The organism is Pseudomonas sp. JAI120, from assembly GCF_014207255.1.
Lineage (GTDB): Bacteria > Pseudomonadota > Gammaproteobacteria > Pseudomonadales > Pseudomonadaceae > Aquipseudomonas.
In genome coordinates this window covers 1-229,943 of the sequence record NZ_JACHCZ010000006.1, presented here as the reverse complement: position 1 = coordinate 229,943, position 229,943 = coordinate 1, and the positions used below count along the sequence as shown (strand labels likewise).

Annotated in this window: 214 protein-coding genes and 15 pseudogenes (1 of these 229 running past the window's edge); 108 read left to right on the top strand and 121 right to left on the bottom strand. The window is 57.6% G+C overall.

Annotated elements, in window-relative coordinates; all coding sequences use genetic code 11:
* Together HDC32_RS26860 and HDC32_RS26855 are read left to right on the top strand one after the other, a co-directional pair.
* Nucleotides 1-27 carry the end of a type II toxin-antitoxin system ParD family antitoxin gene (locus HDC32_RS26860; protein ID WP_145338191.1) on the top strand. Its footprint begins 264 nt before the window's first position, so only the last 27 of its 291 coding nucleotides appear in the window; its start codon lies off the left edge, out of view; the stop codon is at nt 25-27.
* Nucleotides 28-29: 2 nt separating this feature from the next.
* Nucleotides 30-386, top strand: a complete 357-nt coding sequence (locus HDC32_RS26855; RefSeq protein WP_184746132.1) for a type II toxin-antitoxin system RelE/ParE family toxin — start codon at nt 30-32, stop codon at nt 384-386.
* A 703-nt stretch (nt 387-1,089) separates the two neighbouring features.
* Here the strand turns inward: HDC32_RS26855 and HDC32_RS26850 are convergent.
* Both HDC32_RS26850 and nhaA read right to left on the bottom strand, forming a co-directional pair.
* Nucleotides 1,090-2,933 (bottom strand): annotated as a pseudogene (locus HDC32_RS26850) (tyrosine-type recombinase/integrase).
* Between the two features lie 454 nt (nt 2,934-3,387).
* Nucleotides 3,388-4,581: a Na+/H+ antiporter NhaA gene (gene nhaA / locus HDC32_RS26845; RefSeq protein ID WP_184746129.1), complete on the bottom strand. Its 1,194-nt coding sequence runs from the start codon at nt 4,579-4,581 to the stop codon at nt 3,388-3,390.
* Between the two features lie 384 nt (nt 4,582-4,965).
* Here nhaA and HDC32_RS26840 point away from each other — a divergent pair, with 384 nt between their 5' ends.
* The 3 genes from HDC32_RS26840 (at nt 4,966) to HDC32_RS26830 (ending at nt 10,232) form a co-directional block, all read left to right on the top strand.
* Nucleotides 4,966-6,453 carry a SulP family inorganic anion transporter gene (locus HDC32_RS26840; protein WP_184746127.1) on the top strand — a complete coding sequence of 496 codons (1,488 nt, stop codon included), beginning with the start codon at nt 4,966-4,968 and terminating at the stop codon, nt 6,451-6,453.
* 228 nt (nt 6,454-6,681) lie between these two features.
* A complete protein-coding gene (locus HDC32_RS26835; RefSeq protein ID WP_088423780.1) occupies nt 6,682-8,349 on the top strand; it encodes a BCCT family transporter in 1,668 nt (555 codons plus the stop codon).
* Between the two features lie 263 nt (nt 8,350-8,612).
* A complete protein-coding gene (locus HDC32_RS26830) occupies nt 8,613-10,232 on the top strand; it encodes a methyl-accepting chemotaxis protein (protein WP_184746126.1) in 1,620 nt (539 codons plus the stop codon).
* A 56-nt stretch (nt 10,233-10,288) separates the two neighbouring features.
* On the opposite strand, the pseudogene HDC32_RS32145 reads toward HDC32_RS26830, so the two are convergent.
* From HDC32_RS32145 to HDC32_RS26815, 4 genes and pseudogenes are all read right to left on the bottom strand, one after another.
* Nucleotides 10,289-10,423, bottom strand: a pseudogene (locus HDC32_RS32145) (helix-hairpin-helix domain-containing protein); the annotation flags it as partial.
* A gap of 69 nt (nt 10,424-10,492) precedes the next feature.
* Nucleotides 10,493-11,743, bottom strand: coding sequence for a GAF domain-containing sensor histidine kinase (locus tag HDC32_RS26825; protein WP_256663622.1), 1,251 nt, complete (start codon nt 11,741-11,743; stop codon nt 10,493-10,495).
* 372 nt (nt 11,744-12,115) lie between these two features.
* On the bottom strand, nt 12,116-12,838 hold the full coding sequence (locus HDC32_RS26820) for a 3'-5' exonuclease (protein WP_184746124.1): 723 nt from the start codon (nt 12,836-12,838) through the stop codon (nt 12,116-12,118).
* Nucleotides 12,835-14,715, bottom strand: a complete 1,881-nt coding sequence (locus HDC32_RS26815; protein WP_184746122.1) for a DUF294 nucleotidyltransferase-like domain-containing protein — start codon at nt 14,713-14,715, stop codon at nt 12,835-12,837. The genes HDC32_RS26820 and HDC32_RS26815 overlap by 4 nt, the downstream gene beginning before the upstream one ends.
* A gap of 300 nt (nt 14,716-15,015) precedes the next feature.
* On the opposite strand from HDC32_RS26815, the gene HDC32_RS26810 reads away from it, so the two are divergent.
* Entirely contained in the window at nt 15,016-16,269 is a 1,254-nt protein-coding gene (locus HDC32_RS26810) for a sodium:proton antiporter (RefSeq protein ID WP_184746120.1), read from the top strand.
* Nucleotides 16,270-16,376: 107 nt separating this feature from the next.
* Complete coding sequence (locus tag HDC32_RS26805) at nt 16,377-17,654, top strand: DUF2254 domain-containing protein (protein WP_184746117.1); 1,278 nt, start codon at nt 16,377-16,379, stop codon at nt 17,652-17,654.
* Between the two features lie 6 nt (nt 17,655-17,660).
* Here HDC32_RS26805 and HDC32_RS26800 read toward each other — a convergent pair whose 3' ends face one another.
* Entirely contained in the window at nt 17,661-18,983 is a 1,323-nt protein-coding gene (locus HDC32_RS26800; protein WP_184746116.1) for a chloride channel protein, read from the bottom strand.
* A 404-nt stretch (nt 18,984-19,387) separates the two neighbouring features.
* Between HDC32_RS26800 and HDC32_RS26795 the strand changes: the two genes are divergently transcribed.
* The 3 genes from HDC32_RS26795 to HDC32_RS26785 all read left to right on the top strand — a co-directional run bounded on the left by HDC32_RS26795 (nt 19,388) and on the right by HDC32_RS26785 (nt 22,756).
* Nucleotides 19,388-20,068, top strand: a complete 681-nt coding sequence (locus HDC32_RS26795) for a response regulator transcription factor (protein ID WP_184746114.1) — start codon at nt 19,388-19,390, stop codon at nt 20,066-20,068.
* Nucleotides 20,046-21,461 carry a HAMP domain-containing sensor histidine kinase gene (locus tag HDC32_RS26790; protein WP_184746112.1) on the top strand — a complete coding sequence of 472 codons (1,416 nt, stop codon included), beginning with the start codon at nt 20,046-20,048 and terminating at the stop codon, nt 21,459-21,461. Before HDC32_RS26795 ends, HDC32_RS26790 begins: the two co-directional genes overlap by 23 nt.
* 179 nt (nt 21,462-21,640) lie before the next feature.
* Entirely contained in the window at nt 21,641-22,756 is a 1,116-nt protein-coding gene (locus tag HDC32_RS26785) for a D-alanyl-D-alanine carboxypeptidase family protein (RefSeq protein WP_260403767.1), read from the top strand.
* Between the two features lie 170 nt (nt 22,757-22,926).
* Here HDC32_RS26785 and HDC32_RS26780 read toward each other — a convergent pair whose 3' ends face one another.
* Nucleotides 22,927-23,856 (bottom strand): LysR substrate-binding domain-containing protein, encoded by a 930-nt coding sequence (locus HDC32_RS26780; protein WP_145338860.1) that lies wholly within the window; start codon nt 23,854-23,856, stop codon nt 22,927-22,929.
* Between the two features lie 120 nt (nt 23,857-23,976).
* Between HDC32_RS26780 and HDC32_RS26775 the strand changes: the two genes are divergently transcribed.
* From HDC32_RS26775 to HDC32_RS26685, 20 genes are all read left to right on the top strand, one after another.
* Nucleotides 23,977-24,858 (top strand): fumarylacetoacetate hydrolase family protein, encoded by an 882-nt coding sequence (locus HDC32_RS26775; protein WP_184746110.1) that lies wholly within the window; start codon nt 23,977-23,979, stop codon nt 24,856-24,858.
* A 36-nt stretch (nt 24,859-24,894) separates the two neighbouring features.
* Nucleotides 24,895-25,464, top strand: a complete 570-nt coding sequence (locus HDC32_RS26770) for a VOC family protein (RefSeq protein WP_145338858.1) — start codon at nt 24,895-24,897, stop codon at nt 25,462-25,464.
* The gene (locus tag HDC32_RS26765; protein WP_221462036.1) at nt 25,457-27,064 is read left to right on the top strand and encodes a bifunctional 3-(3-hydroxy-phenyl)propionate/3-hydroxycinnamic acid hydroxylase; all 1,608 of its coding nucleotides are present in this window, start codon (nt 25,457-25,459) and stop codon (nt 27,062-27,064) included. Before HDC32_RS26770 ends, HDC32_RS26765 begins: the two co-directional genes overlap by 8 nt.
* 10 nt (nt 27,065-27,074) lie before the next feature.
* Entirely contained in the window at nt 27,075-28,007 is a 933-nt protein-coding gene (locus HDC32_RS26760; protein ID WP_184746106.1) for a 3-keto-5-aminohexanoate cleavage protein, read from the top strand.
* A gap of 145 nt (nt 28,008-28,152) precedes the next feature.
* Nucleotides 28,153-29,214 (top strand): aromatic ring-hydroxylating dioxygenase subunit alpha, encoded by a 1,062-nt coding sequence (locus HDC32_RS26755; RefSeq protein WP_184746104.1) that lies wholly within the window; start codon nt 28,153-28,155, stop codon nt 29,212-29,214.
* A 55-nt stretch (nt 29,215-29,269) separates the two neighbouring features.
* Entirely contained in the window at nt 29,270-29,833 is a 564-nt protein-coding gene (locus HDC32_RS26750; RefSeq protein ID WP_184746102.1) for a cupin domain-containing protein, read from the top strand.
* A 42-nt stretch (nt 29,834-29,875) separates the two neighbouring features.
* On the top strand, nt 29,876-31,306 hold the full coding sequence (locus tag HDC32_RS26745) for an amidohydrolase family protein (RefSeq protein ID WP_184746100.1): 1,431 nt from the start codon (nt 29,876-29,878) through the stop codon (nt 31,304-31,306).
* Between the two features lie 98 nt (nt 31,307-31,404).
* The gene (locus HDC32_RS26740; protein ID WP_184746098.1) at nt 31,405-32,361 is read left to right on the top strand and encodes a PDR/VanB family oxidoreductase; all 957 of its coding nucleotides are present in this window, start codon (nt 31,405-31,407) and stop codon (nt 32,359-32,361) included.
* 381 nt (nt 32,362-32,742) lie between these two features.
* A complete protein-coding gene (locus HDC32_RS26735; RefSeq protein WP_184746095.1) occupies nt 32,743-33,642 on the top strand; it encodes a transporter in 900 nt (299 codons plus the stop codon).
* A 573-nt stretch (nt 33,643-34,215) separates the two neighbouring features.
* Nucleotides 34,216-34,965, top strand: coding sequence for a hypothetical protein (locus tag HDC32_RS26730; protein ID WP_184746093.1), 750 nt, complete (start codon nt 34,216-34,218; stop codon nt 34,963-34,965).
* Between the two features lie 115 nt (nt 34,966-35,080).
* Nucleotides 35,081-35,305 (top strand): AlpA family phage regulatory protein, encoded by a 225-nt coding sequence (locus tag HDC32_RS26725; RefSeq protein ID WP_184746091.1) that lies wholly within the window; start codon nt 35,081-35,083, stop codon nt 35,303-35,305.
* A gap of 4 nt (nt 35,306-35,309) precedes the next feature.
* A complete protein-coding gene (locus HDC32_RS26720; protein ID WP_145338324.1) occupies nt 35,310-36,155 on the top strand; it encodes a ParA family protein in 846 nt (281 codons plus the stop codon).
* Nucleotides 36,156-36,235: 80 nt separating this feature from the next.
* Nucleotides 36,236-36,445: a hypothetical protein gene (locus HDC32_RS32265; RefSeq protein WP_311771985.1), complete on the top strand. Its 210-nt coding sequence runs from the start codon at nt 36,236-36,238 to the stop codon at nt 36,443-36,445.
* A 14-nt stretch (nt 36,446-36,459) separates the two neighbouring features.
* Entirely contained in the window at nt 36,460-38,049 is a 1,590-nt protein-coding gene (locus tag HDC32_RS26715) for a ParB family protein (protein ID WP_184746089.1), read from the top strand.
* Nucleotides 38,046-38,594: a DUF2857 domain-containing protein gene (locus HDC32_RS26710; protein WP_145338322.1), complete on the top strand. Its 549-nt coding sequence runs from the start codon at nt 38,046-38,048 to the stop codon at nt 38,592-38,594. Before HDC32_RS26715 ends, HDC32_RS26710 begins: the two co-directional genes overlap by 4 nt.
* The gene (locus HDC32_RS26705; protein ID WP_145338321.1) at nt 38,591-39,778 is read left to right on the top strand and encodes an STY4528 family pathogenicity island replication protein; all 1,188 of its coding nucleotides are present in this window, start codon (nt 38,591-38,593) and stop codon (nt 39,776-39,778) included. The genes HDC32_RS26710 and HDC32_RS26705 overlap by 4 nt, the downstream gene beginning before the upstream one ends.
* 220 nt (nt 39,779-39,998) lie before the next feature.
* The gene (locus tag HDC32_RS26700; RefSeq protein ID WP_145338320.1) at nt 39,999-40,754 is read left to right on the top strand and encodes a PFL_4669 family integrating conjugative element protein; all 756 of its coding nucleotides are present in this window, start codon (nt 39,999-40,001) and stop codon (nt 40,752-40,754) included.
* Nucleotides 40,751-41,269 (top strand): DUF3158 family protein, encoded by a 519-nt coding sequence (locus HDC32_RS26695; RefSeq protein WP_145338319.1) that lies wholly within the window; start codon nt 40,751-40,753, stop codon nt 41,267-41,269. The genes HDC32_RS26700 and HDC32_RS26695 overlap by 4 nt, the downstream gene beginning before the upstream one ends.
* Nucleotides 41,266-41,721, top strand: a complete 456-nt coding sequence (locus HDC32_RS26690; RefSeq protein WP_145338318.1) for a single-stranded DNA-binding protein — start codon at nt 41,266-41,268, stop codon at nt 41,719-41,721. The genes HDC32_RS26695 and HDC32_RS26690 overlap by 4 nt, the downstream gene beginning before the upstream one ends.
* A gap of 228 nt (nt 41,722-41,949) precedes the next feature.
* Complete coding sequence (locus tag HDC32_RS26685; protein ID WP_145338317.1) at nt 41,950-43,917, top strand: DNA topoisomerase III; 1,968 nt, start codon at nt 41,950-41,952, stop codon at nt 43,915-43,917.
* A 44-nt stretch (nt 43,918-43,961) separates the two neighbouring features.
* On the opposite strand, the gene HDC32_RS26680 is transcribed toward HDC32_RS26685, so the two are convergent.
* Nucleotides 43,962-44,219 (bottom strand): hypothetical protein, encoded by a 258-nt coding sequence (locus tag HDC32_RS26680; protein ID WP_145338316.1) that lies wholly within the window; start codon nt 44,217-44,219, stop codon nt 43,962-43,964.
* A gap of 210 nt (nt 44,220-44,429) precedes the next feature.
* Between HDC32_RS26680 and HDC32_RS26675 the strand changes: the two genes are divergently transcribed.
* From HDC32_RS26675 to HDC32_RS26570, 22 genes are all read left to right on the top strand, one after another.
* A complete protein-coding gene (locus HDC32_RS26675; protein ID WP_145338315.1) occupies nt 44,430-44,771 on the top strand; it encodes a helix-turn-helix domain-containing protein in 342 nt (113 codons plus the stop codon).
* An 880-nt stretch (nt 44,772-45,651) separates the two neighbouring features.
* Complete coding sequence (locus HDC32_RS26670; protein ID WP_145338281.1) at nt 45,652-46,233, top strand: STY4534 family ICE replication protein; 582 nt, start codon at nt 45,652-45,654, stop codon at nt 46,231-46,233.
* A gap of 71 nt (nt 46,234-46,304) precedes the next feature.
* Nucleotides 46,305-46,562 carry a hypothetical protein gene (locus tag HDC32_RS26665; protein ID WP_145338280.1) on the top strand — a complete coding sequence of 86 codons (258 nt, stop codon included), beginning with the start codon at nt 46,305-46,307 and terminating at the stop codon, nt 46,560-46,562.
* Between the two features lie 101 nt (nt 46,563-46,663).
* A complete protein-coding gene (locus tag HDC32_RS26660; RefSeq protein ID WP_145338279.1) occupies nt 46,664-47,158 on the top strand; it encodes a JAB domain-containing protein in 495 nt (164 codons plus the stop codon).
* 52 nt (nt 47,159-47,210) lie between these two features.
* A complete protein-coding gene (locus HDC32_RS26655; protein WP_145338278.1) occupies nt 47,211-47,948 on the top strand; it encodes an ABC transporter substrate-binding protein in 738 nt (245 codons plus the stop codon).
* A gap of 106 nt (nt 47,949-48,054) precedes the next feature.
* Nucleotides 48,055-48,597: a PilL N-terminal domain-containing protein gene (locus tag HDC32_RS26650; protein ID WP_145338277.1), complete on the top strand. Its 543-nt coding sequence runs from the start codon at nt 48,055-48,057 to the stop codon at nt 48,595-48,597.
* Complete coding sequence (locus HDC32_RS26645; RefSeq protein WP_145338276.1) at nt 48,594-49,265, top strand: chemotaxis protein; 672 nt, start codon at nt 48,594-48,596, stop codon at nt 49,263-49,265. Before HDC32_RS26650 ends, HDC32_RS26645 begins: the two co-directional genes overlap by 4 nt.
* Before the next feature lie 9 nt (nt 49,266-49,274).
* Nucleotides 49,275-49,994, top strand: coding sequence for a TIGR03759 family integrating conjugative element protein (locus HDC32_RS26640; RefSeq protein WP_145338275.1), 720 nt, complete (start codon nt 49,275-49,277; stop codon nt 49,992-49,994).
* The gene (locus HDC32_RS26635; RefSeq protein WP_145338274.1) at nt 49,976-50,524 is read left to right on the top strand and encodes a lytic transglycosylase domain-containing protein; all 549 of its coding nucleotides are present in this window, start codon (nt 49,976-49,978) and stop codon (nt 50,522-50,524) included. Before HDC32_RS26640 ends, HDC32_RS26635 begins: the two co-directional genes overlap by 19 nt.
* The gene (locus tag HDC32_RS26630) at nt 50,521-51,036 is read left to right on the top strand and encodes an integrating conjugative element protein (protein WP_145338273.1); all 516 of its coding nucleotides are present in this window, start codon (nt 50,521-50,523) and stop codon (nt 51,034-51,036) included. The genes HDC32_RS26635 and HDC32_RS26630 overlap by 4 nt, the downstream gene beginning before the upstream one ends.
* 9 nt (nt 51,037-51,045) lie before the next feature.
* The gene (traD, locus tag HDC32_RS26625; RefSeq protein ID WP_145338272.1) at nt 51,046-53,151 is read left to right on the top strand and encodes a type IV conjugative transfer system coupling protein TraD; all 2,106 of its coding nucleotides are present in this window, start codon (nt 51,046-51,048) and stop codon (nt 53,149-53,151) included.
* Between the two features lie 85 nt (nt 53,152-53,236).
* Entirely contained in the window at nt 53,237-53,968 is a 732-nt protein-coding gene (locus HDC32_RS26620) for a TIGR03747 family integrating conjugative element membrane protein (RefSeq protein WP_145338271.1), read from the top strand.
* A 387-nt stretch (nt 53,969-54,355) separates the two neighbouring features.
* Complete coding sequence (locus tag HDC32_RS26615) at nt 54,356-55,978, top strand: methyl-accepting chemotaxis protein (protein WP_145338270.1); 1,623 nt, start codon at nt 54,356-54,358, stop codon at nt 55,976-55,978.
* Nucleotides 55,979-56,316: 338 nt separating this feature from the next.
* Nucleotides 56,317-56,652, top strand: coding sequence for an RAQPRD family integrative conjugative element protein (locus tag HDC32_RS26610; protein ID WP_145338269.1), 336 nt, complete (start codon nt 56,317-56,319; stop codon nt 56,650-56,652).
* On the top strand, nt 56,649-56,888 hold the full coding sequence (locus HDC32_RS26605) for a TIGR03758 family integrating conjugative element protein (RefSeq protein WP_145338268.1): 240 nt from the start codon (nt 56,649-56,651) through the stop codon (nt 56,886-56,888). Before HDC32_RS26610 ends, HDC32_RS26605 begins: the two co-directional genes overlap by 4 nt.
* Before the next feature lie 17 nt (nt 56,889-56,905).
* On the top strand, nt 56,906-57,277 hold the full coding sequence (locus tag HDC32_RS26600; RefSeq protein ID WP_115488893.1) for a TIGR03745 family integrating conjugative element membrane protein: 372 nt from the start codon (nt 56,906-56,908) through the stop codon (nt 57,275-57,277).
* 7 nt (nt 57,278-57,284) lie between these two features.
* Nucleotides 57,285-57,698 (top strand): TIGR03750 family conjugal transfer protein, encoded by a 414-nt coding sequence (locus HDC32_RS26595; protein WP_060766747.1) that lies wholly within the window; start codon nt 57,285-57,287, stop codon nt 57,696-57,698.
* Nucleotides 57,695-58,336 (top strand): PFL_4703 family integrating conjugative element protein, encoded by a 642-nt coding sequence (locus HDC32_RS26590; RefSeq protein ID WP_145338267.1) that lies wholly within the window; start codon nt 57,695-57,697, stop codon nt 58,334-58,336. Before HDC32_RS26595 ends, HDC32_RS26590 begins: the two co-directional genes overlap by 4 nt.
* Entirely contained in the window at nt 58,333-59,145 is an 813-nt protein-coding gene (locus tag HDC32_RS26585; RefSeq protein WP_145338266.1) for a TIGR03749 family integrating conjugative element protein, read from the top strand. The genes HDC32_RS26590 and HDC32_RS26585 overlap by 4 nt, the downstream gene beginning before the upstream one ends.
* Nucleotides 59,135-60,652: a TIGR03752 family integrating conjugative element protein gene (locus HDC32_RS26580; protein ID WP_145338265.1), complete on the top strand. Its 1,518-nt coding sequence runs from the start codon at nt 59,135-59,137 to the stop codon at nt 60,650-60,652. Before HDC32_RS26585 ends, HDC32_RS26580 begins: the two co-directional genes overlap by 11 nt.
* Entirely contained in the window at nt 60,615-61,031 is a 417-nt protein-coding gene (locus HDC32_RS26575; RefSeq protein ID WP_032871020.1) for a TIGR03751 family conjugal transfer lipoprotein, read from the top strand. Before HDC32_RS26580 ends, HDC32_RS26575 begins: the two co-directional genes overlap by 38 nt.
* Nucleotides 61,031-63,781 (top strand): conjugative transfer ATPase, encoded by a 2,751-nt coding sequence (locus HDC32_RS26570; protein ID WP_145338264.1) that lies wholly within the window; start codon nt 61,031-61,033, stop codon nt 63,779-63,781. Before HDC32_RS26575 ends, HDC32_RS26570 begins: the two co-directional genes overlap by 1 nt.
* Nucleotides 63,782-64,333: 552 nt before the next feature.
* On the opposite strand, the gene HDC32_RS26565 is transcribed toward HDC32_RS26570, so the two are convergent.
* Genes HDC32_RS26565 through HDC32_RS26555 form a run of 3 tightly spaced genes read right to left on the bottom strand, consistent with a single transcriptional unit; the run spans nt 64,334 to nt 66,837 of the window.
* Nucleotides 64,334-64,993: a class I SAM-dependent methyltransferase gene (locus HDC32_RS26565; protein WP_145338263.1), complete on the bottom strand. Its 660-nt coding sequence runs from the start codon at nt 64,991-64,993 to the stop codon at nt 64,334-64,336.
* 39 nt (nt 64,994-65,032) lie between these two features.
* Complete coding sequence (locus HDC32_RS26560; protein WP_178116797.1) at nt 65,033-65,899, bottom strand: pyrroline-5-carboxylate reductase; 867 nt, start codon at nt 65,897-65,899, stop codon at nt 65,033-65,035.
* Nucleotides 65,899-66,837, bottom strand: coding sequence for a DMT family transporter (locus HDC32_RS26555; protein WP_145338261.1), 939 nt, complete (start codon nt 66,835-66,837; stop codon nt 65,899-65,901). Before HDC32_RS26555 ends, HDC32_RS26560 begins: the two co-directional genes overlap by 1 nt.
* Before the next feature lie 95 nt (nt 66,838-66,932).
* Between HDC32_RS26555 and HDC32_RS26550 the strand changes: the two genes are divergently transcribed.
* Complete coding sequence (locus HDC32_RS26550; protein ID WP_145338260.1) at nt 66,933-67,889, top strand: LysR substrate-binding domain-containing protein; 957 nt, start codon at nt 66,933-66,935, stop codon at nt 67,887-67,889.
* On the opposite strand, the gene HDC32_RS26545 is transcribed toward HDC32_RS26550, so the two are convergent.
* Both HDC32_RS26545 and HDC32_RS26540 read right to left on the bottom strand, forming a co-directional pair.
* On the bottom strand, nt 67,886-68,680 hold the full coding sequence (locus HDC32_RS26545; RefSeq protein ID WP_145338259.1) for an SDR family NAD(P)-dependent oxidoreductase: 795 nt from the start codon (nt 68,678-68,680) through the stop codon (nt 67,886-67,888). The two genes, HDC32_RS26550 and HDC32_RS26545, sit on opposite strands and share 4 nt — an antisense overlap.
* Nucleotides 68,681-68,695: 15 nt before the next feature.
* The gene (locus tag HDC32_RS26540; RefSeq protein ID WP_145338258.1) at nt 68,696-69,595 is read right to left on the bottom strand and encodes a LysR substrate-binding domain-containing protein; all 900 of its coding nucleotides are present in this window, start codon (nt 69,593-69,595) and stop codon (nt 68,696-68,698) included.
* Between the two features lie 144 nt (nt 69,596-69,739).
* On the opposite strand from HDC32_RS26540, the gene HDC32_RS26535 reads away from it, so the two are divergent.
* From HDC32_RS26535 to HDC32_RS26525, 3 genes are all read left to right on the top strand, one after another.
* Nucleotides 69,740-70,126, top strand: coding sequence for a hypothetical protein (locus HDC32_RS26535; RefSeq protein WP_145338257.1), 387 nt, complete (start codon nt 69,740-69,742; stop codon nt 70,124-70,126).
* Between the two features lie 11 nt (nt 70,127-70,137).
* Nucleotides 70,138-70,740: a glutathione S-transferase gene (locus HDC32_RS26530; RefSeq protein WP_145338256.1), complete on the top strand. Its 603-nt coding sequence runs from the start codon at nt 70,138-70,140 to the stop codon at nt 70,738-70,740.
* Between the two features lie 68 nt (nt 70,741-70,808).
* A complete protein-coding gene (locus tag HDC32_RS26525; RefSeq protein WP_145338255.1) occupies nt 70,809-71,492 on the top strand; it encodes a glutathione S-transferase family protein in 684 nt (227 codons plus the stop codon).
* Here the strand turns inward: HDC32_RS26525 and HDC32_RS26520 are convergent.
* The 12 genes from HDC32_RS26520 to HDC32_RS26465 form a co-directional block, all read right to left on the bottom strand.
* Nucleotides 71,489-71,977 (bottom strand): flavin reductase family protein, encoded by a 489-nt coding sequence (locus tag HDC32_RS26520; protein ID WP_122764121.1) that lies wholly within the window; start codon nt 71,975-71,977, stop codon nt 71,489-71,491. The genes HDC32_RS26525 and HDC32_RS26520 overlap by 4 nt on opposite strands.
* A 17-nt stretch (nt 71,978-71,994) precedes the next feature.
* Nucleotides 71,995-73,299: a 4-aminobutyrate--2-oxoglutarate transaminase gene (gene gabT, locus HDC32_RS26515; protein ID WP_145338254.1), complete on the bottom strand. Its 1,305-nt coding sequence runs from the start codon at nt 73,297-73,299 to the stop codon at nt 71,995-71,997.
* Nucleotides 73,300-73,370: 71 nt separating this feature from the next.
* Nucleotides 73,371-75,059 carry an NAD(P)/FAD-dependent oxidoreductase gene (locus HDC32_RS26510; RefSeq protein ID WP_184746086.1) on the bottom strand — a complete coding sequence of 563 codons (1,689 nt, stop codon included), beginning with the start codon at nt 75,057-75,059 and terminating at the stop codon, nt 73,371-73,373.
* A 26-nt stretch (nt 75,060-75,085) separates the two neighbouring features.
* Entirely contained in the window at nt 75,086-75,595 is a 510-nt protein-coding gene (locus tag HDC32_RS26505) for a hypothetical protein (RefSeq protein ID WP_145338252.1), read from the bottom strand.
* Nucleotides 75,596-75,616: 21 nt separating this feature from the next.
* Nucleotides 75,617-76,726 carry a beta-ketoacyl-[acyl-carrier-protein] synthase family protein gene (locus HDC32_RS26500; protein WP_145338251.1) on the bottom strand — a complete coding sequence of 370 codons (1,110 nt, stop codon included), beginning with the start codon at nt 76,724-76,726 and terminating at the stop codon, nt 75,617-75,619.
* A gap of 33 nt (nt 76,727-76,759) precedes the next feature.
* Nucleotides 76,760-77,443: a hypothetical protein gene (locus tag HDC32_RS26495; RefSeq protein WP_145338250.1), complete on the bottom strand. Its 684-nt coding sequence runs from the start codon at nt 77,441-77,443 to the stop codon at nt 76,760-76,762.
* Nucleotides 77,444-77,452: 9 nt separating this feature from the next.
* Nucleotides 77,453-78,895, bottom strand: coding sequence for a class I adenylate-forming enzyme family protein (locus HDC32_RS26490; RefSeq protein ID WP_145338249.1), 1,443 nt, complete (start codon nt 78,893-78,895; stop codon nt 77,453-77,455).
* Nucleotide 78,896: 1 nt separating this feature from the next.
* The gene (locus HDC32_RS26485) at nt 78,897-79,166 is read right to left on the bottom strand and encodes an acyl carrier protein (protein ID WP_145338248.1); all 270 of its coding nucleotides are present in this window, start codon (nt 79,164-79,166) and stop codon (nt 78,897-78,899) included.
* Nucleotides 79,167-79,210: 44 nt separating this feature from the next.
* Nucleotides 79,211-80,473 carry a cation:proton antiporter gene (locus HDC32_RS26480; protein WP_145338247.1) on the bottom strand — a complete coding sequence of 421 codons (1,263 nt, stop codon included), beginning with the start codon at nt 80,471-80,473 and terminating at the stop codon, nt 79,211-79,213.
* A 155-nt stretch (nt 80,474-80,628) separates the two neighbouring features.
* Nucleotides 80,629-81,828 carry an MFS transporter gene (locus HDC32_RS26475; RefSeq protein ID WP_145338246.1) on the bottom strand — a complete coding sequence of 400 codons (1,200 nt, stop codon included), beginning with the start codon at nt 81,826-81,828 and terminating at the stop codon, nt 80,629-80,631.
* A gap of 14 nt (nt 81,829-81,842) precedes the next feature.
* Entirely contained in the window at nt 81,843-82,226 is a 384-nt protein-coding gene (locus HDC32_RS26470) for a RidA family protein (protein WP_122764111.1), read from the bottom strand.
* 588 nt (nt 82,227-82,814) lie between these two features.
* On the bottom strand, nt 82,815-83,102 hold the full coding sequence (locus tag HDC32_RS26465; RefSeq protein WP_145338245.1) for a LasR-specific antiactivator QslA: 288 nt from the start codon (nt 83,100-83,102) through the stop codon (nt 82,815-82,817).
* Between the two features lie 156 nt (nt 83,103-83,258).
* On the opposite strand from HDC32_RS26465, the gene HDC32_RS26460 reads away from it, so the two are divergent.
* The 5 genes from HDC32_RS26460 (at nt 83,259) to HDC32_RS26440 (ending at nt 87,818) form a co-directional block, all read left to right on the top strand.
* On the top strand, nt 83,259-83,513 hold the full coding sequence (locus HDC32_RS26460; RefSeq protein ID WP_145338244.1) for a helix-turn-helix domain-containing protein: 255 nt from the start codon (nt 83,259-83,261) through the stop codon (nt 83,511-83,513).
* A gap of 105 nt (nt 83,514-83,618) precedes the next feature.
* Complete coding sequence (locus HDC32_RS26455; protein WP_145338243.1) at nt 83,619-84,575, top strand: TIGR03756 family integrating conjugative element protein; 957 nt, start codon at nt 83,619-83,621, stop codon at nt 84,573-84,575.
* Nucleotides 84,572-85,954: an integrating conjugative element protein gene (locus HDC32_RS26450; RefSeq protein WP_145338242.1), complete on the top strand. Its 1,383-nt coding sequence runs from the start codon at nt 84,572-84,574 to the stop codon at nt 85,952-85,954. Before HDC32_RS26455 ends, HDC32_RS26450 begins: the two co-directional genes overlap by 4 nt.
* A gap of 3 nt (nt 85,955-85,957) precedes the next feature.
* Nucleotides 85,958-86,266, top strand: coding sequence for a hypothetical protein (locus tag HDC32_RS26445; RefSeq protein ID WP_145338241.1), 309 nt, complete (start codon nt 85,958-85,960; stop codon nt 86,264-86,266).
* 10 nt (nt 86,267-86,276) lie between these two features.
* Complete coding sequence (locus HDC32_RS26440) at nt 86,277-87,818, top strand: conjugal transfer protein TraG N-terminal domain-containing protein (protein ID WP_145338240.1); 1,542 nt, start codon at nt 86,277-86,279, stop codon at nt 87,816-87,818.
* On the opposite strand, the gene HDC32_RS26435 is transcribed toward HDC32_RS26440, so the two are convergent.
* Nucleotides 87,807-88,205: a DUF3742 family protein gene (locus HDC32_RS26435; RefSeq protein ID WP_145338239.1), complete on the bottom strand. Its 399-nt coding sequence runs from the start codon at nt 88,203-88,205 to the stop codon at nt 87,807-87,809. The genes HDC32_RS26440 and HDC32_RS26435 overlap by 12 nt on opposite strands.
* A gap of 456 nt (nt 88,206-88,661) precedes the next feature.
* On the opposite strand from HDC32_RS26435, the gene HDC32_RS26430 reads away from it, so the two are divergent.
* Both HDC32_RS26430 and HDC32_RS26425 read left to right on the top strand, forming a co-directional pair.
* Nucleotides 88,662-88,991, top strand: coding sequence for a hypothetical protein (locus HDC32_RS26430; RefSeq protein WP_145338238.1), 330 nt, complete (start codon nt 88,662-88,664; stop codon nt 88,989-88,991).
* A 132-nt stretch (nt 88,992-89,123) separates the two neighbouring features.
* Nucleotides 89,124-90,083 (top strand): ArdC family protein, encoded by a 960-nt coding sequence (locus HDC32_RS26425; RefSeq protein ID WP_145338237.1) that lies wholly within the window; start codon nt 89,124-89,126, stop codon nt 90,081-90,083.
* 131 nt (nt 90,084-90,214) lie between these two features.
* On the opposite strand, the gene HDC32_RS26420 is transcribed toward HDC32_RS26425, so the two are convergent.
* Entirely contained in the window at nt 90,215-90,412 is a 198-nt protein-coding gene (locus tag HDC32_RS26420) for a hypothetical protein (RefSeq protein ID WP_096143053.1), read from the bottom strand.
* Nucleotides 90,413-90,634: 222 nt separating this feature from the next.
* Between HDC32_RS26420 and mobH the strand changes: the two genes are divergently transcribed.
* Complete coding sequence (mobH, locus tag HDC32_RS26415) at nt 90,635-92,368, top strand: MobH family relaxase (RefSeq protein WP_145338236.1); 1,734 nt, start codon at nt 90,635-90,637, stop codon at nt 92,366-92,368.
* Nucleotides 92,369-92,490: 122 nt separating this feature from the next.
* Here mobH and HDC32_RS31890 read toward each other — a convergent pair.
* From HDC32_RS31890 to HDC32_RS26390, 6 genes and pseudogenes are all read right to left on the bottom strand, one after another.
* Nucleotides 92,491-92,797 (bottom strand): annotated as a pseudogene (locus HDC32_RS31890) (TrbG/VirB9 family P-type conjugative transfer protein); the annotation flags it as partial.
* Nucleotides 92,798-92,893: 96 nt separating this feature from the next.
* Nucleotides 92,894-93,523: pseudogene (locus HDC32_RS31885) on the bottom strand (alcohol dehydrogenase catalytic domain-containing protein); the annotation flags it as partial.
* A 251-nt stretch (nt 93,524-93,774) separates the two neighbouring features.
* Nucleotides 93,775-94,005 (bottom strand): hypothetical protein, encoded by a 231-nt coding sequence (locus tag HDC32_RS26405; RefSeq protein WP_145338234.1) that lies wholly within the window; start codon nt 94,003-94,005, stop codon nt 93,775-93,777.
* Nucleotides 94,006-94,377: 372 nt separating this feature from the next.
* A complete protein-coding gene (locus HDC32_RS26400; RefSeq protein ID WP_145338233.1) occupies nt 94,378-94,839 on the bottom strand; it encodes an SDR family NAD(P)-dependent oxidoreductase in 462 nt (153 codons plus the stop codon).
* Nucleotides 94,840-95,138: 299 nt separating this feature from the next.
* Nucleotides 95,139-95,648, bottom strand: a complete 510-nt coding sequence (locus tag HDC32_RS26395) for an SDR family NAD(P)-dependent oxidoreductase (RefSeq protein WP_218571046.1) — start codon at nt 95,646-95,648, stop codon at nt 95,139-95,141.
* A gap of 13 nt (nt 95,649-95,661) precedes the next feature.
* Nucleotides 95,662-96,690 carry an aldehyde reductase gene (locus HDC32_RS26390; protein WP_145338232.1) on the bottom strand — a complete coding sequence of 343 codons (1,029 nt, stop codon included), beginning with the start codon at nt 96,688-96,690 and terminating at the stop codon, nt 95,662-95,664.
* Between the two features lie 100 nt (nt 96,691-96,790).
* Here HDC32_RS26390 and HDC32_RS26385 point away from each other — a divergent pair, with 100 nt between their 5' ends.
* Nucleotides 96,791-97,210 (top strand): helix-turn-helix domain-containing protein, encoded by a 420-nt coding sequence (locus tag HDC32_RS26385; protein WP_145338231.1) that lies wholly within the window; start codon nt 96,791-96,793, stop codon nt 97,208-97,210.
* A 76-nt stretch (nt 97,211-97,286) separates the two neighbouring features.
* Here the strand turns inward: HDC32_RS26385 and HDC32_RS26380 are convergent.
* The 10 genes and pseudogenes from HDC32_RS26380 to HDC32_RS26335 form a co-directional block, all read right to left on the bottom strand.
* A pseudogene (locus HDC32_RS26380) lies at nt 97,287-99,181 on the bottom strand (relaxase/mobilization nuclease domain-containing protein); the annotation flags it as partial.
* Between the two features lie 140 nt (nt 99,182-99,321).
* Entirely contained in the window at nt 99,322-99,627 is a 306-nt protein-coding gene (locus HDC32_RS26375; RefSeq protein WP_256663589.1) for a hypothetical protein, read from the bottom strand.
* 14 nt (nt 99,628-99,641) lie between these two features.
* Nucleotides 99,642-100,208: pseudogene (locus HDC32_RS26370) on the bottom strand (S26 family signal peptidase).
* Nucleotides 100,205-100,733: pseudogene (locus tag HDC32_RS26365) on the bottom strand (DUF2840 domain-containing protein). Before HDC32_RS26365 ends, HDC32_RS26370 begins: the two co-directional pseudogenes overlap by 4 nt.
* Nucleotides 100,730-100,993 (bottom strand): chromosome partitioning protein ParB, encoded by a 264-nt coding sequence (locus HDC32_RS26360; RefSeq protein WP_145338329.1) that lies wholly within the window; start codon nt 100,991-100,993, stop codon nt 100,730-100,732. The pseudogene HDC32_RS26365 and the gene HDC32_RS26360 overlap by 4 nt, the downstream one beginning before the upstream one ends.
* Nucleotides 100,990-101,519 (bottom strand): annotated as a pseudogene (locus HDC32_RS26355) (ATPase). The gene HDC32_RS26360 and the pseudogene HDC32_RS26355 overlap by 4 nt, the downstream one beginning before the upstream one ends.
* A 283-nt stretch (nt 101,520-101,802) precedes the next feature.
* Nucleotides 101,803-102,627: pseudogene (locus tag HDC32_RS26350) on the bottom strand (replication initiator protein A).
* Between the two features lie 26 nt (nt 102,628-102,653).
* Nucleotides 102,654-102,937: pseudogene (locus HDC32_RS26345) on the bottom strand (helix-turn-helix domain-containing protein).
* A gap of 162 nt (nt 102,938-103,099) precedes the next feature.
* Complete coding sequence (locus HDC32_RS26340) at nt 103,100-103,882, bottom strand: SDR family oxidoreductase (RefSeq protein WP_145338230.1); 783 nt, start codon at nt 103,880-103,882, stop codon at nt 103,100-103,102.
* Nucleotides 103,879-104,205: a nuclear transport factor 2 family protein gene (locus HDC32_RS26335; protein ID WP_145338229.1), complete on the bottom strand. Its 327-nt coding sequence runs from the start codon at nt 104,203-104,205 to the stop codon at nt 103,879-103,881. Before HDC32_RS26335 ends, HDC32_RS26340 begins: the two co-directional genes overlap by 4 nt.
* Nucleotides 104,206-104,307: 102 nt before the next feature.
* On the opposite strand from HDC32_RS26335, the gene HDC32_RS26330 reads away from it, so the two are divergent.
* Complete coding sequence (locus tag HDC32_RS26330) at nt 104,308-105,219, top strand: LysR family transcriptional regulator (RefSeq protein ID WP_145338228.1); 912 nt, start codon at nt 104,308-104,310, stop codon at nt 105,217-105,219.
* On the opposite strand, the pseudogene HDC32_RS26325 reads toward HDC32_RS26330, so the two are convergent.
* Nucleotides 105,216-105,939: pseudogene (locus HDC32_RS26325) on the bottom strand (DUF7011 domain-containing protein). The gene HDC32_RS26330 and the pseudogene HDC32_RS26325 sit on opposite strands and share 4 nt — an antisense overlap.
* A 377-nt stretch (nt 105,940-106,316) precedes the next feature.
* Nucleotides 106,317-106,575 (bottom strand): annotated as a pseudogene (locus HDC32_RS26320) (DUF2958 domain-containing protein); the annotation flags it as partial.
* A gap of 282 nt (nt 106,576-106,857) precedes the next feature.
* On the opposite strand from HDC32_RS26320, the gene HDC32_RS26315 reads away from it, so the two are divergent.
* The gene (locus HDC32_RS26315; RefSeq protein WP_145338227.1) at nt 106,858-107,148 is read left to right on the top strand and encodes a helix-turn-helix domain-containing protein; all 291 of its coding nucleotides are present in this window, start codon (nt 106,858-106,860) and stop codon (nt 107,146-107,148) included.
* Nucleotides 107,149-107,191: 43 nt separating this feature from the next.
* Here the strand turns inward: HDC32_RS26315 and HDC32_RS26310 are convergent, their stop codons facing one another.
* From HDC32_RS26310 to HDC32_RS26300, 4 genes are all read right to left on the bottom strand, one after another.
* Nucleotides 107,192-107,509, bottom strand: a complete 318-nt coding sequence (locus tag HDC32_RS26310; protein ID WP_145338328.1) for a DUF736 family protein — start codon at nt 107,507-107,509, stop codon at nt 107,192-107,194.
* 932 nt (nt 107,510-108,441) lie between these two features.
* A complete protein-coding gene (locus tag HDC32_RS32575; protein ID WP_371921004.1) occupies nt 108,442-108,828 on the bottom strand; it encodes a reverse transcriptase domain-containing protein in 387 nt (128 codons plus the stop codon).
* A 44-nt stretch (nt 108,829-108,872) separates the two neighbouring features.
* Nucleotides 108,873-109,667, bottom strand: a complete 795-nt coding sequence (locus HDC32_RS32570; RefSeq protein WP_371921001.1) for a hypothetical protein — start codon at nt 109,665-109,667, stop codon at nt 108,873-108,875.
* Between the two features lie 156 nt (nt 109,668-109,823).
* On the bottom strand, nt 109,824-110,519 hold the full coding sequence (locus HDC32_RS26300) for a helix-turn-helix transcriptional regulator (protein WP_145338226.1): 696 nt from the start codon (nt 110,517-110,519) through the stop codon (nt 109,824-109,826).
* 70 nt (nt 110,520-110,589) lie between these two features.
* On the opposite strand from HDC32_RS26300, the gene HDC32_RS26295 reads away from it, so the two are divergent.
* Together HDC32_RS26295 and HDC32_RS26290 are read left to right on the top strand one after the other, a co-directional pair.
* Nucleotides 110,590-111,840, top strand: a complete 1,251-nt coding sequence (locus HDC32_RS26295) for an MFS transporter (RefSeq protein WP_145338225.1) — start codon at nt 110,590-110,592, stop codon at nt 111,838-111,840.
* Between the two features lie 129 nt (nt 111,841-111,969).
* A pseudogene (locus HDC32_RS26290) lies at nt 111,970-112,131 on the top strand (transposase); the annotation flags it as partial.
* A gap of 286 nt (nt 112,132-112,417) precedes the next feature.
* Here HDC32_RS26290 and HDC32_RS26285 read toward each other — a convergent pair.
* From HDC32_RS26285 to HDC32_RS26265, 5 genes and pseudogenes are all read right to left on the bottom strand, one after another.
* Complete coding sequence (locus HDC32_RS26285; protein ID WP_371921002.1) at nt 112,418-113,260, bottom strand: oxidoreductase; 843 nt, start codon at nt 113,258-113,260, stop codon at nt 112,418-112,420.
* Nucleotides 113,261-113,649: 389 nt separating this feature from the next.
* The gene (gene istB, locus HDC32_RS26280; RefSeq protein ID WP_145338224.1) at nt 113,650-114,453 is read right to left on the bottom strand and encodes an IS21-like element ISPsy20 family helper ATPase IstB; all 804 of its coding nucleotides are present in this window, start codon (nt 114,451-114,453) and stop codon (nt 113,650-113,652) included.
* Nucleotides 114,446-115,944: pseudogene (gene istA, locus HDC32_RS26275) on the bottom strand (IS21 family transposase). The gene istB and the pseudogene istA overlap by 8 nt, the downstream one beginning before the upstream one ends.
* A 1,440-nt stretch (nt 115,945-117,384) precedes the next feature.
* Nucleotides 117,385-118,125: an SDR family NAD(P)-dependent oxidoreductase gene (locus HDC32_RS26270; protein WP_145338223.1), complete on the bottom strand. Its 741-nt coding sequence runs from the start codon at nt 118,123-118,125 to the stop codon at nt 117,385-117,387.
* A gap of 23 nt (nt 118,126-118,148) precedes the next feature.
* The gene (locus HDC32_RS26265; protein WP_184746085.1) at nt 118,149-119,114 is read right to left on the bottom strand and encodes a phytanoyl-CoA dioxygenase family protein; all 966 of its coding nucleotides are present in this window, start codon (nt 119,112-119,114) and stop codon (nt 118,149-118,151) included.
* A gap of 179 nt (nt 119,115-119,293) precedes the next feature.
* Between HDC32_RS26265 and HDC32_RS26260 the strand changes: the two genes are divergently transcribed.
* The 5 genes from HDC32_RS26260 (at nt 119,294) to HDC32_RS26240 (ending at nt 125,673) form a co-directional block, all read left to right on the top strand.
* Nucleotides 119,294-120,886, top strand: coding sequence for a bifunctional 3-(3-hydroxy-phenyl)propionate/3-hydroxycinnamic acid hydroxylase (locus HDC32_RS26260; protein ID WP_184746083.1), 1,593 nt, complete (start codon nt 119,294-119,296; stop codon nt 120,884-120,886).
* 70 nt (nt 120,887-120,956) lie between these two features.
* The gene (locus tag HDC32_RS26255; RefSeq protein WP_184746081.1) at nt 120,957-121,616 is read left to right on the top strand and encodes a TetR/AcrR family transcriptional regulator; all 660 of its coding nucleotides are present in this window, start codon (nt 120,957-120,959) and stop codon (nt 121,614-121,616) included.
* A gap of 61 nt (nt 121,617-121,677) precedes the next feature.
* Nucleotides 121,678-122,772 carry a VOC family protein gene (locus tag HDC32_RS26250; protein WP_184746079.1) on the top strand — a complete coding sequence of 365 codons (1,095 nt, stop codon included), beginning with the start codon at nt 121,678-121,680 and terminating at the stop codon, nt 122,770-122,772.
* A 46-nt stretch (nt 122,773-122,818) separates the two neighbouring features.
* Nucleotides 122,819-123,772 carry a fumarylacetoacetate hydrolase family protein gene (locus tag HDC32_RS26245; protein WP_145338218.1) on the top strand — a complete coding sequence of 318 codons (954 nt, stop codon included), beginning with the start codon at nt 122,819-122,821 and terminating at the stop codon, nt 123,770-123,772.
* On the top strand, nt 123,772-125,673 hold the full coding sequence (locus tag HDC32_RS26240) for an acyl-CoA synthetase (protein ID WP_145338217.1): 1,902 nt from the start codon (nt 123,772-123,774) through the stop codon (nt 125,671-125,673). Before HDC32_RS26245 ends, HDC32_RS26240 begins: the two co-directional genes overlap by 1 nt.
* Before the next feature lie 825 nt (nt 125,674-126,498).
* Here HDC32_RS26240 and HDC32_RS26235 read toward each other — a convergent pair.
* Nucleotides 126,499-127,272: an SDR family NAD(P)-dependent oxidoreductase gene (locus HDC32_RS26235; protein ID WP_145338621.1), complete on the bottom strand. Its 774-nt coding sequence runs from the start codon at nt 127,270-127,272 to the stop codon at nt 126,499-126,501.
* An 86-nt stretch (nt 127,273-127,358) separates the two neighbouring features.
* Here HDC32_RS26235 and HDC32_RS26230 point away from each other — a divergent pair, with 86 nt between their 5' ends.
* The 3 genes from HDC32_RS26230 to HDC32_RS26220 all read left to right on the top strand — a co-directional run bounded on the left by HDC32_RS26230 (nt 127,359) and on the right by HDC32_RS26220 (nt 129,947).
* Nucleotides 127,359-128,153: an IclR family transcriptional regulator gene (locus HDC32_RS26230; protein ID WP_145338620.1), complete on the top strand. Its 795-nt coding sequence runs from the start codon at nt 127,359-127,361 to the stop codon at nt 128,151-128,153.
* A gap of 30 nt (nt 128,154-128,183) precedes the next feature.
* On the top strand, nt 128,184-129,098 hold the full coding sequence (locus HDC32_RS26225) for an NmrA/HSCARG family protein (RefSeq protein ID WP_145338619.1): 915 nt from the start codon (nt 128,184-128,186) through the stop codon (nt 129,096-129,098).
* A 102-nt stretch (nt 129,099-129,200) separates the two neighbouring features.
* Entirely contained in the window at nt 129,201-129,947 is a 747-nt protein-coding gene (locus HDC32_RS26220; protein WP_221462034.1) for an enoyl-CoA hydratase/isomerase family protein, read from the top strand.
* A 327-nt stretch (nt 129,948-130,274) separates the two neighbouring features.
* Here HDC32_RS26220 and HDC32_RS26215 read toward each other — a convergent pair whose 3' ends face one another.
* The 5 genes from HDC32_RS26215 to HDC32_RS26195 all read right to left on the bottom strand — a co-directional run bounded on the left by HDC32_RS26215 (nt 130,275) and on the right by HDC32_RS26195 (nt 134,253).
* Nucleotides 130,275-130,967, bottom strand: a complete 693-nt coding sequence (locus HDC32_RS26215) for an SDR family NAD(P)-dependent oxidoreductase (protein ID WP_145338617.1) — start codon at nt 130,965-130,967, stop codon at nt 130,275-130,277.
* Between the two features lie 30 nt (nt 130,968-130,997).
* A complete protein-coding gene (locus HDC32_RS26210) occupies nt 130,998-131,795 on the bottom strand; it encodes an enoyl-CoA hydratase/isomerase family protein (RefSeq protein ID WP_145338616.1) in 798 nt (265 codons plus the stop codon).
* Nucleotides 131,796-131,858: 63 nt separating this feature from the next.
* Complete coding sequence (locus HDC32_RS26205; protein WP_053136117.1) at nt 131,859-132,023, bottom strand: rubredoxin; 165 nt, start codon at nt 132,021-132,023, stop codon at nt 131,859-131,861.
* A gap of 9 nt (nt 132,024-132,032) precedes the next feature.
* On the bottom strand, nt 132,033-133,232 hold the full coding sequence (locus HDC32_RS32260) for a cytochrome P450 (RefSeq protein WP_145338615.1): 1,200 nt from the start codon (nt 133,230-133,232) through the stop codon (nt 132,033-132,035).
* 106 nt (nt 133,233-133,338) lie between these two features.
* Nucleotides 133,339-134,253, bottom strand: a complete 915-nt coding sequence (locus HDC32_RS26195; RefSeq protein ID WP_218571057.1) for an SDR family NAD(P)-dependent oxidoreductase — start codon at nt 134,251-134,253, stop codon at nt 133,339-133,341.
* A gap of 273 nt (nt 134,254-134,526) precedes the next feature.
* On the opposite strand from HDC32_RS26195, the gene HDC32_RS26190 reads away from it, so the two are divergent.
* Nucleotides 134,527-135,393, top strand: a complete 867-nt coding sequence (locus HDC32_RS26190) for an IclR family transcriptional regulator (protein WP_218571056.1) — start codon at nt 134,527-134,529, stop codon at nt 135,391-135,393.
* A 57-nt stretch (nt 135,394-135,450) separates the two neighbouring features.
* Here the strand turns inward: HDC32_RS26190 and HDC32_RS26185 are convergent, their stop codons facing one another.
* From HDC32_RS26185 to HDC32_RS26155, 7 genes are all read right to left on the bottom strand, one after another.
* Nucleotides 135,451-136,242 (bottom strand): CoA ester lyase, encoded by a 792-nt coding sequence (locus tag HDC32_RS26185; protein WP_145338614.1) that lies wholly within the window; start codon nt 136,240-136,242, stop codon nt 135,451-135,453.
* Between the two features lie 41 nt (nt 136,243-136,283).
* Complete coding sequence (locus HDC32_RS26180; protein WP_145338613.1) at nt 136,284-137,138, bottom strand: MaoC family dehydratase N-terminal domain-containing protein; 855 nt, start codon at nt 137,136-137,138, stop codon at nt 136,284-136,286.
* On the bottom strand, nt 137,139-138,296 hold the full coding sequence (locus HDC32_RS26175; RefSeq protein WP_145338612.1) for a serine hydrolase: 1,158 nt from the start codon (nt 138,294-138,296) through the stop codon (nt 137,139-137,141).
* Between the two features lie 21 nt (nt 138,297-138,317).
* The gene (locus HDC32_RS26170) at nt 138,318-139,079 is read right to left on the bottom strand and encodes an enoyl-CoA hydratase/isomerase family protein (protein WP_145338611.1); all 762 of its coding nucleotides are present in this window, start codon (nt 139,077-139,079) and stop codon (nt 138,318-138,320) included.
* Nucleotides 139,076-140,677, bottom strand: a complete 1,602-nt coding sequence (locus tag HDC32_RS26165; RefSeq protein ID WP_145338610.1) for a GMC family oxidoreductase — start codon at nt 140,675-140,677, stop codon at nt 139,076-139,078. Before HDC32_RS26165 ends, HDC32_RS26170 begins: the two co-directional genes overlap by 4 nt.
* A 73-nt stretch (nt 140,678-140,750) precedes the next feature.
* Entirely contained in the window at nt 140,751-141,998 is a 1,248-nt protein-coding gene (locus HDC32_RS26160; RefSeq protein WP_145338609.1) for a cytochrome P450, read from the bottom strand.
* A 224-nt stretch (nt 141,999-142,222) separates the two neighbouring features.
* On the bottom strand, nt 142,223-142,402 hold the full coding sequence (locus tag HDC32_RS26155) for an SDR family NAD(P)-dependent oxidoreductase (protein ID WP_145338608.1): 180 nt from the start codon (nt 142,400-142,402) through the stop codon (nt 142,223-142,225).
* A gap of 257 nt (nt 142,403-142,659) precedes the next feature.
* Here HDC32_RS26155 and HDC32_RS26150 point away from each other — a divergent pair, with 257 nt between their 5' ends.
* The 3 genes from HDC32_RS26150 to HDC32_RS26140 all read left to right on the top strand — a co-directional run bounded on the left by HDC32_RS26150 (nt 142,660) and on the right by HDC32_RS26140 (nt 145,326).
* On the top strand, nt 142,660-143,565 hold the full coding sequence (locus HDC32_RS26150) for a LysR family transcriptional regulator (protein WP_178116810.1): 906 nt from the start codon (nt 142,660-142,662) through the stop codon (nt 143,563-143,565).
* A 158-nt stretch (nt 143,566-143,723) separates the two neighbouring features.
* On the top strand, nt 143,724-144,980 hold the full coding sequence (locus tag HDC32_RS26145; protein ID WP_145338606.1) for an NAD(P)/FAD-dependent oxidoreductase: 1,257 nt from the start codon (nt 143,724-143,726) through the stop codon (nt 144,978-144,980).
* A 25-nt stretch (nt 144,981-145,005) separates the two neighbouring features.
* Complete coding sequence (locus HDC32_RS26140) at nt 145,006-145,326, top strand: 2Fe-2S iron-sulfur cluster-binding protein (protein ID WP_145338605.1); 321 nt, start codon at nt 145,006-145,008, stop codon at nt 145,324-145,326.
* 49 nt (nt 145,327-145,375) lie between these two features.
* Here HDC32_RS26140 and HDC32_RS26135 read toward each other — a convergent pair whose 3' ends face one another.
* From HDC32_RS26135 to HDC32_RS26090, 10 genes are all read right to left on the bottom strand, one after another.
* Nucleotides 145,376-145,795, bottom strand: a complete 420-nt coding sequence (locus HDC32_RS26135) for a carboxymuconolactone decarboxylase family protein (RefSeq protein WP_053136158.1) — start codon at nt 145,793-145,795, stop codon at nt 145,376-145,378.
* 28 nt (nt 145,796-145,823) lie between these two features.
* On the bottom strand, nt 145,824-146,648 hold the full coding sequence (locus tag HDC32_RS26130; RefSeq protein ID WP_145338604.1) for an SDR family NAD(P)-dependent oxidoreductase: 825 nt from the start codon (nt 146,646-146,648) through the stop codon (nt 145,824-145,826).
* 10 nt (nt 146,649-146,658) lie between these two features.
* On the bottom strand, nt 146,659-147,627 hold the full coding sequence (locus HDC32_RS26125; protein WP_145338603.1) for a phytanoyl-CoA dioxygenase family protein: 969 nt from the start codon (nt 147,625-147,627) through the stop codon (nt 146,659-146,661).
* A gap of 175 nt (nt 147,628-147,802) precedes the next feature.
* Nucleotides 147,803-148,555: a pteridine reductase gene (locus HDC32_RS26120; RefSeq protein ID WP_145338602.1), complete on the bottom strand. Its 753-nt coding sequence runs from the start codon at nt 148,553-148,555 to the stop codon at nt 147,803-147,805.
* A gap of 15 nt (nt 148,556-148,570) precedes the next feature.
* Nucleotides 148,571-149,194: a GTP cyclohydrolase I FolE gene (gene folE / locus HDC32_RS26115; RefSeq protein ID WP_145338601.1), complete on the bottom strand. Its 624-nt coding sequence runs from the start codon at nt 149,192-149,194 to the stop codon at nt 148,571-148,573.
* A 58-nt stretch (nt 149,195-149,252) separates the two neighbouring features.
* Nucleotides 149,253-150,425, bottom strand: a complete 1,173-nt coding sequence (locus tag HDC32_RS26110) for an NADH:flavin oxidoreductase (RefSeq protein ID WP_145338600.1) — start codon at nt 150,423-150,425, stop codon at nt 149,253-149,255.
* 20 nt (nt 150,426-150,445) lie between these two features.
* The gene (locus HDC32_RS26105) at nt 150,446-151,024 is read right to left on the bottom strand and encodes a nuclear transport factor 2 family protein (RefSeq protein WP_145338599.1); all 579 of its coding nucleotides are present in this window, start codon (nt 151,022-151,024) and stop codon (nt 150,446-150,448) included.
* A 7-nt stretch (nt 151,025-151,031) separates the two neighbouring features.
* Entirely contained in the window at nt 151,032-151,844 is an 813-nt protein-coding gene (locus HDC32_RS26100; RefSeq protein WP_145338598.1) for an SDR family NAD(P)-dependent oxidoreductase, read from the bottom strand.
* A gap of 18 nt (nt 151,845-151,862) precedes the next feature.
* The gene (locus tag HDC32_RS26095; protein ID WP_145338597.1) at nt 151,863-152,645 is read right to left on the bottom strand and encodes an SDR family NAD(P)-dependent oxidoreductase; all 783 of its coding nucleotides are present in this window, start codon (nt 152,643-152,645) and stop codon (nt 151,863-151,865) included.
* A complete protein-coding gene (locus HDC32_RS26090) occupies nt 152,642-153,493 on the bottom strand; it encodes an SDR family oxidoreductase (RefSeq protein WP_178116809.1) in 852 nt (283 codons plus the stop codon). Before HDC32_RS26090 ends, HDC32_RS26095 begins: the two co-directional genes overlap by 4 nt.
* Before the next feature lie 73 nt (nt 153,494-153,566).
* On the opposite strand from HDC32_RS26090, the gene HDC32_RS26085 reads away from it, so the two are divergent.
* Complete coding sequence (locus tag HDC32_RS26085) at nt 153,567-154,985, top strand: MFS transporter (RefSeq protein WP_145338595.1); 1,419 nt, start codon at nt 153,567-153,569, stop codon at nt 154,983-154,985.
* Nucleotides 154,986-155,067: 82 nt separating this feature from the next.
* Here the strand turns inward: HDC32_RS26085 and HDC32_RS26080 are convergent, their stop codons facing one another.
* The 33 genes from HDC32_RS26080 to HDC32_RS25920 all read right to left on the bottom strand — a co-directional run bounded on the left by HDC32_RS26080 (nt 155,068) and on the right by HDC32_RS25920 (nt 189,377).
* Nucleotides 155,068-156,078 (bottom strand): NAD(P)-dependent alcohol dehydrogenase, encoded by a 1,011-nt coding sequence (locus tag HDC32_RS26080; RefSeq protein WP_145338594.1) that lies wholly within the window; start codon nt 156,076-156,078, stop codon nt 155,068-155,070.
* Between the two features lie 33 nt (nt 156,079-156,111).
* Nucleotides 156,112-156,654, bottom strand: a complete 543-nt coding sequence (locus HDC32_RS26075) for a nuclear transport factor 2 family protein (protein ID WP_145338593.1) — start codon at nt 156,652-156,654, stop codon at nt 156,112-156,114.
* Nucleotides 156,655-156,721: 67 nt separating this feature from the next.
* A complete protein-coding gene (locus HDC32_RS26070; protein ID WP_145338592.1) occupies nt 156,722-157,843 on the bottom strand; it encodes an acyl-CoA dehydrogenase family protein in 1,122 nt (373 codons plus the stop codon).
* A gap of 9 nt (nt 157,844-157,852) precedes the next feature.
* Nucleotides 157,853-159,070 carry an acyl-CoA dehydrogenase family protein gene (locus HDC32_RS26065; RefSeq protein WP_145338591.1) on the bottom strand — a complete coding sequence of 406 codons (1,218 nt, stop codon included), beginning with the start codon at nt 159,068-159,070 and terminating at the stop codon, nt 157,853-157,855.
* 40 nt (nt 159,071-159,110) lie between these two features.
* Complete coding sequence (locus HDC32_RS26060; RefSeq protein ID WP_145338590.1) at nt 159,111-159,890, bottom strand: enoyl-CoA hydratase/isomerase family protein; 780 nt, start codon at nt 159,888-159,890, stop codon at nt 159,111-159,113.
* 16 nt (nt 159,891-159,906) lie between these two features.
* Nucleotides 159,907-160,797, bottom strand: a complete 891-nt coding sequence (locus HDC32_RS26055; protein WP_145338589.1) for a crotonase/enoyl-CoA hydratase family protein — start codon at nt 160,795-160,797, stop codon at nt 159,907-159,909.
* 23 nt (nt 160,798-160,820) lie between these two features.
* On the bottom strand, nt 160,821-162,356 hold the full coding sequence (locus HDC32_RS26050; protein ID WP_145338588.1) for a class I adenylate-forming enzyme family protein: 1,536 nt from the start codon (nt 162,354-162,356) through the stop codon (nt 160,821-160,823).
* 110 nt (nt 162,357-162,466) lie between these two features.
* The gene (locus HDC32_RS26045) at nt 162,467-163,249 is read right to left on the bottom strand and encodes a 2-oxo acid dehydrogenase subunit E2 (RefSeq protein ID WP_145338587.1); all 783 of its coding nucleotides are present in this window, start codon (nt 163,247-163,249) and stop codon (nt 162,467-162,469) included.
* 29 nt (nt 163,250-163,278) lie between these two features.
* Nucleotides 163,279-163,509 (bottom strand): biotin/lipoyl-containing protein, encoded by a 231-nt coding sequence (locus HDC32_RS26040; RefSeq protein ID WP_053136215.1) that lies wholly within the window; start codon nt 163,507-163,509, stop codon nt 163,279-163,281.
* A gap of 22 nt (nt 163,510-163,531) precedes the next feature.
* Nucleotides 163,532-164,527, bottom strand: a complete 996-nt coding sequence (locus tag HDC32_RS26035) for an alpha-ketoacid dehydrogenase subunit beta (protein ID WP_145338586.1) — start codon at nt 164,525-164,527, stop codon at nt 163,532-163,534.
* Nucleotides 164,524-165,507: a thiamine pyrophosphate-dependent dehydrogenase E1 component subunit alpha gene (locus HDC32_RS26030; protein ID WP_184746077.1), complete on the bottom strand. Its 984-nt coding sequence runs from the start codon at nt 165,505-165,507 to the stop codon at nt 164,524-164,526. The genes HDC32_RS26035 and HDC32_RS26030 overlap by 4 nt, the downstream gene beginning before the upstream one ends.
* 43 nt (nt 165,508-165,550) lie before the next feature.
* Nucleotides 165,551-167,257: an FAD-binding protein gene (locus tag HDC32_RS26025; protein WP_145338584.1), complete on the bottom strand. Its 1,707-nt coding sequence runs from the start codon at nt 167,255-167,257 to the stop codon at nt 165,551-165,553.
* Nucleotides 167,254-168,615, bottom strand: a complete 1,362-nt coding sequence (locus tag HDC32_RS26020; RefSeq protein ID WP_145338583.1) for an SRPBCC family protein — start codon at nt 168,613-168,615, stop codon at nt 167,254-167,256. Before HDC32_RS26020 ends, HDC32_RS26025 begins: the two co-directional genes overlap by 4 nt.
* A 187-nt stretch (nt 168,616-168,802) precedes the next feature.
* Nucleotides 168,803-170,344 carry a class I adenylate-forming enzyme family protein gene (locus HDC32_RS26015; protein WP_145338582.1) on the bottom strand — a complete coding sequence of 514 codons (1,542 nt, stop codon included), beginning with the start codon at nt 170,342-170,344 and terminating at the stop codon, nt 168,803-168,805.
* 156 nt (nt 170,345-170,500) lie between these two features.
* A complete protein-coding gene (locus HDC32_RS26010; RefSeq protein WP_145338581.1) occupies nt 170,501-171,430 on the bottom strand; it encodes an electron transfer flavoprotein subunit alpha/FixB family protein in 930 nt (309 codons plus the stop codon).
* Between the two features lies 1 nt (nt 171,431).
* A complete protein-coding gene (locus tag HDC32_RS26005; RefSeq protein ID WP_145338580.1) occupies nt 171,432-172,181 on the bottom strand; it encodes an electron transfer flavoprotein subunit beta/FixA family protein in 750 nt (249 codons plus the stop codon).
* Nucleotides 172,182-172,263: 82 nt separating this feature from the next.
* Complete coding sequence (locus tag HDC32_RS26000) at nt 172,264-173,274, bottom strand: alpha/beta hydrolase (RefSeq protein ID WP_184746075.1); 1,011 nt, start codon at nt 173,272-173,274, stop codon at nt 172,264-172,266.
* Nucleotides 173,275-173,775: 501 nt separating this feature from the next.
* Nucleotides 173,776-174,642, bottom strand: a complete 867-nt coding sequence (locus HDC32_RS25995) for an alpha/beta fold hydrolase (RefSeq protein ID WP_145338578.1) — start codon at nt 174,640-174,642, stop codon at nt 173,776-173,778.
* Nucleotide 174,643: 1 nt separating this feature from the next.
* Entirely contained in the window at nt 174,644-175,774 is a 1,131-nt protein-coding gene (locus tag HDC32_RS25990; protein ID WP_145338577.1) for an acyl-CoA dehydrogenase family protein, read from the bottom strand.
* 79 nt (nt 175,775-175,853) lie between these two features.
* Nucleotides 175,854-177,050, bottom strand: coding sequence for an acyl-CoA dehydrogenase family protein (locus HDC32_RS25985; protein WP_145338576.1), 1,197 nt, complete (start codon nt 177,048-177,050; stop codon nt 175,854-175,856).
* A gap of 9 nt (nt 177,051-177,059) precedes the next feature.
* Nucleotides 177,060-177,929 carry a MaoC/PaaZ C-terminal domain-containing protein gene (locus HDC32_RS25980; protein WP_145338575.1) on the bottom strand — a complete coding sequence of 290 codons (870 nt, stop codon included), beginning with the start codon at nt 177,927-177,929 and terminating at the stop codon, nt 177,060-177,062.
* Nucleotides 177,930-177,977: 48 nt separating this feature from the next.
* The gene (locus HDC32_RS25975; RefSeq protein ID WP_218571054.1) at nt 177,978-178,895 is read right to left on the bottom strand and encodes an SDR family NAD(P)-dependent oxidoreductase; all 918 of its coding nucleotides are present in this window, start codon (nt 178,893-178,895) and stop codon (nt 177,978-177,980) included.
* A gap of 92 nt (nt 178,896-178,987) precedes the next feature.
* Nucleotides 178,988-179,812 (bottom strand): enoyl-CoA hydratase, encoded by an 825-nt coding sequence (locus HDC32_RS25970; protein WP_145338574.1) that lies wholly within the window; start codon nt 179,810-179,812, stop codon nt 178,988-178,990.
* A 12-nt stretch (nt 179,813-179,824) separates the two neighbouring features.
* A complete protein-coding gene (locus tag HDC32_RS25965) occupies nt 179,825-180,988 on the bottom strand; it encodes an acyl-CoA dehydrogenase family protein (RefSeq protein WP_145338573.1) in 1,164 nt (387 codons plus the stop codon).
* A 20-nt stretch (nt 180,989-181,008) separates the two neighbouring features.
* Nucleotides 181,009-182,163 carry an acyl-CoA dehydrogenase family protein gene (locus HDC32_RS25960; RefSeq protein ID WP_145338572.1) on the bottom strand — a complete coding sequence of 385 codons (1,155 nt, stop codon included), beginning with the start codon at nt 182,161-182,163 and terminating at the stop codon, nt 181,009-181,011.
* 2 nt (nt 182,164-182,165) lie between these two features.
* Complete coding sequence (locus HDC32_RS25955) at nt 182,166-183,362, bottom strand: acyl-CoA dehydrogenase family protein (protein ID WP_145338571.1); 1,197 nt, start codon at nt 183,360-183,362, stop codon at nt 182,166-182,168.
* 14 nt (nt 183,363-183,376) lie between these two features.
* Entirely contained in the window at nt 183,377-184,522 is a 1,146-nt protein-coding gene (locus HDC32_RS25950) for a CaiB/BaiF CoA-transferase family protein (RefSeq protein ID WP_145338570.1), read from the bottom strand.
* Between the two features lie 2 nt (nt 184,523-184,524).
* Nucleotides 184,525-185,376 (bottom strand): SDR family oxidoreductase, encoded by an 852-nt coding sequence (locus HDC32_RS25945; RefSeq protein ID WP_145338569.1) that lies wholly within the window; start codon nt 185,374-185,376, stop codon nt 184,525-184,527.
* 4 nt (nt 185,377-185,380) lie between these two features.
* Entirely contained in the window at nt 185,381-186,172 is a 792-nt protein-coding gene (locus HDC32_RS25940) for an enoyl-CoA hydratase/isomerase family protein (RefSeq protein ID WP_145338568.1), read from the bottom strand.
* A 10-nt stretch (nt 186,173-186,182) separates the two neighbouring features.
* The gene (locus tag HDC32_RS25935) at nt 186,183-186,983 is read right to left on the bottom strand and encodes an enoyl-CoA hydratase/isomerase family protein (RefSeq protein ID WP_145338567.1); all 801 of its coding nucleotides are present in this window, start codon (nt 186,981-186,983) and stop codon (nt 186,183-186,185) included.
* Between the two features lie 12 nt (nt 186,984-186,995).
* Nucleotides 186,996-187,775, bottom strand: a complete 780-nt coding sequence (locus tag HDC32_RS25930) for an enoyl-CoA hydratase/isomerase family protein (RefSeq protein ID WP_221462033.1) — start codon at nt 187,773-187,775, stop codon at nt 186,996-186,998.
* A 14-nt stretch (nt 187,776-187,789) separates the two neighbouring features.
* Nucleotides 187,790-188,941, bottom strand: coding sequence for a thiolase (locus HDC32_RS25925; RefSeq protein ID WP_145338565.1), 1,152 nt, complete (start codon nt 188,939-188,941; stop codon nt 187,790-187,792).
* Nucleotides 188,942-189,008: 67 nt separating this feature from the next.
* Nucleotides 189,009-189,377 carry a Zn-ribbon domain-containing OB-fold protein gene (locus HDC32_RS25920; protein WP_145338564.1) on the bottom strand — a complete coding sequence of 123 codons (369 nt, stop codon included), beginning with the start codon at nt 189,375-189,377 and terminating at the stop codon, nt 189,009-189,011.
* Between the two features lie 435 nt (nt 189,378-189,812).
* On the opposite strand from HDC32_RS25920, the gene HDC32_RS25915 reads away from it, so the two are divergent.
* From HDC32_RS25915 to HDC32_RS25880, 8 genes are all read left to right on the top strand, one after another.
* A complete protein-coding gene (locus HDC32_RS25915; RefSeq protein WP_145338563.1) occupies nt 189,813-190,985 on the top strand; it encodes an acyl-CoA dehydrogenase family protein in 1,173 nt (390 codons plus the stop codon).
* A gap of 60 nt (nt 190,986-191,045) precedes the next feature.
* Nucleotides 191,046-191,525 carry a MaoC/PaaZ C-terminal domain-containing protein gene (locus HDC32_RS25910; protein WP_145338562.1) on the top strand — a complete coding sequence of 160 codons (480 nt, stop codon included), beginning with the start codon at nt 191,046-191,048 and terminating at the stop codon, nt 191,523-191,525.
* A gap of 2 nt (nt 191,526-191,527) precedes the next feature.
* Nucleotides 191,528-192,811, top strand: a complete 1,284-nt coding sequence (locus HDC32_RS25905) for a CaiB/BaiF CoA transferase family protein (protein ID WP_218571053.1) — start codon at nt 191,528-191,530, stop codon at nt 192,809-192,811.
* Nucleotides 192,812-192,861: 50 nt separating this feature from the next.
* A complete protein-coding gene (locus HDC32_RS25900; protein WP_145338560.1) occupies nt 192,862-193,626 on the top strand; it encodes a glucose 1-dehydrogenase in 765 nt (254 codons plus the stop codon).
* Between the two features lie 28 nt (nt 193,627-193,654).
* The gene (locus HDC32_RS25895; RefSeq protein WP_145338559.1) at nt 193,655-194,431 is read left to right on the top strand and encodes an enoyl-CoA hydratase-related protein; all 777 of its coding nucleotides are present in this window, start codon (nt 193,655-193,657) and stop codon (nt 194,429-194,431) included.
* Between the two features lie 247 nt (nt 194,432-194,678).
* A complete protein-coding gene (locus tag HDC32_RS25890) occupies nt 194,679-195,650 on the top strand; it encodes a quinone oxidoreductase (RefSeq protein ID WP_145338558.1) in 972 nt (323 codons plus the stop codon).
* Nucleotides 195,651-195,714: 64 nt separating this feature from the next.
* Nucleotides 195,715-196,683 (top strand): nitronate monooxygenase family protein, encoded by a 969-nt coding sequence (locus HDC32_RS25885; RefSeq protein ID WP_145338557.1) that lies wholly within the window; start codon nt 195,715-195,717, stop codon nt 196,681-196,683.
* Nucleotides 196,684-196,892: 209 nt separating this feature from the next.
* Nucleotides 196,893-197,738: an oxidoreductase gene (locus tag HDC32_RS25880; RefSeq protein WP_145338556.1), complete on the top strand. Its 846-nt coding sequence runs from the start codon at nt 196,893-196,895 to the stop codon at nt 197,736-197,738.
* A 44-nt stretch (nt 197,739-197,782) separates the two neighbouring features.
* Here the strand turns inward: HDC32_RS25880 and HDC32_RS25875 are convergent, their stop codons facing one another.
* The 5 genes from HDC32_RS25875 to HDC32_RS25855 all read right to left on the bottom strand — a co-directional run bounded on the left by HDC32_RS25875 (nt 197,783) and on the right by HDC32_RS25855 (nt 205,849).
* Nucleotides 197,783-198,850, bottom strand: coding sequence for a hypothetical protein (locus HDC32_RS25875; protein WP_145338555.1), 1,068 nt, complete (start codon nt 198,848-198,850; stop codon nt 197,783-197,785).
* A 69-nt stretch (nt 198,851-198,919) separates the two neighbouring features.
* On the bottom strand, nt 198,920-201,403 hold the full coding sequence (locus tag HDC32_RS25870; protein WP_178116808.1) for an RND family transporter: 2,484 nt from the start codon (nt 201,401-201,403) through the stop codon (nt 198,920-198,922).
* 74 nt (nt 201,404-201,477) lie between these two features.
* Nucleotides 201,478-202,539 carry a YCF48-related protein gene (locus HDC32_RS25865; protein WP_184746073.1) on the bottom strand — a complete coding sequence of 354 codons (1,062 nt, stop codon included), beginning with the start codon at nt 202,537-202,539 and terminating at the stop codon, nt 201,478-201,480.
* Nucleotides 202,540-202,645: 106 nt separating this feature from the next.
* On the bottom strand, nt 202,646-204,019 hold the full coding sequence (locus HDC32_RS25860; protein ID WP_145338553.1) for a DUF1329 domain-containing protein: 1,374 nt from the start codon (nt 204,017-204,019) through the stop codon (nt 202,646-202,648).
* 36 nt (nt 204,020-204,055) lie between these two features.
* Nucleotides 204,056-205,849 carry a DUF1302 domain-containing protein gene (locus HDC32_RS25855; RefSeq protein WP_145338552.1) on the bottom strand — a complete coding sequence of 598 codons (1,794 nt, stop codon included), beginning with the start codon at nt 205,847-205,849 and terminating at the stop codon, nt 204,056-204,058.
* A gap of 376 nt (nt 205,850-206,225) precedes the next feature.
* On the opposite strand from HDC32_RS25855, the gene HDC32_RS25850 reads away from it, so the two are divergent.
* The 3 genes from HDC32_RS25850 (at nt 206,226) to HDC32_RS25840 (ending at nt 209,746) form a co-directional block, all read left to right on the top strand.
* On the top strand, nt 206,226-207,176 hold the full coding sequence (locus HDC32_RS25850; RefSeq protein ID WP_184746071.1) for an SDR family NAD(P)-dependent oxidoreductase: 951 nt from the start codon (nt 206,226-206,228) through the stop codon (nt 207,174-207,176).
* Between the two features lie 83 nt (nt 207,177-207,259).
* Nucleotides 207,260-208,960, top strand: coding sequence for a methyl-accepting chemotaxis protein (locus tag HDC32_RS25845; protein WP_145338550.1), 1,701 nt, complete (start codon nt 207,260-207,262; stop codon nt 208,958-208,960).
* Nucleotides 208,961-208,984: 24 nt separating this feature from the next.
* Entirely contained in the window at nt 208,985-209,746 is a 762-nt protein-coding gene (locus HDC32_RS25840; RefSeq protein WP_145338549.1) for a DUF2889 domain-containing protein, read from the top strand.
* A gap of 36 nt (nt 209,747-209,782) precedes the next feature.
* Here the strand turns inward: HDC32_RS25840 and HDC32_RS25835 are convergent, their stop codons facing one another.
* Together HDC32_RS25835 and HDC32_RS25830 are read right to left on the bottom strand one after the other, a co-directional pair.
* On the bottom strand, nt 209,783-211,018 hold the full coding sequence (locus tag HDC32_RS25835) for a CaiB/BaiF CoA-transferase family protein (protein WP_145338548.1): 1,236 nt from the start codon (nt 211,016-211,018) through the stop codon (nt 209,783-209,785).
* A 15-nt stretch (nt 211,019-211,033) separates the two neighbouring features.
* A complete protein-coding gene (locus tag HDC32_RS25830; RefSeq protein ID WP_145338547.1) occupies nt 211,034-211,831 on the bottom strand; it encodes a crotonase/enoyl-CoA hydratase family protein in 798 nt (265 codons plus the stop codon).
* A gap of 179 nt (nt 211,832-212,010) precedes the next feature.
* On the opposite strand from HDC32_RS25830, the gene HDC32_RS25825 reads away from it, so the two are divergent.
* From HDC32_RS25825 to HDC32_RS25790, 8 genes are all read left to right on the top strand, one after another.
* The gene (locus HDC32_RS25825; protein ID WP_184746069.1) at nt 212,011-213,699 is read left to right on the top strand and encodes an MFS transporter; all 1,689 of its coding nucleotides are present in this window, start codon (nt 212,011-212,013) and stop codon (nt 213,697-213,699) included.
* Nucleotides 213,700-213,709: 10 nt separating this feature from the next.
* Nucleotides 213,710-215,359, top strand: coding sequence for an electron transfer flavoprotein-ubiquinone oxidoreductase (locus tag HDC32_RS25820; RefSeq protein WP_145338624.1), 1,650 nt, complete (start codon nt 213,710-213,712; stop codon nt 215,357-215,359).
* A gap of 61 nt (nt 215,360-215,420) precedes the next feature.
* Nucleotides 215,421-216,197, top strand: a complete 777-nt coding sequence (locus tag HDC32_RS25815; protein ID WP_371921006.1) for an enoyl-CoA hydratase — start codon at nt 215,421-215,423, stop codon at nt 216,195-216,197.
* A 10-nt stretch (nt 216,198-216,207) separates the two neighbouring features.
* The gene (locus HDC32_RS25810; protein ID WP_256663604.1) at nt 216,208-216,651 is read left to right on the top strand and encodes a PaaI family thioesterase; all 444 of its coding nucleotides are present in this window, start codon (nt 216,208-216,210) and stop codon (nt 216,649-216,651) included.
* A gap of 23 nt (nt 216,652-216,674) precedes the next feature.
* Nucleotides 216,675-217,157 carry a PaaI family thioesterase gene (locus HDC32_RS25805; protein WP_145338544.1) on the top strand — a complete coding sequence of 161 codons (483 nt, stop codon included), beginning with the start codon at nt 216,675-216,677 and terminating at the stop codon, nt 217,155-217,157.
* 14 nt (nt 217,158-217,171) lie between these two features.
* Nucleotides 217,172-218,182, top strand: a complete 1,011-nt coding sequence (locus HDC32_RS25800) for a nitronate monooxygenase family protein (RefSeq protein WP_145338543.1) — start codon at nt 217,172-217,174, stop codon at nt 218,180-218,182.
* A gap of 35 nt (nt 218,183-218,217) precedes the next feature.
* On the top strand, nt 218,218-218,904 hold the full coding sequence (locus HDC32_RS25795) for an enoyl-CoA hydratase-related protein (RefSeq protein ID WP_218571052.1): 687 nt from the start codon (nt 218,218-218,220) through the stop codon (nt 218,902-218,904).
* A complete protein-coding gene (locus HDC32_RS25790) occupies nt 218,889-220,076 on the top strand; it encodes a CaiB/BaiF CoA-transferase family protein (protein ID WP_218571051.1) in 1,188 nt (395 codons plus the stop codon). Before HDC32_RS25795 ends, HDC32_RS25790 begins: the two co-directional genes overlap by 16 nt.
* On the opposite strand, the gene HDC32_RS25785 is transcribed toward HDC32_RS25790, so the two are convergent.
* On the bottom strand, nt 220,068-221,006 hold the full coding sequence (locus tag HDC32_RS25785) for a LysR substrate-binding domain-containing protein (protein WP_145338541.1): 939 nt from the start codon (nt 221,004-221,006) through the stop codon (nt 220,068-220,070). The two genes, HDC32_RS25790 and HDC32_RS25785, sit on opposite strands and share 9 nt — an antisense overlap.
* 33 nt (nt 221,007-221,039) lie before the next feature.
* Nucleotides 221,040-221,753 (bottom strand): hypothetical protein, encoded by a 714-nt coding sequence (locus tag HDC32_RS25780; protein ID WP_145338540.1) that lies wholly within the window; start codon nt 221,751-221,753, stop codon nt 221,040-221,042.
* A gap of 206 nt (nt 221,754-221,959) precedes the next feature.
* Here HDC32_RS25780 and HDC32_RS25775 point away from each other — a divergent pair, with 206 nt between their 5' ends.
* From HDC32_RS25775 to HDC32_RS25745, 7 genes and pseudogenes are all read left to right on the top strand, one after another.
* Nucleotides 221,960-223,156: an amidohydrolase family protein gene (locus HDC32_RS25775; RefSeq protein ID WP_145338539.1), complete on the top strand. Its 1,197-nt coding sequence runs from the start codon at nt 221,960-221,962 to the stop codon at nt 223,154-223,156.
* Between the two features lie 122 nt (nt 223,157-223,278).
* Nucleotides 223,279-224,529, top strand: coding sequence for an acetyl-CoA hydrolase/transferase family protein (locus HDC32_RS25770; protein ID WP_184746067.1), 1,251 nt, complete (start codon nt 223,279-223,281; stop codon nt 224,527-224,529).
* 28 nt (nt 224,530-224,557) lie between these two features.
* Entirely contained in the window at nt 224,558-225,754 is a 1,197-nt protein-coding gene (locus tag HDC32_RS25765; protein ID WP_145338537.1) for an acetyl-CoA C-acetyltransferase, read from the top strand.
* 73 nt (nt 225,755-225,827) lie between these two features.
* Complete coding sequence (locus tag HDC32_RS25760) at nt 225,828-227,009, top strand: acetyl-CoA C-acyltransferase family protein (RefSeq protein ID WP_145338536.1); 1,182 nt, start codon at nt 225,828-225,830, stop codon at nt 227,007-227,009.
* Between the two features lie 10 nt (nt 227,010-227,019).
* Nucleotides 227,020-227,871 carry a 3-hydroxybutyryl-CoA dehydrogenase gene (locus HDC32_RS25755; protein WP_145338535.1) on the top strand — a complete coding sequence of 284 codons (852 nt, stop codon included), beginning with the start codon at nt 227,020-227,022 and terminating at the stop codon, nt 227,869-227,871.
* 197 nt (nt 227,872-228,068) lie between these two features.
* Nucleotides 228,069-228,821 carry a hypothetical protein gene (locus HDC32_RS25750; protein ID WP_145338534.1) on the top strand — a complete coding sequence of 251 codons (753 nt, stop codon included), beginning with the start codon at nt 228,069-228,071 and terminating at the stop codon, nt 228,819-228,821.
* A 61-nt stretch (nt 228,822-228,882) separates the two neighbouring features.
* Nucleotides 228,883-229,220: pseudogene (locus tag HDC32_RS25745) on the top strand (SDR family NAD(P)-dependent oxidoreductase); the annotation flags it as partial.
* 192 nt (nt 229,221-229,412) lie between these two features.
* On the opposite strand, the gene HDC32_RS25740 reads toward HDC32_RS25745, so the two are convergent.
* Nucleotides 229,413-229,733, bottom strand: coding sequence for a 2Fe-2S iron-sulfur cluster-binding protein (locus HDC32_RS25740; protein WP_145338533.1), 321 nt, complete (start codon nt 229,731-229,733; stop codon nt 229,413-229,415).
* Nucleotides 229,734-229,943: the final 210 nt, after the last annotated feature.

Here is a 229,943-nt window from a genome sequence, read left to right as displayed (position 1 = left end):
ACCGCTCTCGCGAGCGAGAAACACTGAGCATGCCGCAGTATCGGATTTCAAACGTGGCGCGCGCCGACATTGTCGACATCCTCATGCTCTCCCAAACGCAGTTCGGCGATCAAGCACGCCAGCGCTACCAGACGCTGATACTCACGGCGCTGCAAGCTCTTGCCAGCACGCCTTATTGCATTGGCAGCCACGACCGCGATGAGCTCGCACCGGGCCTTCGAAGCTATCACTTCACCTATTCACGCCAGCAGGCCAAACATCTCCATGGAGCGGTCAAAAGCCCACGCCATATCGTCTTCTATCGTATGGTAAACGACGACCTGATCGAGGTTGTCCGACTTCTTCATGACGCCATGGAGGTGCAGTTGCACTTGCCTAATGACTAATCAGCGATCCAAGAAACAGACATGACTGGCCACGAACAACGAAGGTGATACGCTCCCTTTAGATCTCAACCTCCCCCCACGCTTCCCGCCGACTCGACGGCTAATTGAAGCACGAGACTCTAGGCCCGATTGGACTATCGAGATCTACGACCACAAACACGATGCTCAACTCTGCCCGTCACTTTCAACACCGATTGTGTGTCTAGGCACCTGGTATTACGCTCCTACTGCGGATGGATACAAACCTGAATCTGGCAAATTGGTCGTTCGATGAGTCGATATCCTTAACCGGAGTTGTCCGGGATGTCTTTCAGGACATGTATTGTAATTGGCATCACGAGATGCTCATGCTCTTCGCGATGTTGCAATGGTGCTGGCCGCCCGAGGGATCGATCCTTGCCATTCAGGTATACGGGTCACATTGAATACCAGCCACGACCACCCAGATCGGCGTCAGAAATCGCCGTTCGCGATCGCCTGTACACCCGGTGTGAATGGGGGCATAACTGGGGGCATAATTCGTTTTTTTTCAGTCTGTAACTACCGCCCTAGAGCCCAGTCAAAATGTTTTTTGGACACTTTAACCTTCAGGGGACCATCGACCTTCGCGCGCGCCTCCAACGAACACCCGAGTGATGAAGGGAGTTCACCGGCAGCAGTAAATTCAGTGGCAAGCCCCGCCACTTCCTCCGAAGATGGTACGTTATCTCGGACTCAGGGCCTCGCAGACAATCCGCTCGGTAAACTCGAAATTATCCGTAGTGAGCCCATCGATTGGCGAACGACCCTTCAGTCGCTTATGGGGCTCACAGACCGTCCGATAGAGCCTCCACGCATCGACATCCGGAAACCGCGCCAATGCAGCAAGTACCAACTTGTGCCGCAGTGGATCAAGCTGCCAATCAGGAATGCGCTGACCGCGATTCCCAAGGCTCAGGGACAACAGGCGCCGAGCTTTGATATCGCGGTTGATCTGATCTCGGGATTTGCCTGCCAGTTTGGCGAAGACAAGCAGCGGCAAATTATTCGAAGCTTCATAGGCGGCTAGCATCTCGGCGCGCTGACGTTGTATCTCAGATACTTGGGGTTCGCGCAGCTGTTCAGTCTGCGTTGAAGCAGATAGGACAGGTGAATACTGATCCGCGTTAAGGAGCGGTTCGTTGCTGATGGACTTTTTTTTAGATGCTGAGACCGTCGTCGCTGGGAAGCCACTGCTGTACAGAATGGCGTTTGTGTTCGCGCTTTCCAACGAAGGTAACGAAGCTGCGCCCTCTAAACGAATAGTAAGCGGAGAGCTTGCCGCTTTCAGCTGGCCCTGCCCCCACAGATCCAGGCGGTTCGCCCAATCCTGCATCATCGTCCGACGCTGCTCCACGTAGTCCGCGTGATTGTAGGCCGCACTCACCTTGTCCGGATCGGCATGAGAAAGCTGAGCATCCACCCACACCTTCGGGTATCCGATCTCGTTCAGCGCCGTCGAGATCGTTGCCCTCATGCCGTGACCGGTGAGTTGATCGGCGTATCCCATCCGACGTAACGCGCCATTCAGCGTGTTCTCGCTGATGCGTTTGCTCAGGTCGCTTCGATGCGCAAACAAGTAGCGCTGCGCGGGAACAACCTGGTCCAACAAATGACGCACGATCTCCAGCGACTGAACCGACAGCGGCACGATATAAGGCGGTACATTTTGGGTCTGCTTACCTGGCTTTCGCATCGCTAACTGGAGCTGCTTCACCACCTCCGCCGGTATGACCCACAAACGCTTCTCCAGATCGAACTGGTCGGGCGTCGCCAACCGCAGCTCGCCCGTGCGGACACCGGTCAGCAGCAACAACCGAAGGCCAAGCCGAGTTTGATTGGCGCCACCGTAGTTTCGAAGAGCAGCCATCAATGCCGGGAGCTCGTCCATACGAAGAAATGGATTATGCGTAACCGGAGGTTTGGGGAGTGCAACTACATCAAGGTCTGAAGCTGGGTTGTGTTCCAGCCCTCAATCTTCACCAGCGCATAGCGGAACAATTGGTTGAACCAGGTCCGGCATTTTTCGGCAGTCGTTAAGGCCTTGCGCTGTTCGATCCTGCTCAGTAAATCCAATAGATCGTGACGATTGACATCGTAGATAGAACGCCCACCCAGCAGGGGCAGGACGTCTTTACTGAAGATTCTCAAGATCTGCGAGAGCGTGCTCTGGCGCCCTTCCTTCAGACTTAGCCTGCGGAACTCTACCCACTGATTGAACACGGCCTCGAAGGTATGCTCCGCCGCAAAACGAACAGCACGACGCTGTTGCTTACGGTGCTCATAGGGATTGATGCCTTGGGCGACCAAGGCGCGCGCCTCGTCACGCCGGGCACGGGCTTCCTTAAGGCTGATTTGCGGATAACTACCAAGAGACATGCGTTTCTGCACGCCCGCCCAGTAATATCTGAAACGCCAGATTTTCCCGCCGCGTGCGGTCACGTTGAGCGCAAGCCCATCCGTGTCGCCTATCGTATAGTCATTGCCGGTGATTCGGGCTTGCCGAACGGTCGTACCCGAGAGTGCCATAGCGAGCTCCTGAACAGAGTCAGGGCCAGATGCTCGTCTCGCTATCCAAGCTGCTCCAGCAAAAAACCGATTCAGTGCACATCCAAATTCAAGATTCTCATTCGGGACTTAAATCGGGACTTAAAAGCACTGGATGGAGCTGGATTTCAGTGGTTCCCGCTGGAACGAAAAAAGGGCCTAAAGGCCCTGATTTCAATCACTTACAGAATTCAGTGGAACTCTGTAGCGCAATATTTGGAGCGGGAAACGAGACTCGCATCTGGCGTCCGCCCCATTGAAATATAAGGGGTTTCTTTTCTTGCCGAAGCAGGAAAGTACTCAATTCTGGACTTATTTTAGGAGCATCTCAAGACCAAAAAATTGATCGAACAGCAGCATTCATTATGCTTGAGCCCGTCGGCGCGACTGGATGCTCATCCCCCATGCAGCTATCAACGGACAGATATGCTCAGGATTAACCTTTAACCTTCAAAAGAACAGCAACACCGAGGACAACGGAAAGAATAGAGCCCATAAGCACTCCAACCTTCACCTCATCGACCAAATGGGGGTTAACCGGGAAGGCCAGCGCCCCGATGAAGAGGCTCATTGTGAAACCAATGCCGCACAGCAGCGCTACACCGTACAGCTGAGACCAATTACATTGCTCAGGCAGCTTGGCCAGCCCTGCGCGAATCGCTAGCGCAGCCAAACCAAACACACCAATTTGCTTGCCTAGCAATAGCCCAAGCGTTACCCCCAGAGGTACCTGGTCGATCAGGTTATTGGGAGATATACCGGCAAGAGACACTCCAGCATTGGCAAAACCGAAAATGGGCACAACAGCGAAAGCGACCCACGGATGCAGCTTTCCTTCCAGGTGGATGAGCGGTGATTTGCGCTCGCTGCTCGCCGCCCGCATCGGAATGCACAGTGCGAGAATGACACCGGCCAAGGTCGCGTGGATACCCGACTGAAGCATAAAGAACCACAGCAGACCGCCCGCTATCAGGTAAGGCCAGAGCCTGGTCACACCGAATCGGTTGAGCATCACCAGGAACACAATAACGCCCAGTGAGGCCAGCAACATACTGATCGACAAGCCGCTGGTGTAAAACAGAGCGATGATGAGCACAGCACCTAGGTCATCAAGAATCGCAAGCGCAGACAGAAAGATTTTCAACGAGATGGGCACACGTTTACATAGCAGCGACAGTACGCCCAAGGCAAACGCAATATCGGTCGCAGCCGGAATAGCCCACCCTCCCAAGGTTTCGGCGTTACCCCAGTTGACCGCAATATATATCAAAGCAGGTACAAGCATGCCGCCTAACGCGGCGAATCCTGGAAGAGCGCGCTGGCTCCAGCTCGATAACTGGCCGACCAACATTTCGCGCTTGATCTCCAACCCCACCAGCATGAAAAAGACCGCCATCAGTCCATCATTGATCCAGTGCTCAATCGAGAGGCCAACGACTTTTACATGCAGTGACGAGAAGTAAATGTCTGCCAACGGAGAGTTAGCAACGAAGAGTGCTATCAAAGCAGCGGCCATGAGTATCAGGCCACCCGCTGATTCCGCGGCCAAGAAACGGGAGAAAAAAGCACGCGTGGCGGGAGATTCACGATGGCCGTGGGTTTTATCCGGACGTGAGGATTTCAAGCTCATAGGCACAGTCACTCCGCGCGGCGGCCCGACCTGCGCTGAATTAAACCTGCCCTCCCGCGTTTTGCGGTGACACCCGCGGGATATTCTACATGATAGGTTCCTGCAAGACCGCCTATCGGTTGTACGAGTGCGCTACGGCGGGTTAATATCCCGTGGTCTGTCTACGTACGCCGAAGGACTTACCTTGCCACGCTCGAACTGGCTGCCTACGCCGCCATAGCGCTCCGCCCCCTCGCACGCCCCTGACCGCCTCCTAGCTGCGGTCGTATTTTGCTGCGCCTGCTTTTTTGGCCGCGGCCATTCCACAACTCAATTGAAGACACAAGCACACACAGCTCAGTGCTAACAGCTGCGCGGGATGTGGTGCCTGCCATGGGTGAATAAATGTTTGAAAAGATCAAACTTGCTTGGCTGTCAAATATCCGAGCCGATGTCCTTGCGGGCCTCGTTGTTGCACTGGCGCTTATTCCAGAGGCTATTGCCTTTTCTATTATTGCCGGCGTCGACCCCAAGGTTGGCCTTTATGCCTCTTTCTGTATCTGCACTGTGATCTCGTTTGTTGGAGGGCGTGCGGCGATGATCTCGGCGGCCACCGGCGCCATGGCATTGCTCATGGTCAACCTGGTCAAGGATCATGGCCTCCAGTACCTCCTCGCCGCCTCGCTGACGTGCGGCGTACTTCAAATAATCGCGGGCTATCTGCGGCTGGGCGAGCTGATGCGCTTCGTATCGCGATCAGTCGTCACAGGATTCGTTAACGCCTTGGCGATCCTGATTTTCATGGCGCAGCTGCCAGAACTCACCGGGGTAACCTGGCCCGTTTACGCCATGACTGCTGGCGGACTGGCGATTATTTACCTGTTCCCAAGGCTGCCGGGCGTAGGAAAACTGCTCCCCTCGCCGCTCGTATGCATCATCGTGCTGACTGCGATTTCGATCTACATGGGCCTGAATATACATACGGTGGGCGACATGGGCTCGCTGCCTGATAGTCTGCCGATATTCTTGTGGCCAAGCGTGCCACTAAACCTTGAAACACTGATGATCGTACTGCCGTACTCTGCCGCGCTGGCAGTGGTCGGTTTGCTGGAGTCGATGATGACGGCAACCATCGTCGACGACCTGACAGACACGAGCAGCGACAAGAATCGTGAATGCAAAGGCCAGGGCATCGCCAACATCACCAGCAGCCTCATTGGCGGCATGGCAGGCTGCGCGATGATCGGACAGTCGATGATCAACGTTAAATCTGGCGGACGAACCCGCTTGTCTACGCTGAGTGCAGGCTTTTCACTGCTGATCATGATGATCTTCATGGGCGACTGGCTCGCCCGCATACCGATGGCCGCGTTGGTCGCCGTGATGATCATGGTCTCCATCAGCACCTTCAGTTGGGACTCCATCCGCAATCTCAAAGACTATCCGCTCTCAACGAACATCGTGATGTTGGTCACGGTGGTCGTGGTCGTCGCGACCCATAACCTGGCCTACGGCGTTGTCGCAGGCACCTTGCTGGCCGCCATGTTCTTCGCCAACAAGATCGGACATTACCTGGAGGTCACTTCTCAGCATGACCCCGCACATGCCCATCGCACTTACTACGTCACAGGCCAGGTGTTTTTTGGCTCAGCCGACAGGTTCACTGATTCGTTCGATCTTAAGGAACGACTGGAGACCCTGACCATCGATCTTCGAGAGGCCCACTTTTGGGATATAACTTCAGTCGCTGCGCTCGACAAGGTAGTACTAAAGCTGCGCCGAGAAGGGGTTCACGTAGATGTGATCGGGATGAACCAAGCTACGTCCACGATCGTGGATCGCTTTGGCGTTCACGACAAACCCGATGGCATAAGTAAGTTGATGGGGCATTAATCTGGCCCGCGCAAACCTGTTCATTGCACTCAATCGAATAGATTGCAGCCCAAAAAGACGTCATGTGACGGTGACATATTCGATCGAAGGGCTATGCAACCGGCAGGTTTTGCCGGGTTTGTTCTCAAAGCTTGTTAGGATAAAGGCGCTTACATCTCGTTTTACCATAGGAACAGCGGGGATAATGACAACTGCGCGTTAAAACGCGCCAACAACAAGGAGATTCTCATGGTTGAAAAGCCTACGGATGATCGGCCTAACACCCCTCACGTCCCTAGTGAGGACGGTATTCCTGCTCCTAGTGGAGCTGCCAACCTGATCGACACTGACTACGTCATCGGTCAAGACAATATCAAAGGAGAGTTTTCGTTCTCGCTCGATATCCACGGCAAAGTATTTATCATTTCAGCCGCCACAATTTTACTGTTCGTGATTTTGACATTGGCACTGCAGAATGAAGTAGAACCCCTCTTCAGCGCCATCCGGAACTGGTTGACTAGTCACCTCGCCTGGCTCTTCATGAGCATTGCGAACGTCTTTGTGGTGCTGTGCATTGCGCTGATTTTCTCCCCGTTGGGAAAGGTGCGTTTGGGCGGCAGAGATGCCAAACCAGACCACTCCTACGTCGGATGGTTTTCAATGCTGTTTGCCGCGGGCATGGGCATTGGCTTGATGTTTTATGGCGTCGCCGAACCCATGTCGCATTACGCGGCGTCCATGGGAGGCGTGACAGTCGATGCGAGCGGCGTGCGTACGGACTGGGCGCCGTTGGGTGGTGCAGCAGGCGATATGAAAGCATCCGCCGACTTGGCAATGGCCGCTACGATCTTTCACTGGGGACTTCATCCCTGGGCGATCTATGCGATTGTGGCGTTGTCCCTGGCGTTGTTTTCTTACAACAAGGGCTTACCGCTTTCGATACGCTCGATTTTCTATCCACTGTTGGGTGAGCGCGTTTGGGGCTGGCCGGGGCATATCATCGATATCCTGGCGGTATTCGCCACGCTATTCGGGTTGGCAACCTCTCTGGGCATTGGTGCAGAACAGGCTGCCGCGGGGATTGAATATCTCTTCGGGATACAATCGACGAATCTCAGTAAAGTCGTGCTGATCGTTGGCATTACCTTGATCGCGCTGTGGTCAGTCCTTTCCGGTTTGGACAAGGGCGTCAAAATGCTTTCCCAGATCAATATGGGACTCGCATTGCTCTTACTGGTGTTTATCATCGTAGTGGGACCGACCTTGGCCATCTTCACAGGGTTCTTCAAGAACCTGGTGACGTATGTTGAATACCTGCCAGCACTGTCAAATCCATTCGGCCGCACTGACACCCAATTCACCCAAGGCTGGACGGCCTTCTACTGGGCGTGGTGGATCAGTTGGTCGCCATTTGTAGGCATGTTTATCGCGCGCGTCAGTCGTGGTCGAACGGTCAGAGAGTTTCTGATCTCGGTCTTGCTCGTTCCCTCAGTGGTGTCTGTGCTATGGATGACAACGTTCGGCGGAACGGCCATTGACCAAACGACCTTACAGGGCCTAGTGGGCGTCAAGGACGCTGTGCTGGAGCTGAAGTTGTTCGCCATGCTGGGAGAGTTGCCTCTTAAAGAGATCACCTCCTTCCTGGGCATCGTTCTGGTCATTGTATTTTTTATTACCTCCTCGGACTCAGGCTCCTTGGTAATCGACACGATCACCGCCGGCGGCAAGGTGGATGCGCCTGTGCCTCAACGAGTGTTCTGGGCTGTCATCGAGGGCGTAATTGCGATTGCCCTTCTGTTGGGTGGGGGGCTGGTTGCACTGCAGGCAATGGCAGTATCCACAGGTTTACCTTTCGCAATCGTTTTAATGCTGGGATGCATATCCCTAGTGAAAGGACTGATGTCTGAGCCTCGTTAGCAAATAGGGCTTTAGCTGTCAGCGCGCAGCAAACATACCCGTTACGCCATCGCCTGGGGCGATGGCGTAACGTTGGCAGCAGAACTCCCTACTAAAAACTCCAACGTAGAGCAGCACTGTCGCACTGATATCAGCGAGTGCATCGCCGGGTGCGCGCAAGCGACTTAGGTGAGCACTTAAAAGCGAGAGGCCTGATTAAGTTTATTAACGTCAGGTCGATAGTCTAGATACCTAGATCACACCCTCGCAGTCAGGAAGCTTGCATGCACTTTAGAAACCTCAACGTAGCTCCACGAGCGTCCTTGTTTTTCGCGTCAATCATTTTGTTGGTCTTTGTGCTCGGCGCAGTTGCCGCTCTGCAGATGGGCAAGCTGCGTGACGCCGAAAAAGACGTCGAAACCAATTGGCTTCCAAGCATCCGACAAACGGCGTTGATGAATGTTGGAGTAATGCGACTCAGGCTTGAAACTCAGCGTGCGCTTGCTGACCCTAAAGCACTTCAATCGACGGTTGCGTCTTTCGCAGGCTACCGTAAAGCTTTCGCGGATGCGGTGCTGAATTATGAACCGCTGATCGCTAGCAACGACGAGCGCACACGTTATCTAGTGGTGAAAGCGTCCGCTGATGCATACGCCAAACAGTTGGATATGCTTGAACCATTAATGGCGAGCGGTGACATACCTGCCGCTGTCAACCTGGTGAGTACAGGTATCAGGCCGTTGACGAATAGGATGGAGGGTGAGATCAAAGCCCTGACTGACTTCAACAACGATGGCGCAACAGCGGCTGGGCAATACGCAACCAATACTTACTCCGACGGTATCTGGGTAATCATTGGCCTTATTTCAGTTGTCGTAGTCCTAACTGTGGCGTTGGCAACACTTCTGACCAAGAGCATTACGGCCCCAATCGGTGCAGCGTTGTCTGTGGCAGAACGCATCGCCGGCAGTGATCTCTCCAAAGAAGTGCACGTCAGCGGGAAGGATGAAGCCGGACGCCTGTTAAAAGCGCTGGCCCAAATGCAAGAGAACCTTCGCAGAACCATCATGCAAATCGGAGACTCATCTACACAGCTGACCTCAGCTGCGGAAGAAATGACAGCGGTCACTGAGGAATCCAGTCGAGGCCTCATCTCTCAAAATGATGAGGTCAACCAAGCTGCCACTGCGGTAACTGAGATGAGTGCGGCGGTTGATGAAGTGGCCCGTAATGCGGAGTCGGCCTCGGAAGAGTCGCGTCGCACCCAGGACTTTACTGAGACCGGTTTAGAGCGGGTCTCTCAAACGTTGAAGTCGATTCAAAAACTCAGCGGCAATGTTGAAGCCACGAGTGACAAGATTCAGGTTTTGTCACAGCGGGCTCAAAGCATCAACAAAGTCGTCGAAGTGATTCGTGCAATCGCAGAGCAAACTAACCTTCTGGCGTTGAACGCAGCGATTGAAGCTGCCAGGGCTGGTGAGCAAGGCCGCGGCTTTGCAGTCGTTGCTGACGAAGTAAGGGCGTTGGCGCACAGAACGCAGTCTTCCACTCAAGAGATCGAACAGATGATCTCCGCAATGCAGAGCGATTCAGCTGAAGCAGTGGAAGCCATGAGTAAAAGCAAGGAGCTAGCAACCCAATCCCTCGATGTGGCACAGGAGGCCAGCAGTTCACTGGATCAGATCGCCAAGGCCATTACCCAGATTAATGAGCGAAATATGTTGATCGCAACTGCGTCTGAAGAACAGGCTCATGTTGCCCGAGAAGTTGATCGTAATCTCGTCAGCATTCGAGAGCTTGCCGTGCAAAGTTCTGCAGGCGCCAGTCAAACAGCCAGCGCATGCGGGGAAATGTCTAAGCTGGCGGTTGATCTTAATAAGATGGTGAATCGCTTCGTTGTTTGAAAAAATGAAGCAGGATACTCGATGTGTGCCTGACGCGATGAGGGCTCTCAAACGGATCATGAGACACGCTGAGTGCTTGACTGGAAGTCTTTTGCAAGCTTAATGGCCGAGGTAATGGCAGCCCGCGCTTGCGGGCTATTCCTCCCGCACATCGATCCGGTTACGGCCGATGCCTGAGCCAGGGTGTCACAAGCATTCACCATACTGACCGCTAGTGAGTAAGCGTCCGGCGAAGTCACCTATCGCCGTGACATAAAATGCTAGTTTCCTTGCGTCCACTCTAGGGTGCCTGGGAAGCGCGCGACAAACCGTGTGCCAGCCCCTGGTGTAGAGGTTACGGATAGCGTCCCGTTATGACCCGTTACGATCTGAGAGGCGATATACAAACCCAGGCCTAATCCTTCTCCCCGACCACCGCCCGCCGACCTCGTAAACGGCTGGAACAGTAGTGGCAATAGCGTATCTGGTATTTCTGGGCCTTGGTTCAGCACTGACAGAACGATGTGATTTTCTTGCATGCTTGCGAGCACCTCTATCGGGTGATCACGCGACCCGTGAGTTACCGCATTGCCCAAAAGGTTCGACAACAACTGTCCCATCCTCCCAGCATCACAAAAGATCCCTGGTGAGATGACTACTTCTCGAGTGATTTTGACGTGGGGATGGCTCGCAATGATTTCGTTTATGACGGCTATAAAAATGTCGCCAAGGCTGTCTACCAAGATGCGTTTGACCGGAATGCCTCCCCCCAGCTTTCCACGAGAAAAATCCAGGACATCTTCAATCAGGTTACTCATCCGCTGCGAGCTTTGTCGGATGGCAGTCGCAAGTTTTTGCTCTCGGCCAATAGGAAGCTTAGCTTCAAGCATGTCGGCGCTCATGCGGATAGCGCTCAGCGGTGAGCGGAGGTCGTGACCGAGGACGGCAATGAACTGATCCCGAATGATGCCTGCCTCGGTGGCATTGGCCAACTCAATTGTCTTGGCCTCAAGATCCGCCTGAACGTCCAGTTGAACGGCGATTAACTGGGCGAACAGCGTCAGCGTGTTACAAACCGCTTCCTCATCAAACTGAGCCGGCACTTGATCTATAGCGCAGAGCGTTCCGAAAAAATCCCCGTTTGACCTGATGATTGGAATGGAGACATAGCTTTCCAGACAGTATTTCTCGGGGGTGTGGTGATTCGAATAAACCGGGTGCTCACTGGCATGCTTGAATATGACTGGCTTTCGATGCTGACGGATTTCGTGACAGATTGTCGTTTCCAGTATCAACTCGCCGCCTGGCACGAGCCCAAAATTTATGGAGTCGTCTACGGCGCAAGCCACCCATTTGGTCTCGGTAACCCGAGCAATTGCGGCAAAGCGCATGCCGGTTGTGTGCTTGACCATGTTGAGAATAAGTGGCACGGCATCAATCTTGGCAACCGTGCTGATATCGTTTGAAAAGTCAGACGGATGAGGCATTAAGATCGCCGATTGGGAGGGTGGAAAATTGGAATTAAAGCGCAAGTCCCTGCCTTTGACAATGAGCGCCCGCAGGTAAGCGGTAAGCGCCCGGCCAACACACCCTCCTGAATCCAAACCTCAATGAAGCACACACCAACGCCCCCAGCGTTGGGATCAGAACGAGATATTGGCTGAATGGTTAGGTCAATGCATCACCAGTTCATAATCGGCAACCCTGGACGGAAATCGTGTTTCTGGCCGCTGCGCCCCCAATGTTGATGTCCAACATTTCGGGGTCAGATCAGAATACGCGGACACCATCGCCCTTAAAGCTGGAGTTCGGTAGGTGACTTGGCCGGACGGTTACGCTAGTGAGTCAATGCCCACAGGAATATCGGTCGGACAGGCGCTAACGTTTCACTATCAAGCGGTGACTCAGTTCCATAACTCGCCAACAGGCTTTGACGCTGAGTAATAAGTCGCTACCTGCGCCTGCAACAGTTCTGCGGTTGCCAGGGCATCGGTTAATGCATGGTGAGCGTGATAAGCCGGAAGAGCGAGGCGCGCCCGGCTATCCGCCAGCCTTATGGACGGTTGTGAGCGCCCCATAAATCGGGCGAACCATCCACGTTTTTGCCGATGTAGTCGGGCTTCCAGTTGCATCGTATCAATGACCGGGAACTCAAGCCCCTCCCCTAAATGCCTACGCACTGCCTGATCCAAAAAGGCTCGCTCAATATTCCGATAATGGACGACCATCACCTTGCCTGCCATGGCCTCCAGCAATGGGGCCAGCACCTGCTCAAAGGTGGGAGCATCTGAAATTTCAGCATGGGTTATGTGATGAAACGTCACCGACTTTTCATTCAGCTCGGACGCAGGTTTTATCACCCAGTAAAGCGAACTCCCACAGTAAATGCGCTGCAGCGTGAACGGCATTACCCCGATGCTCACAATACTGTCAGCCTGTGCATCAAGGCCGGTGGTTTCCACGTCCATGGCCAGCAGTTGCAAGCTATCAATGGAGGTCTGTGCCGAGACCGCGCCGGCTTGATAGAACTGTCGCAAGCGGCTGTTAACGGCATTGTCTGCCAGGGTCTCGAACCTGGAAGACCACTCCAGCACTTTGTGATTGGGCTGCGCTTTCACGTGTTTCATGACGACAGGCGACCCTTTGACGGATAACGGAAGCGCAAGAAATTCTGGCCATTACTCAAGACCTGAAACGCCTCTTTGAGATTATGTCGTTCACTGTTGGAAAAGCGTTCCGGTTCAACATAATTATTGAGCGCCGCTCCCTGCTCCAGTGCGTCAACCTGATGTCGAATTCGCACCATTGACAGAAACTCCAGCGCGTATCGGAGTCGCTTTAATGCTTCAGGCGGAATGATGTTGCTGTTCGCGATGGCGCCCATACGATCAAATGAATTCTGCGCGGTACTGCCACACGCGAGCGCGTGGATGCGGATCAGGTCTGTCAGCGGTGCGGTACCTCGCCCCTTCAGGTTGATGATCCGTTTGTGCTGTCCGTCTGTCTCAACCACAAAGGTCCGGAAAAAGCCTAATGGCGGCGTCCGGTTAAGGGCAATTCGAGCCATGGCACTTAGAAAAACAGGATGTGCGCTGGATTTTCGAGCACACAGAACTTTCAGTTCCTGCACAAGCTCGAGCTCGCCAAACACACCATCCAGATCGAAAAAAATACAACTATTGAGCAACGTCTTGGGATTTGGCTTTTCGATCCACTGATCAAAATAACTTCGCCATACCTTCAACGGCTGACGCCACTGATCGTTTGTCGCCATGATTCCGCCTTTGCAATAGCTGTAGCCGCATGCGGCCAGGCCATCACTCACAAACGTCGCCAACGCTCGGAAGTAAACATCGTGCTGGATTGGATCGAAGCGGTCGTCGAGCACCAGGGCATTGTCCTGGTCCGTCACCAACAACTGCTCATCACGCGCCATGGAACCCAACACCATAAAGCAGTAAGGCACCGGAGGCGGCCCCAGTTTTTTCTCTGCGAGCTCCAGCAAACGCTGGGTAAAGGCCCGGCCAATACCGGAAATCGCGCTACCAATCATGTGCGCCGTCGCGCCGTCACGCACCATGCGGATGTAGGTTCCGCGCAGGTCACGCAAAAGCGATTTAAGGCCGTCGACCGAAGTCTGGTTAGAAATTCTGTTTACCAGATACAAACTGCTGTGTGACTCGTAGCGGATGATATCCGACAGGTTGATCAGCCCAATCGGATGGCCATGATGGACCACCGGCAGATGGTGAATATTACGGCGCAACATCACCAGCATCGCTTCAAACACTGAGTCGTCTGCGCCTATCGTTACCGGCTCGGCCGTCATGATGTCTCGGGCAGCCGTTTCGTCAGCGTTTCGGCCGGCCGCGACAACACGTGTGCGAAGGTCCCGATCCGTCACGATCCCTTGGATTTCAGCCGCCTGCAAGCCCGCTGATGACATCACTAGAACGCAAGAAACGCTTTGTTCTGTCATGATTTTTGCCGCGTCGCCGACGCAGGTATCCGACGTGACCCACACCAAGGGCCGAGAGATAAGACCTCGGCATTTGAGCTGAATAAGCTCACTGGCACGCCCCTGCGCCTCAACGGCAGTCTTGAGCCTGGAGTGCCCCTCAGCTTCAACGAAGTCGGCGAAAGCATCATGCTGCGCGCAAAGGTCAGCGAACACGTCGGCGGGTATGTAATAGATCAGGCTATCTTCCAAGGCCCGGGCGGGAAAACGCACCTTGTTACTGCGCAACAAACCGGCCTGACCGAAGAGGTCACCTTCGACAAGTCGGTTGTAGAGCTCGCCATTGCGCCGGTAAATCTCCACCGCACCGCTACGCACATAGTGCAAGTCATGAATGATCGCGCCCGCTTCAAGGATGTCGCTGCCGGCCTTGAAATAACTCACTTCTACCCGCCGAGCGATGGCGTCTACCGATTCTTTTGGCAGCGTATCAAATGGAGCAAAACGATAGAGGTGGTCGCTGATCTCCTGTAACTCGATTTGCATGAAACCTCGAAATGCTGAAAAGAATTAAAGTTACGAGCGCCCTACATCGCAAAGGGCAGTGGCCTTTCTGTGTCGCCCACCACATCACATCCCGATACGAGGATCAAGCGCCACGTCTGATCTACGCTGTGAGTGGCAACAACTGCTGCGTAACGGCGGGCCGTCATATTTATAATCCCGGCAGGCGCGGCATTCACTGGATGCACAGCGCTGACGGCGGTTATTTCTGAACGGTCAGAAGCATTTGCGATCTGCATTGCCGAGGGTGCTTTCCTCATCCTGTTTTATTGGAGCGGGTCAATGCTGGACATTATTGCGATCTTCCTTTGCATCACGGCAGTACTTGCCTATCTCAATCGGCGCTACGTCGGCCTGCCATCCGCCATCGGTGTGATGGGCATTGCCTTGGGCCTGTCACTATTGAATATGGCATTCGATGCGCTGGGCTTTCATGCCTTGCATACCCTTGAGCAGTCGCTGGTGGAGTCCATCGACTTTTCCGAACTGCTGATGCAAGGCATGTTGTCACTGCTGCTCTTTGCTGGGGCGTTGCATGTGGACCTATCGGAGCTGCGGGCCTACAAATGGCAGGTTGCATCCTTGGCGGTAGTAGGGACAACGCTCTCAACATTGTTCATCGGCTTCGGGCTCTGGGCGTTGTTGTCCCTCACAGAACTGCAGCTACCGTTGTCTTATTGCCTGGTGTTTGGCGCGCTGATCTCCCCCACCGACCCCATCGCCGTGATGGGTATTCTGAAATCTGCCGGCGCGCCCCATAGCGTGGAACTGGTCATTTCCGGTGAGTCACTGTTCAACGACGGCGTGAGTGTCGTGCTGTTTTCGCTGATCGTCGCAATGATCGCCAGCGGAGAGACACCGTCGGTTATCGGTGCATCGCATCTGTTACTCAAGGAAGCCGGAGGCGGTGCTCTGTTAGGCGCCTGCGTGGGCTATATCACTTACAGAATGCTCAAGAGTATCGATAGCTATCAGGAGGAAGTGCTCATCACCCTGGCCGCGGTTCTCGGCGCCTATGCAATCGCCACTCAGTTCCATGTTTCCGGCCCATTGGCGATGGTGGTGATGGGACTGATTGTCGGTAACCAAGGGCGTTCCCATGCGATGTCCGAGCAGACTGAAAAAAACCTGGACATGTTCTGGGAACTGATCGATGAAATACTCAATGCGGTGCTGTTTGTATTGATCGGCTTGGAAGTCGTTCTGATCCAGTTCTCCAACCCATTGCTCACCACGGGCCTGCTGGTCATATTGCTGACCTTGTTATCACGATTGTTGACTGTAGGGGTTCCCATCGCGGTATTGGGTAAACGCTTCCGCCTACCGGAAGGTGCCTGGAGTGTGATGACCTGGGGCGGCCTGCGTGGCGGGATATCGGTAGCATTGGCGTTGTCGCTGCCCTCAGGGGCGGCTCGCGATATCGTGGTTTCCCTGACGTACCTGGTGGTCGTTTTTTCTATCCTGATCCAAGGCATGTCGATCGGTAAATTGGTCAAGCGAGTCATTCCGTGTGCAGCAGCCAAAGACGAGGGATGAACCCTCGGCTCGACAAAACACTCCATTAAGGATAATCAACTCACCGCCTTCGTTTCCCTGAATCCTTGCGGTGGGTCCCATCGTGTTATTTGCAGAAGGTATAAAAAATGCTCGCACGCTGGCGCTGGGTGCTACACCAAATGACCAAACGGCTGTGGTTCAGGGCGAGCCTGTTTTCCTTGCTGGGTATTGCGACCGCGTTACTCGCCGTTTTCTTCAAGGACTACATTCCCGAGTCGTTGCCCGCCCGCATTGGTGCCGACGCCGTCGATAAGATATTAGGCATCATTGCCTCAAGCATGCTCGCGGTGACGACCTTTTCGTTAAGCACCATGGTCAGCGCCTACGGTGCGGCGAGCAGCGGTGTGACGCCCCGTGCCACCACCCTGGTGATGGAAGACACCACGACACAAAATGCCCTGGCCACCTTTATCGGCTCCTTCCTGTTCAGCCTAGTTGGGATCATTGCGCTGAGTACCGGCGCCTACGGTAAACAAGGGAGAGTTTTGCTATTCGCGGTAACCATTGTCGTGGTCATTCTGATTGTCTACACGCTGCTGCGCTGGATCGATCATTTGTCCAAGCTTGGGCGGGTGGGAGAAACGATTGACCGTGTCGAGCAGGCAGCCATTGATGCCATTAACAATCGAGTCCAATGGCCGCATTTGGGAGCGGCCGCCTACCCTTGCGAGTCAGTGATCCCCAGTTCTGCGCTGATCATCACAAGCCTCCACACGGGGTACGTCCAGCACATTGACGTTCAGGCGTTAGGCGCGATAGGCAAAGCAGACGAGATACAGATATTTATGGACGTCCTGCCGGGAAGCTTTGTGCATGTCGGCATGCCGCTCGCACGAACCGTTAGCTTGAGCAAGGTACGCGGGGAGGAACTGGCGTCGAGCAACGAAAAAATCATCGCTACCCTGGCTATCGGCGTGCGTCGAACGTTCGAACACGACCCCCGGTTCGGCTTGTCAGTGTTGTCGGAGATCGCCTCCCGCGCCTTGTCGCCGGCCGTCAATGACCCCGGCACCGCCATTGACGTCATTGGGCGTGGCGTCAGAAGCCTGACATGTTGGGGTACACCTAAAGAACCCGCCGCGAAAATCGACGCTGACTGCCAGCACGTTTACCTGCGCGGTTTGACCGTGGATGACATGTTCGATGACTTCTTCGCACCGATTGCCAGAGATGGCGCGGGTTTAGTGGAAGTCGACCTGCGCATGATGAAGGCCCTTGTAAGCCTGGCACAGATAAACCCGGCGATGTTCAGGGGGGCATGTACCCGGCACGCAGAACTGCTGCTCAAGCACGCGAATATTGCGCTTGTACTCGAAGAGGACCGGCACAAGCTCAGAGCAGCGGCGCGACCGGTGCTGCACTGACCCAATCTACGTGTTGGCTTTTTGCGCGGCGGCGCCACTGCCGTCCGGTTGCAGAAAGCCACGCGCCAACTGCTGATAGAGCTCGGGGCCCATCCTGGCACTGACTGCTTTGGCAATCAGTGCAACAGCCATCAGACTAATGACCATGCCATGGCTGTCGATCATCTCCATAACGATGATTGCAGAGGTGATCGGCGATTGCGTGACTGCTGCCAGAAACCCCACCATGCACAGTGCAATGATGGGCTGTGCCGCCAAGGCGAAGTATTCAGCGACATTGGCACCGACAGCGGCGCCTACCGCCAAAGAGGGGGCAAAAATACCGCCCGGTATGCCGGAAAAATAAGTCACAACGGTCGCAAGAAAACGCGTAATCGGCGCGTGCCACGGCAAACCAACATCTGACACGATGATCTGGGAGGTGATCCCGTAACCGCTGCCAAAGGACATCCCACCGCTGAGCCAACCGAGAATCGCCACGATCATGCCGCAGCCACCTGCGAACCAGACTGGATGCAGGCGGCGCCACTCCCAGACGACAAAACTGCGATACCGCTGTGGCCATAGGAGCATCCGACTGAACAATCCCCCCATAACACCACAGCCAATACCAATCGCCAGTATCGGAAGAACGATATCGAGATTGGCCTCTTGTACGTCGAAGTGTCCGAAATAGTTGTAGTTGCCCTGCAAGGCTATCGCGACCATACCCGACAAAATGATCGTGCTGAGCAACACCCCGCTGGTGCGGGTTTCCAACTTGCGCCCAAGCTCCTCCACTGCAAAGGCCACACCGGCCAAGGGCGTGTTGAAGGCAGCAGCAATACCCGCCGCGCCACCGGCCAGGATGAGGTCTTCAGGGCGAATGATGCGTGCGTTGGGCAGGTAACGGTGAAAGAAATGCATGATCGAGGCGGCGACTTGCACCGAAGGGCCTTCACGCCCCGCTGAAAAACCACCGGTCAGGGCCAGGGTACCGAGCCCTATCTTGGCGAAGGCCAGACGCAACGATACCAACTTATTCACGGGCTTGCCCTGGTGGGCCAACCGCGTAGCCGCGATCACCTGGGGAATACCGCTACCTTGAGCCCCTGTAAAAAAACGCGAGGTCATCCACACCACAAACATGCCGATCAGCGGCGTGTAGATAAACGGCAGCCACGGCCGGGCGACGGCCTGTTGGGCGAACTGCATCAGCGCCAGGTCAGCCAACCGGGCGAACATCACTACCAGCAACCCTGCGAGGGTAGCAGCGACCCAGAGTGTCACCCGAGTACGCCATCGGATCGAGGCAAAGCGACGACGTATCAGCAATATCGGTTTGATCACCCGAGCGGATTCCCGTTGTTGAGGTTCAATAACATGCAAAAACAAGATTAACGGGTTAAACGGTCACGTCCAACCGGCAGTGACCAGATAACTATAGCTATTCACTCCCGGCTCAGGAGCCCCACCACGTCGATTTTGTTTTGTGAGTAAGCCAATTTGCGTGGGCGCATACCAAGGCGAATGTCAGCAAGAGGAAAGCCAGATAGGTTGTCATTATTTGCCCTCATGTCCGTGAGCGCGTTCGGCTGTTATTACGAATATATCCGTGCAGGCGAGATGGCCGGGTTAAGGTGGGTTAAGAAATAGTTAGTATTCGCGCGCAACTTGGAGCAATAAGGTTCGCTTGCACTGGATGTCGGCATTGAGTCGGGAGCACTGAAAAACACGCACGAATGGAGGAAATTATGAGTAATGCGTTGGTCATTGAAGATGATCAGGTGACGGCCGAAATCATTGTCGCTGAACTCCAACGCCACGGTTTCAGCTCAAAGTGGGCTGCCACTGGACGCGACGGACTGGCCTTGGCGATTGCAGGCGGTTACGACGCGATTACGCTGGATCGCATGTTGCCGGACTTTGACGGGCTGACGATTGTCAGCACCTTGCGCAGTCTCGGGATTCAGACGCCGGTCCTGATGATCAGTGCTCTGTCAGATGTGGATGAGCGCGTCCTGGGACTTCGTGCGGGCGGCGATGACTACCTGACCAAGCCATTTTCGGCCGTCGAGATGGTCGCGCGCCTTGACGCATTGCTCAGACGCACCGCCGCAGACCCCAGTAACCCACACCTCAGGTGCGGCAACCTGCGACTGGACTTGGTGGAGCACAAGCTGACGCGCAATGACGAAGACATCCAGTTGCTGCCCACCGAGTTCAAACTGCTCAACTGCCTGATGCGCAGCGCCGGCCAACTGGTCACTCGTACCATGCTGTTTGAAGGCGTCTGGGGCTATCACTTCGATCCCGGGACAAACATCATTGATGTGCACATCGGACGACTGCGTAAAAAGCTGGAAAGCGACAAAGATTCACCTGTGATCCATACAATACGCGGTGCCGGCTATGTCCTCGCTACCAAAAAATGAGGAATGGCGCTCGTCCGGCAGTCGATTGATCGGGTTTTACGCGGTGTTCTTCGTGGCGTGGGGAGCACTCTTTACCGGTGTACTGTACTGGGAAATCTCCCACTATCTGGGCACGGTTGCCGAGCGTACGTTGTTGCAACGCGCCCACTATTATCAAAAGGTCGACGACTCGAACCTGCTTGCTGAGTTGGCGGCGAGTGAGGCTTACTCGACCCCCGGGATCGACGCCTACGGTTTATTTGCACCCGATGGCACCCATGTCGCCGGCGACCTGCTGAAACTGCGCTCCAATCTACCCGACGACGGCCAGGTTCACTACCTTGAGCGCGGCCTGAGCATTGCGTTACCCAGCACCGAAACCCGAAGCAGCTATGCCTTGCTGGCACGGCGCCCTGACGGACACACCCTGATTTTGGCACGTGACGGCGGGTCGATTTCCGCCGTGGGTGGCATTATTGAGCAGGCCCTGATGTGGGGGTTGTCATTAACACTTATCCCCGGTTTGATTGGCTGGCGCTTACTGCGACGTCGCCCATTGCGTCGTGTCAAACGCCTGCAGCTGTGTACCAAAAGTATCGTTTCGGGCAACTTGGCTGAGCGTTTGCCGTTGTCAGCACGCCGCGATGAACTGGATATGCTGGCCAACGCCGTCAATACGATGCTTGATCACATAGAGCAGTTGATGCATGAGGTGAAAAGCGTCTGCGACGGTATTGCCCATGATTTGCGCACACCCTTGACACGCTTACGCGCACGGCTCTATCAGCTCCAGAAGTTGCCGCTGGCCATAGAACATAAGCAGACCTTGAATCAGGCGTTTGAGGAGAGCGAGTCGATCATGGTTCGCTTTCAAGGACTGCTGCGGGTCGCTGAGCTTGAGGATATTCGTCGCCGCTCTGCCTTTGCGCCCTTCCCGATCATGACGTTGTTGAAACAGGCGCATGAGTTTTACGAGCCGATGGCACTGGACCGCGCCCAAACGCTTTCGCTGGACATTCCCAGCGGTTGTCCCCAGGTGTATGGCGACTCATCGTTACTGTTCGAAGCGCTGGTCAATCTGCTCGATAACGCCATTAAATTTACCCCGGAGGGCGGCCATATCGAATTACGGGCGAGCATCAAGGACTTAGCTGTCATTATTGAAGTAATGGACGATGGTACCGGCATCCCTGAAGCGGACCGTACGCATGTCATTCGCCGTCTCTATCGCGGCGAGGGAAGCCAGATAAACCCAGGCCACGGCCTAGGCCTGTCGTTAGTCGCCGCCATAGTGAAATTGCACGGATACACACTGGATATCCACCCCGGTGCCTCGGGCAGGGGAACACGCGTATTGATTCACTGCCCGATGTTCAGCGGTCAAGCCACGGATCGATCTGTACCTGAACATTAAATTTTACTTAATACTGGTTAATTTGAGCGCCTCGGCGCCCAGGCCTAGTTTGGTAGCACATATTGCTGACCCAAGGCCTTTTGCTTGTGAGATATCTGTTGTGCCTGCGTGTCTTAACCGTGCTCTGTGTAACACCACCGCTTCTTTGGGCGAATGCCGCTCTGGCTGCCAACGCGACCATGGGGACAATGATCCCCGCTGCGCCGAAGCTGGGAGCCGAAGCCTGGATACTCATAGACGCGAAAACGAACAGGGTCATTACCAGCCACAACAGTGATGCACGCCTACCACCGGCCAGCCTGACCAAGTTAATGACTGCGTATATCACGACGCATGAGCTTAAGTCTGGCCTGATAAGCGCAAATGATGAGGTCGTCGTGAGCGAAAATGCCTGGCGTACAGGTGGCTCACGGATGTTTCTCAAGCCCGGCAGCTCTGCTTCGGTTCACGATTTGCTAAGCGGCGTGATCATCGACTCAGGCAATGACGCGAGCGTTGCGCTGGCCGAACATATCGCTGGAAGCGAAGCCGGGTTTGTCGGGATGATGAACTCAACCGCTTCAACACTGGGAATGCTCAACACCCACTTTATGAACTCCACCGGCCTACCGGACCCGGAGCACTATTCTTCCGCACGTGACATGGCGACCCTGGCTCGAAAAGTCATCAACGAAGGGACCACCTACTACCCTCTTTACGCCAAGAAAACCTTCATCTGGAACGGCATTCAGCAATCCAACCGCAACGCGCTTTTATGGCGTAACTCCACCTATGACGGCTTGAAGACCGGGCACACAGAGGCGGCGGGCTACTGCTTGGTCGCCTCCTCACAGCGGGATGGGCAACGTTTGATCAGCGCAGTTCTGGGCGCCAGTAGCGCCCATAAGCGTACGGCAGAAACAGAGAAACTGATGGGTTACGGCTTCCGCTTCTACGCCACCCAAACCTATAAGAAAGGTGGCGAAGTACTCTCGCAGGTGGCGCTCTGGAAAGGCATACAACCCTACGTGAATGTGGGCTTGCTTGAAGACATGACCCTCACGCTGCCCAAGAATAAAAATCGTGACGTCGAGATGCGCCTGGCGTTTGATGGCCCCATCGAAGCCCCTATCACGGTAGGCACGGTCGTCGGAAGACTCGACCTGTTCGACGCCGAGCATAAGCTGGGGAGTCGCCCATTGGTGGTCCTAGTGGACGCAGAGCAAGGTCATTGGTGGCGACGTTGGTGGGATACCGTGCATTTATTTTTTACCCAGACGGTTCGCAGCTGGTTCGATGAAGCCCAGGTAACGTGAATAGTGAGGAGAAGGTCATGAACTCCGATGATCTACGCAAAGAGCTCGCGCTATCAAAATTCTTCGAAGGGGACTCATCCCTCAATAATGCTGTTCAGGGGCTCAGTCAGGCACGCTCGAATACCAGACTTGGCTGTCGTGCCAGCTTCAATTGAAGCACGACCAGAAAGTCAGCGTAATGGCGCGCCCTGCCAAACTCTTTCCCTTGAATAAAATTCGGCTTCTCGCCGAAACGCCATCGCGAGCGCCTCTGCAGCCGGGGTGAGAGGCATGCCTGGACGCCGAATAATGCACGTCGGTGGCCCCTCTACAGGCTCATTTATTTGCAACCGCATTAAGATCTGCTGCGTCAGAGGCGATTCCACCCACTGTGTTGGCAGGAAGGCAATCGCATCGCTGCTGGCCAACAGGCAGAGCAGTGCAATCAGCGATTCACAGCGCACTGAAATTGCGGGAACACGTAGACCGTATTGCGCGAAGATTTCACTGAATTCTGCGTCGCGTGGACCTACCGCGCCCGTCACGATCCATTTTGCATCGAGCAGTTCGCGCAGTGACTGCGAGCTTCTAAGTGGATGATTGCGCCGCGCGACGACACAACGCGTATTCGCGAATAACTGTTCCACGGCAAACTCGTCAGGCGCAAATGATGCGGGCATCGGCCCCACGGCGAAGTCGAGCGTGCCATCACGAATACCGCGTTGGATGATGGGAAAGGTACCTTCCATCACTTTTACAACTGCATCTGGAAATTGCTTGCGGAAGTGGTCCAGCGCCGCACTTAAAAACATTAGTGACGCAACACTGGACGCGGCCATGGTCACGCTGCCTCCCGTAGCGCCGCGCAATTGATCCAGTTCTTCTCGGCCGCGTTCCAACTCCCTCATTGCCGCCTCCGCCCGAGCAAGAAATGCGACCCCGTAAGCATTCAGCGTCGAGCCGCGGGCCGTGCGTTCAAAGAGCGGTGTGCCTAACTCCTCCTCAAGACCCTGGATGCTCTTGGATAGCGCGGGTTGGGTTAGCTGCAATTCACGCGAAGCCGCGCGAATACCACCTGAATGCGCTACGGAAACGAAATCGCGAAGCTGATGCAGTTTCATAGGAGTTCCCAACCCGAGAATTAGTCGACGTGATAACCATTGGTAATCAGGACGGCGATTTTACTATCTTTGTGTCATTCCCCGAAACACATACGTTTGGACCACGTCAGAGGGGATTACATGAAACTCATCAGTTTTGAGCACAACGGCAGGACAGGATTTGGCGCTGTCGTCGGCGAACGGGTCTACGACCTGACCGGCAAGGTAGGCAGTGCCCTTACTCTGCGCGAGTTGTTGGCAGTCGATGGCTTGGCTGAGGCTTCCCGCCTCGTACAAGCGGGGAAGGCGGATTTTGCTATTGCCGAATGCACACTGCTGCCGGTCATACCCGACGCCGGCAAAATTATTTGCCTTGGCTTGAATTTTAAAGCCCATGCGGAAGAAGTGGGCAAGCCGATGCCAGCGCAGCCGGTGATCTTCCACCGTCACGCGCAAACGCTAAATGCCCATGGTCGTCCCTTGTTGCGCCCCCTGGTCTCCGAGCAATTCGATTACGAAGGTGAACTGGCCGTCGTTATTGGCAAGGGCGGGGGGCACATTGCGGAAGATCAGGCGATGGACCACGTAGCGGGCTATGCGTGTTTCAACGAGGCTAGTGTGAGGGATTGGCAGAAGCATTCGCACCTTTATGGCATGGGCAAGAATTTTCGGTCCAGCGGCGCATTTGGCCCGTGGCTTGTGACCCGAGACGAGATCGCCGACCCGTCTGCGCTGCATGTCCACACCCGGGTCAATGGCGAGCAAGTTCAATCTTTTTCACTCAGCGACATGATCTTCACCATCCCGCAACTGATCGCGTATGTCTCTCGTGCTATCGACTGGATGCCCGGTGACGTGCTCGTGACCGGCACGGCCTCGGGTGTCGGATTGTTCCGCAATCCACCGTATTTTCTACGCGACGGAGATTTAGTGGAAATCGACATTCCGGGGATCGGCACGCTGATCAATCCGGTGATAGATGAAACCGCGTCGAGTGACACCAAGCCCCTCGAACACATATGAGCGTTGCTCCCTAAACCCTGCATAAGAGGCACTACTATGCCCATTCTCCCCCCAACCAGATTTGAACACTTTGGCGTCAATGCGATTGACATCGAGAAACTGGAGGCCTTCTACGTCAGCTTTTTCGGGTTCCTGCCCAGTGATCGCGGTGTTCGATTCAACGGTCAAAAAATCGTATTCCTGACTAAAAGTGGCGAAGATCATCACCAGTTTGTCCTCATTGAAGGACGGCCCGCTGATGCCATCTACAACCCGATCAACCAGATTTCCTTCGGTGTTCAAAGCCTGGATGACTTGCGCCTGTGTTTTCGTCGGCTTAGCGAATCCGGCATAGAGGACATGCTGCAGATTGACCACGGCAATGCTTGGTCTCTCTACCTCAAGGACCCCGAGGGAAATCCGTTGGAATTGTTCGTCGATAGCCCTTGGTACACCCCGCAGCCTTGCCGCGGTGAGCTCGACTTGATGCAGACCAATGAGGAGATTCTGGCGAAAACTGAAGCACTGTGCCGCTCACTCCCAGGCTTTGCCACTCAGGAACAGTGGCGTGAAGGCATGCGCAGTCGGTTAGCGAGTGCCGCGCAGGCGGATGCACATCATGTATGACGTCGCTATTGTGGGTTTCGGACCATCGGGCGCAGTGGCGGCCAATTTGCTTGGCCGTGCCGGACTGAAGACACTGGTTCTGGATCGGCTCGATACGGTTTACGACAAGCCGCGAGCTATCGCCCTTGACCACGAGATCATGCGCGTATTCCAGGAAATTGGTGTGGTGGAAGCGGTCCTGCCGCACGTGGCTCCCTATCCGGCGTCTGAATATCGAGGCGTGCGCGGGCCTATCATCAAGAGGCTCGACGCAGCACCGCCGCCGTTCGTGATGGGTTGGCCACCCAACCTATCGTTCACCCAGCCCCCCGTGGAAGAAGCGCTGCGAGCTAAGGCCTTTCGGCATGACAGTGTGACCGTTCGGCTGGGGTGTGAGGTCACTGCAATCTCGCAACACGCGCAGCATGTATCGCTCGACGTCCGCAGCAAGGACGGTAGCGGTATAGAACAAGCTCGCTTTGTACTGGGTTGTGATGGCGCTAACAGCACCGTGCGGCGGCTCTGCGGAATGCTGTTGGACGACCTCGACTTTGACGAGCCCTGGCTGGTTGTCGATTTCAAGGTGGAGCCGGCAGCACTGGCCGAGCTCCCCGACGTAAACGTGCAATATTGCGAACCAAATCGCCCAGCCACGTACGTCGTCGGACCCGGTAACCACCGACGCTGGGAGATCATGCTGCATGAGGACGAGGACCCGGCATTGATGGTTCAGGATGCTAATGTGTGGAAACTCCTCGAACGCTGGATTAAGCCAGGACAGGCGACGTTGTGGCGTAGTTCTGCATACCGTTTCCATGCCTTGGTGGCACAGACCTGGCGCCAGGATCGAGTGTTCCTGGCGGGTGACGCAGCTCATCAGCAACCCCCGTTCTTGGGTCAAGGTATGTGCCAAGGTGTTCGTGACGTCGTGAATGTGGTGTGGAAGCTGGTCCAGGTACTGCAAGGTGGCGCCGCGTCTGATTTGCTCGACACTTATCAGCTCGAGCGCAGTGCTCATGTGCAACGTCTGACCCAAATCATCAAATCACTGGGCCGCTTTATCTGCGAACGCGACGAGCAGAAGGCTTTGGACCGAGACGAAAAACTCATCAGCGAGATGGGCGGCACGTTACGTACGACGTTACGCCAGGATCTGATGCCGCCACTGGAGCAAGGTTTTTTGTCTGTGTCGCCTCATTCGGCGCGCGGCACGCTATTTCCACAGCCGCGCCAAACCGGTGATGGCGCTTTACTCGATGATGTCGCTGGCACGGGCTTTCGCCTATTTGTCTCGCAATCAGTATCGGCCGCGCAATTGATAGCCGTTCGGGCGTCGGCTGCGCACATCAATCTACGTATCGTGCGCGTGGCAAATCGTGTCGGTAATGCTGTGCCGTCAGATGTGCCGTCAGATGTGCCGTCAGTGGAACAAGAGTGCTGTTTCATCGAACGCGATGGCGTGGTAGGCGCGTGGTTCGCCCGACACCAATGCGTTGCTGCCTTGGTACGGCCGGACCACTACGTCTTCGGTGTTGTTCAGGACGGCGAACGTCTGCCGGCACTCTTTGATGAAATCGTTAGCCGGTTGCGTGCCGATGAGTCGCATCGGGCCATCGCTTAGAGGAATCCTCATGTCGAACAAAGTCATTATCAGCTGCGCGGTTACTGGCGCGATCCATACGCCAACGATGTCCGAATACCTGCCGATCACGCCCGAACAGATCATCGCCCAATCGGTGGCGGCGGCAGAAGCCGGGGCGGCTATCTTGCATCTGCATGCGCGGGATCCTCGTGATGGACGCCCCTCGGCGGCCCCGGCGATTTTCCGGCAATTCGTGCCGGAGATCATGGCCCGGACGAACGCAGTGGTGAACATTACGACCGGCGGCAGTACCAACATGACGCTGGAAGAACGACTTGCCTTCCCGCTGCTGGTCAAGCCCGAAATGGTGTCGCTCAATATGGGGTCGATGAACTTCTCTATTCATCCGGCCGCCACGAAAATCAAACACTGGCGCTACGAATGGGAGCGGCCCTATGTCGAGGGCACTGAAGACATCATCTTCCGCAACACCTTTCGCGACATCAAACGCATTTTGCTGGAGCTGGGCGAGGGATGCGGCACTCGTTTCGAATTCGAGTGCTATGACATCGGCCATCTCTACAACTTGGCGCATTTTGTTGAGCAAGGGTTGGTAAAGCCGCCGCTGTTCATCCAGTCGATCTTTGGAATTCTGGGCGGCATGGGCCCGCACCCGGAGAATCTGGCAATGGTGCGCAACACTGCCGACCGTCTGTTCGGACGCGAAAACTACCACTGGTCCATTTTGGGTGCCGGACGTCATCAGATGCCGCTGCTGACAGTCGGCGCCATCATGGGCGCGAATGTCCGGGTTGGATTGGAGGACAGTCTATTCCTTGGCAAAGGCCAACTGGCGACCTCCAACGCCGAGCAAGTGCACAAGATCAAACGCATCCTTGCCGAATTGTCGCTGGAAGTGGCTACGCCTGACGAGGCGCGTGCGATGCTCGGTTTGAAGGGGCCAGAGCAGGTCATGTTATAGCTGCAAGTACAGCGTGCGTGAGCGGCTGAAGCAGATGCAGTCGCGTTGATCGAAGCCTTCAGCTCGGCGGTGTCGATCGTTCACTGGGCAATAGCACGACGTTCACGGCAGCGCGACGCAGCTTCATTAATGTTGGAGAAATAACATGGCATTTCTACAGAATCGTTGGTACATGGCAGGATGGAGCGACGAGTTCAGCTCCAAGACGTTGATAGCGCGCACTTTAGTTGGCTGGCCTCTGGTTCTGTTCCGAAACGAGGAGGGCGAAGTGTGTGCACTGCATGACCGTTGCCCGCATCGCTTCGCACCCTTGCACCTCGGTACCCTTGCTGGGGCCGGCCGTGTGCAGTGCGCCTACCATGGCCTGGAATTCGACGGCACCGGTCGCTGCGTCCATAACCCGCATGGCGATGGGCGTATTCCAGCGGCGGCGGTAGTGCGTTCGTTCCCTGTTCAAGAACGCCACGGCATGGTCTGGTTCTGGCCGGGGAGCCCGGAACTGGCCGATTTGCAGGCACTACCCGACTACAGCTGTATTGATGAAGAGCTCTGTCATGTAAGCCGTGGCCACCAGCATGTGAAGGCCAACTATGTGCTGGAATCGGACAACATCCTCGATCTGAGTCATGTGCAGTTTCTGCATCCAGGCACGCTGGGCAGCGGCGCAGTTAGTGCTGCGAAAGCTGAGGTCAGTCAGGAGGGCGAAACGGTGCATTGCGTCCGTAGGGTCCAGTCTGAAGATCCAATGCCCTTCGTGCGTATGCATTTCCAATTGGCGCAAGGTCAACTCGCTGACCGCTGGATGGATGTTCGCTGGGATCCGCCTGCATCAATGCTGCTGACGGTCACTGTCGCCCAGGCCGGACATCCGCGTGATACAGGACGCACCATACGGATTCCGCACGTGTTCACCCCGGAAAGCGAGAGCACCACGCATTACTTTTTTGCCTCGTGCTTTGAGAAACGCACCTACCCAGATGGCGCCGATCGTGCGCAACGCCACCTGGAAGGGCTGCTGACCCCGTTCCTCACTGAAGATGCGCCAATGCTCGAAGCGCAGCAGCAAGTCATCGGAGATGCTGACTTCTGGTCACTCAAACCAGTGCTGTTAGTTGGCGATGCGGCAGCTGTGCGTGCCCGGCGGGTGCTCGACGGTTTGTTGCTGAAGGAAAGGGAAGCACACCCCATACCGGTTACTTCCATTTAACCCACGGACGCATCTGCTCATCAGGTTCGAGCCATCCACCTTAGGAAAGATCAACATGAACCACACTGAAACATCTTCTATCGTTCCGCGGGTTGCCGCCGTGCGACGCATCATTACCGGACATAACGCTCAAGGTCGCGCCGTCGTCGTCAGCGATGAGGCGTCGCCCCATGTTGACGTTCTCTTGGGTATCGCTACGTTGGCTACCACAGAGCTGTGGACGACCCAGGTTCCCGCAGACAACGTAGCGCTTGGCGATCCGGTAAGACTGCCCCACCGTATCGCGCCTCCGGCAGGCGGCTCGGTATTTCGTGTTGTCGAATTCCCGCCTGATCGGGACTGGAAGGGAGCGCTGCGTGCCGGCCAGAAACTGATCGACACCGGTGACAGCAATCAGTCGAGCAACCCGATGTTGCATCGGACCAAATCGGTCGACTTCGTGGTGGTTATCGCGGGCGAGATTCACTGTGTTCTTGACGAAGGCGAGGTCGTGATGCGGGCTGGCGACGTGATGGTACAGCGTGGGACCAACCATGCTTGGGAAAACCGCTCAGAGCAACCTTGCCGGGTCGCGTTTGTACTGATCGATGCGGCACCGATACCGGGTTTGGACGCTTAATCACCAACAGCCTGTAAAAAAATAACAATGTGAGAATAACTCATGGCTACTAGCACACTGATCAAAAACGCCTGGATAGTGACTAACGATGCTCACCTGGGCGATATCAAAGACGGATCCTTGCTGATCGAAGGTACTTTGATCACCGCGGTCGGCGGCGACATCGTTGCACCTCCCGATTGCGAGGTCATCGACGGCACCGGGATGATTGTCATCCCCGGCCTGATCGATATGCACAAGCACCTGTGGCAAGGGGCGCTGCGCGGCATCTGCGGTGACATGACCCTGCTCGGTTATTTGCACATGGTCAGGCAGAAGTTCCTGGCCGTCTACCAACCGGAAGACACACGTCTGGGCTCCTACGCCTCGGCCGTGGAAATGATCAGCGGTGGCGTGACTTCGGTGTTCGATCACTCCCATTGCATCATTACTCCCGAGCATGCGGATGCCACGGTGGAAGGCGTCAAGGCAGCAGGTATTCGCGGGATATGGGGTTATGGCTATTGCCCTGTCTATGAAAGCGACGGCTTCGCGACGCACTCCAGTCGATTGAGCGATGCACGGCGCGTTCTCGATCAGCATTTCGGCGCCAACGACGGCCTGCTGCGCATGGGCATCGCCATTACTGAACAGGGCATGCTGCCGTTTGAGCAAACCGAGGCTGAGATCCGATCGGCACTGGACATGAACCTCAAGTGGACCGGCCACACCGCCTGCGGCATCGGTACGGCGCCGATCAGCCGCGGCGCGCAGAAGCTGTTTGGGAAAGGGTTGATTGATTCACGCGCGATCCTCTCGCATTGCAATGAGTTCGGTTACAGCGACTTCATGATGATGCAGGAGGCTGGTGCGCATTTCGCGAGTTCGCCCGATACCGAGCTCTATATGGGGATCAACAAACCTGTCAACTACCTCGATGCTGTTACCTCTGGCGTCAACATCTCCCTGGGCACCGATACGGTGTCATGCATGACGGGTGACATGTTCGCGATCATGCGAATGGCCTTGGTTTTTGCTCGGCATCAAGTCAATGGAGCCACTGCTGGAGCGATGACCGCGATTACCGAACAGCAAGTCAGCTCCCGCGACATTTTTCGCTGGGCCACAATCAACGGTGCGAAAGCCATGGGCATCGACCACCTTGTCGGCAGTCTAGTGCCAGGTAAGCGGGCTGACGTGGTCTTGGTCAATGCCACGCACTTGAACTTGATGCCGGTGACTGATCCGGTCACTTCGTTGGTCCTTGCGGGACATGCCGCTAACGTAGACACGGTGTTTATCGACGGCAAAATCCGCAAGCGTGGCGGGGTGCTGGTTGACGTGGACATGAACAAGTTGGTCAAAGACGTAGCCCATTCACAACAGGCATTGTCTGGTCGTGTTCCCGACACGCGCGAAGAAACACGGCCAGAGATACTGGACCAGGACGTGGAGCGCTGGGCGGACCGTCTGACCGAGGTCTCGGCGAAGTAATCCTGCGCCTTTCGGTGAAGCGCGCCACGAGTTCGCTGGCGCAAGCGGCTATTGCCGAACGTGCCCACAGGTATCGTCCGTGAATTATGAGGTTTGCCATGAGCTTGATAACAACAAGAGTAACCGCGATCAGGGACGAAGCGATCGATGTACGTTCGTTCGAACTGAGAAGCGCAGGACCGGAGGCTTTGCCGCCGTTCACTGCCGGTGCCCACATTGACGTGCATCTTGCGTCGGGCCTTATCCGTCAATATTCGCTGTGGAATTCCCCTACGGAACGTGATGTGTACCGCATTGCAGTGAAGCGGGAACTGCAATCTCGCGGTGGCTCGTCAGCCATGCACGACAATGTCCGGGCCGGCGACACGCTTCAGATTGGTGCTCCACGCAACAACTTTGAAATCGTCCGTGGGGACGGCCCCGTGTTGCTTCTCGCCGGCGGCATTGGAATCACACCATTGCTGTCGATGGCGCATGCCCTGCGCGATGCGGGGCGGCCATGTGTGCTGCACTACTTCACCCGTTCACCGGCCCATGCCGCGTTTTATGATCGACTGTCCGGGCCGGACTTTAATGATATTTGCCACCTCCATCATGAAAATGATCCTGAGCGGCTGCGACAGCTTCTGAGCACTCTACTTGGAGCGCGCGCCCAAGACGCAGATCTGTATATTTGCGGTCCGCGTCCGTTCATGGACCTGGTGCAATCCGTGGCCGCCGCGAATTGGCCAGCCGACGCAGTGCACCGCGAATATTTTGGGGCCGACCCAACTCAGCTTGCCGGCGGCCGAGAATTTCGCCTGCGTCTCGCGCGCAGCGGCCGCAGCACCGTTGTCGGCCCCGGCGAAAGCATTATCACCAGCCTCGCCGCACTCGGTGTCGAGGTACCCACCAGTTGCGAACAAGGTGTCTGCGGCACCTGCTTGACTGCCGTGCTGGAAGGTGTTCCTGATCACCGCGACGACTATCTGACAGACGATGAAAAAAAGCTCAGCAATGTGATGTGTGTATGCGTGTCACGCGCACTCAGCGACGAGTTGGTGCTGGACATCTAGTTCTGAGTTTTTCGAAGATATCAATCAACAGTGGTGCTCTCGCAGGGATTGGTTCTCGCTGGAGTAAGTTTACTCAAGCAAGTTAGACTTTTGCGTTAAATTGGCACATGTGATTAGTTATTGATTTGAAGGGCTAGTTGGGTGGTTTTTAAGGTGGGCTTATTTATCGCATTATTTTTTCTGGAAAACTGATCTATGGAGAAGCACTTGCGCTCAATGATTTTGAGCGTCAATTTGCTTGCCAAAATTTCAATTTTACAACTGTATATTAAGAGGCGCGGGCCGGCATAAAGAACTCAATGTATCCGTTGCGGTTGATGCAGGTGTTTGGGCAAAAGTGGTAGAGCACTCAATATTAATAATAATAAATGGAGAATACCGATGAAACTAATTAGCCTTTATGTAAAATCGCTGGTGATGGGCTGTGTCGTTTGCTTGCCGAGTCTTGATGTTAATGCGACAGAGCAAGGTAATCTCTCCTACCCACTAGGGGTGAGTACGGTATTGGGTGGACTGTATCCAAAGCCTGGCGAAACCTGGCTCATGAATTATACCCAGGTTTATAGATCCAACACTTTCGCTGATGGTAACGGGCGTAATTCTGTACCAGGTTTTAAGGCTGATATCGTTGCGGATGCGATGCGATTCAACCATAGCTGGAACATTGATATAGGAATGTTTGGTGTTTCTAGCGTGGTGACCATTCCGATCGTTCACACCAGTATCGGTACCGATTTCGGGAGTGCAAGGAATACGGGAGTTGCGAACGTAGATATTGAACCTATTAACCTGACATGGGGGTCGGCGGACCATAGTATTTCTGGATATACCGGCGTTGCAGTATATGTTCCTACGGGTAGTGATGTTTCAAATAACTACTATAGTTTTGTTCCTCTCTCAATGGTGACTTGGTTCCCTACACCGAAAGTCGAGATCTCGGGCGGCTTAGGAGTCGAATTTCACACAAAAAATAGAGATACAAACTACGATTCTGGAACAGTCGGATTCATCGAGTATGGAGTGAGTTATTATGCTTTTGACTCAATGCCAAAGTTATCTATCGGCCTTGGTGGTTATGCGACCAAACAAATTTCTGACGACAAACTTGAGGGCGAGACGGTCGGCGATGGATTTCGCCAGCAGATTATGGCGGCAGGGCCTCATATCACTTATGGGGATTCCAAAGGTGGCGTTACTGCAAAGTGGCTGCATGAGTTTGCGGGGGAAAATCGACCTGTAGGCGATCGTTTTTATGTTCAGTTTGTCCTGCCGTTTGATTAATTTAAATTAGTATTGACGATATTTGCGGGCGTGCCGCAGTAGGTTCTGGGTTCTAGGGGACGAAGTTCGACGCCGGGCTTCTGGCTGCACTACTAGCAAACTGTACGGCGTCGTGAAGTAAGCCAGAGTAGCCCTTTACGAGAATACCGAGCTTTACACTCTTTGTTGGCGCCAATGCCGAGTTGCCGAGATTTCACTGACCCAGCCTGAATCGTTGTAACTCATTGTCTGTGCTGGATTTTTTCAGGCTTGGACATCGGGCAGTCTTGCGTCGGCAACTGGGTCAATCCAGGCACAGCGCAAACATTACAGCTGAGCACTCAGGAGCACTGGGCACTAGACGAACAATTGTCTATTGACCGAATTGAATTCGGCATTGACTCTTCCTTATTCTCCTGAGTATTAAAGACTGCGTAAATCGATCATTACTCTCAGATCGACTTCGACCAGTCCACAAAATGGAATGACCTCTCCGATTTGTTCAACCGAGGAAAGAGCTAGCGTCAATAGCTATTCTTGATTTATAGATAGTCGGTGAGAGACCTACCTTTAAGGAATGGAGGTCCACCGTAGATGAGCGGTTATATTTTCAACCAGAATACGAAAACCTTCTATCGCCCTATAGATGCGGCATTGCGTTGGTGCAATCTTACTCGCCACGAAGCCCAAATTATCCAGGCGGATTGGTCTCGTCCTGAAAACCTTGCAACCCTCTTTCCCCAATGGCCCAATCTTCACATCGCTGTCGAAAGGATTTTAGACGCCATACGCAATGGTGAGCTGCCGTATGGCTGCCTCGGCATTTCTGTTCCTTTGGGAAGCTATGTAGAGCCCTATCAGCTGACCATCCGCCATTCGGACTTGCGCCGTTGGATGGAGATTCACTACCCCGACCACAAGCCCAGTTTCTTATTCGAGTCTGGTGAAGATGCGCCTGCAAAGGTCAGTCTAGGAACTTTTCTCTCCTTGAAAGCAGATCGAGATGAGTTATCGAGAGCGTTCAAAGCGCAACAGCATCGCATTCAAGAAATCTTGGGAGAGCTCCAGTCGATTGGACTTGAAAGAGATGATCTCAAAGCCTTGGCCAAAACGAATGGTCAAATCAGCGAACGTAGCGAACTGACCTATCACAACATCATTGGTGCATTGGTGAGCCTTCTCTTGGGCCATTCGCCCGCCGGAAAACCTCTTTCGGTATTCACGAATCAAGCAGCCATCGTTGATGCCATTGTCGCCCGTCACACAAATGTGCCTGGCCTCAGTAAGCGCACGCTGGATGAAAAGTTTGCCGTGGCCAATCGTAGCCTCAAAAAAAATAACTGATCGAGTCAATTGCGTTGCAATAGGCCTGATTGCAACGCAATGACTCGTCCGCCCTGATGCGATTCAATCCATGTCACTTCCCACCACGCGCCAATCGGCGCCAGGAGTGACTAGCATGTCCAGCCAATCTGAACCCGCCGTTGAAACATCTCAACTAGCGCGCTACATCATGCGACGTGAGGAGGTCGAGCAAAAAACCGGCTTCAAACGTGCGCACATTTACAACCTGATGAAGCAAGGCACGTTTCCGCGAGCAAAGCGCATCGGACTGCGCGCAGTGGGCTGGGACTCACTGGAAATCGAGCACTGGATTGCAGAACGCCTTTCGCGACAGGAGTGAGGCGATGCACGTGGTCTCGGTGGTGTCCACCAAGGGTGGCGTAGGCAAAACTACAGTAGCGGCGAACCTCGGTGGCCTATTGGCCGATGCTGGTCTGCGTGTTCTGCTCTTGGATCTAGATAGCCAACCCACCCTCTCCAGTTATTATTCACTGAGCCGGAAAGCTCATGCAGGTGCGTACGAGCTCATTGCACTCAATCTAACAATACCTGAACGAATAATTTCTAGGACTGCAGTCGTCGGTCTCGACCTGATTTTCTCCAACGACGATCAAGGTCGACTGAGCACATTGTTGCTGCATGCCCCTGACGGACGACTACGCCTGCACAATTTGCTCAACGAGTTGTGTCTCAATTATGACCTGCTTTTGATCGATACTCAGGGAGCACGCAGTGTACTGCTGGAAATGGCCATCCTGGCCTCCGATCTCGCCCTCTCTCCCATCACGCCAGAAATGCTCGCTGCCCGCGAAATGCGCCGTGGCACCTTGAAGCTACTGAGTGAGCTCGAACCGTTTCGCCACCTAGGCATCGACCCGCCGCCCTTACGGCTCTTACTGAACCAGGTGAACGTCAATCGACTGGACACCCAGATGATCATCCGGAGCCTGCGCGCGACTTTCGCAGAGGCTACCAATATCTCGGTTCTAGACACTGTAATCCCGGATAGGGTGGCGTATCTCAATGCCGCCTCCCTCGGCTTACCGGTCCACCGAATAGACGCTCGCCCGTCGAGTAAACGCCGACGCTCGCAGTCTGCGCTAGAAGTCATGCAGGCGCTGGCCATCGAATTATTCCCTGAATGGCGTGAAGCGATCTCTTCGGTAATGAGGTGTGCGGAGCCTCGATAAAAAATCACCCAATCAGCATTTCACCGATTTTTTTGTTTGATCGACCTTGAAGCAAATAGAGCTTGGTAAGGAGTTTTCTAATGTTGGATCAGTTTCCTATCGTTGTTCAGCCTTCCATTCGACCACGCGACGCGGCTTGCGAGGAGTACTGCACCGTGGTTTTTCGTTTGCAAGGGGGGCGCTCGGCCATGGTGTGGTTCCTCGCAGAACTCTCCGAACATTTCGAAGGCTCAGGGACTGCCGAAATCGTGAAATTCGAGGTCGGTGACCATTTGCGTAGCCGGCGTTAGCCGAGGCGGTTCAGATGAAGAAGCTCAGTCAGGAGGAAATCACCGACAAGCTGCACCAGGACCACTTCACTCAAGGTCCTGGACTGGAGCGACTGTCCGATCCAGTCATCGACACTCCCATGCTGGTCACCCTGGAACAGTTACGCCCCTACGAGCACAACCCACGCTTCATCCGTAATCCGCTTTATGACGATATCAAGGCGTCGATCCGTGAACGCGGGCTGGATCAACCGCCACCGATTACCCGCCGCCCGGGTGAAACCTCTTTCATCATCCGCAACGGCGGTAATACTCGCTTAGCAATTCTCGGCGAGCTGTGGCAGGAAACTCGCGACGAGCGTTTCTTTCGGATTCACTGCCTGTTCCGACCTTGGAGCAATGAAACCAACACCCTACTCGGCCATCTGGCGGAAAGCGACCTGCACGGCCAACTCACGTTCATCGAAAGGGCCCTAGCAGTAGCCAAACTCAAAACCATGCTTGAGTCGGATGGCCCAGAGCTCTCACAACGGGAGCTGGCTCGACGTCTTGCCGCTGGAGGCTATCCGGTTTCGCAGTCGCATATCAGCCGGATGCTGGACACCCTCGAACACTTATTACCCGCCATTCCACAAACTCTGTATGCCGGCTTGGGTAAGCCTCAGATAGAACGTCTGATCGGTCTACGTAGTCAGGCTGAGCGAACCTGGAACCGCTATCCAACCGCCACAGTCGCGTTTGCAGAGTTCTGGCTGGAGACCATGGGCTACTTCGATAGCGATCCTGAATCCTTTGATCTTGAGCAGATCCAGGACGAATTGCTCGAACGCATGAGCCACTTGCTGGGACAGTCCTACCGTATGCTGGCCCTGGAGCTGAGCGATACCCAACGGGTCGCCTCCACGCCTGGGGCTGTCCCCACCACGCCCTCAGAAAGCAGCCATCGGCCAAGCGTGCATGAAACTGCGGCAGAGTTGCCCTCCTCCGATACTAAACCCGAATCAACTGATGCCAAGAGCAAGATAGAGGCAATTTCAGAGGAACGGCTCAACGAACCCGAAACAAATACTTTACCTGCGGTCAGCCACGTATCACGCGTTCAACAGATTCGTGAGCAAATCGATCGCGAGATCATTGCCGAAGCGGAGTCTTCATTCGAAACCTGCACAATCGACGACCTCTGGACCATCGCACCAACGCTGGATACGCCCGAACAACTGCGTTTAAGCATTGCAGGACTGGCTCGGGATATGGCGGCCTATGCCGGAGATGCCAAGTGCATCATTGATCAAAAGCTTGGCTTGGGCTTCGCGTTGGACATTAAGCGACTCGATCTTTCAGCGCCTCGCTCGACCGGCGTTCACCTAATGCTCCTGGCCCTGCTACGTGCTCAAGACGAGGTGAACTGGGAAGATCGCAAGCAAATACCTTCCGCATTGTTCGGGCAGCTGTTGTTAGGGGTCTATCAACTCTATCTGCCAGATCGACCAGTCACGGACGTGGGGCTGGAGCGACTGCCTGACAGTCTGTTAATCAAGCTGTTTCGCCTGATCCGCCTGGCCCGGCGTCTAATCGACTTAACGCTCACCGCTGAAGACAAAAACTCACCGAAGGAGCTGAGATGAACCTGTCCTTCAATATGCTCAATCAAGCCATGCTAACCCAGGTACTGCACGAACTGCGCCTGGGTAATCTGCAACGCTGCAAGGCACTTGGACTGAGTGAGGATGACATCTTAGTGCTGCAATCCTTACCACCAACCACGCTATCGCGCCTGGCTCATGCCACTGTCCCTTGGCTTGAGGTCAAGATTGACTCGCCGGTGCTGCATCGGTTGATCGAGCAAGCCGAACGGGACGAACAGAACGAACGCTTGATCAACCGAGCGCTCAAGCTCGGCGCCAGCAGCACCATCATGTACCAGTGCTTTGGCTTGGCGCATTCGGAAACAGCCATGCGCCGGCGTCTACTCAAAATAGAAACACGTAAAGGCCGCCCCCAACATTTAAGCGAAGCGCAGGAGCATGCGTTGTGGCAACGTTGGTGCCAAATACGAACAGAGGACGGCACCGAGGATAAACTCGACGCCATGATGATGCTTGCCGAAGAACAACAGATCAGCTTGACCATCGTTTGGCAGCAAATCGACCAGTACAGCAACAAAACATGAATGCTGTTCTTGCCAGTCGCTGGCAACGTGTCCTGCAGCAATGCACACAGCAGCTGCATGAGCGCTGGCCAGCACGCCCTACCACTGAACAGCCCTCCAACCAGGCTCTACAGGCTGGTTTTCTGTTTAGTGGCCAATCACACGAAGTCGTGCCACGTCGGTTGCTGTTGGATAATCGGCTGACGCCATTGGAGCGAAATGCATGGCAGGTATTTCGGCTCATGCTGCAAGGCCAGGGCGTGGTCACGCCGCGCTATGAGGATTTGCAACCTTACCTCTCGAGCGTGCCTTACGGTGCGTCAGCCTCGCGTGAAACCATTGCACGCGTGTTGACGATGCTTAGGCTCACTCGCTGGCTCAGTTTGGTGAGCCGCGGTCGCGATCAAATCAGCGGGCGGCTACAAGGTTCTTTGTACGTTCTGCACGATGAGCCGTTAACCCCCGCCGAAGCCATGGAGCTGGATCAAGATTATCTAGAACTGGTCGGACATGCCCTCGGTCATGCGACGAAGGCCGTGCGGATTGTCGCTCAACACATTGTGGAAGAGGTCCGACAGGACACGAATATCGATCAGGGTCGGTTACCGACGCGGCTCGACAGCTGGGGCGAACAGTGGACGCAGCAAGGCTTGGATCAGCCGTCCGATGATGCATTCCACAATTCCGAACGTGGGGAAGATCACCACGTTCGGAATCGTGCAGGCCCTCGTTCGGATTCCGAATCAGGCTCGAACCCTAACGTTTCCAGCACCGTTCGGAATCTGGACGCTGCCTGTACTGTGTTAAAAGAAAGTAAATGTACAGTACCGCGCGCGACCACTACTGTGGATAACCTGCGCTGGCCCACTGCGCTACACCTGAGTCCCAGCGAACGTCAGGCCGTCGCGGTGGCGCTGATCAAGCTTAACCCAGCGGATCAGCAGGCTGTGCTCAACGAGGCGGGGGCACGCTGTAAGGCCGGCGGTATCCGCAAGCCAGCGGCCTATCTGATGGGCCTGATCCAGCGTGCGCTGAAAGGCGACTTTCGTCCTTGGGCAAGTCAGGTCGAACCGTCACCCGTCGCAGAGCCGCCCCCACCCGCTCCCTCGCGGCCGACTCGGAAAAAGGGCGAACCCGCATCAGCCCTCGCCCAAGCGTGTCTGAATGAGCTGCGCCAACTGCGTGGACGCGGTGGAACTCAATAGATTTGATGCCAGTGGCATCAAATCCATAGAGCTCCAGTCTACGAAAATGTCGGACCGAGCCATGGAGCTTTTAGAGGAACACAGGGACGTCCTCAACTAAACGTAGACGTTATGTATTTTCTCTTTCTCACCAAACCGAACAAACCGCGTTCAGCTTTTTGGCTGCCCTTGCCCCTCATCTGTCGCAACGTCCCGTCCAACCCTATGCGAGGACAACACCATGGCCGATCACTATCAACTCAATCTGGGTTCATTGCGCAGCAGCATCACCTTAACCCTGCATACCCACCATGCAGCCCGCATATGGCAGGGTCGGGCCGCACGTGAAGGCGTCCACTCGATCATGGGCATGGCCGGCTACATCAGTGTCACCAACCTGATCAAACAAGCCGCGGCCCAGGACGATCCCTATGCCGATTGGGCCATCGTGCAGCTCGAAGAAAAACTGATGCAGGCAAAGGCTGGGATGGGAGAACTGACCCAACAGCTGGACCGGATCAGACAGGACTTGCCGACTCAGATCGACATGGGGGACAACCTCAACATCCACCCCGTCACTTTGCCATTGTACATTGGCAGTCAGCTGGGTTTTCTGGCGGTTTACCTGCTAACCGACTACGACACGCTGGTCCGCCATACCCTCTTGGCCCATCACACGGCTTTGATCGGCCGAAGAGACATGGAAGCCTGGATCGACGACGGTGCCCACCTGTTACGCAGCCTGTTCGGTCAGGCGCAACGTTATCGACATGCCGGCGTTACACGCGATGATATGGCCGCAAATAATGCCCGCGCACTGGCGGCCGTGGAGAAGTATGGATTGCCCCCGATGGACATCCTTGAGGGTCATCGCCGTTCTCAGTTTGCGCCGCCGATCATTCGCCGTGGTGCTGTAGCAGTGGATGACGCTGATGCGTTGGCAGAGGACGTGGACGGTCCGTCTGTAACCGTTAATGAGCCGGAGGCTGACGCATGAATCCCATGACCCCGATTCAACCAATGCCCTTCAAAGCGTTGACACCGGATGCCTATCGGCAGCTCGAACACGCTGCCTCCCTAAAAGGCCTTTTAAAACCTTTTAAGGGTAAGGGGGAGTTGGAGCACCTGGCGCAGGTGGCGAGGGAAATCGAGGCGCAGTTATGTCGCCTGATGGAGGCTGTCGTGCAGCAATCCGGGGAGCCGCCGTACTCGCTATTGAAGATACGATTGGTGCTGCAGAAGACCAGTGCGGGCAGCACCTTTTTGCGTTGGCGCACCCGTGATTTTTCTCGCATGGGTGTGGCGGTTTGGGAGCGTCAGATCTCCAACAAAGCATTGCCGCAGATCGTACGAGAGGAATTGCACCGTTTCGAATGCGCGCGTATCGCACTAAACCTTCAGATGAGTGTGGTGCATTCGCTCTACCGCCAGGCTACGACCTGCGCGATCAAAATGGCCAGTGCCGAACAGTTGCTGCGCCAGTTCACACCCGCAGTGGAGAAAACACGATGAGTACTTTTTTCGTCGGCGAAGGCAATATCGGCAGTGCGCCAGAGTTCCAGGAGTTCGCCTCAGGCAATGACGAGCCACGGCGTTTGCTACGGCTGAATGTATACTTCGACAACCCCATCCCACGTGAGGGCAGCTATGAAGATCGGGGCGGCTATTGGGCGCCGGTTGAGCTCTGGCACCGTGAGGCTGAACACTGGAGCACGCTGTACCAGAAAGGCATGCGCGTGCTGGTCGAAGGTCGTACGGTGCGCGATGAGTGGGAGGACAGCGAAGACAATGCACGGGTGACCTTCAAGATCGAGGCCCGTCGAGTCGGCATCCTGCCTCACCGGGTACACAGTGTGGTCATGCGGGAACGCTCCAGTGAAACGGCGGCCTCTCAAAATACAGAACAGGCCAGTTCACCGACGTCGAAATCCAAGAAACACAAAGGACAATCACCTAAGGCCTGAACGACTTCAGGCATAAAAATTGCGCCTTTGCGCGAAGTTCTTGGCCTGTCATTGCTCGCTGCTCGTGAAGCCCCCCACCCAGTTACGAACGCTCCAATAAAGTAGCAGCTTCAGCCCATTCAAGGCCGCCCTCACCGACTAATATGAGGAACCTGCCATTCAGGTTTCTCATATCTCGCCCCTGCTACTTCGAACAACGCTGCTCCGAACTCAATCCGGAGTAGTGATATGCGCCTCTTCCTCTGCGAAAAACCTTCCCAGGGTCGTGACATCGCCAAGGTTCTCGGAGCCACTCGGCGTGGCGATGGTTGCCTGATCGGCCCCGAGACAACTGTCACATGGTGTATAGGCCACCTACTGGAGACGGCCCCGCCTGAAGCCTACGGCACTCAGTACAAGAACTGGTCGTTGGATCATCTACCGATCATTCCGGCGCAGTGGCAAGTGGAGGTCAAACCCACGACTGCCGCGCAGTTCGAAGTCATCAAACGCCTGCTCAGCGAAGCCACCACCGTTGTCATCGCAACCGACGCCGACCGCGAAGGTGAGATGATTGCCCGCGAATTATTGGAGCTCTGCCAGTACCAAGGCTCTGTTCAGCGCCTCTGGCTGTCCGCACTCAACGAAGCATCGATTCGCAGGGCACTGACCTCGCTGAAGTCTGGTCAGGAGACCTTCCCGCTCTATCACTCGGCCCTCGCCCGCAGCCGTGCCGACTGGCTGATCGGCATGAACCTCAGTCGTTTGTTTACCCTTCTTGGTCGGCGGGCAGGCTACGACGGCGTTTTGTCAGTGGGGCGCGTCCAGACACCCACCTTACGTCTGGTGGTCGATCGGGATCGTGCGATTGCCGGCTTTGTCCCGGTGCCTTACTGGAACGTTGAGGTACACCTATCGTCGATGGGCCAGCGACTCATCGCGTCGTGGTTACCGCCAGGCTCAGGACGGGACGAGTCGGGGCGTTGCCTACAACAAGTGCTTGCCCATCACGCGGTCCAAACAATCACCGACGAGAAGTCTGCCACGGTAATCTCGTTACATACTGAGCATTTCCGAGAACCGCCGCCCCTGCCCTTCGACCTGAGCACATTGCAGGAAGTCTGCTCGCGTAAGCTGGGGCTCGGCGTCCAGGAAACCCTGAACATCGCCCAAGCCCTGTATGAAACCCACAAAGCCACCACCTACCCGCGCAGCGATTGCCGCTATCTACCAGAGAATATGTTCAACGAGGCTCCCGCGGTACTCGACGCTCTGCTCAAAACGGATCCTGCACTCAGACCTGCATTCGAGGACCTCGATCAATCATTGCGCTCTCGCGCATGGAACAATGCCAAGATCACTGCGCACCACGGCATCATCCCCACCACCGAACCGGCAAACCTGGTGCGGATGTCCGAACAAGAACGCCATGTCTACGAACTGATCCGTAGCCACTACCTAGCGCAGTTTCTTCCGCATCATGAGTTTGATCGGACCCAGGTCGAACTGGCGTGTGGCGAAGAACGATTGACCGCTGTGGGCAAACTGATCTTGGTCCAGGGCTGGAAAAGCTCGCTCTCCGAAAACACCGAGGAGGATGAGCCCATTCAAAAATCCCAAGTCTTACCCATCTTGCAACAGGGCACGCAGTGCGCCGTGGACAATGTTGAACTCAAATCCATGCGAACTGCCGCTCCTAAACCTCTCACCGAGGGTGATCTGATCAAGGCGATGAAAAACGTCGCCAAGCTTGTCAACGACCCACGCCTGAAACAGAAACTTCGGGACACCACCGGTATCGGAACCGAAGCCACACGAGCCGGCATTATCAAAGGGTTAATTGATCGCGGTTATTTGCTGAAGAAAAAACGCGCCTTAATGGCCTCGGCGGCGGCCCATACCCTGATCGAAGCGGTACCAACAGCGGTTGCAGATCCGGGTATGACCGCAGTCTGGGAACAGGCTCTGGACGAAATCGAAGCGGGACGTCTGACCCTGGATGCATTCGTCGCCAAACAGGCAAACTGGATAGCGCAACTGGTCGCACACTGCGGTTCACTGACTTTAGCCATGCCTGTCGAAGCCAGCCCGGCCTGCCCCATTTGCAACGCCTCAATGCTCAAGCGAAAGGGGAAATCAGGGCCGTTCTGGTCATGCTCCCACTACCCAGACTGCAAGGGCACTGCCCCGTTCAAAAAAGATACGCCTCGCCCATAACGCGCCATTGGAGATCAACATAAGCATTGGGGTCAATGTAATGGTCAGTGCATCATCAACGGTGACTGATCCCTCTCTAAGTCGATTAAGGGTTGTCCGATTTCACGGGCCAGGGCGATGCCTGTCGAAATCCATATCTGCCCCAGTTCGTTGAACGCTTTCAGGTGATCAGGATTTTCGTTGAGCCAATGAACAAGGCTGTCGAAGTGTTCGGGGTTATCCGGGCAATCATGGATCTTGATGAACAGCTCCAGTGTTCGATCCCAGATCTGATCCATGACGTTCTCGCTCTTCTCTTCCATGCTCAACCGTTCCTCAGCTTGGCCCTTTCAGACCGCTCATTTCTCACTGACCACCTCGGACTCTGATTCCTGGAGGAATAGAAGCCACGTCGCGACAAACAGCTATTTAAGTCAATATAACAACCCTTTAAGACGACACTCAACCGTTAAGGATGTTAATGTCAATGGGTCTTTGCTCAACCATCCGGGTTGAATTGGAGAGCTCATCACTTGGCACATAAACATCCAACCCAAGCCCAAATTGGACGCATGATCGCGAAACACCGCACTCAGCGTAATCTGACCCAGGAAGAGGTGGCTGAACGCCTGGGGATCGGCAGCGAAGCCATTTCGCGCCCTGAGCGGGGGGTGGTGGAGCTTTCCGTGGTCAAGCTGATGCAACTGGCGGACATCTTCGGCTGCCGGATGGATGAACTGCTGACGGCGTCGAGCAATCGCCCCAACGACCAGGGCCAGATGATCGCGGGCCTGCTGAGCGGCCTTCAAGAAAGCGACCGGGCCTTTATCCTGACGACCGTCGAACAGCTGGCCGCTCATCTCAGTAGCAAATAATCTCTTCGCCCATTGGCTTGACGTCGTCACACCCGCTCTGCTGTAGTGCCTCAGGATCATCGCTTACGGCGACCCAAGACCGATTCGCTCCGGGTAGTTCGGTCGGACTCCCTGAGTTCGGAGCCTTCTCTTCTGCGGAATTTCATTCCCGCTTTGTGCTCGACCTGATCGTGGTGGCGGATGACCACTGTTGCCTCTGCCAGACAACAGCGGTCATCCGCTTCGGCGATCGTATTCAGCCCCGGAGCCCGCCGGGGAAACACTGGGCACCCTTTGTGCGCGGATGCGTGCCAGTAGCTTCCGACCCAGGCCACGACAAGGGTCGGTTGGCGAATCATTGCGCAGTTCAACCAAGTTTTGCGAGGAGCTTGTCGACTGCGTAAGACCGTCAAAGGTGGTTTTTTCTATTCCTCGCCTGGCACACCACCAGGCCCACTCTTCTTTTTTTCATTTTCTTAATTCCAGTGACTACCACCGTATTCCGGCCTTAAAAAATCGGGTTGTAGCGTCTTGACGCTCCCCGGTGACAGGCTTATACAAAGGGCGTGGTTCGCTGTCGTTGACAGCCCAGCCCAGGTAGCCAAAACCTTCAAGGCTACGCCACGTTCGTGGTGGTTTACCCAAGTGCGATCAGCGTTCGGAAGCTCGCGCGGTTGCCGCTTAAGCGGTGATGAATGCCGACTACTCCATGCCTGCGGGTTACCACTGCAGACTCTCCTCTGCTGCACAGCTACTCACCCAGAAGCTTCATTCTGATGGTCATCGGCTTGCCGGTGGCGAGTCGTTCATCGCTCGACTTCATCTTACCCACCCTGACGGGGGCTCACTTTCCCGTCAGGGGCTGTGCGTCGCCGTTTTCCCTTGAAACAGGAGAACCACCATGGCCTACGCCAACCAATCCCAAGAAGCGACCTCTTACTTCAACCTGCACACCGCCGGTATCGGCTACCTCAACCGTGTTCGTGAAGTACAGGTCCGCCGCGGTCAGCCATTCATGGCCTGCGATATCGCAGCCTTGCATGGTGCCTCCGATGCAGTGGAGTACACCCGCTTTGATTGCAAAGTCGCTGGTGGCGAAGCTGACCGCTTGATTCGCCTCTATATGGACGCCGTCAAAGCCGAGAAAAAGGTCTTGCTGTCGTTCCGTATTGGTGACCTGTGGATCGACCCATTTCTCTATGAGAAAGGCGATAAACAAGGCCAACCTGGCGCCAGCCTGAAAGGTCGTTTGCTGTTCATCGACTGGATCAAGGTCAATGGCAAGTTCGAATACAAAGCGCCCGCCAGGCAGGAAGGAACAGCATCTGCTGAGCAAGCGCCAAACAGTGAGTCATCCCCAGCGTCGGCTGATGTCGAAGCTGAGAATATCGGTAAATCAACAGAGCTCAGGACTAAACCTGTATCTGCCACCACTCCCCGCACGGCCCGCCGTGTCGCCACACGTGCTGTTCAGTCCGCCTGAACAATCCATGATGTTTTACATCAAGGCGCTCCCTCGAGCGCCTTTTCTTCAATCAGCACAGGAGAACCAACATGGAATCCTTCTGGCTTTGCGACGACTGCCTGTTCGGTGCGGCTTACGAGGACTACAGCACGTTATCGCTGTATCACTCGCCGAATGAGATCGCACAACGCATCGCCGCGATACATCGTGGGCTGGTTCGCTTAATGCCCATCAGTGCCGACTTCGACCCCGAAACCGGCTGGGGAATAAGAGCCTTTTCTACGTTGCCTTGCGACAGTTGTGGTTCACCTCTACACGGTCAACGTCACCGATACACTCGGCTGTAAACCCTACATCACCTGCAAACGCCTGCAACTCCACACCCACCCTGGGGATACCACTCCCCATGGGCGTGTACCCCCTGATTATTCCCTTCGGAGGTAGCGCCATGAGCCCCCAACTCACACTGATTGAGACCTCGGATTTCGAGGCTGATCGCATTGTCCAAGAAAACCTGCTGATCGACGAAGCGCTGCATATTCTAGACCGTCGGTTGTTCAACCGTGGTCCTAAACTGACGTCACCTGACGCCGTGACCTCATACCTAAAACTGCAGCTTACACAACAAGAACATGAAGTCTTTGGTGTGGTTTTTTTTGACGCCCAGCACCGGGTGCTGGCGTTCGAAATCCTCTTTCACGGCAGCATTGATGGCGCCAGCGTTTACCCCCGCCAAGTCGTTAAGCGCTCCCTCGCGCATAACGCTGCAGCCGTCATTTTTGTTCACAACCATCCCTCAAGGTGCACGGAGCCCAGCCAGGCGGACCGTGTTTTGACCGCACGGTTGAAAGAGGCCTTGGCCTTGATCGACGTGTGCGTACTGGATCACTTCATAGTGGGTGAAGGTCGCCCGCTCTCCCTTGCCGAATACGGCTGGCTTTAACCCTCACAGGCGCCTACGGGCGCCTTGTTCATTTCAATTCTGGAGACCCCTCATGAACCAAACCCTAGCCCTGCTCCCAGCTTCAAACCCGTTTGCTCGCGGTTACGACAACTTGCATATCGAACGGCTGCTACTGATCACCTACGAAAACAACTACCCTCCCTGCTTTCGCCCCCTGCACTACTCACAGGTCCATTTGCCCGACGATGAACTGCAGCTGTTCCCCTGCATCTTCAATGAAGATTTCGCCTTGATCAGCGAAGGTCAATCCATTCCGGATGAGTTGGATGAACGCTGTCAGTCCACTGGGCTGGTGCGCCAAGTGATCTATGCCGTGATGGGCGAAATGCTCAACGAGCGGCATCATGTCGGCGATCTGTACTCCTTGGAAGATGCCGAAGCCGTGATCCGTCGCTTGAGCTTCGAGACAGGACACTACAGTCGAATCTGGGAGATCAGTACCACACACCTCACTGAAGAAGCATTGCGTTACTTGGAGCGCCGGGCTGGCAATTTCGACTACAGACCATCCGGTCTGCTGTTCGAACCCTTTGCCCTGAAGGACTGCAATGGCGTCGGGTGTAAGCTGATCGGCACGCCCTGGACCGACAATAACCTGATCAAAATCGAGGGCTGTTCTTACTCATCGCTGAGGCAAGAGCAACTCGATGCCGGTACGCCGGCAGCCTTGGTCAACGTGCTGTATCTGGCGGCATTGGCGGATGTGTGCTTGTTGATTTTCGACCCCGACGCTGCCGTCTTGGACACGCTCGCCATTTTTGATGAATAGCAACGCGTTCAGCGTTAAGACGACCCGCCTTGAATCGACTTTCTCACTGAATCGCTCCTTCACCTCATGTCAGGTTCTGCACTGAATCTGACATGAGGTTTTTTTCATGGAGCGTTTTTTTACGCCTGTCTGCCTGCTGGTTTTTTTGAGTGCCTGCAGCGCGCAAATCCCCACCCCATTGCCGACTGATCCAAAGATCGACAGTGGTTCCAATCGGACCCAGTTATCAAGGAGCCCAGCCGAAGCAAGCCATCCGGCGGAAATCCGTTATGGTCGCTATACGCTGGTGAGCACCGAGCCCACCACGGAGCAACGTGATCTTCTCGCTCAAATCATTGATGTGAACATACCGTCCAACTTTAATCCCTCGGTACAGGAGGCGATGCACTACGTGCTGCAGCGCTCGGGTTATTCGCTCTGCCCTGCCACCGAACCAGTAAAGACACTTTTCACTCAACCTCTGCCTGCAGCCCATTACCGGCTCGGCCCGGTCCCGTTACGCAGCGCACTACAGGTATTGGCTGGCTCCGCCTGGCAACTCACGACCGATGAGGTCAGCCGTTCGGTCTGCTTCGAACAGCAGAAAGCTGATGTCGGCATCGTGCCGGCTAAACCAGACTCGTCCCATCAGACGGAGGCACGGCCATGAAAGCCTCGACGTTTCAAACCATCATTGTTGGCTTACTTTGCCTGGCGGTTTCCGGACTGAGTGGTGGTTTGTATAACCAGTATCAACGCGTGACCGAGCTGGGAAATGCGAACGCCCAACACCTACAGATCCTGCAAACCTTGCAACGTGATTCGAGCGATCTCAAAGACGCGCAGGAGAAGCTGCAGCATGCACTGAAGGACCTGAAGCAGATGGTGGATTCCGGTGAACAACAGGCCAACACACTCGACCCGATGTTGGATCAATGGGCACAAGAGATACAGGAGCTACGCGACGGTCTGGCAGACCGAGCCACCACAGCCGACATGAACGCGCTACGCGCACGACTTGAGCACGTCGAGCAGCAACTCCTGGACCTCAAGCCACAGCCAACACTTCCTCCACCGACATCTTCCCCGGCCAAACCGACGAAAACCTCTCGCCCCAAGTCTGCCCTGCTCCCGCCGCCATTCTCAGTGTTGAGTGTCGAGTCCCGTGGTGGCGAGCGCTTTCTGGCGGTCGCGCCTCCTGATAGTCGCTCGCTCAACGATATCCGGTTGCTGCACAACGGCGAGCAGCTTGGCACATGGCGACTGAAAGTGCTGGAGCCGAAGGCGGCCATCTTCGCAGTGGCTGCTCAGCCAGACCAGACAGTGCAACTCCCTTGAGAAGCGATCATGAACAGAGCCCCACTACTCCCCATCGTCTGTCTCGCTTCGCTACTGGCCATAGGCGCTGCGATGGGCAACCCCGTCACGACACCGTCAAGGAACCAGGACACGCAGGTCGCGCCCTTGGGGCGCTCTGACTCTGAACAGGCGGCGAGTTGGGGCGTGACCGAGCAGGAATGGACACGTTTCGAACAGATCCAAGCCGGCCCACGCGGTTTCTGGAGCCCGAACCTCGACCCCTTGACCGCCCTAGGGGTTGAGGCCCAGACCGACCAAGAGCGCCAGCGATATGCCGAATTACAGGTAGCACTGGAAGCCAAGCGCGCCGAGCGTGAATTGGCCTACCAAAACGCTTACACAGCGGCCTGGGCCAAGCTGTTTCCGGGGCGGTTGCCGGTTCAGGGTATGGCATCCCCGCCCTCTGCTAGCTCACCGGTAGAGCCGCGCCGAGCTCTGTTTGTCGAAGACCACTGCTCTGCGTGCACCGCCGAAGCACAGCGTCTGCAAAGCAGTGATACGGCGTTCGATATCTACCTGGTGGGCAGCCAAGGCGAGGATGAACGCGTCCGCAGCTGGGCTCGGCAAGCGGACATCGATCCAGTCAAGGTTCAACGCCGACAGATCACCCTGAACCATGACCGTGGTCGCTGGTTCAGCCTGGGCGCCCCAAGACCATTACCCGTCACATTTCAACAGGTGAATGGACAATGGCAACGTCTCGATTGATTGCTATTGCCCTCCTGCTGACGGTGCACGCGGTTCGGGCTAACGAACTTCCCCCTCCGGCTTATCAACTGGCGGCGCATGACGCCAACATTCCTTCTACGGTGTTGTTCGCGATTGCCTTACAGGAGAGCGGTATTCGCGTCCGTGATCGACTGCTGCCGTGGCCTTGGACCCTGAATATCGCCGGAACACCCTACCGTTTCGCCACTCGCCAGGCCGCATGTCACGCCTTGCTCCAGGCGCTCACACAATATGACGCTAAACGGGTCGACGCCGGACTTGGGCAAACCAACCTGGGTTATCACGGACAACGTTTTTCCGGTCCCTGCGAAACTCTCGAACCCTACCGCAATCTGGCTGTGACTGCCGCCCTGCTGCAAGAGCATCACGCCGTCACCGGCGATTGGGTTTCAGCCGCAGGGCGTTATCACCGCCCTGCGGGAGGTTTACCCGCCGCGCGTTACCGCGATGGATTCTCCCGGCAACTCGCACGACTACAGGCGTCCGCTGAACAAGGCACACCACCATGAAACGAATTCCTACTGCCTATTACTTCTCCCTTCTCTTGGCTGCTTTCGCCCAGTCGAAAGAATCCGTTGCAGAGGACCAGTTTGGCGGCTTCACCCGTCCCCATCTTCAAGTTGCCATGGCGCCCATAAACAACAATCTCCAGCCTGGTCGCGCCATGCATGCGGACTTGTCCAGGTTTGCCGATGAAACCTGGATATTACCCGTTCGCAGCTCTCACTTGAGTCCCGGCCAAATCAAGTCTCGCGCCCTAAACATGCCGGGCTTACGGCCATTTTTCCTGGTGGGTGAGGATACCCACTCACTGGCTTGGTTGCGTCAACGCGCGCCTGAACTGCAGGAAATGGGCGCAGCCGGTCTAGCGGTTGAAGTAACCGATACCGAAGCTTTGGCCCGGATTCGAGCCGCCGCCCCGGGCATCAGCATCCTGCCGGTCAACGGTAACGACATCGCCACCCGCTTGCAGATCGAGCACTACCCCGTCTTGATCACCGACACCTCACTGGAACAGTGAGTCCAGGTCATGGCAGAGCATGCGATGGAGTCAAAGCTCCGGCCGGCGGTGGAGTTGTACAACGTAGCGATCTGCATCGCCGCCGCGGTGTTGTGCGTGTACTCGCCCTGGGCTGTGGCCCTGTCACCCGAGATCGGGCTGGTTGCAGCGCTGGCCTATACCCTATTCGGCCTGATCCGCCTGCGACAAGCCTGGGAGGTGTTGCGCTATCGGAGTAATATCCGTCGGCTATCCCGCTACGAGCTGACCAGTCGGCAGATTCCGGTCAGTTGTAAGCGTCTGTTCATGGGGCGAGGGTTTCGCTGGAGCCGCCTGCATACCCAGCGCTTGGTCGAGGCTCAGGATCCAGCGGTCGCCCATTATGTCGACCAACCGGCCCGTTATCGCCTAGCCCGTGGTCTCGAACGGTCCCTTGAGCATGCACCGTTTCCGCTCTCGATATTGTCCCGTGTCACCGCCTGGGACAGCGCCTTCAATCCGTTGCGCCCTTTAGCACCGGTAGGAGGCTCGCCCTTGCTGCATGGGGTCGAGCCCGATGAAACGGAAGTCAGTCTGCCACTGGGCGAACGGGTCGGTCACACGCTGGTGCTGGGCACGACCCGCGTCGGTAAGACGCGACTCGCCGAGGTGTACATCACCCAGGACATTCACCGCATTGAACATGAGGTAGTAATTGTCTTCGACCCGAAGGGCGACGCCGACTTGCTCAAGCGAATGTACGTCGAAGCCAAACGCGCCGGTCGGGAGAAAGAGTTTTATGTCTTCCATCTGGGCTGGCCAGAAATCTCCGCCCGCTACAACGCGGTGGGACGTTTCGGACGTATTTCTGAGGTGGCATCTCGCATTGCTGGGCAGCTCAGTGGTGAAGGTAACTCCGCAGCCTTCCGTGAGTTCGCATGGCGTTTCGTCAACATTATTGCCCGGGCTTTGATCGAACTGGGCCGGCGTCCGGACTACCTGCAGATCCAACGGCATGTGGTCAACATCGATGCGCTGTTCATCGAATACGCCCAGCAGTTTTTCGCCAAGACCGACCCGAAGGCGTGGGAAGTGATCGTCCAGCTCGAAGGCAAGCTCACCGAGAAGAACATTCCGCGGCATATGATAGGACGCGAAAAGCGGGTTGTGGCCATCGAGCAATACCTGGCGGTGAAGCGTGTATTTGATCCGGTAATGGACGGACTGCGTTCAGCGGTGCGCTACGACCGCACTTACTTCGACAAAATCGTGGCCTCGCTACTGCCGCTGCTGGAGAAACTCACCACCGGCAAGACCGCTCAGTTACTGGCTCCCAACTACACCGACCTGGATGACCCGCGGCCGATCTTCGACTGGATGCAGATCATCCGAAAACGCGGCATCGTCTACGTTGGCCTGGATGCGCTGACTGATGCCGAAGTGGCCGCCGCCGTGGGCAATTCAATGTTCGCCGACTTGGTCTCGGTCGCGGGACATATCTACAAACATGGCATTGACCATGGGCTGCCTAGATCTGGCAACGCTGGTGGAAAACTGCCAATCAACCTGCATGCTGATGAGTTTAACGAGTTGATGGGCGATGAGTTTATCCCACTGATAAACAAGGGCGGCGGTGCAGGTATCCAGGTGACGGCCTACACCCAAACCCTCAGCGATATCGAAGCACGTATCGGCAACCGCGCCAAGGCGGGCCAGGTGATTGGTAACTTCAACACCCTGCAGATGCTGCGGGTACGCGAAACAGCAACCGCTGAACTACTCACCCAACAGTTGCCCAAGGTAAACGTGCTGACCAGGACGCTGGTGTCGGGTGCCACCGACACCTCCGATCCCGAGGCCAACACGGATTTCACCTCATCCTCACAGGACCGTGTTAGCAGCACCAGTGTGCCGCTGATCGAGCCGGCTCACATCGTCAGTTTGCCCAAGGGGCAAATGTTCTCCTTCCAGGCTGGTGGTCAGCTTTGGAAAGTCCGCATGCCGTTGCCAAAACACTCTAACGACGATGCCATGCCCAAGGACTTGCAGGAGCTCACCCAGATGATGCGAGCGGCTTACAACGAGCAGGCGGGTCAATGGTGGAGTGCGGGTGGCGGTGGACCAACTACAAACTTCAATCTGGATCAGGTCGGATAGCCCAACCTAGTTGTTCGATTTAACAGCAGATGGTTCAGATAGAGTCGTGCCCACATCAACGCGGCAACACGCAATGGAGTTATCAATGGCGACTTCCGTCCAGAACACGCCGCCACAATCGAGCCAGCGTCCTGGGTTGATTATTTCGGCGATCGGCTTGGTCCTGCGCATCATCGGTTTGTTGATTGCCTCATTACTGTTCTCGATCTTGATCGAGTGGGCAGGTCTGCTCTTATTTTGGGGGGAACAAGGCTGGAGACATAGCCAAGTCATGCTGGTCAATGAACTGGGCTGGCTTAGCGACCATTTCAAATCGTCACTCATTCTCAAACAACCTGGGCAGATGATCCTTCAGGTACTGGACTTCCTCAATCAGTGGCTGTTGGTCAAGACTGGATTTGCGGACTTTGCCCGGCAAGCCAGGGTATCGAGCCAGGGCAACGGGTTCTGGGGATGGACCAATAAGCTCTACGTGACTATTGAGGATTTCGTGCTGGCTTCGGTCTACATCACCTTCACTTTTGTGGTGCGCCTGACCATTCTGGTCTTAGCCATGCCACTGTTCTTGCTAGGCATGATCACTGGCCTTGTTGATGGGTTAATGCGTCGTGACCTGCGCAAATTTGGCTCGGGACTAGAAAGCAGCTTTGTCTACCACCGCGCTAAGCGAGCAGTGTTACCAATGCTGATCGTGCCCTGGGTTATTTACCTATCCCTACCGTTTTCGCTCAACCCCATGGTGATTTTTTTGCCTTGCGTGGTGATGCTCGGAATAGCAACTGCTATCACCGCGGCAACGTTCAAAAAATATCTTTGATAGAGCTCACTGTTGGAGTGTTAAACCATTCCGGTCAATCTAGGCAATACGGCGACAATACTCATGGCTGCTGCAACCAATCACTGGAAGGAAATGGCGGCATTCATTGTTGATAACAATTGATTAGGCCGACCTGGTTTACGTTAACGCCGGTCAAAGCCCATTCTGCGTCGAGCTACACCACTGGTGTCTCCTAAAGACGTTGATCTGGATCTGAACGAACGTCTGCCTGTCCAAAAAGCTTGAGGCGATTCATCGAGATATTTCCAGGTCATGTCTAAAGTTAAAACTATGATGGTCGATATCTAATGTTCGCACACCCTTTTCTCACGTCCAGAACAAAATCCCTCATACGAGCCACGGATAGGCGTTTCAGGAAAGAACAAAATGTTCGAAAAACTGAGCATCTCGCAAAAACTTTATTTAAGCTTCACAACAGTAGTTATACTGATCGGTATGCTGGTGGCGAGTGCTTATAAAGGCTTCGAAGCAGTGGAGGATGCTACAAATAGTAACCTTCATACCTATCAAGTCATCAGCGCTGCCCAATCGGCGCTCGAACAATTGATCAATATCGAAACCGGTATGCGGGGTTTCGTCATAACTTCAAAAGATACCTTTTTAGAGCCGTTAGTGGAGGGCGGAAAGCGCTTTTCAGAGCAATTGGACCTGCTCAAACGTTTGACGGCGGATAATCCGGCACAGCAGCAGCGGTTGGCTTCTTTGGGCGACACACAAAAGCGTTGGCTCGCTGAAAACATCGATCCAATTATAGCTCTGCGCAGAAGCCTGACGGCGCGCAATATGCCTGACGACGAGCTAGACACTCGCATCACCTCCGGTGCAGATAAAGCCAAGATGGACGGCATGCGCGAGACGCTGGCCGAAATCACCGCCGCCGAGAACACATTGCTGGCGACGAGAAGCCAGGAAATGCTCGATGCCAAACGTCTCGCCCTCACGATTCTGATACTGGGCGGGGCTTCGACGGCAATCCTATCGTTGATTCTAGCGGCTACGCTGGGGCGCAGTACCACCCGGCGGTTGCAATTGGCGATTGATGCTGCTACCGCGATTGCCAACGGAAAACTGGATACAGTGATCGACACCAGCAGCCATGACGAGCTGCCCAAAGCCTTCGACCGCATGCAGAAACGCCTACGGGAAATGATTCAACAGATCAGCCAGGCCGCGAATGAACTGATGGTTTCCGTGCAACAAATTTCAGGAGCGTCAGAGCAACTCTCTAGCGCGATTCAGGAACAGTCGACGTCGGCGTCGATGATGGCTGCCACCATTGAAGAATTGACCGTCAGCATCCATCACGTGTCCGAAAACGCCGATGAGGCCCACCAACTTGCTAGCCGTTCGGGCCAGCAATCCCAAAACGGTGCGCGAGTCATCGAGAATACACTGTCCAGCATGAACGGCATTGCCAGGACCGTGCAGCACTCCTCCACCCAGGTGGCGGGGTTGGGCCAGCATTCCGAGCAGATTTCCTCAATCATCAGCGTGATTCAAGGCATTGCCGACCAAACCAACCTGCTGGCGCTTAACGCCGCCATCGAGGCGGCTAGGGCGGGCGAGCAAGGTCGCGGATTTGCCGTGGTGGCCGATGAGGTGCGCCTGCTTGCACAGAATACGGGTAAGTCGACGCAAGAGATCGCGGTCATGATCGAGAAAATCCAGGCTGGCGTGCGCGATACCGTCGAAAGCATGCGCGGTGGTGTACTGGAAGTGAATCAGGGCGTGGAAACGGCAAGTACCGCCGGCGCCGCTATCGTCGAGATCCGTGACAGCTCGGGAAAAGTGCTGCAGGTCGTCGATCAGATTTCCTTCGCGCTGCGTGAGCAAACTGCGGCCAGCCAGGACGTTGCCCGCAATGTTGAGCGCACCGCGCAAATGGCGGAAATGAACAACGTATCAGTGCAAGAACTGCTCAAGACCAGCGGTGGCTTGAAGAAGCTCGCTACCAGCCTTCAGCAGGAAGTGAGCAAGTTTCAGCTGTAGTGGTGAGAGGGCCGATCATGCACCGTGATCTGGCCCGACTATGGCCTGTCCTCCTCCTTTACAACCATGCATTGCCGTGACCAGAACCCATCTGCGGCCGCCCACACGGATGTTGAAACGTACTACGCGCAGTCTTACTTTCGCGGACTGCGCGTAGCGCCACCGCCAAGTAGCTGGAAGCACTTAAGCATGGAGACGAGCTTAAACGCTATGACCAAGCTCGCTACATGATCGGCGCCTGTAACGAAATAAAATGACGCAGCGTGTTTCGTGTTTTTTACTGCTGAGCCCTAGCCGTCAGTTGGATGCTAGCCCCAATTACCAAATGGGCTACCCACATGCCAACTGTATTTTGCCGAATCTGCTGTCTGCTCCTACTGACCACGTTCAATAGTGGCAGCTATGCCGCATCTGCTCATGAACAGGATCAGTTGAGTCTGATTTTGCAGCAATTTGATGCGATCGAACATCTTGCAATACGAGCCCAGATAGCTAGTTCGACTGGATCAGTGGAGCGTTACCGCTTTGACTATCCCCGCCTAACAGAAGACATCCAGCGCATCCGCCAGGGTGTGCAGGACTATCTCTCCCCCTCCCGCGCTCAACCCCGCGACGCCACTGAGCTGGTCGGAGAATACCGTCTCGACACACCATACGCAGAGTCCTCGCCATGAGCATGACTGACGCCCAGACCGCCGCCTTTCAAAACGCTTCCGGCTTCTCGGCACAGAGCAGCTTGACACTGTGGCTGTCCTTGGTTCTCGTCCTGGCTTTGCTGTGGTGTGCCTGGGTGATGTGGACCGCTTACCGAGGTTGGGCCACCGGCAATGTGCGTTTTGGAGCCTTCGGCGGAAGCGCTGCGCGCGTACTGCTTACCTTGCTGATTTTGATGTTCTTCACCCTGTCCTAACATCGGAGATCGCCATCATGCTCAAGTGCCTTGTCCCCCTTAAAAACAACCTGCGTGATCGTGCAAGCCAACGCTTAATAGGTCTGCTGCTAGTCCTTGGTCCAGGCCTAGCTTTTGCCGAGCTACCGACCATGGAGGCGCCTTCCCGAGGCGAAGGTTCCGGATTGATCGAGACGATCAAAAACTACGCCTACGACGCCGGCATTCTACTAGGCCTGCTGATTGCCCTGCTCGCGTTTCTCGGCGTGGCTTGGCATTCCCTGACTGTATTCGCCGATGTCCAAAACCAGCGCAAGACCTGGAAAGACCTCGGCGCGGTAGTCGGTATCGGCGCCCTGTTGGTGGTGATCATCATCTGGTTTCTCACCAAGGCTGCCGCGATTCTGTGAGGTTGGCATGAACGACACTATCGAACGTCTTGCCGACGGCACTTTGGTCTTTCTGCCAGAGCGACTCAATCGTGATCCAGCTGTATTGCGCGGTTTAACCAATGATGAAATGTGGGTAGCCCTAGGCACCGGCGCCGTCATTGGCTTACTGGTGGGCATTCCTCTGGCGATCGTCACCGCCTCGATTGCCGTGGCACCGACCAGCATGATCGCAGGCATGACAGTGGTTTTATTGATCGGGGGCACACTACTGCGTCGGGCCAAACGGGCTCGTCCGGAGACCTGGTTGTACCGCAAGCTCGAATGGATACTCGCCAGCCGTTGGCGCCTGGGGCGTGGAAGTTTGATTCTCCACTCCGGTGCCTGGACAGTTCGCCGTTCGCGTCGACTGCGCCCTGCCCTGTCCCGGTGGCAGCCATGAGTCGATTTCGAAACAAGGTCGATGCCCAACAGGCTCATATCTGCAGCCTGCGTCTGGCGATAGTGATGCTCGCCCTGCTCAGCGCCGGACTATGGTATGGCTGGCGCTCAGCACCGACCGATCTGACCGTGCATGTACCCCCTGATCTGCGCTCGGGCAGCACGCGCAAGTGGTGGGATGTTCCCCCAGAGAATGTGTATGCCTTTGCCCTGTACATCTTTGGCCAACTCAACCGCTGGCCCTCGGATGGCGAGCAGGATTATCGCCGCGCCATCTATGGCTTGCAGTCCTACCTGACACCTGCCTGCAAGGCCTTCCTCGACGGCGACTACGAGTATCGCAAGGCCGCCGGCGAACTGCGTCAACGGGTGCGTGGCGTCTACGAAATTCTAGGCCGAGGCTACAGTGAAGATCCGGAACTGCGGGTCAAGCAACTCGATCGCGACAGTTGGTTGGTCACACTCGACCTCAACGCTGATGAGTATTACGCCGCCGAACCGGTGAAACGGGTGGTCGTGCGCTATCCGTTACGGGTGGTGCGTTTCGATCTGGACCCCGAACGCAATAAGTGGGGCCTTGCACTGGATTGCTATCAGGGTACGCCGCAAAAAATCTTCCTGCCTGGAGGTGAGCCATGAAGCAGATTTCTACCCTGGGACTCACCCTCACACTAATGCTATCGGGCGCTGCAGCGCAGGCCGTCGAACTGATGCACTGGGAGCGCCTACCGCTCGCGGTCCCACTGGTGATCAATCAGGAACGAGTGGTCTTTGTCGACGAAGCTGTTCGTGTCGGCGTGCCTTCCACCCTGAAGGATAAACTGCGTGTGCAATCAACCGGAGGCACACTGTACCTGCGCGCGTCGGAAGCCATTGCACCGACACGACTGCAACTGCAATCGGTCAAGACGGGCGAGATCATCCTCTTGGATATCGCGGCCACGCCTGGCGATCAACCCCTGGAGCCCGTGCGTATTCTCAAGAATGCTCCGATGCAAGCTATCGAGTCTGAATCGAGCACCGTCCCTGTTCCAGAACGTACGCCGATCCCGGCCGCTTTGACGCGCTACGCCGCGCAAAGCCTGTACGGCCCGCTGCGCACCGTCGAATCCCTGCCCGGCGTACGGCGCGTGCCGCTCAAGCTGCGCACCGAACTGCCGACCCTGCTACCGAGCGAAAACATTTCCAGCACACCCATCGCCGCCTGGCGGCTCGGTGACTATTGGGTGACGGCCGTGAAGTTGCGCAATCGAGGTACAGCGACGGTGCAACTAGATCCGCGTCAGCTTCAGGCAAAACTGTTCTCCGGGACCTTCCAGCATGCTTTCCTCGGGCCGGTCGGCAGTGCGGAAGACACCACGATTGCCTACCTCATCACTCGCGGTGCCGGCCTCGAACACGCCCTGATGCTTCCGCCCGTTGCGCGAGGTGCTGACGATGAAGGCTAACGCCTTGCTCAAATGGCTGGTACCGGCTGCGCTGCTGGGCGTGGTACTGATCATCATGAAAAGCTGGGTCGCGGGAGGCAGCACGCCTTCTCCAGAGCACCCAGTTGATCAGGGCGATATTCAATTATCTGCCGAGCAAGCCAAGTCGCTCGGTATTGCGGGCGATACCCCACGCGACACGGTCGCCACCTTGGTAGGCCAAGTGAAGGCCATGCGCAGCGACATGCTCGGTTTGAAGAAACACAATGATTCACTGCAAACGGAAAACAACCGTCTACGTGAGCGGGAAAACAGCGTCGACTCGCGTATTCAGACGGCACTTGGCAGTGTGACCCAGCAGGTAGACGAAGGCCGCCGACAAGCCAATGAAGCACGCCTCAAAGCGGAACAAGACAGTCGTCAGGCTCGCGGTCTGCTGACGCAATTACAAGAGCAGTTGTCGGGGCTGGCCGGCAAAGGCAAGGACATGCCGGTCGGATTGGGGCTTGAGCCGGGCGACAGCGCTCAGTTCGAAGGACAGCATTCTGCCAATGATGCGCTGCAGTGGATTGAGCCCTCGGATGCTCCCCCCACCGAAGCCCGAGGCGAAACCAAGACCTCCTCCACATCGAGCCTGCCTACTGCCTTCAACTCGCTGGAGGGTTTGAAGGACAATGCCATCGACCGCAGCCAGAAGCAGTTACGCGAGGTCACCAAGGGTGAGCGTGACCTGACGCGATCCGGTGATCGTACCGAAGGTGCGAAGCCCGTCTATACCATTCCCGAAAATGCGACATTGATGGGCTCGGTCGCCATGACCGCGCTGATTGGCCGACTCCCGGTGGATGGCACCGTGAACGATCCCTATCCATTCAAGGTGCTGGTCGGTCCGGAGAACCTGACGGCCAACGGCATCGACCTGCCAGAGATCGCAGGTGCCGTAATGAGCGGCACGGCATCCGGTGATTGGACGCTGTCCTGCGTACGCGGACAGGTCGAGTCGATCACTTTTGTGTTTACCGATGGCACCATCCGCACGGTGCCTCAGCCGAAAGCGGTATCCAGCCGCAATGCCTCCACCACCCAGAGCTCAAACACCGACAAGATCCGCGGTGGACTTGGTTACCTGTCCGATCCGTATGGTATTCCCTGCATCGCCGGCGACCGCCGCTCGAACGCCCAACAGTACCTCGGTAGTCAGAGCCTGATCACTGCTGCCGGCGCTGGCGTCGCCGCCCTGCTCGGGAATGAGCAAAACAACAGCAGCGTGATCAGCTCGGGCGGCAGTGCCTTCGGGGTCACTAACAACAGTGGTAATAGCGCACTGACCTCAATTCTCAGTGGTGGGGCCAGCGACATTCGAGAGTGGGTCAACAGACTGTATGGCGAAGCCTTTGCTGCCGTGTACGTACCACCGGCAGCAGAAGTCGCCCTTCACCTCGACCATGAGATCACCATCGACTACGAGCCTAAGGGCCGGAGCGTTCGCCATGAAAAAGATCCTACGTCTCTATCTGATCTGGATTAGCTTGCTCTGCTGGGTCCTGACGGGGTGTTCCACCGACAAGGACACACTTTTGCCGCATGGCGAGCAAACCATGCTGGACATCTGGAACGGCGCCGGCTCACAGGGTACTCAGCAGCAACTGTTGGATGCTCGGCAACAGTTGCGTCGCCCGTTGGCTCAAACAGATCTCTCCGCTGCGCTCCAGGAACCGTATACGCGTACAGCAGCGAATGAAATTCGCAACCTGTTCCCTCGCCTGCCCAATCCTGATTTGGTGATGTACGTGTATCCGCATCTGAGTGGTACCGAGCAGGCACCAGTACCGGGGTACTCCACCGTCTTTCCATTCTACCAACGGGTGCAGTACGCACTGCCGGGTGAACGTCAGGAAGATCTGTAATGTGTAGCAACGATGCGGGGAACCGCACTTATGCCTGGAAAGCCTGGCGCACCCCATTGCGCCCCCGCGCCACACTGGCCGATGAAGCTGCGCTCTATGCGCACAATCCCAGCTTCACCGACCACCTACCGTGGGTCGAATACCTCGACACCGAGCAGTGTTTTCTACTAGATGACAATCGCTCTGTGGGTGCGGTTTTCGAGCTACTGCCCATAGGCACCGAAGGGCGCGAACCCGATTGGCTAATGGCAGCCCGCGATGCCCTCGAAGATGCCCTGCAGGATAGCTTTGATGAGCTGGATCAAGCGCCTTGGGTGGCGCAGTTTTTCTGCCAGGACGACAACGACTTCACCCCCTACCTGACCCGGCTCACCGACTATATTCATGACAGCGCCCGAGGCACGGTTTTCACCGAAGCGTACCTGGAACTTATTCGCCGACATCTGAAAGCCATCTCCAAGCCCGGCGGCCTGTTCGAGGATAAGGCAGTCACGCGCCTGCCCTGGCGAGGAAATAACCGTCGGGTGCGATTGGTGATCTATCGCTGGCTTGAGTCTGACGGTGAGGAGGCGGGACTCAACCCAGTGCAATCGCTGCAACAAACTTGCGAACGTATCGCTGTTTCGTTGCAGGCGTGCGGGGTGCAATCGACGCGAGTCGATGGCCGAGGTTTGTATGCTTGGTTATTGCCCTGGTTCAATCCAGCCCCCAAGCTCACAGATGAATCGCCCGAAGATTTCTACAGCCGCGTGGCCTATCCAGAGTCCGGCGAAGGCGAGTCGCTGGAACTGCCCTTCGATCACGACTTTGCCGAACGGTTGTTCTTCAACGAACCGCGTTCGGACGTGCAGCATGGACTCTGGCTTTTTGATGATCAGCCCCACCGGGTCATGGTGGTAGATAAACTGCGCCGGGCGCCATTGATTGGTCAACTCACTGGCGAAATCCGCAAGGGAGACGCGGTGAATGCGCTGTTCGATCAATTACCCGAAGGCACAGTGATGAGCCTGACCCTGGTGGTCAAACCACAGGATGTACTCGAGGATCAGTTAAACCGCTTGGCACGCAAAGCCATTGGTGAAAACTTGGCTTCGACTCAGGCCCGTCAGGATGTTGAAGAGGCTCGTGCGATCATTGGCCGACAGCACAAGCTGTACCGCGGCACCCTGGCATTTTATGTGCGCGGTCACGATGAACAGCAGTTGCACCAACGCTCAGTCGGCCTGACGAACGCGCTGCTGGGTGCAGGGCTACAACCGGTGCGTGAGGGCGATGAAGTCGCCGCCTGCAACAGCTACCTGCGTTGGTTACCGATGGCTTACAACCCAGCCTGCGACACACGTAACTGGTACACACGCCTGATGTTCGCCCAACACCTGGCAAACCTCGTTCCAGTCTGGGGCCGCAGCACTGGCACCGGCCACCCGGGTATCACGCTGTTTAATCGTGGTGGTTCGCCTTTGAGCTTTGATCCGTTGTCACGTTTAGACCGGGCTATGAACGGCCATCTGCTGTTATTCGGCCCCACCGGCGCCGGCAAGTCAGCGACCCTAGTCACCTTGTTGATGCAGATCATGGCTATATACCGCCCTCGCCTATTTATCGTAGAGGCTGGCAACTCGTTCGGCCTGCAGGGCGACTACTTCGCCACACAGGGCTTGTCGATCAACAAGGTCCAATTGAAACCTGGCGCCCCGGTCAGTCTCGCCCCATTCGGCGATGCCTGGCGCTTGGTCGAACAACCAGATCAGGTGGCGAGTCTTTCCATTGATAAGTGGGATGATGAAGCAGTAGCCAGTCGCGAAGACCAGCGCGATGTTCTCGGCGAGTTGGAAATCACCGCTCGCCTGATGATCACCGGCGGCGAGGCCAAGGAAGAGGCGCGACTGAGTCGAGCTGATCGTAGCTTGATTCGCGAGTGTATTCTCGATGCGGCGCAAACCTGCGTCACCGCGGGCCGTCAAGTGCTGACCCGCGACGTGCGCCACGCCTTGCTGCGCGTCGCCTCCGACCCGCACTTGCCGGAGAAGCGTCGCGAGCGTGCACAGGAAATGGGCGAGTCCATCGACCTGTTTTGCCAGGGTTTCGAGGGTGAACTGTTCGATCGCGAGGGCACGCCTTGGCCCGAGAGCGATGTGACCATTGTCGATCTCGCCACTTACGCTCGCGAAGGCTACGAGGCACAGATGTCCATCAGCTACATCAGCCTGATGAACACCGTGAACAACCTTGCCGAGCGCGACCAGTACCTAGGCCGACCGATCATCATGGTCACCGACGAGGGCCATATCATCACCAAGAACCCGCTGCTGGCGCCATTCGTGGTCAAGGGGACCAAGATGTGGCGCAAGCTCGGCGCTTGGTTCTGGCTCGCCACGCAAAACCTTGCCGATTTTCCCACGGCTGCGCAGACCATGCTCAACATGATCGAATGGTGGATTTGTTTGAATATGCCACCCGCGGAGATTGAGGAAATCGCACGATTTAAAAAGCTAACGCCCGCGCAGAAAGCCTTGCTGCTCTCTGCCAGTAAGGAGCCGGGGAAGTACACTGAGGGAGTCGTGCTGTCGAAAAAACTTGAAACACTGTTTCGGGCCGTACCGCCCAGCCTCTATCTCGCCCTGGCCATGACGGAGCCCGAGGAAAAAGCCGAGCGCTGGACGCTGATGCAGGAAAACGGCTTCTCGGAGTTGGAAGCGGCTTACCAGGTAGCAGAGCGCATTGACAAGGCCCGTGGAATCGCTACTTAAGATCAAATAGCGTTACATCTGCATAGAGTTGGAAAGCGGTATATGGAGCCCCCAAAACCAGCGTCAAAACATCTTTGCAATCATCAATAGATGATTGACACTGGCAGCACGCGCACCCAAGGCAAAAAACGCTCCTGGCATTTCTCGCAGGCGTACTCAAGCACCCCACCGGTATAGCGGCAGCGATGATCTTGCTGCTGTGCATTGGCCTGTTAGCTGGATTACACCAAACCAATCCGCGCCCTCTTCAGTACCATGAACAAAAGTTATCCGACTAGAGCGCAGCCAACCTGACGACGCAGTGCCATGCATCAAGCGCGGGTCTGCCAATACGTTCCTGCCCGCCCTTGGCATATCGCCGCGATGTCACGTGGCCGAACTGTAAATTCGGTTCGCCAGCTAATACCAGATCCTAGAAAACCTGCCCATCAAAAAAGCTGCACCGCGTCTGTGCTATATCTCCCCAAGGCAACATTCAAGAGCAGGTTAAATTGTATTACCAAGCCGCCGTCGAGGAAGCCGCCCGTTGAGCTCATAGAAGCATGTCATCGATCAGCGTGTTTTTTCAATCACCCAATAGTCGGCGGTGTCGACGTTGATGTAGTTGCCCCGCTCAATACGCATGACCACGCGCACCTTGCCGTCTGCTAACAGGCGCTCGACATGCGCGACAAAAGGTTCATGGTCCAGGTAGCTCTGGCGCGTACTGACGATCAAGTAGCCTGGGCTGCGCGTAACACGCAGCAATTCATCGAGTGCGGTGACGGCCACATGCCCGTCGATGAACACCCCGCAGCAGACCACCAAGTCATAGTCGGCGTCGGCAATGGCGTGATTGCTCACGTTCAAGTCGACATCGGCGATGAGCCGTCCGTACGCGTTAGTCTTGCGTGCCTGTTCTATCATGCCGGCAGACAGGTCGACCCCATCGATATCGCCGTATCCGATCCCGGCCAACTGCTCCCCCACCAATCCAGTACCACACCCGGCATCCAGAATGCGCGCACTGTGCGGTCTGCCCGACTTGACCAACGCATGGGCAACCCCATCCACTAGCTTTGCGCAAACCCAATGGCCGACATAGTCCTCACCAAAGGCGGTCTCCACGTAGCCTTGCGCCCACTCATCGTAGAAGCTGCGCAGTACTTCCTTGTCACCATTGAGCTGGTGAGAAGCGGTCACCAATGCACTTTCCGTTGCCGTATGTTTCATTGTCGTTCCTCGATAGATGTCGCCTGGGTAGTTGTCGTTTCAGCTCGCCAGCCGTTGGCTGCGCGCAATGCCGGCCCGGAAGCAGTCTGATAGCGCCAAGCCTTCTCCTACGGCCTCCAGCAATGCTTCCGTGACGCCTCCTGGCGTCGTGGCGCTGAGCAGATAATCGCGCCGGGCGCGGTCGTCCAACCCCCGTGGCCTGACGGCATTGGCCCAGGCAATCACTTTGCCCCATGCCGGCAGGTTGCAGGCGGTGGCGCCGCTGGCGATGGCCTCCTGAGACACGCTCACGGCCAGGCTTTCGCAGTAGGTCAATACGATGGGCAAGCAGGGTCCATAGACGGTAAAAGCGTCGAATTCGGCCTCGGACGGCAGCTTGATCAGCTCAATCCCCAGTTGACGCAGCAGCGCATCAACCAAGCCTGAATCTGCGCCGTAACGCGCGCCGATGGCGCAGGCGTCGGCGATCGTGTCCGGGGCACTGACCATTACGCGGATGACCTGGGGTGGCGGTTGGAACAGCGACTTGATGCGCTCAACCGGCAAACCGGCAATAAACGAAACCAGCACCGTGCCAGGTTTCAGAGCCAGCCCGCTCAACGCCCGGTAGTCCTGGGGCCGTACCGTCAGCAGGATCAACTGCGACTCATCGGCGATTCGCTGGTTGGCGGCATATCGGTCTCCAAGCCCGGCCTTTTCGAGCCTGGCCTGGGCCGCGCTCGAATGCCGATTGCCGAGCAACAGGTTGGTCCTGGGCAAGCCCGCGGCAATCAGGCCTTGGGCCAGGGCGATCCCCAGGTGACCGGAGCCGACGATGCCGATGCGGGTGGACTGCACCTGGGCGCGCGTATTGCTGTCATTCATATCCATGGCGGCTTGCCCCTTGGCGGTAAGAGAAAACGGCATCACGCCTCGGACGCCAGGTGCGAGGTCACGCCTGCGCGGCGCAAGGTCAGGACCTCCAGCACGCTGACGCCGAGAATGCCGATCAGTACCAGCAAGGCCCCGCAAACAAACCATAGGTCCAGCGCGTCATTGAGCACCACCACTCCCAGGGCTACACCCGCCACCGGCGTCAACAGCTGCAGCACGGACAGGCGCGACGCCAGGTATTTGGTCAACAACCAGTACCAGCCCAGGAACGTCCCCAGCACCAGGACCAGGGTCTGGAATGTCAGGTTTGCGACCACTGCGCCGTCGATTTCAAAGGTGGAGTGCCCCATGAAAAAGGTCAACGGGAATATCAGCAGCGTTGCGATACTCACCTGGTAGAACAAAGTTTTCTCCGGCCGCGCGCTGGCCAGCGCCGACGTACGTACCGCGATGGTGGTGGCGCCCCATGCGGCGCCCGACAGCAGCCCGAGCCCGTCCCCGAGCAACGTGTTGCCCTGAGCCGCGTCACCTCGGCCCATGAAGGTAATGACGATGCCCAGGAACGCCAGCACCACGAAACACCATTGGCTGCCACTGAGTCGCTCTTCGTCGCGCAGGAAATGCAGGCCGAAACTCGCAAACAATGGGCCGGTATACAAAAACACGGTGATATGGCTGGCGCTGCTGTATCGCAGGCCTTCAGCAATGAAGATCGATTCCAGGGCCACCAGGACTCCAACCACAATGCCCGCACTAACGGTATTGTCGCCGAACAGCCCCGCGCCCTGGCGATACCACAGGTAACCGCCCAGGATCAGCGCAGAAATGGCGTATCGAATGGTCAGTTGCATCAGTGGGTCGAGCTGCGGCGCGGCAAGCTTGATCAACACCTGCTGCCCGCCCCATAACAGGCACAGGACCATCATCGTGGACACGGAAAAGACGTCGAGGGATTTGCGTGTATCGAGCATAATCATTGACCTTGAGCCACGGCAGTGAAAAACATGGGTTCAAGGCTATGCGCATCACCTCTGGCAAGTAATCGATTTTTTGCTAAGGTGCTTGCATGAAACTTAACCTGGAAAAACCTCGCCGCCTTCCCTCTCTCAGCGCGTTGCGTGCTTTTGAAGCCGCGTCTCGCTGCCGCACGCTCACTGAAGCCGCGCAGGAGTTATGCGTGACCGTGGGCGCGGTAAGCCGGCAGATCCGTCAATTGGAAGACGACCTGGGGCTCAGCCTGTTTCATCGCACCGCCAACGGCGTGAGCCTCAATGAGCCCGGCCAGCGCCTGGCCCGTGATGTGTCCAAGGCCTTTTCGCTGCTGCTCAAGGCTACCCAGGACGTGCGTCCGCAAGCCGGCACCAACATCGTGTTGACCTGTACGGTTTCCATCACCAGCCATTGGCTGAGCAAACGCCTGCCGGATATCACTGCCTGTGTCGGCGGCGCCGTTGCGTTGGCGATCGACCCGAGTTCAGAAGTGCGCAACCTCGATAATGGCGATGCCGACCTGGCGATTCGCTACAGCCCTCGCCAGCTTGCACTGAGCCATTCGGCGCTGTTGCTGCAGGACCGCTATTTTCCAGTCTGCAGCCCTGCCTACCTGAGCAGCCTTGGGCCTGTCGACGAACCGATGGACCTGGTGGGCGCGCGGTTGGTCCAGTCGCCCTGGTACCACCAGGATCGTTTGGGCAACGCGACCTGGGACGACTGGTTCACGGCCATTGCCAAGCACCCTACGCAGACGACCGCCGCGTTATCGTTCAGCGGCGTGGGCTATGCCATGCATGAAGTGGCGCAGAATGGCGGAGTGATGATCGGCAGCTCTGCGCTGCTGCAGGACGAACTGGCCGACGGACGCCTGGTCGCCGTGTTCGGCGAGCGCCATCAACTCACCTCGCCTTACGAATACCGGCTGGTCTGGACGCAATCGGCGCACCAGTCGCGCGACCAGCAGCACCTCATCAACGGTTTGCTGCGCGCCGCAGGGCAGCCGCCGGCATTCCCGGGCGCCGCAGCTTAAGCACCGGGGTAGGCTCCGCCGTCCATGTTGATGACCGCCCCCGACAAATAGGACGCCCTGGGGCTGGCCAGGAACAGCGCCAGGTCGGCCACTTCCTGAGCACGAGCAAACCGGCCCATCGGAATCAGTGCCTGTTGTTGCGCCAGGACTTGCTCAAGGCTCTCGCCACTGCGCTGAGCCATACGTTCAAGGGTCGCCTGGGTGCGCGGGGTCAGCGTGAAGCCGGGGTTGATCACATTGATACGGATGCCTTCGCGGCCATAAGCCTGCGCCAGCCCCTGTGACGTCAGGATCAGCGCCGCATTGGCCGCGCCGCCGGCGATGTGCTCAGGCATTGCCACTCTGCCGCCGATGCCGACGATATTGACCACCGCTCGCAGCGATGGCTGCGGCTGCCCCAGGAAGTGGGCGAGCACCGCATGCTGGGCGTTGATGCATGGGCAGAACTTGGCATTGATTGCGTCCAGGTAATGCGTCGGGGTGAGTTGGCCGACCGGATGCCTGGTGGCGGCACCTGCGCTGTTGACCAAGACGTTGATAGCGCCATGCCGCGCGATGATGGCGTCAATGACCGCCTGTGCCTGGTCGGCGTCTGTCAGGTCGGAGGCAAAGGCATGCACCTGCAGACCCGCTTGCTCACACTCGCGTTGCGCCTGTTCCAGCCGCGCGTGCGACCTCGATACAATCGCCACTCGGGCGCCTTCACAGGCGAATGCCTGGGCGCACGCCAGGCCAATTCCCGAGCTGCCGCCCGCGACCACTACCAAGCGTTCTTGCAGAGACAGCTCCATTCGGGCAGTACCTCGTCAGGCGTTTTTTTTCAGTTGCGCGAGGTAACGCTCCACTTCCCCGGACAACCAATGGGAGAACTCGCGCTGTTTGTCTTCCGAACTTTCCCGGGGTGGCCACACCAGCCAATAGGGGTAGGCATACGGCGCACTGACCTCACACAGCTGGACCAGCTCGCCCCGCTCGATAGCATCATGCACCAGGCTGCGCCGCTCCAGCGTGATGCCTTGCCCCAGGCGAACGGCTTCCAACACCAGGTTGGAGTCATTGCTGCACAACCCCTTGCGCTCGTTTCCCAACTCGACACCGGCTGCCTCGCACCAGGGCAACCAGGATTCAGTGTTGTAGATGATCGTGCTGTCGATGACCTCTTGCGGCGTCTGCGGCAGGCGCCCGCCATTGAAATGAGGAGCGGCAACCACCACGACTTCATCATGAAACAACAGCTTTTGTTCGACGCCCTCCCAGTCCCCCTTGCCCATGCGGATGCCGATATCCACCGACTCCTGATGCAGGTTGGAAATTGTCAGGCTGGCTTGCAGGCGAATGCTGATATGCGGGTAAAGCTGCTGGAAACCCGGTAGGCGCGGTAACAGCCAGGACCGGCCGAACGAGGGCAGAACCGCCACCACCAACTCCCCCATCTTGGGCTGTGCCTGGATCAATCGTGTGGCCTCGGCGATGTCGCCCAGGGCTTTGCGAATCTGCAGCGCATACAGGCGCCCATCCTCGCTGACACGCAAGCCCCGCCCTTCGCGCACGAATAGCGTCAACCCCACAATCTCCTCCAGTACCTTGATCTGCTGGCTGATAGCTGAATGCGTGACGTGCAATTCCTTGGCGGCAAGGGTGACGCTTCCCAACCTGGAAGTGGCTTCGAAACTGCGCAGGCAGGTCAACGGAGGAAATGCACTCATGTAAGCTCAACTAACCTGTCGTGGTAAAATTTATCGATATTTTGAGGACGGCACTCACGTTAAAGTAACCTCAAATTAACAATCCTGCCAGCCACAGGCGTCTTCCCGTTGCACCGTCACCTCGCGAACTGCGGAGCGTCTTCGATGAAAACCACGATCTTGGAACAGAGCCTCTCGACAGCCCGCCTCAACCAGGCCCCGCAGGTATTGCTGACGAAAATGGGCCTGGGTCGCCATACCCTGAAATGGCTGGTGACCAAGGATCAACTACTCTCTTTCTGGCTGGAGCAGCAGGCCTATGTGATCGCGCTGAAGGGGCGCCATTGGATGACGTCCCAAGGCACTGATGTCTGCCTGGAACAAGGGTATTTTACCTGCCTTGCGCCGGGCCTGATCCTGCTGGAGGGCGAAGGGGAAATTGCGCTGTACCTGGCCGGCAATGAGGCCAGCCCACGCGCCTGCGGGCTGCTGCTTAACCTGTACAAGTACCTCAAGCATCCCAACTGCACTTTGAAAATTACCCTGACGTAAATGGAGGCTTCATGAAACTGGTCGGCATGCTGGACTCGCCCTATGTGCGCCGCGTAGCAATTTCCCTGAATCTTTACGGCGTCGACTTTGAGCATCAGCCACTTTCGGTATTCAGCACCTACGAACAATTTGCCAAGATCAACCCGGTGGTAAAGGCGCCCAGCCTGGTGCTGGATGATTCAACTGTGTTGATGGACTCAAGCCTGATTCTCGATTACTTCGAAGCGTTGGCCCCGGCTGATAGAAAGCTGTTGCCACAGCAAGCCGGCGCGCGCGCCCAGGACCTGCAGTTGATTGGCCTCGCCCTGGCCGCCTGTGAAAAAACCGTGCAGATCGTGTACGAACATAACCTGCGCCCCGCCGAAAAACTCCACGAGCCCTGGCTCGACCGCGTAACCGGCCAGTTGCTGGCAGCCTACTCGGCCCTGGAAAAACGCCTGGCCCATGAGCCGGATGGCGCCCTGACCCAAGGTGCCATCAGCGCTGCAGTGGCCTGGTCTTTCAGCCAGTTCACAGTCGCCTCAGTGGTTAACGCCAAGGCCTTCCCGCACCTGCAGCGCCACGCCAGGCGACTCGAGGAACACCCGGCCTTCAAGCGATACTCCATCGAATAAGTCACCTGCAACGTACCGAGAGCCGGCACCCGCCGGCTCTTCGCTCTGCGCTCACATGAACGGCCTCTATGTACACCGTCTTTTTCTCGCCCACCGCCAATGGCTATAAAATCCTGCTGATGCTGGAGGCCCTCGCGGTCAGTTATGACATCTGCCATATTCACCTCGCCAGCGATGAGCAACACCTTCCCGCGTACCTGCAGGTTAACCCGCACGCCAAAATTCCGGTGCTGCTGGACAATCACAACCAGCAAGTGGTGGTGGAGTCTGCGGCGGTGCTGCTGTACCTGGGGGAAAAACACGCACGTTTTCGCGGCACATCGCCCGAGCAACGCTGGCAGGTGGTGCAATGGTTGATCTGGCAAGTCAGCAGCCTGGGACCGATGGCCGGGCAGAATTACCACTTCCATCATCAGGCGCCCCAAGCCGACACGTACTCGGCTGCGCGCTACCTGAACCAGACTCAAACGTTGTTTGAGGTGTTCGAGCAGGCAATCGCCGGGCAACCGTTCATTTGCGGCGACTTTTCCATTGCCGACATGGCGATTTATCCCTGGCTGCGGCTGCACAAACTGCTGCACGTCAGCCTTGAGGCGTTGCCGAACGTTGCGCAGTACCTGCAACGCATGGCCCAACGGGACGACGTTCGGCGCGCCTATGCCGCAGGCGCGCCGTATCACGAGCGTGCGCACGGCGACGTCGACAAGCTACAGGCGATTGCCGGCAGCCTCGAGCGCCGCGCTGTCGGCTAGACCGCCGTCGCGTATTTGCCCCCGTGGAAGATCAACGGGCTGCCTTCATTCAGGGTGAAATTGATGACCTCACCGATGAAAATCCAATGGTCGCCGCCATCGAATTCATTGCGTTTGATGCATTCGAACTGTGCAATCGCGCCGTCGATCAATGGCAGTTGGTTTTGGCTGATTGCATAAGGCACCTGGCTGAACTTATCCGCGGTCGGCGTTGCAAAACGGTCGCTCAGCAGTTGTTGCTCATGCGCCAATACATTGATCGCAAAGCCCCGCGCCGCCTGGAACGCGGGGGCGGTATAGGACTCCTTGCGCAGGCTCCACAGCACCAGCGCCGGCTCCAGTGAAACCGAATTGAAACTACTGACCGTCAGCCCGGCGGGCGCGCCGTTGTCATCCAGGGTCGTGACGACGGTGACACCCGTGGCGTACTTGCCGTAGGCATTGCGCAATGCGCGTTTATCCAACTGTTTTTCAAGCGTCTGCATTTGCCTGTCCACCTTTTTCAGAGTTGGCCAACCACGGTATGGTTGTCGATTGCTGTCAAGCACGCCGCCAGTATTTCCAGGCCTTCAAGCAATACCGGCCGGGGAATGGTCAGGGGCATGAGAAAACGGATGATATTGCCGTACTGCCCGCACGCCAGCAGCAGCAAGCCTCGCGCGCGCGCGTCTTGGATCAACTGCCGGGTCAGGCGCGCGGAAGGGATGCGACGTGCAGCATCGTCGAACAGCTCCAGGGCAACCATTGCCCCCAACCCGCGGATGCGGCAGTGAATGCCAAGGGCGCCGGTGATTTCCTTGAGGTTGTCGCGCAACTCCTCGCCCAGTTCCCGGGCGATATCGAGCAAGCCTTGCTCATCAAACACCCGCAGGACTGCCAAGGCAGCCGCACAGGCCAGCGGGTTGCCGGCATAGGTCCCGCCGAGGCCGCCGGGCACGGGCGCATCCATGATTGCAGCCTTGCCGGTCACGCCGGCTAACGGCAAACCGCCGGCAATCGACTTGCCGAACACGATCAAATCGGCGTGCACACCCATCTGTTCCATGGCAAAAAAACTGCCGGTACGCCCGGCGCCACACTGTATTTCGTCCGCGATCAGCACAATGCCGTGCTGGTCGCACAAGGCGCGCAGCGCAACCATGAATGCCACAGGGGCAACGACAAAGCCCCCTTCCCCCTGGACGGGCTCGATCACGATGGCGGCGATATCTTCCGGTGCGGCGTCGCTGCTGAAGATCCGGTGAATGCTGTTCATCGCCTCGACCACCGAGACCCCGGCGTCTGCATCCGGGAACAGTGCCCGGTAGACACCACCGGGCATCAACCCCATACCTTGGGCGTAGGGGTTGACCTTGGCGGTCATCGCCAGGGTCATCAGAGTTCGGCCGTGATAGGCACCGGTGAACACGATGACGCCGGTGCGACGCGTGTGTACCCGCGCGATCTTCAACGCGCTTTCCACGGCCTCGGAGCCCGTGGTCAACAGCAGCGCCTTTTTGGCAAAATCCCCCGGCACCCTGGCGTTGATCGCTTCACACACGGCGATGTAGCCCTCATAGGGCAACGCGGCAAAACAGGTATGGGTAAACCGCTGCAATTGCGCCTGCACCGCGTCGACCACCCGCGGGTGCAGGTGGCCCGTGTTGAGCGCTGCAATCCCGCCGCAGAAATCCACGTAGCGCCGTCCTTCGACATCCCACAGCAAGGCATTTTCGGCACGCTGCACGTACACGGCATGGGCCTGGTTGACGCCCCGGGCGACTGCCTGAGTACGTCGCTGCGCCAATGCCTGGGTTTTATCTTGCATACCATTGCCCTCTCGTAGCCAACCGTCGAAACGGCTCCAGCCTTCACCGGAGCCGCATGCAATGGGAAAACTCAGCGCGCCCGATAGGCGTGCAACGCAGCGTCCGCCTCGGCCGCCAATTGCAAGCGGTCGCCATAACGGTAGCTGTCGAGGAAGTCAAACTTGACCGGCGCATCCCCGCGATCAAACCGTGCCTTGAGCCCGCCCGGCGCATCATTGGCCCACTTGAGCAGTGAGTCGGCAAACTCCTGGCTGGCCCGGGAAATGAAGCGGTTGGAGAAATCGGCAAAATCGATCGGCAAATGCTCGCGCTGCTCTTCGAACAGGCGTTGCAGCACCTCGATGGTCTGCGCTTCGCTTTGCTGGCCGGCAGCGTAGGCTTCCATAGCGGTGCAGGCGGCTTCGAACAGCACTTCGTAATACGGACTCTCGATCGACAAGTGCCCGGCATACGTTGCGGTCTCGAACGCCTGTTCAAGGGCCTCGTTATCGCCGGTCTTGAGGTAGTCCGAGAGGATCTTGCGAAACCGCAGCACGCCGATGTAGCTGCCACTGATCCACACCCTGAACCACGCGTTCCAGAGGGGGAAGCTGTCGAAGGCCGTGAAGGAATTGGCCACCAGGCGGTCGTTCACCTTCACCACTTCCAGGCTGTAGTCCTGATAGGAGTAGAAGTCCTCCTTGCGCCAGACATCCGTCTTGACCGCCTTGAGAATCTTCGGCGCCACCCGCGCAATCGACTCAAAGGTGTTGACCAAGCCACGAGAAAACAAGGGGTCGACAAACCCCACCGCATGGCCGAGCAAACAGTAACGGTCACCCACGCTTTCGCGGCTGGTGTAGTTGAGCCGAGGGGCTACCGTCCACTCTCGCACCCTGGCCGCGCCCTCGAAATGCCGGGCAACGGACGGGTGATCGTCGAGAAACTGCTTGAACTCCACCTCCGGATCGCCGGCGGGACCATGCTCGTCGATATCCAGTTGCAACCCGATGCTGCACAAGGGGTTGGTAGAGTGAGGATGATTGTTGAACGGGATGATCCACAACCACCCGCCCTTGAACATATGGTGCAAGGTGCTTTGCGCCAGCGGCGTGGGCGAGCCGGAGGCCTGGGTCGACGCGATGACATCTTCGTAGAGCTTGACCCCGGTCATGTGCGTGAAGATCGAACGGGTACGCGCCTGCATTTCCCGCGCGCCCTGGCGCAGTTGGTACTTGTCGGCGATGGGTGAACGGTAGCCCGCCGCGTCCACCACGTAGCGTGCGCTGAGCTGTTCGCGGCCCAGGTTCAGGATCAGGCCATCGGCGGTCTCTTCAATGTCCTGAATACGTGCTTGCTGCTTGATGGTCGCGCCGAGCCTGGCGGCCAAGGCCAAGTAATAGGCGTCCACATCCTGGCGGAACAGATGGGCCTCGGGGGCGATGACCGGAGTGGACACCACGTCCAGCGGGTTGTGTTCCTGATGCTTGCCGTTCCAGGCGAAACTGAACGCCAACTTGATGCCTGCCGACGAAGAGCCCACATGCTTGATCAGCGAGTTGAGTTCGCCAGGGTAAGCCAGCTCGGGAATGGCATAGCGGTTGGCCAGGATTTTGAGCAGCACGGCACTCTCGGGCACCATCGACTCGCCCACCGCAAAACGCGGATGGGTCCCGGCGTCGATGATGGCAACTTTCACGCCCTCCTTGGCCAGGATAGCGCCCAACATGGTTCCAGCAATGCCACTGCCAATGATGGCTACGTCGTAAGTGTTTTCCATGACAACCTCGATCGGTGGGTATTGATTCAGTGAAATTGCGCGCTTGCACGCTGTAGCAGTTCGGTACTGACGTGCAGCACTTCAGCGCTGTCGGTCTGGGCCTCGACCAGAAACAGATAGTCGGCCTGGCCCGTTGTCAGCCAGTAGTCGGCCAAGCCCCGGGCAATGGCTTGAACGTTGTGCCCTGGCATGGTTAGGACCAGCGTCGGCCCCTGAAAGCCATAGCGTGTGCAGCAGATGGATGTCGCCGCCCCGGCATTGGCGTTGATAAAGTCCGAGGGCGAAACACGGTCCTTGCTGGCCAGGCCTTCGACGATCCTGCCGGTGATGGTCTTGGGGTAAGCGTTGCCGTAGTAGATCAAGCCGACCTGGCCACGCACCGGGTCGAGGCGCTGGTGATACTTGAGGTACAACTTGCTGACGCTGGACAGCACGCTGTAGACCGAGGGGTCAGCGCTTTTGAGGCCCTTGCGCAAGCCCTCATCAAGGTCGTTGTAGGTAAAGTTGCTGGCGTGAGCGCGATCCAGGATTTTCATAAGGCCCTCCTTGAAAGTGACTTAGCTGTAGCGCTGGAACACAAGGCTGGTGTTGAACCCGCCAAAGCCGATGGTGAGGCTCAGGCCGATCTCTGCCTGGGCATGCAAGGCCGTGCCGACGGGCAAGCGCAAATCAAGGTCTGCCATTGGCGTCCCGAGCCCATGAATGGGTGGCACGACGCCGGTCTGCAGGCTCTTGACCAAGGCAATCGCTTCCAGCGCCCCCGTGGCGCCCAACGTGTGGCCAAACGCGCCTTTGGTGGCAAAGACGATGGGCTGGTAACCGCTGAAATAATCGGCATAGGTCGCGCTTTCCACGCGGTCATTGGTCAGGGTTCCGGAGCCATGGGCATTGACCAGGCCGATCTGGTTGCGGTGGATACCCGCCTCTTCCAGCGATCGGTCCAATGCCAGACGGATGCCGGTGCCTTGCTCATCTGGCGCGGTGAGGCCGGCAGCATCGTTGGCCGAGCCACAACCCAGCAGGTAGGCATAGGGTTTGCGCGCCTCTTGCCCTTGACGCTCAAGCACCAAGAAGCCTGCGCCCTCCCCCAGCAAGGTGCCGTCGTGGCGCTGGTCGAACGCACGTAGTCGCGTCGCCGACATCGTGCCCAACGCGGTATGGGCCAGGCGTTTTGAACGTCCGAGGATATCGGCGCCACCGCAGACGCAGGTGTCGGCCAACCCGGCACGAATCAGGTAGGCGCCCAACATCAGTGCATCCGAGCCCGATGAGCACGCGGTGGACAGCGCCAACGGCTGCAAACCGAGTTGCTGCGCCGTGCTCACCACCCATTCGTCCAGCGGGTCTTCATGAAACGCCAAGCTGTCCAGGCGATACCCAAGGCTGGTGCCGGCGATCAAAAACTGCCGCGGGTTTTGCCCTCTGACGGCCACGTGCGCGTCCTCCAGTGCCGCCTTGACCGTGCGTTGCGTCATCCCCAGCAAGCGCGCCTTGGGCTCGGTCGTGTCGCTGTCCGGCAGGCTTCCTGCCAGGGTGTTCTTGAGCGGATACTCGGCGGGCAGATCACGTATACCGGTGTCGCCCAGTAAAAGTCGGTCCCATACGTCCTGCAATTGATGCCCCAATGCAGTGGTCCATCCAAGACCTGTCACCACAACCTTGTTCATAGTGCCTCCAGTAGAAAAGTCGGGGGGAGCGCCTCAGCCGAATACCCGTTGAAATTCGTCAACCGGCTTGTCGCGCACTGGCGAGGGGTAGTAGTTGTCGAGCAACTGGCCCGAGACCAGCTCGATGCGCCGGGCAAACGGTTCGTTTTGCAGCCAGCGGTCGCTGTGGATGAAGACCTCGTCAATATCGGCCGCATTGAAGCCAGGCAACTGCGAGGGCTCGACGATCTTGCGACGCTTCTTGTCCAGTACCTGGGCGTAGGCCGAGGCATCGAAGTAGCGGATGCGGTTGTCCTGTATCAACGCGTTGATGCAGTGCCAGCGTTGCGGCAGGTACAAATAGTTGACGAAGATATTCCTCACCGCGTAGACCTTCTGGCCGAGCAACTGGCTGACGAGCACGCCAGCGACGTTGGCCATTTCCGAGCAGAAACACGGCAACCGCGGGCCTTCATCCAGCATGGCGTTGAGGTAGTCCAACGGGCTGATCCCGGGAATCACCTCATCCCGGTAGTGCTCGTAGCGCTGGATGTAGACGTCCCATTGTTCAGCGTCGAACTTCAACTTGACGACATTGGGCGGGTAGGTCTCGAACTGTTCGGACTCTTGCAGCACATGGCACATGTAGCGAGGAATCAAGGCCATGACATCCTCCAGCGAGGACAGCGCGTAGCGGGCGATCACGTGGCGGACCGCAGCCGTAATCTGTTCATTCATAGCAGTCACCTATTTGTAATTGACGATGGAGCCGGCGTCCTGAAAGACCAGGTCAATGTGGCCGGGGCGCTCGTAGCGCTTGAGCAGTTTCAGGATGCGTTGCTTGAACGAAGGGCCGTCGCAGGACGGCACGATGGACCGGTCGAGGGTCACTTCCAGCTCGAACCCCGCCAGCGCCTGCTGCGTTGGCTTGACCAGCGTGCGACAACTGATGACCCCGGGCAGCGTGCGGCAGATATGCTTGATCGCACCGAGGTTGACCTTCTCATCGTTGATCACCAGGAAGTCCGATTTGCGCCCCTTGAAGAACAGATACCCCTGGGCATCGAGGGTAAAAATGTCGCCGGTGCGCAGCCACGTCTTACCGTTGATGTCAACCAAGGGTGATTTCGCGCTGCGCCCGATCTTGTTGAGCATCAACGTGCTGGACGCCACCAGCAACTCCCCCTGCCAAGGGCTCTCGGGTAAGGCGTCGAGCATCACCTCGGTGCCCTCCAACGGCAGCCCCACCGAGTCATGCCGGGCCGGTTCGACGCGGTGGGCAGCCAATGTCGATACACGAGGCCCGGCCTCGGTGATGCCGTACGTCAGGTACAACTCCAATTGCGGGTTGGCGTGCAGGCAACGTTGCACCTGCTCCGGCGGGACATGGTCGCCGCCCACACTCAGCACCCGCAAACCTGGAGGCAAGCCTGACGGTTCGCAGGCATTGATCTGCCGCAACAGCACCGGGGTCAATGAACTGACCGTGATGCCATGCGCCGCAATATCGCGGGTGTATTGCGTTAGCAAAAAGGGTGGGCCGCTGATGACCAATTGGGCGTCCAGCGCCAGGGTCGCGATGGCTTGTGCCACCAACGCCGTCGAGTAATACAACGGCAGGTTCACCAGCACACGATCCTCCTTGCGCAGCCCGATGCTATGGGCATGCCGCAAGGCGTTGGTGTGCAACGATTCGAACCGGTGTACGCAGCCACTGCTGAACGACGCCGACGTGCCTGACGTGGTGATGATCACCTCACCCGGCCGGGTTGACGGCAGCCGAGGCGCATCGAAAATCAGCGCACTCCAACGACCGATCAGCTGCGTACGTGCGCCGGGCCCACGGGCAATAGCGTCATAGCCCAGCGCCGACTTCACCAACGCCGCCGCCTGGAAATCCTCGATGATCTGCCCAAGCCGCTCAGCCGGTGTAGTCGGCGCGATCAGCGCCGGTACCAGGCCACTGTTAAGCACGGCAAAGAACATATGCAGTACATCGATCGTATTCGGCAAGGCGATGACCACGACATGTCCGGGTTGCAGCGAACTGCTTTGCCAGAACCGCAGGTACTCAGTGTAAGTGTCAGTCGCTGTGCAATGATCGCCTACGGATGAGGTGGCAGAAATATTCAACAGTTTATCGGCAGGAAAAAATACCCTGCTTCGTTCGATTGACACGACGTTATTCATTTCAACGGGCCTCAAGCTTATTAACAATAAATTCGGACAGCGTCTTGCAACTAAAGAAGTTGTCAGGACCAAACTCCTCCTCGCTCACTTGTATTTTGAATTCCTCTTCACACTGATACCGCAGTTCAATAAATCCAATTGAATCCACCCCCACTTGCGAAGAGAACCCGGCGTCCTCTTTTATTTGCGCTTGCGGTATATCCAGGTCCAATCGATTTGCAACAATATCCTTGAGAATCGCGATCACTTCCTGCTGGGTATGTACGCTCATGGAAACCTCACTTTTGAATGAAAGGAAACAACGGGTGTTACAGATCAATGAGAACTTCTGGTTTGCAGCATTTCCTTTGAGAGAAAAACATGTGGGTCCGGGCGTAACAGGCGCCGGACTAAAGGCGTGGTAGTGACGGTAATGATCAATGCCATGAACACGAGGACGGTGTAGGCATCAATCGAGATCAGTTTGAGTTCCAGGCCAATGGCCAAAATGATCAGCTCCATCAGACCTCGGGTATTCATCAAGGCACCGACGATAGCCGAATCGGTCCGTTGTAGACCGCTGACCCGTGCGCCCAGGTAGGCACCGCCGAACTTGCCCGCGAACGCACACACCAGGAACACAGCCAGCCAGAACAGGTTTTCGTTGCTGCCAAGGCTGTCGAACGAGGTTTTGATTCCGGCACAGGCGAAAAATACCGGCAACAGGACGAAGTTCAGAAACCCCTCCACCTGGCTGCGCCAATAATCCGTGAACTCGGGCACCTGTTTCATCATCAACCCGGCGAGCAACGCCCCGATCGCACAGTGCAGCCCCAGCCAGTCGGTGACCCAGGCACACAGCAATACGTAGCTGATCACCACGGGCATGATCGCCGCAGGCTCACCTCGAGCCTGGCAGCGCCGGATCCAGGGGATGACTAGGCAGCGTGTCACGCCGTAGAAACCAGCGAAGGCCACCAGCAGTTGCGCAGCGAAATAGCGGGCGTCGAGGGGGTCGCCATCGACTCGGGAACAAAACACTATCGCGCCCAATATCACCCAGCCCACCACATCCGTGATCACCGCCGCGCGCAGAGTGACGTGTGCCACCAGCGTGTCCTGCAAGGCGAGGCTCTGGACGATCCGGGTCATCACGGGCACCGCCGATACCGCCAGCGCGACACCGCAAAACCACGCAAACCCCCACTTCGAATAGGTCGGCGCCAGGTGCTCATGGGCAACCAGTGCTACGCCGACGCCCAGGGCAAAGGGGACGACTAGCCCAAGCAGTGCGATCGACAGCGCGGCGAACCGCCCCTGTGGCGATGCCTCGGGGTGGCGTTGATTGATGTGTACGCCCACCTGAAACATCAGAAAGATCAGGCCCAGATCGGCAACATGCGCCAGCCAGCCGATGTGCTGGGTTTCAAACAGGCCCGCGGATTGGCCAAGGAATGATTCCAGGCGCCCGAACACTGTCGGCCCAAGCACGATGCCCGCCGTGATCTCGCCCACTACGCGACATTGCCCGAGGCGTTCGGCCAGCCAGCCAAACAGGTGACACGCAAGTAATATAACGGCCAATTGTATGAAAAACATAATCAAGTATCCCTGCAGTACAAACAATTGAAAGAGACACTAAGAAGCCGAAAAACAGGCATACCTTCGGCCTCCAGGCACGATTTAAACCCGACTGGCAGTCAGTGGCAGGACAACAACACGTTTATCAAAAAACTGAGTGAGTTACCCGTGAACTACTTGTCAATGATATCGGCGACCGACAGTTCAACTCCTACGCACAGCGCACGCGAACTCATTAAGTAGTTGGCCGCCCCACCCGTCACGGCCAGTAGAAGACTCGTCCAGCAAATACCAGCCCAACCGAAATAGGCATGAATGACCGGCGCAACTATTGAACCCACTGCGCCGCAGCCATAATAAAAAAACATATAGAGGGCAAACACGCTGTTGCGCTGTAGCGGATCAATCTTCAACACCGTCGTCTGGTTGGCGACTTGGGCACTGAAACAACCGAGGTCAAACAGCACCACGCCCGCGACAATCGCAACCAGGGAATAAGGAAACACCAACAATATGAGCACGCCCAGCCCGGTCATACCAAAACCGGCGCCAATCACTTGCCGACTTCCCCACTTGTCGGCCCATTTCCCGGCCGGCCGTGCCATCAATAACCCCGCCAGCCCTGCAAGGCCCAGCATGCCTGCCTGCGAAGGGCTCAACTGCAAGGGCGCGCTACTGACGTGCAACATCAATGCAACCCACAACAGGCTGAAGATGAAAAACCAGCAGCCTCCCAGCAACGTCGCCCTGCGTAACGCCGCGTGCCGCATGAATAGAGGCGCCAGGCCTCGCAGCAGTTGCCGGTAACTGGCACTGCGCCGGGTTTCGATAAAGGGCAACACGGCTCGGCTGGCCAATGCCAGCAGCAGCATCAATAGCCCCACTGCCACCAGCATCCCGCGCCAGCCAAATTGATCAGCCAGCACTCCCCCCATGAACCGCGCCAGCAGAATACCGGCCGCGATACCGGCCCCCACCAGGCCGACCGTACTGCCCTTCGGGTCAATCTGAAAGCCCAAGGCATTGAGCTGGACAGCATTGGTGGCCATGGCGCCGATTACAGCGCCGAGGCTGATCATGTACAGCAGGTGCGTGCCGCACGCCGCCAGCAGTAGTGCCAGGCCCAGTATCAGGAACTGAATGCTGACCACGCTGCGCTTGTTACGCGAATCCCCCAAAGGCACCAGCAGCATTATCCCGAGCATGTAACCGACCTGGGTACTGCCGGCAATCAGCCCGGTAGCGGACAGCGGGATGTTCAAGGACGTCGCGATGGCCGGCAGCACGGGCTGCAGCAAGTAGTTGTTAGCGATGGATAGCCCTGCGGCGCCAGCCACAAAACCGGTGACGAATCGTGTGTCAGACAGGCTCATTTCGATGGTCTCCGTCAACGATTCCGGCAGGCAACCACTTCGATTCCCACCAGCATTTGCGGCTCGGCGAAAGGCAGCACATGCAACAGCGTGAACGCCGGGCGGATATCGCCGAAAAACGCGCCATGGACCTCAGCCGCCTGGCGCCAGTGCGTCAGTTGCGTCAAGTACATGCGGCTTTGCACCACGTCCGCCAAGGCGAATCCGGCCTCCTCCAGTACCCGGGTGATTTTCTCCAGGATGACGCGGGTCTGGCCGGCGACGTCGGTCGCAACGATTGTTCCGTCGGGCCCCAACGCGCCCGTTTTGGATACGTACAGGGTGTCATCCACTTGAACCGCCCGGGAAAACCCGAACACCTCCTCCCAACTGGAGCCTGATGAATACCTTTCGCGCATGTTCATCTCCTTATGAAGCGGGGCCTGATGCGGCATAGGTATGTAGCAGGAATCTTTCGAATCCAACGATCAAAACCATACGCTCGGAGACTTGAGGATGTCTACGCTCAAGAACGCACATAGTTAAACTAAACTACCAATACAAACGAGATAGACAGGCAAAAATGGGATAAAATGTAAATACAGCTACACAGTCAGTTAACATCTTCTACCAGATGAATACGTGTTCAGTGGCAAAATCGTCTTGATTTCAATCTGTTGGCCGAGAGTCCGACCTACCGGTCTTAAGGGCAGCGCAAAGCTCAATTCCGCGCATGACCATCCGTCGGCTGGCAGTTGTTTTCCAGCGAGGAAAGATTTGAGGAGGGGGTTTTAGAGGGGTACGTTCAGGCGATTTTCAAGAAAGGTTCAATCAGAATTTTGATTTGCTTGGTGCATACATCCTGACGCATTTACTAATGCTGTTAGTGGTCACATCTCGAAAGAATGGCGTGTACATACAGAACGGTGTCGCTCCCTTGAGTCGTCAGGAGGGTCGCATCACGCTATTGCCATTCGAAGTGTCAGACCACTTGACACCGAGGCTTCTTAATCGGGCGATACTGCAGCAGGCAAAGGATCAACGTACGTACGTAGTAACCGCTGCTGAATCCTCAACAGAAATCCGGCCTCAAAAGCATCCTGGCAGTCACCGACAGGAAAGGTTTTGCGGGTTTGCGCCAGCTCCCACCACAGCGGAATTTCGCCAGGGGCATCAAGCCAAGCCTGGGCGCATTGCACGCCACGCTCAATCATCGAGGAAAATTCGCTACCCCACGGTGTCTGAAGACTTGGATAACCATCCGCCGGAGGAATTGAAACGTAGTTTTCGTCCATACACACCTAAATTTCTGATTTATTTTCAGACGCAAGTCCAGCTTCAAAAACTTTTAAGCTCTCGCTAACAGCCATAAGCCTTCAAATGGCATAGATCAGCCCTAATGCAGACTATATCCCGTGGATTGAGAGTCCCTCAAGGCGCAATTTGCGCGCATGACTCACGACTACGAACAGCTGCGTCTGCAACTGGCGGAAAATATCCGCTTGATGCGACGCGTGAAAAACCTTTCCCAAGAGCAGCTCGCGCTCATGGCCGAGGTTGATCGCACCTACGTCAGTCAAATTGAACGATGCACGGGCAATCCGTCGTTATTAGTTCTTTTTAAGCTCGCAACCGTTTTCGAAATTACCGCAGATCAGTTACTTGTGGAACCTGAGGTACTGCGTAGCTCCCTTCACGTCAAATAATAGTCTTACGCATCACAAAGCCGATAGCTCGGCCTTCACAATTTCCGCTGATAATCTTTAGCCCATCCCCGAACCTGCCCAGGCCATACACATTGAGCCTGGATTATGACTGCCATCTGCTCGTCAATATCGCCTGAAAATCTAAGACCCTTGGCACTGAGCGTCCTGGTGATGTGCGCGCCAAGCATTGCGCTGAACACAGGCAGTATCACATCCTCCGTGCTTTCTCCAAGCTGCCTGGAATACAGGGTTGTCGGCATTTGTTTCTGGCTGCTCTGCACGCCGTTCGGCTGCACAGTAAAAACCTCGACCAAGGTGCGTCATTTCATTCCTGAACTGGTGGTCTCAAGCTACAGCACCACGGGCAATAACCCATGGACCGAGATGGCCACCCTCTCCTCTCCCATCAGCGGTTCGGAAGGTGGCGGCAACCTGATCACCCCTAACACCCACCGCGACAACCTGACCCGCTTCAAGAACGTCGATGGCATCGGCCACCCCGGGGGCTGGATCGCAACGCAACTGGCTTCGCAATCCGGCTATGCCTGCGCCAGCGGTGCAACAGCATTCATACCTTACTACCTGAGTACCCTGGACTCACTGGCCTGGCGCCATGGCATCCCGGAAAATTTCTACCCCGAGTCACTTGTGCCTGGGGTCCGCGAAGTCGGTAGTCAAGTCTTAGGAAACATGTGGGGTAATATTTATCCCCGGCAGGGTTTTCTGGTACAGCCCGACGATTTCAAGGCAGCCGCAGTCATGGCACAACGGGCCGGTGATGTAGTTACCCGAAACTGGCAGCCGCATGTGTACTTACCACTCACACCAGCCAAACGCGACGGCTACTGGCCACCTGGCCCGATCGTGGAAAACGACGCTTCGACCCACAAATGGCAATTGCTCTCCCCCCAAACTCAGCCCACGTGCGCCGTCTTCCCCAGCAATCCAGTACAGAGCGCGGATGGCGGCTACGCCTGGTCACTTTGGCGTCCCTATAGCTGCTGCAAACGTGAGGGGCAGATCTTTCTGTTCAGTATCGACTTCGAAGGAGGTGCTTCATGAGTCGGCTTCTCGCACGACCATGGTTGGGCGCGCTGAGTCTGTTGTTCTGTGGACTGCTTACTGTGGCGACGCATGCCCACGCCGCCGAAGGCGATTACCGCCTGGGCACTCAAGGCGAAGTGCTCGATGACCGCGTGATGTACACCATTGGTGGCGGCTCGGCAGTCGGCTCACCGAGTTCACTCTACCGACCCAGTGGTCTCGGTGTCGGAGGGTCTTGGCGAGCGAACATGATGTGCGGAAACATGAGCCTCACCAACACACTGCAAAACCAACTGAACGGCGTCACCGAAGGTTTCCAGCAGATCATGGGCAGCATCGTGCAGAACGCGACCCAAGCGGTGATGTCGCTGCCGGCGTTGATCATCCAGCGCGCCAATCCCGGACTCTATGAGTTGCTCAGCAACGGAGTGATGCAAGGTCGTATCGACTTCGACCGCTCCAAACTGACCTGCCAGGCCATGGCCGAAAAGATGGCGGACAAGGTTGGTCAAGCCGGTTGGGGTGCACTGGCCAAGAACCAAGAAATGCAAGGCAACTTAGAGCAAACCGGCGGTGATGCGGTGGCCGCGGTGAAAAACACCGAGGCCCATAACGGCAACAATGGAGTGGCCTGGGTCGGCGGTTCAAAGGCCGGAGGTGATGGGCAAACTCCCATTCGTGTGACTTCCGACGTGGTGCGCGCGGGCTATAACCTGCTGCATAACCGGTCAGTAGATGACAGCACCTCCATCAATAGCAGCGACTGCTTAGGTGGGACTATTTGTCAGACCTGGGCTTCGCCCCAAGAGGAAGCCGAATGGGCCGTCCGCGTACTGGGCGAGAGCGAAGTCGCGACCTGTGACAGCTGCGAAACCCTGCGCGCGACCGCGGGTGGCGGATTGACGCCGTTGATCCAGGAGGCCTACAGCGAGCGAATGAAAGCCTTGCGAGGGTTGCTGTCGGGCTCTCTGCCGCCTACCGCTGACAACCTGTCGAAAGCCTCCAGCCCGATGCTGCCGGTGAGCCGTGGTGTGATCGAAGCCCTGCGCGACGATCCCGATCAGGATCTGCTGGCACGACGTCTGGCTAGTGAAACGGCCCTGTCCAGCGTCCTGGACAAGGCACTGCTGCTACTGCGCACACTACTGGCAGGCAGTCACGAACCCAACATCGCCTCCGCCGAGCCTGCCCAGACCGCCTTGACGAAAAACATCGACGCTTTGGAGCGCGAAATACGCCTGCTGCAGACCGAGATGCAGGTCAGGCAGATGCTGACAACCAATACCGCCAGCTTGGTGCTCGACCGGCATGCTGGTGGCGCCGACGCTTCGCGCATCGTCGAGCAAGGCGACCCTGAGCCAGGTCGACTTAATGATGCTGACGCCAGGCGCAAGTGAACCATGAAACGCTCACCGCTATTCACTCTGCTTTCAGGTCTGGGGATTGCCACAGTGATGATCCTGACCGCCGCACTGGTCGCCTGGATCGGCCGCGCTGCGCTGGGTAGTTTCGAAGTCTGGCAGCAGGCATTCGAATCCGCACGACCTTACCTGCAGTGGTGGCGCGCCCTGCTCTACGCCGCCCTATTTGCGCTCTGGTGGGACCTGCTTCGGCGCTACCGACATCGACCACAGGATCGACTGCGCGTGAAACGCATAGGGACATTAGGGCTCGTGCTCTTTACCTGCGTCGAACTCACCCGCCTGTGAGGTCACCACCATGCTCATGAGCACAAACAGCTACCTGGAGTTTTACCTCTCTCTGCTCGCCTGGATCATCAACAACGGCCTTTGGAGTGTTCTTTCCGACACCGGGCTATTCGCCGCGCCCTTTGGTGCAATCATCTTGCAGGAATGGTTGTCTGCCCGTCAGCAAGGTGCGGATGAGGGCAACAGGGGACTGCTCTCGGTGCCGCGGATCGAGAATCGGTTATGGCTGGCCTACATCGTCGTGTTGTTCGGCTGCGCGCCGGTCTTTCCGTTGAGCCTCTCGTCAATGACGTTCGATGATGTGGCGAGCCAGCGCTGCGGCGTGAGTGTGGCCAAACCAGCAGAAACCGCCTGGGGGACAACCTTCAATACCATTGGCGAACGCTCTGCCAATGTGCCGATCTGGTGGTTTCTGGTGCATGCCTTGAGCAAAGGCGTGACTGCGGCGGCCACCGCCTCCATCCCTTGCGCTCCGGATATCCGACAAATGCGCATGGAGATCGACAGCTCGCGCATCGACAGTCAGGTCCTGCTGCAGGAAGTCGCCGACTTCACTCGCGACTGCTACAGCTATTCCCGTTCTCGGCTGTTCACCAACCGTCCGCAGTTGGACAAAGCACAAAGTCACGACGCAGCGTGGATCGGTTCAAGCTATTTTCTCGACACGCCCGGCTACTACGATACGGATCGCTCACGTACACCGAGAGTCAGCTGGCCGTATGACGAAAGCCGCGATGTTTCCTTGCCACGGCTGGAGAATGGCGCAGGCTACCCCACCTGCAAGCAGTGGTGGAGCGACAGCGGTGTTGGCTTGCGCGAGCGGTTGATACAGCAGGTTGATCCCTCTCTGCTGACTCAGCTGAAAGGTTGGCTGACTGGCCGGTCGAGCAACGAGATCGAGGATGCCACCCTGCGCGAACTGGTCAGTCCGCGCCAGCAATCGATGTCCATGTCGCCCGGACAGGTGTACCAGGACTACGGCTCCAGCGCTCGTGGCGGTTCGATCAATCAGGGACTCAATAACCTGGCCACCAATACCGGGTTGGCCCTCGGTTCCTTCAGCAACTTCCCGGCAATGAATGCACTACGCGCAGCCTTGCCGATGGTACAGGCGTTCCTGATCATGGGCGTCATCATCAGCTTGCCGCTGATCCTGCTGGTCAGTACCTACCAGCTAAAGACCGTCATGACGGTGACGTTCGCACTGTTCACACTGCATATGCTGAGCTTCTGGTGGGAACTGGCGCGCTGGGTCGACTCCAGCATGCTCGATACGTTGTACAGCCAGGTGTCAGCGTCAAATCAGGTGCTGCTGTCGCTGCCCACATCAGGCCTCATGGATGGAACCGTCACGGCGCAGGTGATTGAGTATGTAATGGGGGCGATGTTCATCGTACTACCGATGCTGTTTCTAGGCGTCATGGGCTGGGCAGGATATTCAGTCGGCAGCGGGATTCAAGGCATGTTGGCGAACGGTAGCAAAGCTGCAAGTGATTCAGCGAGCAAAGGTACGGATCAAATATTGGGTGCTGCTAAGCGCTCAATTAGATGACTTGCTGTCGCCTATATAATGCCCATTGTCGTCGAAGTCGCCGATGTAGAGATCAGCACCTAGGTAGTCTGGCCCTGGATTTTTATCTTCACGATCGGCACCAATAAAAGTCCTGAGCCATAGCAAAGTGATAACAGCCAGCATCATCACAATAAAAGTAACCAGCCAAACACTGACAAACAGCAATCCTCCGATCAATGCCAGTTTGGCAATCAGAAAACTCCCGCGAACAAGTAATTTACCTGCGGGCACACCTGCGGTCTCGGCACGCTCAACCACATGGGATTCAAAAGTTTTCAACCTACGGTAACCACGCTTCACCGAAAGACCACAGGCATACGCCCAGCAGTGGGCTCGTGAATTCTGAACAGGTTGCTGAGTCGGCATGGTCTCGCCCTCTTCTGAGCGTTTTCATGGTTGAGCCTGGAGGAATAGCCTACTACCGAAAGCGGCCCATGCCTGACCGTTTATCAGTTTCCCCGGTCGAAAAATCCTCATTGGAAGCTAGAAGACAAGCTCCGCGAAACATCGTCTCTACAGCAATTGACCCAGATAAATCGTCCGGCTAAATACAAGGTGCGGATCGCTGTTATCGACAGCACTTTCCCAGGTAGCCAGAACCTTCAAGGCTACGTCACTTCGATGATGGTTCCCCCCCAAGTGCGATTAGCGTTCGGTGGCTCGCACGGTGACCGTTTCTACGGTAATGAACGCCTACTGCTCTTATGAGCGCCTTTCGAGCTTCGCTCGTGAGGTAAGCCCTCTTGATTTTCTTCAACCCACTGCGGGGAAATCTTTCTCCGCACGGGACAGGTTTCTTCGCGCTTTCAACGGAGACATTCCATGCCTGACTCACTTACACCGGAAACAATAAACACCCTTCGGCTGCCCGTCGTGTTCACTCCTGGCGCGTGGCAACGCGCAGTACTGCTCGATCAATCCGATTACGCTGAGAAGCTGCAGGTCGATCGGTTGAGCCACGTATTGCGCGCAGCCTTCGAGGCCCACCTGGCATATCCATACAAACCCTACGTGCTGTTCGAGGTAATGCATATTGAACCAGCCGATCAATTAGGCCACGACCCGTTGCTGCAATTGAGTCTGAGCTTACTCCAAGAACCGGATCAGCCTGGCGCATTGCTGATAGCGCTTGCAGGAGAACACCAGCGCTAAGCGCAATTAGCGGCGCACAACGCCACATTCGGACGGCATGCAAGACCTGCATCAATCCAACCCATCACCCAGCCGGGGGAACCCTCCCCCACGGGCACGGCGTTCCTCCGTTTTTCTCTCGAGGAAATTGCCATGCGCGATATCTACCAAGACGTGACAGACAAGCTCGTTACTGCGTTAGACCAAGGCGTTGCACCCTGGATTAAACCCTGGTCCTCAATTGACTCCGCTTGTACCGGTCATCAACCCTACCCCGTCAACGCCATCACGCGACGTCCGTATTCGGGCATCAATTTACCGCTGCTCTGGGCCGAGGCCAGGTTGCAGGGGTTCACTCAAGATCGTTGGCTGACTTTCAATCAAGCCAAAAAAGCTGGCGGGCACATTCGTAAGGGTGAGCACAGCACTCTGGCGGTGCTCTACAAGCCGATGGAGCGCGAGGAACAAACCGAGTCAGGCCAACCCGTACTCGATGAAAACGGTCAACCTAAGATCGCTCACTTCGGCATTCTCAGGACGCATTTTCTGTTCAACATCGAGCAAACGGAGGGGCTCGAAATGCTCAATGACACCTTGCTCGAGACGGAACAGAGTGATCCCTTCCAGCCCAACAGCGCCGCGGAAGATCTGCTGTTAAGTTCAGGTGCACGCATCGTTCATCGGCCTGCTGACGAAGCCTTTTACCACCCGATCAGGGATCTCATCCAACTGCCGACAAAAGCACAATTTCACGATGAAGGCGGGTACTACGCCACTGCACTTCATGAGCTGACGCACTGGACCGGGCATCACACTCGGTTGCAGCGCGAAGGCGTGAGGTCAGCCTGTCCGTTCGGCTCGCCAGGCTACGCGTTTGAGGAATTGATCGCCGAGATGGGCGCTGCTTTTTTATGTGCCTACGCCGGTATACAGGGGGAGCTGCGGCACGAGGGCTACATCGACTCCTGGCTCGGCCTGCTAAAGGCTGACAAACGCGCGATCTTTCGCGCCAGTGGTCAGGCCCGAAGCGCTTCGGAGTTTGTGCTCAACCTGAAGCAGCAACGGAAGCAGATGGTTATGGATGACTCACGATGCATGAACGATGGAGTTTGACCATCACCTCACCGCCGCAATCGCATCAAAGGGCCCAGCGCGAGTTGGGCCTTTTTTCTGCGTCCAGAAAACCCCATGCCGCGTGGCTCTAATGCAAAGAGTCAGGGAGGGGCACATCCCCCCGCAGCCTGTCATTCCGCATCCAGGTTCTGCGCCAGAAAATCCACCAGATCGAGCGGACTCCGGCTGTCGATAACCTTGTAGATCAGATCGCGTTTACTGCGCGGCAACTTCTTGACCACGCTCTTCGCTGAAGCCCTGACGGCTTCGTCGGTCCCATGGATACGTGCCGCGAGCAGCAGCACCAGCGTGGCGTCAGTAAGGTTCATGGCAAGACCCAAAAAATAGGCACCGTAGTGTACCGACTCTTTTCGTTTTCGTACCAGCCCCAATAAAACGATGTGTAGCAGTATCGATATCCCGATTGCCGCGCAAAGGGACACGAGCCAAAAAGGACGGATAAGGGTTGGAAGGGAATGGGGACTCAAGGGTAAGAGCTCTATCCGAAAAGGCTAAAAGGCCACTGCCCCAGCCACCTTCCGGGGGTCAAGATGCTCAGTCTGTTTCGCCACAAAAAGCGGAGGCCACCTCCGCCACCGACCGTCAACGTCGCCGAAGGTTACTTGCCCATCGAGTCGGCTCACAGCTTGTTAGCCGCTGAGCACCGCCGCCAGCTGCTCGATCGCATCTGGCAGTACACCGCCCTCTCCCACGCGCAGTTCATCCAGCTCTATTTAAATCCGATCCATCGCTACGCCGAGCAGGTCCAGCAACTCCCAGCCAGCGAGACGCACCACCACGCCTATCTCGGAGGCATGCTCGACCATGGGCTGGAACTGGTCGCCTGCAGTTTGAAACTGCGTCAGTCATATCTGCTTCCCTCCGGCGCCGCGCCCGAAGACCAAGCCGCCCAGACCGATGCCTGGTCGGCCGGCATCGCCTATGGCGCCCTGCTGCATGACATTGGCAAGATCGCCGTGGACCTGCAGGTCGAACGTCAGGATGGCCGTCCTTGGCATCCCTGGCAGGGCCCACTGGATCAGCCCTACCGCTTTCGCTATGTCAAAGGTCGCGACTACCACCTGCACGGCGCTGCCGCAGGCTTGCTCTACACCCACATTCTTGACCGACCTATCCTGGACTGGCTCAGTGGTTTTCCGCTGCTATGGGCGAGCCTGCTGTATGTGCTGGCGGGTCAGTACGAACGCGCCGGCGTGCTGGGCGAATTGGTGATTCAAGCAGACCGAGTCTCTACCGCACAGAACATCGGTGGCAACCCGAACAAGGCGCTGCAAGCGCCGATTCATTCGCTGCAACATCACTTGATCAGCGGACTGCGTCACCTTGTTCAGCACGAGCTGAAACTTAACCAGCCGGGTGCCGCGGGATGGCTGACCCAGGACGCGCTCTGGCTGGTCAGCAAGACGGTCACGGACAAGCTTCGGGCCTATCTGCTGTCGCAAGCCATAGAAGGCATTCCTTCATCCAACATCGCCGTGTTCGACGAACTGCAGTCGCATGGTCTGGTCGAGTCTACGCCGGAAGGCAAAGCCATCTGGACCGCCCTTGTCGCACAGGGAAACTGGGAGCAGACCTTTACCTTTCTGCGCTTTCAACCGGCGTTGATCTGGGGGAACAAAGACCGGCCAGAGGCTTTCAACGGAACGGTTAGCATCGCAGTAGATGAAAATCAGCCCAACGCTCCGGTATCACCAGTAACTCCTAAGGCTGTCAATACAAAATCAACTCAAAACCCATCATCGCAGCCGGATCTCATGGCGCTAGAGGATGCCGATTATCTCAGCACGCTGCTGGACATGTTCGAGTTGGGTGAGCATGGGGCGAACGATGCACCGTCAGAAAGTGCTGACGATACTTCAACGCTTCAATCGGACAACCCAGGCCAAGCATTCCTGAATTGGGTCAAGGAAGGCATTCTGAGCCACAAGCTGATTATCAATGACAGCAAGGCTAAAATCCATACAGTCGGAGGTACTGTGTTCCTGGTCACACCTGGCCTTTTTCATCGCTACGTTCAGGAATTTCCGGCCATCTCATTGGGGACCGATTCCGCAGGTGAGGAATGGCGATGGGTGCAGAAGCAATTCGAAAAACTGAAAATCCACCAAAAGCGCGATGATGGTTTGAACATCTGGATCTGTCAGGTGGAAGGTCTACGGAAAAAAGGAACCCTCAAAGGCTATTTGTTAAAAAATCCAGCAATCTTATTCGAAGCTGGACCGATACCTACCGATAATCCTTTCCTTAAAATTGAAAAAGCATAAACGTCCCGTATACCTCAACACGCTTGAGCTTTTTCTTTTCCGCTTCGACTTCGAATTCGACTTCAACTGGCTCTTCATTCTCCTCTTCGTCCTGAGGCACAACAGCTTCTTCTTGGTAGCTAGGCCATCCATGTCGTTTCGGTCGAGGTCAGTTCCAGCAGTTGTCCGACAGCTGGTGGTGATGACCAGATTAGTTTTGAGGCCTGAGCGAGTGGGTTTGACCAGCACACTGACGCGCAGCGCCTCGCCGCTGCCGCTGGAAATATCGCCGACGATCCAGCGCACAGTATCGCCAGAGGCGACGGTGACCAGTTCCTCGCCGGGCTGGAGCGAAACCACGGTGACGCGCCCAAGTGACGCATAGACCTGATACAACGCGCCGTCGCTGTACGGCCACACTTGGATTGTATTGACGTAGCCCTCCCGAGAGAAGCGGACGGAGAGTGAACACGCCTGCATAGCTTGCTGAGCGAAAAGACAACGGAGCAAGCGAATAGGTCCCCAACCAAGAGCGCTAGTGACTTTTCCGAATTTCCGTATTGCTTGGAAGGCGACATCAAGCGCACCAACATAGTCGTAGACGATGTCGAAGCCCAAACCTTCCATGAAATCCTTTACATAAACTTCCACGGGAGTAGTTCGGTCAATTGCTATGGCACCGATCGACTGCAAGCATTCGGCCGCATCGCTACCTGCGACGCCAAAGGCTTCAGCCCCGTGGGCGCGCGCGATCTGTAGTGCCACGTGTCCTAAGCCACCAGCGCCACCGATCACGAGTACCTTGTCATCCGGCCCGACGTTCGTAATGTTCACCAAGCCTTCCCAAGCTGTGATAACGACCAAGGGCAGCGCAGCCGCCTGCCGCATGGAGAGATTGGTCGGTGTCTTCGCCAGGAGACGGACATCGACTGCGGCGAATTCAGCTATCGAGCCTTGCACCCAGACGACGCCTCCAGCCGTAGCCCAAACCTCGTCGCCAAGAAAGAAATTCGTCACGCCGGGGCCAACGTGCTCGACGACGCCTGCCAAGTCCATCCCGAGGACAGCCGGCAGCGGATGCCGAGGATGCGCAGCAGCACCCGTTCGAATCTTCGTATCGAGCGGATTCACTCCGCTGGCATATATGCGAACAACAACTTCCCCCGACCTCGCCAGCGGCAGGGGTAGGTCGGCCCAATGGAGGGGGCATCAGGTGAATCCACCACGAGAGCCCGGATGGTTTCAATAGTCATATGCTTATCCAAAACAAAAAGCTGCGAAACCGTGGTGTCAAACGACTGCATATTCCGAGATCTAACTTCTGGCCAGGAGTAGAACGCCGAGTAAATGACTTTCTGATTTCTCAGTTCTCCAGCCGCACTCCAGTCATCTGTTCGCAGATGTTCCAAATACGATCTGCGGTTGCTTTATCTATAGAAAGGAGCATCGCTTCCATTGGGCACTACTACGGCAATGTTGTTGTCTTCCAAATAAAGTCCACCCTGGCCGTTGAGTTGGTTGTTGGTTACCACCCAGATAGCCGTTGCACCGCCTTGTTGGACGGTTTTATAAATATCGCCCACATTGGCGGGGCGCCGCAGGAAGTTGAGAGTTTCCGTAACGCGCGTTGCACGCACCAAGGCGGCCAGGGATGCCAAGCCACATTTTGAATGTCACCGCCGTATCCAACGGACCCTGCGGCGAAAAGTTCCGTAGACGGAACGGCCCCGGGTGTACGGCAAATGCCCTGATGTTCTTGTCCTTTAACAGTTCATCTTCTTTGATTAACAGCAGGATGAAAGCCGTCTTTGTTTGCGCATAAGCTCGCATGTCCGTGTATTCGGAGTGCTTGAAATTTATGTCTTCAAACTGCACGCCGGCGGCGCGATGGCCTCGCGACGCGATATTGATGATGCGTGATCCATTTGCCCGCTCCAAAGCCGGAGCTAGCGTCACCGCTAGTTCGTAATGTCCCAATACATTCGTCGCAAATTGCCGTTCGTACCCGCGACTATCCCGTTACATGGGTGTCACCATGATGCCTGAGCTATTAATGAGAATATGGACGGGGCGACCGGACAACAGGATTTTTTTGCAAACTCATCAATGGAATCGGGCTTGAGCAGGTCAACATATTCAACTTCGGCATTGTCGATTCCGCTTAAACTCTTCTTGGCCCGATCAACATCTCGCGCCAGAGAAATAACGTGCGCGCCAGACGAAGCAAGCGCTTTAACTTCCTCTCGACCCGTTCCGCTGTGGCTTCCAGTGATGACTACGATTTTCGCGGTCAAGTTGACTCCTTTAACCACATCCGACGCCATGCTCGAATGGTCGAACGGGGAATCATCGTCGATGATGAGCCCGATGTATTTAGGTACGCTCGCGGCTTTAGTGTCGTTGAGCGACAAATAGAATGTGCCGACCAAGACCAAATAAACAATCACTGCGGCAAGCAAGGAATAAGCAGATATCTTGATTGGAAGACTCATCGCGTCTCATCTCCCATGTAGATATGCTGTTGGAGTTGGCCTCGCTAACTCCCTATGCGGCCTTTTACCCGAAATAAAGGCCGTCGGGATCAATGGTAGCACCCGCCCCAAAATCTCCCACGGCTAAGACAGGACATATACGGCCCGTGGCTCGTGCTCGACAGCACGGACTATTGCTGCTTCTCCAGACTCAACATCTACCTCGAAAGGCAGGTGTTTTTTGTGCGTATTAAGCGGGGTGCGGATACAGCCAGGGAAAATAGTTGAAACACTGATTAAAGTTCCTGCCAATTCCCTGTTCAGGGGCTTTCCCAATAACTCAAACCTGCTTTTCTTGCGCTGTAGGTAGCCATAAGCCTGGAAATGCAGTTACGGCCGCTCAGAGAGGAAATCAGTGCAAGGTAGCCGTGAGCACGAGCACGAAACAGCGTGAGGACCGCCTTGATCTGTGCGAGTGCGGATATGAGGTTGGTTTCGAGCACAAGTCGGTTCTTGTCGAACTCGCCCGTGCCAATCCTGCTACCACCAGCAATGCCTGCGTTGACGATGATTCGATCCAGACCGCCGAACTTGTCGGCAAGCTCGGAAAAGACCGATGCCACCTGATGGTGGTTGTTTACTTCGAGTTCCCGTACTTCGACGCGCCCGCCGCTGTGCAGAAATCCGGCTTTAAGCTGTTCAAGTTTGTCCATTCGGCGGGCGCAAAAAGCCAGATCATGTCCTTTCCCTACGAACTGGCGGGCCATCTCAAACCCGATACCCGAACTTGCACCGGTAATCAGGATGGTTTTTCGAGGAGCGCGAGACATGACGCTGCGCCTCTCAGCGGGCCACAAGGCCAAGACGTATCAAGCTCTCCGCCGTCGATACGATGACTTCATCATTCGGCCTCGGACTCCACTCCAGTACCCGACGCGCCTTCTCGCTCGTAGAGTCACGCCTCTTGCCCAAGTTGGGAACCATCTGACGAGCGTTCTGGCTGAAACACGCGGCCAGTCGGATTTGCCAGCTAGGCAGTCGCTTCTTCGCAACATTCGCGGCAGCTTCGCCCAGGCGACTCCGCAAGATGGAAGCGATGCCCGCCATAGACATCAGCGGGCCTGCGACAGCAATGAAGCGTTCCCCCTTCGCATCGGGACTCACCATCGCCTTCAAATGTAGGTCGGCTACGTCGCGGACGTCCACGACACCGAAGTAGACATCTGGCAGGCCGGGCATGGCGCCCTCAAGCATGCCCTTCACGATGGCGATGGAGGCAGAGTAGTCCGCGCCCAGCACGGGCCCGAAAATTCCGACTGGATTGACGACAGCCAATTCCAAGTTGCCGCCTTCCGAGCTAACGAAATCCCATGCCGCGCGTTCTGCGATCGCCTTGGAGCGGATGTAGGGTGAGTTAGGTACCGTCGGATCAGTCCAATCCAATTCTGTATAGGTAGTGCCATTCTTCGGTTTGCCGCCGTAGCCTACGGCAGCAAACGACGAGGTCACCACCACGCGCTTTACACCCGAGTCTCGCGCCGCGCGCAGCACGCGCAACGTGCCGTCTCTGGCAGGAAGGATGATTTCATTGTCATCCTTTGGAACCCCGGACGGGAATGGCGAAGCCACGTGCAACACGTACTCGCAGCCTGCCATCGCTGCTTGCCAGCCGTCGTCGCGCGTGAGATCGGCTTGAACGAACTCGACCTCGCCGACAGACGAAGCGCCAGCAGAAACGAGCATCTTCCTGACCTCATCCGCCTTCGCCTGAGATCGAACCGTTGCCCTGACGCTGTACCCGGCATGCAGCAGCTTGAGAGCGCAATGGCTGCCTAGAAAACCGGAGCCACCTGTAACAAGAACTCTATTCATCGTTGATTCTCCGCTATGGCATGATGTTGGTGACTAACAGCAGTTTTTACAAGTAGGATGGATTTTCTTACCTAGTAAGAAAATTCAGACCGAGGAAAAAATGAAGATCCAGCCAATTCACCCAAGAACCTACGACAACAAGGACTGCGACGGCTGCGCCGGCCCGAGCGACGTTGACATCCTTCGGTTTCAGAGAGCCATCCGTGCCATCACAGGCAAGTGGAAAATCGAAATCGTCTGCATGCTGATCGAAGGGCCAATGAGATTCGGCGTACTGAGGCGATCACTTCCCGGCGTAACGCAGCACATGCTTACGGAGCAACTCAAGGAGCTTGCTTCCAACGGAATAGTGATACGTCGTGCTTACGCCGAAATTCCTCCGAGAGTCGAATATGAACTCTCCCAAGCCGGAATCGACTTAATACCTATATTCCAAAAAATGCTGGAATGGTCGCTCAAGTACGATGCACTGCTGTTGAGCGAAGACGACTCACGAGAGAAGCAATCGTCGGCTTTGTGAGACTGATAGAAAGCAATAGACAAGTATCGATTGCATCGGCGCAGACGGTCTCAATGTGATATGTCTCGCTGTTGTGCAATTTCCAAGACACGCGTGCCCCGCTAACCGTGGCGGCTACCTGCTGACCGAACCGCTGTTCGATCATTGGTTTCCACGGCACAGCGAGAAGCCCATGCCGTCATCAAGCATCGCGTAGCGACCGCTGGCGAGCATGACGCTACGCCGGTAGATGCCGGCCACGCGCTGTCCGTCGGCCAATGGCCGATGCTCCATACCGTTTCCCCGACAATGTCCTTCGCAGCTCGCGCCCGCGCAGCATCGCTAGCAGATTGCACGCGAGGACGACACGCTGCCCGCGATGCTCGGCCAGCCCTTATTCGGCCAGAAAGTCCGCGCGTTGGCGTAGCGCATCCTTGTCCTCAGCCCTAAAGCTCAGGTTGCCCAGCCCCTTACCGCCGCAGATCAACTGCTGGTCGAGCAAGGCGGCAGCGATCACACGCGCCTGCCGCTCGATGGGCAGGTGAGGCCTCCTCCGAGCCGTTGCGCGTCGTATTGGCGGCCTCGTTCTGCAAGGTCCCCGGGGACGCGCCAGGCGCCTTCGGTCTCACGCTCTACGATACCGGCGCGGCTCAATGCCTCGAGTCGGCGCACATGCGTGGCGACGCCTCGTGCGGGTCGCGGCCGGGCGTGGCCTGTCCCTGCGCCACGGCTAGGTGATGATCTTTGCGGTCCACCCCATCGACAGCCAGCGCGACGATGTTCCGATCGCCGGTGCGCACGTCCGCTGCGCCTTTGACTTCCACCACGGCGCGAGTCAGGTACCGCTCCAGTTCGGACCGCAGCGGCAGCGCGACGTAGTGCGCCTTGCCGTCCGTGCAATCGAGGATCATATAGCCCTTGTAGTACAGTTCGTCGGCCAGTCCCTTACCGACGACGCGTCCTACGATGAAGCGGCCATCCTCGCCAGGCTGGAACATCGTCAGCTCGCGTTGCTTGCCGCTCATGGCACGCGGCATGGTGAGGATGATGTTACCGTGCTCGCCAGTTACTCGCAGGGTCGGCTCGCCTCGGCGTGGACCGCCCACTCGCCGGGCTGCTGTTCGGTCGCCAGCCCCATGCGCTGCAAGTGTTGCAGGTGCCCGGTCAGCGCTTGCCGCAGATGTTGCAGCCGTGGTTCAGCGAAGCGTTCAACATGCACCAGGCGATCATCGCCGGCTTCGCGCTGCAAGGTGCAATTCAGCCCTGTCCACCTCTCTTGTTCGACTTCACGTTGCATGGCACGCCGCATTTCCAGTTCAGTGCGTGGCCCCAGCCATTCCGTCGTCAGTTCCGACGCTCGGCGTCGCATCCCCTCGGCGATGATGTAGTCGCGGGAAATGATGAGGTCTTTGCCGGTGTCGTCCTTACCGCGCAGGACGATGTGCGTGTACGGGTTGTCGGTGTTCCAGTGATCGACCGCGCCCCATTCCAACCGAGTGCTCAAGTCGGCTTCCATGCGTGCCATCATGTGACGGGTGTAGGTGCGCAGATCGTCGAGCTGTTCGGCATCCTCCAGCGAGACGATGAACCTGAACTGGTGCCAGTCGCCGGCGCCGCGTTCCTCGAACGCTTCGAGGTCGGCATCGTCAGTCGTCGGCCAGTAGGCATGGCCCGGGCCGCCTTGGCGATCAACGCCTTCGCGCTCGATGTAGCGCAGGTGCGCGGCGGTCGAGCCCGGCCCGGCCTGCGCCAGATTGACCAGCTTTGCGTTGCTCGTGACGCGCCGGACGTTGGCCCCAAGTCCTCGGCCCGCGAAGCGCGCGGCAACTTGGCCGCAGCCCAAGCGGGACGCTGGCCGACCTTGTCCGCCGCCTTGCCGAGCTTCGCGCCGGCCTTGTTGGTCTGATGCAGCACCTTGTTGACGAAGGCATCGCCGCGCTGCTTGGGCGCACCAGGACGCATGCGGAACAGGTCGTCATCGCGCTGGCTCATGGCACGGCTCCGTCCAAGGTCGTAGCAGTCCAGCGAACGAAGCACGCGGCTTCGCCCATGCGGACGCGGCATTGCGCACCTTCGCGGCACGCCGACGCCCCGTGGCGCGTGCCGCTCCCCCCCATGGGCAGACAAGGTTTTCAAGCCGCCATGTGCCGCGACCTTTTATCTTGCCTTTCGCCTTTGCCCTTCGCTGTCGCTCCGGGCGTCGGCGGCCCGGCGGCGCTGCTTGCAGCCAGCGCGCCGGCGAACGCGCCAATGGCCGCGGGCCGGGCGCGTTCGAGGCAAAACGCATGCACGTGTGACGGCTGCGCCGGACGTTGCGCGAAGCGCGGCGCGGATGCGCCCGCGCTGCACACGCGACGACACGGCGGCAGCAGTCGTAACGGCATGCCCGATGGCTCAATGAGATGCACGGCAACGTGCAGCGAATCGGCGGCCATCATGAACATGTCTCCAGCTAGACCGGATGCGCGACGCCGATCACGGCGGATGCGCTGACTGGGCCGAAATAGCGGCTGTCGAACGACGCCGAATTGGTCACACTCAACAGTAATAACTCGCCCTCGGCCAGCAGACTGCAATGCGGCAAGGATGGCAGCGGCCGGTCCAGCCGATCGAGCGCGGCGGCCGCAGGCGCGCCGTCGATGCTAACCTGACGGGCGACGATGCAAACTTGTTTCGGCGCGACCGCGCCCACAAGTTTAAGTAGTGGAACGTTTGCCGGCAGGTAGCCGCTCTGCGGGGCAGCGTCGGCGGGCAATCGGGTCAGGACTATGCTGCCCACGGACAAAGGATGTGGCAGCGAGGCGGCCCGATGGTCAAGCGGCTGCACGCGATATCAGCCGACCGGAATGCTGTCGGACGGGTTGTAAATCAGGCGCGACAGAGGCTGCGCGAAAGCCGCCCAGGCCAGCGCATCCAGGCAGACGGCGGCGAAGCGCGCCAGCACGATGCGATAGTGAAGGCGCGAGCGAGGACGCGGCGCGATTTCGGGTGCGCGTGCGATGGTGGAATCAGCGGTCATGGCAGCGCCCTCCCGGCCAGCCAGGCGGCGGGCCGCTCGGCGGTGTATTCGGGCAACGCCAGGCGGGCCGCCAGACGGTTGCCCAGCGTGCGCCAGTACGCGGGCGACACGTCGATGGCGGCGATGCCCTGCGCCTCGATGCCGTCGATGCGTTCCAGCACGGCACGCACCGCGTTTTCGCCTGCGACGTGCAGCAGCAGGCGTACGCCGAGACCTACGCCGAGGATGCGGCGTGCCGGCCTGCATCACCATGAGCTGCCAGCGCACGGTGCCGTAGTCGTTGGCCTGCCAGCGGATGCGGCAGAACATCGCGCCCGGCAGGATTACCGCGCAGGGCCGCCAGTAGTCGAGCCGCAGCGTGCGCGCAGGTTCGCCGAAACGCAGATAGAGCTTGAAGCGCGGTTCGATGTAGGCGAGCGATACGTGGGTCAGCGGCACGTTGCCGGCTTAGCGGGCGAGTGCTGCGGGATGCAGCGACAGCGCAGCCGTGGCCGCGCCAGCGGCAGGAGAATCGGATGCGGTCATGGTGTGTTTTCCATCCGCTGTTCTGGAAACTCTCGCTCCAGCAAACCGCGCAACAGTTCCGAGACGGTCACGCCCTGCGTGAATGCCGACACCTTGATGCGCACCCGCATCGAGGGCGTGATGTCGAGGGTCAGGCGCGCGGTGTAGAGGTCACCTTTCTGAATGCCGTCGGTCTCGCCCTGGCGAACCCACGCATCGGTGAGCGGATTCTCAGGCGGACGCGCGCCGATGGCGATACGCTTGCCGTTGCGCTGACTCATCTCGGCCAACGCAGCAGTTCATCTGTGAGAACGGCAATCTCGCGTGCGGCGGCGCTGTCGACGAAGACGATGCGTTGGCGCACTTCGCTGCGCAGCGCCGGCAGCGGCTGTTCGGCCAGCGATTGCAGTGCTTCCCTGCCGATGATGGTGGTACCGACGCGCCGGTTGATGACGAAGGCCGCGCGCAGAGCAGGCCGTAACACCTGCACCTCACGGATCAACTCCACCATCTCAGCGCTGGCCCACAGGTCATACAGGCTGGGCTGCACAGGAATCAGCACGCGCTCGGCCGCCAGGAGCGCGGAACGCACCAGGGCGGCGATGCGCGGCGGGTCCGGGCCAGCTCCGGCGCTTCCTGATGCAGCGTTTCGCGGGCGAGGCCCAAAGCACTAAACAGTAGTGGCAAGCCCTGCTGGCCTCTGCGTTGCGTCCAGTCCAGCGAGAAACCCTGCGAATCGGCATCCCGCAGGATGACGAGCAAACTGCGCATCGCCAGCTCGCCCGCGATGTGGGTGGCGAGCGTGATCTTGCCGACGCCACCTGTCTAATTGAGAAACGCGAAGATCATGGCGCGGCCCTCTCTGCAGGAAAGCCGGCCTGGCCGTACCGTTTCGTGGTTGTCCACCGTAACGGCGTGCTTCTACTAAAAGTTAGAGATTTATAGTTAGGTAAGTTAGAATGGACGCAAACCCGCGCCGTTACTGGCTTTTTGGCGTTTTCGTACTCCTAATAGCACTATAGGCGTACTCCCGATAGCACGATACCCCGTACTCCTGATAGTACGAGGCCGTCCACACCTTTTCCCGCAGTTATACTCGTGCGGTGCAAGGCACGGGCCGGAAGGTCAGCAGTTCCAGCCGTTCGCCCGGCGTCGGCTCGATGCCCAGGATGTAGCCAGGCAGCGACTGACGCGCGACCAGCACGCGTAGGTCGTAAGCGAAGTCCGAGAGGCGCGCCGCGCTGCCGGACTTGCGGTGCAGGTGCCGGTAGTCGAATTGCCAGCCGTGTTTCTGCCGCCCGCCGCACTTGCGCACCAGGCGGTACAGCCAGCGTTCGATACCGCCCTTCAAGCGGAAATAGGCCGGGTCGATGGTCAGCACCAGGGAGGCGTCGAGCACGCCGGCATCGAACCAGTCCGGCAGGATCAGTTCGATGCCCAGCGGCGTGCCGTTGGCGTCGGCCTGCTCGCACCATTCGTTCACCCACGAAAAGCGGTGCAGGCGTCGCCCGGTCGCTTCGCGGATGGAAGTCGCCACGCTGGTCGATTGCAGGCGGTCGAGCGCGGCTTTCAGGAGCTGGTGGTCTTTGAGGGACTTGCCGAGCCCGACGAAGCGCAGGATCTCGTAGGGCGTGGTGCGTATCAAGCCCGCGTCGTGCGCCTCCACGATCTGGGAAACGGCTCATATCAAAACGTCAGCATCCCATATCGTGGCAATGCCTTGCTCGGCGGTGCCTTCCACGCGGATGGTGATGTTCCCGCTGCGGAAGTTGATCGGCGCCGTGCGTCGCGACGTCGCCAGCGAGAAGAAAGGAAAAACTATCAAATCCTGGCTGTCGCCCGACAGCGCGCGGAACAGGTTGAGCTGTTCCCCCTGCTGCGATCGCTGCCCCGAAGGCCGCGATGGGCAGGACATGACGATGGCCGCCGGCGAACCGACGATCAGCAGCCATCGCGATAGTCGCCTGCATGGCGCTCGGCGTATTCCGGGTCGGACGTGGTCTCGTAGCTGCGCTGGTCGGCCCAGGCATCGAGGTCGGCCACCGCGTACATGACGCGGTCGCCGAACTTGCGGAACTTCTGGCCGCCACCGATCACGCGCTGTTTCTCCAGCGTGCGCGGTACAGGCGCAGATACTCGGCTGCTCCGTCGTTTGTCAGGTAGCGTTGGGGCTGCACGGGCGCAGCGGCGGCATCGGCGGAAGGCCGCAAGGGAGCGTGTCGCATGGGATATACCTCCATCAAGCCCGGCCACACCACGCGGCCGGATAGAGGCACTTTCAAGAGTGCGAGGCTCCTTGCTAAGGGACGATCTGCAAAGGACGCAAAACATCCCCCAGGGGCCAGTTAACACTGCCGGCCCCCATTAGCCTGGAGCGCGGCTACAGGCTACAGGGTAGGAACAGTGCCGCCGTCGATTCGATACTCGGCCCCTGCGATCGAAGCAGACCGCGGGGATGCGAGGAAAGCGATCAAATCGGCCACCTCTTGTGGTGTAGCCGGTCGGCCAACTGGAATTCCTCCCAACCAATCCATGATAATTTTCTTGCCGCCATCGTAATCCGTCCCGGCCTCTGCAGCCATCCGCTGCGCAAACGCTACGGAAGCCTCGGTCTCGATCCAGCCCGGCGCAACGCTCAGGACGCGAACTCCCTTCGGAGTCACCTCTCTCGCCAGCGACTTGCTGTAGGTCGTGAGCGCCCCTTTGGCTGCGGCGTAGGCGGTGGTGGACTCGGGCAGAGGCAATATACGTTGGATGGAGCTGACGTGGATGATGACGCCGGAGCCCTGAGCCAGCATCGCCGGCAGCAACGCACGATCCAGGCGTACGGCAGGCATCAAGTTTAGGTTCAGCTCGGCGAACCAGTGCTCATCACTGATCGCAGCGAAACCGCCACCGGGCGTCTTCGAACCACCAAGCACATTGATCAGAATATCGACGCCGCCCCAGTCCCGCAGGACTGTCTGAGCAAGGTGAGTCGCACCTTCCGCCGTCGACAGATCGGCAGCCAAGTAGTTGACGCCCGTCACCGGCTCCGTGGGCACGCTGCGGGCAGATGCCGTCACCCGAGCGCCGGCCTCCGCAAGGGTTTCCACCACAGCAGCGCCAAGCCCCAGCGTACCGCCGGTGACCAACGCCCGCAGGCCGTTCAGATGAAGGTCGAAGCTCATGCCGTGATCTCCAGCGATGCGATCAGGCCGCGTTCAAGGCGAAAGCGATAGGACAGAACGACCGGACTGCCAGGGAAGTTGCCGGTGACATCGGCACGGACGCACTGGAAGTCGCCCTCCGGGTCGAGGGCGAACGGCACACTCGTCGCGCTGTACCTGGCCGATGCCTCGGCCATAAAAGCCTTGATGGCGTCGATGCCCGTGTAGGTATGACCGTCGTCCTTCATGACGGCTTGCGCGGTGAAGCAACGCGCCAAGGCGTCCGGGTTGTGTCCGGCCGCAAAATACGCGGCAATTGGCTCAGGGAGGTTCAAGTCGCTCATCTTTCAGGCTCCGTGGATTCAACGAAGGCCTCAGAATGCGCGTCGACGTCTAGTGAGTGAATACCCTAGAATCTTGATGGGTTATTTAGGAAACGATACAGAATGCGTGGATCTGACTTCGCTGAGCTGAAAGCCTTCGTAGCCGTGGTGGAGCGCCAGAGCTTTTCCCGAGCTGCAGAGCATCTGGGTCTGTCGCCTTCGGCGCTCAGCCAGACGATCCGAAAGCTCGAACGCCGCATCGGCGCTCGCCTCTTGAATCGCACGACTCGAAGCGTCGCCCCATCGGCAAGTGGCGAACTGCTTTACAGGCGCATCGCGCCGTTGTTTCGAGAGCTGGCTGCTGCAGTCGTTGAAGCCAGCGAAGCGACAGGACAGATGAGCGGCACGCTTCGCATCAACACGCTGGGAATTGCAGCGCGAACCATCATCGCGCCCCGGCTTTCACGCTTCCACCAAGCACACCCTGACGTGGTGCTCGACATCGTGGTGGACGACGCGTTGGCGGATATTGTCGTTGGCCGCTTTGATGCGGGCATCCGTGTGGGCGGACAGCTCGAAAAAGACATGGTTGCCGTCCGCCTCACGCCGGACATGAATATGGTTGCCGTGGCGTCCCCAGACTATCTCGCGCGTCGAGGAACACCCAAGTCACCTGCCGAGCTGCATGACCATGCTTGCATCAATTGGCGGCTCCAGATGGATGGTAGGCAATATCGTTGGGAGTTCAAGAAGCGAGGGCAACGACTAGAAGTGGTGGTGGACGGCCCCGTCGTCACCAATCATCCCGACATCGGCATTGCTGCTGCGCTGAACGGGCTCGGCATTGCCTATCACTTTGAGCGAGATGGCGTGGGCGAGCTTTTGGCACAGGGACGGCTGGTCCAGATCCTGCCGGACTGGTCAATTTCGCGTCCGGGGTTGTTTCTCTACTACCCGAGCAGTCAGCATAGACCAGCCCTCCTCGGTGCATTCATCGACTGTTTGCTGGATAGAAAACCGTTCGATCGGCCCTAGCGCAATGGCAACGGTGGAAGCTGTGCCAGGCGGCGATAGCCGTCGGGCATCAGTGCATGTCCCCGGCTTACCAGCCGACGAACGCGAGCGCGAAAAGCGCTGTCGGGATACCAGTCATCCGCGACGGCATTGGCTCCGCCCCCCTCCGGCCGCGTCGCGCAAGAACGCGCCCACCAAGGTCGCATCGAGCGACTGGAACGTGTGCAGTTCCAACTGCGCGGCAGATGTAGGCCGTGGCAGTGCCGTTCCCCCAGGCACGGCATCCCCAACGGTGGCCAGCTTGTCCAACTCGCACGCCAGCGCCTGATAGCGCGCGCAGACGCGGGTGGCATAGGCGTAGGCCATGCCATCGGCCAGGCCGGGAGCGATCATCAGCCGCAGGCAGCAACCCGGCCAGCGTGTCAGCAGCACCAGGCGCCTACCATCGTGGACCAGATGCTTGTGGCCGGGGAGGCGCCAGAACGCGAAAGCCACCGCGGCGGTCGGCGAGTCGGCATCCGGGTAGAGCTACACCACCGCATCGTGATCGGGGAACCAAACCGGATGCGCGTCGCGCGCATCCAGCGCGGGATCTTCCAGCAGGCGCAATACCCAGCGCGCGGCGGACTCTGGCCAGCGGCGCCTGCGCAGCCAGTCGCGGTGGTAGTCGGGGTGACGGCGCAGAGATTCCCACGCCAGCACGGGGCCGTCGAGGTGCAGCGTGTAGAGATACGCAGTGATCGGATACCAGTGTTCGGCGCTCGGGTCAGCGCATGATGCGGCCTCCTGTCATTCAGCAGGAACTTCGCCACGGATTCCAGCGTGCAGGAAGAGCTATCGAGTCGCCATTAAGTCGTCATCGAAATCGGGGTAGGCTGTAACTGCTGGTGTCAACACTGATTCGCTCCAAGGCATTGCGGAAATCGCCTGAATGCGACGGCTGCGCCGCCACAAGAATGGTGCGCAGCATTGAGCACCGTGCAGCAGCCCGCGTCAAAGAGCATGACTGTTTGCAACAGATGCGCACCCGGTGCAAGAGTGTGGATTTAGCCAATCAGGTCTTGGGTAAGACTGAAATAGTCAGAATGCGCCGTTGTTGGCTGGGACTGCTCAGCCAGGATCGAGCCGTTTTCCTCGGCCAATCGTTGGTACTCCGACAGCAGCCGCACGGGCTGGAAGTAGCGATCGCGCATCACCGGCTGATTGCGCGGCCCGACGATGGACGCCAGATCGGACAGCTTCACATGGCTCCAGGCTGGGCATGCCTATTTCCAGGTCGATCAGCCCCCATGCCGTCTCGCCATCGGCCGGGTAGAGCGCGGCCAGCAGTCAGGTTGCGTACGCGCCGGGGTGAATAGTCGCACCGCCGGCAAGCAGTTGCGCCTGCTGTTCAGCGGTGACGAGCGGCTGGGTCCTAGCCCGAATTCCCACGCATTCGAGGATGCACGGATACGTTTGCACCGAGCGCGGAACCAGCGAAGCGGATTTACGCAGGCCAGGCAAGACACGGATGCGGTTCCCCCATTCTGTCAGAATCCGCCCATGCGGATTTCCGTAAAAGCACGGAAGCGGTTCGGCCAAGCAGGAGTGAACACTTTAGATTGTAGCCCTATTGGGTGCATTGGGCTGTCATCTTGGTTTCTCCGGGAAACCAAGTTGGTGACAGCGAAACACTCATTGGCGACTGCAGTACGGACGGCCAGAAAAGCGCGCGGTTTGAGCCAGGAAGCGTTCTCCGACGTGTCCAACCATACCTACATGAGTTCGCTGGAGCGCGACCTGAAAAGCCCGACTATGCACAATCTGACCGAGCTGTGGGAGGTCATGGACGTGCATCCGCTCACGTTGCTGACGCTGGCCTATGCCGGCGACTCGCGCAAGGCCGAGCAGCTTCTGGCGCAGCTGCGTCAGGAGCTTGAGGTGGTGTTAAAGGAGCGCGTCACGCTGTAGGCACGGCGCTCCGCCGCAATGTGCGGGGCGCGGTGGACGGCCGTCAGGCCGCCTTGGGCTTGTTGCGCGACCAGATCAGGTCGTGCGTGCCGTTCTCGATCAGTCGATCATAGACCATCGCCGGGAACGAAGGATCGTCGAGGGATACGGACACGTAGGGCCGCTCGGCTTCGCTGATCTTCTTCCTCGCCGCGCCGATGTCGTGGCCGGCCGCCTGAAGGCGGAAGTCGGGGACGTTCTCGGTGTCGCCCTTGTCGTTGGGAATCAGTTTGGCCTTGACGTTCAAAGTCAGGGTGCGGAACTGGCCGGTGAAGCCGCCTTTCTCTGCGGTGAAGGTGCCGATGCTAGACGACGCGATCATCATTGAGACATACATTGATGTGCTTGCCGCCAATTCCAGCGCCGACGCCGTGTACGGCTTTGTGACCCACAATACTCACGATTTCAGTGATCGTGGGGTTATACACGCTTGTCGCATCCGGACTTGACCAAAGTATTCAACACCAGCAATTCCCGATACGCGACGAACCTTGGGCCGTTGTTAGGTGAGTTCGTCGAAGACCTATTGGAAAAGGTGAAGTTTGAGCGCGAATTCAATCAGGAGCCGCGCAAACTATCCGAACTATTGAAGGCCGAACACCGGCTTTTCAAGCAGGTTTGGTACAACCGGCATTGGCAATCTACGCAAGTCCATCGGGTCGCGGTAGGGATGGCAGTTACCTACCACCCCCCGCACAGATCCGTACGTGCGGAACTACCGCATACGGCTCCTGCTTCGGGTGTGTGACGCGAAGCGATGCTCAGGGTAAGGATGTGCATTTCTGGGCCTAGGTATGTAGAGGTCAGCAAGGCGTCCGTAGCGTAACCATTGAAGCCGATTACGCTGGCTGCGACGTTTGAGGGCTTGCCGCCATAGACGGCATACCGCCAGACGAAAACCACCCAGACGTATCAGATTTCCCGGCACCGCGTGGTAGTTGAAGTAACCACTCACCACCCGAGTAAGCCATTGCCCTTGAGCCCGGATGGGCTCATGACGTCGGCGCTTCAGCTCATCCCGAATAGCCAGCAGCGTCGCACGCATTCGCTTCTTGACCTTCAGTCGCAGTATTTGAAAACCACCGCTTCTGTTGGTACTGCAACAGTGCGTGAAGCCCAGGAAGTCAAACGTCTCCGGTTTACCTAACCCTCGCTTCCTACGATTTCTCGCAGCAAAACGAGCAAACTCAATCACCCCTGTCTTCGAGGCGTTTAGGGATAAACCGAACCTGGCCAAGCGTTCCTGCAACTGCATCAGAACTGTTGAGCCTGCCATTGCGTCCTGAACCCCACGACGCTGTCGTCCGCGTAGCGCACAACGATCACATCACCACGGGCATGTCGCTCGCGCCACTGCCTTGCCCATAAATCCAGCACGTAGTGAAGATAGATATTCGCCAGCAATGGCGATATCACTGCGCCTTGGGGCGTCCCCTTGGTCGCAGCCACCCTACGGCCATCTTCCATAACACCCGGCTGAAGCCATTTGCAGATAAGCCCGAGCAGGCGCCGGTCTGCAATCCGGTGCCCTAGAAACATCAGCATCCATTCATGGTCGATCTCATCAAAGAACGAAGTGATATCCGCATCCAATATCCAGTTCACCTTCTGGCCCTTGAGCGCGACCGTCAACGCATCCAGCGCATCGTGCTGGCTACGTCCCGACCGAAACCCATACGAGAATCCTAGAAAGTCTTCTTCATAATCGCATTCATAACGGTAACGACCGCCTGCTGTACGATCTTATCCTCCAGAGAGGCAATGCCCAGCGGACGCTGCCTGCCGTCGGCTTTGGGGATATAGACCCGCCGCGACGGCGTTGCCCGATAGGCTCCACTGTGAAGCCTTGTGTGCAAATCGCTCACCCGCTGGAGAAGACCTTCCTCATATTCTCGCCACGACATGCCGTCCACGCCCACTTCGGCATCGCGGCGCAGGGCATAAAAGCTCTGCGCCAGTAACTGCGGTGTGACGTGGTGCAGCAATGCCGTGAACTGCGTGCCCTTGTTCCTTCGGGCTGCTTCACGTACACCTTCAAGTCCCATCGACGCGCAACTGATCCGGCTCAGTGTCCGGGGCGCGGGAGGCCCGTTGATGTTTCCCTTGGCTACGTCCCTTTCCTCCACTATCTCCGCAGGGCTTAGCCCTTTGTTCAATGGCTTCTCAGGTACTACGGACGTATCCGACTTCTCAGCGCCGTGGACAGCAGGGCTACGGTTTTTGGCCTTTCCTGCTCCGCCCGGTGCTTGCGCACCGGGCAGTGCTGAGATCTCCCTGTTTCTGTGCGAAGGACTTCCCGACGTGCACAGGGTCTCCGACCGCGCGGGATCAGAGCATGACTGGCGTATAACGCCATGCTCCGTATTGCCTTCTGCTTCGCTTAACAGCATCGGCATCCCGAATTCCTGATTACGCGGCTCAATGGCTGGCCCATCGGTTTCCCCTGTCAACGCTTCACGCTGCACCTCACGGTGCAACATGCATGACTCGGGGTCTGGTTGATTTGCCATTTCTTACCAGTATCGAACTTTCATCGACTATCCTCCGCCAGCTTTAACTGGCGCACTAACCGTCCGGCAAAGTCACCTACCAAATCGATTTGAGTTAAACCTACGAGTGACAAAAACTAAACCTAGTCACACCACCAACTGGATATCAAACTCGCTCGCCAGACGCTTGCGGCCTTTGCCAGTGACTATCAATGCACGCGAATCCAGGGTATGTACGAGCCACTTGTCCCGCACTATATGGCCCAGCAACGCCGCGCCTAGGGTGCCACCTACATGGGCGCAGCGCTGGCTCCAGTCCAGACAGGGGAAGGCAAACCGGCGCCGCGCCCGGGTGTCGGAAGTGAGGTCCATGCCGATTCGGGTCAGGTGCTCAATGCCCTTGGGGGTCAGTTCATAGTCGCCCTGCTCTTGGCACATCCACTCGCCCACCAGCAAGGCATCGTGCAGCATGACACCCACTTCCCCGGCCAGATGGTCGTAGCAGGTGCGGGCATGGCGCAGATGGCAAGGCGTGGAAGGCTTGAACGCCGGCACCTCAAATGAGGTAATGGACAACAGCCCTTCCAGTGCCTTGGCGACATCGGCACTTGCGAGCTGGAAGTAGCGATGCTTCCCTTGGGAAACCAACGTCACCAGCCCTTGGTCCAGCAGTTTCTTAAAATGGCTGGACGCCGTGGAAGGACTCTTCTGCGCGACCACAGCCAACTCGGTGGCCGTACGAGCCCGGCCATCCAGCAAGCAGCACAACATGCGCGCCCTGGCAGGATCGGCAATCGCCGAAGCGACATTGGCCAGGCGCAATTCCGATTGCTCAACATCCATTGTTCGATGCTCCTCGAAGTGAAACCGTCATCGCAAGCATAACCTATGAGCCAACATGGAGGAGATGGCGATGAAGAACACCCGTTTTTTTGGACAAACCGTACTGACCTGCACGTTCATCCTGGCAGTGGTCGGCTGGGGCGTAGGTTTTTATGGGCCGCCCATTTACATGCAGGCCGTCATGGAGCGTACTGGCTGGCCGATCGCCCAGGTATCGGCAGCCGTCACCCTGCACTTTCTCAGCGGCACACTGGTCATTGCCAACCTGCCGCGGATTTATGCCCGCTTCGGCGTGCCTGCCATTACGTTGCTCGGCAGCATCGTATTGGGAGTCGGGGTGAATATCTGGGCCCAGGCCAACCAGCTATGGGTGTTGTATGCCGGCGCCATCTGCTCGGGCATCGGCTGGGTCACGCTGGGTGCCGCCGCCGTCAATACATTGATCGCCCCTTGGTATGTCAAAGAGCGGCCCAAGGCCCTGGGCAAGGCATACAACGGTGCCAGCCTGGGCGGGGTAATCTTCTCGCCCTTGTGGGTGTTTTTGATTGAGCGTTTTGGCTTTGGCACGGCGGCGCTGGTGATCACTATCACCGCAGTGGCACTGATGGGCAGCTTTGCCTTTCTGGTCTTCAACAAAAGCCCGCAAAGCCTGGGCCAGCATCCCGACAACGCAGCACTGCCCGAACCCATCGCAACCAGCGCCAGCGTGGCGCCCTGGACTGCCGCACAGACCCTCAAGTCAGCGAAGTTCCGTACCCTGGCCGCCGGTATGTCGTTGGGGCTGTTCGCGCAGATCGGCTTGATCGCGCACCTGTATTCGATCCTGGTGGGACGCATGGGCGCCCATAACGCCTCATTCGCCATGGGCCTTGCCACCGCCAGCGCAATGGGCGGTCGTTACCTCGCCGTACGGCTGATGACCCAGGGCATCGACCGTCGTCAACTGGCTTGCCTGGGCTACGCCATCCAGACGCTCGGGACGCTTATGCTGCTTGGCCTGGACAGTCACCCGGCAGTGGCGTGGATGGCGGTGCTGCTGATCGGTTCAGGCATCGGAAATGCCACCTCCTTGCCACCGCTGATCGCACAGACCGAGTTCAGCCGCGAACAAACCGCCAAGGTAATCGCGTTAATGGTGGCGATCAGTCAAGCCACCTATGCGTTTGCTCCGGCGTCCTTCGGCCTCATACGCTCAAACTTTTCAGATCCGGGCGATGCAATCATCGCCCTTGTGACCGCCGCAGCGGCTGCACAAATATTGGCGATCCTGTCATTTTATCTCGGTTCTACAGCGCGCCCATTCGGTAAAATCGCCTATTGATGCCATCCTTCGGCCAGGTAATTACGCTGCCTGGTCGCCCCTATCCTGCCTTGGACTTGGGCTCTGTATGAAATCCTTTGAAATATCGACTCCGATAAAATCAGCCGCCATAAACGCCAGGAGGCCACGATGGCAAAGCGGTATAAACTCCCTGATGCAGCCGCCGATATCTTCACTGAAACCCGCTGCAGCGGAAGCCCGCGAGCGGATGATCGCCTGATGCTCAACGGTGTCCTTTGGGTGCTTTGCTCGGGCGCAGACTGGCGTGACATGCCGGAGCGTTTCGGCCCTTGACTGAAGGAAAATCGCCGTATCATTACGCGCTTCGAAAGTAACCATCCAGCGAAGTCGCCTTCCCTATCCCGGCCAGTGCGGATGAACAACTGTTCGCCCAGGGTCTTTGCCCAGTTTTTCCGTCGTGCGCGACGGCGGCGGCGACTCGATGGGCAGTTTCTCGGTTGCGCAGCCAAAGAAGTTCTTCAGCCTCGGACAGAGAGCAACATAGGTATGGACGTTCTGTACCGATCACTCATTTCCTTTCAAAAGCGTCAATCCCTGTAAGTTGAGCGGATAGTGCTCATAGGCGTTCGGCTTGGTCAGGGTCGGCGGCATAAGGCCGAACACCGACAAAGGATGGTGGTTCGCTTGCATCCAGCGAAGCGATCTCACAGTCCTCACAATATAAGCCTCCCATGCCATTCAACTGTGGAGCTGTTGCGGCCCAAACTTGGGTTGCCGCACCTTGCTGCGTCGTCTTGAAAGTCGGATCGGCAAGGTGGCCGTTGACGTCTAGCCAGCCGGCGGCAATCATTTCATCCTGCGCCAGATGACGCTGGAGCGGGGTGAGAATCTTGCCGGGGTGAAGGGAGAAAGCCCGGAAACCCTCGTGTTGACCAAGCCGATCAAGGTGGACAGCAAACAATGCATTGGCAGTCTTCGACTGCCCATATGCCAACCACTTGTCGTAGCCCTGCGTAAATTGCACATCGTTCCAGCGGATACCCGATTGGTGATGCCCCGCCGATGACACTACTACCACCCTTGCTCGACCCTTGAGCGCAGGCCATAGCAAATTCACGAGGGCGTAGTGCCCCAGATGATTGGTGGCGAACTGTGCCTCCCAACCCGCCCCTACACGGATTTCCGGGCAAGCCATGATTCCCGCGCTGGCGATCAGGATGTCGACGTGTCGGTCGCTTGCCAAGAAACGCAGTGCGAAGTCATGCACGCTGGCCAGGTCGGAAAGATCAAGTCGCTCGATTTCCACATTGAGGATTCTGTTAGTCTTTGCGCGAGCAGCTTCAACATCACGTGCTGCAACAACGACACGCGCGCCCGCATTGGCCAGTGCTCTTGTCGTCTCCAGGCCCAGGCCGGATGCCCCCCGGTGACAATGGCGGTGGTGTTGGATAGATCGCACCCTTCAAGTACCTCTGCTGCGGTGGTTACCGCTCCGCAACCCGAGTGGAGGAGACTGTTTGCTGGTCATGGCGTGTCCTTGTGAATCTGACATGGAATAGGGGCAAAACCCATGGCCACCATTGTCTAGACTAGACTTGGGACTGTGAATGCAACAAAGTCCAATTATCTGTCGAGATCGTCCTGCACACCTTATGGATCCACTTTCCGAAACCCTCTCTCTTCTAAATGTTGGCGCTGATTGAAAACTGACCCACCCTGCCGAATGAAAATTGACCCAGGACGGATTGCTGATTTCTGTCCCAGCAATTGTGGATAAGCTTAGCAGCAGTGTTCCGATTAAAGACGCATCAAGCCCCACCGCATGCAGCAGGGCATTTATGGTGCGGATCAAAATGGCTCATCGTCCTCGATATCATCTCCGTCCTTGCGCTTTCGTTCCCGTGACTTGATCTTTGTCTGGGCGGCCAAGGTGCTGTGTTGAAGGCGGTAAAACTCGTTGCCTGTTTCAACGATATGGCAGTGGTGTGTCAGCCGATCCAGCAGAGCCGTAGTAATTTTGGCGTCGCCAAACACACTCGACCATTCCGAGAAGCTCAGGTTGGTGGTGATAACCACGCTGGTGTGTTCGTACAGTTTGGACAGCAGGTGAAATAACAGGGCGCCACCGCTTTGACTGAAGGGCAAATACCCCAGCTCATCGAGTATCACCAGGTCTGTTCGTAGCAGTACCTGGGCGATTCGGCCTGCCTTACCATCGTACTTTTCACGCTCCAGCAGATTGACCAGATCCACCGTGGAGAAAAAGAGCACGCGTTTGTTGTGGGCCGTAATGCCGGATACAGCCAAGGCACTGGCCAGGTGTGTTTTCCCGGTTCTAGGGCCGCCGATGAACACGACATTCTGCGCGGTTTCAGTGAACGCTAAGCTGGATAGATCGCTGACCAGCCGGGCATCAGCGCTGGAAGCGCTGAAGTCAAAGCCAGCTAAGTCACGGTGCATGAGGAGTTTTGCCATGTTCATCTGATGATTCACCGAGCGCACCGTGCGATCCGCATGTTCCTGCTGAAGCAGATGTTCCAGCAGCCATTTCGATGAAGCCGTCGACGCTGTTCCTTGAGATACCAGTTCTTCCCAAGCACTGGCCATGCCGTGCAGGCGCAGTTCTTTGAGTTCAGTCATCAAGTCACGCATTGCGATTCTCCTCATCGGTCGTACGGAGCCGGTCGTAGCGCGCCGTATTGGCAACAGGCGCGACCTTGAGTTGCTGGCTGGTTTCTACACAGGGAGGTGGTGCGGTGGAGGTCAGGCGGGCAAGGACATTGAGGATGTGATCGGCGCTCAGACTTCCCGATTCAAGTACCAGTTCCACCGCCACCAGCACAGGTTCGAGACCCGCAATTGGCACAGCAGCCAGTACCTGCATCATGATTCGATCACCGTTGGTGTGGCGCCTCAGTCCCCGTTTGAGAAGCCGTAACGGTTTTGGCAGATCAGCAAATGGCGCGCCATTGCGCAGTGCACCAGGCTTGCGTTCGATGAGCGGGATGTAGTGCTGCCAGTCAAAACTGACCTGATCTCGATCAAAGATGCGCTCATGGCTGGCGATCACCGTTTCGTCGGCAATGACCACGATCCGCGAAGGGTACAAACGGCTGCTGACCCCCTGACCATCACGCTCGCAAGGCACCGAATAACGATTGCGCGCCACGCTGATCAGGCAGGTACTAGAGACGCGGACAGTGCGTTCCACGTAGCCATCAAAGCCCGTCGGCATCGGCATCATTTCAGCCGGCTCCAGCTCCAGGACTTCTGCCACCGTCAAACCGCTGTACTGCGGATGTACAAGTTCGGCATAGAGTGTACGACAGCATTGGCCGAGCCAGACGTTCAGCTCCTCGAAGGTATGGAACATGCAGTTTTGAGCATCGAGCCAGATTCGTCTCCGGCTGTCCTGCACGTTCTTTTCGACGATGCCTTTCTCCCAGCCAGAGGCCACGTTGCAGAAGTCCGGATCGAACAGACAGTGTGCGCACATCACGGAAAACCGGGCGTTGACCGTGCGGCCTTTGCCTTTGTTGACCTTGTCGACAGCCATTTTCATGTTGTCGTAGATGTCGCGACGTGGCACGCCACCCAACGCTCCAAACGAACGGGTATGGGCATCAAACAGCATCTCGTGGCCTTGGCTGGGGTACGCAACCAACCAGAATGCGCGAATGGCGCACAGCTTCATGTGGGAGACCTGGATGCGTCGAAACAGGCCACCGATCAGCAGACTCTCTTCGCTCCAGTCAAATTGAAACGCCTCGCCGAGCGCAAACGTCAGCGGTACAAAAGCGCGTAAAGACTTGCCTTGCTCACCTCGCCAAGAGCGCACAAACGCCGTGAGCTGGCTGTAGCCGCCGTCATAACCTCGGCCTTGATCTGCTCGAAAAGCGCTTTGAGGCTCCTGCGGTTGTGTTTTGGCCGGAACGAATCGGCCTTGAGCGCCTGTTCCAGCGTCTCGTGGAAAGGGCTGAGTTTGTTGAAGGTTGCGCACCGTTGGTACGCCGGCTGAGTGGCTTCGGGCGCTCTGACCCATTTTCGGATGGTGTTTCTAGAAAGCCCGGTACACTTGGCTATCTGATGCAGCGAGAGCTTGTCGCGGAAGTACATCCGGCGGATTTTCCCCAACATTTCCATGCTGATCACCTTGTGTTCTCCTGCTCAAAAAGTGAGCAGAAGCAGTTGAACACCTGGGTCAGTTTTCGGTCAGCGGCAACAGGACATGCCGTCAGGTACGTGATTTTTGGTACAACGGGAGGGGAATCTGCGGTTTTTTTACGTACAAACTCTACGTACAACCAAAAAACAAAAAGCCCCTGAAACCATCGATTTCAGGGGCTTTCATTTGTATGGCGAAGAGATAGGGATCAGCAGTCAGATTTAGACGGTGCATGAGGTGTTCGGCACGCCGTTCAATACAGGTGGCGGTACGCGCGCGTCGGCGATACCTCGTTTATTCCAGACTACGGTACTGCTCGCTGTGACATGCTTGCCTTCGTGCCGACGTATGTTGCGTTTCGAGCATTTCAACGACCGCTGCCTCCATCTACGAAGTCGAAGACACTCGTTACATCCAAACCACCTCTTCGTCTATTGGACGCAAATCGCGGAAAATTTAACCAGACTGTACCGCGCGAATAGGCGCTCACCGTTTCTGGCATTGTAGCGGGCAGGCTTTCCGGCTCGCTCGGCGTGAGTGATGGCTTCGTGATGGTGTCGGCGCTCCAGCGATACACTAATTTGACAGCGCGGTCCTCCCCCACTTGAGAGATTGCCGGCGAGTTCACAGTGGCCAATCTTTTTGATGTGGTTTTTTATCGTGAATCCGAACTTTTGCTCGTGTCTTCATATCTACGGCGGCGGGCTTCCTTCAATCACCCACGATGGGTGGCAAAGACCGTGAGTGGCCCGAACACCCTCTATTGCTCGTTGAGCCCGACTCATGGCTGTAAGGCGCGGATTACAATAAGCCCTCGACTTTTTACAAGCTGACAATCGAGAGCGATGTAAGAGCTTTCGGCTTTTCGTACTCGGGGAAAATGCTATTGATTGCCACGGGTGGAGACTGCGATATCGGAGACATTCTGCCTGCGCTATCCAGCGTCAGCTTTTAGCCAATGCTGTTGAAAAAGTCGGCTGCGAAGTCCACGCCCGAAAAGTACGCGCCTGAGATTGAAATCTGAATTTTTGGCAGAAGGTTCGGACTCGGATTTCACGTAGCAGCGTGCAACAGAGGTGTTTTCATCCATTAATATTTGAGCGTCTTGGGAAAACCGACTTTTTCAATACAATCAGCCGAAAGTAGCTCGCCAACATGAGTACAGACACTTAGGCAAAAAAAGCCACTCGTCTGAGTGGCTTTTTTATGAGTCTTGGAGCGGGAAACGAGATTCGCATCTGGCGTCCGCCCATTGAAATCCAAGGGGTTTCTGTGATTAAAAAAATAGAAATGAACTTAATTCTGGACTTGTTTTCACCGCATATCAAAAGGCAATAGGAGGGTCCCAAACCAAGCGATTGAGCTTCTTTCGTATCCAGCCGGACAAGCGTTCATTAAACTGATGGCATCAAAGGGCACTAACCTCTTCCTATTATACGACCGGCCATTACAGGTACGAGGCGCAATAACACAGGTAAAAATCTCGCCTGACCTGGCAACACCATTGAACGTTTGCTTGCCAGTGCTTTTTGGGTTTGCTTGGCGACCTCTGAGGGCGAAATCTTCTTGCCTTGCTTATCTTTTGTTGCACGAGTGTCAACACTGGGAGGCAAAACCTCCAATACGTGCGTTCCCCTTCCCTCGAGCTGCCGGCGCAGGCCCTCGGCAAATCCATGCAGGCCCGCCTTGGCGGCGCCGTAGGTCGGAGCTCGCGCAGGCGACACCAGGGCGAAGCCGGAACTCACGATGACAAGCGCCTCCAGGGCCGGCCAGCGCGCCAGCGTGGCTGCGGTCAATTGGATCGGCGCAGTCAGGTTGAGGGTGATCTCATCGGAGAGATCGGTCATGTCGGACAGGCCCGCGGTAAAATCCCGCTCGATGAGCAGGCCCGCATTACTGACGAGGATGTCGAGCTTGCCAAACCGCTGCGTGACAGCGTCCAAGAGCATTGCCTGTTCAGCCACGACCGTCACGTCGGCTTTGACCGCAAGGGCGGCGGGATGCAGACGAGTAAATGCCTCCAGGGCCTCTGAGGACCTGCCGCAAACCGCCACCTGCGCGCCTTCCCGCAGGAACGCCTCGGCCAGCGCCAGGCCTATGCCGGCGGTCCCGCCGGTGATTAAAACAACTCGCTTGTGCCAACGCGCGTTTGCGTGCATCACATTTCTCCCGAACGTCTGCGTTATCTTTTCCAGGTCTGGACTTTTGGTTTGCCTTTGTTGCTCTTGAGTTGCAAGCGCGCAGCCGCGCGTACATTGGTGGCCAGGGACGCGAGTAATTTTCCCAGCGCCGGTCGTTCAGGCTGACGTCGCACGCTGCGCTCGGCAGGGTCCATGCTGGGCAGGATTATTGGAAAGGCCGCGCCTTCCAGCGGGCCACCGGGTTTGGAGGTGTGCGCGTAATGCACCGGCATGCGTTTGCTCGAGGGGTGATAGCGCACATCGTCGCCCATCCAGCGCAACGCCAGCGCGCGGCGGCGCAGGGTGCGCGATGAGTTGCCGTAGGAGCCATGCAGAGTCAATGGATGAAAGACGAGCATATCGCCTGGCTGCATATCCCATTCAAGCAATTCGTATTGGTCGAGGTTGGCATTGATGTCAGGGACGTCGTCCATCGCTTCGTCGATGATTGCTGCCACGTAATCCGGTGAAATGGCTTTGAAGCGTTGCGGCCAGTTATGCGAACCCTTGACGTAGAGCAGGCCGCTGTTGGCGCGATTGACCGGGTCACAGGGAATCCAGAAAGAGCAAATCTGTTCTCCTCGAACAGGCCAGAAGCTCAGGTCCTGATGCCATGGCGTTGGAGCGTCCGTACCGGGCTCCTTGATGAACATCTGATCGTAGAAAAAACGCACTTGCTCGCTTTGCATCAGTTGTTGGGCCCAGCGCGCAAAAGGCCCGTAATAGACCAGGTCGCGCAAGGCATCCACCCGTTTCCAGAGGAAGATATCCATCTGGTAGCCCTTTACCTTGCGCGACATGAACTTGCCCAGCAACGAACTATCCTGACGCGCCTCCTCCAGGCCGCTTTCGATCAAAGCCATCCAGTTGGGCGCGATGGCGTTCTTGATCATGATCACGCCGTCATCCTGGAATTGACGAATTTCTTCATCGGTCAGCACGCGGGCGGGGAACACGGGGAAGCTCATGCTAGCTCCTTGGCGCCGGATCACGGGCGCTCACTGCCATACGGTTTGCTATCGATGGCGATTGTTTTTTTGACAACTTATCCAATATTGAATAATTTCACAATATTGAATGCACTCCACCGCATTCGATCAAGGTGCCGTCCAGCCGCGGCAAACAACACCTATCAATCGGGGTCGCCATGCACAACAAGAACAGGACCGAGATGCCCGCCAGGGTCGACGTGCTGATCGTCGGGTTCGGCCCGGTGGGCGCAGCCCTGGCGACCTTGCTCGGTCGTTATCATGTCAATGCGCTGGTGGTCGATATGCGCCATGACATCCTGCGCATGCCGCGCGCCATCGCGTTGGATAACGAAGCATTGCGCCTGTTGCAACTGATCGGCCTGGCCGAAGATGCCTTCGACAAAGTGGTGATTCCCGAGGTGAAAATGCACTGCCCCGTGCTGGGTCAGTTCAGTCGCGCCAATACCAGCGGCAGCCTCGACGGTCATCCCAAATTGGTGACGTTCTATCAACCGGACCTGGAAAATGCCTTGCGCACGCGCTTGTGCGAACACCCCAGCGTGACCGTCCGCACGGGCTATCAATTGCTGGATGTGCGGCAACATGCCGACCATGTGCAGGCGTTTCTCGCCGATGAGCAGGGGCAGCCACTCACCGTAGAGGCCCGTTACCTGGTGGGAGCCGACGGTGCCGGCTCACGGGTTCGCACCTTGATTGGCCAGGCGTTTACGGGAAAGACCTTTGCCGAAGACTGGTTGATCATTGACGCCAATCGCCGTGAAAACCTGGCCATCGATCATGTGGAATTCCTCTGCGATCACCGCCGCCCTACCCCGCACATGCCGGCGCCCGGCGGGCGGGAACGGTGGGAGTTCATGCTGATGCCCGGCGAAACTCGCGAGACCATGGAACACCCGCAGCGCATCGCCGAACTCCTGGCCCCATGGGTGAAGGCCGACGAGCTGAGCATCGAGCGCACGGCGGTTTACCGCTTTCATGCGCGTTGCTGCACGCGTTTTCAGAACGGTCGGATATTTCTGGTGGGCGACGCGGCGCACATCACTCCGCCCTTCGTCGGCCAAGGCCTGGTGGCCGGCCTTCGCGATGTGTGCAACCTGGGTTGGAAGCTTGCCTGGGTGCTCAACCACCGGGCCGCGCCCGCGATCCTCGACAGTTACGATCAGGAGCGCAGGCCCCACGCCAAACAGATGATCAACCTGGCCAAACTGATGGGGCGTGCCGTGATGCCGCGCAATGCACTGCTGGCCGTTTTAATCCACGGTGTGCTGAAGACCATGACCCTGTTCCCGCCGGCACGGCGCCTGTTCGAGGAGCTGGAAATCAAACCCGGCAACCAGTTCAAGCAGGGCCTCTTTACGCAGAAAGCCCCGCGCGGCGTACTGGCCGGCGGAAGCCTGTTGCCTCAAGGCCTGGTGCGTGATCCCGCCCGCAACATCGTGCTCAGTGATGATGCGCTCGGTGTTCAACTGACCCTGATCGGCTTTGGCTGTGACCCTCTCCAGCACCTTGACGCGACCAGCCGTGAGCGCTGGCAAGCCCACGGCGGTAATTTTTTGCAGATAGTCCAACGCGGCCAGCACGGCAGCGCGCAGACGCCGTGGGTCGAGGACTTGAGTGGCGAGCTGCTCAAGCGCATGCCGGCACAATCATTGCTAGCGGTGCGCCCGGACCGCGTCATTATGCACAGCGCGCCCGCCACTCAGGCGGCAGGGCTGCTGAATGCCTGCATGGCGCTGATGCAAGGTTGAAAGAACATTTAAAATTGACGCAGGCCTGATTGAGAGGCCTGTCACTTTCCACGACGCAGTACCAGAAACCATGATCAAACCCACCGCCGCTTCCCCTATCGACGCAGACGCACCGCTGACGCGGGGTCATAAAAAACGCGAACGCACCCGGCAGGGGTTGCTCAAAGCCGCGCTGCGCGTGTATGCACGCAAGGATGTATTCGAAACCGGCCTGGTCGACCTGGCCGAAGAGGCCGAAGTCTCCACCGGCACCATCTACAACTATTTCCGTACCCGCGAGGACGTGATCGAAGCCGTCGGCATTGCCTTGGCCTGCGAGTTCTCCGAGATCATCACGCGCTTGAGCCAGGGCATCGATAACGGCGCCCAGCGGATTGCCATCGGGGTGCGCATGTTCATTCTGCGCGCCATGACCGACCCGGACTGGGCCAGGGCCCTGGTGCGCATCGTGCACTTCGACCAGGGCCTGCAATCGAAACTGGCGATGTATGTGTTGCAAGACATTCGCGTCGGTGCCGCGCAAGGCACGCTGAAATTCACAGACGAAGGCGTGGCATTGGATGTGGTGCTTTCCTGCGCCCTGGGCGGCATGCGCAGCGCGGTCGAAGGTCGCGCGGTCGATGAGCATGACGTGAAGGTCGCCGAAATGGTGTTGAAGGCCCTGGGGGCGACCCCGGCCAAAGCCAAAAAACTGGCCGGCAGCCCCCTGCCGCATCCTGTCCAGTCCTGACGGCCGGACACGCACAGGCTGCCCATCAACCCGGCGAATCGACGGGAAGGAGTACCAACAGATGCGCCCAGAGACCACTATCGCGCCGCGCCTGCTCACGGAACAGCCCGCGCGTCATCCTTCACCGACGGTAAAAGCCAGCAGCCTGGCCTATTTGATTTTCGAACGGCCGGACCTGAAAAAAGCCGCGCGATACCTGGAGGATTTCGGCCTGCACGCCAGCCAGTGCGATGGCGACATCCTCTACCTGCGCGGCACAGGCGCGGCCCCTTATTGCTACCGCGTCCACCGGGCCGCAAAACAGCGCTTCGTCGGCTTCGGGCTGACCCTGAACAGCCTTGACGACCTGCACAAGCTCGCGCGCCTGCCCGGCGCCAGCGGCATTGAACCCGCCCAGGGCCCCGGCGCCGGCCAACGCGTGCGCCTGATCGATCCTTCAGGGTTTTGCGTGGAAGCCGTTTACGGCCAGACCCCCGCCGATCAATGGCCACACCGCCCTGCCCTGGTCGTCAATCAACCGGACAAGACGCCCCGGATCAACAACACCCAGCGGCCCCCCGCTGCACCACCTGAAGTGATTCGCCTGGGCCATGTGGTACTTGAAGTCGCTGACTATCAGGCGACGTGCGCCTGGTACACCGGGCATTTCGGTCTGATTCCCAGCGATGTGCAGGTATTTGCCGATGGCTCGCCGGCGGTGGCTTTTCTGCGCCTGGACCTGGGCGACAGGCCGGCCGACCACCATACCCTGGCCCTGGCCCAGGGCATGATGCCGGCCTACAGCCACAGCGCCTACGAGGTGGTGGATGCAGATGCCGTGGGCATGGGCCAGCGGGTATTGCGCGAGCGCGGCTGGGTCCACGCCTGGGGCATTGGCCGGCACATTCTGGGCAGTCAGATTTTCGATTACTGGCAGGATCCGTGGGGCGACAAACATGAGCACTATTGCGATGGCGACCTGTTTACCGCCGATCACCCCACCGGGTTACACAGGATCAGCGCGCAGGCCATGGCGCAATGGGGCCAGCGCATGCCCAGGAGCTTTACCCGCCCCAGGATGCGTCTGGCGGTCATCCGCGCCATGTTCCATCACCTGCGCCGCAGCCCGGATCTGACGGTGCGCAAGCTGATCACCCTGGCAAGGCTGTTCGGCTGAGCGTTGAACTGACCCCATCCTTTACCTCGTTGCCCAGGAGCCTCACATGGCCGTGCATGTCGTGCGTTTTGCTTACCAGAACACCATTCAGTGGGGCGTGCTGCGTGGGCAGTCGATCACCCCGGTTCCCGGCACGTTCGCCAGTACGGGCGATTTCGTGCGCACGCAGAGCCTGGCCATGCTCGCGGCCGTCCAGGGCGACCCCCTGCGACTGGAACAGGTCAGGCTGCTCAGCCCGGTCACTCGCGATCAACAGTTCGTATGCCAGGGCGCCAATTACCGCCAGCATATGATCGAATCCGGCATGAACCCGGACGCCAAGCATTTCAATATGATATTCACCAAGGCGACCAGTTGCATCGTTGCCGCCGACAGCGATCTGATCAAGCCGCGCACGGTGCGCTTTCTCGATTACGAGGTCGAATTGGGGCTGGTGCTCAAGCGTGAGATCACGACCAGGGTTACCGTCAACGAGGCCAACCTGCACGAGTTCGTGGCCGGCGTGGTCATCGTCAACGATTATTCGGCCCGCGATATCCAGATTCCACAAATGCAATTCTACAAGGGCAAGAGCTTTCGCACCTTCGGCCCGGTCGGGCCGTACCTGTGTCTGCTGGCACCGGACGAAACCCGCTACCTCAAGGACCTGCACCTGCGCCTGACGGTCAATGGCCAGGTGCGCCAGAGCGATAGCACCGCCAACCTTGTGCATGGACCGGCCGAAACCTTGAGCGAACTGTCCGGCGTGCAGGACTTCGCCGCGGGCGACCTGATCGCCACCGGTACGCCGGCCGGCTGCGCGCTGGCGGTGCCTTCGCCGGGTAAACAGCGCATCGGCGCGCTATTGCCGGAAGCGCTGAAATGGAAAATCTTCTTAAAGGCCCAGGCAGCCCGCAGCCAGTACCTCAGGGTGGGCGATGTCGTGGAGGCCAGTATCCGCAGCAGCGACGGCGTGATCGACCTCGGCGTGCAGCGCAACCACGTGGTGGGGGAAGCCTGATGGCGGTCGCCTCCCTCGCCGATATCCTGGCCATCGAACACACCGCGCTGGACCGACAGCCAGTGCCCGCCAGCACCTATGCCGCCCTTCAGGCCCAGGCGCAACGCACACCGGATGCCACCGCCCTGCGCTTTTTCCTCGATGCCAGGACGTTCAAGCATACCCACGACTGGAGTTACGCCGCGCTGTTCGCCGACATCACCCGCACCGCCAACGCGCTGCATGAGCTCGGCGTGGGCAGCGACGAGGTGGTGGCGTTCATCCTGCCCAATCTGCCGGAAACCCATTTTGTCATCTGGGGCGGCGAAGCCTGCGGCATCGTCATGGCCATCAACCCGCTGCTGGAGGCGGCACACATCGGCGAGCTGCTGCGCGCGGCCAACGCCAGTGTGGTCGTGACCCTCGCTCCTACGCCCGGTACGGACCTGTGGCCCAAGCTTGCCAGCCAGTTGCCCGACCTGCCCGGGGTGCGACAGGTGCTGTGGGTGAGCCTGTCGCCCTACGTGGGTGTGCTCAAAGGCCTGGCACTGCGCTGGCTGGCATGGCGAGCCAGGACTGCGACCCCCGGCGTGAAGATCGCTGACCTGCGCAGCCTGATCAGGCGCCAGCCCGGCAACCAGTTGAAGAGCGGTCGACAAATCCGCGCTGAGGATATCTCGTCTTATTTTTGCACCGGCGGCACTACCGGCCTGCCAAAGATTGCGATGCGTACCCACGGTTCGGAGGTATTCAACGCCTGGTCGATGACCTTATGCATGCACCCGCGTCCGCCCGGACAGGTCATTTTCTGTGGTTTGCCCCTGTTTCACGTGAACGGCCAACTGGTCACCGGCCTGATGCCCTGGATCCATGGAGACCAGGTGATCCTCGGCACGCCACAGGGCTATCGCGGTGCCGGTGTAGTGACCGGTTTCTGGAGCCTGGTGGAGCACTTCCGGATCAATTTTTTCTCGGGCGTGCCGACCCTTTACTCAGCGTTGCTGCAGCAACCGTTACAGGGCCAGGATATCTCCAGCCTCAAAGCCGGCCTGTGTGGCGCTGCGCCCATGCCGGTCGAGCTGTTCAAGGCGTTCGAGGAAAAAACCGCCGTACCGGTACTCGAAGGCTACGGCCTGACCGAAGGCGCCTGCGTTTCTTCCAGCAACCCGCCCGATGGCGAACGGCGCATCGGCTCCATCGGTCTACGCCTGCCCTACCAGCACATGCGCGCGGTGATGCTTGATGAAAATGGCCTGTACCAGCGCCAGGCCAGGCCCAATGAGGTGGGCGCGATCGCCATCCGCGGGCCGAATGTCTTTGCCGGCTATCTGGACGCGGCGCACAACAAAGGCCTGTGGCTCGACATCGACGGGCAACGCTGGCTCAACACGGGCGATCTTGGGCGCGAGGACGAGGATGGATATTTCTGGCTGACCGGGCGTAAAAAGGAATTGATCATTCGCGGCGGGCACAACCTTGACCCCAGGCAGATCGAGGACGTCCTGCAAGGCCATCCGGATGTCGCGCTGGTTGCCGTCATCGGTTGCCCTGATGCCCACGCCGGCGAAGTACCGGTCGCGTATGTGCAGCTCACCCCGGGGTCGCCCTGCACCACCGAGCAACTGGCTGCGTTTGCCGCCCGGCACATCACCGAGCGTGCGGCGATCCCCAAGCGCATTGTGCTGGTTGACGCCTTGCCGGTGACGGCGGTGGGCAAGATTTTCAAACCGGCGTTGCAACAGAGAGAAATTGCTGAGGTGGTCCGCCAGGAAAGTCTGAGTTGCGGTCTGAGCGATGTGCATGTGGAGGTTGTGCAGGACCCACGGCGGGGTCTCGTCGCACAGATTCGCTGCGCACAACAACGCGAGGAACTGGCTCTGCGCCTCGGGCGCTACAGCTTCCACGTCAAATGGCTTGAATGACAGTCATGAAAAGTGATGCTTGCAAAAAGTAACACCTGACTAATGGCCGCACCTTAAACAGATATGTCAGGTCCTGACAGCACTGGCTCACAAATACCCGAAGACACGGTGGTGAGACTGACCCAGGTAGTCAAACCTAAGGATGTACTCGGTCAGTTGAACCGCTTGGCCCGCAAAGCTATCGGTGAAAACCTGGCCTCGACCCAGGCTCGTCAAGATGTTGAAGAGGCTCGTGCGATCATTGGTCGACAGCACAAGTTGTCGAACCGTCAGTATTCATGGGCTAGGCCAGAAACATTGATAATGTTCCGGTGACCGAGGACAACCGCTGGCGATGCTTGGTTACCACTGATTCGACACGCTGTGCCGGATCCAAATTGACGAGTAGTTGGAAGCGCGCATGGGCATTGCTGTTTTTGGTGTGCAGATAAATGCGCTGCTGTTGATGGGGGGCAGTTTTCAATCAGCGCCAACAGAGTATTAGAAGCTCGTGGTGGCTAACCGTCAGCGTGTGAGGGATGAGGCAGCTGAAAGGGCTGGCCAACCCAGAAGACAAAGCCAAGAAGGTGTTCGTATAGACCAACAACAGGATAGATCGTGAGGTAGATGCAAGGCCCAAGCTCTATGGCTTCCTCTATGGCGTACACAAGCCTGTTCGTGGTTGGGCTGCAAAGCCTCTGCCTGACGGCATGCGCGGCAAAGCCGGTAGTGGTGACAAAGACCCAGGCCGTAAGAATTGAAGCACCTGATCTAGTCCCGTGCGAGCGAGTTGACCAAGACGACACCTAGCTTGTGGACTGCGCACCAGAACGAAGTTCCAGGGCTCTAGCGAAAGGAGACAGTGTGACCGCCGTCCACTGCGATGGTCTGACCGTTGATGTAACCACCCGACGGCGAAGCCAGCATCACGGCAAGTCCGGCGATTTCGTCAGCCTCCCCAAAGCGCTTGGAGGGATTGCGCCCGTTGTACCACTCGACCATGGCAGGATCCTCCCACTGGGAACGCGCCATTTCGGTCTTGAAAGTACCGGGAGCGATGCAGTTGGCCGTCACGCCCCGGCTGGCAAATTCATTGGCCATGTTGCGCACCATCTGCATGTCCGCAGCCTTGGTCAGCCCGTAGGTGCCACTGACCGGGTCACCCAGCAGACCAACGATCGAGGCCACGACGATAAAACGTCCATAACCCCGCTCCAGCATGGCCGGCAGAGTCATCTGTGTCAGCCAGATGCTGCTCTGCACATTGACCTGCATGAATTTGTTGAAGGTTTCGTCCTGTAGATCCAGGACCGAGCCGCCCCAGGGATGGATGGCGGCATTGGCCATCACGATGTCAATCCTGCCCCAGGTTGCAAGGGTGGTGTCCACCAGATTTTGCAGTTCATCTTTGCGGCCAATGTTGCACGGTACGGCGATGGCCTCGCCTCCGGCGTCGCGAATCGATTGAGCCGCCTTTTCACAGGCGTCCGCTTTACGACCAGAAATCACCACCTTAGCGCCCTGCTCTGCCATGCCTTTGGCACTGGCAAATCCAAGGCCGCGGCTTGAGCCGGTAATGACGGCAACTTTACCGTGGAGATCGAACAGACTGGAGGTCATCTTATTTTTATCCTCTGAATTTATTCGCACAGCGAATGTTGAATCTGCTGTGCGAATGAATGTAATTTATTCGAACGTCGTTTACAATGCCGAACATCGTTCAGAGTGATGTCGAAATGGATAAACCCGATAAAGACCGTCAGTACGTCACCGCCCTGGCGCGTGGTCTACAAATTCTACGGTGTTTTACCTACGACAGGCCTGAACTGACCGCGCGTGAATTGGTGGCCATGACGGGGCTGCCACAACCCACGGTCTGGCGCCTGTGCTACACGCTTGAACGCGAAGGTTTTTTGGTCTGCGCGGGTGAGAACAGCAAGATAGCTTTGGGCCTACCGGCACTTGCGCTCGGTTATGCGGCGCTGGTGCGTGCCGAACTGCCCAAGGTCGCCCAGCCTTATATGCAGTCGTTAACCGAGCGCTATCGGATGGGTGCTTCGTTGTCGGTTCGCGACGGCCTGGACATGCTCTATCTCCAACGCACTCACGGTGACTTCGTTTACTTCAACGATCCGGTCGGTGCGCGCCGCCCATTGGCAACCGCACCTACTGGCTGGGCGTGCCTGGCGGCGTATGAGGCCGAGGAACGTGAGGACGTCATAAAGGGCCTGAAAGCAGCACATCCCAGTGATTGGCCCACGACCCAAGCCAACATCCGACGGGCGATTGCGGACTATCAGACGTATGGATTCATCCTCAGCATTGGCGTCATGCACCCTCAATTCAACGCCGTGGCTGTACCCATTCGCACCCGGGACACCGGAAAAATATACGGTTTGTCTGCCTCTGGCCTGGCCTTGGATTGGCCCCGTAAAAAGCTGCTGGCCATCGGCTCCGAACTGGTTGAACTGGCGAAAAAACTGTCTCTCGTTTCCAACTGATCCCGCATGTATCGACTCAGGAGTCTTGAAATGAACAACCGTAATTCACCGATCCTCGTCACTGGAGGTACGGGTGCCCAAGGGGGGGCTACCGCGCGGGCGCTGCTGGCGGCTGGATATCCCGTGCGAGTTTTAACGCGTTCTCCTGACTCGCCTGCTGCACAGGCGCTGGTCAAACAAGGGGCAACTGTTGTTGCGGGCGACATGGACGATCCCGCGTCTCTGGTTAATGCACTGCAAGGTATTTATGGGGTATTTTCGGTACAGATCCCGGACAGTTCCAACACAGACAGCGAGCGTAAGCAGGGCTTCGCGCTGGTGGAGGCTGCCTACCAGGCCGGCGTTCAACACTTCGTGCATACCTCGGTGTGCGAGGCCGGCAAACACACGAGCTTTGCACGCTGGGGCAGTGGCTATTGGTGGCAGAAGTACTGGACCGATAAGTGGGACATCGAGGAGCGCGTTCGCCACGCTGGATTCCCATCCTGGACGGTGCTCAAGCCGGCCTTCATGCTGGACAACTTCACCCTGCCCAAAGCCCGGTACATGTTTCCACACCTGGTTGACGGAAAAATCATCACCGCCCTCGATCCTAATACCCACCTGCAATTGACCACGGCCGATGACGTCGGCGCCTTTGCGCGAGCAGCGTTAGAACACCCTGAACGATACAACGGCAAAAGCATCGATCTGGCCAATGAGGCGTTGTCGATGGATGAGGTTGCAGCACTGCTGAGCCGTGTGCTTCACAGAAACATCATCAGTGAATCGGTCTCCCCTGGCGAGGCTATCGCGGCGGGCCTATTTCCAGGTTGGGTGCGTTCGCAGGAGTGGACAAACGAAGTGGGTTATCGCGCTGACATTAACGCGTTGGCAGCCTACGAAGTGCCACTTACACTGCTGGAGCAGTGGGTAAAAAACCATATCAGTGAGTTTCCAGGCTGATGGTACAGGCGCCTATCGGTGCCCACCCATACTCTCAAGGAGCCAGACATGCCAAATCTTTATGACTTGCCACCAGAAATTCAGGTGACTGCCGAAGGCGGCTTGCGCCTGATCACCCTCAATCGACCTGATGACCTCAACGCATCCTCTACCGCTATGTTATTCGCCTATCCAAAACTGTTTCGCGCTCTGGCCGAAGACAGGGAAGCACGTGTCGCCATCCTGACCGGTGCCGGCCGAGCCTTCAGTGCCGGTGGTGATTTTCAGCACTTCGTCAAGACGCTGGAAGATTCGGACTTTGCGCGGTCGGTGCAGGAAAATGCCCGTCGCACCCTCCTCAGCTTCATTGATCTGCCCATTCCGATTATCGCCGCAGTGAATGGACCGGCAGTAGGATGGGGCGCGACCATGGCCACCCTGTGCGACATCGTGCTGATGTCGGAAAAATCGTTCATGGCCGAGCCGCACATCAATATCGGCTTGGTCGTGGGCGACGGTATTTCGGTGGCCTGGCCGCTTTACACCAGTTTATTGAGAGCCAAGGAATTGATCTTCACGGGCGATCGCATCACCCCACAGCAGGCCGTGGACTACGGGCTGGCCAACCGCGTAGTAGCGCCGGAAAAACTCATGGAAGAAGCCCGCGCATTGGCTGAAAAGCTGCTCAAACAACCCAGCCAGGCACTGCGTGAAACCAAAAAAATCATGAACAGCTACCTGCATCGTAGCGCTGCCCAAGTGCTTGACACGACCTTGGGGCGGCAGTTGGCGGCCACCTTGAGTGAAGAACACCACAGCCTCGCGACGGCCTTCATTGCCCAGCAAAGACGTACACAGAAGGAGCCTTGATCATTTCTAGGCTAACCAACTGGCTTTCTGCCGGGGATCACCAACGGGCTGATTTCTCGTCTTCTAACTCGTTCAGCAATCCTTACAGATGTGCCGATTTTGGTTGTCGACTAATAAAATACAGGCCTTTCCTGAGCGGTGTTCACCTATACCTTTGGTGAGGTCGGGCATCGGGTGCCGTTTGTCCTGGCATTCGCCCGTGCCCTGAAAGTTAGCATTCGTGTCTGGCGTAAAAGCATCAGTGAACAGGCCGTGATAGTCGAGAAGCCAGGCCCCCCTTACTTTCGCCGAGCTGCAAGTTCTGACCGGCGCGTTGGATGCGGAAAATCAGACTCTGCCGTTGACTGCAATCGACGCGCCAGTGATTGCCGACGCTGCGTCAGACGCCAAAAACAGAATCACCTGCGCGATCTGTGCCGGTTGGACCCATCGCGTGAAGTCAGCATCTGCCATGTCTGCTCTGTTCTGCGGCGTATCGATAATCGAGGGCAAAATCGCGTTGACGGTGACCCCGTGATCTTTGAGCTCTTCAGCCACCGCCTCGGTCAGTCGCATCACCCCGGCCTTGGACGCCGCATAAGCCCCCATGCCCAAGGCTGCCTTGCTGGCAGCACCGGCTGCAATATTGACGATGCGCCCTGCTCCACTCGCCTTAAGATGCGCGAGTGAGGCTTTGCAGGCCGTCGCGGCCGTACGCAGGTTCATCTGGTACAGCAGATCCCACGTCGCCAGATCGCCCTCCTCCAGAGTTTCCCAGCGAAATCCGCCCGCTACGTTAATCAGCGCATCCACACTGCCAAAGTGCGCCTGGACCTTGGCCAAGGCACTGTTTGCCGCTGCCAGATCCGTCAGGTCCACATCGCCCAGCAACAACTGCCCGCTGAACTCGGCGCTGATCGCCGGCAGAGCCTGCGCGGCCCGATCTACCAGCGATACCTGCCAGCCTGCCTGTGCAAATGATCGGCCTACTGCAACACCCAGGCTGCCGAAGCCGCCCGTAATCACCACCGTCCTACTCATGTCAGATGCCCTTTTTCAACACAGTGAGTGTCAGCGACCTTTGAATACCGGTTTACGTTTTTCCCGGAACGCATTGACCGCTTCCTGATGATCTTCGGTTTGGTTGGACAAGGCCTCATACGCGAACGAGGCATCAATCACCGAGCTGACGATCTGCTTGAGGCTGATGTTGACCGCAAGCTTGGTCCACTGGATGGCTTTCGAGGCGCCCTGGGCCAGCTTGAGCGCCATCGCCTGGACGGTTTCGTCAAGCTCTTCGGCCGTGACGGCATGGTTGATCAAACCGATACGGGCAGCCTCTTCGCCGGTCAATGCCTCGCCCGTCAGCAGATACTCCTTGGCCTTCGCATAACCGATCAGTTGCGGCCAGATGGCCGCGCCGCCATCACCCGCGACAAAGCCCACGCTGACATGAGGATCACCGATTTTGGCGGTTAACGTGGCATAGGTCAGGTCACAGAAGAGTGCCAGGGTGGCGCCCAGGCCGATGGCATGACCGTTGATTTTGGCAATAATCGGTTTAGGGCAATCAAGCATCGAAAAGAGCAGTTGCTTGCCACGGCGCATGCCGTCGATGAATCGCTGGGGTTCATCAATGACCAGTTGCATTTCTTCAAGGTCGCCGCCCGCGCTGAAAGCACGGCCGGCACCGGTCAGGATCACCACGCGGGTCTGTTCGTCGTATCCCGCTTCGGTGAACACTCTGCCCAATTCTTCATCCATGCCCGCATCAACGGCATTGAGTGAGTCTGGGCGATTGAAGGTGATCGTCAAAATACCGTTCTCATCGCGTTCCAGCTTGAGCGCTTTATAACTTGAAAAATCCATTCAGGTATCCTTTTGGCAGTAGGTTGACGCCCTGGACGTCTATCGCTGTAAGGTGCAGGACAATCAGACTTCGACCATGGTGAAATCAACTTTGGCGGCACCACATTCAGGGCACATCCAGTCTTCGGGAATATCTGCCCAGCGTGTCCCGGGCGCAATGCCCTCTTCGGGCAGACCTAAGGCTTCGTCATAAAAAAAACCGCAGAAAATGCATTGCCACTGTTTCATGTCGACTCCTTAGTTAACGTCCCAGACCAGCGGCAAATGAAGCACTCCATTCACCGCCCCTGACGCCGTACGCGGTTGCTCACCCGGTTTCACGCGAAAGTCTGGAATGCGCTTGAGCCATTCCTGCAGGAATACCTTGATTTCGGTGCGGGCCAGAAACGACCCGGGGCAGCGGTGCGGACCATTGCCGAAGGCTGCGTGGATCACTGGCTTGCGGGTCAAGTCAACATCCATGGGATCGGTAAAGCGGCGTTCATCCAGACCGAACAGCGCATTCGGAACCTGAATCTGATCGCCGTCTTTGAGCGGCACACCTTTGAAGTCGAAATCGCCGGTCACGACCCGCGCGGTATTGGTGACCCCGTGACGCCGAATCAATTCGTCGACCGCGGTATTAATCAATTGGGGAGCGTCAACCAGTTGTTGCCGTTTGGTTGGGTGTTCGGCGAGGAAGCGACAGATAAAACTCATCATTGAAGCAACGGTGTCCAGGCCACCGAACAGCACCACAATCAGCATGCCAAACATGCGTTCGGGCCGGATAGGGACGCCGTCGATCTGCGCATTGACAATCAGGCTGATGACATCGGTGCCTGGGTTGAGCGTCCGATCCTGAATCCAATTTCCAAGGTAACGCTGCAGTAAAACCTGCGACTCGATGCGCTCTTCCAACGTGCCGCGCACGGCCATCTCCGCCATAGTCAGCAACTCAAGGCGATCACTGCTGGGCAGGTCCACCAGACGTAAAAAAATCAGGATTGGCAACATTTTGGCGAAGTCGTTGACGAACTCACACTGACCGTTCGCCTGAAAACCTTCGATCAACTCGATCGTCAGCGCCCTGATATCATCTTCCATCGAGGCAATGGCCTGCGGCAGGAAAGACGGTGTGATCAACGCTCGATAAGCCGTATGTTCCGGCACGTCCAACTCCAGCGGAACCAGAGTGATTTGTGGCGTAGGCGGGATATTTATGAGGCGATGAGAGAAACGAGCGCCATCTTTCTGGATGACTTCAATGTCCTCTGCGCGGGTGGCGATCCAGTGCCCGCCGTTATAAGGCGACCAGACAATGTCGGGGCCGTCATGCAGCACCTTCCAGGCGAGGTGCACGTCCGTCTCGGCGCCTGCCGGATGAAGGCAGTCGAAATCAATCACCAGATGGGGGGGGACATGTGCAGGCACTGTCCAGCTATCAGGGTAAGTCACGTTACTTCCCTCCTCTGCCGCCTCTGGTCAAAAAAGCGGCTTTTATTGTTGTTTTTATTCACGTCGTAAGCTACGAACTCGATTCCAATTACCGCTACTGCAAGCTTTAAACAGGATCCCAGGTAAAGACATCGCCGGAGCGATCCATGGGAATGAAGGAGCCTTTCAGCGCAGGCATACCGTGCTCAGCCAAGGTTTCAGGGGTCCAGCCTTCCGAGCGCTGTACCGATCGGATCGGTCGCGGCTGGCTCATCAAAAATATCTCGTTATTACGCACCGCAAACACCTGAGCGTTGACTTCAGCTGCCTGGTCACTGGCCAGATACACGCAAATGGGGGCGATTTTTGCCGGCGTCATCTGTTTGATTTTTTCGACGCGGGCCTGCTGCTCTGGCGTATCGGTGGGTATGGCACCAATCATGCGACTGAACGCGAAAGGCGCGATACAGTTCGACCGAACATTGAATTTTTGCATGTCCAGGGCGATGGACTTGGATAACGCCATGATGCCCAGCTTCGCGGCGTTGTAGTTGGCTTGACCGAGGTTGCCGATCAGGCCAGAGGTAGAAGTCATGTGCACGAAGCACCCCGATTCCTGCTCCTTGAAATAGTTGGCGGCAGCGCGGCTGACGTAGAAGGTGCCGTAGAGATGGACCTTGAGTACCGCGTCAAACTCTTCGGCTGTCATTTTGTGAAAAAAACGGTCACGCAGGATGCCGGCGTTGTTGACCACGACGTCAATCCGCCCATAGGTTTGCACCGCCTGCTCGATCAACCTGGCCGCCGCCGCCGGGTCAGAAACACTGTCGGTATTGGCCACGGCGTCGCCGCCGGCGGCCCTGATCTCATCCGCAACTTTTTGCGCGGGCCCGACATCCAGCCCCTCACCACTGACAGAGGCCCCGACATCGTTGACCACCACCTTGGCACCGTATTTCGCCATGAGCAACGCAATGTCTCGCCCAATGCCGCCACCGGAGCCCGTGACGACCACCACCTTGCCCTTAACCATATCCGTCATGCCTGATCCCTCGATCGTGAATACGCATCACCCATAATCCCGGACAGGCTCACAGCAGCGAGCGGATAGCCGCAATTCGAGGTGATCACTCACAACAGAATACTGAACGATATTCACATATGCAAACAAATAAGCCGTTCAGAAAACCTCAAAAAAAACGGCGCGTCGGGTAAATGCCTTCTATAAATAAGCCATAGGGCCATCAAAACCTGGCTACAGCGCAGCGTTTACAAGGCGTTCAAGATCAAAGGGAATTGTTAAACGGTATTTGGTATGATGCACACCTACTTCAAGCAGTACCGTTGCATTCGATGGGCTAGACATCAACACAACGATTTGATCAATCATGAAAAGGTAATACACGTGGATAGTGCTGAATCTCAAGTATCCATGGGCCCACGCTCTGTAACGCGGATCCTGGGCCTGTTCGAAACCCTGGCAAAGGCCGTTGACGGCCTTTCTCTTGCCGAATTGAGCGTGACGCTGGAATCCCCGAAAAGCAGTCTGTTAACGCTGCTGCGTCCGCTGGTCGCTGAAGGCTATCTCAGCCATGGCAGCAATCGTTACCGGCTTGGTCCGTTTATATACCGGCTGGCGGGAGACATCCTGGCCACCCGCAACTTCCCCAAGCTGATGCGCCCCTATCTCGAAGAGTTGGCCGTCAAGTCTGGCGAAAGCGTGTACCTGTCCGTGATCGATATGGAGTCACAGATGGTGACCCACATCGACGGTATCGACTCACAGAACCCGGTGCGTTACGTTTCGCCGCTGGGCGCTCCACGTCCCCTCCACTGTACTGCGCCTGGTCGTCTTTTATTGGCCTATCAGGATGAACGTACCCAGGATGCCTACCTCAAGTCCGCGAAGCTGAAGGCCATGACTTGGCGCACCATCACAGATCGCAGCACGTTGAAAAAGCAGCTGAAAGAGATTCGTGAAACCGGCGTCTCCATCAGCATCAGCGAGCTCAGCGAAGGCGCCGCCGGGATTGCAGTACCGGTCCACAACACCGACGGTACAGTAGCGGCAGCGTTGGTGATCGCAGCACCTGCCGAACGCATGCAGCACAAACTCAATGAGCTGCGCGAGTTGCTGATCTCGGTAGGCACCGCAGCGTCCGGTCTGCTCGGTCACGCATGAACAAGCGCTGAAACACCTGATTCGACTCCGTCCGAATTGGGTGTCGCACTACACAACCTAGTCGGACTCGCCTTGAGCGATGATTTTTCGCGCTTTGAGCAGCACCGGCAGATCGATCATTTCACCCTGCACCTTCACCGCGCCGTCATTCGAGAGCGCGAAGGCCTGGATGACCTCTTTGGCCCAGGCCATTTCACGCTCGGACGGGCTGAACACCTGATTGACCAAAGGCACCTGCCGCGGATGGATACACATCTTGCCGGCGAAGCCAAGCGCCTTGCCGTGTGCGGCCTCATGCCTTATGGCGTCCTGATTATCAATGCTGACACAGACCCCATCGATCGGCCCGTCAATACGTGCGACCCGCGAGGCGACGACAATTTGCGAGCGCGCGTACAACAAGGCGTCATCACTGCCATCACAGCCCACGTCCAATTGATAATCCACTGAACCAAAAGCGATGCGCTGGACCCCAGGGGCTTGCGCCACGACCAGCACTTGTTGGATACCCAGCGCGGTTTCCACCAACGCGATAATCGGCGCCTGAGTCACCCTGCGCAGGGCCAGGAATGGCTCCAGGGTCTCGGCCTTCGGCAGCATCACACTCTCGACGTTCATTGAAGCCAACAGTGCCAGATCTTCAGTGAACCAAGGCGAACCGTAGGCGTTAATCCGCAGGCAGACACGAGCGCCCCCCTCCACGGCTGTGCGCACATGCTCACGTGCCAGAGGTTTATCGGCATCGGCCACCGCGTCCTCCAGATCAATGATCACGACGTCGGCGCCCGATGCCTGTGCTTTAGCAAAACGCTCGGGTCGATTACCGGGAACAAACAAATAGGAACGCATGGGTTCTCCTTGACGCTAAGTCACTGAATCGCGGCGTGGAATCAAGCCAGCGTGGCGGTTGCTTCCATGCCAATTTCCCCGTCAGGGCCTTGGGCCCACAGCAGCACCGTTCCCCCCTTGTCAGCAGGTAAGGCACACAGGGTGATCGGTGCGGTATCGAACAACGGCCGCATAGCGCGGAAACTGAAGTGTTTGAGCCTGACACCCGGCCTCTGCCGATGGAGTAAATCCATCAGCAAGGTTGCAATCAGCGGGCCGTGCACCACCAACCCCGGATACCCCTCTACCGTCTGTGCGTAAGGTCGGTCGTAATGAATACGGTGTCCATTGAACGTCAGTGCCGAATACCGAAACAGCAGCACGGGGTCCGGGGTGATTTCCCGGGTCCATAACGGCTTACGCAGCGTCAGCTCGGTAGCCTTTAAGGGGGCCCCTGGCTGCGGATGATCACGGTAAACCAGATCTTGCTCTTCGCGGATCAGCACGCCGCCGGAATCTGCGATTTGGTGCTCCAACGTGACGAATACCAGCTCACCGCTACGACCGCTTTTGTGGCTGACATTAAGAATCGTCGAAGTCCGCTCGACCGAACTGCCCACCAAAGGACTGCGCAGAAACTCCAGCCGCCCACCTGCCCACATTCTGCGAGGCAGTTCGATGGGCGGCAGAAATCCGCCACGTCGTGGATGACCGTCATCACCGATAGCCGACTGTTGTGCAAGCGGCAAAAAGTACAACCAGTGCCATAGCTCCGGCAGCGCATGCTCCAGCCCAACACAGACCGGCTCATGCTCCAGCGTCGCGGCCAACGCCGTCATGGGCACCCGCGTGAGCTGATCGCTCTGATGTTCTTGCCGACCGATCCAGGATTTCAAATGTTCGATGTCAATGCTCATTCAAATACCCAATGCCTCACGTACTGCCTGGGCAATGGGCAGCAACGGGTCCTCTTCAGGACTGGTCGGGTTGAACAGCTTGTTATGGCAAATCGCAACCGCCAGATTGACGTCCGGGTCCGCCCAGCCGATCGAGTTGCCTTGACCTGGGTGGCAGATCGCGCGGGGGTTCTGCACGCACGTCACGGGAGGGTAGTTGCCGCCGAACCAGAAACCGCCGATGGTGATCGGAATCGGAAAGCCGAACATTACCGGGTCAGGCTCTTCACTGTTGGCCCGAGGGGTGTTCAGGGCTGCGACCAGTTCCCTGGAAAGCAGGCGTACCCCGTCGAGTTCGCCACCGTTGGCGAGAAACGCCCAGAACCGCGCCTCGGAGCGGGCGTTGAATATGCCCCCTACCCCCGCGACCTCTGCACGCCGCACGTCGGCCCGCTCAAAGACTTCGGGAGCCAGCGCAACCGCGTCGGGCATCGAGGCGCTGAACAGCGGTGGCAGGTACTCGGCAGGCACCGATACCATCGCATTGATTTGCCTGGCGACACGCGGCTCGACGTCATCGGTAATGCCGATCCACAGGTCGGTAATGCCTAGTGGCTCGGCGATTTCCTCACGCACAAAACGGCCAAAGGAGCGATGTTTGCTATCAACCCTGCGGACCAGTTCGCCGATGATCCAGCCGAAGGTCATCGACAGGTACAGAGTCTTAGTGCCAGGCGTAGCCAACGGCTCCAGATCTGCGATGGCCTGAGTCATCCAGTCCCAGTCGCACATCCGCTCCGGGGTCACACCCTCGGGCATTTGCGGTACACAGGCGCGATGCGTCAGCACATCACGAACGGTGGTCAATGCCTTGCCATTGGCAGCGTATTCGGGCCAGTAACGGCTGACCGGCGAGTCGTAATCGATCTGGCCCCGGTCAGCAAGAATATGCAGGGCGGTAGCCGCAACGGCCTTGGTCACCGAGTAGACATTAAACAGCGTATCGCCATCGACCGCGTGTGTTCGCGCTTCGTCCGTGTAACCACTCCAGGCGTCGATCACCAGCTTGCCATTAAGGTAAGCCGCCACCTGAACGCCGACTTCACCGCCTTGGGTGGTGGCCAGATCCAGTGCTTTTTGTACAACAGCCTGAGCGTGGGCATCTAAAACGTGACTCATTGAAAAAGCCTCTTGTGACCGTTATTGAGTCATGGCGATGGTGGCCAGACCTTCCATTGCCAGGCCGTAGCCCAACTCCTCCAAAAGCCGGCGCTTGATCGGTTGAGTGAAGGCGACACGTGTATAGCGCAAGGTATGCAGGGGCTTGCTTGCCAATTGCCCAGCCAGTTCCCAGGCCCGAGCCAGCAGTTTGTCCGCAGGCAAGACTTCGGCGACGACGCCCAATGCCAGCGCTTGAGCGGCCCCCAGGCGCTGACCGGTCAGCAAGAAGTAACGCCCTCGATTGGCGCCCAGCAGCATCGGCCACACCACCTGTACGCCATCGCCAGGGACGACGCCGTGGACGAAGTGCGCCAGATCGGCCAGCTCCGTGGTTTCGCTCGCCAGTACGATGTCCGACAGCACCGGGATTTCGGCATGGATGTACGCCGGACCATTGATGGCACCAATGACCGGGACTTCAATATCCAGCAGGTTCATCAGCAAATCCTTTCCTTCACGCTGCAAGCGGTGCCATCCCTGAGACATCGGCTCACTCGGCATTTCGGTCATGTTCATCGCAGCACAAAACGCATCACCGGTGCCGGTAATGATCAACACGCGGACTTCAGGGTCTCGGGCGATCTCACGAAAGCAATCACCCAATTGGGTGTGGATGCTGCCCTCCAACGCCCCCCATTTCAGCGAACCGCCTTCGCTATGCACCGACAATTGCACAATGCCGTCCTTGCGCTCCAAGTGAATGTTTGCGAAGCGCTGTGCGTAGTCCTCGAATCGACTCATGACGCGTCCTCCAGAATCAAATCGGCGGCATGCCATGCCATAGCCATCATTGGCCCGTTAGTGTTGCCTGACACCATCGTGGGTATTACCGACAAGTCCATCACGCGCAGTCCCTCAACGCCTCTGACCCGCAGCCTCGGATCTAGGACGGCATCGTCATCCGAGCCCATGGCGCAGGTCGAACAGGCATGAAATCCCGACTGCCCACGCTGTCGAAACTCGGCAAGAATTTCCTCGTCGGTCTGCACTTTCGGTCCCGGATGCGTTTCTTCCAGGACCATGTGATTCATCGACGCACTGTTGACGACTTTGCGCATGAAACGAAACGCGGCCACCGATACCTCACGGTCGTAAGGATCGGTCAGGTAATTGGTGATGATTTGTGCAGGCTGAGCCGGGTCCGCCGAGGTGATCTGTACGCTCCCCAGACTGCGCGGACGCAAGGGGTAGGCAAATAACTGCATACCCGGAAAGGGTTCAAACCCATAGGATGGCGAGGAAAAGTCCAGCGAATAGGGGGCCATCATCAATTGCGCGTCGGGGCGATCGAGCTCGGGGCGGCTTTTGAAAAAGCCACCGACTTGATAAGAGCCCATTGCCATTATGCCGGTTTTCGTCAGCGCATAACGCAAGGCGTTTTTGATCAGCCGTATACCGCTGAACTCGCGGTTTTGGCTGTCACGCCAATGCCGCAGGCGCACCTGCAGGAAATACAGCAGGTGTTCACGCATGTTACGGCCGACGTTCGGATTATGCGCAACCACGGGGATTCCCAACGCCGTCAGGTGTGCCCTGTCGCCGACGCCGGACAATTGCAGGAGACGTGGAGTTTCCAGGGCCCCCGCACTGAGTATGACCTCACAACGCGCCGTGTAAGACACCAATGTCCCACCCTTTATGCACTCGACACCTATAGCGCGCGTACCTTCGAATAGCACCCGCTGCACTTGGGTAGCAGTGACGATGGTGAGATTCTTTCGCTGACGGACCGGGCCAAGAAACGCTTTCGCCGCACTCTGCCGGACACCACCGCTGATGGTGTAAGTCAGATAGGCCACACCTTCATGATCGAGTCCGTTGATATCGTCCCGCAGCTTCAACCCCAGGCCCTTGCAGGCATTGATCACTGCATCCCCCAGCGCATTACGGTCGCTGTAGTTGGACAGCTTCAAAGGGCCTTTACCGCCGCGCAGCTCACTTTCACCCAGCGCATGGTTTTCGATACTGCGGAATGCCTTGGCCATGGTCTTCCACCCCCAGCCGGTGGCCCCGTTGGCCTCCCAATCATCGTAATCCTGTGGGTGGCCGCGCATGTAGACCATGCCGTTGATGGCGCTGGAGCCGCCCAGCATCTTGCCGCGAGCCCAAATCTCGGTGGTGCGACCGGTGCCTGGGTCTGTGGTCACCGGAAGAAACCAGGCGTGTTTCGGGTCCGACAGCAATTTGCCGAACCCCTTGGGCATGTGGATCAGCGGGTTACGGTCTTCAGGCCCGGCTTCGATCAGCAGGACTCTGTTGTGCACAGATTCAGAAAGCCGGTTGGCCAATACGCAGCCGGCCGAACCCGCACCGACGATGATGTAATCGAACTCTTTCATTGAGCTTAACTCTTCAAAAGCCCGTGATGGCCGCATTGACCATGACAGAGCTGGAGCCTGTGCATGGAGGCTGTTAACCAAACTTCACGTGAATCGAATGCGGCACCCGCATCATCGTTCCACGCACTTGGGGAGCAGGCTTGTCCGGATCAAGGCGCAGGTTGGGCAGGCCATCGATAATTGCCGTCAACGCACGGGTCATTTCAACCCGAGCCAAGTGTTGACCGATACAGACATGAGGGCCAAAGGAAAACGCAAAATGCCGGTGCTGAGGCTTGCGGAAAATATTGAAGGTATCTGGGTCGGGGAATTTGCTTTCATCACGGTTGGCCGATCCCGCCACCACATCGATAAAGGTACCCGCCGGGATATTGACCCCTCCCAAGACAGCATCAGCACGAGCGTAGCGACTCTGCATCAAGACCGGCCCATCCCAACGCAATGCCTCTTCGATTGCCTGGGGAATCAGCGAGCGATCGTTGCGAATAGCTTCCAGTTGTTCTGGATTGCTCAACAGTCCCGTCAGCAACACACTGGTCCCGCGATAGGTGGTATCGCCCGCAGCGTTGACCAGTTGCCGCAAGAACGAAATCAGCACATTTTCCGGAAGGTATTCGCCGTCGACTTCCGCCAATGCCAGAGAACTGACCAGGTCATCGCCCGGATTGGCGCGGCGTTCGGCCACCAGCTTGATGAAGTAGTCGCCCAGCTTGCGCGACGCTTCCGTGCCGTGTTCGATGTCCACCGATACCACGGTCTGGGCAATCGCCAGCTTATGGAAAATCTTCGCGTCTTCAGGCGGCAACGCCAATTGGCGATAGATGATGTGGAAGGGATAGTGCAGGGTGAACTCCTGCACCAGATCCGCTTCGCCTCGGCCTTCGAACGTGCTCATCAAGCCCCTTAACACCGGGTCGACCAGCGTTTCACCCCAGGCGGCGACTGTTTGCGGCAAAAAGGCTTTCTGGAAAATCCGGCGAAACCGTGGATGCTCCGGAGCATCCATGGTCGAGATGCTCTGGCCGAAGCTGATGCCGATGTTGTAGTCGTAGGCATGATTGCCGTAGGTGGCCGGGTCGCCCAATACCTGAGCCACCTCGTCATAGCCGAAGACGCTGTAATACTGCGCATCCGCTGGCTTGGTGATGTCTGCGTACAAGCCCATCAACGTCCGATATTCGCCTTTGTGCAACGAACCCTGATGACGCATTTCGGCAATTTTGGCGTAGGGATCAAGGTGATCGCCAAACATCAACGCGTCTTCCAGGAACGGGTCAAAGGAAGGATCGTCGAAGTCTTCAATATTCAGTTTTGCACCCATTATTATTATCTCCGCATCGCGTCGGGTATCGGTACGCGCTGGCCACAACATCATCAAAGGCGATCTGAAGCCGCTTCAGAAGGCGCATCTCCAGCACACACGAACATTGTTCATATATGCGAACCTCGTTCACTATAATCACGAAGTTTCAAGGCAGCAAGCAGCTCCTCGAATAAAGTTGATCCGCGCCAAAGTGGCGCACTTCATCACACAAACATCCACTTTCAACGCAGTCGCCCTGCCCCCACAGCTTCGATACGTTGGGCGACAGCGCACGCGGCCTCAAGGTTAACGTCGGCAACAATGACCTGCGCCCCCACGTGGGCAAACAACTCGGCAATGCTTTGGCCAATGCCTGAACCCACGCCGGTAACAACGGGAGTCTTGTCGTCCAGGCGAAACACAGTTTGTGTCGTTACTCAAGGGGGGCATCCTTGGCTGAATTATTGTTATTGACCCGCGCGCCCTACGGCACAGCGGCTGCAGGGCTAGCACGGATGGCTTCGCTCTCGCGTTCGCTGACCCAAAAGGACCTCAGCTGAACGCTGTTCAACCGAATTAATTTATTGGGGTCTTTACCCGCTAGATAAACCTGCATAAACCGTATTAATCTTTCAATTATCTTGAAGAATCGGCATGGCCCATGGACAAGTTGCGCTGTATGGAAGTCTTTCTTGCCGTGGTCGACCGCGGCACCCTGAGTGCAGCGGCGGCGAGCCTGGGGCTGTCTCCGTCGATGGTGTCGACTCACCTGAGCAACCTGGAATCAGACCTCGGCGTCAGGCTGCTCAATCGCACCACACGGAGCTTGAGCCTGACGGATGAAGGCGTGACCTATCATGTACACTGCCAACAGATTCTCGATCAAATCAGCGGGGTCGAAGCCGAGCTGGCGGGCAAAGGCGGCACACCACGTGGGCGGCTGCGTCTGGACATCCCCAGCACCATCGCCCAGCACCTGATCATGCCCCTGCTCCCGGAGTTTCGACGGCGTTATCCGGCTATACACCTGGATTTTTCCGACTCGGAGCAGATCCTCGAAACCGTGGAAAACCAGTACGACGTGATGATACGGCTGGGCCTGCTCCGGGACTCTGGAATGATCGCCAGACCGCTTGGCCATTCAGCCCTGCTGACGGTTGCCTCACCGCATTACCTGGCCCAGCGCGGAATTCCGCTGACACCTGACGACCTGCATGGGCATGAGTGCATCAACTATCTGATAGAGCGTACCGGCCGTTTACTTCCGTGGTCCTTCCAGCACGGTGGGCAGCCGATCGAGCTGCAAACCCTGGGAGGATTGTCGATCAGCCAGGGCAACACGCGAATCGAAGCCGCCTTGAATGGCCTGGGCATTGTCCAGGGAATGGCTTTTCACTTGAAAGGTTCATTGGCGTCGGGGCACTTGCAACAGGTGTTGCCTGACTGGGTTTCGATGGCGCCCACGCTGGAAGTACTTTATCCGCGAGGCCGCAGGGAGTCGCGCAAGGTCCACGCATTTGTCGATTTTCTTATTGAGCATTATCCCGCGGCGCAGGAAATGATAGCGCCCGCCCGCAGCCAGTGAAGATCAGGCCAGCCCTGGTTACGCCCACCATCTCTCGCATGAAGTGGTTTGACAGCCACCACACAGATCGTTCACTATTCGAAACGACGTTCATAATAAACCCATAACAACAATCATAACGGCTGCGCTCAAAGCCCTCATAACAGGCTAGGTGAACAATGACTGAAAACACCCATCGCACGGCTGTGATCGTTGGCGCCGGGCATGCCGCCGGGGAGTTGGCCACCAGCTTGCGTGACAACGGTTGGAGTGGTCGGATTGTCCTGATCGGTGACGAACCCCATTTGCCCTATCACCGCCCGCCTCTTTCCAAGGCCTACTTGTCCGGTGCGGCCACAGCAGAAAGCCTGCTGATCAAATCCCCTGCCACCTATATGAAAGCCAACGTCGAGATCATCAATAACACGCGGGTCTTGCGCATCGATCGACAACGCAAATCTGTCGAATTGGCGAATGGCGAATGGATTGGCTACGACAAGCTCGTACTGACCACCGGTGGCCGCCCTCGCCCGCTGTCGGTACCGAAATCGAGCCTCGCGGAACAATCGGGCAATTTTCATTACTTACGCACCCTGGGTGACGTTGATGCCATGCGTCGTCAGTTTGAACCCGGCATGCGACTGGTCATCGTGGGGGGTGGCTACGTCGGTCTGGAAGTGGCGGCCGTGGCCGTCAAGCTGGGCCTCAAGGTCACCGTGCTGGAAGCCTTTCCTCGCGTACTGGCCAGGGTCACCGCGCCGGAACTTTCAGCCTTCTATGAGCGCAAACACCGCGAAGCCGGCGTGGAGATTCGCACGGGCGTGCAGGTCAGTGACGTAGAGATGGACCGTTCGGGCGACGCGGTATCAGCAGTGCTCTGCGCCGATGGCACTCGAGTACCGGCGGACCTGGTGGTGGTCGGTATCGGCCTGATCCCCAATACCGAGCTGGCGCAGGAGGCAGGCCTCACCGTCGACAATGGCATTCTGGTCGATGAGCACGCACAAACCAGTGATCCAGATATCTACGCCGCCGGCGACTGCACCAATCATCCCAATGCATCGCTGGGGCGGCGCTTGCGCCTGGAGTCGGTCCCCAACGCTCTGGAGCAGGCCCGTACCGCAGCGGCGGCGATCTGCGGCAAGCAAAAGCCCTATAACGTCATCCCCTGGTTCTGGTCTGATCAATACGATCTGAAGCTGAAAATGGTCGGTTTGTCCCAAGGCTACGATCAGTTGGTGGTGCGCGGTTCGCCGGACAGCGATTCGTTCAGCGCCTTTTATCTCAAGGACGGCCTGGTGCTGGCGGCCGATACCGTCAATCGTCCGCCCGAATTCATGCTCGCCAAACGTATCATCGCCGAGCGCCTGCGAGTGGACCCTGAACAGTTGGCAGACGACAGCATACCCCTGAAAAGCCTGTTACCGCCCCCTTGATTTCCCTGGCCTGAGAATAACAACGATGCCAAAACTTACGTTTATCCAGCACGATGGCACGGAACAAACCGTGCAGGCCGAAGTCGGTCAATCGGTGATGCAGCTTGCCGTAAATAATCAAATTCCAGGGATTCTCGGAGACTGTGGTGGGAGTTGCAGCTGCGCAACCTGCCATGGCTATGTCGAACCTGAATGGGCCGCACACATGCCAGAAGCCGCTTCCTATGAAGTCGACATGCTCAGTTGCGCCATGGACGTGGATGACAGAAGCCGACTGACTTGCCAGATCAACATGACCCCCGAACTCGATGGCTTGATTATCCGCCTGCCCGTGTCGCAGACCTGAGCGCCCCAGCAGCCCGTCGCATCTCACTGTGCGACGGGCGATTGTGGAACTACAACAAGCCGCTTTCGTCGGCCTTTTTCACCCCACCGTCCAACCCGCGCTCGCGCAACACTTCAATCGTCACCGTCAACGCACTGGAAATAGCCGGAAAGCCCACGTACGGCAGTGTCTGAATGATGATTTCCTGCAGCTCCAACACCGTCAGACCATTGTTCAGGCCGAAGCGCAGATGGTTCTTCAGTTCGGCCGGCTGGTGTTGAGCAATCAGCGCGCCAATGACCACCGCGCTTCGGTACTTGAGTTCCAATCCGGGACGTGACCACACGCTGCCAAACGCATGCTCGATGGCCATGCGCGCGACATCGGCGGCAAAACCACCTGAGGTTGCCCCCGCCTCTATCGCCTTGGCGAACTCAGGCCCCATCATCTGGACCATCAACTCATGCCCTGCTTGCCAGTTCTCGTTCATTGTTATTGTTCTCGTCGTGAAGAAGGGGTCAGATTTCAGATTGAACCTGACCATAGGCAGTCAGCGGTGCAACCTGCGTCACACCGCCATCCACAGGCAAGCAGATCCCGGTAATGAACCGTGCTTCGTCGCTGGCCAAAAACAGGCATGCAGCGGCGACATCCCAGGCGTCACCCTCAATGTTCAGGGGGGCGATGCCGCGGCGCAGGGTACGCATGCTGTCGTTAAGCAGACCGTCCACCAACGGCGTAAAGATGTGCCCGGGCGCAACGGTGTTGGCGCGCAGCCCCTGACGGCCATACATCACCGCCAGCTCACGGGTCATTTGCACCATCGCCGCTTTGGATGGCCCATAGGCGACCGAGCCGTGGCCTTGCAAACCGGCGGTCGAGGCGATATTGAGCACGGCCGAACCGGGCTTTGCTAAGAGGTGAGGCAAGGCGTGCCGACTCATCAAAAAAGCACTTTTGAGGTTAACCTCCATCACTCGCTGCCACAGTTCGAGGGGGTGCTGTTCAAAACGCTGCGGGCCGGTGGCGATGCCGACGTTATTGACCAAGATGTGCAGCGCCCCGTAACGCGCGACCGTGTCGCTCACGAAGCGCTGGCAGTCCTCATCGGACGTGACATCACCGGCGCAAACAAACGCATCGCCGCCCGCCTCGAGAATCATCGCCAGGGTTTCTTCCGCGCGCTCGGGGTGTTGATCTACCAGGCAGACCCTGGCCCCTTCCCGTGCAAACTGGTAAGCGATGGCCTTTCCGGTGCCCACGCCTTTGCCCTGGGAGCCCGCGCCAGTAACGATGGCCACTTTGCCGGCCAGCCGTGTATTAAAAACAGTGGGTAATGGCATCGAAGGCTCCTCAGTGCGGCGGACGAATAAGGGTGGCGTGGCCGTCGCTGAAAGCAACAATCGCAGGATCACCGGCCTTCATGCGCTGGGGAATTTCCTCCAGGGGGACCTTCTTGCCGTCAATACCCCGGCAATAGGTTTGCGTATCGACGACGAACGTCCCCGTGCGCCCATCGTCGCCGACCACGCTGACCGAACTGCTGGATAACGCGCTCAAGGTGCCGATAATCGGGGTGTGCCCCGAGGCGCCCATGATGCGAATGTCCATCGACAAACGAAAACGGTCCGAGTAGTTGGCAAGCCCGCTGTGCGGGGTGTTGATATGCATCAGCAGCACATCGCCGGGACGGTAGGTGGTTCGACGCCAGGCGTGATCAGGGACTGAACCATTGGGGATCGGAAACAATGGCGGCGTGTTCACATCGTGCAAATACGGCCCTTTGTGCATGCCCTCGGCCAAGACCAGGCCACCCACCTCATCGCTGATCACTGACAACGGAATCCAGCAAATCAGGAACGGAATACCGACGTTGTAGAAACCATCCTGATGCAAGTAATCCAGACGGCTGGGCTTGCGCTCTGCGGTGGGCGGCGTGGCGCGGTACTCCACGGTTGGAATCCAGAACGGTTGGTCATCCAGCAAACGCTGGAAGAACGCGTTGATCGGCGGTTCCTGGACAAAGGGGCGCCAGATTTCACGTTCGACCAAAGGCTCCATGCGGAACGGGAATCCGTCGAGACTTTTACCGCTGTAGAGCGCCTGCGCGTCGTCTTTTTGGGTAACCCCAAGCTCATCCAGTAAATCCATGTAGACGCCACGCAAACGCGACACCGATCCTTGGTCAAGGACATCACGGAAGAACCAATAGCCATCGCGTTCCCAGGCTGCGTTCAGTGCCTGGCGGTCATCGAGCAAGGCGTTGGAAACGTTCAACTCTCGCATCGGCGGTTGGTTTGATATAGGCGAAGAAATATTCATCAACTGCAGCCCTTTCTTGTTGTCGTTGTCGCGCTGGGGGTACCCGCATCAGTACACCGGCACTGGACTGATACTACCGAGAAGGCGATGCCGGATAATCCGCCTTACCACCAAAACACCCTTCAGTTTTATTGATCAATCAAGCGAGATACCGCAGCCACGTCAACGGATAATGTCAAAGGTGGGCTGACCGACCGCCATCCACCGCAAGAATTTGGCCGCTGATATAAGGTGCGTCCGCCAGTAGAAACAACACGGTGCGAGCGATGTCATGGGGTTCGCCCGTGCGCTTGAGCAATGTTGAGTCGATCATCGTCTGCCGCGTTGCCGCGTCGAATAAGCCGTCCGAAGGCCATGCGATGGCGCCCGGTGAAACGCCATTAACCCGTACGTGTGGCCCCATTTCGATGGCCAGCGCTTTGGTCAGCCCCAGTAGCCCGGCCTTAGCTGCGCAGTAGGTCGAAAACCCTTCGATTGGTCTCTCCGCATTGATGTCGACGATATTGATGATGGTGCCACCGGTGTCCTTCAGGTGTGGCCATGCCGCTTGGGACAGAAATAGCGGTGCCTTGAAGTTACTGCCGATCAGGTCGGTCCAGGCCTGTTCGTCAATACTGCCCAAAGGGGTCGGGTAGAAACTGGAGGCGTTGTTGATCAGCCCATCAAGACGGCCAAAGCTTTCAACCGCACACTCGACCAATCCTGCGAGCGCCTGCGTGTCCAGCAAGTCGGCTTGCAATAAGGTGACAGAACCCGGCCGCTCCCAGTTCAGCCGTTCGGCCAGTTCGTTGGCGTCCCCGGCACTACGGCGGTAATGCAGAATGATCGAGGCGCCTGCATCGTGCAGGGCTCTGACAATGGCTGCACCGACGCGCTTCGCGCCGCCCGTGACCAGAATCGCCTTGCCGTGGAGGGACGAATTGGACATTGCGCATCTCCTTATTCAGCTATTGGCGAATCGTGGGTGAGCGGCAAGGCCGATGATCGCCAGCAGTTCGCGGCGGGTTTCGCCATGATCGCGGAACGCGCCGACCATCCGGCTGGTGACCATCGATACGCCGGCCTTGTGCACGCCGCGGGTGGTCATGCACTGGTGAGAGGCCTCGATGACCACGGCCACACCCAGTGGTTGCAGCACGTCACTGAGCGTGTCGGCGATCTGCACGGTCATCTTTTCCTGAATCTGCAAACGCTTGGCATAGACCTCGACCAACCTCGCAAGCTTGGAAATCCCCACCACTCGCTTGTCCGGCAGATAGGCCACGTGGACTTTGCCAATGATCGGCACCATGTGGTGTTCGCAGTGACTTTCGAAACGGATGTCGGTCAGCACGATCATCTCGTCATAGCCTTCGACTTCTTCGAAAGTGCGCGACAGAATTTCTCGTGGTTCCTCAAGATAACCCGCGAAGAATTCGTCATACGATTTGACGACCCGTCGTGGCGTATCGAGCAAGCCTTCACGATCGGGATCGTCGCCGGCCCAACGAATCAGGGTACGTACTGCCGCTTCGGCTTCGTCACGGGTGGGCCGTGCCTGGAGTTGAAACTGTTTTTTGACCGTCATCACATCACTCTTCTGCATGCTGTACGGAGACATATCGGGAACCCAATGCTTTGTGCGATCAGGTCAATACGCTCAGGGACTCATTGCTAAAGGGTTCGAAAACCTGGCCCTGGCGGGCCTTGCTTGCCCAATTGGGGTCCTGCAACAGGGACCGGCCAACACCGACCAGGTCGAACTCACCCCGCTCATAACGCGCCATGAGCAATTGCAGGTTATTACTGGAGTGGGCCCCGCCCTGTTTGTTGCTGTCGTACATACCGTTTTCCAACCCAACACCGCCGACCGTCATGCTCATGCAGCCGGTGACTTTTTTGGCCCAACCCGCCAGATTCAACTCACCATCGCTTCCGCTGATGTCCGGAAACTCGGCGCGATTGAAATAGCGCACGCTGGCATCGAACACATCGACTCCGGCCTCGGCGATCGGCAGCAGAATGTCCTGCAATTCTTGGGGCGTCGCCGCCAGCCGAGCCTTGAAGTCCTGCTGCTTCCATTGTGAAAAGCGGAACAGGATCGGCAGCTCTGGACCGACCGCCGCACGAATGGCCTTGATCACCTCGACGGCAAAGCGGCTGCGCGCCTTGCGGTCACCGCCCCAGGCGTCGGTGCGCAGGTTGGTCACGCGCCACAAGAAGGTATCGATCAAATAACCGTGGGCGCCGTGGACCGCGATCCCATCAAAACCGAGCGCCTTGGCATAGGCGGCACTGCGCGTATAGCCTGCGATGACATCGGCGATGTCTTCTTCGCTCATCGCCGTGGTCGGCACCAACTGTGCCGCTACGTAGTCGGCGGGCGATGAGGTTAGCCCAGCAGGTGGCCCCCATATCCCGGAAGGACGCGAGGACGGTATGTGCGGGTTAGGGCCGGTGCCTTGTAAGCGCATACCCCCCTGGTGCCACAGTTGCGGAAAAATACGCCCACCCACGGCATGCACCTGCTCAACCACCCGACGCCAGCCGGCTAGCGCCGCTTCGCCGTAAAGGTGCGGCAGGTCGCTTTCGCCGATGCCAGCCTCGCCCAAAGCCGAGGGATGATCGACGCCAACACCTTCGGTAATGATCAGACCGGTTTCACCTTGTGCCCTGCGACTGTAGTAGCCCGCGACGTCTTCACCTGGCACGCCACCAGGGGAGAAGTTCCGGGTCATGGGCGCCATCACGATACGGTTGTTCAAGCGCAGCGATCCGAGCTGCAAGGGTTCAAATAAAGGTGCGACAAGGTTGGACATGGAGTGCTCCTCGCAGGCAGTCATGGCTGCTTCGTCAGGCGTTGGCGTAACTCACTGGAGCTGCGCGACCAAAAGGTGTCCCAGTGGGGGAAGCTGCTCGGCAAACGCGGTTCAAATCGCGGCTCAGTGTATTTGCCCGGCCAGCACTGCCATTGCGGAACCCCTGGGCGTTGCTGCCAGTCGGTGGAGTACCAATGACGTTCGTCACGGCGTTCAAAAAACCATTCCCCGTCACGCCGTACATAGCTGTCGAAATAACAGATAGCCATGACCACCCAGTGTTCACCGTCTTCATGCTCGGCGCGGCAATACACAGTGCCGGTCGCATGGTCGGCATCCAGCAAGTCGATGGTGTGCCCGCAGATCTGGTGCACGCTGCGGTAGAACGCCTGGAGAATCGATTCCGAAGCGTAAAAGTCCTTGAGCGCCGCACGCCCCTTGCCCCTGCGGCCACAGTCCACATCGTCGGTAAACAGCGCGACCAGCGCATCGAGGTCACGACCGTCGACACTCAGGGCATACCGCGATGGAAGTTGTTGAATAGCCAGTTGCGCCTCAACCCTTTCAAGGCGCTGTTCGAGGGTTTGAAGTTGACTCATCGAAGGGTTACTCCTGAGCAGTGGCCATGGCGCGGCGCTCATCGGCGTAATAGGGTTGATGCGCCAGAAGCCCGCCGTCCACGTTGATCACTTGACCGGTTACGAATGCCGCTTCGTCTGAGGCCAGATAGAGGGCTGCGCTGGCGATGTCTTCCACCGAACCCAGGCGTGGCGTCAGGTGATGTTCAAGCATCATTTGGCCTGCAGCGCCGGCATAGCCCTGCTCGGTGGCGGGGGTCACGATCAAGCCGGGTGAGATGGCATTGCAACGAATGCCTTCTTTGTCGTGCTGGGTCGCGATGTACCGAGTCAGGGCTTCGATCCCGGCCTTGGACACTGCGTAGGCGCTATACCCGAGTGCGCCGGCCTGGGCGGAGTCGGAACTGGTGTTAATGATCGAACCACTGCCCCCCTGGCGCATCGGCGCAATCGCCATCCGGCTGGCGAGCATGCAGCCGCGCAGGTTGATGCGCAGGGTGTCATCCCAGACCTGAGTGTCCATCTGCTCGACGGGAGAGTCCTTGAACTGGGACAAATGGGTCGCAGCCGCGTTGTTGAACAGCACGTCCAGACCGCCAAAGGTCTTGAGGGTAAAATCGATCATGGCGCGGATCGATGTTTCATCGCCCAAGTCTACGGTGACGGCAACCGCCCGCATCCCGTCCGCACACAGGCGCTCCGCTTCTCGGCGCGCCCCTTCGCCATTCAGGTCGGCCAACACCACCCGCGCGCCCTCTTGCGCAAAACGCCTGGCAGCACCCAGGCCGATGCCTGACGCCGCCCCCGTAACGATGGCGACTTTGCCTTGTAGTCGGTTCATTGATAGCACTCCTGAACGTTAAACCGCGGTATAGAGGCCGCCGTCGACCTGGATGATTTGTCCTGTCACATAACTCAGGTTGGGGTTGCACAAGGCCGTAATGGCACGCCCCACATCCTCCCGCTCACGGCCCATGTATCCCAACGGGAAGTTGGCGATGTACTGATCGCGCAGAACCGGATTCATGGCGAAAAAAGCCTCAGCCGCCGGGGTCAGTGCCGCAGGGGAAACCGCATTGACGGTAATGCCGAACGGGCCCCATTCCCGCGCCAGGGACTTGGTCAGGCCGCGAATGGCGCCCTTGCTGGCCGCATAACCCGGATTAAGCGCCGCGCCGTGCAAACCGAACGCCGAACACAGCAGAATCAGTCGGCCACACCCCGTGGCATGCAACGCATCGAACGCGGCGACGGCGCAGTTGTGGGCACCGACCAGATCCACCGCCAGTTGGCTATCCCAATCGTCATCTGCAAAATCCTCCAGGTTTTTCGGGTGGCCTGAGGCGCCATGAGTGGCGTTGTGCACCAGAATATCCAGGCCGCCAAAATGGCTGACGGCAGCGGTAACTGCCTGGCGCATGCCTTCCAGTGAGGTGACGTCGGTTTCGACGGCCAAAGCCTCGCCTCCCTCCTCGCGGATCAGTTGTGCCGTTTCTTCACCGGTACTGCCCCGGCGCGCGGCGATCACCACCCGGGCACCGACTTCAGCCATCGCCAGCGCGATGCCTCGGCCAAGCCCGCCTCCTGCACCGGTTACCAGCACGGTTTCACCGTCGAGCATGCGCGTCATTTGATTACTCATGGGACCATCCACAAACCACCGTCCACGGGAAGCGAAATCCCGGTCAATGCACTCGCACCGACCAGCATCGCGATCGATTCAGCCACCCCCTTGTCCAGCGTCGGGATGTAGCCCAAGGCAGGAGGCGGTGGCCCCATTTCCGGGCTTAAAGGGATGGGCACCTCCTGAAGCGATGGCACGAAGGTCACCGCGTCGACGCCCACCCAGTTCACACGGACACCTCTGCTGCCCCACTGCCTGGCGGCAGACTTCATCAGCGCACGCTGCCCTTCGCTGAAGGCGCAAAACGCGGTCAGGCCAGCGCTGCCAGTCAGTGAAAGATTTGCCCCCAGCAGCACCACACTGCCGGGCCGTCCGGCAAACAGCGCGAATGCCTCCTGCAAACATTGGCGCGCCAAACGCAACGGCGCCAGGCAAGCGCTTTGCCAATCCTCGAAAGACATTGAAGTGATGGGACGGGCAACCAGCGAGGCCGCCGGGGTCAAGGCCATAACAACGGCATCAACTTCGCCCAATTGCTGAACGGCCTGCCGCAGCGCCAATGCCAACCCAGATTGGGAGCTGAACTCGCTGTCGCACAACGCATTTAAGGTGCTCGCTTGCACTGCATCGGTGACCAGGCCAACGCTGGCGCCCTGTGCGATCAGCCCCTGTACCAGGCTGTCTGCGGCACCGAAGCCCATGGCGATGACAATAATTTTTTTATCCTTGGCGCATCGCAGCGCTCCGGACATTGGGTTGACGGTCATGCACACACTCCCGTTTTTGTTGTTTTTCGGAGTCGCGATCTTAAGGCTTGTAGGTATGACGGAGAGCTCTATATATTCATCTATGTAAACAGCGTTCATATTTGCTGTCAAGCCAAGGGTCTGTTGTGCACAACAGTGCCCACTCATAAAAATAATAATTGGAGGGAAACCGATGCAGTCCGCACAACGCCGCAACCGAATTGGGCTCTACACTGCACTGACGCTATTAAGCATCGTGTCCTCGGCAGGGATCACGGTGATCTACAGCATGCTGTCAGTGCTGTACCGGCACTTCCCGGACGCCTCCGCCATCGGTTGGGTGGTGACCATTTACTGGCTGGTATCGGCCATCGCCGCCGCGCTATGCGGGCGACTTGGCGACCTGATGGGCCGACGCAAAATAACGCTTTGGGTCTTGGGGTTGTGCATGGCCGGTGCGCTGATTGCGGCCTTGGCCGCAAGCCTTGAGTGGATGATCGTCGGTTGCGCCATACAGGGTCTGGCGAGTGCACTGACCCCGCTGGCCTTTGGCATTCTGCGCGAAAACCTGGACGCCAAATCCATACCGTTTGCAGTAGGTCTGTTGAGCGCGGTGGGAATGATCAGTGCTGGCGTGATCTATTTGTCGGCCGGCGTTGTCATTGATCACTACTCATGGCAGGGCGGCTTCTGGTTCAAACTGATACTCGCCTTGGCGGCGATGCTGGCCGTCTACCTCGCAGTGCATCACTCCGAGCCCAAGGCCGGACAACGAGTCTCTCTATTTTCCGGTCTATTGTTCGCGCCGGGTCTGGCTGCGTTGCTGGTGGTGGTGCAAAAGGGCGCTGCATGGGGCTGGGATGCCTATACCTGGGGCTTGTTGGCGGCTGGCGTGGGCGTTCTGCTGGTTTGGGGGCGCCAACAGTGGCAACAACCGGCACCCTTAATCGATTTGCGCCTATTGGCTAACCGACAAGTCATTCGCGCCAACCTCTGCATGGTTTGTATTGGCATGGGCTGCGTTCAGATCGGCCAAGTCATGTCGCTTTATTTGCAGCAACCTGGCGGCACGCTGGGCAGCTTTGGCTTGAGTGCCACGGGTGCTGGCCTTTCCATGTTGTGCATCAACCTGTTTTCACTCATTGGGGGACCGCTCAGTGGCCGTATTGCTGCCCGCAGAGGTGCTCGTTCTGCGGCCATCATTGGTCTGTCGATAGCCTCAGCGGCATGGGCCGCGATGTTGTTCTTGCATGCGACGCTAGCTGCCACGCTGGCGTGCGCAGTCCTCTCGACCATCGGATTCGCGTTCGCTCACCCAGCCGTCTACAACCTGATCATTGAAGCCACGCCTGCCGAACGGACCTCGGAAACCACAGGCGTCACCTATGTGTTCTTCGCCTGCGCCTTCGCCCTCGGCGCGCAAATGATTTTCACGCTGCTGGCATCCGACCACGCCCCCCCCATGGCCAATGCGCTGAGCTTACCGAGCGACCTGGCTTACATGCGGGTGTTTGGCTATGTGCTGGTAATGACACTGGCAGGGCTGGCGGTGGCGTTTACCTTGCCCAAGAGGCCGGCAAAGGAACAAGTGGAGCTTGCGTTGGCTGAATAGAGGAAGGGCCCGCGGCGCCATGCTTGGCGCCGCCGAGCCCCTTTAAAGCCATGCGCGCCAGGGCAAGTACCTCTGCGGGCAATCAATCGATACGAACCACTACCTTTCCAACGTGCTTGCGTTGTTTCAGATGGGTAAACGCTTCAGGGACTTGTTCAAAACTGAACACCCGGTCGATAACCGGCTTGAGTCGGTGCAAGGCAATGGCGCGATTCATCTGCTCGAACTGCTCGCGACTTCCGACGCCGATGGTATTGACGCTCAATCCTCGGTAGAAGAATCCCTCACTGAGTGCGGGGCTCCCGGATAACAACCCGACGACACTGATACGCCCGCCAATACGCGTCGATTGCACCGAACGCTCGATGGTTTCGCCACCACCGACTTCCACCGTAACGTCCACTCCCTCCCCTTCGGTGCAGTCCAGGACCTGCCGATGCCAATCCTCATGGACGCGATAATCGATCAGGTGGTCGGCGCCCAATAACCGTAAATGTTCAAGCCTCTCGGCGCTAGATGACAACGCGACGACCTCAGCCCCAAATAGCATGGCCAGTTGCAGCGCGAACACCGAAACCCCGCCACTGCCCTGCACCAACACGCGCTGTCCGGGGAGCAGCACACCTTGCGCGCAGAGCGCCGACCAGGCGGTGAGTGCGGCACAAGGCAAGGTGGCGGCCTCCTCGAAGGATAGATGCGCAGGCACCTTGACCAGCTCCTCTTCGGACACACAGGCATATTCAGACAAGGTGCCGTCCACAGCCCCCCCACGCCCTAGAATAGCCCGCCCCAGAGGCCTCTCACCGGCAATCCAGTGTGGATGAAACGTCAGCGCAACATGATCACCGACACACACCCGCTGCACCCCCTCACCTACCGCGACCACTTCTCCCGCGCCATCAGAGCAAGGCACGAGATCCGGTTTGCACAGCTGTTGGTATCCGCCAGCGAGGATGATGAGGTCACGAAAATTCAGCGAAGCGGCCCGCAGCCGCACCAGCACCTGACCCGGTGCCGGCGCTGGCGCCGCGTCGGTTTCACGAAGGCGTAAGCCATCGACTCCGCCATAGTGCGAAATGACATAGGAACGCATGGTTGCCTCCAGAAGCTTGATGGACGAACAGAATCAGACGGGTTGGCGTACGTTCAGCGGGCGCATCCAGGACACGTCGTCTTTCGACCGGGCGCTGGTGGCGTTACCCATCTGCAACTGTCGAAACACCTCTGGTATCTCGGCGGGAGTCAGTTCGTTGATGCTTTCCGTGACGCACACCCGTGCCGCAATGGCCCAATGTCCGTCACGCTTTTCGAAACGATCAACGTAGCGCCCCACCGCGACCGTGTCGGGCTTGGTGCGATTTTCACCGAAGAACAGCCAGTAGGTTTCGGCGTGTGCGGTATCACCCTCGATCTCGGCCGTGTGGTTAGTGATGATGTGATGGTGTGATATCTGGTATTCATTGTGGTAGGCGAAAGCCCAGTCGATGAAGGCTTCGCGCCCCCCGCAAAATGCACCATGATCGTCAGTGGCGTCCTCGTGATAAACCGTGCGCAGCAGGTCCCGGTCAAATCGGTCTACTGCCCGGCAATAACGGGTGACGCAGTCTGAAATGGCTTGGCGATCAAGCAACAGCCGAACATTGGCCAGCAGTTCTTCGGTGACGTTCATGAGCAAGACTTCCTTTTTTTATTATTGGGAGGCTCTCGGGTCTGCGGACAGCCCCGAGTGACAGTCGTCAACGTGTGGCGGCAAAGCGGGCCAGGTGGTAGTCGATATCGCCGAACTGCTTTTCCAGCAGGGTCATCAAGCGGAAATAATGGCCCACCTGATACTCCTCGGTCAGACCGATACCACCGTGCAACTGCACCCCCTGAGCACAGACGAACCGACCGGATTTGCTCGCGGCGGCTTTAGCGGCCGAGATAGCCTTTCGGCGCTCTGGCGGCGACTTCTCCAGGTACGCCATCCCCCGGAACAGTATCGACCGTGTATGGGTGGCTTCAACGAACATTTCGGACATCCGGTGTTGCAGGGCCTGAAACTTGCCAATGGGCTGGCCGAATTGCACGCGGGTCTTGATGTATTCAGCCGTCAAGTCCATGACACCGTGCATCACCCCCAGGATCTGTGCGACTACCGCCAGTGCCCCTCGATCATGCGCCTCCTCCAGCACCTTCTGACTGGCCGATGGCTCCAGCAATAAGGCAGATGCCGGTAACTGAACAGCGTCAAACCACACGTCGGCTGCCCGAGTACCATCGATCAACGTGTAATGATCGAGGGTGACGCCCGGCGCATTGCGGTCAATCACAAACACCGCTGGATCGCTGAAGTCGTCCAGGCTGGCGGTCACCAGCAGTTTGTCCGCCGAAGCGGCAGCCATAACCAGGGTTTTGAGGCCGCTGAGGGTGTAACCCTGGGCAGTTTTCACCGCAAACGTCTCGGCGCAGCAACCGACCGCAAACCGCGAGCCGTTTTCACTGTCGGCCAGGCTCAGCAACAAACGCCCTTCGATCAGCGCCGGGAGCAAGTCATGTCGATGGTGGTCGTTACCGGATTGGTCAATGATCCGCGCGCATAACACCGCGCTGGTGATATAAGGCTCAAGCACCATGCCACGCCCAAAGGACTCTAGAACAATAGCTGTTTCAGCGAATGAGCAGTCCAGGCCGCCCACGTCCTCCGGCAGGTTTAGGGCCAGCCAGCCAAGGTCGGCAAATTGCTGCCAATGTGCGCGACTGAAACCTTCGGCGCTCACGGCCTGGTGACGGCGCTCCTCAAATCCGTAAGCATCTTTGATATAACGCTCTACGCCATCGCGCAGCATCGTCTGCTCTTCAGATAGATTGAAATCCATGGTACGTCCTCAGAGTCCGAAGGCCAGCTTGGCGATAATGTTTTTCTGCACTTCGCGGGCTCCGCCATAAATGGTCGAGGCGCGCTGGAAAAAGTACATATTGCTGCGCCCTGGCACATAGGCAGGCCAGAGCTCGTCGGAGGCGGTCGGTTCATGGGCTTTGCGATTGGGTCCATGGTCGTAGAATCGCAGTGCCCGAGGTCCCAATGCGTCGACCTGCAGCTCGGTGACCTGCTGCTGCAATTCCGACCCCCGGACCTTCAGGGTCGAGACGACCGCATCGATGTTGTCGCGCAAGGTCTCCTTGCTCAAGATACGCAGCACCGACCACTCCAACCCAAGAATATCCACCTCAATCGCCGCGAGCCGGCGACTGAAGGCCGGTGTATCGATCAACGGAACCCCGTCAATTTTTTCGAGACGAGCGATGGCTTTGGCTTTCTCTAATTCACGCTTGTTGAAGTAGATGAAGGCACTGGATGTGCGTTCCTTTTCCAGCAGGTATTTGGCATAGGTCCACCCCATCCCCGGCTCACCGACCAAGTGTTCCTTGGGTACCCGCACATTCTCCAAAAACACTTCGGCGAGCCCGTCGCCACCATCAATGGAGATGATTGGCCGCACGGTGATGCCTGGACTTTTCATATCGATCAGCAGAAACGAAATACCACGCTGAGGCTTGACGGTCGCATCGGTGCGCACCAGGAAAAACCCCCAATCCGCAATCTTCGCGTCACTGGTCCAGATCTTCTGGCCATTAACAACGTAATGGGTGCCCGCCTCGTCCAGCTCGGCCCGTGTGCGCAGGCTGGCCAGGTCGGAACCGGCATTCGGTTCAGAGAAGCCCTGGCACCAGAACGTGTCGCCCGCCAACAAGGGGGGCAGAAATGTCTCTTGCTGCCAGGCATTACCAAAGGCGATCACCACCGGCGCCATCATGTGCGTGCCTTGCCAGCCGTAGTCCAGGCCGTCGGCATTCACCAGTTCCTCAAGAAAGATGTGCTTGCGCAGCGGCGACCAATCGGTACCGCCAAACGCCTCAGGCCAGTGCGGCGCGCCCCAACCACGGGCATGCAGGATTTTTTGCCACTGACGCAACACCTCACGGGGCGGCGGGTGGCAGCCCTCAAAACTATAACGCGCGACCTCGGAGCCTACGTTTTCCTTGAAGAACTGCCGGACTTCCTGGCGAAACGCTTCATCTTCGGGGCTGAATTCGAAATGCATGGTCTGACCTCTGTCGGGTAAAACGTCCAGGACGTCGGGCCTATTGCCCTTGGAATTCGGGTTTGCGTTTGTCGCGAAAAGCTTGACGGCCTTCTGACGCGTCGGCGGAATTGACCGCCAACGCCACGGCATTCAACTCAAGCGCCAGGTACGCCTCGAAATTTCCGGACGTTGCGCGAAACAGTTGTTTGGTCAACCCAATGGAGAAGGTCGGCGCCTCGGCCAGTTCTTGGGCGAGTGCTTGTGCGGTCACCATCAATTGATCGTCCGTCACCACCTTGCTCGCCAGACCGATATCAAAGGCCTCACGTCCACTGAGTGTGCGGTTCAGGTACATGATTTCCTTGGCCCGAAACTCACCGCAATGGCGTGCCAACAGGTGCAGCATGCCGCCCTCCGGCACAGTGGCCCGGGCCAGAAACGCCGGAATAAACTTGGTGGTTTCCGAGGCAACCAGTTGATCGGCGCACATCGCGAACGACCAGGCAATGCCCACCGTCGCGCCACGAACCGCCGCGACCACGGGTTTATTCAGGTTGTAGAGTTTCAGTGCCACTTGCTGATAAGGCACCAACGAGCGCCGAGCATGGCTGACGCTCATGCGCACCGGGGCCGAGCCCGAACCCTTGACGTCAGCACCCGCGCAGAATGCGCGACCGGCCCCGGTAAAAATCAAGGCCCGTATTTGCGGGTCGCTTTCCACGCGGTCCAGGTGCTCGATAATCAATTCCAGCATCTGTGGCGTCAGTGCGTTCAGGCTGTCCGGGCGATTCAGGATAAGCGTTGCTACCGAACCGTTGACTGTCAGTTCAACATCCATTAATGCGCTCTCCAATTCACTCTTCGCCACGGGCGTAGAGCTTGATCATTCCGTCACCGAACGGTTCGTCGCGGCGTTTGAGGGCATCTTTCAAGCCCAGGTTCTGCATGTCTTCCTTGAACTGGGTGCGACGGGGGCCCTGGCATTGATGGGCTCGGGAGTCGTTCTCCACCGCCAGCCGTTGCAAGGTTTTCGAGCCTGACAACTCAAGCGCCAAGTTGACGATGCGTTTGTTGGCCGACAGAAGATCGGCGTCGACGAACGATAAACGCCGTGCCAACTCATCGACCGCCTCGTCAAGCTGCTCGGGCGGCACAGCATCCAGCACCAGACCCAGCTTGGCGGCATCACGCCCCCATAGTGAGTCACCCGTCAGCAGCATGCGTTTGGCCCACTGCGGCCCCAGGTGGTAGAACCACATATGCGCCGGCGGCGACCCATTGGCCCGGGTAGCCGGAAAACCGATCCTGGCATTGTCGGCAGCCAATACCATGTCACAGGCCAGCGCCAGGTCAGTCCCTCCGGCCAAACAATTGCCATGCACCCGAGCGATGATCGGTTTGTGGATCTCGGCGAACAGGTTGATGGTTTCGTTCTGCCGCTCCATCGACCAGCAATCGTCATCGAAGTTTTTCTGCGTACCGCGATAATCCGTCGGGTTGACTTCAGCAAGGTCGCCATAGGTGGTGACCAGGTCATAACCCGCGCAAAAGTCCTTGCCCGCGCCCTGGAGCACAATGACGTTGACCGATTTGAGGTCATCCGCTTCAAGCAGCGCCTGTTTCAATTCACGTAACAGCACGTTGTTAATGGCGTTGCGTTTTTCCGGTCGGTTGAGCGTGATCCGAGCAACGCGATCAGCCACTTCAAAGGTCACGCATTCACTCGATTGCAGCCACTTAGCCATGTGTAGTTCTCCGCTCAATGCGTTTAGACGCTGCGTTGACGCTCACGCAGAACGACTTTATTGATCTTGCCCGTGGCCATACGCGGCAGCTCATCAATGAACTCCACGGTTTTTGGGCACTTGTAACTGGCGAGCACCGCCTTGCAATGTGCGATCAGCTCTTGTTCGCCGAGGCCTGCGCCGGGACTCAAGACCACGAGAGCTTTTACCGACTCACCCCAGCGCGGATCGGCCACGCCAATGACGGCGGACTCGACCACCAGCGGGTGCAGTTCCAGCGCGACTTCAACTTCACGGCTGTAAATATTTTCGCCACCCGAAATGATCATGTCTTTCTTGCGATCAACCAGGAACACATAGCCTTGCGCGTCCTGATAACCCATGTCGCCGGTGTGATACCAACCGTTGCGCAAGGCCTCGACAGTCGCGACCGAATTGTTCCAGTAGCCGCTCAGTTGTGTGTCGGAGCGCAGCAGCACTTCGCCGGGCGTGCCTACAGGGCAATCCTGACTCTGCTCGTCGACGATTCTCAGCTCGATACCTGGACATGCATGGCCGACCGACTCCAGTCGGTGAAGTTGTTCCGGCGTGCCCTCGGCGACCACTTCATGGCGTTGCATGACACAGGCATTGCTTTCAGTCATGCCGTACTGGATAGAGAAGATTGGTCCCAGAAGGTCCATCGCCCGTTTGAGCAGCGGTACAGGAATCGGCGCAGCAGCCGTGACCACATGTTCAAGCGAGCGCAGGTTGAAATCGGCGACACCCGGTAGATCCAGCAACGCTTGCAACATCGCAGCGACCATGAAGGTGAAGGTCACGCCCTCCTCCTGGACGGCCAGCACCACTGCGCGAGGGTCAAACCCTTGTTGGACAATGGTCGTCCCACCCAGCCATGCAGCCGCATTGACGAATCCGATACCGCCGATATGGAACGCCGGCGTGGTTTGCAGCACCCGCGTTGAACCTTTGAATTCGGTCATCAAGGCACAGCTGTCTGCCGTGACGCACATCGCATGATGAGTGCGGACCACACCTTTGGGTCGACCTGTCGTTCCGCTGGTGTACATCAAATAGGCGTAATCTTCGGGGTTGGAGCGGACGGGCGGGCCTTGCACCAAGCCTTGGTCCATCGCACTTTCAAAGGACTGCGCCCACGCAGGCCCATCCCCAATACAAATGAAATGCTCGATGCCCGGCAAATCCAGTCTCAGCTCTCCCACCACCTCGGTGTATTGGGCTTCAAACACCAGCGCCTTGGGTGAGGCATCCTGCAGGATGTAGAGGATTTCCCGTGGCGCCAGGCGAAAGTTCACCGTCGAGGCAATGAAGCCCGCCCATTCGCAAGCACGATACGTTTCAAAGTACTCAAGATTGTTCATCGACAGAATGGCCACCCGATCCTGTCGCCGCAGCCCGTGGTTATACAGATGACTGGACAGGCGCTTGGCACGTTCCGCGAGCTGGTGGTTAGTGATCCTGCGAGAAGCCGAAATGAAGGCTTCCTTATCAGGAAAATACCGAGCATTCCGCTCGATCATCTCACCCAGTGTTTTCATCGAAATCCCGTCTTTATTATGTTGTTGAACGGTTCGAAACGCCGCAACGGGAGACAGTCTCTTTTAGTCGAGTGTTTCCGGTCGGTACAGGTATTGATAGCGTGCCGTGTTCAGGACTCCAGTGCAGCGACGTCAGCGAGTAATTGAGCCAGTTTTGCCGTAAAGCGCGCGGCATCGGCACCATTGATGACCCGATGGTCATAGCTCAACGAAAGCGGCAACGTAAGCCGCCAATCGATGGCGTCATTGGCGCCCCGTCGAGGCTTATCGTCGGCGCGAGTCACGCCCAAGATGGCGACTTCCGGTGCATTGACAATCGGGGTGAATGAGGTGCCCCCGAAGCTTCCCAGTGAACTGATGGTGAAACAGCCACCCGACATTTGCGCCATGCTCAGGCCCTTGTCCCGTGCCTGGGTGGAGATGCTGTGCAGCTCGGCCGCAATCTGCGCGAGGCTTTTCTTGTCGCAATCACGCAGTACCGGGACCAATAAACCGAAGCGCGTATCGACCGCCACGCCGATATGAAAATACTTCTTCAACACCAGATTTTTACCACTGCCGTCCAGTGATGCATTGAACTGCGGAAACGCCTTGAGCGCGGCAACGACGGCCTTGATCAGGTAGGGCAGCAAGGTCAGTTTGATCGCTTCGCCGGCCGCATTACGCGCCTTGCGTTGCAACTCCAGAGCCGTGATGTCGGCCTCGTCGTTGTGGGTCACATGCGGAATCATCACCCAGTTACGCGACATGTATTGCGCGGTCAGCTTTTGCACCCGCGATAGCGGCTTGCTCTCGACTTCACCAAACTCGCTGAAGTCAACCTGAGGCCAAAGCGGTAAATCACTGCCAAAGGCTGCGGGCTTCGGGACATCTATCACTGTTTCAGCGCTCATCAGTCTCCCCCTTGCGTGCCGATAACGGCTTAAACGATCTCCGCCAGCACGGCGCCGACTTCGTAGACTTCGCCTACCTGGGCCAGAATTTTCAGCGTACCGCTGGCCGGTGCCTCGATTTCCTGAACTGACTTGTCGCTTTCAAGCGCGTACAGCGCTTGCCCTTCAGTGACCGTTGCACCGTCGTCAATCAGCCACTCACTGATGGTCCCTTCATTCATCGAGAAACCCAGCTTGGGCATAAGTACTTGTGTCGTCATCGCAATGTATTCCTTCGGTTGATCACTTCAGCGTGGCGCGAATCGCCGCCTCGATTTGGTCCAGACCCGGGACATAGGCGTCTTCGAGCGGTTTGGAGAACGGCACGGGCGAGAAATGCGAGCCCACACGTTGCACGGGCGCCTTGAGTTGAGCAAACAGTGATTCGTAGATGCGCGAGGCAATCTCGGCACCGACCCCGAAAGGCTTTACTGCCTCGTGCACGATCACCGCGCGGCCCGTCTTGGCCACCGAGGCCAGAATGGTGTCGGTGTCCATCGGCGCGATGGTGCGCAAATCAATCAGCTCGACCGAGATACCTTCCTTGGCCAGTTTATGAACCACAGCGCTGGCTTCGAGTACACGACGGCTGTAGGTGATCAGCGTCACGTCCTTGCCTTCGCACAGAATATTGGCCTTGCCCAGCGGGATTTTTTTGCCGCGCTCAGGGGCCGCGCCGGGCGCCCAGTACGTCGGCATGTTTTCAATGAACAACACGGGATCATCGTCCTCGATGGCCGAGAGCATCAGCCCGTACGCATCCGCAGGGCTGGAAGGAGCCACTACCTTGATACCGGCGGTATGAGCGAACCAGGCTTCCAGATAATCAGCGTGTTGGCCGCCCGTACCAAAACCCGCACCGGTCATGGTTCGAATAACCATCGGTACATGGGTCTGGCCACCGGACATGAAGCGCAGTTTGGCCGCATGGTTGACGATCATGTCCATGGCCACGGTGGTGAAGTTCATCAGCATGATTTCGGCCACCGGCCGCATGCCGACAATCGCCGCGCCAATCGCCGCACCAATGATTGCCTGCTCGGAAATAGGCGTCGAGCGCACCCGGGAGTCGCCATATTTGGTCGACAAACCACGGGTGACGCCCACGATGCCGCCCTCCTCTTTATCGCCGACGTCTTCGCCGAGAATAATCACGTTCTCGTCCGCAGCCATGGCGTCATCCAGAGCCAGGTTGACGGCTTGGATCGTATTGAGCTTGGTCTCTACTTTATGGTTCATGCGCTCACCTGATCCTTGTAGATATCGCGATCAAGTTCGGCGAGATCCGGATATGGGCTGGAAAGTGTGAATTCGACGGCCTCATCGATATCGCGCTCGATGCTGGCTTCAAGGGCGGCCAGTTGGTCTTCGCTGGCGTTGCCGGTCGAGATCAACCAAGTGCGAAACAGCGGCACCGGGTCTTTGGCGATCCAGGCGTCCTTTTCACCCTTATCCATGTACGCATCCACATCGCCGAACACGTGACCATGAAAACGGAAGGTCTTGGCTTCGATCAGTGTTGGGCCAGCGCCATTGCGAGCGCGTTCAATGGCGTCCTTGGCGGTGTTGTACATGGCAATCGGGTCATTGCCGTCGACCGTGATACCGGGCATGCCATACCCGGCAGCCCGCATCGAAATGTTCGCCACCGACGTGCTGTAGGCGTATTTGGTGTGTTCGCCATAACCGTTGTTTTGGCACACGAACACCACCGGCAGCTTCCAGACCGACGCCAGGTTCAACGATTCGTGGAACGCGCCGATGTTGCTGGCGCCATCACCGAAGTAGGCAATCGCCACACGTTTCTCGCCGCGAATCTGCGCCGCCAGGGCCAGGCCGTTGGCAATCGGCATGGAACTGCCGACGATGCCCGTGGTGACCATCACGCCTGTGGCCGGGTGTGTCACGTGCATCGGGCCGCCCTTGCCTTTGCAAGTACCGGTGGCACGGCCACCGAACTCCGCCCACAGCTCTTTGAGCGGAATGCCCTTGGCGATCATGTCATGTACGCCACGGTAGATCGTGCAGATGTAATCGTCGTTGGTCAGATTCGCCGACACCGCTGACGGAATGACTTCCTGTCCACAAGGCGAGTAGTACGGCATGACTAACTGGCCGGACTTGATCACGGCACGAAAGCGCTCGTCGTTCTGTTTGATACGGGTCATGCGTTGGTAGATATCGACCAGCGTGCTGCTGTCTGGAAGTGTGCCTGCCATGAGGTGAATCTCCGTTAAAGCCGTCACGAATGGATTCGAGGGGTTACCAGATCTTTTCCACACCGGCCGAGTGCTGCGCGGCGATGTAGGCGAAAATGAACGAGGCCGCAATGCTGGTGCCCGCACCTGGATAGCACCGCCCGGTGACACCGGCCGTCGAGTTGCCGGTGGCATAGAGTCCTTCGAGGGGGCTGCCGTCCTCTTTAAGGACTCGGGCATACTCGTCGGTGACCAAACCACCGGCGGTGCCCACGTCGCCCGGGTACATACGCACGGCGTAAAACGGCCCTTCTTCAATGCTGCCCATGTTTGGATTCGGCTTGACAGTCGGGTCGCCGTGGCAGCGGTCGAAAGCGCGGGAACCGCGACCGAAATCCTCATCGACTCCGCTTTGGCAGAAGCCGTTGAAGCGCGCCACCGTCGCAGCCAATCCCTCGCGATCAATGCTGCATTTGCGCGCCAGCTCGTCGAGGCTGTCGGCCTTGATCATGTACCCGCTGTCCAGCCACTGCTGGGGGATCTGCCCAGGCATAGCAGTGCCCCAGGGATAGAACTTGCGCTGACGACTGTCCATGACGACCCACGCTGGCACAGCCTTGCCGGTCTCGGCCTGACGTTTGTACATGCGCTGACCGATTTCCATATAGGCACCCGCTTCATCACAGAAACGCTGGCCGTCCTGATCGACCATGATCGAGTACGGCAGCGACAAATCCAGGTGATGCATGAAAGGCAACGGCTTGCCTTCCGGCGTCAGCGCGCCTTCTGGGAAGCTTTCGTTGGGTCCCAGGGACGTCACGACCCACCAGGATTCGTCCATGCAATCCACGGCAGCACCCAGCTTCATCGCGGCCTGAATAATCTCGCCGGTGTCGCCCAGGTTGGCATTGGTCCAGTCGGCCGACGACGGCTGTGGCTGGTACTGCTTGCGCATGGCTGCATTACGCGAGAAGCCACCCACATTGATCAGCACACCCTCACGCGCTTGAATGCGAACGGGTTTACCCTCACGCTGCGCCAGCACGCCGACGACACGACCGTCTTCGACGACAAGATCAGTGACCGGGGTTTCGGTCCAGATCGGCAATTTGTTCCTCAAGGCGATTTGTAACATGCGCCCTTGAATCGCAGCCCCGCCGCCGAGCAACTCCTGTTTCAGCAACTTCTGTTTGAGGATGCGCAGGCCCAGTTTCATCGCCATGCGTTTACCGGCCCAGGTGCGCTTCATCAGAAACAACGTCGGGTATTCGTTGGTCGTGGCTGGAATACCGGCTCCGCGGTAGCGCGAGAGCTTCTGGGTCCATGGTCCCAATTCATTGATATTGAATAGCTTGGCGATCAACGAGCGACCGCGAGGTTCGCCGCCTGGAAGCTCGTCGTAATAGTCTGACCAACCATCGGCGTACTCGAACGCCATGCCTTTACGCTCAAGGAAATCGACCATGATCGGACCCGTCTTGAGGAACGCCTCACGGCGGATCGGCGACGTCGACGGGCCGTCATAGGTGACCGTGCTGTCCATGTATTGCCGAGCGCGCTCATAGGAATCCTGGACGCCGTGCCGTTTCATCACGGGATTGTTGGGTACCCACCACACGCCCCCGGAATACCCGGTCGAACCGCCGACCTTGTCTTGCTTCTCGATGATCAGGGCTTTCTTGCCCAGTTGCTGCGCCATGAGCGCAGCGCACATCGAGCCGCCGCCACTGCCAATGATCACCAGGTCATAACTCTCCTGCCAATCGCTCATCGAGTGGTCTCCTTGCCATTGATGTACTCGGAGAGCTCGCGATGGAAGTTGGAGATAGCAGTTTCCTGCAGCGGGTTGGTGCGCGCACCGGCAAAACCACGGGACTTCATGCCTTGCTGCACTTGCCCCATGTTCATGAAATCCTGGCTGAGGATCACGCCAAAGTTTTCCGCCGTGTCGACTTTCCAGTCATCCACGCCGTGATAAAACTCACGGTTGAGTTTGGGCTCCTTGCCCGGCGCATAACGTTTGAGCGACCAGATATCAAAGAGGCACGAGTCCGGGTTATCGCCGTCCGGGCGGGAGCGGTAGAACAATGCGCCATCCGGGTACAGCAGGAACACCAGGTTTGGAAATACGTGCCAATCCGTGCCAGCGCGCCCCATTTGCTCGAAGGAAATGTCCGGCCAACCGGCACCATCGGCAATGGCCGCTTCCCGCTGAAACTCCATGGCTTTGGAAAGCACCAGAAACTGGTCCTGAGTCGGCTCAAGCTCCGTCATCAGGCGCTTGGTGGCCTCGTTGTCACGGTCAGTAAAGATGGCCTTCAACTGATCTTCCATCAGTTGGTAAAACTTGACCATGCCCGGGCGAATGTCTTCTGGAATCGGCTTGCCCGTACGCGAGGAAGGTGTCCCCGGCATACGGACTGCAGTCGAATAGCCGAACATGCCATGCTTGCCGAAGGCGAAGCTGCGGGTCACGTCGTCACCCTGGGTATCGAGGATCTGCGGGTGCGTGGCAGCCACGTGGTAGCCCTCGCTGAATGCTTCCTGGGCGACTTTCCAGTTGCACGGCAGCTTCACCGACTTGTACCAGCGGTAGCGCATTTTCTCGAATTCGTAGCAATCGGTGATTTCCGGGACCGGCGCCAGGTACTGGGCCAACGGCTCAGCCTGCGGGTCCATATTGATAAACACGAAGCCGCCCCAGGTGTCGACCAGCACCTCCTTGAGTGCAAGGTCTTCCCTGTTCATGCTGGGACAGCCGGCCCAATCGCTCTCGTCAAGAATGCGCAGCACGCTGCCATCCAGGTTCCATTGCCAGCCGTGGTAGTTGCAGTGGAACTTGGTGGCATGGCCGCAGCCCGTGGTCAAACGCCGGCCCCGGTGCTGGCACACGTTGTAGTACGCCTTGATTTTGTCGCCGGTCAAACGAGTGATGATGATTGAGTCACCGATGACATCAAAGGTCACGTAATCGCCGACATTAGGGATTTCCTCAAGCCGGCAGGCGACTTGCCAGACTTTCGGCCACATCCGTTCGTTTTCAAGTTGCAGGAACTTGGGAGAGATGTACCCGTCACGCGGGACGAAGTCTTCTCGAATCGGCTGAGGAGCCGCTTCATGAACAGTCATCAGAAATCCTCCGGTATCTGGCAGCGCACTGCCTTTTATTGTTTTCGGTACAGGACTATCTATTTGAACCACATCGAACTGTGCAGACACCTTTAATGAACGATGTTCAAAAATATAAACGGCAAGTAAATGGGTGTCAATGTACTTCGCTAGCTAATCATTGGCGCATTCGCCTGGCTTGGTACCCTCAGCTGGACGCCGTGCGATAGCGCTCGCGCAGAACCACCTTATTCACCTTTCCACTCGGCAGCCTCGGCAGTTCGTCTACCCAGTCGACACTCGCAGGCTTCTTGTAACGGGCGATACGGGTGGTACAGAACTCGATCAATTCAGCTTCGGTGACAGACATGCCGGGGGTGCGTACAGCCACCGCCTTCACCGCCTCTCCCCATTTCTCATGGGCGACACCAATGACCGCGACGTCGGCCACGCCAGGATGATGCATCAGGGCCTGCTCAACCTCCTGGCAGTAGATGTTCTCGCCACCGGAAATAATCATGTCTTTCTTGCGATCCACCAGGAACAGGAAGCCAGCTTCATCTATCCACGCCATATCACCGGTGCGCAGCCAACCGTCACGCAACGTCTCGATGGTGGCTACGCTGTTGTTCCAGTAATACGCCATGTTGGCAGGCGAACGGATCCAAATTTCACCCGGCGTACCGCAGGCGCAGTCCTGGTCCTGCTCATCAACCACGCGGATGTCGCAATAGGTCATGGCCTGGCCGATCGAGCCCAGGCGACGCACCTCTTCGGCACTGCCTTCGAGCTTGTGCAGATGGCGCGGCAACACGGTCCCGCTGGTTTCGGTCATGCCCCAGGAGTTGACGAATATTTGTCCGAGCAGCTCGACGCCACGCTTGAGCACAGCCACCGGCATGGGGGCTGCGGCGTAGAGGATGGTTTCCAGACTCGACAGGTCGAAATCACCGATGTTCGGCAAGTCGAGAACTTGCTGAACGATGGTGGGCGCCATATGGACTGTTTCGATACGCTCGCGCTCGATGGTACGCAGCACTTCCTCGGGCTCGAACTTGCGATGCAGGACCACACAGCCGGCATGCCAGAACTCCGACAGCATCATCGAGATACCACCGGCGTGAAACATGGGCATCATCACCAGCATGCGGCCGTTGGTGCGGATATCCATGGTTGCGGACTGGTTCTGAGCCAGCGCAAGGTCGCCCTGTTGCGAACGTGCCGCGCCTTTGGGCCGGCCCGTGGTGCCGCTGGTGTATATCAGATGGACGATATCCTCCGGCAGCGCGCGCAGCCCTGGACCCGCCGGATCCCCCGTGGCCAGGCTCAGCTCGTAGGGTTGTGCCCAGGTAGGGCATTCGCCGATGCACAGGTAGTGCTCAATGGCGGGCAAACCGGGGCGCAACGAATTAACCAATTCAGCGTACTGCGCTTCGAAGATCAACACCGACGGTGCGCTGTCGCTCAGGATGTACTGCAGCTCTGGGGCCGCCAGTCGAAAGTTGACCGTGGCACAAATAAACCCGGTCATCTGGCAGGCGGCAAACACATCAAAATACTCGTTACAGTTCATCGCCAGGACCGCCACGCGATCCTGATGCCGCATGCCCATGCGATGCAGGCTCGACGCCAGGCGCAAAGCGCGCTCCAGCAACTGGCCATAGGCGATACGACGATCCTGATACACCACGGCTTCCTGCTCGGGAAACAGGCGAGCGTTGCGCTCCAGCAGTTCTGCAAGCGTCTTCAAAATAGCTCCCCCAACATGAGCATCCGTTTCACCCTCAGGTCACGCACGTTGGCAAACATAGGAAACCTGCCTTTTATAGTTATGAGTCAAGAGTCTGCTATACCATCGGCGTTTGGCAACACACCGCAGCCGCTTTCCAGGCACAAGCGTTTGAAACTAACCGAGTGCTTCGGCCAGTTCGGGTACTGCCTCGAACAAATCCGCCACCAGCCCGTAATCCGCGACCTGAAAAATGGGTGCGTCAGGGTCTTTGTTGATAGCAACGATGACCTTGGAATCCTTCATACCCGCCAGATGCTGAATGGCGCCTGAAATACCCACAGCAATATAAAGTTCAGGGGCCACGATCTTGCCGGTCTGCCCAACCTGATAGTCGTTGGGCATGAAACCTGCGTCCACGGCCGCGCGCGAGGCACCGACCGCGCCTCCCAAGTTGTCGGCCAGGTTTTCCAGGAGTTTGAAATTGTCCGCGCTGCCCATACCGCGACCACCGGAAACTACGATAGAAGCAGCCGTCAGGTCCGGGCGATCCGAGCGGGTCAGTTGCTGACTGATAAAACGCGACAACGCAAAGGTCGCCACCACCGGAATTTCTTCGATAACGGCCTGCCCACCCGTCAAGGCGGGATCAAACCCCGTGGTGCGAATGGTCACCACGGTGATCGGGTCGCAGGTCTGGACAGTGGCCAGGGCGTTACCGGCATAAATCGGTTGAACGAAGGTGTCGCTCGCCACGACCGCCATTACATCCGACACCTGGGAGCTATCGAGCAGAGCCGCGACACGCGGCATAAAGCTTTTGCCTACCGCGCTGGCCGCCGTGACGATGTGACTGTAGTCACGCGCGCGCTCAAGCACCTGGGTCGCAAGGTTTTCCGCCTGTGCATAGGCGTGCTCGATACCATCGGCGTGCAACACGCGACTCACACCGACGATGCCCGCAGCCTCTTTGGCTGGGCCTGAACATTGGTGTCCGGCGACCAGCACGTGTACGTCGCTGCCCATCTGCAAGGCCGCTGTCACCGTATTGAACGTCGCGCTCTTGAGCGAACGGTTGTCGTGTTCCGCAATTACCAGGACAGCCATATCAAATCACCTTTGCTTCCAAACGAAGTTTATCAATCAGCGCCTTCACATCAGCGACCAGCACCCCGCCTTCGCGCGCCATTGGCTCACGCACGCTGACTGTTTTAAGACGAGGTGCGAGATCCACTGAAAGCTCTGTCGCACTGAGGGTTTCAAGCGGCTTTTTCTTGGCTTTCATGATGTTGGGCAGTGAGGCATAACGCGGGGTGTTGAGGCGCAGGTCCGTGGTGATGACCGAAGGCAGGGACAACGCCCGGGTCTCCAAACCGCCATCCACCTCTCGGGTAACCACGACAGTGTCTGCCGACAGCTCGACGTTTGAAGCAAATGTCGCTTGTGGCCAGCCCAACAGCGCGGCGACCGCCTGGCCGGTCTGGCAGGCGTCATCGTCGATGGCCTGCTTGCCAAGAATCAACAGACTTGGCTGCTCACGTTCACAGATCGCCTTCAGCGCCTTGGCGACGCCCAGTGGCTGCACCTGAATGTCGGTTTGCACCAGAATCGCCCGGTCCGCTCCCAGGGCCAAACCGGTCCGCAGCACGTCCTGACAAGCCTGGGTGCCGATGGAGACCAGCACCACTTCGCTGGCGATACCGGCTTCCTTGAGCGCGACCGCTTCTTCCACGGCAATTTCATCGAAAGGGTTCATTGACATTTTTACGTTGCTCAGATCAACACCCGAGCCATCAGGTTTGACGCGCGGTTTGGCGTTGTAATCGATAACCCTCTTGACGGCGACCAGCACTTTCATAACGGACCTGCCCGATAACCTGAATGATGTTCAGTATACTGAACTCCGCTCAGGTTATCTGTCAATCCTGAAAGCGTTCCGCTCACACGTCAGTGATGACCATCATGGCCCAGCGGTTGATCCTGGCCCATAGGGTGAGTCGGCTTGAGGCGAAGTTATGCATATGCGCCATCGAGGGTACGACAAACACCGACACGTCGCGGGCCTGGGCAAACGCACTGGGCTCCAATTGCGGATGCTGACTGACATCTCGCTCCCCCATGGCCATCAGCACGGGGACCGTGATCAGGTTCGCCTCTTCACGAATAAATCCTTCAGACATCATCGCCACCGCGCAGGGCGGAACGGTCAAGCTGCCAAACGCAGGGGCCGTGAGTCGGATGGGGTAGCCCCCCGCCATATCAGCCTCAAGGATGTCCTGAGGAACGTCTTCCCAGTGAAAGGGATAGACGAAATCCACGATTTGCAGGCTTGATTGCTGCACAGACAGCTCGGCTGGAGCAGCCTCGCGTCCTTGGTTATGGGCGTCGATACCGCGCTTTACATCCTCGGGATTACGCTGTGGCAATACCGTATGCAATGCGCTGTAGCCCAACGCCGCCACCGCATCAAAGGTCGCGTGCCGCCCTTGCATGATCAGCGTGATGCAGCCGCCCATCGATTGACCGATACCCACCTTGCGCAGCATTGGCAACGCGGCGTAGCCCTCGGTCAACGTGCCGCTGCGCAATAGCTCGATCACTTGACGCACCGCGCTGTCATTCGCCGCAGCCAGGTGCTCGACGGTATAGGCGCCGAGGTGCTCCGTGGAGCTGTCGCCAACACCCAGATGATCGTAGGCAATGAAAATCAGCCCCTGCGCGCAGTGATATTCGGCTTCGCTGTAGCCTGCGTGGCCGGCAAATGACATGTCGTAATAGTGACGCGTGTAGCCGCCACCCGGCGAGGCGAAGATAGCGACCGGCGGCTGGGTCAAGCGGTCGACATCCGGCAAATACACCGTCATCGCCACCCGATGCGGGCCTGGCAGGGGAATCACCGCACTGACATCGACGTGCATGTCCAAGCGTTTGCTGATAGAGGAAGCACTCATAGATCACTCTCGTTTTTGTTGTGAGCATCAAGGATGGGGAGAGCACGTAGACTCGCGCCATACGTCGGCACTCCCCTGTGAGGAACTTACGGCATGCGATTTATATTTGTAAACACCGTTCACAATAACTGAATAGTGTGGGAGGATGAGTGCGTTCGAGGCCTTATCGACACCAGCGCAGGTTGCGGTTGGAACAGGTGCTGGACTTTCCAAGACACTGCTAACAGGCAGGTAAAGACATGAAAACAATAATAAGCACGTCTGTTTTGTTACTTTCGATCATGGTGTTCGCTGCCGCAGTGAATGAAATTCGCATCGCGAATCCTCAGGCGGCAATCAATAATTGCAAGATGAATCCCCTTCAGTGCGTGACACCCTCCGTGAGCTTTGCCTCGCTGCGTTGAGGCGTCGGCTGGCATCTGGGCTCATCTGTGCTCGCTCGCAGCCATTGCTGCGAGCGAGTATTCGACTGCCCAGCGATATCCAGCGCCGGGATTCCCCTTAGGACAACAACGCCCTTAAAGTACTGATCAAGCCCAATGGCTGATCCAGCATCAAATGGTGATGCCCCTGCGGCATGACTACCGGTCCTCTGGCATTGGGCAGTCTCGCCAGGACTGCGCCAATACGTTCCGCACGGGCGCTACTGACCACCTGGCTAAGCTCACCACAGACAAAATCCAGCGGCACCGTGATCTGTTGCAAGACAGACTCACCGTCGCGTTCAAATAGTGCAAACGGCAGGTCGGGATCGAACTTCCAGGTCCATCCCTGTTCGGTCTCACGCAACGAATGCCGTGCGATGTATTCACGCGCCCATTGATGGGCCGGCTGCTCAGGCATCAGACGAAAGCGCTGCATTGCGGTGGCGGCATCCGGATAGACATTGCCGCCGTATTGACGCTGCACAGGTGGTGTGTCGGTGTCGATAAACGCGACATAGCTGTCGACCACCACGGCGCGATGAATCAACTCGGGGCAGACCGAACACGCCCGAAGTACACGGGTACCGCCGTAGCTGTGGCCCACCAGGGTAGCGGTGCCCATGTCGGCGTGTTCGATCACCGCTCGTAAGTCTTCGACGAACACTTCAGCGCTGTACTGCGTCCGCCAGGCGCTGTCGCCCATGCCGCTGAAGTCCAGGGCAAACACCCGATAGTTTTCGCGAAAAAACGGCGCGATAAAGTCCCACCAGTGCGCATGTCCACGGTAGCCATGGGCGAACAGCAACGCCGGTTTGTGCCGCTCCTCTTCGTTCCAGGCCAGGTAATGCACCGCGACGCCCTCGCTCGTAGCGAAATGAGAGCGTGCGGGACACCCGATAGCCTGGTCGAACCAGGCCGGTGTTTGCTCATTGAAGGTCGTCATATCACAGCAGTTCACTGTAGCGTTCGACATGGTGATCAGCGTCTCCCCAGGTCATGTCGATGCAGGTCAGTCGCTTGAAATACCAACCCACCGCCAGTTCATCGGTCATGCCCATCCCTCCGTGCAATTGCACCGCCTGTTGCCCGATGAGGCGACCTGCCCGCCCGATCAAGGCTTTGGCAGCCGACACCGCCTTGCACCGTTCTACGGCCGGCCCGTCTAGGCAGGACGCCGCATACAGGGTGATTGAGCGGGACTGTTCGACACAGCCCAGCATGTCGGCAAGGCGGTGCTGAAGTGACTGAAAGCTGCCAATCGCCTTGCCAAACTGCTTGCGGGTCTGCAGGTAGTCGACGGTCAGCTCGGTGAGTCTGGCCATGCAGCCCACAGCCTCGGCACACAGGGCAAAGAGACCACGATCAACCGCCCAATCCAGGTCGTCGAACCCCAGATCAACACGGCCCAGCAAGGCTTCAGCGTTGACATGAACATCGATCAGTCTGATCTCGGCGACACGTTGACCATCGAGCCCGGAAAAGCCTTTGATTTCAACACCGGCGGCCGTGGCGGGCACCAGGAACAGACTGATACCCTGCTGGTCGCGCTGCCGGCCAGAGGTGCGCGCAGAAACGATGAGCCAATCGGCTGAATCACCGTGGGCCACCACGGCTTTTTGCCCGTTGAGCACATATCCATTATTCGAACGCTTGGCGTCGGTCAACACATCATCCAAATCGAAACGAGCCTGTGGCTCCAGCGCCGCCAGCGCTACGCGCAACGAGCCGGCCGCCAATTCGCCCAGCAAATCGCTCTTGAGTGCGTCAGTGGCCGATTTACCGATCAGCGCTGCACCGACCACGGCGGTGGGCAGATACGGCTCAAGCAACAACCCCCGGCCAAACGCCTCCATGACCATCATGGTTTCTGCCGGGCCGGCCGCCAGCCCTCCATAAACTTCGGCAACGTTCAACGCCAACAACCCGGTGTCGGCCAGAGCGGCCCAGTTTTCCGTCGACCAACCTTGTGCGGTCTGCGCCAGCTTGCGGCGGTTTTCAAATGCGTACTCGCGCTCAATGAAGCGGTTGACCAGGTCGGTCAGCATTCTTTGTTCTTCGTTCAGCGAAAAATCCATGGCAGTACCCTCATGGCCAACCCATCCACCGGCTCGTCGCCCCAGCGTCGCGCACGTGAATGGGCCGATCCGTCGACAGTCAGAGACCAAGCGTCAACTTGGCGATAATGTTCTTCTGCACCTCGTTGGAGCCGCCATAGATCGAAATCTTGCGCCAATCGAGGTAGTGCGCCGCCAAGGCGTTGAGCAACTCGCCATTGGCCGTGTCGACCTGCGCATCGGCCTCCATTGCCTCGCTGGTGAACGGCACAGCGTAAGGGCCGGCACATTCCATGATGAGCTCGGTCAGGGTCTGCTGGATTTCCGATCCGCGCACCTTCAGCAGTGACGCTTCGATGCCCGTGCTTTGTTGCTTTTGCTCTTGGTCGATCAACCGCAGTAGAGACCACTCATGGGCCAGTAACTCCATTTCTATACGCACGACTTTGTCGCGAAAGCGCGCATCTTCGATCAGTGGTTTTCCGTGTTTGCCGACGCTGGCGGCAATTTCCTTCAAGCGCCGCATGAAGCGCTTGCAGTTACCCAGTCCGGCAATGTTGGTTCGTTCATGCCCCAGCAAATACTTGGCGATATTCCAGCCTCGGTGTTCTTCGCCCACCAGATTCTCGACCGGGACCTTGACGTTATCGAAGAACACTTCGTTGACATCATGGCCGCCGTCCAGGGTCTTGATCGGGCGCACCTGGATGCCGGGGGTGTTCATTTCGATCAATAGAAACGAAATACCTTCCTGCTGGCGTCCCGACGCATCGGTACGCACCAGACAAAAAATCCAATTGGCCCATTGGGCAAACGAAGTCCAGATTTTTTGACCAGTGACGCGATAAAAGTCACCCTCGCGTTCGGCCCGGCAGCTCAGTGACGACAGGTCCGAACCGGCTCCGGGTTCCGAATAGCCCTGACACCACCAGTCCTCCATGCTGAGAATGCGCGGCAGAAAGCGCTCTTGCTGAGCCGTGGTGCCAAACTTCTGCAGCACCGGCGCGACCATCGATAGCCCGAACGGCATTTGTCTGGGCGCGCCGGCACAGAAACATTCCTCGTCGAATATATTGCGCTGGGCTGAGTTCCAGCCGGCACCCCCGAAGGACTGTGGCCACGCTGGCGCGCCCCAGCCCTGGGCCGCAAGAATGCGCTGCCAACGAACGTAGTCTTCGCGCACCGGATGCTTGAAATTGAGCACACGGTCGCGGATGTCAGCCGGAAGTTGGGTGGCAACGAATTCACGCACGTGCTGACGGAAGGCTTTGTCTTCTGCGCTTTCACTTAGGTTCATAGGCTTATCTCAAATCAGTACGATCAGGCCGTTATTGAGCACTACAACGTCACGCGCCTCGATCCGCGCACGCAGGTGCCATTGACCGTTGTCACCTTTCCAGAACTGAAAGCGCAGGGTCTCGCCGGGATAGACCGGTGCGGTAAACCGCGCAGCGACACGCTTGAGTCGACTGGCATCGCCCCCCGCGAGGCAACTGATCGCCGCGAACGCCGCCATGCCATAAGTCGCCAGGCCGTGCAGGATCGGTTTGCTGAAACCGGCTTTGGCCGCGATCTGCGGGTCCGCGTGCAGCGGATTGGAATCCCCCGACAAACGATAGATCAAGGCCGCCTGGGCCGGCGAAGCCAATTCGAACTCTGCATCCGGTGCGCGCTCAGGCACACCCGGTAAGCCCACAGGCGGCTCGTCGGACACGCCTGACACTTCACTGAAACCACCGTCGCCACGTAGAAACGAGATCTGCCGGGTTTCGGCAATCCGTTCACCGCTTTCGGTATCGATGATGTCGCGCAGCAGCTCTACAATCGCGCCCTTACCAACACCCTTGTCGCAGATCCGGCTGACCCGGGTACGGCTGGTCACAGTGCCACTGGCTGGCATCGGTTTGAACAAGCAGGTGTCTTGCTCACCGTGAACCAGTTTGAGGTAGTCGATTCCGGTCTCAGGATTGCGCATCCACGATTTTGGCCAAGCAATTGCTGCCGCCAGGGTCGGCACAGCTTGCAGATCTTTTTCGTAGGTGAACCGCAACTGGTTGGCATCCATAGGGTCGCCACCCACGCCCAGGCCCAATGCGTAAATGATGCTGTCGCGCTCAGTCCAGGTCTGGGTGACGTCTTCTATGGGCCAGTGTTTGACTTTGTCGTAGTTCAGCATGTTCGGGTCCTCAGGGTTTCCAGGCGCAGTGATGGGTTGACCGACGGTTCAGATCGGGTCCCAGCTGTAGACTTCATGAGTCTGTTGCAACGGCAGGAAACTGGCGCGCAACGCCGGAATGGCGTGTTCGGCGACCGATTGCGCGGTCCAGCCGGCGTCGCGGTGTACTGAGCGAACCACCCGTGGCTGGCTGACCAGCATGATTTCGTTGGAGCGCACATAGAAAATCTGACCCGAAACATCCTTGGCCGCATCGCTCGCCAGGAACACCGCCAAGGGTGCCTGCTTGGAGGGGTGCATCATTTTTTCCATGCGTTCGGCTTGCAGCTTTTTCTCCGGGGTGTCGGTGGGGACCGCGCCGATCATGCGGCTCCAGGCGGCCGGCGAGATGCAGTTGGAACGTACGCCAAAAGCCGCCATGTCCAGCGCTATCGCCTTGGACATGCCCACGATACCCAGCTTGGCGGCCGCATAATTGACCTGGCCGACGTTACCCACCAGGCCGGTGTTGGAGGTCATGTGAATGTAAGAGCCGCCGTTTTGCTGGCGAAAGTGCGGTGCGGCAGCCCGCGCCAGGAAAAACGAACCGTTGAGATGGACGTTAAGCACTGCCAGCCATTCTTGCTCGTCCATCTTGTGGAACATCCGGTCACGCAGAATGCCGGCATTGTTAACCACCACATCAATACGCCCAAAGGTGTCCATGGCGGTCTGCACGATACGGTGCGCAGAATCCCAGCCCGCGACGCTGTCGGTACTGGCTACGGCATCGCCCCCCAGCGCTTTGATCTCGTTGACCACTTGCTGCGCAGGTCCTGCATCCTGGCCCTCGCCGTGTACTGAAGAACCGAGATCATTCACCACCACACGGGCGCCTTCAGCCGCCATTTCCAGGGCGATGGCACGACCGATGCCGTTGCCGGCGCCACTGACGACTACAACCTTACCTTCCAGCATTGCACTCATGTCTGCGTCCTCTAGTCATTATTTGAGCGCCGGGAGCAGTTCCCGCCACGCTATCGATAGCTTTCGTCTGGCCTGTAGCCCACGGGTGATGCTTACAGGTCGTCCGGGAATTCGGGTTTGCGTTTTTCCATGAAACTGGCGATGCCTTCTTTGTAGTCGGGGCCCTGATTGGCAATCGGCATGTCCAACCCGGCGCTCATCACCGCTTCATGACAGGTCTGGAATGGCACTTCCCAGAGTTGCTGCTTCATCACTCGCATTGAACGTGGAGAACAGTTTTCAACCAGATCCCGGGCATAGGCGTAAGTCTCTTCAACCAACCGATCTGCCGGGATAGCCCGGTTGACCATCCCCATGCGCTCGGCCTCACGACCTTTGATCTTGCGGCCCGACAACAACAGGTCCAGGGCATGGGCATGGCCGACGTGGCGCTCAAGAATCCACGCCATGCCATATTCAGCCGTCAACCCGCGACGAGCGAATGCGGTGGTGATGGTGGCGTCCTCGGCCACAAACCGGATGTCACAGAACAGCGCGTGAATCAGCCCGATTCCGACCGTAGCGCCATTGAGCATGGCAATCACCGGCTTCGGAATGGCCGGGTAATAGGAACAGCGCGTCTGCCAATCCGGACGCTGGCGCATGTCGAACGGGCGCGGCAGCTTGGTCATCAAGCGGTTCGGATCGCCGCCAAAACTGTTGATGTCGCCGCCGGCACAGAAGGCCTTGCCCGCGCCGGTGAAGACGATGACCCGCACGCCTTTGTCCGCGCCGGCCTTTTGCATCGCGTCGTAGACGTCGGTAGCGACCGCGTCGTTCCAGGTGTTGAGCTGATCGGGTCGGTTGAGGGTAATGGTCGCAATGCGATCCTTGACCTCATACAGAATCGTTTCATAGCGAGGAGCTTCAACGCTCATGGGTGACTCCTGTCAGAAAGAACGTGGCAGCCCGAGAATGTGCTCGGCCACGTAGGAAAGGATCAAGTTGGTGGAGATGGGCGCAACCTGATACAGACGCGTCTCTCTGAACTTGCGCTCGACGTCATATTCACACGCGAAACCAAAGCCGCCATGGGTTTGCAGACAGGCATTGGCGGCCTTCCAGGACGAGGTCGCCGCAAGGTGCTTGGCCATGTTGGCTTCGGCGCCGCACGGTTGGTGGCTGTCAAACAACGAGCAGGCCTGGTACCGCATCAGGTCAGCGGCCCGGATGTCCATATAAGCTTCAGCAATCGGAAATTGAATGCCCTGGTTCTTGCCGATCGGCCGGTCGAACACGATGCGGTCATTGGCATACTGAGTGGCGCGATCAACGAACCAGTAACCATCACCGATGCACTCAGCAGCAATCAATGCACGTTCCGCATTCAGGCCATCGAGGATGTACTTGAACCCCATGCCCTCTTCGCCGATCAGGTTTTCTTCCGGAATCTCCAGGTTGTCGAAAAACAGCTCGTTGGTCTCGTGGTTGACCATGTTCGGAATCGGCTGCACGGTCAGGCCGTTGCCAATGGCGCTGTGCAGGTCGACCAAAAAGCACGACAAGCCCTCGGACTTTTTCTTTACATCAGCCAGCGGCGTGGTACGCGCCAGCAGAATCATCAGGTCCGAATGCTGTACCCGCGAGATCCAGACCTTCTGCCCGTTGACCACGTAACGACCGTCTTTTTTGACGGCCATGGTTTTCATTTTGGTGGTGTCGGTACCCGTCGAAGGCTCGGTGACCGCCATGGACTGCAAGCGCAGTTCACCACTGGCGATTTTCGGCAGGTACAGCTGCTTTTGTGCTTCTGAGCCATTACGCAGCAGGGTATTCATGTTGTACATCTGGCCGTGACAGAACCCAGAGTTGCCGCCATTGCGATTGATCTCTTCCATGATCACCGACGCTTCGGTGAGTCCCAGACCCGAGCCACCGTACTGTTCGGGGATCAGCGCGGCCATCCAGCCGGCATGGGTCAACGCATCGACAAAGGCTTCCGGGTAAGACCGTTCATGGTCGATCTTGCGCCAGTACTCGTTCGGGTATTCGGCACACAGATCGCGCAAGGAGTCGCGCAGGTCACGGTACGGATCGTTGTTGGCGTGTTTCATCGTGTTCTTCTCCGGAAAAATCAGGCGTTCTCTGCGATCAGGCCGCCATCGCGGGCCAACTGCGCCAAGTGATGGTCGGTATCACCGAACATGAATTCGAGCATCGACAGGCGACGCATGTAGTGGCCGACCTGACACTCTTCGGTGACACCGATGCCGCCATGCAACTGCACGGCTGTTTGCGAGACGAAACGTGCCGAACGACCGATTTGCACTTTGGCGGCGCAGATCGCCCGGCGGCGTTCCAGAGGATCCGGGTCATTGCTCATCATGCTGGCGTAAAGCGCCATGCTGCGGGCCTGCTCGGTCATCACCAGCATGTCTACCGCCTTGTGCTGCAGACTCTGGAAAGAGCCGATGGCCACCCCAAACTGTTTGCGCACTTTGAGGTACTCCACAGTCATCGTCTGCGCTTGTTCCATAGCACCCACGGCTTCAGCGCACAGCGCCGCAATGGCGGCATCGACCGTCTGCTCGATTGATTCAAGGGCCTTGCCGGCTTCACCCAACAGGGCCGCCGGGCCGACCCTGACCTGGGACAAACGGATGTCGGCAGCGCGCAGTTGGTCCTGCATCCTGTAGCCACGACGTGAAACGCCTTCGGCCTGCGCATCGACCACAAATAAAGCGATGCCGTCACGCTCACGTCGGTCACCGCTGACACGGGCCGAGACCAGCAGCTTGTCGGCGCAGTCGCCATGCAGCACGAAGCGCTTGGCGCCATCGAGAATCCACTCATCGCCGTCTTGCCGGGCGGTGGTCGCCACGTCAGCCAGGTCATAGCGGGACTGGTCTTCACTGTGGGCAAAGGCTAGCAGCAGTTCTCCGCCGATCAACCCCGGCAGCAAATCTGCACGTTGTGCGGGGCTGGCCGATGCGCGTAGCAGCCCACCCGCCAGCACCACCGTCGCCAGGTAAGGCTCAAGCAGCAGGGAGTGCCCCATGGCCTCCATCACAATCATGGTCTCCACCGATCCACCGTCGAAGCCGCCGTCCTCTTCCGAAAACGGCAACCCGAGCAGCCCCAGTTCGGCAAACTGCGCCCACAATCGCCGGCTCCAGCCGTCTGGCTGCACCAGGTAACGCCCCCTCTGATCAAAGCTGTATTGATCGGCCACCAGACGCTCGACCGCGTCTTTGAGCATGCGTTGTTCTTCGTTAAGATCGAAATTCATGCTTAAAGCCCCAGCAACGTCTTGGCGAGAATGTTGTGCTGAACTTCATTGGAGCCACCCACAATGGAGACGTGGCGAACCCAGTAGTAATTCGGCGCGATGGTCAGGGCCCAGTCATGCTCTCCGGACGCCGTATTTTCGCCGGTGACAAACGACAGATCGAACTCCAGTGCGTTGTAGCCAGCGACCTCCATCAACAATTCAGTGGCCACCTGTTGCAGTTCGGAGCCTTTCATCTTGAGGATCGAGCTGCGCGGATCCGGGACGTGACCATATTTTTCGCTGTCCGCGATAACGCGCATCTGGGTCATTTCAAGCGCTTTGAGTTCCACTTCAATGGACGCTACGCGCTCGCGAAAGCGCGGCTCGTCCGCCAGGCAACCATCACCGATGCTCACGCTGCGCGCCAGTTGCTTGGCGCGCCTTACGCGAAACTTCGACAGGCCCACCCGAGCAATCCCTCCGCGCTCACTGCCCAGCAGGAATTTGGCGACATCCCACCCCTTGTTCACTTCTCCAATGACATTGGCGACCGGCACGCGCACGTTGTCGAGGAACATTTCGTTGGTTTCGTGATGCCCGTCCAGGGTGATGATCGGACGGACCGTGATACCCGGCGTGCGCATGTCCATCAGCAAAAACGTGATGCCCTGTTGTTTTTTCGCCGTGGCATCGGTACGCACCAGCATGAAACACCAGTCGGCATGGTGCGCGGTCGAAGTCCACATTTTCTGGCCGTTGATCACGTACTCGTCACCGTCACGTACCGCGCTGGTACGCAAGGAGGCCAGGTCCGACCCTGCACCCGGCTCCGAAAAGCCCTGGCAGAACCAGTAGTCCATGTTGGCGACACGCGGCAAGAATTCGCGTTTCTGCGCCTCGGTACCAAAGGCAATCAACACCGGACCGATCATGTTCATATTGAACGAGATCGGTTCTGGCGCCGGAGCCATGTGCAGCTCTTCCTTGAAGATGTATTGCTGGGTTGCGGTCCAGCCCTGCCCCCCCCATTGCGGGGACCAGGCAGGGGCTGCCCAACCCTTGGCGTTCAGAATGCGCACCCAGTCGACCATCTCATCTTTGGAGATGCGCTGGCCAGACTCCACCTTGCGCCGAACTGCCACCGGCAGCGCACTTTTAAGGAACGCTCGCACTTCATCGCGAAAGGCGACTTCCTCAGCCGTAAAGCGTAGATCCATGGAGACATTCCTTCTCAGTCGATGATGCCGTCGCCACGCAACGCGGCAATTTCGCTGGCACTGAACCACGCGGCGAGCGCGGCATTGGTGTTCTCAGGGGTAACCGGTTTTGGCGCCGTCGGGGTCGAAGGCTCGCTGCGGGAAAAACGCGGTGCCGGGGCTGGCTGCACTACGCCATCGACCTTCACGAAGGTTCCGCGCGCTTTAAGATGTGGATGCTCGGTCGCTTCGGTAAAGCTCAGTACGCCGGCCGCGCAGGCGTCGCTGGCCTCCAGCAGGCTGACCCACTCCTCACGGCTGCGACTGAGGAAGCGCTCGGCGATAATCTGTTTGGCTTTAGGCCAGGCGCTACGATCCATCTGTGCCCCCAAGCTGACGGGATCAATATCCATCAGGCTCAGCAGCTGATCGTAAAACTTGCTTTCGATCGGTCCGACGCTGATGAATTTTCCGTCCTTGCAGGCATAGCAGTCATAGAACGGTGAACCGCTGTCCGTGATGTTGGTGCCGCGCCCTTCTTTCCATATGCCGGCGGCGAGCATGCCGAAAAAGGTGGTTGCCAAGTGCGCTGCACCATCGACGATGGCCGCATCGACCACCTGGCCTTTGCCGGACTGCCGGGCTTCCAGGACACCCGCGAGAATACCCAGGGCCAGGTACAGCGAACCGCCCGCATAATCACCCAGTAGATTAAGAGGAATGGTGGGTGGTTGACCTTCACGACCAATGGCATCGAGCACCCCTGTCAGTGCCAGGTAGTTGAGGTCATGACCGGCATACGCTGCCATCGGCCCGGTCTGGCCCCAACCCGTCATGCGCCCGTAAATCAGCTGAGGGTTACGCGCCAGGCAGTCATCGGGCCCCAGTCCCAGACGCTCGGTGACACCGGGACGGAAACCTTCGATCAGCGCGTCGGCTTGTTCGACCAGCTTAAGCACCGTCTCTACGCCCATCGGGTCTTTGAGATCCAGGGCAATCGCATAGCGATTGCGCAATAACGTGTTGTATTGCAGTGGGCGCTCGATTCCCAACGTGACCGGTTCCTTGCGATCCACCCGAATCACGGTCGCGCCCAGGTCGGCCAACAGCATCGCGCACATCGGTCCGGGGCCGATGCCGGCCAGTTCGACCACTTTGAAGCCGGTGAGCGGACCGGCCATGATTATTTCCGCCCCTTGTTGCGCATCGCTTCCCATTGATCTTCCGACCAGCCCTGCATGGCACGGGCAGTCGGGCCGCCAACGCCCTGCATCCAGCGTCCACCATCGATCACGATCATTTCACCGGTGATGTAGCCAGAGCCATCACAGGCAAGGTAGCTGTACAGATCAGCCAATTCCTGATGCTCACCAAAACGCCGCAGCGGCACACTCAGGTCTTGCGGTTCCACTTGAGAGCCTTGCGGATAGAGCTGCTCCCAGGCACCCGGGGTCGGAAACAACCCAGGCGCCACACAGTTCAAGCGAATGCCTTTAGGGCCCCACTCCACCGCCAGACTACGGGTCATCGCCAACACTCCGGCCTTGGCCGCCGCGCTGGGGGCTGTGAATGCCGAACCGGTCATGGTCGGCGTTGACACAGTACTGATTACATTGCCCGGACGGCCTTCAGCGATCCAGCGCTTCCCGGCGGCGATCGCGCAATAGAAGCTGCCATGCAGCACGATATCCAGCACCGCATCGACCGCACGAGACGAAAGGGTTTCGGTGCGCGCGATAAAATTAGCCGCTGCGTTGCACAACAATACGTCCAGGGGGCCGTCCCGCCAGATAGTTTCCATCATCGTTTCGACCGATTCGGCGTCGCGTACATCGACCTGCACCGCGCTGACGCGAACCCCTGGCATGGCCTCGCGGAACTCGGCCAGCGTCGCGTTCAGGACCTCCAGGCGACGCCCGGCGATCACCAGTTCGGCACCCAGTTCCAGGTAACGCCTGCCGATGCTTTTACCCAGCCCTGTACCGCCACCCGTGATCAGGATTTTCTTTCCGGCCAACAAATCACTTGCATACATGGCATCAATTCCCGCTAAAGGTCGGTGGGCGTTTTTCCATAAAGGCCGCAACGGCCTCCAGGTGATCCTGGGTCTGGCGGGTCAAGGGGTTAAGATCGACTTCCCGGCGCCAGGCGGCGCTGATGGTGTTATTGCCGTTGACCAGGCTTGCCTTGAGCAGCGCGAGGGTCACGGGCGGAAGTTGTGCCAGCCGCGAGGCGCGCGACAACGCCAGGGCCAACGCCTCACCGGGCTCCGCAACTTGGTTGAACAGCCCGATACGCCCTGCCTCAACGCCATCAAAGGAGGCGCCACTGAGCATCAATTCCCGCGCTTTACCACCGCCCACTTTTTGCGGCAGGGTCCACAGCACACCGGTGTCCGGGAGTAACCCGACCTTGACGAAGGCACACGAAAGCTTCGAAGCAGCACTGCCGATGGCCAAATCGCAGGCTGCCGCCAGCGAGACCCCGGCGCCCATGCAGTTGCCTTCGACGGCGGCAACCACAGGTTTGCTTCCTGTAAAGATCAAGCGAAACAGGCGCGTGCCGATGGCGATCCGTTCACGCATGGCGAGCAGCGAAGAATCTACAGAGGTCATCTCGGACAGGTCTCCCCCCGCACAGAAATGACCACCAGCGCCCGTCAGCACGATGGCTCGACTCTCGCTGTCTTCGTTAAACAACATATGGAAGGTGTCCAGTAACGCCAGACGCATCTTCATCGAGAACGCATTCCTGCGTTCCGGGTAGTTCATCGTGACCACAGCCACCGCGCCTTCGCGGTGCACCTGGACGATGTCGTTGTGTTCGCTCATCGGTATCTCCCTACTGGCCGGTGAAGACAGGCGCGCGTTTCTCGATAAAGGCGCTGGCGGCCTCCAGATGGTCTTTGGATTGGCGCAGCAACGGCTGAAAGTCGATTTCGGCACGCAATGAGGCGTCCATATCATCGGCACCGAAGGTGAGCGCGGCCTTGAGCAACGCCATGCCTAAAGGCGGTTGTTTGGCCAGCTCCCTGGCATAGGCAACGGCTGCCGCCAAGGCTTGCCCAGGCTCAACCAACTGATTGACCAAGCCAATACGCGCCGCTTCGACGCCATCGATTTCTCGCGCCAGGGACAGCAGTTCACGTGCTTTGCTCATACCGATTTTTTTCGGCAGCGTCCAAAGAATGCCAGTGTCGGGAATCAACCCGATGCGCAGGAATGCCGCGCAGAAACGCGCCGAAGAAGACGCCACGATGTAGTCGGTTGCCACGGCCAACGACAGGCCAGCGCCGAACGCAATGCCCTCTACCGCACAAATCACCGGTTTCGGGCCACCCAGCATGTCGCGCACGACCTGGCAGGATTCATCGAGTATTTCCCGGCTTTGCAACACGGTGCGCTGGACCATTTCGGAAATATCGGCACCCGCGCTGAACTGGCCGTCGGCGCCCGTCAGTACGATGGCCCGCGAATCCGGATCGGCCACCAACAGGTGATGGAGGGTGTCGCGCAGGGTCAAGCGCATCTGCCGGCCCAGCGCATTGCGTCGCTGCGGGTTAGCAATGGTCACGATCGCGATTTCACCCTCGCGAGTGACCTGGATACGCTCGTCCGCATGTTTCAGGTTGAAAGCATTCATGTCTGCTGCTCCTTAGTTGCCGACGAAAACCGCAGGGCGTTTTTCCATGAAGGCTTTGGTCGCCTCGACGTGGTCCTGGCTGCGACGCAAAAGCGGTTGCAGATTGACTTCGGTTTCGATCCCTTCATCCAGTGAATCGATACCGTTGGCTAATGCAGTCTTCAGGTGCGCAATAGCCAGCGGCGGCATCAGCGCATACTCATGCGCAACCTTCAGCGCGGCGGCCAACGCCGTCCCCGGCTCGACCTGTTGATTGGCAAAGCCGATGCGGGCAGCCTCTTTTCCATTGAACTCCTGGGTGGTAAGCATTAATTCCCGGGCCTTGCCGGCGCCCACACGCTGGCTCAGTGACCAGAACAAACCCGTATCCGGCATCAGCCCCACCTTGAGGAATGCGCAGGCGAAGCGGGCATTGGATGCGCAGACCACATAGTCGCTGGCCGCTGCCAGTGACACCCCAGCGCCCATGGCAACGCCTTCGACGGCAGCGACTATGGCTTTGGGGCCTTCGACCATTAGCTTGAAAATGTCCAGAGGCAACTGGTTACGTTCGCGGTATTCCAGAACGGTGCGCGCCTGCATCTCGGAAATATCGCCACCTGCGCAGAAAGTACCGGCGGCACCTGTTAGAACAATGGCCCGGCACGGATCGCGGTGCATCAGTTGATTCAGACGTTTAAGCAGGGCTTGGCGCATCCTCAACGAGAATGCGTTGCGACGCTTGGGGTAGTTGAGGGTAACGATAGCCACCGCGCCTTGATGTTCAATGTAAACGATGTCATCCGAAGCCACGTGTTCAGAACTGCTCATAGTGTGTCCGCCGTACCAAGAATGAGGGTCGCCTGGCTGGACAGAACGCCGCCGTTACCATGGGCAATCGCCAGTTTCGCCTGCGGGACCTGCCTCGCATCGCACAGCCCCATCAACTGCTGCGTGGCTTCGACCATGGTGAATAGCCCGTACATCCCGGGGTGCACACAGGAAAGACCGCCGCCATTGGTGTTGACTGCCAGATGGCCACCGGGGGCTATGCCTCCATTGGCGACAAAGTTGCCGCCCTCGCCCTTCGGACAAAAACCCAGGTCTTCGAGAAACAGGATCGGGTTGATGGTGAACGCGTCGTACAACATCACCACATCGACATCAGCAGGCCCTACGCCGGCCATGGTGTAGGCGCGCTTTCCAGACTCGCGCGCCGCCGTCACGGTGAGGTCGGCCATGGAAGCGATTTCGCGGTGGCTGGTGGCCGAACCCGCGCCCAACAGGTAGGCCGGCTTGCTGGCTAAATCCCGTGCACGATCGGCCCGCACCATGACCACGGCGGCGGCACCATCGGTCACCAGGCAGCAATCGCGCACGCTCAGTGGGTCGGACACCATCCGGGCGCCAAGCACATCGTCAATGCTCAGGTCATCACGCATGTAGGCCTCGGGGTTGAGCTGCGCCCATTTGCGGGCCGCCACTGCCACCTCAGCTAAATGCTCGCGGGTGGTGCCGTACTGGTGCATATGGCGAGCGGCTGCCAGGGCATAAGACGACACCGGATTCATCGGTCGGTAAGGCGTCTCCCACGGCGAGGGCCGCGAGGACTGGATCAGTTTTCCGGAGGCGCTTTTCTGGTTACTGCCATAGGCGATCAACGCGACGTCAATCTGCCCGGTCGCCAGGGCCATCGCCGCTGTATGAGCATAAATCTGGAACGCAGAACCGCCGGTACGGTTGTTGTCGGTAAACGTCGGGTGAATACCCAGGTATTCGGCAAAGGTCAGTCCAGACAACATGTCATCCGGCACACACACAAACAGCCCATCGACGTCAGCCGGGGTTAATCCCACCTGGGCCAGCGCCTTGACGCTCGCGCTGGCGGCAAGGTCCATGGAAGAAAGGCCGGGGGCTTCACCGATACCGTAAGTGGCAGCGGCAACAATTGCCGTACGCCCACGCAAGTTGTAATCCATAGGGTCCTGCCTTGTTGTTATGGCTGCAGGTAAATAGAAAGACACTGGCTCTTTGAAGCGATGCTCGTCAAACCGGTTCGAAAATCAGCACCGCCACATCACTGGCGTCACGCACGATACGGGCCTGAACGTTTTGCCCGATCTGCACGGCCTCAGGCTCGATCCCTTCGACGCGGCTCATCATGCGCACGCCTTCAGCGAGGTCGATCAGGGCTACGTTGTAATGAGGTGTCGGAGGGCGCTGACGAACGACGGTGGTGGAATACACCACGCCACGGCCGCTGGCCGGGACCCATTCAAGGTCAGTGCGCCCGGATCCCGGCTCGGCAACACGCGGATAGAAGACGAAAGCACCGCTCTGCCGACTGCGCTGCAGCATGAATCGCCCCTCGGAGAGATGGCACTGGTAATCAGACTCAGGGAGCAAGGCATCCATGGGTTTTACCTTCGTATATTCGCAGAAAATAAGTTGTTTTTATGAACGTCATTCCGAATAGTAAACGCCGTTCTTCTGCAACGTCAAGCATGCTGCATCTATTGCGTACTCACAAGATATACATAATACCGAACGGTATTTTCATATTTTTTGCCTGATCCCTCCTCAAATATCTCCCCTGCAGATTTTTTGAAAGCCTCCAAGACGCGCCAGCCACCCGTAAAATCTCGGATATACAGGGTTCTCAGCCCTCTGCGAGGGTCCATCCCCTGCATTCAGCTTAAATGCGCTTGACACAAAACCTGAACGACGTTTACTTTTACGAACGACGTTCAGAAACATGGACGCCGGCTTCTGACAGCGTTGCATTGGCCGAACCCGTTGGTAGGTTCGAGCCGCCGCCGTAACCAGTGTGTTTGGGGAGTGAGCATAACCGTGACGTACGAACTGACCGATGATCAGCGTGAAATTCAGGATCTGGTCCGCCGAGTAGCCAGGGACAAGGTCGCCCCACGTGCCGACGCTATCGACCGCACTGGTGAATATCCTCACGATATGTTCGCCCTTCTCAAAGAGCTTGGCTTGTTTGCCCTGCCGTTCCCTGAGGAATACGGCGGCACCAACAGTTTGTTGTCTGCCTGTATAGCGGTCGAAGAGCTGGGCCGGGTTTGCTACAACACCGGCTATCTGTTGGTGGTTCAGTGGACACCGTTCGGCGCGATCCTGGGCGGCGGAACTGAAGAACAGAAGCAGCGATTGTTGCCGGGCTTGGCGTCGGGTGATTTACGCGGCGCGCTGTCGTTGACCGAGCCGCAGAGTGGTTCTGACGTGTCCGGAATCAAGACCACGGCGCGTAGAACCGAAGGCGGCTATGTGCTCAATGGTGCAAAAATCTGGTGCACCAACTCGCACATCGCCGATTTCATCCTCGTGGCGGCCAAAACCGTGGCCGAAGACGGCACCCCGCTGGGGATCAACCTGTTCATTGTCGACCGGACGACACCTGGCCTGACCATTGGCGCTCCCGAACACAAGATGGGGGCACGCGGCATTCCCGCCTGCGCACTGTTTTTCGACGATGCCTTCATCACCGATGACAACCGCCTCGGCCCCGAAGGCGGCGAAGGATTCAAAGTCGCTATGGAGGCGCTGAACACCAGCCGCCCCTTGATTGCAGCCAGGGCGGTAGGTTTGGCGCAAGGCGCCATCGATCATGCCATTGACTACATCCAGAATCGAATGGCGTTCAAACAGAAAATCAGTGACTTCCAAGGTATTCGCTGGATGGTCGCCGACATGGTGGCCCAGACCGAAGCCGCACGCCAGCTGGTGTACCGCACCGCCTCTATGGTTGACGCCGGTATCAGCGGGCGGGCGCTCGCCCCTATGGCGGCCATGGCAAAAATGTTCGCCTCGGACGTAGCCATGAAAGTCGCGACCGATGCCGTCCAGCTGTTCGGAGCCGCCGGCATTTCCAATGAGTACCCGATCAACCGCTATTTCCGTGATGCCAAGGTGATCCAGATCATTGAGGGCACCAACCAGATCCAGCGAAACATTATCGCCGACAGCGTATTGGGCCGAGTGGCCCGGCGCGACGCCTCATGACTTCAGCGCGCAGTGACCTATCACCCGCACTCACCAACAAGAACGAGAAAGGACAAAACCATGGAGCAGATTGAGACCGTAGGCCTGGGCATCCATTGGGAAGATCTGTCTGTAGGGAGGAAATTCCAGACCGTCGGGCGCACCGTGACGGAAACCGATGTCGTCAACTTCGTTTCCGTGACAGGCATGCTCGAAGTGTTGTTCACCAACATTGAATTTCTCAAGGAGCAATCTGCGATCAAAGGTCGTGTTGCCCCTGGCGCACTGGTCTTTACCTTCGCGGAGGGTCTGCTGACTCAAGCGACCATGCAAGGGGTTGGCTTTGCGTTCCTGAACATGGAACTGGACATCAAGGCACCGGTGTTCGTCGGCGATACCATTCACGTCGAATGCGAGGTCATCGAGTGCCGCGAAAGCGCCAATCGCCCGGGGCTCGGTCTGGTGCGCACGCGTAACCGGATCATCAAGCAAGATGGCACGCTGGTGCAGGTCTACACCCCGCTGCGCCTGGTCAAAGGCAAAGACTATAAGGGTAATTGACCATGGCCCAGCAGGAATTGGAGAAACCGACCGGCCCACTCGCCGGTCTGCGGGTCATTGATTTGTCGATCAATGTCCTCGGCCCGGTAGCGACCCAGATCCTCGGCGATATGGGCGCTGACATTATCAAGATCGAACCGCCCTCCGGCGACCAGAACCGTCAGAACGGCCCAGGCAAAAACCCGGACATGGCGGTGTTTTACCTGATCATGAACCGCAACAAGCGCAGCGTGGTGCTCGACCTCAAGCAGGCCGAGTGCATGGAAGCACTGCTCAAGCTGGTAGAAACCGCCGATGTGGTGGTGCACAGCATGCGTCCCAGCGCTGCCAAGCGCTTGGGTATTTGCTATGAAAAGATCCGCGAGCGAAACCCGAAGATTATCTACGCCTTCGCTCCGGGTTATCGAGGCGACGGTCCGTACAAGGACATGCCGGCATTCGACGATGTCATTCAAGGCGAAAGCGGTCTGGCCGCGATCAACCGTGGGCTCGATGGGCAACCTCGCTACTTCCCGACGGTCATCGTCGACAAGTTCTGCGGTTACGTCCTGGCGTCCTCAATCAGCATGGCATTGCTGCACCGCGAGCGTACCGGAGAAGGTCAGCAGGTGCTGGTGCCCATGCTCGAAACCATGCTGCAGTTCAATCTGTTCGAGCACCTGTGGGAAGGTGCCTTGGGCTCATCCAACGGTGAAGGGCTGGGCTATACGCGGATGTTTTCAACCCATCGCAAGCCCTACGCCACCCTGGACGGGCACATCTGTCTGCTGGCGGTCAACGACGAGCAATGGCGACGGGTGCTCAAGGCCATCGGCAGGCCCGAGCTATTGGAAGACCCGCGTTTCTGCCGCATGAGCGAACGCATGCTCAATATCAACGAGCTGTATGGAATTCTGGGGGCTGCCATTGCCTGCAAAAGCTCGGCCGAATGGGAAAACATCTTCGCTGAAGCGGATGTTCCCCATGGTCAGGTGCGCGAGCTGAACGATTTGATGAAGGACGAATACCTCAAGGAAACCGGGTTCTTCCAGCATGTGGAGCACCCCACCGAGGGCGAGTTGGTGATGACCTCAATCCCGGTTCAGTTCTCGGCGTCTCCCGGCAACGTCCGTTATCTCCCCCCGAATCTGGGCGAGCACAGCCTGGAAATTCTCGCCGAGGTTGGCTACAGCGCTGACACGGCGGCCCGGCTATCCCAAAGCCATGCAAAGAAACGCGCCACGGCGAGCAGTCCTGTCGCCAAGCCCATGCCCTTTGCAGCTGCGGCTGAGTCGCCAAAACAATGAACGCCTGTGCGGCCAGTCCGCGAATCGACTGCTAGAAGAAGGTATTGAACATGAAAGGATTGAAAGACAAGGTCGTACTGGTCACGGGTGGCGCCGGCGGTATTGGCAGTGCCATCTGCCGTCGCTTCGCTGAAGCAGGCTCCACCGTAGCGGTGTTCGACCTCAACAGCGAAGCCACACAAAAACTGGCCAATGACCTCGAAGCCCTGGGTGTCCGTGCTCGTGGCTACAAGGTCGATATTACCGATCATGACGCCGTGAACGCCGCCGTCACTCAAGTCGAAGACGAACTGGGCCCTATCGACGTATTGGTTAATAACGCCGGCTGGGATATCGGCGCATTTTTCCTGCAAACCGAAAAGCCTTTTTGGGACAAAGTCGTTGCGATCAACCTTTACGGTCCACTGAACATGCACCACGCCGTACTCAAGCGCATGAGCGCACGCGGTACCGGTCGCGTGGTGAATATTTCCTCGGACGCCGGTCGGGTCGGGTCGTCGATGGAGGCGGTCTACTCGTTCTGCAAAGGCGGCCTGATCGCGTTCAGCAAAACCATGGCCCGTGAAATGTCGCGCCAGCAGATTCCCGTCAATGTCGTGTGCCCAGGCCCGACCGAAACCGCGCTGCTGGACAACCTGGCCCAAGGCGAAAAAGGCGAAAAAATCAAAGCCGGTCTGGTCAGGGCCGTTCCATTCGGTCGCATGGGTCAGCCGGACGACGTGGCAGGCATGGTCCTGTTTCTGTCCAGCGACGATGCCGCCTTTATCACCGGCCAGGTCATCAGTGTGTCTGGTGGCTTGACGATGGTCGGCTAAGCCCACTCATTTCATTCAGGAACTGCCCATGGAATTCAAAGACATTCTCTACACCGAAGATAACGGTATCGCGACTATCACGATCAACCGTCCGCAGGTGTACAACGCCTTTACCGCCAACACCTGTGAGGAATTGATCCAGGCGTTCAGCAAGGCCGGATACAGCAAAGACACTGGCGTGGTCGTGTTGACCGGCGCCGGTGACAAGGCGTTCTGCACCGGCAGTGATCAATCCGGTGGTCGTCATGCGGGGCGCGGCGTGGTCGGCCTGCCCATCGAAGAGCTGCAAAGCATCATTCGGGACATCCCTAAACCGGTCATCGCCCGCGTCAATGGCTATGCCATCGGCGGTGGTAACGTCCTGGTCACGCTCTGTGACCTGGCCATCGCGGCCGAAAGCGCGCAACTGGGTCAAGTCGGGCCTAAAGTCGGCTCGGTCGATCCAGGCTTTGGCACCGCCCTGCTCGCCCGACTGGCCGGTGACAAGCGAGCCCGCGAGATCTGGTACCTGTGCCGCCGTTACTCCGCCAAGCAGGCGCTGGACTGGGGCCTGGTCAACGCCGTCGTGCCGCTAGACCAGCTAGACGCTGAAGTGAAGAAATGGTGCGACGAAATCCTGATGATGAGCCCTACCGCCATCGCCTTGGCCAAGCGCTCGTTCAACATGGACAACGAAAACATTCGTGGCATAGGCGCTTTCGCCATGCAAGCGCTGGCCCTGTACTACGACACCGAAGAATCCAAAGAAGGCGGTAACGCGTTTCGCGAAAAACGTAAGCCTGAATTCCGTAAATACGTGAAGTGAAGATTTGACTTACATAGGTGCATTTTTATTTTGTCGCGCTGTTTGACTCCCTGACATGCCAAGCCGGCTCAGCAATGAACCGGTATAAGAAGAGCGTGACGTTCACCCATTCAGGGTGACCTCCGGCCGCCTGTTCCACGACTGGCGGCCCTTTTAGACCCAATACAATGACGACGCACTGGATGCGGCGTCCGATCAGCCACTTCCGCAAACTGCTCGGTAGCCTATCCGATGCGCAGAGGACAACATGCCCTACGCAGCCCGTATCCATGAATTTGGCGGACCCCATGTTTTCCGGTGGGAGTCGATTGACGTAGGCGATCCCGGCGCAGGGAAAGTACGCGTGAGGCATACCGCAATAGGGCTTAACTTTGTCGACGTCTATAACCGTCGGGGCCGATACCCTATGCGATTACCCGCCATTCTTGGGAATGAAGCGGCAGGCATTATCGAAGCCGTGGGCGCAGGCGTCACCGAATTCCAGATCGGCGACCGTATTGCCTATGCCCCGTTCACAGGCAGCTACTGTGAGCAGCGTCTGATTTCCGCTGACAAACTCATTCGACTACCCGCCAATATAGATGATCGAACGGCCGCTGGGATGATGCTGGCCGGGATGACGGCCCAGTATCTGCTGCGGCAATTGAGCCCTGTCCAGCCGGGAGAGACCGTACTCGTACAGGCGGCTGCTGGCAGCGTCGGATTGATTCTATGCCAATGGGCCGCAGCCCTGGGCGCACGGGTGATTGGCACCGTCTCAAGCGCGGGGAAGGCACAGCTTGCTCTCTCTCACGGGTGCCATGACGTCATCAATTATTGTGAAGAGGATGTCGCCCACGCCGTGGCCCGAATTACCGAAGGTAAAGGCGTGAGTGTGGTGTACGACGGTGTTGGCTCAGACACCTTTCGTGGCTCGCTCAAATCGCTGAAACCCTTGGGCCATCTGATCATCTTTGGCCAAGCCTCTGGCCCAGTCCCCCCCTTCGACGTGCATGAGCTTGCGGCGCTTGGCTCACTCAGTATCACCGTTGCCAGCCTGCAGACGTTCATTGAGGATCTGCCACTGATGCGCACGATGGCTCACGAGCTTTTCGACATGGTCAGTAGCGGTCAGGTAAAGATTCATATCGGCCAGACCTACCCTCTAAGCGAGGTTGGCCGCGCTCATCAGGACTTAGAGGCGCGCCACACACAGGGCTCCACTTTGTTATTGCTGTAATAAAAGGTGTCCTATCGACTCTGCTTGTCGGTTCGATTACGACGGTCACAACGAGGAGCTTGACATGATCAACACGCGCATAACACAACTATTCGGCATCGATTACCCCCTGATCATGGGCGGCATGCGTCACGTCAGTCGCGCGGAGATTGTCGCTGCTGTCGCCAACGCTGGCGGACTTGGTTTCCTTTCTGCACATACCTTGCCTTCAGCCGAGGCACTGCGCGAGGAAATTGCCAAGGTTCGCGCGCTCACTGACAAGCCCTTTGGCGTCAATCTCACCATTCTGCCGGGTCTGGGCGTCGAGCCTGACGACTACGCCCGAGTGATCGTCGACTGTGGTGTAACGGCCGTGGAAACCGCTGGCGGCAACCCGGCTCGCTTCATCGCCGCATTCAATGAAGCCGGCGTCAAGGTGCTGCATAAATGCACCTCCGTACGCTTTGCCCTGAAGGCCCAGCAGTTGGGCGCCGATGCGGTGAGCATTACAGGATTTGAAGCTGCCGGGCATCCTGGCGAAGACTATGTGCCAAGTTTAGTGCTGATCCCTGCGACAGTGGCCAAATTGGAAATTCCAGTGGTGGCTGCCGGTGGTTTCGTCAACGGTCAGGGTCTGGTGGCGGCACTGGCACTGGGGGCCGAGGGTATCAGCATGGGCACCCGCTTCATGATGACCCGCGAGTCGCCTATGCACGAGGCGGTCAAACAGCGTTATTTACAGGCGACGGAGCGCGACACAACATTGATTTGCCGCTCTATCGGTGATTCGACACGCGTGCTTAAGAACGAACTGACGGCGAAAATCCTTGAGCTCGAAAAGGGTGAGATCACTCATGAGGAACTGCTCGGTCTGGCCAGCAGTCACCGTTGGGTTCAAGCAGCGCTTGCCGGCAACCCAGACGACGGCGCCTTCGCCGCAGGCATGGGGGTTGGCCTGATCGAGGATATTCCCAGTTGCGCCGAACTTATCCAGCGAATTATCAATGAAGCCCGCAGCAGCGTCGGTGAGCGTTTGAAAAACATGCTGGGCTAATAGCCTCGGCGCATTCGATATGTGCGCTCATCTGCGTCCTGGCAACCTGACACAGCTTGGCGAGAGGCCCCCATAAAGCCGCGTTTTTAGCGAATTTTTGCTCTAGACACCTTGGTTTTACGAGCGGCCGATCACATGACGTCAGCTATCAAGGGCCCTATATATTGGTTATGTCTGATTCCTCAAAAAATAATAACAAGGAGAGCACAATGGCTTCACGTCAAACGACTCATTGGCTGATCACTGGCGTTTCCAGTGGCTTCGGCCGGATACTCGCTCAAGCCGCTCTGGCGCGTGGCGATTCCGTGGTCGGAACCCTGCGGCGCACGTCGCAGATCAGCGAATTCGAAGCCCTGGCGCCAGGCCGTGCCCATGGCGTCCAACTCGATGTCACCGACGCTGAGTGCATCGACCCCGCGGTTACCAAATCCATCGCGGCACTGGGGCATATCGACATCCTGGTCAACAATGCCGGCTATGGCCTGTTCGGCGCCATCGAGGAAGCCACGGCTCAAGAGCTGCAACAGGTGATGGACACCAACTTCACCGGCCCGCTGCGCCTGATTCAAGCCGTCCTGCCCCATATGCGCGCCCGTAAACAGGGGCACATCATTAACTTCTCCTCGCTCGCGGGGATGATTGGCATGCCTGGCGTCGGCCTCTATTGCTCGGCGAAGTTTGCGCTTGAAGGCATGAGCGAGTCGCTGGCGAAAGAGCTCGCGCCGTTCGGCATCGAGGTCACGCTGATCGAGCCGGGAGGCTTTCGTACCAACTTCGCCAGCAGCTCTCTGGCGATTGTGGCCAACCCCATTGCGGCCTATGACGCGACACCGGCCGGGCAGACACGAAAACACATCAGCGGCTACGCCGGCCATGAGCCAGGTGACCCCGTCAAAGGCATGCAGGCGATTCTGGACATGCTTGACGCACCCAAGGCGCCGCTACGGCTGGTGTTGGGCGCCGATGCGGTGGCAGCGATCCGCGGAAAGTTAGGCCAGGTCCGCGCCGAGATCGACAGCTGGGAAAGCACCTCTGTCGCCACCGCCTTCGCCTGACCAGCCGACGCAAGGGTCACTACGTCATGAGCTTCAGCGGCACGTCAGCGCAACAACGCCAACGTGCCATGAGTCAGTGCAGCATCGCCAAAACGCGCGGCATAGGCGGTATTGACCGACTCGCTTTGAAAGCGGGTTTCGTTGATCAGGAACACAAACAACCCCCACGCAATCTCTCGGCGATAGCACTCCAGCGCCTCTTCAAAACCCGGTGCAGTGACCCCTTCCTCGGTCAGGCATTTCAGGTAGTGCGCCAGCAATGGTTGCTCCCACTCGCGGCGATCGACGATGTCCAACGCGCAGATCAGGTGGTAAGTCACATCAGCAAACCACGGCGCCCTGTTGATTTGCATGTCGAGAAAACCCGGCGTACCCAGGGGATCTTCGTACAGATTACCCAGATGAGTATCCCCGTGACTGAGGGTCGGCGGATGAGCCTGGTGCAGTCGTGCAAGCTCACCAAAGGCATGGCGCATCCACTCCAGATCATGCAAGCGCGTCGACACGGCGGCGCCACGAGGCGACTCAATGTAGCCACGCCAGACCTCGGGCTGCAAATAACGGTCGGCATACATCAGTGTATCGCCGGTCATGCGTGGTTCGACCCATGCCATCGGCGCGCCCGCCTGGAAATCCGAGTGATCCCACCATTGAGCATGATAGCGGGCCATCGCCTGCAGACGTCTTTTGACCTGGTCGGGACATTGTGGCTGTAGCGCATTGCAAAATCGTACGCCGGCCAGATTCAGATCCTCCATCAATATGATGGACTGGTAACTCGCGGGGTCCTCGTCGCTCTGGGCGAAGAAACACCGGGGCGTGTTCATGGCGACCCGAGGCAGTACCTCACGGTAAGTCCGTGTTTCCTTGGCATACATGAATCCCATGGACGCGCTATGGGCTTCGAACCCACCTTTAACAATCATGCGCCGCGGCAAACCGGCCAGCTCGCCCACCGCGTTATAGCGCAATTCAACCCGGATCTTGGTCGAGGTGCCTAACAGGACATCGACAACCCTGGCCTCGCGCACCTCTACCCCGGGCCAACTCAACGCCAGCGCCTCGCTCAACCATTGTGCGGTTATGCCTTCGATCGTCAGGGGAAGCCGCATGCTGCTACCTCAATCGTTGCAGCGCCTTAAACAGAAAACATCGGCGCACTCGCGCATGAACACCGCAACTCAATAGACGCTGGCGTTGGGCACCTTGGAAATGGGTTTTGACTCGCCCTCACCCGCGGCCAACTCGTCCGCGTCTGATGTGCTGACATCGTCGGACCGAAAGTCCGCCGGGCCTCGCAGCAGGAAATAGGACATCGCAGGTATCAGAATCAATGCTCCGACCATGTTCCCGATGAACAGGAAGGTCAGCAGGATGCCCATGTCGGCCTGGAATTTGATCGGCGACCATACCCAGGTCACCACGCCCGCAGCGAGGGTCAGGCCCACCAAGGCCACGACACGTCCGGTAAATTGCAAGGCATGGCGATAGGCTTCGATCAGACTTCGGCCGGCGCGCTGTTGTTGCAACTGGACACTGAGCAGATACAACGCGTAATCCACGCCAATCCCCACGCCCAGCGTAATCGCGGGCAAAGTCGCGACTTTCATGCCAATTCCCAACCCCACCATCAGCGCCTCGCACAAGAGGGTGCTGATGAACAGCGGTACCACGGCAATAACGGCGGCTTTCCAGTTACGAAAGGCGATCAGACACAGCAAGGACACCGTCGCATACAGTGCAAGCAACATCTTCACATTGGCGCGTTCGACCACAATGTTGGTCACCGCTTCTATCCCGGCGCTGCCTGCGGCCAACTGGAATTGGCGATCTTCGGTGTCATGTTGTTTGGCGAAGGCTTCCGACGCCTTGACCACACGCTCCAACGTGTCGGCCTTATGGTCTTGAAGATAAGCCACGATCGGGGTTACCGAACACCGCCGGTCTACCAGCTCGGGCTTATCCACCTGAACCTGCTCAATCGCGCCATTGAGGTTGCTGGGATTGCGCGGAATGCTCAGCCATTTGGGGCTGCCCTCATTCTGACCGGAAAACACCATTCGTACCGAGTCAGCCGCTGACATCGTCATCTGCACCCCGGGGACCTGCCGCAGCATGTTGCTCATGCGGTCGGCCTCTACCAGTGATGAGTATTGCTGGCAGCCACCTTCCGGGGTTTTCATCATGATCACGAACATATCGCTGGACAGCGCGTAGTGCTGGGTCAAATAACGCACATCTTTGTTGTAGCGCGAGTCAGGACGCAGTTCCGGAGCGCCGGCGTCCAGGTCGCCGATCTTGAGTTGGGTACCGACCACGAACCCGCCGATGGCCAGCAAGACCGCAACCGATACGGCTTTTATCGCCCGTCCACGCTGTGTGAAACTGGCGAAAAACTCCCAAAATCTACTGGTTCCTTCTCCACGCTCCTGGCGAATGCTGCGCTCGGCGGCGCTTTTGCTTACCCCGACATAAGACAGCGACACAGGAACCAGAACCAGGATAGTGAAGATCAGAATGCCGACACCAATGGACATACTGATAGCCAGTTCTTTGATCACCGGAATGTCGATGATGATCAACACAGCAAAGCCCACCACATTCGCCAGCAATGCGGTCAGCCCGGCGCGGAACAAACGGCGAAAGGTATAACGTGCGGCGACATATTTGTGCGTACCGCGCCCGATATCCTGCATGATCCCGTTCATTTTCTGCGCACCATGGGACAAGCCAATGGCAAAGATCAGAAAGGGCACCAGAATAAGATACGGATCCAGCACATAGCCGATGACACTGAGAATACCCAGCAGCCAACACACGCCCAGCGTGGCGTAAAAGACCAGTAATAGGGTGCTGCGAATGCAGCGCGTGTAGAGGAAAACAAATAACGCAGCGATAGCGGCGGCAAAGGCAAAAAATTCGCTGACCTGCCATAATCCATCGATAAGGTCTCCCACCAGTTTGGCAAAACCTATGATGTGAATTTTTATCTTGTCGGTTTCCAGCACCCGGACTTTGCTTTCCAATTGATGTGAAAAGTCGTTGTAGTCCAGGGGCAGATTAGTGTCCTGATTCTTGTCCATCAACGGCACGATGATCAGGCTCGACCGGAAATCGGACGCCACATAGTTGCCGACAATCCCCGACTGCAGGATGTTGCCACGCAAAGCATCCATCGCCGCAGCGGACCCGTCGAAAGGATCCGGCATGACCGGGCCACCGCGATAGCCCTCCTCCGTCACCTCGGTCCAGCGCAAGCTCGATGTCCATAGGCTGCGCAACGCCGACCGATCGACACCCGGCATCAGGAACAAGGTGTCGCTGGCTTTTTGCACGGTCTCAAGGAAGTCTTTGTCAAAGATGCTGCCTTGGGTATTCTCCACCACCACGCGTACGGAGTTACCCATCCCGCGCAGCGCATCCTTGTTCTGAAAGTAGTTCTGAATGTAGGGATGGGACTGGGGGATCATTTTTTCGAAACTGGCATTGACCGGCAGTTTCGAAGCCTGCCAACCCCAGAACACAGTCGCCAGCAGACAAATCAGCAGGATCGGCAGACGATGGTTGAAGATAAACCGTTCGAACCAGATGCCGCTGTTTCGATCAAAATCCTTGGGATCGCGGATGACTTGCATGTCACCCTGATTGCCGGCAGGAATAGCCATAAATGTCTTCTCGATTATTATTGTTCAGTAAGACTGGCCATAACACGATAGCCGCCCTGATCAATCCCCGGCTTTCACCGGTTACTGACCACTTGCACACCTGACAAGCCAACGATGGCGACCTGCCCTTTGAGCAGTGCCAGCCCAGCAAATAATGCAGGGTGAACGTCTGGCAATGGGGCAAAGCTTTTGCCCTGATCGCTGCTGACAAGGATTGCGCCGGCTTGACTGGCCAGCAGAATGCGCCCCTTATCATCGATAGCACCGTCGACAAGCCCTGCACTGCCGCCGGTTTCCATGCGTTCCCATGTGCTGCCCTGGTCGCTGGACTTGTAAGCGTTGCCGCGCAATCCGTAGGCAATCAGATAGTGCTCGTTACCCAGAACCCCGAAAAAGCTGCCGGGGTAGCCTGTGGACAGCTTGATGAAGCGTTGCTGGTCAGCGTCGAGCACAAAGACCGTGCCTTGCTCGCTGGCGATATAAAGGCGCCCATTTATCCCGGTAATCGCGTTGTAATGGAACATCTGCGGGTTATCGACCTTCTCCACCCAGGATTCCCAGGTTTTACCGCCGTCATGGGTCCCCACGATAGTGCCGAAGGCGCCAACGGCGAACCCGTTTAACGGATCACTGAACCAGACGCCCAGCATCGGCTGTTCCGGTCCGTTGGCAAAGTTCAGCTTGATCAAGTCCAGGTACTGGCCGGCTTTTTCATCGCCCTGGCTGGACAGGCTTTCAAAATGGTCGACCAACAGTTTCTGCAGGCTGTTGCCGTCGAGCTGTTTCTCCCAGGAGCTTGCACCATCCCCACTGTGCAAGACGATCCCATCGTGGCCCACCGCCCAGCCCTGCCGGTCAGTGACAAATTGCACGGATACCAGATCGGAACTCGCCGGTACCTTGGCTTGTAGCCAGCTTTTGCCCTGATCGTCGGATAACAACACCAAGCCTCTTGCGCCGACCGCCACAAGGCGTTGGCCGGCCAGCGTCGCCGCCGTCAATTGCGACGTACTCGCGAGCCGATTGATCTGCGCGGGCGCATTCAATGGATCTTCATAGGGTTGTGCGTGCAGCGCGGCATAAGGCAGCAACCCTAGCGACAACACTCCGAAGAGCAGTTTGCGGTAACCCGTCAAGAGCACCTCCAAAACGTTCAAAACAGGGGGTAGCAATCACCACCCCGCCCTGTGTTAATGGCTGGATCTGCGCGCAGCAGGTAATGGCCGCTCACCCAGAATATCCTCAGCGAATACCGGCCCCGGCCATAGCGGCAGGTGACAGTAAGTTGGGTGAGAACGGTTCCGACGTGTACCAACCCGTGCGGGTGTCAAAAGGCAGTGATGCCAAGCCATAGGCACCTTTGGTATGGTCGTACATCAACACCCCTTCACTTCGAATCATCGGTGTGCCTTCATAAGCGACAAACAACAAGAAGTTCTGCGAGCGGTACAACTTACCCGCGGCGTCATAGGCGTCGTACATCGTCATGTTCCAGCTGTCTTCGTCGAGGTAAAACACCTTCTTGGAGTTGACGTGACGTTGACCCGGTTTCAGCGTCGCTTCCACGACCCAAACCCGATGCAGTTCCCAGCGGACTTTGTCCGGGTTGGCAAAGCCTTTCTTGACCAGTTCATCCACCTTTGCCGAAGCCGTGCGGTACGTATTGTACGGGACGTACATCTCCTTCTTGCCGAGTAGTTTGAAGTCGAAACGATCCATCTTTCCGTCAAAACCGCTGATCTCGTCGAAGGTAATCAGGCCGCCGTACTGCGCAGAAACGGTGTCGTACTTGAACTCCGGCGCGAGTCGTACCCGGCGCTGGCCTGGAGAATAGGACCAGGCACTGTCAGCTTTGATATCCAGTCGTAGCGGCGAGTAGCGCATATCCTTGGAGCCCGACTTGGACGCGGGGGCATTGTTGGCGTTGAGCAAGCGGTTACTGTACTCAGAACTGGTTTTGGAACCATCCCAGTATTCGTGCTCGTAATGCACGTTAGCGTCGGTAATCAGCGTTTTTTCACCCGCACTGTCGATCAGGTAGGTCGCAAAATTGCCCACTTCGTAGGGCCGGAAAAACCGTGTGGTGAAGTTCCACATGGCCTCATAACCCGTTTTGGGAATTGGAAATGCGATCTGTGCATGAGCATCAGCCAGGCCAGTGTTATCGCCCTCAGTATGAGGCTTGGTGATATTGTTGATGGTATTGTCATGAGCAAATTTTGGCAGCGGTGGTGCACTTCGATGTGTGGGGTAAACATCGATACGATAGTCAGGGTAGCGAGACAACAGCGCCTTGTTACCATCATCGATTTTATCGGCATACTGCGCCATGTTTTTGCCGGTAATGGAAAATAACGGTTTTTCATTGGCATAGGGGTCGATGTAAGGGAAACCACCGGCAGCGTTGATAGGTTTGTATCCTGCCGGTGGCGTGGTCAATGCCTTGGCAGGATCATAGGCAGGAATGCTGCCATCACTGTTACCCGCGATGGTCGCGCCAAACTCAGTCAAGGTGGTGCCGATCTGCTTGATCTCGTCGGCACCAGGAGCACCGAAGCCTTGGGCCGCCATGGCATAGGAGACTGCGATGGAAAGAAGGTATTTCTTGTAGTTCATGTTTTTCACCCGTCCGTTCCGCACTGTTGAAAAAACTCAGAAAGAAGTTTTCAAGCTCAACGACAGCCAACCATGATCGTTCTGCGACCAACTCCCGGCCCCGGTCATGCCTTCTCCTCCGGTCGCTGGATGGGTCGTATGATTAGGCGACCAGGAATCGTTCCATGCCAACTTTATAACGTGTGTCTGGTAAATATCCGCTTGTACGCCAAACGAATAAGTGACCTGTCCTTCCGCGCCGGTCATGCCTCCGGTGGCCGCGTTACCTTGAAGACCATAGCTGACAAACACCGGCGAGCTGATATCGACGCCCGGGAAAACCTGCAACCAGCGTGGCGTGAAGTTGGTGGAGAACACCGTCGAATTGCGAGTCGCACACCCGTAGGTTTCATCGCCTGAACCCGCGCGACCGCTACGGTTGGCACACAGTGGCGAGTCGGACCCTTTCAGCGGGTAATTATTACCACCCAGAGGCGTGAACACGCCACCTGCACTGATGCCAAATGCCGGGTTATAGGTGACTTCGTCAAGGTGTTGAAGCGCCAGTTCGGCGGCAACTTCACCAGCGTCCCAAAACCTGGTTTCAGGCAGCAGCTTTACCGCGTTCAGTACCAGACCATAGACGTTTCCGCGGGGAGCATTTTCGGAGTCGAACCCAGCGATCACGCCCGGGGCAACTTGAGCAAGCCGCCCCGTTACCGGCGTAAACAACTGCGCATTGCGCCGATAGGTGGCTTCCATCCCGAAGTTAACCCCTTCGATGTTTTGCTCCATCGCAAAACCAAAGAGCTGGTTCTTTTTCGGGTTGTAAAAACGGTCCAGCGTGCCATCAGGCGCGGTCGCAAACGGATTCGGGGTTTTCTCATAGAACTCGCGGTAAACCAGGCTCATGTTGCCGCCATCCAGGAAATCGGGTTGCCACTTGGCCATAACCCCCCAGTCGTGGTCTCCGCTGCCCGGTTTATTGTGAGTGGAGCCGATCAGGGGGCCGTCAGCCCCATAGAAAGCCGGCGATGCGGCTTCAAAATAAGTACCGCCCTCTGGATAACGATCGCGACGCCACTCCAGTGAGTACTGCCAGGCAAGCGAGAACTCAGGCGTGAGCTGCGTAGTACCGGTAAATTGATTCTGCGGCAGAAATAGCTCCTTGGCTTCCAGGCCAGGACTGAGTGCCGCTTTCTGTAGATCCATCGCCGCTTGGCCATAGGCAATCGACGACTGCTTCGATTGAGGGAAGAGCGAGTTCCCCCAATAGATGTTGTGTCTACCGAATTTTACCGATGTTGTGGTTTGACCAAGGTCAAAGGTATTGAACACAAACGCGTCAAGCACTTCAGCATATGGCCCGCTCGTGTAGTTGCGGGTGTAGTCCGAATACTTGCCGTTTTTGAAGAACTCATTGGAAAGAAAGTTATTCGTTGTGGGGTCATCCACACCACCGCCGTAGGTTGAGTCGTACCAGCCCGCCGCGCTGACACGCAGGCCGTAGCTCCCCTTGATGATCAAATCGAATTCGGACAGCACGTCGAGGCGATTCAGAATCACATCGCCCTTCTTGAATCGATTATTACCCAACGCGACCGCGTTGTTGTTGGCATCAGCCGTTCCATTAGGCCCTAGCTTCAACCGCGAATCCGTGCCTTCCCCGCGGATACCCAGGTTGTAGCGAACCGTGGTGTCCAGACGGCTCTGAATGTCCGGATTGCCAAAATCAAGACTGACTGCGTTGGCGTCGTTGATCACACCGGCCACCGCCAATGCCAACACTGACACCTGCAGGAGATGACGCCGGTAAAGCCTATGCTGAGGTTGTGCGAAGCGAAGATTCATTATTATTGTTCTCCATCTCTGATGCCACACCCGCTAGGTGCCCATAGGAGGCGCCGGATACCGGCAACCGCTCCCGTTTTTTATTTTTATCTCCCCTCGCCGGGTTTCGCGAAAGGGTGCCTATCGCTCATTTTTAATGAACATCGTTCAGATAATTGTACATGAGCGACAGGTTGTCAATCCCAACCCAGTAACGATTCGCTCTTGCGACCATCCGTATGCACTCCGGCGACAAACGACAGCTCGACCGGCTGTTGAATCGACTCCTTCACTTATCAAGACCTCAGATCGAGGATCCGGCATTGACGTCGGACACATATATGAATAACGTTCAATAACCACCTTACAACACCAACAACAAACAGAGGGTCGTTTTATGAGCAAGGTCGATTTCAGCGGACGCGTCGCCATCGTCACGGGTTCAGGAGGCGGCCTTGGCCGGACCTACGCGATGGAGCTCGCCGCACGTGGCGCCTCAGTGGTGATCAATGATTTGGGTGGCAGTTTTGACGGCAAAGGTGGTTCTCATCGGATGGCCGACCAGGTGGTCGAGGAAATCCGCGCTGCCGGCGGCAAGGCGGTGGCCAACTATGATTCAGTGGCCACCCGTACCGGAGGCGAGGCCATCGTTCAGGCTGCGCTGGATGCCTTTGGCAAAGTCGACATTGTTATCAATAACGCAGGCCATCTGCGCAATGCACGGTTTGAAGACCTGAATGACGAAGACCTGGACTCGATCATTGATGTGCATCTCAAAGGCGCGATCTACGTCACCCAACCTGCCTACAAAATCATGAAAAAACAAGGATACGGCAGAGTGGTATTTGCCTCTTCGGCCGCAGGTGTTTTCGGTAACGCACAGCAAGCTGCCTATGGGACCGCAAAAGCAGGGCTTATCGGCTTGATGAACGTTTTGTCGCTTGAGGGCCAGGAGCATGGTGTGCTGTGCAACGCTTTGTTGCCAACCGCCAACAGCCGCATGGCCGAGGCCATGGACCCAAAACAGCTCGAAGCCTTCGGTGCTCAGTACGCTGCCTTCGGTGAACATTTGGGGCAATCCTATGAGCCGGCATTTGTCACCCCACTGGTCGTCTATCTTGCCAGCCAAACCTGCCAGAGTACTCACGCCATCTATTCGGCTTCGGTAGGCCGCTACGCCCGCGCGTTCATCGGTATCGCCGATGGCTGGAACGGTCCTCGTCTTGAACCTGCCACAGTTGAAGAGGTGGCGGCCAACTTCGAGCAAATTACCGATACCCGCAGCTATAATATCCCTGGCTCATTGTCCGACGAATTCGACATCATCAATCGCAATTTCCGCAAGTAAAACGCTACCGATAGCAGCCGCCTCATGGAGGCGGTCGCATCGCTGACGAAGCCCGCCCCTAACAATAATAAAGGCACGCGCCCATGGGCAACTTCTCGATCAAATCCAAACTGGCGTTCATGGCCGGGTTTGCAACGTTGATGCTGATGCTGGTCGGCCTCAGCGGCTGGAATGGCATACGCCAATTAAGCGCCGCGCTGGACCACATCAGCAATGAAACAGATCCTGCGGTGAGTCATCTGCTGACCCTGCGCCTAGGGCAACTTGGCACGGTCAACTCGACCCGGGAAATGATCGGCTGGAGTCTGGACCAGTTCGATGCCATCGACGATAAAACCCTGATCATTGAAGAGGCCCACGCCTTCTATAGCAGCGTGGCACAGGACAAAGAGTCGGCAGAACTCATGGCCGCTCAAGCCTATGATAGCTACGCAAAACTGCCTAAAAACCCGGAAGAAATCGAGGCATGGAAATCCGTTCAGAGCGAATGGACGAATTTCAAGGACAGCAATGACTCAATCCGTCGGCTGCTCGAACAGTTGCGTACCGCCACATCCTGGGGCGCATTACGGCAGAACATGAGCGAGGTAACCGGTCTGGATCAGGTAGCCCAAAGCGCGGTCAACAACCTGGCCGTGGCCTTGGATAAACTGATCCAGCTCAACAAAGGTTATGCCAACCAGGCAAAACTTGACGGCGAACATGCCCGACAACGCGCACTGCAATGGATCCTGGCCATGTCTGGCGCAGCCGTGCTCGGCCTGGGTTTGATCACCTTTCTGGTCGCCCGCAACATTGTCGGTGCCCTGACCACGATGCGCAGCACCATCGTCGAAGTCGCCCAAAGCAATGATTTCACCTTGCGCGCTCAGATTCGCGGACGCGATGAGACCAGCCAGACCGCCCGCGCCTTTAACCAATTGCTCGACAAGCTCCAGCTGTCGTTGCGCGAAGTGCTGAACAACGCCGACCAACTCTCCCAAGTGTCCGACAGCGCGTATAACGCATCGCGCCACGTGTCAGCCTCCTCTACCAGTCAGAGCGAGGCGGCGACCCTGATCGCCGCGGCGGTCGAACAGATGTCGGTCAGCATTGGTCAGGTCAGTGAAAGCACGCAGGACGCGCTGCTGCGCGCTCAGCAAGCTGGCGAAACAGCAAGTCAGGGCAGCGCCATTATCACGCGCAATACACTGGAAATGGATCTGATCGCCGCCACGGTCAGTGATACCGGTATTACGATTACTGATTTAGGGCAGCAGTCAGACAAAATATCCCTGGTCATGCAGGTCATTCGCGACGTCGCAGAGCAAACGAACCTGCTGGCCCTTAATGCCGCGATTGAAGCTGCACGCGCCGGCGAACAAGGACGGGGATTTGCCGTGGTCGCGGACGAAGTTCGCAAGCTCGCTGGGCGTACCTCCGTGTCATCGGATGAAATCGCGCAGGTGGTGACAACGATCCAAGCGTCCGCGCGCGAGGCCATGACCCGAATGCTCAGCGTCACTGATCGCGTGGTTGCCGGCAAACAGCTGTCGGACCAGGTGGCCGATCGCATGCAGACGATTCGTGTCAGCGCCAGTCAGGTAGGCGACGCCATTGACTTGATAGCCAGCGCCATCGATCAACAGAACACCGCCACACAAGACATCGCTCGCAGGGTCGAATTGGTGGCGCGCATGAGTGAAGAAAACAGCCAATCGGCGAGTCAGACGTCGGAAATCTCCAGCCAACTCAATACCCTCGCGCGCTCGCTACAGGCCACGGCCGGCCAGTTCCGGGTCTGAATCGGATGAGCCACGGGAAACGTTATGCAAGATGACTTGATTCCGCTCAACGCCCTTTACGGTCAGGGCTGTTATCGACGACGGATATTGCTGCAACGCAATGGCCGCACCGTAGTCGCCGAGCTGGAAGACGACTATCACGGTTTTCGCCTGGCGCTGGAGCATGACGAGCAGTGCTTGACCCACATTACCGCCCAGAGCCTGCGCATTCCGACCACCGCCTGCCTGGAAGCACCGGCCTTGTTGCACGCGTTGGTGGGGCATCCTCTGACTCCGGATCGTATGCAGTTTCGCAAAGACACGGCGCCTCGTCTGCATTGCACGCATTTACATGATTTGCTGTGGTTGGCGATGGCACACGCTGGCCGGTGCGAGGACACGCGCCTCTACGACATTGAAGTACCGGACGTGCGCGAGGGTATGACTCGGGTCAATGTTCAACTCAATGGCCGGGAAATCCTGGCCTGGGAGACTGATCTCGACGCCTTGCTGGGGCCTGCCCAACAGGTGGGGAAACCCTTGCGCAATGGCTTTTCACACTGGGCTGCGCAGGACTATTGCGGTGACCGGCTGGAAGCGGCCTATGTGCTGCAGATCGCAGTGATGGTCGCACGCGCCCGCCAGCTGGATGTGGAGGCGATGCGCGCTGGTCGGAACCAGCCTGTTAAAGCACTGCTGGGTGCTTGCCATGCGTTTCAGGCCAACGTCATTGACCGCGCCCTGCCCGTATTGGGCACCGTGCGCGACTTCAGCGAGCGGCCGCAGGACCTGCTGCTGTTCGAGTGAAGGCGCCCGCTGGCGCCCTCCTCTTTCTACTGGCGCTCAGACAATACGTTTTTTTCGCAAGTCCTGGACCGCAGAATCATCCAAACCCAGTAATCCCTTGAGAATTTCGTCCGTGTGTTCTCCCTGGATCGGCGGCGCCGTGTACTCGGTGATCGGCGTCCCGGAGAACTTCACAGGGTTAGCCACCAGCTTTACCGTGCCGCTGGCCGACAAGGCATGCTTGGCCTCAACACACATAGTGCGCGACTGAACATGAGGGTCGGCAAACACCTTGTCCAGGGTATTGATGGGACCAGCAGGCACTCCGGCCTCATCCAGCGCAGTCAGCAAATCGTTTAATTGCCATGTGGCCACCAGCGGTTCAAACACTTCTCCCAACGCGCGACGATTGACCACGCGCAAGGCAATTTCCGAGAAACGCTCGTCGGTGGTCAACTCCGGATGACCGAGCACGGCGCACAGGCGTGCGTATTGCTCGTTATTACCGGCGACCACCATGATGTCGCCGTCTGCACAATGGAACATGCGTGACGGCATGCCGCCATTGCCCTCGGTCCCCCGCCGCACCGGTATGTCGCCGGAGACCAGGTACTGACTGGCGTAATGCGAGGTCGCGGCGATCAACGAGTCCAGCAAGGCGACGTCGATGTGCTGCCCCGGCTCGCCGTTCAGGTCCCGAGCATAGAGGGCCGCCTGAATCGCATAGGCCGCGTATTGACCTGCCAGGATGTCGGCCAGGCTAGGCCCGGTTTTCATCGGTCCACCGCCCGGAACATCGTCCGGCAGACCGGTGATGCTCATCAACCCCCCCATGGCCTGGAAGATCGAGTCGTAACCCGGACGAGGCGCGTAGGGTCCGGTCTGGCCAAAGCCGGTCAATGAACAATAAATCAGGTTAGGGTTGACCTGTTTCAGGCTTTCATAATCAAGCCCATAGCGCTTCAGATCACCGACCTTATAGTTTTCCAGCAGCACGTCGCACTTGGCGACCAGTGCGCGGATCAACGCCTGCCCCTCCGGTTTCGCGATATCACAGCTGAGGGATTTCTTGTTGCGGTTGGTGCTGATGTAAAACGATGATTCGCGCGTGTTATTACCCTCGGCATCCTTGAGGAAGGGTGGGCCGAACTGGCGTGAATCATCGCCCTTGCCTGGACGCTCAATTTTGATCACTTCGGCGCCGAGGTCGGCAAGCATCTGTGCTGCCCAGGGGCCGGCGAGAATTCGGCTCATATCCAGCACGCGGATACGAGAAAGCGGGCCTTTAGCCATTTTGTTATGTCCTTTTTAACGTCCGATAAAACGCGCAGTCCGCTTTTCGACAAACGACTGTACGCCCTCTTTGGCGTCTTCAGTGTTGTAGAGAAACTTCTGCGTCGATTGAATCTTCGAATACGCCGTCAGCCAGCCTTGCCCGAGGGAAATACGCGCATTCTCACGTGTAGCCTGAACCGCCAGTGGCGCTTGAGCCGCGATTTTTTCCGCGTATTCAAGGGCTTTTGCAAACTCTTCGCCGGGCTCAACCACATCCTGCACGAAGTTCATGCGATAGGCATCCTGGGCACTGAACTCATCCCCGGTCAGAAGCACCTTCATCGCATTGCCCCAGCCTGTACGCTCGACCATCCTGATCGTAGCGCCGCAGCCGGCCATGATCCCGCGCTTGACCTCCAACTGAGAAAACCTGCAATTGCTCGCAGCGACCGCAATGTCGCTGGCCAGCATCAACTCGACCGCAACCGTAAAGCAAATACCCTTGAGGGCGATGACCACCGGTTTTTTGCGTAACGGTTCACGCAGGTTGAAAGGGTCTGCCTCACTGGCCGGAAACAGCGCTTTGCCTTCCTTTCGCAGCGGCGCGATCTTTGGCATATCCAAACCGGCGGTGAAGTGATCACCTTCGGCGTACAACAATCCGCAAAACAATTCCGGCGACTCTTCCAGTCGGGTAAACGCCCTCGCCAGTTCTTCGAACATTTTGGGTGTGAAGCCGTTGCGCTTTTCTGGCCGGTCGATGCCGATCAGCAAAATATTGCCCTGTTGCCGGGCCGTTACTTGCCCGTCTGGATCGCGTGTGTCGGTCATGCGCCTACCCCCTGGTTGCCTGCCTTGCATCGTGACATCGGTACCCTGCTCAACCCGCCATAAACCCACGCAAGCGCATTGACAGCCACCAAAGCTGTGTTCAGAATGATAAACACTGTTCACAATATTGACAATAGCATCAGTCCCGCTCAATGACCGTTCTGACACCGGATGGACACATGCCGCAGTGTGAACCTGAAACCTCCAGCGTCTCCTTGTCGCCGCTGCACTACCCGCTGTTTCGCGCAGTTTGGGTTGCCACGCTCGCTGCCAATATCGGCGTATGGATGCAGAACGTCGCGGCGGCCTGGTTGATGACGTCCATCAGTGACTCACCACTGATGGTCGCGCTGATTCAGACCGCGATTACGTTGCCTGCCTTTATGTTCGGCTTGCCTGCGGGGGTCATGGCCGACCTGGTCGAAAAACGCAAGTTGTTGCTGCTGACCCATACCTGGATGTTGATCGCCACGGGACTGTTGTGCCTCCTATTGCAGCTCGATGCCATTACCCCATGGAGCCTCTTGCTCCTGACCTTTTTGCTGGGCAGTGGCAGTGCCGCAAGCATCCCCGCCTGGCAGGCCTCCACCTCGGACGCTGTACCTCGCATAGCCCTGCGGGCGGCCATCAACCTCAACGGCATTGCCTATAACGCCGCTCGCGCTGTCGGACCGGCCCTCGCCGGACTGGTCATTGCAGCAGCGGGGGCCAAAATGGTCTTCACCATCAACATCGTTTTGTTCCTGATTGTGCTGTCGCTCTTCATCTTCGCGTACCGCCCCAACGTTGCCCCACTGCTGACGACAGAGCGACTGTTTCCTGCCATGCGCGGAGGACTGCGCTACGTCCGACACGCCAAACCTTTACATGGGCACATCATTCGCACTTTCGCCTTTATCGGCTGCGCTAGCGGTTTATGGGCGCTACTGCCGCTGGTGGCAAAAAATATCGAGACGGGCGGTTCCAGCGTCTATGGGCTGTTGCTAGGCAGCCTGGGCGCGGGTGCGGTGGCGGGCGGTTTATTGCTACAACGCTTTCGCAATCGCCTCAGCAACCTGCAGCAGTTGGTGATGGTGTCGAACGTTGCGTTTGCCGGCGCCATATTAATTGCTGCCTGGTCGACTTCACTTTGGGTGATTTGCCCTGCGCTGATCATGGGTGGCGCGAGTTGGATCAGTTTCAACTCAACCATCAGTGCAGCCTATCAGACCAGCCTTCCTGCCTGGGTCAGGGCGCGGGCATTGGCCATTTTCATGCTGACCTTTCAGGGTTCCATGGCGCTGGGAGGAGTGTTTTGGGGCAGCATTGCCAGCCATCTGAGCGTCGCCCAGACCCTGACACTGGCAGCCTGCCTGATTGGTCTGAGCCTGTTACTGACCCGCAGGTTGCCAGTTCGCATGGGCCACGATGACGACGTCACATTGTCGCAACACTGGGCAGAACCAACGATTGTGGGCCACCTGGGACCCGATGATGGCCCGGTAGCGGTGCAAGTCGACTATCACATCCCGTACGAAAACCGTTTCGCGTTCACCCAAAGCATTTATCAGTTGGGCAAGGTTCGTCGTCGTGACGGGGCCAGCCATTGGCTGCTGTACCGCGATGTCGCTGACCCGGGGCATTTCAGCGAGCGCTTTATCATTGCCTCCTGGGGGGAACATCAACGCCAGCGCGGACGCTCGACGCTGGCCGACCGAGAGCAGGAACAAGCACTGCGTCAGTTCTTCAAGCCCGGTTCAAGTGCGGTGATGTCGCTGTATATCGTCGCGCCCTATCCCGACGCTGCGGCAGATACCGCTATCCAAAAAACAACCGAGGCCATCGTAGCCGCCGGTACACCGCCCCCTGGAGGAAAGAGTTTTGTCTGATCGTGAATACATGGAATTCGACGTGGTCATCGTCGGTGCCGGCCCCGCTGGCCTTGCCGCCGCCTGCCGACTGAAGCAAAAAGCGGCTGAAGCCGGCAAGGAAATCAGCGTCTGCGTGGTGGAAAAAGGTTCCGAAGTCGGCGCTCACATCCTCTCGGGCGCCGTGTTCGAACCCCGCGCCCTGAACGAACTGTTCCCGGACTGGAAGGCACTCGGTGCCCCGCTCAACACCCCCGTGGTGCGCGATGACATCTATGTGCTGCGCAGCGCCGACACCTCGACCAAGGTGCCCGACTTCTTTGTGCCCAAGACCATGCACAACGAAGGCAACTACATCATCTCCCTGGGCAACCTGTGCCGCTGGCTGGCCCAGCAGGCCGAGAACCTGGGCGTGGAAATCTACCCAGGCTTCGCCGCCCAGGAAGCGCTGTTCGATGAAAACGGCGTGGTACGCGGGATCATCACCGGCGACCTCGGTGTCGACCGTGAAGGCAACCCGAAAGAAGGCCTTTATACCCCCGGCATGGAGCTGCGTGGCAAGTACACCCTGTTCGCCGAAGGCTGCCGTGGCCACATCGGCAAGCAACTGATCCAGCGCTTCAACCTGGACAGCGACGCCGACGCCCAGCACTACGGCATCGGCCTGAAGGAAATCTGGGAAATCGACCCGGCCAAACACGAGCAAGGCCTGGTGGTGCACACCGCCGGCTGGCCGCTGGACGTGATGGGCACCGAGAACACCGGCGGTTCCTTCCTTTATCACCTGGACAACAATCAGGTAGTCGTAGGGTTGATCGTTGACCTGTCCTACGGCAATGCGTACCTGTCGCCCTTCGACGAGTTCCAGCGCCTCAAGCATCACCCGGTGATCAGCCAGTACCTGGAAGGTGGCAAACGCATCAGCTACGGCGCCCGCGCCATCTGCAAAGGCGGCCTGAACTCGCTGCCGAAAATGGTCTTCCCGGGCGGCGCGTTGATAGGCTGCGACCTCGGCACGCTGAACTTCGCCAAGATCAAGGGCAGCCACACCGCGATGAAGTCCGGCATGTTAGCCGCTGAGGCCGTGGCCGACGCGCTGTTCGCTGGTAAGGAAGGTGGCGATGAGCTGCACACCTACGTCGACGCGTTCAAGTCGAGCTGGCTGTATGACGAGCTGTTCGCCAGCCGTAACTTCGGCGCTGCACTGCACAAGTTCGGCCCGCTCCTCGGCGGTGCGTTCAACTTTGTCGACCAGAACCTGTTTGGCGGCAAGATTCCGCTGACCCTGCGCGACACAAAACCGGATTACGCCTGCATGAAGCTCGCGGCCGACTCGGCGAAGCTCAACTACCCGAAACCGGACGGCAAACTCAGCTTCGACAAACTCAGCTCGGTGTTCCTCTCCAGTACTAACCATGAAGAAGAACAGCCGTGCCACCTGAAACTTCAAGATCCCCTCATCCCACTACACACCAACCTGCCGCTGTATGACGAACCGGCGCAGCGTTACTGCCCGGCCGGCGTGTACGAAGTGATCGTCAAGGAAGATGGTGAGAAGCGCTTCCAGATCAATGCGCAGAACTGCGTGCACTGCAAAACCTGCGACATCAAAGACCCCTCGCAGAACATCATCTGGTGGGTGCCTGAAGGGGCCGGTGGTCCCAACTATCCCAATATGTAAACCACCGAAGACCGTCCTTACGACGTCCAGCAACCTGGAGCCAGACATGAGCTATCAACACTTGACCCCGCACACGCTGATCCTTGAGGTGCATGACCGGGTCGGCCTGATCCGCTTGAACCGACCCGAAGCTTACAACGCCCTCAACGATCAATTGATGAATGAACTGACGCTGGCACTCGATGCCTTCGAAGCTGACGATGCTATCGGCGCCATTATCATCACCGGCAGTGACAAAGCGTTCGCCGCCGGGGCAGACATCAAGATGATGCGCGAGTGGGACATGATGAACGTCTTCAAGCGCCAGTTCATCACTGCCAATTGGGAGCGCGCAACGCGCTGTCGCAAACCGGTAGTGGCGGCAGTCGCCGGTTTGGCATTGGGTGGCGGCTGCGAGCTGGCGATGATGTGCGACATCATCCTCGCTGCCGACAACGCACGCTTCGCCCTGCCGGAAATCACCCTGGCCACGATTCCCGGTGCCGGCGGTACGCAGCGGTTGACCCGCGCCATTGGCAAATCCAAGGCTATGGAAATGATCCTGAGCGGGCGCTCCATGTTTGCTGAAGAGGCCGAACGCTGTGGGTTGGTCAGTCAGGTGCTACCCGTCGCCGAGCTGCTGGATCAAGCCTTGTTGCTGGCGAAGAAAATTGCCAACTTCTCGCTGCCGGTCTCGATGATTGCCAAGGAGTGCGTCAACCGAGCGTTCGAAAGCTCCCTGACAGAAGGTGTGATGTATGAGCGCCGCATGTCCTACGTCACTTTCGGTACTGAGGATCAGAAAGAAGGGATGGCAGCCTTCAGCGAAAAACGCGCTGCCGTGTTCAAACATCGCTGAGGGCGGGGTCATGACCATAAAAGAAGATAGCGCAACGCTGATGCCCTATTCCGAATACCGCATGGAAGTACCGTTTCTCGATCACTTGAGCGTTATGGTCGAACGCCAGGATAAAGGCGCAACCATGGTGGTTAATCTCGATAGAAAGCACATGAACGGCGGCATGCAGGCTCATGGGGGCTTGATCATGACGTTGCTCGACATGGCGATGGCCAGCGCCGCCCGGCATGGCGATGAACTCGATCGCTCCAGTGTCACCGTGGAGATGAAATGCAACTTTATCCGCCCCGGTGGCGCGGTTGGTGCAACCTTGCGTGCCAGCGGCCGCTTGCGCCACGGGACTCGCTCCCTGGCATTTTGCGAAGGCGATGTGTATGACCGTGAGGGCCAATTGATTGCCACCGCCAGCGGCATATTCAAGTACATGAACAAGCCGCTCAACGGCGATATCTGAACCTAGTACTCGGGATATGAACGATGTCTGACGCGTTGGATTTCCAAATGACCGTGCCCGAGCTGCAAGCCGTAAGCGACCGTAATCCATTCAATGTCTGGCTGGGTGTGCAGGTGTTGAATGTTGATCCAACGTCGATAGTGCTGCGGGTTGGTGGACGTCCTGAATTCATCGGCACAGCGATCTTGCAGCGAGTGCACGGAGGCATTCTCAGCAGTCTGGTCGATATCGCATGCGGTTATACGGTCATGGCCCGTACCGGTTTCGGCGTTTCCACCGTATCACTGCTCACAGACTTCCACCATTCAGCCAACCTGGGCGAGTTGCAGGTTGTAGGGAGCATTGTGCACCGCGGTAATCGTCTGAACTGTGCCGAAGCGCACATCAGCAATGCGGCGGGGCAATTGCTCGCCAGCGGACGCGGGCAATTTTACAACACCCAGACTGTCCTGCCCGAAGTGGCTGACAGGTTGGTACACCCAACCAAAGGCTTTGAGCCTCGATAACTGGGAGACGCTCAATGCGTAAAGCTCTTTTCAAGACGCGTATTACCGAAATGCTCGGTATCCGCCACCCCATTCTGTGCGGCGGCATGGGCCCCAAAGTGTCTGACTCGCGTTACGTGGCCGCCGTCGTCAAGGCTGGCGGCATGGGTTTTATCGTCGCCGCCGGTTTTCCGGACCCCGACGAATTTCGTGACCAACTGCGAACCTGCAAAGCATTGACCGGTGGAATGCCTTTTGGCGTAAATCTCTACATTTCCCGCCAAGCCGGCGGTGCCGAGCGCCTGGACCGTCAATTGCAAATTCTTATCGACGAAGAAGTGATGTGCGTGGAGACCGCCGGGGCCAGTCCGGAGCCCATCGTTGCGCGCCTTAAAGAAGCCGGAATCAAGATTCTGCACAAAGTGCCCGCCGTGAAATACGCTCATACGGCTGCCCGTTTCGGCGTCGATGCCGTGATCATTGTCGGGAATGACTGCGGAGGACACCCCGGCCTATTCGGCATCAGCAGCATGGTCCAGGGGGCACATGGCCCCGCCGTCATTGATCTGCCGGTGATCATCGGCGGCGGTATTGGCACCGGCAGGCAAGTTGCGGCAACCCTTGCCATGGGGGCCGATGCAGTGATCATGGGCTCGCGCATGTTGGTGGCTGAAGAATTGAACATTCATGAGCACTACAAACAGCTGGTAGTGAGGGGGGATGGCAGCGAAAGTGTCGTGGTCAAGAAAGCCATCCGCGACCATCACCGGGTATTGCACAACGATAGTGCTCGGGCCGTGATCGAGCTGGATGAAGCCAAGGTAACCGACTTCGAACAATACCGTCCGCATGTGATCGGCGCTCTTGCCACCCAGGCCTACGCCTCGGGAGACAGCAGTAAGGGCATGCTGGACTATGGGCCAGCGGTGATTTTTGCCGATGCCATCAAACCGGTCGAACTCATCTTCGATGAAATGCTCGACGATGCAATGCTAGCCATGGGGCGTCTCAACGAATTGGCACGGGTCGGCGGGCACTCGGTATGACGACTGACGTTCTGATCCAATCCCGAAGTAAAGGTGTGCTGGCACTGACCCTTAATCGCCCGGCAGCGCGGAATGCGCTCAATCTGGAACTGGCCCGGGCGCTGACCCTGGCGCTGACGGCTTTCGAGAATGATCCCGAGTTGCGCGTGGCCACCTTGACCGGGAGTAACCCAGCATTTTGCGCCGGACTCGACCTCAAAGACTTTTCAACACCCGATGCACCTCGCCATGAAGTCGCGGCACTGCTCGACTTGGTGCCCAACCTGAGCAAGCCGATTATCGCCGCCGTCAACGGAGCGGCCATGACCGGTGGGCTGGAACTGGCCTTGGGCTGCGATTTCATCATTGCCTCGACACTGGCTCGATTTGCCGACACCCATACCAAAATCGGCGCGCTGTCCGGAAGCGGTGCGACATCGCGCTTGCCTTTCGCTGTTGGCGTGCGGTGGGGCAAACAGCTGAGCCTGACCGGCCAGCCGATCGACGCCGAAACAGCCCTGCGCATCGGGCTTGTCAACGAATTGCATGCACCAGAGACCTTACTCGCTTACGTGCAGGACCTTGCAGAATGCATCGCAAGCCACGACGTTCAACTGGTGGGCACGGTCAAACGTGTACTGGATGATGGCGCGCGCAGCTCGCTGGCCAATGCCCAACAACTGGAAAAGAAAGCGCTGGCGGCCAGCAAGCTAAAGGGTGGCACGACATGGAAAACGCCCTGAAACAACCGCCTTACTCTGGAGCTGCGATGAAACTCAACGGCGTAAAAGTCTTGGACCTGACACAGTTCATGCCCGGTTCCGTCCTGACAGGGATGATGGCCGACCATGGCGCCGAGGTGATCAAAATCGAATCCCCTGGCGGCGATCCGACCCGCCAGCATGAACACCGCGACGATCCTGATCTCGCTGCTGCAACCGTGGGATTCTTTGCCCGTTGCAACCGGGGCAAATATAGCCTGTCCCTGGACCTTAAGCGCTTCGCCGCCAAGGAGATCCTCTACCGTCTGGTCGAAGACGCCGATGTGCTGGTCGAGTCATTTCGCCCGGGCGTGGCCGAGCGTCTTGGTATGGATTACGAGACCCTGCGCCAGCGCAACCCCCGGTTGATCTACTGCTCGTTGAGCGCCTTTGGCCAAACCGGCCCCTTGCGCGACACCCCGGCCCATGACAGTGTTGTTCAGGCGTATGGTGGCTCCCTACCCTTGGCCAATGACGCAACGCCGGTGACCGATTGCCTGCCCACTGCGGCGCTGGCCGGCGCACTGAACGGGTTAGTCGCGATTCTGATGGCATTGCTCAGCGCCCGCGGCAACGGTCGCGGCGAACGCATCGATATAGCCATGCGAGACTGCCTCTTGCCGGCGCAACCCTTCCGTTCCCGTACGGACCACCCTGAGGAGGATCAGGGCCTGGCAATGTGCAGCGCTTACCGTACCTCTGACGACCTGTGGCTTTGCCTGGGTGGCCGGGAGCGCGTCTTCTGCGAAAACCTGCTGAGGCCTCTGGGTCGAGCTGACCTGATCGAAGTCGCCACAGGAGCGACGAGCGGTGACCAAGGGCCCGTGCATGCCTTCCTTGCAGAGGTTTTCAGCAAACAGTCGCGGGCCTATTGGCTGCCATGGCTGGAGACGCGTGGCATCAGTGCCGCGCCAGTGCTTGATGTGCGGGATGCCCTCAAGCATCCCCAGACCCAAGCACGACAGATGCTCCTTGTCGATAGTCAAGGCCGTGAGCACATTGGCACTGCACTCAAATTCCAGGAAGAGCCTGGCATACCGAACCTGCGCGTGCCGCGTTTGGGGGAGGACAATGCAACGATATTGTCGGCGCTGGGTTACCGTGAACAAGAGATTGCCGCATTGCGCCGCGCGGGGGTCATCCATTCACACTGAATGATCGGCTGGCCGTTCGTCTGGTGCTGCACGCTCGCGCTCGGCAATGCGTTCGATCAGGCTGATCATCGCCCGCAGGGCCGGGGTCAATGCACGAGGCACCCAAGCGACCGCTGCTTCACCATGCATCGAATCAGGCAGGTCTCGCACCGTGACGAATCGCACACCGTCTATCGGCAGGTGTCGTGCAGTGTCCTGCACGAAACCGATCCCCAGCTCATTGGCGACCAGATTGAACATGCTGTACGGCTGCGCAACTTGTTGAATGCGCTTGGGTGAAAACCCGGCTTTGCGGCACGCGGACTCAAGTGCCGTGTGAAAGTGAGGCGTCAGATGCTGCGGCGACAGCACAAACGAATGACCGGCGAGTTCTGCCAGCCGCAAGGTTCCATTCTCATCACCCAGTTTCCACTTGGCGGGTACCGCCACAATGACGCGGGAATACTCAATGACTCTGACATCCAGGCCGTCGGTATTCACCATGTTGCGGTTGAGAATGCCGATGTCCAGGTTACCGTTACGTAACCCCTCGACCTGTTGGGTGCTGAGCTGTTCATCGAGCTGGACTTCGATATTGGGCCAGCGCTCATTGAACACCTTGACCGCCGCCGGCAAGATCCGCATCGCGCTCATAGGTGAGAACGCGATTCGCATTCGGCTCAATTCTCCCCGCGCCTGGCGGCGCACTGCCTGCTCGGCAAAATCAACCTGAGCAATGATGGCCATGGCCTCTCGCTGCAGGACTTTGCCTGCAGGCGTCAGGCTGACTTGGCGGCTGGTGCGGTCCAGCAAGCGTGCATCCAGTGACTCCTCCAACCGTTGAATGGATTGGCTAAGGGGGGGTTGCGCCATTCCAAGCTGCGTGGCCGCTCGACCAAAATGCAGCTCTTCGGCCACCACGATGAAGTGTCTGAGCTGCCGCAGTTCCATCATCGATACCTGCTCATAGGGGGTGGGTGGAAATCAGATTGCGCTCCAACGCGGGGCTGAAAAGTGCTCGACCAGACCGGCGTGAACATCAGGGTGCAGACCGGCAACTCCCGGCTGGAGCAAGTTATAGGCGAATTGCGTGTCCCCATACCAGATCGCCCCATCGCTAAGGTCGGCCCGCCAACTGGCTGCAATGCTGCCATTGGGAAAATGATGTTTGAGCAAGCGAATCAGGAACAACTCAGCCGCCTTTACCGTGGCAGGCTGAAGTTCAGCGTCCATTCTGAAATCTATTTCCAACTGGCGGCGCTTGCTGGTCGGAGCACTCGTGTCCTTTATCAACGCTTTTACGCGACTATTTTGGGAGCGGGTTTCTCCGTTCTGCCATGCCTGCTGGTGGCTTGAAACCTCACGACTGGCGCGTGCCAAAGAACCTAGTTTGGCGAGCAAGGTGTCGAAATGCAGTTCGGCCGTTGTCATTTCCTCAGGACGGATGGTCGGCGAAGGGACGCAGATCACCAGAAAATCGTCGATGAGCTCAGGCGTTCCTTCGATGAAAAGCGTGACCATCACCTTTGCGACAGTTGGAAAATCGGGCAGATGTGCCATGTAAACCTCATGGGATGCAGTGAGCAGATACGGCAGCGGCCAAAAGACAATAAAATGAACGCCGCGCACAAATATAAACACACGCATGGTCTTCAGCGCTACAGGGCCTCCCTGAGATTGTGTCAGCCACTCCAACATAAACCAGGTCTCGTCAGTCTGGTTTATGTGTACATCGGTTGAAGCATGGGCCCTTCAGGCGAAAATTTTCTGCGGGATCAATATCGATATGATATCAATCGTTCGAAATACGATATTGCGTTTGCACATACCGGACCTTTCTATAAGAATGACCCAACGCACACAAGTGTGAACACCGTTCATAAAAAAGTAACCGGAGATGAGTTATGAGCACGTACAAAGGCGCGATTTTCGACGGCGATACGCATATCTACGAGCAACCCGACTCCTGGAGTCGTTACCTGCCCAAGGAATTGGAAAAGGATTGGAGCTTTCAGTGGCGTGTCGGCGCCGACGGCGAGTACGCGCTTTATGTAGGTCAGAAGAAAGTGGAAGTCAGCGCCGGTTACTTCACCGCCGACGGTAAGGTACCGCCGCCTGGCAAGCTGCATGAATGGTTGCGCGCCATGAAAGACGGTCATGGTGAAGTAGAAATGCGCGTCGACATGACGCCGGATATGTACAACGCCGCAGACCGTCTGAAAAAAATGGACGAGTTTGGCGTGGAAGGCTGCTTCATGTACTGCGGCAACATGGTCGCAGCGGTCAGCTACCTCGACGACCCCAAGCCTGCGGCCGGGGTGTTGCATGCCTATAACCGCTGGATGCTCGACGAGTGGAAATTCAATCACTCCGATCGGATCTACTCGGCCCCCCTGATTTCCCTGGCCGACATTGATTCGGCAATTAAAGAAGCCGAGTTCGTGGTCAAGAACGGCGCCCGTCTGGTGCTGATGCCAATGGGCCCGAACGAAATCGGTCGCTCTCCCGCCGATCCTTACTACGACCGCTTCTGGTCAATTCTCAATGAAGCGCATGTTCGGGTTGTCTATCACGTTTCGGAAGCCATCTACCTCAAACACCATATGGCGGTCTGGGGCGAGTTGATGCAGCAATCGCGGATGCGCCAGTCCGCCTTCGTCTGGATGCACGGCTACAGTGAACGCCCGGTGATCGAGACCATCTCGAACTTCATCTTCTGGAACTTCTTCGAACGCTTCCCGAACATCAAGCTGCTTTCAGCCGAAAACGGTGCAGAGTGGGTGCCAAACATGCTGGTGAAAATGGACAAGGTCCGCGGCATGGCGAAGATGGGTCTATGGCCAGCGGGGCAATTGAAAGAGCGTCCAAGCGCAATTTTCAAACGCCACGTCGGTGTTGTCGCCTACCCGGAAGACAACATTCGCAGCCTGATCGATCAAACCGGCAGCGCCGATTGGATCATCACCGGTTCAGACTATCCTCACGCCGAAGGCGTACCGACCCCGGCCGACTTCATTGGTGAAGCATTGACCAACTGCAGCGTCGAAGAACAACGCAAAATCATGTATGAAAACGGCAAGCACTTCATCGCCATGAGCTGAAATTAGCTGGCAAAAAAAGCCCTCACTGTGTGAGGGCTTTTTTGTTGGCGCGGAAAAAGCACTTGCGGCTTTTCCTCAACACCATGTTATTCTGAACGCAGTTCATAATAACGAATGACGTCATGACTCTGCATACTTCCGTCGAACGCATCGACCTGTCCCGTTGGATCCAGCCCGGTGATACCGTCCTCTGGGGTCAGGCTAATGCCGAGCCTCTTCCCCTGACGCAAGCATTGATGGAGCAACGGGCTGCAATAGGCCAGTTCCGAGTCATGCTCGGCATTAGCAACAGCGACACCTGTCGGCCGGAACATGCGGACCACGTCAGCTTTCTTTCCTACTGTGGCGGTGGAGCGAATCGCGCACTGGCCAAGGCCGGTGTGCTGGATATCCTGCCCTGCCATTACTCGCAGTTTCCCGAAATGATTCGGGACGGTTCGTTAAAGATCGATGTGTTGTTGCTGCAACTTGCGCCTCCCGATGAGCACGGCCGTTACAGCCTGAGTCTGGCCCATGAATACCTGTTGCCAGCGCTTGAGCATGCTCGCCTGGTGATCGCGGAAGTTAATCAACAAGCGCCCTGGACCTTCGGTGAGCGCTATTTGTACGAAGAAGACATTGATTGCATGGTGGAGACTTCGCGCGCTCCACTTGAGAGCCATGCGTCGAAGCCCGGTCAGGTCGAACAGGCAATTGCCAATCGGGTCGCCGGCTTGATCGAGGACGGTTCCACTTTGCAGTTCGGGCTAGGGGTCATTCCCGAAGCGATCCTTAGCGCCCTCGGAAACCATCGCAATCTGGGTGTGCATTCCGGCGCAATCGGTGATGGCGTCGTCGACCTGATGGAAAAAGGTGTCATTAACAACACGAACAAAACCATAGATCGCGGTGCCACGATCACTGGCGTGCTCATGGGCAGTCACCGTCTGAACCGTTTCGCCCATTGCAATGCAGCCATCCAGATGCGCTCGACGGCTTACACGCATGACCTGCAGGTGCTGGGCAGCCTGGAGCGTTTCGTGGCGCTGAATTCGGCCATCGAAGTCGACCTGAGCGGCCAGATCAACGCTGAAACAGCCGGTGGTAGCTATATTGGCGCGGTCGGCGGCGCACTCGATTTCCTCCGTGGAGCGCGGCGGTCCCGTGGTGGTTTACCCATTATTGCCTTGCCCTCCGTTTCCGGGATCCACAGCCGCATCGTCTCGCGCATCAACGGTCCTGTCAGTACCCCGCGCAGCGATGCGGGCCTGATCGTCACCGAATACGGCGTAGCTGATCTGCGCGGCCTGAGTATCAGCCAGCGTCGGTTAAAGATGCTGGACATTGCCCACCCCGATTTCCGCGAACAACTGGAACAAGCCGCCGGCCTCTGAAGGCCTGCCTTACCTGGAGAAATAAGTGATGAGACGTGCCGCGATCGTTGCGCCCCTACGCACCCCTGTTGGAACCTTTGGCGGCACTCTACGGCCAGTGTCCGTCGAAGTACTGGGCGCTCATGTCGTCAAGGCGATCCTGGAGCGGACAGGTCTGGATCCAGCCCGTATCGAGGACATCGTCTTTGCTCAGTCCTACGCCAGCAGTGAAACGCCATGCATTGGACGTTGGATTGGGTTGCAGGCAGGACTGCCCATCGAAGTTCCCGGCATGCAACTCGATCGTCGCTGCGGAGGTGGCCTGCAAGCGGTCATTACTGCCGCCATGATGGTTCAAACGGGGGCCGCCGATGTCGTACTGGCCGGCGGCGTAGAAAGCATGAGCAACATTGAATATTACTCGACCGATATGCGCTGGGGCTCACGCGCTGGCAGTGTGACGATGCATGATCGGCTTGAGCGTGGACGTGAACGCTCGCAACCAGAGGAACGCTTTGGCCAGATTTCGGGAATGATCGAAACGGCCGAAAACCTTGCTCGGGAATACCATATCAGCCGGGAAGAATCAGATGCTTTTGCCTTGCGCAGTCATCAGCGCGCAGCCCAGGCATGGGCCGATGGACGTTTCAATGACGAGGTCGTGCCTATCAGCGTGCCGCAACGCAAAGGCGATCCGATTTTGTTCGACCGAGATGAAGGTTTTCGTGCTGACTCAAGCCTGATTTCACTGGGAAAATTACGCCCTCTGATCAAGGACGGAACAGTTACCGCAGGCAATTCAAGTCAACAAAACGATGCTGCCGCAGCGTGCTTGATCGTAGCGGAAGACAAGCTTGAAGAGTTAGGTCTCAAGCCGATGGGCTTTCTAGCGGGCTGGGCGGCCAGCGGTTGCCATCCCGCAATGATGGGGATCGGCCCAGTGCCCGCGGTGCAAAAGTTGATGGCCAAGACTGGACTGACCCTGGATCAAATGGATCTGATTGAGCTCAACGAAGCTTTCGCCTGCCAGGCACTCTCGGTGCTCAAGGGGTGGGGTTGGAATGATGTGGATCGCGTCAACGTGAACGGCTCGGGCATTTCACTGGGCCATCCAATCGGTGCGACCGGTGTGCGCATGCTAAGTACTCTGCTCCATGAACTGGAGCGCCGCAAAGGTCGGTATGGGCTGGAGACCATGTGCATCGGTGGAGGTCAGGGGCTGGCGGCGATTTTTGAACGCACCTGATTTTGCTGATTGATGCCACTTGATCACCGCGCCATGACCCCATGAGCAGTTGCCATAAGAACAAGGATCGAGAATGAGTTCCACTGAAGTATTTATCGTCAGCGCTTCACGGACCGCCATCGGCACTTTTGGCGGATCACTCAAAGACGTGCCGATGGCAGATTTAGCCACCACGGCCGTTAAAGCAGCCCTGCAACGAAGCGGCGTCGATCCAGCCCAGGTCGAACATGTGGTGATGGGCAATGTTATTCCTACAGAACCACAGGACGCTTACATTTCCAGAGTTGCCGCGATGAACGCCGGCATCCCGAAAGAAACACCCGCGTTTAACGTTAACCGTCTATGCGGTTCAGGACTGCAAGCCATCATCTCGGCGGCACACACACTCTTACTGGGTGACGCCGAAATCGCCATCGGCGCGGGGGTCGAGTCCATGAGCCGAGGCCCCTACATCTTGCCCGCCGCTCGCTGGGGCGCACGAATGGGCAACATCCAGACTGTCGACTACATGCTCGGCATCCTGCATGACCCCTTTCATGGCATCCACATGGGCATCACTGCCGAGAACATCGCGGTGCGCAATAACATCAGTCGCGAAATGCAAGATGCGTTGGCCATGGAAGATCAGACGCGTGCGTTTCGCGCGATCGAGGAAGGTAGGTTCATCGAACAAATCGCTGCCGTTGAAATACGTACTCGAAAAGGCACTCAAGTGTTCGACGTCGACGAATACCCTAGGCTCACCTCTACAGAACAACTGGCGCAGATGAAGCCGGCGTTCAAGAAGGACGGTTCGGTCACTGCTGGTAACGCCTCAGGACTTAACGATGGCGCCGCAGCACTGGTAATGGCCACCGGCGCAGCGGTACGGGCTAATAATCTGCGTCCTCTCGCCCGTCTGGTTACCTACGCCCACGCGGGAGTAGAACCAGAGCTGATGGGATTAGGCCCCATTCCGGCTACACGTCTGGCATTGAAGCGTGCCGGCCTGACGATTGCAGATCTAGACGTTATCGAAGCCAACATCGCGTTCGCCGCCCAAGCCTGCGCGGTTAATCAGGAACTGCAGTTGGACCCGGCGAAGGTCAACCCTAATGGTTCAGGGATTTCCCTTGGCCATCCGGTAGGGGCAACCGGAGCGATCATTGCCACCAAAGCCATTCATGAGCTGCATCGTATTGGCGGTCGTTATGCCTTAGTCACCATGTGTATCGGCGGCGGCCAAGGTATCGCGGCTATTTTTGAGCATGTATGAGGAAATATTCGTGAGCATTCAACATATCGCAGTGATTGGCGCGGGCACGATGGGTAACGCAATCGCGCAAATCTGTGCGCTGGCAGGCATCAATGTCGCTCTGCTTGATGTCAGCGACGAGGCGCTGGAAAAAGGCGTGGCAACTCTCACTGCAAACCTGGAGCGTCAGGTTCGCAAGGAAAGCATTAGTCCCAAAGACAAACAGGATGCCCTCGCCCGGATATCACCAGGCACCGACTATGCCGTATTAAGCGCTGCCGATCTGGTGATTGAGGCCGCCACCGAGAATCTAGAACTGAAGAAACGCATTCTCAAACAGATTGATAGCGTCGTGAGTGATCACTGCATTATCGCAACCAACACATCTTCGCTGTCGATTACCGAATTAGCGGCAGTCGTTACCCAGCCGAGCCGCTTTATAGGCCTGCACTTTTTTAATCCAGTTCCCCTGATGGCATTGGTTGAAGTCATACGCGGTATACAAACCTCGGATGTAACCCATGCCCTGGCGATCAAACTTGCTGAACAAATTGGCAAAAGTGCAGTGATGGTGCGCAACAGTCCAGGCTTCGTCGTCAACCGAGTCCTGTGCCCGATGATTAATGAAGCGATCTTCGTCTTGCAGGAAGGGTTGGCATGCGCCAAGGACATAGATACGGGTATGCAATTGGGCTGTAACCATCCTATCGGTCCACTGGCTCTTGCTGATTTGATAGGTCTGGATACCATGCTGGCAATCATGGAAAGTCTCCACCAAGGCTTCGACGACCCTAAATATCGCCCGCCGCAGTTACTCAAGGAAATGGTTGCCGCAGGTTATCTAGGTCGTAAAAGTGGTCGTGGTTTCTACATCTATAAATGAATACAAATATCCTTCAATGAAGAGCCAGGATGTTCGAAAAGATGAACTTTAAAATCGAATAAAAAACTCGTTTAACTGGAAATGGAATGACCTCACAGAATTTTTCGACCGGGGGAACAACTAGAGTGATTAGCCAGTTTAAATTTACAGATAATCGGTGAGAGGCCCATCCATTAGGAATGGAGGCCCATCACGTCATGACTGTTTATGTGTTCAATCCGCATAGCAAAACCTTCTATCGCCCTATAGATGCAGCATTACGCTGGTGCAGTCTTACTCGTTACGAAGCCCAAATAGTCCAGGCGGATTGGTCTCGTCCCGAGAACCTTGCAGTTCTATTTCCCCAATGGCCCAATCTCCATATCGCTATAGAAAGGATTTTAGACGCCATACGCAATGGTGAGCTGCCGTATGGCTGCCTCGGGGTTTCGGTTCCTTTCGGAAGCTATGTAGAGCCCTTTCAGCTAACCATCCGCCATTCGGACTTACGCCGCTGGATGGAGATTCATTACCCCGACCATAAGCCCAGCTTTTTATTCGAGTCCGGTGAGGATGCAGCTCCTGCAAAGGTCAGTCTCGGAACTTTTCTTTCATTGAAAGCAGATCGAGACGAGTTATCGAGGGCGTTGAAAGCGCAACAGCAACACATTCAAGAAATCTTGGGTGAGCTCCAGTCGATTGGACTTGAAAGAGATGATCTCAAAGCCTTGGCCAAAACGAATGGTCAACTCAGCGAGCGTAGCGAAGTGACCTATCACAACATCATTGGGGCATTGGTCAGCCTTCTCTTGGACCATTCGCCCGCCAGAAAACCTCTTTCGGTATTCACGAATCAAGCAGCCATCGTTGACGCCATTGTCGCCCGTCACAAAGATGTGCCCGGCCTGAGCAAGCGTACGCTGGATGAAAAATTTGCCGTGGCCAATCGAAGTCTCAAAAAAAATAACTGATCAGGTCAATTGCATTGTAATAGGCTTGATTGCAATGTAATGACTCCTCCCGCCTTGTGCGATTCAATCCGCACGTAAACCGCGAGACATCATTACTCGCCTGAGTGAACACCCCAACTTGCTGGCCGTTCGGTCGGACGTTAGCAGCGAAGAGGAGGCGTACCGAGCTGTTGCGGAAGGTATCAAGCGCTTCTGTCGAATTAATGTTGTGTGGGGGGCTTGTTGAGTGCGGTAGAAGAAACTAGCGCATGGGAAACAGAGCACCTCTTTGCTATCAATGTGTTCAGCATACTGAGCGTCATTCAAGCCGCTCCGCCGCACATGTGTCCTCAGCGTAGCAGTCATATCATCAACATCTCATCCATCGGCGGTTATCAGGCGTATATGGGCTGGGCTGTTCGAATTGCTCCGGGACAACGCTTGGTTACGAATTCTCAACCAACGCCTTCCGCAACAGCGTCAGTTGGGATACAGCGCCAGCGTGCAGTTTCCAACATGCGCACAATGCTTGCATCTCTGCATGCAACTTATAAAGAATGAAAGGCTGGTTGAATCTTACCTCCAAAATGCAACTGGCCTTTCATGCAGAATTTACAGCTGGGAAGCAGGTAACTCGACAGTGAGTCCCACTAATTCTTCGGTCATGATTATCTGACAGCTCAGTCGGCTGTTCGGCTTGGGGTCAATTGCGCACGCCAACATCCCTTCTTCTGTGGCGTCCGGACCTAATAATTGTTCGTCCCAGGGTGTCGCGACGTAGCAATGGCAGGTCGCGCAGTTTGCATATCCCCCGCAATCGCCCAGGATACCCGGTATCAGGTTGTCGATTGCAGCCTGCATTAAGGATTGCCCAACTTGAGCATCGACAGTGTGAACTGTGCCATTATGTTCGATAAAGCTAATCTTGGGCATAGAGATGTACTCTCGTTGTATTTCAAATCAAAGATGTGCGGCTTGCCATTTCGACTTATCTGGCAATACTTGCCTTCGAACAGGTGCGCCTAGTTGACCACCTACAGCCCTTCAGCGCTGAGACTGTCGCGCAAGAGACTCAGGCGTAAAGAACGTCAGCGGTTTCAGCTCGTCGAACACCTTCACCCCCTTGGTCCCGGCAGAAATGGA

Excerpts from the sequence above, each read along its gene's own strand:
- HDC32_RS26855 (WP_184746132.1), top strand. The coding sequence starts at position 30 with ATGCCGCAGTATCGGATTTCAAACGTGGCGCGCGCCGACATTGTCGAC.
- nhaA (WP_184746129.1), bottom strand. The coding sequence starts at position 4,581 with ATGAGCTTGAAATCCTCACGTCCGGATAAAACCCACGGCCATCGTGAA.
- HDC32_RS26840 (WP_184746127.1), top strand. The coding sequence starts at position 4,966 with ATGTTTGAAAAGATCAAACTTGCTTGGCTGTCAAATATCCGAGCCGAT.
- HDC32_RS26835 (WP_088423780.1), top strand. The coding sequence starts at position 6,682 with ATGGTTGAAAAGCCTACGGATGATCGGCCTAACACCCCTCACGTCCCT.
- HDC32_RS26830 (WP_184746126.1), top strand. The coding sequence starts at position 8,613 with ATGCACTTTAGAAACCTCAACGTAGCTCCACGAGCGTCCTTGTTTTTC.
- HDC32_RS26820 (WP_184746124.1), bottom strand. The coding sequence starts at position 12,838 with ATGAAACACGTGAAAGCGCAGCCCAATCACAAAGTGCTGGAGTGGTCT.
- HDC32_RS26815 (WP_184746122.1), bottom strand. The coding sequence starts at position 14,715 with ATGCAAATCGAGTTACAGGAGATCAGCGACCACCTCTATCGTTTTGCT.
- HDC32_RS26810 (WP_184746120.1), top strand. The coding sequence starts at position 15,016 with ATGCTGGACATTATTGCGATCTTCCTTTGCATCACGGCAGTACTTGCC.
- HDC32_RS26805 (WP_184746117.1), top strand. The coding sequence starts at position 16,377 with ATGCTCGCACGCTGGCGCTGGGTGCTACACCAAATGACCAAACGGCTG.
- HDC32_RS26795 (WP_184746114.1), top strand. The coding sequence starts at position 19,388 with ATGAGTAATGCGTTGGTCATTGAAGATGATCAGGTGACGGCCGAAATC.
- HDC32_RS26790 (WP_184746112.1), top strand. The coding sequence starts at position 20,046 with ATGTCCTCGCTACCAAAAAATGAGGAATGGCGCTCGTCCGGCAGTCGA.
- HDC32_RS26785 (WP_260403767.1), top strand. The coding sequence starts at position 21,641 with ATGGGGACAATGATCCCCGCTGCGCCGAAGCTGGGAGCCGAAGCCTGG.
- HDC32_RS26780 (WP_145338860.1), bottom strand. The coding sequence starts at position 23,856 with ATGAAACTGCATCAGCTTCGCGATTTCGTTTCCGTAGCGCATTCAGGT.
- HDC32_RS26775 (WP_184746110.1), top strand. The coding sequence starts at position 23,977 with ATGAAACTCATCAGTTTTGAGCACAACGGCAGGACAGGATTTGGCGCT.
- HDC32_RS26770 (WP_145338858.1), top strand. The coding sequence starts at position 24,895 with ATGCCCATTCTCCCCCCAACCAGATTTGAACACTTTGGCGTCAATGCG.
- HDC32_RS26765 (WP_221462036.1), top strand. The coding sequence starts at position 25,457 with ATGTATGACGTCGCTATTGTGGGTTTCGGACCATCGGGCGCAGTGGCG.
- HDC32_RS26760 (WP_184746106.1), top strand. The coding sequence starts at position 27,075 with ATGTCGAACAAAGTCATTATCAGCTGCGCGGTTACTGGCGCGATCCAT.
- HDC32_RS26755 (WP_184746104.1), top strand. The coding sequence starts at position 28,153 with ATGGCATTTCTACAGAATCGTTGGTACATGGCAGGATGGAGCGACGAG.
- HDC32_RS26750 (WP_184746102.1), top strand. The coding sequence starts at position 29,270 with ATGAACCACACTGAAACATCTTCTATCGTTCCGCGGGTTGCCGCCGTG.
- HDC32_RS26745 (WP_184746100.1), top strand. The coding sequence starts at position 29,876 with ATGGCTACTAGCACACTGATCAAAAACGCCTGGATAGTGACTAACGAT.
- HDC32_RS26740 (WP_184746098.1), top strand. The coding sequence starts at position 31,405 with ATGAGCTTGATAACAACAAGAGTAACCGCGATCAGGGACGAAGCGATC.
- HDC32_RS26735 (WP_184746095.1), top strand. The coding sequence starts at position 32,743 with ATGAAACTAATTAGCCTTTATGTAAAATCGCTGGTGATGGGCTGTGTC.
- HDC32_RS26730 (WP_184746093.1), top strand. The coding sequence starts at position 34,216 with ATGAGCGGTTATATTTTCAACCAGAATACGAAAACCTTCTATCGCCCT.
- HDC32_RS26725 (WP_184746091.1), top strand. The coding sequence starts at position 35,081 with ATGTCCAGCCAATCTGAACCCGCCGTTGAAACATCTCAACTAGCGCGC.
- HDC32_RS26720 (WP_145338324.1), top strand. The coding sequence starts at position 35,310 with ATGCACGTGGTCTCGGTGGTGTCCACCAAGGGTGGCGTAGGCAAAACT.
- HDC32_RS32265 (WP_311771985.1), top strand. The coding sequence starts at position 36,236 with ATGTTGGATCAGTTTCCTATCGTTGTTCAGCCTTCCATTCGACCACGC.
- HDC32_RS26715 (WP_184746089.1), top strand. The coding sequence starts at position 36,460 with ATGAAGAAGCTCAGTCAGGAGGAAATCACCGACAAGCTGCACCAGGAC.
- HDC32_RS26710 (WP_145338322.1), top strand. The coding sequence starts at position 38,046 with ATGAACCTGTCCTTCAATATGCTCAATCAAGCCATGCTAACCCAGGTA.
- HDC32_RS26705 (WP_145338321.1), top strand. The coding sequence starts at position 38,591 with ATGAATGCTGTTCTTGCCAGTCGCTGGCAACGTGTCCTGCAGCAATGC.
- HDC32_RS26700 (WP_145338320.1), top strand. The coding sequence starts at position 39,999 with ATGGCCGATCACTATCAACTCAATCTGGGTTCATTGCGCAGCAGCATC.
- HDC32_RS26695 (WP_145338319.1), top strand. The coding sequence starts at position 40,751 with ATGAATCCCATGACCCCGATTCAACCAATGCCCTTCAAAGCGTTGACA.
- HDC32_RS26690 (WP_145338318.1), top strand. The coding sequence starts at position 41,266 with ATGAGTACTTTTTTCGTCGGCGAAGGCAATATCGGCAGTGCGCCAGAG.
- HDC32_RS26685 (WP_145338317.1), top strand. The coding sequence starts at position 41,950 with ATGCGCCTCTTCCTCTGCGAAAAACCTTCCCAGGGTCGTGACATCGCC.
- HDC32_RS26680 (WP_145338316.1), bottom strand. The coding sequence starts at position 44,219 with ATGGAAGAGAAGAGCGAGAACGTCATGGATCAGATCTGGGATCGAACA.
- HDC32_RS26670 (WP_145338281.1), top strand. The coding sequence starts at position 45,652 with ATGGCCTACGCCAACCAATCCCAAGAAGCGACCTCTTACTTCAACCTG.
- HDC32_RS26665 (WP_145338280.1), top strand. The coding sequence starts at position 46,305 with ATGGAATCCTTCTGGCTTTGCGACGACTGCCTGTTCGGTGCGGCTTAC.
- HDC32_RS26660 (WP_145338279.1), top strand. The coding sequence starts at position 46,664 with ATGAGCCCCCAACTCACACTGATTGAGACCTCGGATTTCGAGGCTGAT.
- HDC32_RS26655 (WP_145338278.1), top strand. The coding sequence starts at position 47,211 with ATGAACCAAACCCTAGCCCTGCTCCCAGCTTCAAACCCGTTTGCTCGC.
- HDC32_RS26650 (WP_145338277.1), top strand. The coding sequence starts at position 48,055 with ATGGAGCGTTTTTTTACGCCTGTCTGCCTGCTGGTTTTTTTGAGTGCC.
- HDC32_RS26645 (WP_145338276.1), top strand. The coding sequence starts at position 48,594 with ATGAAAGCCTCGACGTTTCAAACCATCATTGTTGGCTTACTTTGCCTG.
- HDC32_RS26640 (WP_145338275.1), top strand. The coding sequence starts at position 49,275 with ATGAACAGAGCCCCACTACTCCCCATCGTCTGTCTCGCTTCGCTACTG.
- HDC32_RS26635 (WP_145338274.1), top strand. The coding sequence starts at position 49,976 with ATGGCAACGTCTCGATTGATTGCTATTGCCCTCCTGCTGACGGTGCAC.
- HDC32_RS26630 (WP_145338273.1), top strand. The coding sequence starts at position 50,521 with ATGAAACGAATTCCTACTGCCTATTACTTCTCCCTTCTCTTGGCTGCT.
- traD (WP_145338272.1), top strand. The coding sequence starts at position 51,046 with ATGGCAGAGCATGCGATGGAGTCAAAGCTCCGGCCGGCGGTGGAGTTG.
- HDC32_RS26620 (WP_145338271.1), top strand. The coding sequence starts at position 53,237 with ATGGCGACTTCCGTCCAGAACACGCCGCCACAATCGAGCCAGCGTCCT.
- HDC32_RS26615 (WP_145338270.1), top strand. The coding sequence starts at position 54,356 with ATGTTCGAAAAACTGAGCATCTCGCAAAAACTTTATTTAAGCTTCACA.
- HDC32_RS26610 (WP_145338269.1), top strand. The coding sequence starts at position 56,317 with ATGCCAACTGTATTTTGCCGAATCTGCTGTCTGCTCCTACTGACCACG.
- HDC32_RS26605 (WP_145338268.1), top strand. The coding sequence starts at position 56,649 with ATGAGCATGACTGACGCCCAGACCGCCGCCTTTCAAAACGCTTCCGGC.
- HDC32_RS26600 (WP_115488893.1), top strand. The coding sequence starts at position 56,906 with ATGCTCAAGTGCCTTGTCCCCCTTAAAAACAACCTGCGTGATCGTGCA.
- HDC32_RS26595 (WP_060766747.1), top strand. The coding sequence starts at position 57,285 with ATGAACGACACTATCGAACGTCTTGCCGACGGCACTTTGGTCTTTCTG.
- HDC32_RS26590 (WP_145338267.1), top strand. The coding sequence starts at position 57,695 with ATGAGTCGATTTCGAAACAAGGTCGATGCCCAACAGGCTCATATCTGC.
- HDC32_RS26585 (WP_145338266.1), top strand. The coding sequence starts at position 58,333 with ATGAAGCAGATTTCTACCCTGGGACTCACCCTCACACTAATGCTATCG.
- HDC32_RS26580 (WP_145338265.1), top strand. The coding sequence starts at position 59,135 with ATGAAGGCTAACGCCTTGCTCAAATGGCTGGTACCGGCTGCGCTGCTG.
- HDC32_RS26575 (WP_032871020.1), top strand. The coding sequence starts at position 60,615 with ATGAAAAAGATCCTACGTCTCTATCTGATCTGGATTAGCTTGCTCTGC.
- HDC32_RS26570 (WP_145338264.1), top strand. The coding sequence starts at position 61,031 with ATGTGTAGCAACGATGCGGGGAACCGCACTTATGCCTGGAAAGCCTGG.
- HDC32_RS26565 (WP_145338263.1), bottom strand. The coding sequence starts at position 64,993 with ATGAAACATACGGCAACGGAAAGTGCATTGGTGACCGCTTCTCACCAG.
- HDC32_RS26560 (WP_178116797.1), bottom strand. The coding sequence starts at position 65,899 with ATGCCGTTTTCTCTTACCGCCAAGGGGCAAGCCGCCATGGATATGAAT.
- HDC32_RS26555 (WP_145338261.1), bottom strand. The coding sequence starts at position 66,837 with ATGCTCGATACACGCAAATCCCTCGACGTCTTTTCCGTGTCCACGATG.
- HDC32_RS26550 (WP_145338260.1), top strand. The coding sequence starts at position 66,933 with ATGAAACTTAACCTGGAAAAACCTCGCCGCCTTCCCTCTCTCAGCGCG.
- HDC32_RS26545 (WP_145338259.1), bottom strand. The coding sequence starts at position 68,680 with ATGGAGCTGTCTCTGCAAGAACGCTTGGTAGTGGTCGCGGGCGGCAGC.
- HDC32_RS26540 (WP_145338258.1), bottom strand. The coding sequence starts at position 69,595 with ATGAGTGCATTTCCTCCGTTGACCTGCCTGCGCAGTTTCGAAGCCACT.
- HDC32_RS26535 (WP_145338257.1), top strand. The coding sequence starts at position 69,740 with ATGAAAACCACGATCTTGGAACAGAGCCTCTCGACAGCCCGCCTCAAC.
- HDC32_RS26530 (WP_145338256.1), top strand. The coding sequence starts at position 70,138 with ATGAAACTGGTCGGCATGCTGGACTCGCCCTATGTGCGCCGCGTAGCA.
- HDC32_RS26525 (WP_145338255.1), top strand. The coding sequence starts at position 70,809 with ATGTACACCGTCTTTTTCTCGCCCACCGCCAATGGCTATAAAATCCTG.
- HDC32_RS26520 (WP_122764121.1), bottom strand. The coding sequence starts at position 71,977 with ATGCAGACGCTTGAAAAACAGTTGGATAAACGCGCATTGCGCAATGCC.
- gabT (WP_145338254.1), bottom strand. The coding sequence starts at position 73,299 with ATGCAAGATAAAACCCAGGCATTGGCGCAGCGACGTACTCAGGCAGTC.
- HDC32_RS26510 (WP_184746086.1), bottom strand. The coding sequence starts at position 75,059 with ATGGAAAACACTTACGACGTAGCCATCATTGGCAGTGGCATTGCTGGA.
- HDC32_RS26505 (WP_145338252.1), bottom strand. The coding sequence starts at position 75,595 with ATGAAAATCCTGGATCGCGCTCACGCCAGCAACTTTACCTACAACGAC.
- HDC32_RS26500 (WP_145338251.1), bottom strand. The coding sequence starts at position 76,726 with ATGAACAAGGTTGTGGTGACAGGTCTTGGATGGACCACTGCATTGGGG.
- HDC32_RS26495 (WP_145338250.1), bottom strand. The coding sequence starts at position 77,443 with ATGAATGAACAGATTACGGCTGCGGTCCGCCACGTGATCGCCCGCTAC.
- HDC32_RS26490 (WP_145338249.1), bottom strand. The coding sequence starts at position 78,895 with ATGAATAACGTCGTGTCAATCGAACGAAGCAGGGTATTTTTTCCTGCC.
- HDC32_RS26485 (WP_145338248.1), bottom strand. The coding sequence starts at position 79,166 with ATGAGCGTACATACCCAGCAGGAAGTGATCGCGATTCTCAAGGATATT.
- HDC32_RS26480 (WP_145338247.1), bottom strand. The coding sequence starts at position 80,473 with ATGTTTTTCATACAATTGGCCGTTATATTACTTGCGTGTCACCTGTTT.
- HDC32_RS26475 (WP_145338246.1), bottom strand. The coding sequence starts at position 81,828 with ATGAGCCTGTCTGACACACGATTCGTCACCGGTTTTGTGGCTGGCGCC.
- HDC32_RS26470 (WP_122764111.1), bottom strand. The coding sequence starts at position 82,226 with ATGCGCGAAAGGTATTCATCAGGCTCCAGTTGGGAGGAGGTGTTCGGG.
- HDC32_RS26465 (WP_145338245.1), bottom strand. The coding sequence starts at position 83,102 with ATGGACGAAAACTACGTTTCAATTCCTCCGGCGGATGGTTATCCAAGT.
- HDC32_RS26460 (WP_145338244.1), top strand. The coding sequence starts at position 83,259 with ATGACTCACGACTACGAACAGCTGCGTCTGCAACTGGCGGAAAATATC.
- HDC32_RS26455 (WP_145338243.1), top strand. The coding sequence starts at position 83,619 with ATGACTGCCATCTGCTCGTCAATATCGCCTGAAAATCTAAGACCCTTG.
- HDC32_RS26450 (WP_145338242.1), top strand. The coding sequence starts at position 84,572 with ATGAGTCGGCTTCTCGCACGACCATGGTTGGGCGCGCTGAGTCTGTTG.
- HDC32_RS26445 (WP_145338241.1), top strand. The coding sequence starts at position 85,958 with ATGAAACGCTCACCGCTATTCACTCTGCTTTCAGGTCTGGGGATTGCC.
- HDC32_RS26440 (WP_145338240.1), top strand. The coding sequence starts at position 86,277 with ATGCTCATGAGCACAAACAGCTACCTGGAGTTTTACCTCTCTCTGCTC.
- HDC32_RS26435 (WP_145338239.1), bottom strand. The coding sequence starts at position 88,205 with ATGCCGACTCAGCAACCTGTTCAGAATTCACGAGCCCACTGCTGGGCG.
- HDC32_RS26430 (WP_145338238.1), top strand. The coding sequence starts at position 88,662 with ATGCCTGACTCACTTACACCGGAAACAATAAACACCCTTCGGCTGCCC.
- HDC32_RS26425 (WP_145338237.1), top strand. The coding sequence starts at position 89,124 with ATGCGCGATATCTACCAAGACGTGACAGACAAGCTCGTTACTGCGTTA.
- HDC32_RS26420 (WP_096143053.1), bottom strand. The coding sequence starts at position 90,412 with ATGAACCTTACTGACGCCACGCTGGTGCTGCTGCTCGCGGCACGTATC.
- mobH (WP_145338236.1), top strand. The coding sequence starts at position 90,635 with ATGCTCAGTCTGTTTCGCCACAAAAAGCGGAGGCCACCTCCGCCACCG.
- HDC32_RS26400 (WP_145338233.1), bottom strand. The coding sequence starts at position 94,839 with ATGAGTCTTCCAATCAAGATATCTGCTTATTCCTTGCTTGCCGCAGTG.
- HDC32_RS26395 (WP_218571046.1), bottom strand. The coding sequence starts at position 95,648 with ATGTCTCGCGCTCCTCGAAAAACCATCCTGATTACCGGTGCAAGTTCG.
- HDC32_RS26390 (WP_145338232.1), bottom strand. The coding sequence starts at position 96,690 with ATGAATAGAGTTCTTGTTACAGGTGGCTCCGGTTTTCTAGGCAGCCAT.
- HDC32_RS26385 (WP_145338231.1), top strand. The coding sequence starts at position 96,791 with ATGAAGATCCAGCCAATTCACCCAAGAACCTACGACAACAAGGACTGC.
- HDC32_RS26375 (WP_256663589.1), bottom strand. The coding sequence starts at position 99,627 with ATGATGGCCGCCGATTCGCTGCACGTTGCCGTGCATCTCATTGAGCCA.
- HDC32_RS26360 (WP_145338329.1), bottom strand. The coding sequence starts at position 100,993 with ATGAGTCAGCGCAACGGCAAGCGTATCGCCATCGGCGCGCGTCCGCCT.
- HDC32_RS26340 (WP_145338230.1), bottom strand. The coding sequence starts at position 103,882 with ATGAGCTTCGACCTTCATCTGAACGGCCTGCGGGCGTTGGTCACCGGC.
- HDC32_RS26335 (WP_145338229.1), bottom strand. The coding sequence starts at position 104,205 with ATGAGCGACTTGAACCTCCCTGAGCCAATTGCCGCGTATTTTGCGGCC.
- HDC32_RS26330 (WP_145338228.1), top strand. The coding sequence starts at position 104,308 with ATGCGTGGATCTGACTTCGCTGAGCTGAAAGCCTTCGTAGCCGTGGTG.
- HDC32_RS26310 (WP_145338328.1), bottom strand. The coding sequence starts at position 107,509 with ATGATCGCGTCGTCTAGCATCGGCACCTTCACCGCAGAGAAAGGCGGC.
- HDC32_RS32570 (WP_371921001.1), bottom strand. The coding sequence starts at position 109,667 with ATGTTGCACCGTGAGGTGCAGCGTGAAGCGTTGACAGGGGAAACCGAT.
- HDC32_RS26300 (WP_145338226.1), bottom strand. The coding sequence starts at position 110,519 with ATGGATGTTGAGCAATCGGAATTGCGCCTGGCCAATGTCGCTTCGGCG.
- HDC32_RS26295 (WP_145338225.1), top strand. The coding sequence starts at position 110,590 with ATGAAGAACACCCGTTTTTTTGGACAAACCGTACTGACCTGCACGTTC.
- istB (WP_145338224.1), bottom strand. The coding sequence starts at position 114,453 with ATGCGTGACTTGATGACTGAACTCAAAGAACTGCGCCTGCACGGCATG.
- HDC32_RS26270 (WP_145338223.1), bottom strand. The coding sequence starts at position 118,125 with ATGCACGCAAACGCGCGTTGGCACAAGCGAGTTGTTTTAATCACCGGC.
- HDC32_RS26265 (WP_184746085.1), bottom strand. The coding sequence starts at position 119,114 with ATGAGCTTCCCCGTGTTCCCCGCCCGCGTGCTGACCGATGAAGAAATT.
- HDC32_RS26260 (WP_184746083.1), top strand. The coding sequence starts at position 119,294 with ATGCACAACAAGAACAGGACCGAGATGCCCGCCAGGGTCGACGTGCTG.
- HDC32_RS26255 (WP_184746081.1), top strand. The coding sequence starts at position 120,957 with ATGATCAAACCCACCGCCGCTTCCCCTATCGACGCAGACGCACCGCTG.
- HDC32_RS26250 (WP_184746079.1), top strand. The coding sequence starts at position 121,678 with ATGCGCCCAGAGACCACTATCGCGCCGCGCCTGCTCACGGAACAGCCC.
- HDC32_RS26245 (WP_145338218.1), top strand. The coding sequence starts at position 122,819 with ATGGCCGTGCATGTCGTGCGTTTTGCTTACCAGAACACCATTCAGTGG.
- HDC32_RS26240 (WP_145338217.1), top strand. The coding sequence starts at position 123,772 with ATGGCGGTCGCCTCCCTCGCCGATATCCTGGCCATCGAACACACCGCG.
- HDC32_RS26235 (WP_145338621.1), bottom strand. The coding sequence starts at position 127,272 with ATGACCTCCAGTCTGTTCGATCTCCACGGTAAAGTTGCCGTCATTACC.
- HDC32_RS26230 (WP_145338620.1), top strand. The coding sequence starts at position 127,359 with ATGCCGAACATCGTTCAGAGTGATGTCGAAATGGATAAACCCGATAAA.
- HDC32_RS26225 (WP_145338619.1), top strand. The coding sequence starts at position 128,184 with ATGAACAACCGTAATTCACCGATCCTCGTCACTGGAGGTACGGGTGCC.
- HDC32_RS26215 (WP_145338617.1), bottom strand. The coding sequence starts at position 130,967 with ATGAGTAGGACGGTGGTGATTACGGGCGGCTTCGGCAGCCTGGGTGTT.
- HDC32_RS26210 (WP_145338616.1), bottom strand. The coding sequence starts at position 131,795 with ATGGATTTTTCAAGTTATAAAGCGCTCAAGCTGGAACGCGATGAGAAC.
- HDC32_RS26205 (WP_053136117.1), bottom strand. The coding sequence starts at position 132,023 with ATGAAACAGTGGCAATGCATTTTCTGCGGTTTTTTTTATGACGAAGCC.
- HDC32_RS26195 (WP_218571057.1), bottom strand. The coding sequence starts at position 134,253 with ATGACGGATATGGTTAAGGGCAAGGTGGTGGTCGTCACGGGCTCCGGT.
- HDC32_RS26190 (WP_218571056.1), top strand. The coding sequence starts at position 134,527 with ATGATGCACACCTACTTCAAGCAGTACCGTTGCATTCGATGGGCTAGA.
- HDC32_RS26185 (WP_145338614.1), bottom strand. The coding sequence starts at position 136,242 with ATGCGTTCCTATTTGTTTGTTCCCGGTAATCGACCCGAGCGTTTTGCT.
- HDC32_RS26180 (WP_145338613.1), bottom strand. The coding sequence starts at position 137,138 with ATGAGCATTGACATCGAACATTTGAAATCCTGGATCGGTCGGCAAGAA.
- HDC32_RS26175 (WP_145338612.1), bottom strand. The coding sequence starts at position 138,296 with ATGAGTCACGTTTTAGATGCCCACGCTCAGGCTGTTGTACAAAAAGCA.
- HDC32_RS26170 (WP_145338611.1), bottom strand. The coding sequence starts at position 139,079 with ATGAGTCGATTCGAGGACTACGCACAGCGCTTCGCAAACATTCACTTG.
- HDC32_RS26165 (WP_145338610.1), bottom strand. The coding sequence starts at position 140,677 with ATGAAAGAGTTCGATTACATCATCGTCGGTGCGGGTTCGGCCGGCTGC.
- HDC32_RS26160 (WP_145338609.1), bottom strand. The coding sequence starts at position 141,998 with ATGGGTGCAAAACTGAATATTGAAGACTTCGACGATCCTTCCTTTGAC.
- HDC32_RS26150 (WP_178116810.1), top strand. The coding sequence starts at position 142,660 with ATGGAAGTCTTTCTTGCCGTGGTCGACCGCGGCACCCTGAGTGCAGCG.
- HDC32_RS26145 (WP_145338606.1), top strand. The coding sequence starts at position 143,724 with ATGACTGAAAACACCCATCGCACGGCTGTGATCGTTGGCGCCGGGCAT.
- HDC32_RS26140 (WP_145338605.1), top strand. The coding sequence starts at position 145,006 with ATGCCAAAACTTACGTTTATCCAGCACGATGGCACGGAACAAACCGTG.
- HDC32_RS26135 (WP_053136158.1), bottom strand. The coding sequence starts at position 145,795 with ATGAACGAGAACTGGCAAGCAGGGCATGAGTTGATGGTCCAGATGATG.
- HDC32_RS26130 (WP_145338604.1), bottom strand. The coding sequence starts at position 146,648 with ATGCCATTACCCACTGTTTTTAATACACGGCTGGCCGGCAAAGTGGCC.
- HDC32_RS26125 (WP_145338603.1), bottom strand. The coding sequence starts at position 147,627 with ATGAATATTTCTTCGCCTATATCAAACCAACCGCCGATGCGAGAGTTG.
- HDC32_RS26120 (WP_145338602.1), bottom strand. The coding sequence starts at position 148,555 with ATGTCCAATTCGTCCCTCCACGGCAAGGCGATTCTGGTCACGGGCGGC.
- folE (WP_145338601.1), bottom strand. The coding sequence starts at position 149,194 with ATGACGGTCAAAAAACAGTTTCAACTCCAGGCACGGCCCACCCGTGAC.
- HDC32_RS26110 (WP_145338600.1), bottom strand. The coding sequence starts at position 150,425 with ATGTCCAACCTTGTCGCACCTTTATTTGAACCCTTGCAGCTCGGATCG.
- HDC32_RS26105 (WP_145338599.1), bottom strand. The coding sequence starts at position 151,024 with ATGAGTCAACTTCAAACCCTCGAACAGCGCCTTGAAAGGGTTGAGGCG.
- HDC32_RS26100 (WP_145338598.1), bottom strand. The coding sequence starts at position 151,844 with ATGAACCGACTACAAGGCAAAGTCGCCATCGTTACGGGGGCGGCGTCA.
- HDC32_RS26095 (WP_145338597.1), bottom strand. The coding sequence starts at position 152,645 with ATGAGTAATCAAATGACGCGCATGCTCGACGGTGAAACCGTGCTGGTA.
- HDC32_RS26090 (WP_178116809.1), bottom strand. The coding sequence starts at position 153,493 with ATGAACGCTGTTTACATAGATGAATATATAGAGCTCTCCGTCATACCT.
- HDC32_RS26085 (WP_145338595.1), top strand. The coding sequence starts at position 153,567 with ATGCAGTCCGCACAACGCCGCAACCGAATTGGGCTCTACACTGCACTG.
- HDC32_RS26080 (WP_145338594.1), bottom strand. The coding sequence starts at position 156,078 with ATGCGTTCCTATGTCATTTCGCACTATGGCGGAGTCGATGGCTTACGC.
- HDC32_RS26075 (WP_145338593.1), bottom strand. The coding sequence starts at position 156,654 with ATGAACGTCACCGAAGAACTGCTGGCCAATGTTCGGCTGTTGCTTGAT.
- HDC32_RS26070 (WP_145338592.1), bottom strand. The coding sequence starts at position 157,843 with ATGGATTTCAATCTATCTGAAGAGCAGACGATGCTGCGCGATGGCGTA.
- HDC32_RS26065 (WP_145338591.1), bottom strand. The coding sequence starts at position 159,070 with ATGCATTTCGAATTCAGCCCCGAAGATGAAGCGTTTCGCCAGGAAGTC.
- HDC32_RS26060 (WP_145338590.1), bottom strand. The coding sequence starts at position 159,890 with ATGGATGTTGAACTGACAGTCAACGGTTCGGTAGCAACGCTTATCCTG.
- HDC32_RS26055 (WP_145338589.1), bottom strand. The coding sequence starts at position 160,797 with ATGGCTAAGTGGCTGCAATCGAGTGAATGCGTGACCTTTGAAGTGGCT.
- HDC32_RS26050 (WP_145338588.1), bottom strand. The coding sequence starts at position 162,356 with ATGAAAACACTGGGTGAGATGATCGAGCGGAATGCTCGGTATTTTCCT.
- HDC32_RS26045 (WP_145338587.1), bottom strand. The coding sequence starts at position 163,249 with ATGAGCGCTGAAACAGTGATAGATGTCCCGAAGCCCGCAGCCTTTGGC.
- HDC32_RS26040 (WP_053136215.1), bottom strand. The coding sequence starts at position 163,509 with ATGACGACACAAGTACTTATGCCCAAGCTGGGTTTCTCGATGAATGAA.
- HDC32_RS26035 (WP_145338586.1), bottom strand. The coding sequence starts at position 164,527 with ATGAACCATAAAGTAGAGACCAAGCTCAATACGATCCAAGCCGTCAAC.
- HDC32_RS26030 (WP_184746077.1), bottom strand. The coding sequence starts at position 165,507 with ATGGCAGGCACACTTCCAGACAGCAGCACGCTGGTCGATATCTACCAA.
- HDC32_RS26025 (WP_145338584.1), bottom strand. The coding sequence starts at position 167,257 with ATGAGCGATTGGCAGGAGAGTTATGACCTGGTGATCATTGGCAGTGGC.
- HDC32_RS26020 (WP_145338583.1), bottom strand. The coding sequence starts at position 168,615 with ATGACTGTTCATGAAGCGGCTCCTCAGCCGATTCGAGAAGACTTCGTC.
- HDC32_RS26010 (WP_145338581.1), bottom strand. The coding sequence starts at position 171,430 with ATGGCTGTCCTGGTAATTGCGGAACACGACAACCGTTCGCTCAAGAGC.
- HDC32_RS26005 (WP_145338580.1), bottom strand. The coding sequence starts at position 172,181 with ATGAAAGTGCTGGTCGCCGTCAAGAGGGTTATCGATTACAACGCCAAA.
- HDC32_RS26000 (WP_184746075.1), bottom strand. The coding sequence starts at position 173,274 with ATGAGTGCTTCCTCTATCAGCAAACGCTTGGACATGCACGTCGATGTC.
- HDC32_RS25995 (WP_145338578.1), bottom strand. The coding sequence starts at position 174,642 with ATGACGACCTTCAATGAGCAAACACCGGCCTGGTTCGACCAGGCTATC.
- HDC32_RS25990 (WP_145338577.1), bottom strand. The coding sequence starts at position 175,774 with ATGGATTTTTCGCTGAACGAAGAACAAAGAATGCTGACCGACCTGGTC.
- HDC32_RS25985 (WP_145338576.1), bottom strand. The coding sequence starts at position 177,050 with ATGAACCTAAGTGAAAGCGCAGAAGACAAAGCCTTCCGTCAGCACGTG.
- HDC32_RS25980 (WP_145338575.1), bottom strand. The coding sequence starts at position 177,929 with ATGCTGAACTACGACAAAGTCAAACACTGGCCCATAGAAGACGTCACC.
- HDC32_RS25975 (WP_218571054.1), bottom strand. The coding sequence starts at position 178,895 with ATGAGTGCAATGCTGGAAGGTAAGGTTGTAGTCGTCAGTGGCGCCGGC.
- HDC32_RS25970 (WP_145338574.1), bottom strand. The coding sequence starts at position 179,812 with ATGAGCGTTGAAGCTCCTCGCTATGAAACGATTCTGTATGAGGTCAAG.
- HDC32_RS25965 (WP_145338573.1), bottom strand. The coding sequence starts at position 180,988 with ATGAAACACGCCAACAACGATCCGTACCGTGACCTGCGCGACTCCTTG.
- HDC32_RS25960 (WP_145338572.1), bottom strand. The coding sequence starts at position 182,163 with ATGAATTTCGATCTTAACGAAGAACAACGCATGCTCAAAGACGCGGTC.
- HDC32_RS25955 (WP_145338571.1), bottom strand. The coding sequence starts at position 183,362 with ATGGATCTACGCTTTACGGCTGAGGAAGTCGCCTTTCGCGATGAAGTG.
- HDC32_RS25950 (WP_145338570.1), bottom strand. The coding sequence starts at position 184,522 with ATGGCCGGTCCGCTCACCGGCTTCAAAGTGGTCGAACTGGCCGGCATC.
- HDC32_RS25945 (WP_145338569.1), bottom strand. The coding sequence starts at position 185,376 with ATGTATGCAAGTGATTTGTTGGCCGGAAAGAAAATCCTGATCACGGGT.
- HDC32_RS25940 (WP_145338568.1), bottom strand. The coding sequence starts at position 186,172 with ATGAGCGAACACAACGACATCGTCCAGGTGCACCGCGAAGGCGCGGTG.
- HDC32_RS25935 (WP_145338567.1), bottom strand. The coding sequence starts at position 186,983 with ATGAATGCTTTCAACCTGAAACATGCGGACGAGCGTATCCAGGTCACT.
- HDC32_RS25925 (WP_145338565.1), bottom strand. The coding sequence starts at position 188,941 with ATGGATTACAACTTGCGTGGGCGTACGGCAATTGTTGCCGCTGCCACT.
- HDC32_RS25920 (WP_145338564.1), bottom strand. The coding sequence starts at position 189,377 with ATGGATGCCTTGCTCCCTGAGTCTGATTACCAGTGCCATCTCTCCGAG.
- HDC32_RS25910 (WP_145338562.1), top strand. The coding sequence starts at position 191,046 with ATGGAGCAGATTGAGACCGTAGGCCTGGGCATCCATTGGGAAGATCTG.
- HDC32_RS25905 (WP_218571053.1), top strand. The coding sequence starts at position 191,528 with ATGGCCCAGCAGGAATTGGAGAAACCGACCGGCCCACTCGCCGGTCTG.
- HDC32_RS25900 (WP_145338560.1), top strand. The coding sequence starts at position 192,862 with ATGAAAGGATTGAAAGACAAGGTCGTACTGGTCACGGGTGGCGCCGGC.
- HDC32_RS25895 (WP_145338559.1), top strand. The coding sequence starts at position 193,655 with ATGGAATTCAAAGACATTCTCTACACCGAAGATAACGGTATCGCGACT.
- HDC32_RS25890 (WP_145338558.1), top strand. The coding sequence starts at position 194,679 with ATGCCCTACGCAGCCCGTATCCATGAATTTGGCGGACCCCATGTTTTC.
- HDC32_RS25885 (WP_145338557.1), top strand. The coding sequence starts at position 195,715 with ATGATCAACACGCGCATAACACAACTATTCGGCATCGATTACCCCCTG.
- HDC32_RS25880 (WP_145338556.1), top strand. The coding sequence starts at position 196,893 with ATGGCTTCACGTCAAACGACTCATTGGCTGATCACTGGCGTTTCCAGT.
- HDC32_RS25875 (WP_145338555.1), bottom strand. The coding sequence starts at position 198,850 with ATGCGGCTTCCCCTGACGATCGAAGGCATAACCGCACAATGGTTGAGC.
- HDC32_RS25870 (WP_178116808.1), bottom strand. The coding sequence starts at position 201,403 with ATGGCTATTCCTGCCGGCAATCAGGGTGACATGCAAGTCATCCGCGAT.
- HDC32_RS25860 (WP_145338553.1), bottom strand. The coding sequence starts at position 204,019 with ATGAACTACAAGAAATACCTTCTTTCCATCGCAGTCTCCTATGCCATG.
- HDC32_RS25855 (WP_145338552.1), bottom strand. The coding sequence starts at position 205,849 with ATGAATCTTCGCTTCGCACAACCTCAGCATAGGCTTTACCGGCGTCAT.
- HDC32_RS25850 (WP_184746071.1), top strand. The coding sequence starts at position 206,226 with ATGAGCAAGGTCGATTTCAGCGGACGCGTCGCCATCGTCACGGGTTCA.
- HDC32_RS25845 (WP_145338550.1), top strand. The coding sequence starts at position 207,260 with ATGGGCAACTTCTCGATCAAATCCAAACTGGCGTTCATGGCCGGGTTT.
- HDC32_RS25840 (WP_145338549.1), top strand. The coding sequence starts at position 208,985 with ATGCAAGATGACTTGATTCCGCTCAACGCCCTTTACGGTCAGGGCTGT.
- HDC32_RS25835 (WP_145338548.1), bottom strand. The coding sequence starts at position 211,018 with ATGGCTAAAGGCCCGCTTTCTCGTATCCGCGTGCTGGATATGAGCCGA.
- HDC32_RS25830 (WP_145338547.1), bottom strand. The coding sequence starts at position 211,831 with ATGACCGACACACGCGATCCAGACGGGCAAGTAACGGCCCGGCAACAG.
- HDC32_RS25825 (WP_184746069.1), top strand. The coding sequence starts at position 212,011 with ATGCCGCAGTGTGAACCTGAAACCTCCAGCGTCTCCTTGTCGCCGCTG.
- HDC32_RS25820 (WP_145338624.1), top strand. The coding sequence starts at position 213,710 with ATGGAATTCGACGTGGTCATCGTCGGTGCCGGCCCCGCTGGCCTTGCC.
- HDC32_RS25810 (WP_256663604.1), top strand. The coding sequence starts at position 216,208 with ATGACCATAAAAGAAGATAGCGCAACGCTGATGCCCTATTCCGAATAC.
- HDC32_RS25805 (WP_145338544.1), top strand. The coding sequence starts at position 216,675 with ATGTCTGACGCGTTGGATTTCCAAATGACCGTGCCCGAGCTGCAAGCC.
- HDC32_RS25800 (WP_145338543.1), top strand. The coding sequence starts at position 217,172 with ATGCGTAAAGCTCTTTTCAAGACGCGTATTACCGAAATGCTCGGTATC.
- HDC32_RS25790 (WP_218571051.1), top strand. The coding sequence starts at position 218,889 with ATGGAAAACGCCCTGAAACAACCGCCTTACTCTGGAGCTGCGATGAAA.
- HDC32_RS25785 (WP_145338541.1), bottom strand. The coding sequence starts at position 221,006 with ATGGAACTGCGGCAGCTCAGACACTTCATCGTGGTGGCCGAAGAGCTG.
- HDC32_RS25780 (WP_145338540.1), bottom strand. The coding sequence starts at position 221,753 with ATGTTGGAGTGGCTGACACAATCTCAGGGAGGCCCTGTAGCGCTGAAG.
- HDC32_RS25775 (WP_145338539.1), top strand. The coding sequence starts at position 221,960 with ATGAGCACGTACAAAGGCGCGATTTTCGACGGCGATACGCATATCTAC.
- HDC32_RS25770 (WP_184746067.1), top strand. The coding sequence starts at position 223,279 with ATGACTCTGCATACTTCCGTCGAACGCATCGACCTGTCCCGTTGGATC.
- HDC32_RS25765 (WP_145338537.1), top strand. The coding sequence starts at position 224,558 with ATGAGACGTGCCGCGATCGTTGCGCCCCTACGCACCCCTGTTGGAACC.
- HDC32_RS25760 (WP_145338536.1), top strand. The coding sequence starts at position 225,828 with ATGAGTTCCACTGAAGTATTTATCGTCAGCGCTTCACGGACCGCCATC.
- HDC32_RS25750 (WP_145338534.1), top strand. The coding sequence starts at position 228,069 with ATGACTGTTTATGTGTTCAATCCGCATAGCAAAACCTTCTATCGCCCT.
- HDC32_RS25740 (WP_145338533.1), bottom strand. The coding sequence starts at position 229,733 with ATGCCCAAGATTAGCTTTATCGAACATAATGGCACAGTTCACACTGTC.